Origin of the sequence: Xanthomonas euroxanthea, from assembly GCF_903989455.1 — a bacterium.
Classification (GTDB): domain Bacteria; phylum Pseudomonadota; class Gammaproteobacteria; order Xanthomonadales; family Xanthomonadaceae; genus Xanthomonas; species Xanthomonas euroxanthea.
In genome coordinates, this window is record NZ_LR861803.1 from 2,011,534 (window position 1) to 2,242,219 (window position 230,686).

The window sequence follows — 230,686 nt, forward strand, 5'->3', positions numbered from 1 at the left end:
ATTCTTGGTTCAAAAACCGTCATGTCGCACGCTCTTTGGCGTCTCGAGTAGACACTATCGTTCGGCTGAACCCATTGAACAACCTCGCACCCGTCTTAGCACGTCTCGAAAGCTGGATGTATGGTTGAGCCACTTGACCTGCTGGCTGTCCGGCGAGGAAGCATCGTAGCCCCTGCCGGACACGGGAAGACGGAGCTGATTGCTCGAACGGCCGCGCTGGGTCAACGGACGCTAGTCCTGACACACACGCATGCCGGCGTGCATGCCTTGAGGGCTCGGCTTAAGAAGGTTGGGGTTGCCCAACGGGCGTGCGTGGTAGACACCATCGCCGGCTGGGCTGCTCGCTACGCTGGCGCTTTTCCTGCGAAAGGCCAGCCGCCGAAGGGAATGCCCGAAGGTGCTGAATGGAGCCAGGTCTACCGGGGAGGGAAGGATGTTCTATCCATATCGGGAGTCAGGAAAGTTGTTGAATCGTCCTACGATCGCATCTTGATAGATGAGTATCAGGACTGCGATGCGTTGCAACATGAGCTGGCCATCGCTTTGGCCAACATACTGCCGACCATCGTATTCGGCGATCCAATGCAGGGTATTTTTGAGTTCACCCGGTCAAGCGTTAGATGGAAAACTCAAGTGTTTCCTAGCTTCCCGTTAGTCGCGATGTTGGAGGAGCCGATGCGATGGCGAGGCCACAATGTGGAGTTGGGACTTTGGATAGCCAAGATCCGCGGGCAACTGGAGCGAGGCGAGCAGATTGACTTGGCCGCAGGTCCAGCTACTTTCATGCCATGCAAGGACGCCTATGAAATGGGAGCGCTCTTCGATAGGTTTGATGAGCGCGAGGGCTCAGCGGCGGCCATTCACTGTAGGCGTGGAGCATGCGACCAGCTAGCCAAGTCTTCGAAAGGCGCTTATCAATCGATTGAAGAAATCGGGGCTAGGCGCTTGCAGCAGTTTGCCGGTGAATGGGACGACGCAAACTCACCGACGGCCAAAGTTGCCGCCTTGAAGAGCCTACTGAGCGACACAACTACAAGTAAGAAGCTAGAAGTCGGAGCTGCCGATACTGAGGAAGATCTAGCAACGGGTGGTCGAGTGCGTGGGGCGCTGGCAGCCTTGGGGACGTCGGGTAGCGCAGCGGATGCGGTGACCTACATTGAAGAGTTCCGTAAGCATTCCCGGGTTCGACCGTTTAGGGGGGAAATGCTTCGAGACACGGCTCGCGCGCTGCGAGAGGTTGACGCTGCCCGGTTCGAATCGGTGCGCGATGCGGCTACTGCCGTCAGACAACGGGTGAGCATTTCGGGGCGCGGAATCCAGAAAAGAACTGTGTCAACCCCACTTCTGCTGAAAGGCCTTGAATTCGACCACGTTGTCATCCCTGATGCGGCCCACTTCGCCAACGAGACATTTGCCGCTGCAAAGTTGTTCTACGTCGCTATATCTCGGGCGAGAGAGTCGCTGACGATTTCGTCATCCAGCCGATACCTTGCGTTCCCAGTGCCCAATACTTGAGCGAGAGTATTCGCACGTAGCTATTTTTTACGCGCGGCGGCCCCGGTCTTGAGTAAATGGTGCCGCGTCCTTGAACGCGCTCACCGACGGGACGTTTAGTTAAGAGGGCTCTGGTGAGGTGAGCCAACACGATTTCTCATGTGGCTGGTGAGCAAGGTTTCAAGTTCCTTGTCATTGAGGATTTGTTCGCCGGCTAAAAAAACTATGTCGGCCACGCGCTGCCGTCGTTGCACTTCTTCCCGCCTCGCGGTTTCCTGGGCTTTTTCTTCTCGCCGCTGGTTGGCTAAAAGTTCCTTTGCTTGCAGCTGAGCCAGGCGTTCGGTGGCTCGTTGGATTTGGTCTCGGTAGTGATTCGTTGCGGTCATGCGTTTCTCCTGTCCCATAGGAATGAGTCAAACAGGAAAACGGCTTGCGTCAAGCGTTGGGGTGGTCTCGAATTTCGTCCGCCCCAAGAATCGAAAAGGCTTAAAAACAGGGCTTAGAAGAAAGAAGCAAGAGCGCACCTAGGTGTTCCTGCGGAACACGTGCGCAAGGGTCTTCGCCCCTTGAACCCCAAGCGCTTTCAGCCCTTGCGCAAATCCGAATCCACGGCATAAACGAAGCGAACTCAACCGCTTCGGAACTCACGATTCATGGCCATCTACCACGCCAACGTCAAAACCTTCAGCCGTGCCAAAGGACATTCCTCCATAGCAGCTGCCGCCTACCGGGCCGGTCTGCTCCTCGAAGACGCATCGACTGGCATGCGACACGACTATCGCCGTCGAGACGGCGTGGTCGAAACGCGCTGCATTGCCCCCGAAGGCGCCCCCGACTGGGCCCTGGTCCCCGCTGAGCTCTGGCCGGCGGCGGAAGCTGCGGAGCGTCGCAAGGACTCGATGGTTGCACGGGAGTTTGAATTTGCCTTGCGCCACGAACTCGATGACCTCCAGAGGTCCGAGCTGGCCGTAGAGGTCACCCGCGCATTGGTCGATCGCTACGGCTTCGCGGCTCAGGCCAGCATCCACAGCCCCGGCAGCAAGGACGGCTTGAACTGGCACGTCCATGTCTTGGCCACGACGCGGCGTATGGGGCCGGACGGTCTCACGGACAAGACAAAGGAACTGGACGGCGGGCCGTCGGGACGTGTCGAGGTGCAGTGGGTGCGCGAACTCATCGCCTCCACCATCAACGCGCACCTTGAGAAGGCGGCGCTTGAGATTCGGGTGGACCACCGCCGACTTGAGGTCCAAGCCGAAGATGCACTGGCTCGTGGAGACTTGGCTACCGCCGCCGTCCTGTCCCGGGAGCCGACCAAGCACGTCGGCAAAAACGGCACCGCGCTGGCTCGACGGGGCCAGCCGTCGGAGCGTTCTGACGCAAACCGTCGAATCGAAGAGACCAATGAGGAGACCTTCCAAAAAATCATCGCCGTGTTCGAGCAAGAAGGACGCGCCATGCCGGTGCCCGATGGTCATAGTCAGGCTCAGGCCGAGCACGAGGCTCGCCGGTCTTCCGCCGTGCTCTCTCTGCCACTGGGGCGCGGGGCGGGGCACATCGAGATGTCCAGCAGCATGGCACCCATCGCCCGTGGGCTGGGACTGCTGGAAGCCGAGGATGCCAAGCCGCATCGCGAGCCACGCTCGGTCGCCGAGCTCGCGGAGGAGGCCAGCAACGAATGGGGAGTCGCTGTTCAAGCGGATCCACGCTTGGCGAAAACACTCCACGCAACACTGGACCTGCTGCAGTGGATCAGGGAACGCGTGGCCGCCTTCGCCGAAGAGGCCCAGCTGCGCCCAGACCTCAACGAGTTGCTGCGTCGGCTGCGGCGCTTCAAGGCAGCGACCACGAAATTCGCCCGCCGGCTGCTGGCCGTGCGTCGCGCCGAGAAGCTGCACCACATGGCCGAGAACGCGTGGAACGACTTCGTTGCGAACAATCCCGAGCCCGGTCCATCGTGGATGCAGGGGGACTGGAAGCAGCGGCGCGGGCGTCGGTTGAGCACCCTCGAAGCCCAAGCCGCAGAGCTGGCCGATGCAAAGGCTCGGGTGACCCCGCAGGAACAAGCCCTCTGCGAAAAAGATGCGTTGGCCAGTGCGGCGCATCTGGAGGTGTGGAGCCGAGACATGCTCCAGCGCTATCCCTTGGCACTCGACATGGCGAATGAACCCGATGAGCCGCGTCCAAGCCCTGTCATCGTCGTACCTCCTGCGCCGGCCTACGTTCCCCGGCCGCCGCGCTTCCACTGAAACCAAAGAGCCCTGCACTGCGGGGCTCAATGTTTATATGCTCTCGGTAGACTCAGTGAAGGGGCGGCCGTTTTTTGGCACGCACAGGATCCAACTGTGCGTCTTTGTTCTTCCGGTCCGCGCGCCATTCGTCTATCGATGGGAGCTCTCGAACAGTGACAGCCTCGCGTGTGCGCACAGCCGGCGAGGGCCGGGGAGGAGCATGGTCCAACGATGAAGCGGCGTTGCTTCCGCCCGGGACGTTCTTCTGGCTGTAGACGATCAGTTCGCCAGCGGAGGCCCAGGCATTGCAAACATTTCGCTGGCGCGTGAGGGGCTCGTCCGAAAGGGTTTGGCTCATCAGCCCTGCGAGCAGTTGGCCAGCGATTCGAGTGTTTGGGATGGGCGGTCATGAAAACTCCTACACGTGTGGGGAAGTCCTCATCCAACCAAGAATCGCCACTTCCGCAAGAGCTCGCTTCGAACCGTATTTCACAAAATTTGAATACGGAAAAAAAATTAATGGCTGCTATGTCGTCTGACGACTGGAGGTGTTGCGAATGCGACCTGGCTTCTCGTTTTTGTGCAGACGCAGGCGAACAACTTGGGCCGAGGCAAGGGAAGCAGTCAAGGCGGGTCGGTGGGCTCTGGCTTGTGCGCGATACTGACCGACCAACCGCCGGTCTCTTCCCGTTGCGTGGTCAGCAGGTCGTAGGTTTTGACCATGTTGAGTAACCCCGAATGGCCGTAGAGGTTGGGCGAGAAAGACGGGTCAGTGCGTTTGAGGTATTGGCCCCAGTGCTCCCAGTCCAACCTTCCCCTCAGAAGTGTCCCCCGTCAGCAGGGTCACCGCTTCGACCAAGAACCTTGGGCGGCGCTTGGGTTGCGGCTTGGCTTCTGCGCGGGGCGCTTCCTCTTTCGTCACCTCCGGCTTCACTGCAGGAAGGTCGCCACCTTGGGCCTCGGACATTGTTGCCTCTTTGGCCGTCCGGTCCTATTCAAAGAACTGGTCGCAAGCGTTGCGCAACGCATCCGGGGTTTTGGGCTCCCCCACGATGAAGACTGTGGCGCCGCGCTCCCGGAGCTTGCGGCAGAGGTAGGAAAAGTCCGAGTCGCTGGTGACCAGGTAGAAGGTGTCGGCTCGGTGGTCGAACAGTGCTTCCAAGGCGTCGAGCGCCAAAGCGATGTCGGCCGTGTTCTTGCCGGAGGCGTATTGATATTGAAGGCAAGGGGTGAACGCCTGGCGGACCATGACTTCCTGCCACTTGTTGGCGAGGGTGTTGTGGTTGCCATACCCACGGCGCAGCACGACCCGGCCGAACTGGGCCACCATGAACAACGCGTGCTCGACGATGTCGGTCGGCACGTTGTCGCAGTCGACCAATACCGCGACACGTGCTTCATGCGGGCTGTTCGGGTTGCTCATGCCGGCGAGATCCAAGTTTTACGCAGACAGACAATGGCGTCAGCAACGCATCCATGGCAAGCGGGCGCTACAAAGAGGGCAAAGCGCGGAGCTCTGATCATGTCAACACTGAAAGCAAACCTGCCGAGCAGGCTTTTTGTAACGGTCTGAACTTCATTGCATTCGGGTGCTCCAAACCACTGCCGCTGACGATGCCATCATGATTTAAGACGATACTTTCTGCTTGGAAACGCCTTGCTTGTAGCCGCATCGCTAATCCGATATCGTTAACGCCTAACCGTCCTTTCATGGGATTGGTTGTAATCACTACCGCTGCCAGCGCGGGTGGGTGGGAATGGATTCCTAACTGATGCTGCAAGTGCAGCTGACAAGGAGTGTTGCCGTGTCAAATCGGGCCGTGGCGCGTTTCTCTGCTTCCTTAGTTCTGTCAAAGAGCGCGCGTTACGCGGCGCTCTTGATGCCGGTTGTTTTTGGTGCCTATGCGTTGCAGGTTGCTAGTCCTGCGCAGGCGCAAACCCCGCCTAAAGCTACGTTCTGCGCGCTGTCACTCGGCTGCTACGACACAATGGAGAAGGCTGCCGATGCCCTTCGCAACTCCAAGGACTACCAAGGCATCGGTCAGTATTTGAAGGCCTACTCAAGAGGTTTTTTGAATCGGGGAGCGGGAGAGGTCTGGACCTATTTCCGGGTCCCATCTCTAAAGGCCACCTCGGTCTCTAGCCCGTCCTATGGAGTCAATTTGGGTATCTACGGGGTCGGAAACCCCGGGTGCACAGCGTCCCCAGAGTTTGGATCAAGCTGGTGCACGGATGAAGGTGCACTCATCGCCAAGTCGTTGGACATCCTAACTACCAAGGTCGGGAAATCTTGCTCGCTCCAGTCCAATGTTCAAACGTCGGACTACAACACGACGGGACTGGGCCTGCTTCCAAGTGGCGATGTTAGCTATAGCTCAGACAAATATTTCACCTCGACATTTAATTGTCCGTCGAACTCGGGGGCACCTGTCTCGGTGTCGTGGCGTTGGAATGTCTACAAGAAGCGAAAGTTGACGTGCGAAGCAAACTTCACGCCTTTTCTGGGAAACTCAATTCTCGCGGAGGCAGCTCTTACGACAGAGGCTCTTTGTAAGCCCAAGAACGATGACAACACCTGGGTCACGTTGCCTTTGAAGCAGTTCCAAAGCTGCAGCACCAACAATCCTTGCCATCCCACGACAGGCGATAAGTCTCGCGAAGAGAAGGACTTTGAGTTCGCAGGTCGCTCGTTCAATCGCTACTATCATTCCGTCAATCAGACCAAGAGTGCCATCCCAGTCGGAGAAGGCTGGTCGCTGAGTTACAGCGACAGATTCGACAGTTCCAACACAGCCTATCTCGACGAAGCGGGCAACAGAGATGTTTTCACCACGGTTGCTGCCGGCACCGGCCGTGCCCGGAATTCGGGGCGAATATATCGCCGCATCAGCAACAGCACTACGTATTACCGGGTCATCGAAGAAACTGGCGAATACCGCGATTTTGGTAAAGATGGCGAGCTACTCGCGGTGCGCAATCCGGCCACGCCGGATCGTGATGTAACCGTGGTTTACGAGGGCACGCGCATTGCGCGATTGGTTGATGGGCATGGCCGCGCCGTGACGTTCAGCTATACCGACGGCCGTGTCACAGGCATGGAGATTCCTGGTGGCGGCATCGTCCTTTACGACTACGATGTGGATGGAAATCTGATTGTCGCAACGTATCCCGACGGCGCAAAGCGCCTTTACCACTACCATGAGAAGGGGCTTGCGGAGCCCCAGCTGGTCAACTATTTGACTGGTATCACCGGGGAGAACGGACAGCGTTACGCTTCATTTGGTTACGACACCTATGGGCGCGTGATCAGCAGCGTTCTCCATGGCGATACCGAGGTGGTCGATGGAGTGACCCTGAACTACGTGGCCGAAGGCGTTACGGAAGTCACACAAGCTTCTGGCGCGGTCAAGCGCTTCGACTATGGGTCTACCATTTTCAGCCCGGTCAACAACGTAACCGAAGGCGCAGCAAGCACGTCCAACACCTACTTCAGCGATGGTCGACTGCAAAGCGTGACGGACGCATCGGGCAGCAAGGTGTCCTACGAATACGCACCGGCGTATCAATCAGCGGTGACGGTCGGCGATGGCACGCCGGAGGCGGTGCGCACCGAGAGCGTGAGGGATGCGCTGACCCACCAATTGACCGAGCTTAATGTGAAAGGGGCGCAGGGGCTGGTTGTGTCCAAGCGATGGACTCGCAATGAGCGTGGCCAAGCACTGACCCAGGTCGAGCAAGATGCCGTTTCCGGGAAGCAGCGTCAGCAGACCTTCACCTATTGCGAGCACGCCGACGTAACCGCAGGAAGCTGCCCCCTGGTGGGAGTGCTGCTGCGTGTGGACGGAGCGCGCTCGGATCTCAGCGACCCCACCACCTACGACTACTATCCCGCGGCCCAGGGCGGAGACCTGAAGACGATCACCAATGCAGTGGGCCAGGTCACCCAGTTCCTCAGTTACGATAGCGCCGGCCGCCTGTTGTCGCAGAAGGATCCGAATGGGGTTGTGACCGACTACAGCTACGATGCGCGAGGTCGGCTGACGGCAAGCATGGTCCGGGGACAGGACAGCGGCTCGGAGACGGATGACCGCATTACGCGCTACAGCTATTGGCCCACCGGCTTGGTCAAGCAGGTTGCGCTGCCGGGTGGCGACGTGTCTGACTTCACCTACGACAGCGCATTCCGCCTGACCAAGGTTTCGGATCGTTACGGAAATGCCATCCTCTATACGCTCGACAAATCCGGAAGGCGAGTTAAGGAGGAGATCCAGGACTCAAAAGGTGTGCTTAAGGCCACCATGTCCCGGCTCTACGATGAGCTAGGCCACCTAAAAACAACCGCAGATGCGCAGGGCAACCCAACGGATTTTACCTACGATGCAGTGGGCAAGTTGAAGGAGCGGATAGATGCCATGGGTAGGTCAAGCACCTATACCTATGATGCATTGCATCGCTTGAAGCAGAGTATTGAAGACACCGCCGACATCAAGGCGACGAGTGCTTTCCAATACGACGCGCTGGGACAGCTGTCAGCGGTGACGGACCCGAAAGGCTTGAAGACGACCTACCAGCGCAACGGTCTGGGCGAACTGTTGGCGCTGAAGAGTCCCGACACGGGCAGCACCGGCTGTACCTACGACGACGCAGGCAACGTGCTGTCCAGGAAGGACGCAGCTAACCGGCAGGCCACCTACACCTACGATGCCTCGAACCGCCCAGTGTCGGTGACCTATGCCGATGCAGCGCTCGAGACCCGTTTTGTCTACGACGTGGCCCCGGCCGTCTGCGCGGCGGGAGAGCAATTCGCAGCCGGGCGCTTGGCTAGCATGAAGGACGGCAGCGGCACGACGCAGTATTGCTACAACCGATTCGGCGACCTGGTGCGCAAGGTCCAGACGACCAATGGCAAGGCATTGACGGTCCGTTATGCCTACACGGCAGGTGGGAACTTGACGAGCATGGTTTATCCGGACGGGGCGATGGTTGACTATGTCCGCAATGAGCTGGGCCAGATCGCCGAGGTTGGCTATACGGCGCCTGGCGGCTCGCGCGAGGTGTTGGTCAAGGGTGCCACGTATCTGCCCATGGGCCCGGTGGCCGGCTGGACCTACGGCAACGGGCGCGTGCTGACCCGAGCTTACGACCAGGATTACCGCCCCAAGGCCATTCAGGACAAAGCGGTTGGCGGTCTGGATGTCGGGTTCGGGTTCGATGCGGTGGGCAATCTCACCGCACTGACCCCAGCCGGCAATCCAACGCCGGAGATCGGCCTGGGTTACGACACGCTCGGCCGCCTCACTGCCTTCACCGACGGTGTCACTGGAACCGTCATTGATGGCTATAGCTATGATGCCACCGGCAATCGCCTTAGCGCCAAGGTCGGCAGCGTTACACAGGCTTACACCTATCCAACGACCAATCATCGCCTGAGTGCAGTAGCTGGCGTGGCGCGCACCTACGACAAGACAGGCAATACGCTGAGCATCGGTGGCAAGGCGCGGGAGTTTCCCTACGACGCATCCGGCCGCATGAGCATGGTCAAGCGTGCAGGCGTGCTTGTGATGAATTATCGCTACAACGGTAAAGGCGAGCAGGTGCGCCGCTTCCTCGGCACCACCAACACCTACACGCTTTACGATGAAGCCGGCCACTGGCTGGGCGACTACGACACCAATGGCGCGCCCAAGCAGCAGGCGATCTGGCTGGACGACCTACCGGTGGGCCTGCTGGCCAACGCCGACAAGCTGCACTACATCGAACCTGATCACCTGGGCAGCCCGCGTGTGGTGGTTGACCCGGTTCGTAACGTGACGGTGTGGAGCTGGAGCCTAAAGGGCGAGCCCTTCGGCAACACTGCGCCGAATCAGGATCCGGATGGCGATGGTGCGGCGTTGGTGTTGGATATGCGGTTTCCGGGGCAGCGGTTTGATGCGGCGAGTGGACTTTTTTACAACTATTACCGCGATATCGGTCCAGAAATTGGACGTTATGTGCAATCTGACCCAATTGGACTTAACGGCGGATTTAGTACATATGGTTATGCCTTACAATCCCCGCTATTGAACTCTGATGAATATGGCTTGGCCACCTGGAAAGGCACGAATTATGGGATTGGAGGTGGTGCTGGCCGTTTTGGCGGCAATATTGATTTCTATCAGCTCACCTCACCATGTCCAGATGGCGGAGTAGCGTCGGCTTATGTAATGGCGATTTCCGGATCTGGGGGTATAGGCGCGCCAATATCGATGGCAGGTTCAAGCGTCGAGCTTGTCGACTCCAGTGACACCCCTGATCCAGATATTTTTCGGGGGCCTTATAGTAAGGTTTCCGCTGGATCGATTGCATTTGGGCCGGGATATCAGGCGTACCAAAAAATCACCATTGGCGGCGCAACGCAAGCGACATGGTGGAATTTTGGAAATGGAGCGGAGTCCACCGGCTGGAATCAATTCCAAGGTGGGTTTGATGGTACGGTCTTCGGCGTAGCCGCCGGTAGCGCGTTTATCCTCCAGAAAAAGAAGTGCGAGTGTAGTGAGCGATGATTGGATTGCAGATCGCCTTAATGCTAATTGCAGCTGCGCTACTTGGCATTGGAGGTCTAATTCGATGGGGCGCATTTCTGATTGCGCCCGAGAAGAAGCCATTTAGGTCAAGCTGGGATAAAAAAGGATTCTACCTTGCAATCTCTGGGGCAAGCTTGATGCTTATATGCATCCTTGCTTCTGATTTTTTCCAAAAATAAATGATTTAATCAAAATTGGCGGACATCGCTGCTTGTCGAAAGGTCAAGGGGAATATGGCTTGGCGAACAACTGTGGTTCCCCGCTTTAGAATTGCTTGCGGGATATGGGGGTTCCATTATCTCAATTAAATGCTATTTTCCCGGAGGCTCTGAATGTGATGCTGTATATCAATCCGGCTGTAAAAAAGTCACATTCACTCTTTCAGGCTAGGCCATGATTGTGCGGTTCCGGACATTGTTGATGGCTCTTCTGCTGACGTCGACAATTACGGGCTGTGCTCCAGATATAGGGATCATTCCTGTTGGCGAAGTGACGGTTTATAAAAAATCAGATGGTCCGGAAGTGTTGGGGGTGGCTTCGAACCCCCTGCCAGTTAAGAGAGTGATTTACTTGAATAAGGCTGATTATGTGGTTGAAGTTGAGTATCAAGGTGGGCGTGGCTACGTGAGGGGTGGAGCTTTTCACCTTTCGCGTAAATAACCGAGGTATAGAAGCTTCAGGCCCCAATCACATGAGGCATTCTTTCCCAGTCGTCTCGGCAAATGGCGATAAGAATGACGAAAATAGCAGGAGCCTGGATAAGAAAGTTATTTTAGAGCTAACTTTGCATGGTAGCTTCTTACAGTAATTTTTTTGTGGTCCAGGAAGCTTCGTAGGCATGCCGTGTGGCACCGGAAACTCTTCAGTGGGGAAGAGCCAATCAATGCAGTTGCAGCTTGGAGCCATGGAGGGGGCTGGCGCAAAAGGTTCTGTAGAGTTGGCAAGGGATGGAACCGCTTCGGTAGGAATCAATGCTGGCATAGGGTAACAGGTTTCGGCTGGATTACAGCAATGTCAAACGAGGACGGTGTGGTGCACGAAATAAATTGGAAAAAATTAAGGTCTGATAAAGCCATGGTAGTTGGTTTTGCGGTCTTGATAGCCATTTACGTCGGGCTTTTGCTTTGCTTGGCAATTGAGTATTTCTTTGGGCTAAGAGTTTATAGGCCTATCTTGGGGGTGCTCTTCTTTGTCGCGTTCGTAGGTGTCGTATCTCTTGCATCTTATTCGGTCGAAAACTATCTCTTGAAGAAAAAGTGAGCTCCCTGATTATTTTGGTTTAACCCAAGTTTTATGGCTGGCCTGCATCCCAATAGTTTCCCTTTCAATTGAAGCTCTTGTAACGCCGCTGAGCAATGCTGCTCAGCGGCAGCCTGATGGGTAGTTTGCTTGTGATTTTGGCTTGTGCCGGAGCGCTGTCGGCTTCTTATTCAGAACGTGCCGGAATGGGGTGGAGATGAGTAGATCCACACTTTTATCGTTCGCTCTTCTTGCTCTTTCGGGCTGTGCCCCCTATGGCGCCCCAAGAATTTATAAGGATCTGGAAAGCTTGGAGAGGTCGAATGATTTTTCAGTTTCAGCGTCGTTAGGTGGCATGCCTAGTGATGCTACCGAAATCGATGTTTACTCTGATATTGATTCGGGTCTCACGATGATGTCCTATAAGACTGCTCAGAGTGTTGCTGTTTCTGAAGTGTTCGACCGCCAGTTACCTGCTGGTCAATACCAGCTTGTTCAGGACAACGTTGGATTTGCAGGCGCCACTATCGTGGACATACGTTATGGATGTGAGAGCAGAGAGGTGAAGGCGAGCGGCGAGTCGTTGAAATATCAGCAAGTCGTGTTTTTAGGGGCGGCCTCCGGCAGGCAGTATCGGTGGAATAACGTGAATCCTGATATTTATAGTAGGCTCTGCTCAAATCCAGCGGTAGGAGCTTAATTTGGTAGCAGATGATGCCCTTCGTTTTGAATTGGTGGTTTTCAATGTGGAGCGCTGGCATTACCGCATTTGGAGGCTATGGATTTTCAATGATCCAGGTCGGCAGTGATGGGGGATCATTGAGTCCTCCTGAGAGGTCGGGTGCTTACAACTTCTTCGAGAGCGGCCCGAGTCGTGGCTTTGAGATAGGCGCTGGAGGTGTTGCCGGCTCAGCCACAGTTGTAGACTCATCCATTTCAAAATGTGGTTGCAAGTGATGAGGACCAAGATGATCGTCAGGATATTTTTTGCGGCAAGTGCGATGGCATTTGCATTCCTTGTGGTGTGCTTCCTTGTCGTTCTCGTGGCATTTGATCTCAACAATGCGGATAAAGTTTGGACCGGAATTTATCCAGCAATAGCTTGGCTATTTGCTTTATTGATTTGCTGCAAATTCATGCGTGAATCAAGGCGACATACCCCAATCTAAATAGCAGTCGGGCTTAGAGGCAGGGGTTTGTGATATCGGTGTTGGTCAGCTGTTTGGCATACGTAGATGGCGTCGTGCCGCCAATTGCTGAACCGCCCCGAGAAGTCTTGAGGTTCCATTTCTTGAGAAGGTGGATCCATCAGCGGAGCAAGCAAGTTCTCCCCGGAAAACCGGTAGCGTTCGGCGAAGATGGCGCCGGAGCATCAAGGAGCTTGAGCGCAAAAAGGGAACGACTCACGTTGTCTGATTCATCAAGGCCGACAGGGAATCAAGGTTGAGGCCGTAGGCAAGCACGGACAGGCCCGGCGAGACAGCCCGGAGCCCGTCCAGCTTCTCCTTGGCGGTAAAGGCGCGGCTGTAGGTCACGTGGTGCTCGTCGTCCAACTCGTGGCCCACCAACTGGGCGCGGAGCTCAGACACCACGCCCGCGCCTTGCAACTCTTGGATCAGGGTTTTGCGCAGCGAGTGGAAGCCGCGCTTGGCCTTGGGCCAGTTCTTACCCACCTCGGCCAGGTGCCTGTTGCCGATGGCAAGCGGGCGCTAGCAATCGAGTCAAGCCCGGCGTTATGATCGAGGAAAAATTGACAGGAAACCTGCCGAGCACGCTTTCTGCAACGGATTGAATGGATTAAGTCGGATGTGATCCGATCCCACTCTCTCCGCCAATTCATGGATGCGCTGGTCGAACGCCTGAGCCAAGGTGCATCGCTTCGCGATTTGACCTTGCATCGAACGCAAGCGCCGGACGGCACGATCAGCGAACGCTGGCAGATCGATAACGACGAAGATCTATGCCTGTTCCGCAAGAACCAGACCTGGGCTAATGCCGCTGAGGTCGCCGCCATCGGCGCGCTGGACTTTGGGGAGCCCGTTCAATCTCAGCCCGTCCGGCGCCAGGTCGCCCCAGGACATTGCCTAAGACAAGGCAAGGATGGCTTGCTCGCGTCAATCCAAAGCCGCACGCTCCCCAAAACCTACACGATCAAAAAAGATTTCGGTTGCGGCAATTGCGCCCCGCGTAGCTGGTCGAGAAATTCTTACACGCGGCTCAAGATGCCTTCTTCCGTTCTAACCCTTGCTCTAATCTTGCGTCTCAACAGGGCAAAGTCGGTGTCCACCCGATGGGCGCTGTCAGCGTAATATCTGGACAAGCTTACGTGGCCTGCATCGTGCTCGATTCTAGCTTCGATAAACAGAAAATCGATAAAGCTTCTAAGCAGATCAAGCTGCGGGTTCTTATCTTCGAGCCAAAGGAACTGGCCTTGCTCGTTGACTTCCAGGAACATGTAGGTGCCATCGGGTGCACAGATCATGTCCAGGCAGCCAAATGCAAGATCGAGTGAGCGCATGAATTTAAGAATCTTTGCCTCCACGTCCTCGGGGAGGTTAACCTCTACAACAGCCATTCTTCCCATGTAGTCATCTCGCCAATCAACGAGGGCGGTGTCAACTGATTGAGAGTCAAGCTTGATAGCCCGAACGACATCGCCAAAGACCACAACCCGAAGTTCATAGGACTTCTCGGAATACTCTTGGTAGATGGCGGGACAATTTCTCAGCGGCCTGTCGTTGGCAAGATCCTCCTTATCCAATACAACGGCGTGCTGCGTGAAGTGTCGGCCGTTAGTAACCCAAGTGTTCTGGTTGTATGGCTTCATCAGGCACTTCGAGACATCGGCATAGAACGCTCGAATTGAGGAAGGTTCGTTTGAGACAAGGGTTTTGGGGCTCGTCAGTCCAGCCTTGGTCGCAGCCAGAAGCTGGACAGATTTTTGATCGCTAGATCCCTTGATGCGAGTTGGGCTGATGCTGCTTCTTGCGTGATGGGATAAAAGTGCCTCAGCGGATGCAACAAATGAAAGGCGTTCTCGCTGAACCGTGATTGCGTCATCGTTCGTTGATGGAGTCTAGGTTGAAACTGCGTGTGCTGCGCCCTCTCCATACGCAGGAAACATCCTCAAATCTCAGAGACTCTTCTCGCTCTTCCTTAGGGTCCCACCAGCGGAATAAAGACAAGTCATCTTCAACGGAAGCCCACTCGTCTTGAACGATTTCGAAGAAGTTGAGAGTTTTGCATTCAACGCCTGACTTTTCCAGTGCCCACTTGGCTGCTATGGCATGTGCATCCTCGTATCGGCTGACAATTACAATCATCAAGAACGACCTTTCAATATTTTTAGCAAGAGCTTGGGGGAAGCGATGCTTCTCCCTCAGGCCACGACATGAATTCGTCTCTGGGCCAGTTTGAAGTCAAGAGCGTGTTGCATATCGTTGGTCCTGCCGCCGCTATTGAGCGGATTGTTACACAAGATGTGGAGAACGCTGCCTGCGACCGCGTCGAGCTCGTCTTACGAAAGCATGCGGCCCTTCTGCGGCCCCAGTACTCGGATTTTCTCCTCGACGACGGGCTTCAATTGATTATTCATAACTACTCCTTTTAAAACACGGGCAAGCGACCGCGAAACGCATCCAGCGCTGATGCCGCATGAACCAAAGGGTGAGAATCTGCTAGATTTTTGCCGGTGGAGAGGCGGTCAAGAGCGGAAGATCGATCTTCTCGACATGGATGCCGTGCGCCGAGGTAGCTTCAAGCGTCGCTTCATCGCTGGGCGGAACAGTACCCTGTGGCCTTTCATGGACGCCACAATCGTTCATGGTGGCGCATGTCCAGGCCGCGCCATGCGTGGACGATAAGTAAAGAACATACGGTGAAAGCACCTGCAGCTGGCTGGGAACTGACGTCGATCTGGGGCTTTCGGGGTCTTCGATTCTCATGTGGAAATCGCCCCCAATTGCGATGATTTTCCGGCCAAGCTTGGCCCGCTTTTTCAAGATCTCTGCCATGCCAAGTTCTTTGTTGGCGGCAGGATTTTTACTCCTTGGCTTGCTCGTCAGATCTTCCATTCCGAACACTTCAATGTCTCGTCCACTCTTCTTGAGTGCGTTAACGCGAGTCAGAAATTTCACAAGAGACTGGCTGGCTCGCCCATCGTTCGAAGACCAAAATTTTCCGGAAAGCAGGGCGTCGGTCGACTGTTTCGTGATGGGCGTTGTCAAGAACTGGCTCAGGCATTCGTCTTCAATGGATGGTAGTTCCAGCCCGATAGCAAGCTTGCTTGACTTGGACTGTCGCTCAATCAGAGCGGTGACTAGGTCAAGAGGTTGATCTGCACCGTGAGTTTCACCGATGAGAAGCACGGGGTGCTCTGACCAGACACAAGCAATGTGGCTTAACGCTACGTCCAGCCCCTCGTCGCTCCATGAAGTGAAGGATTTTGGCGAATTTATTTGACACTTCTCTCCCGCAGGCAAGTCATGCGCAGTAGCGTTCCCACTGAATGAAGTAAGCACGCAAAGCGATGCCAAAATGCCAAGTGTCAGGGTGAAAGCCTTGGTGTTGCCGATTAATTTTTTCATGTGGTTTCCTCGTTCAATCATCGGTCAATGTTGTGCCAATTACTCAAAGCATCAACGTCGTTGTGCTGGTTGCTTGATCGCAGCGAGACTGAAAAGGGCTCGTGTTGGCCCGCAGAAAAGCTTTTATCCGATGTCTTCGTCATATGTTGGCTAGGCCCGCCGCATGGGGGTGCTGATCTACTGTTCATGGGGGTGATCAACCTGTCCGGGGTGACTATAGATGTCGCGGCCGTAATTGGCACTTTTTTATCGAAAATAAACGGAATGCAGATGCCTTTGGCGCTACTAATGACTCAACGAGTAAGGCAGTCAGCCCCGTTTTCCAGATGCGTAGCGGTCAAGAGGCCGCGACAAAAGTGGCCAGACCTAGACGGTTCTGTTGTGTTCTTGGTTTGAGGAAAGCGGCAAGGTTGCAAGCCTCGACCAGGAGCGTATGCAGCTGGCTCGGTATGAAGTGGTCAAGGCGCATCACAACAAGATCCCGCGTCAAGGCGGAGCGACCGGTCCGGCAGCTACTCTTATTGGCGAGATGCCCAGGAAAACGGGTCATCTGCCGATCCGGCAACTCATGCAACGCTGCGCCCCTGCGATCCAAGCGTTTAAACCCATTTTCATGATGAGTCCCTTGTCCGTGGCGCAGTTTCTGCAGGCAGGGGCGCCGGACTTCGACATGCTTGTCATTGACGAAGCAAGCCAGGTCCAGCCCATCGATGCGCTCGGTGCGATCGCGCGTGCCAAGCAACTGGTAATGGTGGGTGACGAGCGACAGCTGCCGCCGACGCGCTTCTTTTGTAAAGCACTTGGCGATGGGGGTGATCGGGATGAGGATGAGAGTGGGGCACAGGCGCCAGATGTGGAAAGCATCTTGGGCCTTTGCCGCGCACGAGGGTTACCTGAGCGCATGCTTCGTTGGCACTACCGAAGCCGCCATCAGTCCCTGATTGCCGTTTCCAATCAGCAGTTCTATGAAGGCAAGCTCTTCATCGTCCCCAGTCCCTACACCAGTGAGGCAGGTGTGGGCTTGCGAATTCATCATCTGCCAGAGGCCATCTACGACCGAGGCAACACGCGCACCAATCCCAAGGAGGCCAAGGCGGTCGCGCTTGCGGTACTTGCGCATGCGCAGAACACACCGCAGCTCACACTAGGTGTGGCGACCTTCCACAGCACAGCGTCGCGCCATTCTCGGCGAATTGGAATTGCTGCGCCGCCAGCACCTGGAAACAGAGGGTTCTTTGCGGATCATCCAGCAGAGCCCTTCTTCGTAAAGCGTTTGGAGAACATCCGGGTGACGAGCGCGACATGATCTATATCTCGGGGGGTTATGGACGTGATGCGCAGCGTCACATGACGATGAATTGTGGTCCCGTGAGCAGTGACGGCGGCGAGCGACCTTGAATGTGCTCATCAGCCGTGCCAAGTCGCGCTGCGAAATATTCACCTCGATCGCCGACGAGGACATCGACACCGATCGAGCAAAGGCAAGGGCACCTTTGCCTTGAAGCTCTTTTTGAACTAAGCCAGGACTGGTCGTCTTACACTCACCAAGGAGAAGCGCGACGTCAAGCAAAGCGTATTCGAGCAAGAGGTCGCCCAAGCTCTTCGCGCGCGGGGCTACGATCTCACACCGATGTGGGCTTAGCCGGCTTCTTCGAGTCCGCGTACGGGACCGCTCGATGGTCGACTCATTGACACTGCGACGCCCACAATTCTTGCCTCCTTCCGAAATCGATTCGGCTCTGATCAAGGTCGTGAGGAACAACCAGGGCGCGAAGGCTGAGGAGTTGGTGACGATGGTCTCTCGGCAGCTCGGCTACAAGAGCACGAGCCCACAACTTCGCCGGGTCATTCTTGATCGCTGTGAGGCGCTGGTTGGGGGCGGAGCGATAGCGTCAAGGGCAGACCTTTTGGTGTTGCCCTGATCTGCGGCTGAGGTCTTTACTCTTGCCGCTGGTCTTCGGCAACTCGCTTTTCAGACACACGCCAGGACACAATCCGGCTTGTTCTTTGTATTCAGATCAGTGGGTTAGAGGAAGTTACGTCACGTCCCACTCTCCGCCATCGACTCTTAAATCACTGATTTGAAATTAAGATCCTGATGGGGTCGATTGGGATGCAGGATGCATGCAGAGGAAGCGCCCGCATGTGCATCCCTCATCTTCGGAGTGTCCCGTAATCGTGGCGACGTCCTCCCGGGTAGCCCGAGCATGCTTGAGCTTGGTGGCCAGCATGTCGTAGAGCATGGAACCGAGCCCATGGACAAGACGCTGTGCGCGAGGGCGAGCACATAGCAGACGGGACCGGAGTAGTTGGATGTTGGTCGAGGGCGACCTCACGCTCCGGCTTGGTGTATGAGCCGGAGAAATCGATCCAGAGCCTGAGTTATGCGGTCGAGGGGAGAAGGCAAGGTGTCTGCCTGAAGCCGCCTTGATGACGTGCAGCGCGCAATCTCGGAACTTCACGCTGCTACGTCCGTAACCGACGCTTCGTTGCTCAGATTCGCTCCGCCGTCACTTCAACATCGCTTTTCCTCAATGTTTGGCTGGATAGGGTGCGGTTTCCCCTGATCTAACGAGGATATCCTCATGGCCGAACCCAGAGAAAACCTGCTTGATTGGCTCCGCGATGCCCATGCGATGGAGCAGCAGGCCGAAACCATGTTGAGGGGCCAGGCGTCCCGCATTGAGCACTACCCCGTCTTGAAGGCGCGGATTGAAGAACACATCCAGGAAACGATCGGCCAGCGGGAGCTGCTCGAGGGGTGTATCAAGCGTTTGGGCGGTTCTCCCTCCACGATCAAGGACGTGATGGGCAAGATGGCAGCGCTTGGCCAGGCGGTGGGTGGGATGACCGCATCGGACGAAATCGTGAAAGGCGCGATGGCCGGCTATGTCTTTGAACATTTCGAAATCGCGTCCTACACCGCGCTGATCGCTGCGGCCAAGACCGCCGGCGACCCGGAAACGGCACGGGTGTGCGAGCAGATTCTGGTTCAGGAGGAAGCAATGGCCGACTGGCTCGCGACCCACCTGCCGGAACTCACCGAAGAGTTCCTGGTGCGCGACGCAACGCCGGGCGTCGAGGCAAAGAAGTAACCATTGGATCCCCATCGGCGCCCTGGCGGCCGTTCCGCCGGGGCGCTGCTCTGCGCCACATTCCAGTGTTCTGCGATGGGTGGGGGTGCCGAACTTCCAGAGGGCGAGCACCGTAATAAGCAGCACCGGCACGATGGCAGATCGCCACACATCGAGGAGGTCACCATGATCGATGACAAGAACAACGCGGCTAGTCCGGATCGCGATCGCATCAACGTCAATGAAGACTACGAGCTGCAGTATTGGATCAAGGCCCTGGGCGTCAGCGCCGAGGAGCTTCGGGCGGCGGTCAAGGCTGTCGGCCCCACCGCGGCGGCCGTGCGTAGGCACCTGGGCAAGTAACCGGGAGTAGGGCATGTCCCTCACCGAATACCGCCGCAAGCGGAGCTTCGACAAGACCAAGGAACCCGAACCGGGAAAGGTGTTGCCATCAGGGCAACGGGCGATTTTCGTGGTGCAACTTCACCATGCCAGCCGCCGGCATTACGACTTCCGGCTCCAGGTCGGTGATGCACTCAAGAGCTGGGCCGTTCCCAAAGGGCCCAGCTACGACCCGAAGGTCAAGCGCATGGCGGTGGAGGTTGAGGACCACCCCGTGGACTATGCCGCCTTTGAAGGCGAGATTCCGAAGGGGCAATACGGTGGCGGCCACGTCGCCCAGTTTGACCATGGGGTGTGGGCTACGTCGGGCGACCCGGAGGCCCAACTCGCCAAGGGACATCTGCGGTTCGAGCTCTTCGGCACCAAGCTCAAGGGCGGCTGGCACCTGGTCCGGTCAGGGAAGCCGGCCAAGCAGCCGCAATGGCTTCTTTTCAAAGAGGACGATGCCTTTGCCGGCGACGTGGAAGCGGATGATCTGTTGGGCGACGTCGCCTCGCCGCCTGCTGAAGATCTGAAGCGAGCAGGGGCTGGCAAGACCGACAAGAAAAAGCTCACCGCCGTGGCCCTGCCAAAGAAGGGCCGTCGCAAGGATTGGTCGAAGAAGGCCGCCGCGCTGACCAGGGCCAAAAAAGCCGAGCCGCCAGAGGGCCCCTTCGAACCGCAGCTGGCCAAGCTCGGCGATGCCCCACCCCAGGGCGACCACTGGGTGCATGAGATCAAGTGGGATGGCTACCGCATTCTGGCCACCATTGCCGACGGGGAGGTGCGTCTTTGGTCCCGCAATGCCTTGGAATGGACCGAAAAGCTTCCCGAAATCCGGGATGCCGTCGCTGCCCTCGGGCTGACGTCAGGGGCGCTGGACGGTGAGCTCATCGCCGGCAACGGCACCAAAGAGGACTTCAACCTCCTCCAGGCCACCCTGTCCGGGGAACGGCAAGGCACGTTGGCCTATGCCTTGTTCGATTTGCTCCACATCGACGGGGTGGATATTGCCGATGCGCCCCTACTGGAGCGCAAGCAACTGCTGCAGCAGTTGTTGAAGGGCAGCCCAGGGCACCTGGCCTTCAGCTCCCACATCGAGGGCGATGGGGCATCGGCCTACCGGCTGGCTGGCGAGCGCCACTTTGAAGGCATCATCTCAAAGCGTGCAGACCGCGCCTATCACGCAGGCCGGAGCGAGGACTGGAAGAAGACCAAGCAGCTGGCCAGCGACGAGTTTGCCGTCGTGGGTTACACGGCGCCCAAGGGCAGCCGCACGGGCTTCGGGTCGTTGCTCCTGGCCAAGCCCGACCCCAAGCACGGCTGGCTTTACGTTGGGCGGGTGGGTTCGGGCTTTTCCGAAGCGCTGATCAACGAGGTAGGCCAACTGGTTGGCCAAGCCGGCGGAAAGACGCCTAGTGCTCATGTTCCCACCAAGGACACCGACCTTCGCTCGGCCACGTGGTTTGAGCCGAGGTTCGTGGTGGAGGTGTTCTATCGCGGCATCGGCGGGCAGCAACTGCTGCGCCAGGCCTCGCTCAAGGCGGTCAGGCGAGACAAGGATGTGGCCGATTTGGCGGACTCCGACAGGGCTGCCGCAGTCGAAGAGCCCGTCGACGCCTCCAAGCTCAAACCCCCTGGCAAGCAGCTCAAGAGCGATTCAAAGCACGGCAATGCTTCAAAGCACAGCACGGCCCCGACAGGAACCCAAGGCCGCACGCCCCCTCGGCTGTCCAGTCCGACCAAGGTGATCTTTCCTGACATCAAGGCCACCAAACAGAACGTGTGGGATTACTACACCGCCGTGATCGACCACGTGTTGCCCGAGGTCATCGGCCGCCCCTTGTCGATCATCCGGTGCCCCAGCGGTACCGCCAAACCGTGCTTCTTCCAGAAGCACCACACCGCCGGCCTGGAGCTCGTGGATGCGGTTCGGCTGAAAGAAGACAGCGGGATCAACGCCCACTACCTGGTGGTCAGGGACGCGGCAAGTCTGCTTGAGCTGGTGCAGTTCAACGCGCTGGAGTTCCACCCATGGGGCAGCCACGCGGAAGCGCCCGATCGGGCCGACCGCGTCGTCTTTGACCTGGATCCCGGCCCTGACGTGCCCTTTTCCGAAGTCAAAAAGGCAGCCGTGGATATCCGCAAGCTGCTCGAACAGCTGGAACTGGCGTCGTTCCTGCGGGTGTCAGGAGGGAAGGGGTTGCACGTGGTGGTGCCGTTGAACCCGGGATGCGATTGGGACCTGACCAAGCGCTTTGCCAAGGGGTTTGCCGACGCGTTGGCACAATCGGAGCCGACCCGTTTTTTGGCCACGTCAACCAAGAGCCTTCGCAACAAACGCATTTTTGTGGACTACCTGCGTAACGGCCGCGGGGCGACAGCGGTCTCGTCGTATTCCCTGCGCGGCCGCCCTGGCGCCCCGGTGGCCATGCCCATCGCCTGGAGCGAGCTTGCCAAGCTGACCCGTGCGGACGCGTTCACCATGAAGGACGTGCCGGCGAAGTTGGCCAGACGCAAGAAAGATCCTTGGGCGGACATCAACACGATCCAGCAAAACCTGGCCCGCTGGGCGCAAGACGCCTGACTGGCCGCCTGCCTCGATACTGATTTGGGAGAGAACCGATGCGTCAATCCATCCTATCCGCTGCGGCAGCCGTCGCCCTAACCGCGTGCGGGGGCGGAAACACCCAGTCCAGTGTTCAAGCGCCTGGAGCGGAGGAAACGGCCAAGACGAAGGCCCTGGAAACGGGTGCAGCAGTGATGCAGGATCGGCCGCCGATCGATGCCGTCAACGCTTACCTGGACGGCTTTCATTTCTACAATGGTCAGATGAAGGCGCAGATGGAGGCGCATCACTACTGCTCAATTCTCAATGAGGATGTCATCCAGTGCACCATCTACGATGGCAATGTGAAAGACGCCAAGCTCATGGGCGTGGAGTACATCATCAGCGAGAAGCTGTTCGCGGGCCTGCCCGAGCAGGAGAAGGCGCTCTGGCATAGCCACGTCCAGGAGGTGACATCGGGGCAGCTGGTCGCGCCAGGGATCCCGGAGGTGGCCGAGCATGAGCTCATGGAAAAGCTCATCCGCACGTACGGGAAAACCTGGCACACCTGGCACACCGACTTGGACAAGGACCTTCCGCGAGGCATGCCGCAGTTGATGATGGGCTTCACTGCCGATGGCCAAGCGAACCCGGAGATGGTGGCCACTCGCGATGCGCGGCTTGGCGTCAGTAGCGAGGACAAGCGAAAGCGTCGCGCCGATATTCCCGTGCCGAACATAGATCCGGGGGCAGACGCCTGGCAACAGGGGACGGTGATCCAAATCCAGGACCCAAGCGGTGGACACGCGCACGGAGCCGAGAGCCGGGATAAGCAGCCCTCCAATCGGAAGGAGAACGTGACGTCCAATGGTTCGACCGACCGGTAGCTGTGCAGTGCCTGAGTGGGACGTGGTCGGGCACACCCGGCGCACGCTCCGCTCGCATGGTGCTTGCAGTCTGTTGATAGGGGGTGCTGGATGACGCGGGTCCTCGCCAAGCCCGGACCATCGTGCATGAAGCGGATCGTAAACGCGGCTCTTCTGCGCGTTTTATCTACCCCTGCTGGCCCCGGCAAAGTGACAAGACAGGGGACATGTGGATGATCAGCAAAGCGGGACGGCCTGACTCCCTCAATCGCCCGTCTGGCTGTGCGGGGCGGCCAGTGGTTTTGACTGAGGCGAGTCCTTCTGGCGTAGGAAGATGGTCAAGATGACCAATGAGAGCACAGCCAAAAATTCGCTTTGCCAGTTCTGGAAGGACTCGAACCAGAAGCTGCTGCTCCAGAGGTGTTCCCAGCACGTGGGGGCAGGCTGTCCAAGCGCCACCTGCTCATCCACTTCCGCACGCCAGCTGCCCGCCAGGTGCAAGGAGAAGCTCATGAGGAACAGGGCCCCGAAGGCAATTGCCAGGGAATGACCATACAAGGTCTTCCAGATCCCACCTTTGCGAACGGCCCAAGGCGTCGTTCCAGCCTCGATGCGCTGTTTTTCCTGAGCTTCGTCCAAAGAGCGTGATTCAGCCGAGCCCTTCTGGCGGAGGCTGACGGTCAGCAGGACATACATGCCCATCTGAAGAAACTCGCTTTCCCAGTTCTCGAAGGTGGCGCTGACGAAGTGCCCGCTGTGCAGGTAGTTCCACAGATCCAATGTCGCACGTTGCTTATCAGCGAGTTCTTGATTGTGTGCCAGGAAGCCGGTCCACACCTGGCCTGCAAAGAAGCAGAGAAGCAAGAAGAGGAGCACGATCGATAAGCCATTTCGTTTCCACATGCCCATACGCCCTAGAGGTAAGCGAGCGATCCTACGTTAGTCCCGCCAGCGCAGGAATTCGTGAAGGAGCGGCATCGCGTGCCGCCCCTCAAGGGGCACTCCGGGATATGGGAACCCTGCCGCGTTGATCAGGTCGGTGAGCATGGCGGGCTTGGGCAGGAGCGCCCATGGGTGGCGGCCGGGCCAGGCGACATGCGACGACACCGAGGCAACCAGGGAGAGGACTCGGAAAATGCCAAAAAAAAGCGGCTGCCACGGCTTGTTCCTGCGCGATGATGAGCCAAGTCGCAACTCTGGTGGGCCCAGAAAATCTGGGCCCACTTCGGCTCGGTCAGAACTCCTTCCAGCCTGCACTGTCCGTTGAGCCAGTGAGTGACTCGATTTGGCGCGGTGCTTGATGCGGGAGGCGTTTTGCAGGTGTCTTCAAAAGCGCTGCCGTCTTCTTGCTGCCTGGGTTGGCGAAGACGGTTTTAGGGGGGATTGCTTGGACCCGACGAACTGTCTCATTGTCGATCTTGAAGATCGCCACGGCCTCGGTCAGCTGGGTGGCTTGCTCTTCCATGGCGCGGGCTGCAGCGGTCGCCTCCTCGACCAGTGCGGCGTTCTGCTGGGTCGCTTCATCCATCTGCGTCACGGTGGTGTTGACCTGCTCGATGCCGGCCGACTGTTCCTGCGAGGCTGCAGAGATTTCGCCCATGATGTCGGTCACGCGCTGCACGCTGGCGACCACTTCGGTCATCGTGGTTCCGGCGCTGCGCACCAGGGCCGAGCCTTCCACGACGCGCTGCACCGAGTCGTCGATCAGGTCCTTGATCTCCTTGGCCGCGCCGGACGAACGCTGTGCCAGCGTACGTACTTCCGAGGCGACCACGGCGAAGCCGCGGCCTTGCTCGCCGGCCCGCGCCGCTTCCACGGCGGCATTCAATGCCAGGATGTTGGTCTGGAACGCGATACCGTCGATGACCGAGATGATGTCGGCGATCTTCTTGGACGACGCCTCGATACCACTCATGGTTGCGACCACCTGGCCGACGACTTCGCCGCCCTGGGATGCCACGCCTGCGGCGCCGATCGCCAGCTGGTTGGCCTGGCGCGCATGTTCGGCGTTCTGGCGCACGGTGGAGGTCAGCTCTTCCATCGAGGCAGCGGTTTCTTCCAGGTTGGCCGCCTGCTGTTCGGTGCGCTGGGACAGATCCTGGTTGCCTGCCGCAATCTCGCCCGCAGCAGAGCTGATCGTGGTCACTGAGTGTTGGATACGGCCCACGATAGTCGCGAGTTGCCCGGCAGTTGCATTGGCATCGTCACGCATCTTGGCGAAGACACCGTTGAATTCACCATCTATCCGCGCCGTGAGATCGCCGTGTGCGACTGCCTCAAGAAGCCCGGACAGCCTGGCCAGGTTGGTATCGCTGATATGCATCATGGAATTCAGGTCGTCGATCATGACTTGGAAGTCGTGCTGGAACCGATCCCTGTCACCCCGTGCAGCAAAATCGCCGTTGGCCGCAGATTGGGCCAATCGCTTAATTTCCGTATTGATCGCAAGCAGGCTGGCTTTGGCTGCATCCATGGATTCATGCAGAAATGCTCGCGAGGCGGGCAAGCGGCGCGCATCCCGGCGAAGATCTCCGCGTGCATACTCTTCAAGAACCGCTATGGCGTCGACGATCGCGTCGAGGTGCTCAAACATCATTGTATTGATGCCTTGTGCAAGCTCTCCATAGATCCCCGGGAAGGATTCAGGCATCCGGTGGCTGATGTCCTCGCCCGCATGCTTGTGAATCATTAGCGTTGTTTGATGAGAATAGCGTTGTAGCATCGCCACCATCTCGTCAGAGGCTCGCAGCATTTGGCCGATCTCATCTTGAGTTGTGTCATTGCTCATGACGCTCAGGTCGCCTCGCGCGACTGCGTTAACCGAAGCAAGTGCCTGGGAGAGTGGCTTCGTCAGACTCTGCGTGATGATCCAGGCTGTCAGGCCGCCCAACAGCAGACTCAAGGTGCCAAACACCCAGATCATTGTGTTGCTGCTCTGATTGGCGTCGTTTGCCTGTGCAGCTGATGCGGCGATCGCCTTTTTTTGCTCCGCGACGCTTTCGGCGATGGCTTGGTTCCATGCCCGCATCGCAGGCCGGGCTTTTTCCAGGGTGATAGCGACCGCACTATCGTAATCACCAGCTGCCAGCCGCTCGCCAATTTGACGATTGATTGGCATTGCGATTGCGCGCATTTCCTCGATACGCGTGCGCCGAGCCCGGGCAGCTGCGTCCGGCGCTGGAAACTTTTCGTTGTAGTCCTTCCAGGTCAGCTCGTAGCGCTTAACCAGCCCCTTGATGCGGGCCTGGTAGTCCCCGAATTTTTCGGGATCGCGGAGCAGCGTCATCTCGCGACGCGCCACAATCATGTCGTTGTTGATATCCAATAGCGTTGTGAGTGCCACCATCTTGGCCAAACTCACATCCACAACCTTGTGGAGCTCTTTGTTCTGTGTCCTGTTGCCTTGTAGCGCAACGATGCTGATCAATGTGATGAGGGCGAGGAGCAAGCCAAAACCGGTCGCCAGTCGCGCTCCGATCCGGAGGCGGCGTGTGAAGTTCATTAAAGGAAATCCCAATGCAGGTAGGGGGGGGCGACCCTGGCCCGGGCCAGGGACACGTCAGTCAACGCTTATGCGGTCGCGGCATGCGTAAGGCGTATACGATAATCGGCCTACGTGTGATTATCTTTAACGCATACATGATGGTTCAGAAAGGCGTGGTTACGCCGGCAAGCATTAGGCTGAGGTGTTTGGATTCAGCGAAGGAAGGCGTCGCGTAGGTCAACCAGGCGGTGGTGCAGATGGAGAAGACGCCCCCGTAGAATGCAGCGCTGGTGAAGGAGCGGCAGTCGCAGGCTGGGCTACGCGCCGACGGTGACGCAAAAAAAAAGCCTTCGGCAATGGCGAAGCGGATCGAGGTGTACACACTCAAACGTGCGGCGCGTGTCGCAGAGTGTGCTCAGACGGCGAGGGGACCTGTTTGCGTTGCATACGCATGGCGTAGACCCGGATGACAGGGGGAGTGCTGCTGATAGATCGCGCAGCCCTGGGACGCGGTCTGGCCAGTGCATGGATTGATCCGCGACGCGCTGGAGATCGCCGAGCCAGATGTCGTGGTCGCGCTGATAGCGCGCTCCATCAAGCACGCCATCGAGCAAAGCGAAGCCACGCTCGCGCGAGCGCTGCACCGCAGTAACCCATCGATAGAAAGACTCGGGTAGCCGGGACTCCATTTTCAGGCCGGAGGCACCGCTCAGGTCACGCGAGGGCTGCCTCGGCGCCACGAGCTTTGACGCGCTGCAAGCGAGCGTCCCTGCCATAAATTGTTCATGAAATGATCAAGACCAGCGGCTTGGAAGACGGGCACCCGCCCGCTTCGTTGAAGCGGCAGCTCCGGGGACAAAGAGCGAAGGGCTTCTGTGCGCGGGCTGGATATCTGCCTACTTGCGGTTTCGATTGCATGGGCAGGGCAAGGCGACATGTGCAGCATCCACCGTTGATCCGCTTGCTGGTTTCGACGGGGCGTAAACAGGGCGTGTAGCACAGTGGCCTTACCAGCCATAAAGCCAGGAACCGCATGAACCCGCCCGTCGAATACCGCCCCGATCTGGAAACGCCCAGCGTCAGTGAGCAGGAAACCATCCGTTCCCTGGAAGCGTTGTTCGTTGACATGGCAACGACCGTGGCTGAGAAGGAGGGGCATGCGCACCGCGCGGTCCATGCGAAAGGGCAGGGCCTGCTGACCGCCAAATTCACCGTGCTCAACGATCTGCCGGAAGAGCTACGGCAAGGCCTGTTCGCAGAACCCGGGCAATACGATTCATATATCCGCTTGTCATCGCCGCCTGCAGAACAGTTGAGCGATGCGGTTTCGACTCCGCGTGCGTTGGCGTTGAAGGTATTGGGCGTGAGTGGTGAGCGCGTGGAGGGTGGAGACGAAAAGCACAGTCAGGATTTTTTGATGGTCAATGGCCCTTCCTTCACCACGCCGGGTCCTGACGGTTTTCTGCGTAATTTTCGTGTTCTTGCGACGACTACTGAGAAGGCGCCGCGTGCCAAGGCAGCGCTCTCAAAAGTGCTTCGAGGGGTGGAAAACAGCCTTGAGAAGATCGGCGCGGGAAGTGGCAGCATCAAGCAGCTGGGCGGGCAGCCGCAGATTCATCCGCTAGGCGAAACCTTCTTTTCGCAGGTGCCGTATCTCTACGGCCGCTATATCGCCAAGTTCTCGCTTGCGCCGGTGTCCAGCAACCTCCTCGCACTGGATGGTGAGGACGTGGGCGACTCCCAGGACGCGCAACGCGATGCCGTTCATCACGCCATCAGCACCCTGGACAGCCCCGCCGAGTGGGAGCTGCGCGTGCAGCTGTGCCGGGATGTGGACAAGATGCCGGTCGAGGATGCCTCGACGGAGTGGCCGCAATCCATCAGCCCCTTTGTCGCAGTGGCGCGTGTGGTCGTCGAGCGCCAGGCCGGCTGGGACGGGGAGAACTCGCAACGGCTGGAAGACCGCATCGCCTTCTCGCCGTGGCATGCCCTGGCCGCTCACCGGCCGCTGGGTGCCATCAACCGGGCGCGCCGTGTCGTGATGGCAGCATCACGCCGATTCCGTGCCGAGTTCAATCGCTGCCCGATCCACGAGCCAACTGGCGTCTAGCGCGGTCGTTGCTTGACCTTGCCGTGTGGCCCCGATGCCTCCGCGTGGTCTGCGTGCCCCGGACTGCAGCTGCCAGCCAGGAGTGTTTGAGAACTCGCAAAAGATGGACGACGACGTCAGTCCACGTGGTGTGCCGGGGTTGGCCCGGCCCCCGTAGCAAGGACGTTGCTGGTGATAGCCCCTCTCCACCAGCGCTGCCGGTCGCGTCCAGCTGAATGCTGGACCCAGCCGGGCTGTCAGATCGAGACACCACTATCAAGAAGGACCGATCGCTGCCGCTAGGGACGCATCCCTAACGCAAGTAGCAGAGGTCGCCATGTTTTTCTCCGACAGCCACAAGGTGGACGCGCTGACCAAAGCGGTCGATGCCACGTTGAACGGCGGCACTGCGCAATGGCCGAACAACGGGACGGCTCTGCTTCTCAGGAAGCTGGCCGAGTCCCTGCATGCGGCGCAACAGGAGCGCGATCTGGCACAGGCCCGGGCGGAAGAGGCGACGACCGCGTTGCGCCATCTGGAGGGGCGCTTCGAACTGGTCGCCAGCGGCACCACTGACGGGCTCTGGGATATCGGCGTCATCGGCGGAGATCCCACGCACCCGGACAGCCCGGTGTGGTGGTCGCCGCAGATGCGCCGGCTGCTGGGTTTTGCGTCCGAACAGGATTTCCCCAATGTCCTGGACAGCTGGGTCGCGTGCCTGCACCCGGACGACAAGCAGCCGACGCTGGATGCCTTCGCGGCGCACCTTGCCGATCGCAGTGGTCGCACTCCCTACGACGTGGAAAACCGCCTGCGCCTGAAGTCCGGCGAATACCGCTGGTTCCGCGCATTCGGCACGACCGAGCGCGATGCGCAGGGCCTGCCGCTGCGTGTGGCCGGGTCGCTCACCGACATCACCGAGCGCCGTGAGCGGGAGCAGTTCCTCGACATCACGCTGACGCGCTTCGAGCTCGGCTCGCAGATGCTCAGCGATGGGTTGTGGGACATGAGTGTGATCGCGGGTGACCCGATCAATCCGAGCAACGAGTTCTGGTGGTCGCAGCAGTTCCGCCACCTGCTTGGCTTCGAGTCCGAGCAGGAATTCCCCAATGTGCTCGATAGCTGGGCGTCACGGCTTCACCCGGAAGACAAGGAGCGTTCTCTGAATGCGTTCGCAGCGCATCTGAACGACCGCAGTGGCCGCACCAACTTCGACATCGAGTATCGCCTGCAACTCAAGAACGGCCAGTACCGCTGGTTCCGCGCACGCGGTCTGACCAAGCGCGCGGCAGATGGCACGCCACTGCGCGCGGTGGGCGCGTTGATGGACGTGGAAGCCGGACGTCAGTTGGGCGAGGTGGCAAACACGCTCAGCAACGCGGCAGGCGATATCGTGCGCAGCAACGATGACCTGTCACGGCGCACGGAACAGCAGGCGGCCGCCCTCGAGGAAACCGCAAGTTCCATGGAGGAGATGACCAGCATCGTTCGCAAGAACGCCGAAGGCGCGCGTCAGGCCAATTCGCTGGCGAGCCAGGCCGCAGAGACCGCGCTGCATGGCGGCGAGCTGGTCAATGGGGTGGTCAGCACGATGGCAGCGATCCAGGCGTCATCGCGCAAGATCGGCGAAATCATCACCGTCATCGACGGCATCGCGTTTCAGACCAACATCCTCGCCCTGAATGCGGCCGTGGAAGCGGCGCGGGCAGGCGAGCAGGGACGCGGCTTTGCGGTCGTCGCTTCGGAGGTGCGCAGCCTTGCTCAGCGCTGCACCATGGCCGCCAAGGAGATCCGCGACCTGATCGCCGATTCAGGCGCGAAGGTGGGGCAGGGCGCGGAGCAGGTCAACGTGGCGGGCAAGGCCATGGAAGAGCTGCTGTCGTCGGTGAGGCAGGTCAACGACATCATGGGTGGCATTGCGGCGGCCAGTCACGAGCAGAGCGCCGGCATCGAGCAGATCAATCAAACGATCTCCCAGATGGATGCGGCCACGCAGCAAAACTCCGCGCTCGTCGACACCATGGCATCGTCGGCCCGCGCACTGGAAGATCAGGCGACCGCGCTGGTGGAGAGTGTTGCGAACAGTTCACGCAGCGTCAGTGGCAAGGCGAAACTCGCACTGGCTGCATGACGCATGCAGCCAGCGCGCCGCCCTGCGACCTGGTGACGCCGGGATGCAGGGCGGTGCGCTGAAAACCAGAATGCAGTCGGTGGCTTTTTTACGCTCGGCCTGAAAAGGCGCACGGTGCAAACCGCTCGCTTGGGATGTTTCATCGCGCAGGTGCAGTGGCAATGCGTGCGCCGGTAGCGAATGAGGCCCTCTGGATTTTTCCATCGGCCACCTCGTAGATGCAGAGCATCTCAACAAGACTGGTCCCGTCAGCAAGGTTGCGGGTGATCAGCTCCGAATCGGCGACGATGTTGCCGACGACGGTCCGCGACAACAGCCGCGCATGCAGGTCCGGCTCTTCAAAGCGGGCGAGAAAGCGCTCGCGAAGCATGGCGTGTCCTTTCGCCAGTCGGGGGCCGTGCAAGGTGTAATGCTCGGCATCGTCGGCATAGGTCGCCAGCAATGCGTCGATATCCTTGGCGTTGTAGGCGTCCAGCTGCGCCTGAACGATCGAGAGCACGTTATCGGTGGTCATGTCTGGGCAATCTTCTCGTGTCGGGAAGGCAAGTCGCCACCGCACAGCAGGTGCGGACGACGTGGCAAGGACTCCGGGCAGTCAAGCACTGGAGCAAGCGGATCAGGGTGCGTGCTTCCTAATACCAGCCCAGGTACAGCGTCGCAATGCCCCAGGTATCGATCAATCCATGCGCCAGGACCGTCGCCCACAGGTTGCGTCCTGATCGCAGGTAGACATAGCCAAACAAGGCGCCGACAAGCCCGGTCAGCAGCACCCCCGAGATGCCTTGGCTCAGGTGCATCGCGCCGAAGAGTGCTCCCCCTGCCACTGCCGCCATCACCTGGCCCCCACGGTAGCGGCCCAGCACGTGATCGAGGTGGTGCATCAAGAACGCACGGAAGACCAGTTCTTCGCCCAGCGCGGCGCTGAGCCAGGCACCGCCTGCCAGCTGGGCGGCCGCGTTGAAGTTGCCACGCAATGCACCGTAGCCGCTGTAATCGGCCTTGGTCCCGGTCAGGGCATCGATCAGCGGTTGCACGAACGGATTGACCAAGCCGATGACGAGCGCGAGCAGCAGCAGCGTCCAACCAAGCCAGGCGCGAAAGGGCCGGCGCTGCAGTCCGCAGGCACCCAGCGAGCGCGTTTCCAGCCAGACCAACGCGATCCCGAGTACGCCGACCACCGGCATCCGCCAGGGAAACTGCAACCAGCGGTAATGCGCCAGCGCGAGGAGGACTGCGATCGCTGCGATGCGTGCCAAAGGATGTCCCAGCGCAGGACTGCCAGAGCGGGGATATGCGGTTGCGTCGCCTTGTTGAAACATGCTGGAAGGAGGATCGAGTAGGTCCTTGAACGGTAGCAACAGGAGCGACAAGCGTCCTGTGCCAGAGGGCATGGGCTGCTATCTGCGAAGAGGGGTGGGGCATGGACAGGGTCTCGGCCATGATCCGGTCACCGTCATGGGGCCGGCCAATGACGCAGGCAGTCAGCCGGCGTCGATCATCAACACGCCCGCCCGGTGTAGCACTGGCATGTATCTCTTCGCGCGATGGGTCTATGCCGCAGCGACTGCGCCGGCCACCGGTGCCTGCAGACGTATGTCGGGCCAACGCTCTGCTTGAACCCCGCATCACCTTGCTGGTTCAGCTGTGTTTGCAACGAGGAACACATGGCGCCACCAATAGCCTGTGGATGCGGATACGCTATGCGCTTCCCACAGCGTTGTTGACAGGTATGGAGCAGTTGAACGAGCAATGGATGACAGCGGTTGTGGATGCGTTGAGCGACCTGCAGGCAGCAAGGGTGGCTCAAGGTGCGGTGCTTGAGGCAATGGTTGCTTCGCATCCATCTCCCGTGCTGCTCATGCGTTGCTGGGATCGCCTTTCTTCGTCGTTGATTGCAACTGCTTCACAACATAAAGCCGCGTCGACAATGGCAAAGCCCATCGAGGCGTATACGCTCGAGCAGCTGGCAGCGTGGACGGATCGAATGGAGCGCTGTTTTCCCCAGGCCAGAGGTCAATCCTAGCTGGGATTGCGACCAGGCCGCGCTTGCGATGCCCGTGCTTGATGCACGGCACTTGGCGACGCGGTGCATAGCGGAGCCGTACGTCGCGCTTGGATCGGCGAAGGCAACGGTGAGCAGCTGCTGCAACCGTGTGCCGATCAGGCTCCTGCCGGCCGGCAAGCTCCCATTCCGTGCCTTGATGGGCTATCTGCAGTGCCAGGCATCGCGGGCAACCTGCATTGATGGCCTATCTGGTTGTCCCCAAGGCCCAGATCGAACGTTTCACCGATGCAGCCGGGCAGCTTGGCGGTGTGGGATCCTTCGTGTCACAGGCCACGGTCGCCGAGTTCATGGAGCAAGGGCACTTCTCCCGTCACTTGCGCAAGATGCGTGCGCTCTACAGTCAGAGGCGCAGCTATCTGGTCGATGCGCTCACCGATATCTTTGGTTCCCGCATGGCGATCCAGCCCCAGGCAGGCGGACTCCAGGTGCTGGCCTATCCCGCGACAGGGCAACGTGATGCGTTGCTGGCGCAGGCCGCCCAATCCCACGGACTGCCACTTCAGGCATTGAGCAGGTGGCGAATCCGGCCCTCATCGTCGGGCGGTTTACTCATGGGATTCTCGAGCTTTGCAACGCGAGAGCAGGCATATGCCTCGGTTCAACGGCTACGAGCAGCGCTGGATGACGTGCTGGCACCTGTAGGACCCCGTGTTCGTGCTGCATCGCCGAGGGTCTGAAGTAGTGTGATTAACGGCCACCCTGAAAGCGGAAGGTGAAGCGCATGGCCGACGTGGAGGCCGTTGCCGAGTCTGCTGGTGGAGCAGTGGCGTCGACCAACGTCAACTGGCCATCGGCCACAGCCACCGGCACGCCAAGCGTGAGATCGATCTGTTTGGACCAGCCCCCGCCGAGCACGGTTGCCCTGACGATCAACCGGCCCGCCACGACGCACTGCACCTCGGCCGGGCAACGGCTGTCTTCGATGACGCGGTCGGGACGAACCCTGGGGCCATCGACCGCCGCGATGTCTCCCAGCCGTACCGGGCCTTCGATGGGCCACGCAGTGATGGAGCCAGCCGCCGCGCATCCGGCAAGTGAAACGGCCAGAAGCGTTACAAGTACTGGTCTGCGGAAGAGGCGGATACGTTGCATGGCGGTCATGCTCGCATGTTGTCCAAATAAAAGCTGATGTTCGGCGAGCTGCACCTGGGTAGCAATCACATCACGGCGATGTGGCGTCACTTCGCCGTGGTGCTCTCGCGCAGGCGCCAGCAGTGCGCGAGCGCTGGCAGCGAAGGCGAGCCGACTGATCTGTGCACCTGGCGACGACACTGTGTGACCCGGCGAGCCGGGATGTCATGAACCAGCGCATCAGCGGCCGATCCACCTCGTCCCGGCCTCCCCGTGCGATTGCCGTTGTCGTTTTCCCCCTTTACCCGAGCGGCCATCCGGCGCCGGGCAGCGCAGGTTGGCCGATCACCAATCGCTGCACGTCGGCTCTGGTCCGGACCGGCGGCAGGCCACGCCATCCGCCCGGTTAGATCACCGACGCATTGACCTTGAATACCTCGACCGCCCGCGTCAGTTGCGTCGAATGCGCTTCGAGCGAACGTGCGGCGGTGCTCGCCGCTTCGACCAGGCTGACGTTCTGCTGGGTGGTTTCGTCCATCTGGGCGATGGTCCGATTGACCTGTTCGATGCCGCCGGCCTGTTCCAGCGAGGCGGCGGAGATGTGGCCCATGATGTCGGTGACGTGCTGGACGCTGGTGACGACCTCGCCCATGGTGGTGCCGGCCTTGTGCACCAGCGTTGCACCGTCGGCGACGCGCTGTACGGAGTCGTCGATCAGGTGTTTGATCTCCTTGGCGGCGTCCGATGAGCGGTGCGAGAGGGTGCGCACTTCCGAGGCGACCACGGCAAAACCGCGGCCTTGTTCGCCGGCGCGTGCGGCCTCGACGGCGGCATTGAGGGCGAGGATGTTGGTCTGGAAGGCGATGCCGTCGATGACCGAGATGATGTCGGCGATACGCCTGGACGAGGCCTCGATGCCGGACATCTGTTCGATGACCTGGCCGACCACGTCGCGCCCTTCCGAGGCGATGGCGGCGGCGCCCAGCGCGAGCTGATTGGCACGGCCGGCGTGCTCGGCATTCTGCTTGACGGTGGAGGTCAGCTCTTCCATCGAGGCGGCGGTTTCTTCCAGGCTGGCGGCCTGCTGTTCGCTGCGGCGGGACAGTTCCTGGTTGCCGCTGGCGATGTCTTCGGTGGCGAAGCCGATGCTGTTGGAGGTGGTCTGGATGTGCGTGACGATGTCGGTCAGGCGGTGCACCGTGCTGTTGGCATCGTCGCGCATGGAGGCGAACACGCCGTGGAAGTTGCCGCTCATGCGCACGGTCAGGTCGCCATCGGCGATGCACCGCAGCAGGTCGGAAAACCTGGCCAGGTTGGTATCGGAGGTGGCCATCATGGTGTTGAGGTTTTCGACCATGAGGCGGAAGTCGTGCTCGAACTTTTCCGGCTGGCCGCGCAGCGCGAAGTTGCCGGCACATGCAGCCTGGGTGAGCTGCTGGATCTGCGCGTTGATGGCGCGCAGGTTCTGCTTGACCTGCTGCATGGTGGCGGTGATGGCGGCCTTTTCGCCGGGGTATTGCTCGATTTCCGGTGCCAGGTCGCCGATGGCATAGCTGCCCATGACCTCGGTCATGCGCAGCTGGGTCTGCACGTGCGCATGCACCAGGGCGTTGGTGTCCTGCACCATGTGCCCGTATTCACCGGGGAAATGCTGGGCGTCGGTGCGGTAGCTGATCTCGCCGGCATCGTGGCGGGCCGCCATGCTGCGTTGGGCGGAGATCACATCCTGCAGGCGGCGCTGCATCTGCTGCATGGCGCGCAGCAGCTGGCCGGATTCGTCCTTGCCGGTGGGCAGGTCCTGGCTGCGCAGGTCGCCGTCATTGATGCGCTCGGCCAGCCGCAGCGATTGCCGCAACGGCAGCACCACGCTGCGGGTCAGCAACAACGCAATCGTTGCGCCCAGCAGCAGGGCGATGACGGTGGAGACCACCATCAGCATCGCAAAGCCGCGCGCAGTGGTGACCGCATCCTTGGCAGCCGCGCGGTTCTTGGCTTCCTGCAGGTCGATGAAGGCGTTGATGCTGGCCAGCCAGGCGACGAAGGCAGGGCGCGCCTGCTGCAGCAGGCGTTGTTCGGCATGCGGCTTGTCGGCGCCATCGCGGAACGCACGCACCTGCGCGATCAACGGCATGGTGCGCTGCTCGATGGCCTTGATCCGCTGGAGGATGGCCTTTTCTTCCGCGTCCGTGGAGGTCGCGATCATGTCGTCCAGCGGCTTGGCGGAGCGGGCGTAGTCCGCGGCGAGCTTGTCGATCGATTGCTCTGCCGTCTGCCGGTCTGCCGGGTCGTCCAGCAGCACGACATCGCGCAGGGCGATCGCGCGGTCGTGCACGCTGCCGCGGAAGTTGATCGCATAGCGTTGCTTGACGCTGTTCACTTCGTTGATGGCGGTGAGCTGCTGGTCGATGCTGCGCACGCGCTGGATGCCGACGACGGTGAGGAGCACCATCAGGACAATGATCGCGAGGAAGCCGAGGGCCAGGCGCTGACCGATACGCAGATTCGAAAGCAGGGACATAGGGAGTTTGATCGGTGATCCGGCGAGCGGAAGAGCGGGGAGAATCCCAGCAACAGCTGGGAGGCGATGCGCCCGGGACACCGATGGGGCCGGCAGCGTTGCCGCTGCACGAAGGATGTCTCGACCTGTTCGTTAGCGGCTTCGGCCATCGGAAATGAAACCGTCTGCCCGGAGGGATTCATCCACGGTTGGCCTCGCGCTGGCGCCGGGCCAGGGCGGGCGAGGTCGCAAGCGGCGGGCATGGCCGAAGTGACGCGCTGCGGCGCCTCTCAGCCCCAGGAGATACGCCGATCCAGCTCGATGAGGTGTGGCGCGGGGAGGCGGCCGCCGCGAGGGAACTGCGGCCGATGGCCGGTGTTGAGCTCAGCACGCCCACTGCCGCCATGGCAGCGCAGCCACTGATCCATTTGGTTCAGTCGTAGCGCGACAGGTCCGGCGCCTGCATCGACGGCGTCATCAGCTTGGTGGCGATGTTCTGGATGCTGGGTTGGCTGGCGAATTTCAGTGCGCCGTGCAGCAGCTGGATGCCAAGCCGGCTGTGCGGATTCATCAGCCGTGGGCCGATCTTCGGCACGCCCTGACCCTTGTCGACCATCGGCCGCATGGCCGCGGCGTAGGCGGCAAACGCCTGTTCCAGCGTCTGGGCGCGTGCGATCTCATTGGCCAGCACATAACCACCGGTGACTGCCAGGGTGGCGCCGATGCCGGCCAGCGGGGTTGCGCACCAAGCCGCGTCGCCGGTGAGCACGACACGGCCGGCGTGCCAGCGCGGCATGCGGACCTGCCGCAAGGCGTCGAAGTAGAAATCCTCGGTGCTGTCCATGCCGTCCAGCACCCGCGCCGCCTGCCAGCCGGCGTCGGCGAAACGTTCGCGCAAGTAGGCCTTTTGGGTCGCCACGTCCCAGTCCTGTTCGCCCTCTGAGGCTTTCTGCAGCGAGAGCATGGCGCGCGTGGTGCCGTGCCGGTCCGGGCGCAAGGAGATGCTGCGCCCGCCGGTGGTGTGATACCAGCGCCACAGGCGGTCATCGTCGGCGGTGCGTGCGATGGTGAAGTAGGCGATGGTCAGATCCATCCAGCGCGGCGCGTTCTCGCCGGGAAACAGCAGCTCGCGCGTGGCCGAGCCGACCCCTTCGGCGACGATGACGGCATCGAAGCGCTCGCTGTGCCCGCTCTGGAAGTGGACGGTGGCGGCATTGCCGTCGTCGGCGATGCTGGCGATGCGGTCGCCGAACCGATACTCCGCGTGCTGGCGGGCGGCCGCATAGAGCAGGCGGGCGAGGTCGCCACGCAGGATTTCCAGTTCCGCGGTCGGGCCATCGCCGTCGATGTCGTCGGTCTTGAAGGTCGCCACCGCATGGCCGTGTTCGTCGACCCAGGCGGTGCCTTCCTCGCCGGTGCCGTGGTCGAGTGCGGCCTGCTCCAGGCCCATGCGCCGCAGGACCTCGCGGCCGACGCCGCGCACGTCGATGTTCTGGCCGCCATCGCGAAACTGTTCAGCCTGCTCGACGACGGTGACCTCAAGGCCTTGTTGGGCCAGTGCCCACGCCACGGTGTTGCCGGCGACACTTGCGCCGGTGATGAGGATGCGACGCGGCATGACAGATCACCCGGAGAATTAATATCATGGGTGATATTACATGCCCTGGTCGCGCTTCTCCAGGTTGGCGATCAGGCGCTGCATGAACGCGACGGTCTGCTGCGCCTCCTCGGGGGAGAAGTCTTTCAGTGCATCGGCATTCAGATCGGTCAGGATCCTGCCGCCGATCTCGGCGATCCTGCGCCCGGCAGGCGTGAGCGACACCACCGCGGCGCGGCGGTCCTGCGGCGTCGGGGAGCGCTTGATCAGCTTCAGGCCCTCCAGCTTGTCCAGCAGGGCCACCATTGCCGGCTGCTTCACGGCCGAGGCGATCACCAGGTCGCGTTGCATCATCGGCCCTTTCCAGGACAGCAGCATGATCGGCCCGATCAGTGCCAGCGACATGCCGTGCGGCCGCAGTTGCGCATCCACCAGGCGATTGAAGACCCGCGCAGCATGGTTGGCCAGATACCCCGGTGCTACCGCGGCCAGGGGGTGAATGAGTACGTCGCGATCCTGCATCTGCGTTACCGTGCCACGCCTTTTGGGCCAGCTGGCGATTTTATCCGGGCACCCGCGCCACGGGGCACTGCCTGCGCGTCATGGCGAGGTCTCCCAGCCAAGCATGCCGGGCAGCGACGCGCGCGGTGCGGTGGGCCGGCGCGCAGTCAGGTCACGTCAGCCACCTGGGTGTTGTAACGTAGGCGGGCGCTGCACGCTGCGCGCTGTGCCGACGGCGATGCCGGAGGGCGTTGCGCTGGCAGGTCAGGCCGGCATGTCCGACCCTGCCGGCCGGCGATGCGCGGCGTTGGCCCCTGATTCCTCTTCAATGGTTTTGTCAAAGATGCTTGTTTGGGTGACTGGTAAGCTGGCCGCACACCGCGTTGCGCGCTGCATGCATGACGCCTGCCGCTGGACGGCAGCACGCCCGGGCGCCGCATGAGCGCGCCGTTTCCTTATGGCCAGAGCGCCATGGCCCAGGCCGTGCGCGCATACGACTGGGCCGCAACCTCGCTAGGGCCGACCACGCAGTGGCCGTCGCCGTTGCGCAATGCCGTCAGCCTGATGCTCAGCTCGCCGGAAAGCATGTATGTGGTGTGGGGCGATGCGCTGACCTTTTTCTACAACGATGCGTATGCGCCCATCCTGGGGCCGCGGCAGCCGCACGCCCTGGGTGCGCCGTTGCGGGACTTGTGGGCCGATGCCTGGGAGGCCGTGCGTGCGCCGATCGAGGCCGCGTTCGCAGGGCGCGCCTCGCGCTTCGATGAAGTGCCGATCGGCATGAACCGCTACGGCACGCCGGAAGACACCTGGTGGACGTTCTCGTTCTCGCCGATTTATCTGGACGATGGACGCGTGGGCGGCGCGTTTTGCGTGACCAACGAAGTGACCGCCCGCAAGGTGGCGCAAAACCGGCTTGCCGATGAACACGAACGGCTGATCCGCTTGTTCGAGCAGGCGCCGATGTTCATGGCGTTCCTGGGTGGTCCGCAGCATCGGGTGGAATTTGCCAACCCGTGTTATTCGCGCCTGATCGGCCACCGCGACGTGATCGGCAAGCCCCTGGCCGAGGCCTTGCCCGATCTAGTCGAGCAGGGGCATCTGCGTCTGCTGGACGAGGTGTATCAGTCCGGGCGCGCCTACACGGCCAACGCGCTCGCCTACAACGTGCAGGTGGAGCCGGGCGGCGCGGTGGAGCGGCGCCTGCTGGACCTGGTCTACCAGCCGATCGCCGGTGCCGACGGCACCGTCTCCGGCGTCTTCGTGCAGGGTCTGGACATCACCGATCGCATCGGCCTGGAACGCGCGGTGCGCGAAGCCGAAGTGCGCAACCGGCAGATCCTGGACAGCGTGATGGACTACGCGATCATCGCCACCGACTTGTACGGCCTGGTGACGTCCTGGAACGAGGGCGCGCAGCGCATCCTGGGCTGGAGCGAGGCCGAGATGCTCGGCCAGACGCTGGAGCGCACCTTCACCCCGGAAGACGTGGAGCGCCGGCAGATCCTGATCGAGGCGGCGGCGGCGCTGGAAAGCGGCAGCGGCATGGACGAGCGCTGGCATGTGCGCAAGTCCGGCCAGCGCTTCTGGGCGAATGGTTCGCTGATGGTGCTGCGCGACGAAACCGGTGCGGCGATCGGCTTTGTCAAGGTGTTGCGCGACCGTACCGCCGAGCGGCTGGCCAGCGAAGCCTTGCGCAAGAGCGAGCGCCGGCTGGATGCGTTGGTGCGCGCGTCCTCGCAATCGATTTTTTCGGCCACGGCCGATTGGCGCGAGCTTCGCCAGCTGGTGGGCGAGGGCGCGCTGAGCGATGCGCTCTCGTCGAGCCTGAACTGGCAGCAGGAGATGGTGCACCCGGACGACCGCGCACGGCTGTCCGAAGCCATTGCGCATTCGATCATCAACAAGTCCGGGCTGGATCTGGAATACCGCGTGCTGGATGCCGATCAGCAGGTGGGGTGGACCCTGATGCGCGCGATCCCCTTGCTGGACGAGCGCGAGCAGATCGTGGAGTGGTTCGGCACCGCTGCCGACATCACCGACAAGCGGCTGGCCGAACAGCAGCTGCGCCAGCTGACCGAAACGCTGGAAGAGCGTGTGCGCGAACGCAGCGCGGCGCTGCTGCTGGCCGAAGAGAAGCTGCGCCAGAGCCAGAAGATGGAGGCGGTTGGCCAGCTGACCGGTGGGCTGGCGCACGACTTCAACAATCTGCTGACCGCGATCAGCGTCGGCCTGGAGCTGTTGCAGACGCGGATCGAACAGGGCAAGTACGACCGCCTGGAACGCTATGTGGAGATGGCCCAATCCAGCGCCGCGCGCGCCACCGCGTTGACCCAGCGGCTGCTGGCGTTTTCGCGCCGGCAGACCCTGGCGCCCACCGCGCTGGAGGTGCAGGCACTGGTGCACGGCATGCACGACATCATCGCGCGCACGCTGGGGCCGTCGATTGCCTTGCGGCTGCGCCCCGCACCCGATGCCTGGAAAGTGCTGGTGGATGCACCACAGCTGGAAAACGCGCTGCTGAACCTGTGCATCAATGCGCGCGATGCGATGCCCGATGGCGGCGAGCTCACCATCGGTATCGCCAACCGGGTGTTGGAGGCCGAAGCCGCCCAGCAGCTGGACCTGCCGGTCGGCGAGTACGTGTGCCTGAGCGTGCAGGACACCGGCACCGGCATGAGCGCCGAGGTGATGTCCAAGGTCTTCGAGCCGTTCTTCACCACCAAGCCGATCGGGCAGGGCACCGGTCTTGGGCTGTCGATGATCTACGGATTCACCCGCCAGTCCGGCGGGCACGTGCGGATCGACTCGGAGGTGGGCGTGGGCACCACGATGGCGCTGTACCTGCCGCGCTTCAACGGCGCGCTGCCGCAGGACGAGACGGTGCCGGCGAGCGAGCAACCGGTGCACTCGGCGGCGCAGAGCTGCACGGTGCTGCTGGTGGAAGATGAAACCGCGATCCGCGTGCTGATGTCCGAAGTGCTGGGCGAAGCGGGCTACCGCGTCATCGAGACCGCCGAAGGCAGCGCGGCGGTGGAACGCCTGCGCTCGCAGGAAGCGATCGACCTGCTGGTGACCGACGTCGGCCTGACCGGCGGGTTGAACGGACGTCAGGTTGCCGACGCGGGCCGGCAGTACCGGCCGACACTGCCGGTGCTGTTCGTCACCGGTTATGCGGCAACGGCGGCGGTAGGCGCCGGGCAGCTGGACGAGGGCATGGAAGTGTTGACCAAGCCATTCCTGGCGGTGGACCTGGAGCGCCGTGTAGCGCAACTGCTGGAGCGCAAAGCGCCGTGACGCGGAGGTGGAGCACGTTGCGGGCGGTTGGGTGCGCCTACAGCGCGGTGCGCACGATGCCGAGCAGGTCACGCAAGGAAAATGGCTTGGTCAACAGGCGCATGCCGGTATCGAGAAAATCCGCGCGCTTGGCAATGGAGCCGGCGTAGCCGGTCATGAACACGATGGGCAATGCGGGATACAGGCGGCGCGCGCTGTCTGCAAGGTCGCGCCCGTTCATGCCGGGCAGGCAGATATCGGAAAGCAGCAGATCGAACGGGCACGACCGATTGAGCTGCTCCAGCGCCTGCTCGGCATCGGGCGAAGCGGTGACCTGATAGCCCTCGTCACCGAGGATATCGGCGGTCATCGCACGAATGGCATCGTCGTCTTCGACCAGCAAGATACGGGCGTTACATGATGCGTGATTCACCGCAGTCCTCGAGCGATCGCAACCACGCGATGCACTTCAGCTGCAACGCTAGGCCTGCGCGCGTGACGAACGTGTCGGAACTGTCATAAAGCGCGGCACCGATCACGGCACGATGCCGGTAGTGCAGGCGCACAGGGTGCGCCAAGCAAGCTGATCGATTCACGCGCGCGCAGCGGCGCATGACGCGCCCGTGATAAATTTAGGTCCATGGGAAATCTGAAGCCGATGATCGCAAACCGCATTACGACTGGTACGACAGGGCTTGACACCATCTTGCGCGGCGGGCTGCCGCCCAACCGCCTGTACCTGCTGGAAGGCCAGCCGGGCTCGGGCAAGACCACAGCGTCGCTGCAGTTCCTGCTCGATGGCGCGGCCAAGGGCGAGAGCTGTCTGTACGTGACCTTGTCGGAAACCATCGACGAGCTCAACGAGGTGGCCACCTCGCACGACTGGTCGCTGGAGGCGCTGCATATCTTCGAGCTCGCTTCGGCTGAGGCGTTTCTGGGCGATGGACGCCAGCAGTCCATTCTGCACCCGTGGGAAATGGAGCTGGACGGCACCATCAAGCTGATCCAGGCCGAGGTGGACCGGGTCAAGCCGACGCGTGTGGTCTTCGATTCGTTGTCCGAGTTGCGCCTGCTGGCACAGGATTCGCTGCGCTACCGGCGCCAGGTGCTGGCGCTCAAGCAGTTCTTTGCGCCGCGCAATATCACCGTGTTTCTGGTCGATGACCTCACCGGCGAGAATGGCGAACGCGACGCGCATCTGCACAGCCTGTGCCATGGGGTGATTTCGCTGGAACGCATGACGCTGGATTTCGGTGCGGCGCGTCGGCGCATGCAGGTGCAGAAATTGCGTGGCGTGGATTTCATCGCCGGCTATCACGACATCACCATCACCACCGGCGGCATGCGGATCTATCCGCGTCTGATCGCCTCCGATCACCACGTGCCGTTCATTGGCGATGCGGTGTCCAGTGGCGTTGAGCGGGTCGATGCGCTGCTGCACGGTGGGCCGTTGCGCGGCACCAGCACGCTGTTGACCGGGCCTGCCGGGTCGGGCAAGACCAATATCGCGCTGCAGTACGTCACCGCCGCCTGCGAGCGCGGCGAGCATTGCTGCATCCTGGAGTTCGACGAGCGCACCGGCACCTTGCTGACGCGTGCCGAGAGTCTGGGCATGGATCTGCGCAAGTATCTGGACGCGGGCCTGCTGGAACTGCATCAGATGGATCCGGCCGAACTGACCCCGGGCGAGTTCGCCTGGGCGGTGCGCGCCAGTGTGGAAGAGCGCGATTGCCGCTTGCTGGTGATCGACAGCCTCAACGGCTATCTCACCTCGATGCCGCAGGAAAAGCAGTTGATGCTGCAGATGCACGAGTTGCTTTCCTATCTCAACCAGAGCGGCGTGACCACCTTCCTGGTCAATCCGCAGCATGGCCTGGTCGGCACGATGTCCACCGGCAACCTCAACATCTCCTACATGGCCGATACCGTCATCCTGTTCCGCTTCTTTGAGGCGCAGGGGCGCATCCGCAAGGCCTTGTCGGTGATCAAGAACCGCAGTGGCGCGCATGAGGATTCGATCCGCGAGTTGCGCATCGGGACGAGCGGTATCCATCTGAGCGAGCCGCTGGAGAAATTCCACGGCGTGTTGACCGGTACGCCGCACTTCGTCGGGGACGATACGCCATTGCTGGATCGTCCCCTTGACTACCTGTGACCCGGATGGATCCATCGTCCACATCATCGCGCCATTCGGCCGCGATGCGGAAAGCATTGCCGGCATCGTTGGCCAGCGCGGACTGACACGCCGGGTGTATGGCTCGCTGGCAGCGCTGGCGGACGACCTGCTCGATGCCTCCGGTGTGGTGGTGTTGACCGAAGAAGCGGTCGGCGGCGATCTGCAGCGGCTTTCGCACATCCTGCAGAGCCAGGCCGCCTGGTCGGATATTCCGTTCGTGCTGCTGCGTGCACCACGCGGCGCCCACGGCGGGCGCCAGGCCACGCTGCCGCCGGAAGTGACCAATGTCATCGAGCTGGAACGGCCGCTGAGTTCGTCGTCGTTGCTGAGCGCCATTTCCACTGCATTGCGCTCGCGCCAGAAGCAGTTCGTGATCCGCGACCAGATGGCGCAACTGGCCGAAAGCAAGACCGCACTGATGTCGAGCGAGGCCGAATTGCGCCGGGTCACCGACGCGCTGCCGGTGCTGATCGCCTTCATCGACAAGGACCTGGTGTACCGCTTTGCCAACCGCTCGTACGAGGACTGGATCGGCATCCCGCCTGCAGAAGTGATCGGGCAGCCCTTGGTGGACGTGGTCGGACCTGCGGTGGTGCAGGAGCGTCGCGCCTGGATCGAAGCCGCGTTGGCCGGGCAGGCGTTGACGGTGGAGGCGAGTTGGCCGCACGCCGACGGGCGCCGGCGGGATGCGGAGATCCGCTACATGCCGCGCCTGGATGCGGACGGCAAGGTGGACGGCTTTCATGTATTTGCCACCGACATCACCGCGCGCGCGCTGGCGCTGGAATCGATCCAGCAGCAGGCCAGTCTGCTCGAGATCAAGGTGGCCGAGCGCACCGCCGAGCTGCAGCAGCAGATGCTGGCGCGCGAGTCCAGCGAGGCGGCATTGCGCCAGGCGCAGAAAATGGAAGCAGTGGGCCAGCTGACCGGCGGCATCGCGCACGACTTCAACAACATGCTGACCGGCATCCTGTCGGCGCTGGATCTGGCGCGCCTGCGCATCGACCAGGGTCGCACCGAGGGGCTGGGCCGCTTCCTGGATGTAGCGTCGGCATCGGCCCTGCGTGCGGCCGCACTGACGCAACGGCTGCTGGCGTTTTCGCGCCGGCAATCGCTGGAAGCGCGGCACCTGCATCTGAACGATCTGGTGGTGTCGCTGCAGGAGTTGCTGGCGCGCACGCTGGGCGAATCGGTGCGCCTGGACACCGACCTGCAGGCCGACCTGCCGCAGGCGTATGTGGACGAAAACCAGCTGGAAAGCGCGCTGCTCAACCTGGCGATCAATGCCCGCGATGCGATGCCCGACGGCGGGCGGTTGCGCATCGCCACCCGCCAGTTGCAGGTCGAAGGGCAGCCGCTGGCACTCGGGCGCGGGGTGACGCTGGCGCCGGGCAATTACGCGGTGGTGTCGGTGACCGACAGCGGCGCCGGCATGCCGGCCGATGTGCTGGAGCGCGTGTTCGAACCGTTCTACACCACCAAGCCGATCGGGCAGGGCACCGGCCTGGGCATGTCGATGATCTACGGCTTCATGCAGCAGTCCAACGGGCAGGTATGGGTGGAATCCGAGCTGGGAAAGGGCACCACGGTGAGCCTGTATCTGCCGGCCGGTCTCCATCCGCAGGCGGTGTCGCCGCAGCCGCAAGCCGGCGCGGTGGTGGCCGGGCGCGGCCAGCAGGTGCTGGTGGTGGAAGACGACGAACAGGTGCGGCTGCTGGTGACCGAGCTGCTCAACGAGTTGGGCTATCAGGCCGATGTGGTTGCCGATGCCGATGCGGCGCTGCCGATCCTGGCCTCGCCGCGGCGGATCGATCTGCTGGTGACCGATGTGGGCCTGCCTGGACTGAACGGGCGCCAGCTGGCGGAGATCGCGCGGCAGTCGCGCGGCGATCTGCCGGTGATCTTCATGACCGGCTATGCGGAAACCGCGCGCGATCGCGGCGAGTTTCTTGCCGAAGGCATGAGCATGATCGCCAAGCCATTTACGCTGGGCGAGTTCAGCGGAAAGCTGCACGAGGTGCTGGGGCCGTCGGCCTGAATGCGTCACGCGGTCGATTGCGGCCGCCGCCATGGCGGCGCTTCGGCCGGCTGGCAGCGTGGTGTCTTTGAACGCGGACACAGTCCGCAGCTGGCTTCAGGGCGCTGCACGCCTGGATTGCCGCGTGCTTGCCAGGGCTTCGGCCACGGCGATCTTGTCGGCCACCGCTTTCTGCATCGGCGAGCCGGCGTCGAGTAAGCCATGCAGATGGCGCCAGTGCGCGCTGGCCGCGCGGTAGTCGTGCTGCTGAAAGTCGCTGATGCCCAGCAGCCACAGGCCGCGTTGATGATCCGGCTCGCGTGCGACCACCTGTTGCAGGCGGGCGCGTGCGTCGGCGTCGATGGCGAAATCGCTGCGCGTGGCCATGTCCGCAGCCACCCAGCCGACCAGGGCAGCGCTGAGATCGGGCGCGATCTTCAGCGCTTGCGCATAGGCTTCACGCGCATCGGCGGGGCGGTTGTCCTGCTCGTGCGCTTTAGCTTGCTGCATCAACGCTTCCAACCTCTGCTCCTGCGCAGCGTCAGCGGCAGCGTCGGCCTGGGCGGCCCGCGTTTGCTCAGCACCGGCAATGGACGGCGGCGCGGCGGCCGGTTGCGCCAGGGGCTGCGCCGCCGCGTACACGCGCCGCGCGATCGCCTCCGGCGCGCCCACCAGCCGATACAGACCGGCCGTGGCGACGGGCACGCCGAGCACCAGGGCAATCGGCAAGATGTAGCGTGCGTTGCCATTGCGTGTGGGCCGGCGCAGCAACGGCACCAGCAACAACAGCAAGGCAACCACCACCAGCGCGGCGCTTGCGACATAGAAACCCGTCATCACCACTCTTCCTCCGCCTGCGGCGCCATCGGGGTGCCGGCACGCGCACGTTTGCGCACGGTATGGATCACCACGCCCGCACCGGCGCCCAGCAGCAGCAACGGACCGAACCACAGCAGCCAGGTGCCGCGCTTGACCGGCGGGTCGTACAGCACGAAATCCGAATAGCGATCGACCATGTACTGCTTGATCTGCGCATCGCTCCTGCCGGCCTGCAGTTGCGCAAACACCTGATGGCGCAGGTCACGCGCCAGTGCGGCGTTGGAGTCGGCCAGGTTCTCGTTCTGGCACACCAGGCAGCGCAGCTGTGCGGTCAGGCGCTGGTAGCGCGCTTCGTCGCTGCGGTTCTTGAACGGCAGCGGGTCCACGGCCTGCGCCGCCAGCGGCGGTGCAAGCAGCGCGCCCAGCAGCAGCACCAGCAGCAAACGCAATGGCCGGCCCTGCATGCGCCAGTACCAGCGCCATGCGCGGCGCGCCGCCATCACGGCGTGGTCCTGGGCAATGCGGCGATGGCGGGCAGCAGCGCGTCGTCGATGACCTCGGGCGTGAGCACGCCGATGTGCTTGTAGCGGATCACGCCTTGCGCATCGATCAGGAAACTTTCCGGTGCACCGTAGACGCCGAAGTCGATCGCGGTCTGGCCGGTTTCATCGGCGATGACCAAGGCATAGGGGTTGCCATGTTGCGCAAGCCAGGCGGTGGCGTCGGCAGGCGCGTCCTTGTAGTTGTAGCCGATCAGCGGCACCCCGAGCCGGCTGGCGCGGGCCATCAGCACCGGATGTTCGTGCACGCATTCGGCGCACCAGCTGCCGAACACATTGAGCACGTAGGCCTTGCCCAGCAGCTGATCGCGGCTGACGCGTTGCCCGGGCTGATCCAGCAGCGGCAGCGAGAACGCCGGCGCCGGCTTGCCGATCAACGGCGAGGGTACCTCGCGCGGGTTGTGCTGCATCGTCCAGTAGATGCCGAAGCCGAACAGCGCCGCCAGCAACAGGAAACCCAGCAAGGGCAGCAGACGGTTCATGCGTGCGATTCCTGTGCGGTGACCAGGGCGCCGTGTGCCGGTGCCCTGGCCGCCGTGCCGGCGAGGGCCGGCGCACGGAAACGGCGGGCGCAGGCGCTGACAAAACCGCCCAGCATCATCAAAAGGCCGCCGGCCCAGATCCAGCGGATGAAGGGTTTGTAGTACAGCCGCAGCGTCCAGTCGTATTCGATGTGTTGGTCGTCCAGCGGCTCGCCGAGTGCGACATACAGATCGCGCGTGATGCCGGGGTCGATCGCCGACTCGGTCTGGATGCGCTCGCTGCTGTACAGGCGTTTTTGCGGATGCAGTTGGGCCACCACCTGGCCATCGCGGCTGACCTGCACGCTGCCTTGTTCGGCCTTCCAGTTCGGCCCGTCGATCAGTTGCACGCCATCGAAGCGGAATGCGTAGCCGGCGATCTCGGCGGTCTGCCCGGGTGCCAGACGCACGTCGCGTTCGACCGACAGGCTTTCAGACACCAGCACGCCGGCCACGAAAACCGCCACGCCCGCATGCGCGAGCAGCATGCCGGCCATTTCCGCAGGAAAGCGCCGGCCGCGCGGCATCTCGCGCCAGCGCTTGTGCATGTACAGCGCGGTGCCGGCTGCCACCCATGCGGCGACGCCGATCCCGGCAATCGCCTTGACCTGGCCATCGGCAAACAGACTGCCGACCAGCGCACAGGCAATCGCGGCGATGCCGGCGCGCGTGCCCAGTGCCCGCAACGGCGCCGCCTCGGCCTTGCCCCAACGCAGGTACGGGCCGAACGGCAGCAACAGCATCACCGGCACCATCAGCAGCGGGAACAGCAGGCCGAAGTAGGGCGGCCCCACCGATACCTTGCCCAGGCCGAAGGCATCGGCCACCAGCGGAAACAAGGTGCCCAGCAACACCATCGCCGCGGCCACGGTGAGCAGCAGGTTGCCGATCAGGATCGCGGTCTCGCGCGAGGCGGCGGCGAACGGTTTGCCGCTGGCGATCCTGGGTGCGCGCAGCGCGTACAGCAGCAACGAGCCGCCGACCACGGCGACCAGGAAGATCAGGATGTACAGGCCGCGGCGCGGATCGGCGGCGAAGGCATGCACCGAGGTCAGCACGCCCGAGCGCACCAGGAAGGTGCCCAGCAACGACAGCGAGAACGCCAGGATCGACAGCAGGATGGTCCAGGCACGCAGGCTGCCGCGTTTTTCGGTGACCGCCTGGGTGTGGATCAGCGCGGTGCCGACCAGCCACGGCATGAAACTGGCGTTTTCCACCGGGTCCCAGAACCACCAGCCACCCCAGCCCAGTTCCGCGTATGCCCACCAGCTGCCGGCAACGATGCCGGCGGTGAGGCAGGCCCAGGCCACGTTGGTCCACGGCCGCGCCCAGCGCACCCAGGCCTGTTCCAGTTCGCCGCCGAGCAGGGCCGCCACCGCGAACGCGAACGCCACCGAGAAACCGACATAGCCGGTGTACAGCACCGGGGGGTGGAAGGTCATGCCCGGATCCTGCAGCACCGGATTGAGCTCGTTGCCATCCAGCGGGATCGGCGACAGCCGCCCGAACGGATTGGAGGTCAGCAGGATGAAGGCCAGAAAGCCCACCGACACCAGCCCCAGCACCGCCAGCACGCGCGCGGCGAACTGCTGCGGCAGATGCCGGCTGAAGGCGGCCAGCAGCACCGTCCAGGTCGACAGGATCGCGATCCACAGCAGCAGCGAGCCTTCGTGCGCACCCCACACCGCGGCGAAGCGGTAGTACCAGGGCAGGGCAAGGTTGGCGTTGTCGGCGACATAGCGCACCGAAAGATCCAGCGACAGCAGCGACCAGGCGAGCAGGCCGAACGCCATCCACACGAACAGCGCCTGGCCGACCGCCGCAGGCCGCGCAATGCCCATCAACGCGGTGTTGCCGCGCCAGGCGCCGACCAGCGGCAACACGCCCTGGGCCAGCGAGAGCAGTAACGCCAGGATCAATGCGATCTGGCCGAGTTCAGGCGTCATGGGTAGGTCGCAACGTGCAGCAGGAAGAGGTCATCGAGTGAGCGAAGCGCAGCCGATGCCGCCTCAACGCGGCGCGGCCAGCGGCGCGGCGGTGGCGGGCATCGGCTTGCCGACATGGCCTTCGGCCATCGCGTCCTTCAGTTCCTTCGGCATGTAGGTTTCGTCGTGCTTGGCCAGCACTTCATTGGCGACAAAGCGCCCGCCCTGCATGCGCCCGTTGGCGATCACCGACTGGTTGTCGCGAAACAGGTCCGGAAGAATGCCGGTGTATTCGACCTGCGTCGCGGCGTGCTTGTCGATCACGGTGAAATGGACGGTGAGGCTGTCGGTGGCGCGCTGGATCGAGCCGGCCTTGACCATGCCGCCGAGGCGGAACTGCTGATAACTCGCCGCTGCGCCGGCATGCACCTGGCTGGGCGTGAACAGATAGCTCATGTTCCGTTGCAGTGCGAGCACGATCAGCGTGACGGCCAAAGCGGCGGCGGCGAGTGCGCCGATCACCAGCCACAGGCGTTGCTTGCGGGTGGCGTTCATGGGGCCTCACGCTCCAGCGGCGCTGCAGCCGCCACATCGCGTGGGCGCCGCGGCGCCTGCCGTTGCAACTGGCCGCGCAGTTCGCGCGGCAGGCGGCGCCGACGCAACCACGGCGATGCCAGATCGGCCAGCAGCACCAGCACGAACAGCGCGTACGCGGTCCACACGTATTGCCCGTAACCACCCATGGCCAGCAAGGTGGTCATGCGGTGCGCCCGGTCAACACGATGCGGCGTGCCCAGTCCTTGCCGCTGTCCAGGGCGAGCAGGTCCACGCGCACGCGGCCGAACAGGCTGGCCACGTAGTAGCACTTGGTGGCCAGCAGCATCGTCAGCAGCGGCCACAGCATGTCTGCGCTCATCGTGGAGGGGCCGAGCAGGCGCACGGTGGAGCCCTGGTGCAAGGTGTTCCACCACACCACCGAGTAATGCACGATCGGCAGATTGACCAGGCCCACCAGCGCGAGCAGCCCGGCCGCGCGCATCGCCTGGCGGCGCTCTTCCACTGCGTGGTACAGGCCGAGCACGCCCAGATACAAAAACAGCAGCAGCAACTCGGAAGTCAGCCGCGCATCCCAGGTCCACCAGGTACCCCACATCGGCTTGCCCCACAGCGCGCCGGTGCACAAGGTGATGAAGGTGAAGGCCGCGCCGATCGGCGCCGAGGCCATGGTCACCACCTCGGCCAGCTTGATCCGCCATACCAGCGCGATGAACGCCGCCACGCCCATCGCCGCGTAGATGAAAAGACTCATCCAGGCGCTGGGCACGTGGATGAAGATGATGCGGTAGGCGTCGTGCTGCTGGTAATCCGGCGGCGCCAGCACCAGCCCACCGTAGGCGGCCACCGCACCCAGCAACAGCGCCAGGCCCAATGCCCACGGGCGCACGCGTCCGGCGACGCGATAGAAGACGGGCGGCGAGCTGAGTTTATGCAGCCACAGGGGAATCCACTTGGCCATGCCGGTGTCGTCAGTTGGAATGTCGGGCGGGAGGCGCCAGTGCCTGCACGGCGGCGCCGGCGTTGACCTGCAACTGGCCGTCGGAGATCTTGCTGGTGCGCTGCATCAGCTCGCGCAGTGCCTTGGCATCGAGCGAGGGCGACAGCGACAGCAACAACGCGACCATGCCGCTGACATGCGCGGTGGCCATCGACGAGCCGGAGGTGAAGTCGTAGCGGCCGTTCGGCTGGGTGGTCAGGATGTCCTTGCCGGGGGCGCTGAGCACGCCGGGCATGGCGGCGCTGGAGCTGCTGCTGCGGACCACCAGCACGCCCGGCACATCGTTGGGAAAGCCGTCCAGGCGCCCGTTCGGCGGCATTGCGGTGACCACGATGCGCCCTTGCTGCACCAGGTGCTGCAGCATCTTGCTCAGCAGCGGGTCGGCCGGGCCACCCAGGCTCAGGTTGATCACGCGCGCGGAGCTGTTGTTGATCGCCGCCAGCGCCTTGGCCAGGGTGAAGGTGTTGCAGCGTGCGGTGGCGCCGACGCTGGGCGCATACCAGCAGGCCTTGTAGATGCTCAGCATGGCCTTGGGCGCCATGCCGACGATGCCTTGATGGTTGTTGCTGCCGGCGGCGATGATGCCGGCCACTTCGGTGCCGTGCGAGTCGCTGCTGGTCATCACCGGCGCGTCGTCGACCAGGTCGTGCACATCGCGGATGCGTGTCTTCAGGTCGGCATGGGTGGTGTCCACGCCGGTATCCACCACCGCCACCACCACGCCGCGGCCCTGGGTGACGGTCTGCGCGCTGGCCGCATCGGTGGCGATGAAGCCGCGTTGCAGATCCACGTACGGGTCGTTGTAGCCGGACAGCGCGGTGGTCTTTTCCGACGCGTCGGCGGAAAACACCGAGAAATCCTGCACCGGCTGCACCAGCTCCACGCCGTCGTCGTCGGCCAGCGCAGTGACCAGTTCGTCGCGCGACACGCCCGGTGGCGGCTGCAACACCGCGCAGTACAGGCCCAGCGAGGTGATCGGCCAGCCGGCGACTTCGCGCAGCTTGTAGCGCTGCTTGAGCGCTTCCATGCGCGCGGCCGCCTTCTGGCCGGCGCCGTAGTAACTGGAGGCGTAGCCGATCAGGCTGGAACCGGCGCGCGCCGGCGGCGCACTGAGCGGGTTGGCCACCGCCAGCAGGATGTCGCGGCTGCTGTCGGGCGTCTGCGCATCGGCTGCCGGTGGCGTGCTGCTGCCGGCGGCGGCGACCTGCGCCGGCTCCTGCGCTGCGGCCTGCACGCTGGTGTGCGTGCCAAGGCCGATGCATGCGGCGATCACGCCGATGGCGAGCATGCGCTTCATGGCGCGGACACGATCTCGGCCATCCGGATGCCGGGGTTGGCGCGCAGCTGTTGCACGGTCCGCTGCGGCTGGGCCGGCGGTTGCAGTGCGGCCGGCACCACGGTGTAAGCGCCCATGTCGTTGGGCCCGCCGATCACCTGTAACTGCTGCGCATGCAGCAGGCGGTCCCAGTCGGCCACGGTCATCCTGGCGTCTGGCACCACCCGGATGGCGCCTTGCGGCACCGGCTGGGCGGTGGCGCTGCTGAGCGTGCGGTAGTCGTGCGAGGGCGCCGGCGAGGCCAGCTTGACGCCCATGACGCCCAGGCCGATCGCCTGCACCAGGGCCGCGGCCGCCAGGGCACGGACCGTCCAGCTGCCGGAGCGGCGCGCTGCCGGCGGCGGCGCAGGCGCGCTGATCTGCTCCGGCGCATCCAGCCGGCCGAGCAGGCGCTGCAGGCCGGCGTCGGGGTCCAGCTTCACCGCCGACGGCAGTGCCAGCGCCTGGCGCAGGCGGTTCTGCTGGGCGAACTCGGCACTGCACGAGGCGCACTTGGCCACATGCGCGATCAGCCAGGTGTTCTCTTCCTCGGTGGCGCTGTCGAGCAGGACCGCGGGCATCAGTTCCCAGGCGTGCGAGCATTCCTTGCCAGGCGCGATGAAAAACGTCTTCATTGCATGGTCTCCGTATAGGGGGCGCCGCCGGCCAGGCCGGGCAGCACATTGCGTAATTTGACCCGCGCATGGAACAGCCGGGCCTTGATGGTGCCCACCGGGCACTGCATGATCTCGGCGACTTCTTCCAGCTTGTGGCCGACGCCATAGACCAGTTCGATCACCAGGCGCTGGTCCGGCGACAACCGTTCCATGCCCTTGTCGAGCCAGTCGCGCAGTTCGCGGTCGTCGTTGTCGTCGGCGCTGGGGGCGTGGTCTTCCACCATGGCGGTATCGTCGATGGCCTCGCCGTCGTGCTGGCGCAGGCACTTGAGGCCGCAGCGGTAGGCAATGCCCATGATCCAGGTCGAGACCTGCGAATCGCCGCGGAAGTCGCCGGCCTTCTGCCAGGCGATCCAGAAACAGTCGTTGATGGCTTCCTCGATGATGTCCGGGCGCCGGGTCAGGCGCGACAGGAACCGGCACAGCCGGCCGTGATAGCTGGTGTACATGGTGGACAACGCGGCGCGATCGCCCGCCGCCATGCGGCGCAGCAGCATGCGATCGGTGGCATCACCCAGGGTGTCGGAATCATTCATCAAGGCACGCACGGCAGAGGACACATCTAGGTGCCCGGGAGCGGGCAAAAGGTTGCGGGTGGATCAGAACGCGCGCGACACCATGCCCACCCACGGCGTTTCGCCGGGGCCGCCCTGCGCACGCGGGGTGTTGCTGCTGGTCAGCACCCGGTCCAGCTTCACGGTCCATGCGGCGTGGTTCCATTTCAGGCCCAGTTGCCCATACCGATAGCGGCCGGAACTCTGGGCACCGTAGGTCATGGCCGGGAAGTCGGAGATGCCGGCGCCTGCCGAGAGGCTGACACTGGCCGACAGCGGCACGCTGGCGGTGACATCGATCACCTTGTTCCAGGGAGACCGCTGCGCACGCGGGAAATTGAAGGTGGACAGCGAGAACGTGAGCATGTCGCGGTAGGACCACGCCAGGCTCGCTTCCTGGCGGTCGAAGGTGCGCGACTGGCGGTCGGCGGGGTAGGCGTAATACAACAGGCTGGCCTGCATTTGCCAACGGTCGTCCAGCATCCAGGCGCGTGCGCCCTGGGCAGTCACCGCCACCGGCCGGCTCAGCGAGGGCGACTGCAGTGCCGTGGACACCGAGACCGACCAGCCGGGGGAGGGCAGCCAGTAGCCGGCTGCCTGCAGGGTGACGCGGTTGGGGGCGACCGAGATGCCGCGGTCGATCAGGGTCGAGGCCACGGCGACCGCGCCGCCGAGGTTATCCGCCAGCGCGTTGCCGCACGGGCCCAGCACCAGCGCCAGCAACAGACTGCGGCGCAACGGCGCGCGGTGGTGCCGCCCGCAGCGCAGAGACATGCAGGGCAGGCCTGGCGACAAAAACACGGCGTACAGCGTCGGGCGTGCACCGATCGCGCCCCACGGCTGCCCGCCGCAGGCGCAGCGGCGTCGCGGTCGTAAGGGGGCGTGCTGGGCGGGTGACACGGTGGGCATGGGCGTAGGACGTCGGCACAGGGCGGGGCGGGATAGTCACCCATCACGCAGGACGAGACCGCCGCGGCTGCGACGGTTTCGTCCGTATACGCGAAGGGACCGGTTCAGGCGACGCGGCCCGGCACACATGTGCAGTGCTGGTCCGGGGGGCGGTGCTGGACGCGGACACTGCGGCCGGCCGGCTGTACGCTGCTTGAAGCGGGCATCCCTCTCCACCGGCGGCGCGGTCAGGCCGGTGCCGGGACCGCCCTGGGGCAGGCATCCCGCGCCGGGGTGCCGGCGCGGCCGGTCCGTCGCCTGCCGGACGGTCTCAATGCAGGGTAGCGAGGTAGGCGATCAGCGCGTCCAGTTCCTTTTCGTCCTCCAGCCCTTCGTACTTCATCTTGGTGCCCGGCAGGGCCTTCTTGGAGTCCTGTTTCAGGAATGCCTTGAGGCTGTTTGCGTCCCAGACGCCCTTGTTCGGCATCAGGTCCGTCGAGCGGCCCTTGAGCACGGCCGAATAAGCTTTGAGGTCGGGCGAGTAGCCGCTGAAATCGGCCACGCTGCCGGGAGGGCGGTTGACGATGCCAAACAGGGACGGGCCCTTCTTGTTCTTGCCCTGGGTGGCGCTGTGGCATTCGGCACATTCGCTTGCGAACACGCTCTTGCCATCGGCGGCCCGCGCCGGGGCGGTCAGGGTGGCGCCGGCCAGCAGCAGGCCGGCTAGCGAAGCGCACAACAGGGTCTTGGGAAATGAAGGCATGGGAGTCCGTACGGTTGCGTGCAACAGGGGAAATCAGAACGCCAGGTTCACCGACAGCGTGAAGCTGTCGAGGTCGCGCGGATTGGTGATCGGCGGTCCGCGGAACACGTTGGAGGTGCTGCCGTTGAACTTGTCGAAGCGGAACCAGCCAGCCGACACGCGCAGGTTGGCATTGGTGGTGTAGGTGCCTTCGCGCCCGAACGGGCTCCAGTACACCAGGATCAGATTGCTGGTGGTGTCGGGGATGCCGACCGGCGAATAACGCGCTGCATCGAACGAACCGGTGTTGATCATGTGCGCGGCCAGCACGCCGTAGGTCTGCTTGAACGCGTAGTTCATGCTGATGGTCTGGTCGCGCACGCTGCCACGGTCGAGCGCGGGCATGGTCGGGTCGGACGGAATCAGCGGGCTGCCGTATCTGCGGCGCTCGTAGATGTTGACGTAGGCCAGCGACAGCACGTGTTCGCGGGTGCCGAGGAATTGATAGGTCAGGTCGTAGCCGAAATCGGTGAGGTCATCGCTGGGCCCGTTGCGCGGACGCTGGCGACGCGTGTTGAGCGCGGTCAGGCCCACCGAGAAGAATTGCCGCTTCATGTCCTTCATGTACGCAAGACGCGCATAACTGGTGTCGCTGAGCTTGCCCGGGTCGCCGTTGATCGGCCAGCCGAGCCGATCCTGCGCCGACGGCGACAACGCGCTGTAGCTGCCCACTTCGCCGTACCAGTTCTTGTCGTACAGCCCGTACACGCTGGCACCGATGACGCGGTTGGACAGGGACGAGGAGCTGAGCATGGTGGACGCGCCGCCATTGGATGCCGGCGTCAGGGTGGACGCATTCGGCAACACATGCACCGGGTCGGAAATGCCCGGATTGTTGTTGACGCTGACGCCGAGCATGGTGTCCTTGCCGGCCATCTGGAACGGTTTGCTGACAAAGCGCAGGTCCACATCGTCCAGGCGCGTATCGAAGGTGGCGTTGCCGCTGTTGTTGGAGCGGATCTTGGAGTAGCCGCCGATGTTGTCGTTGACCCGGCCGGCCAGATACAGGTCGGCCTGGGTCAGCCGCGCGGTGCTGTCGCCACGGCTGGGATTGTTGCGCGCCCAGGTCAGCTGGCCGGACACCGGGATCTTGGTGCCTTCGCCATTGGTATCGGTGAAGCCGCCAAGCTTGAAGCGCATGCCGTAAGGCGTGAGCGACGGGCCGTAGGAACCGATGTGGCAATCCGCGCAGGACGAGCCGGTCTGGCGCGCGAACGATGGGATCGCCTGGGCGTGCGTGCTGGCCAGCAGCAGCAACGGGCCGGACACGCACAACAAGGACGTCAGGGAGGCGGGACGCGTGGCGGTGCGACGCGGAGCGGGCTGGGGAGCAGGCATGGAAAGTCCTTGTTCGACAGTGCGGGATGCAGCGGTGCGGGAACGGGCGAGGAAATGGGTCACAGAGGGCGGCATGCGGCGGCTCATGCGCGCTTGCCCGGCAGCACGCGACGCAGCAGGCCGTCGCGCAAGACCAGGTGATGCCAGAGCGCGGCGCCGATATGCAGCAGCACCAGCGCCAGCAGCGCCCAGGCGGCATTCAAGTGCCACATGCCCAGGGTGTCGCCGAGGTCACCATCGGGTGCGACCAACGCGGGCAGCGGGATGCCGAAGAAATAGACCGTCTTGCCGAAGGCACCGCTCAGCGCCCAGCCCAGCAACGGCAACGCGAGCATCAGCCCGTACATCGCCACATGCGTGGTACCAGCGGCCAGGCGCATCGGCAGCGAGGCGGGCGGGCCGGGTGGCAGCGTGCGCAGGCGCAGCCGCAAACCGACCCGCAATGCGAACAACACCAGTACCAACAGGCCGAAGTGGCGGTGACCTTCCAGCAGCCACTGGCGCAGTGCGCGGCCATCCAGTTCGGTGCGCAGCAGGATCAGCGTGGCCGCCATGGCCAGGCACAGCACGGTAAGCCAGTGCAGGACACGCATCGAGGTTGGCAGCGGCAGCACGCGCGCCGCTGTGGGCGCCTGTTCCGGCAGCGGCATGGGGCCTGCGCCGCTGGCGGACGCGCTGGCGGGCGGCTGGGGGGATGGACTCATCTGATCTGTCTTCCGGTGGTGGTCGTTGGTTCCGGCAGTGCGCTGCCAGGCCTGGCTCCCCACGCCGGCCGAACGGCGGCCAGGTGAACGTGCACCGATATGTGCGGCGATGTCGGAGAAAGGTTGCGTTGCAGTCGGCATTTCGCTCGCATGCGCCGCACATCGCGGTGCTGCGGCGTGCGCAACTGCGCTTGTGCGCACCTGGCTTCGCAGTGCCGTGACCACGCGCAACCTTTCGCGCATCCCGGCGCACTCAGGCATGTCGCACTACGTGCAGTCAGCGGTTACGCCCTTCCGATCATGGCCATCGAACGCATCCAGTTGCATACCCACGGCGACGATCGCGGACTGCTCATTTCGTTGGAGCAGCAGCGCAATGTCCCGTTCGAGATACGTCGCGTGTATTACCTGTTCGGCACCCGCAACGGCGTCCATCGCGGACAGCATGCACACCGTCAGCTCAACCAGCTTGCGGTGGCCTTGCATGGCTCGGTGACGATCCTGCTGGACCAGGGCGATGGCCACGGCCAGCAGGAAGTGGTGCTGGACGATCCATCGCAGGGCCTGCTGCTCGGCCGCATGGTGTGGCGCGACCTGCATCGCTTCAGCCCCGACTGCGTGCTGATGGTGCTGGCCGACCAGTTCTACGATCCCGCCGACTACATTCTGGACTACGACCAGTTCCTCAGCGAGGCGCGCGCTGGCAGCGGCCTGGAAGCACGCAGGTTGGAAGCATGAGCGTGCACAAGCCATTGGTGATCATTGGCGCAGGCGAGTTTGCGCAGATCGCCTGCGAGTATTTTCAGCACGACAGCGACTACACCGTGGTGGCCTTCAGCGTGGAGCGCGACTTCCTGTTGCGGCCCACGCTGGCCGAGCTGCCGGTGGTGGCCTTTGAGGAGCTCGAACAGCGTTATCCGCCCGCGCAGTACGAGGTCTTCGTGGCCATCCCGGCCACGCGGCTCAACCGCCTGCGGACGCGCTTTTTTCAGGACATGCTGCGGCGCGGCTATCGCTGCGCCAGCTACGTCAGTTCGCATGCGTTCGTCTGGCGCAATGCGCAGATCGGCGCCAACTGTTTCCTCTTCGAGGGCAATGTCATCCAGCCGTTCACCCGGATCGGCGACAACTGCATCCTGTGGAGCGGCAACCATATCGGTCACCGCACCGTGGTGCAGGACAATGTCTTCATCGCCTCGCACGCGGTGATTTCCGGCTATTGCGAGATCGGGCGCGGCAGCTTCATCGGTGTCAACGCCACGCTCAGCGACAAGGTGCGCATTGCCGCGGACAACATCATCGGTGCCGGCGCGCTGGTCACCCGGCATACCGAACCCGAGCGCGTCTACGTGGGCTCGCCGGCGCGCGCGGTGGCCGGCAGGTCCAGCTTCGACGTGGCGCTGTGAGCATGTTTGCCTGGACCAAGCGCGGCCTGGTCTTCGACGTTGCGCGCGATGGCGTGGGCGGCTGGATGCAGCACGCCGCGCTGACGCCGACGCCGCACCGGTTGTCTGCGCAGGTGCTGCGTGTCTATGCAGGCTTTCGCGATGCGCAGGGCGTGAGCCGGATCGGCTATGTGGACGTGTGCGCCGATGCGCCGACGCAGATCGTCGGCGTGAGCCGGCAGCCGGTGCTGGATATCGGCCGCGATGGCTGTTTCGACGACAACGGCATGATTCTCGGCGATGTCGTGGCCGGGCCGGATGGGCTGTACATGTTCTACGTCGGCTTTCAGCGTGTGGCCAAGGCCAAGTTCCTGGCCTTCACCGGGCTTGCGGTGTCCCGCGATGGCGGCGAGCGTTTTGAGCGCCGCCAGGACACCCCGTTGCTGGATCGCGCCCCCGGCCGCAGCACGATTGCCGCGGTGCATTCGGCACGTTTCGAGGATGGGCGGTGGCGGCTGTGGTACGCGGTGGGCGACGATTGGGAAACCATCAGCGGCCAGCCGTATCCGCGCTACCACATCCGCTATGCGGAGACCGAGGATCTGCGCCATCTCCCTGCCGAGGATGTGGTGTGCCTGCGTCCGCAGGGCGACGAATACCGCATCGGCCGGCCACGCGTGTACCGCCTGGGCGGGCGCTATCTGATGTATTTCACCCGCGGCGACATCCACGGTGGCTACTTCCCGGGTATCGCCTTCAGTGGCGACGGCGTGCAGTGGCAGCGCGATGACAGTCAACTGGGGCTGCAGCTGTCCGAGCACGGCTGGGATGCGCACACGCTCTGTTATCCGGCCTTGATCCAGCAGCATGATCGGGTATTGATGTTCTACAACGGCAATGCAATGGGGCAGGCCGGCTTCGGCCTGGCCGATGCCGCGTTGCCGTCGGAGCTGCAGGGGCGCCATGTTTTCGGTTAGGCCGTACCAGGCCAGTGATGCGCCTGCCTGGGACGCGCTGGTGGCGTCCTCGCGTAATGGCAATGTCCTGCATCGACGCGGCTACATGGACTATCACGCCGACCGCTTCGTGGATGCGTCATTGCTGATCGAGCGCGGTGGCGAAGTGGTGGCGGTGTTGCCGGCGAACCTGGACGGCGACTGCGTCAGTAGCCACGCCGGCCTGAGCTATGCGGGCCTGCTGTCGTCGCGGGCCTTGCGCGCGGGCGCCACCTTGCAGGTCTTCGAACAGATCGCCGCGCACTATCGCGCGCACGGGGTGCGCGAACTCGTGTACAAGCCGGTGCCGCATATCTTCCACGCATATCCGGCCGAAGAGGATCTGTATGCCCTGCATCGCGTGGGCGCCCAGCTGTACCGGCGCGACCTGTCGTCGGCAATTGCATTGCGCGAGCCGTTTGCGTTCAGCGCCGAACGCCGACGGTCGCTGGTCAAGGCGGGCAAGGCCGGTGTACAGATCCGGGTCGGTACCGGGCTCGACGAATTTCATGCCCTGCTGACCCAGGTACTGCAGCGCCATCGGGTGGCGCCGACCCATCGGCTGGACGAGCTGCAATTGCTGCAACACCGGTTTCCGCAGCAGATCGTGCTGCACGAGGCGCGTGCCGACAGGGAGCTGTTGGCGGCAGCGCTGGTGCTGGATTTCGGTCGCAGCGTGCATACCCAGTATCTGGCGGTCTCCGCGCGCGGTCGCCAGCTGGATGCGCTGAGCCTGCTGCTGGCCGAACTGATCACCCAGGTGTATGCGCAGCGCCACTACTTCAGCTTCGGTAGTTCGACCGAACAGGCTGGCCGGGTGCTCAACGACGGTCTGGTCGAACAAAAGGAGCGCTTCGGCGCGCGTGCCGTGGTACAGGACTTCTATCGGTGGGTGCTGTAATGGATGTGCCGTTCCTGGATTTGCGCGCGGTCAATGCGCGCTATGCCGATGCGCTGAAGCTTGCTGCGGCGCGGGTGATCGATGCCGGCTGGTATGTGCTCGGGCAGGAGCTGGCCGCCTTCGAGGAAGAATTCGCCAGTTACTGCGGCGCGGCGCAGGCGGTGGGTGTGGGCAACGGGCTGGATGCGTTGTCGCTGATCCTGCGCGGCTATCGCGAGCTGGGCGTGTTGCGCGAGGGCGATGAAATCATCGTGCCCGCCAATACCTTCATCGCCACCTTCCTGGCAATCAGCCAGAACCACCTGGTACTGGTGCCGGTGGAGCCGGACCCTACGACCTTCAACATCGATCCGGCCAGCGTGGAGAAGGCGATCGGCCCGCGGACGCGCGCCATCATGGCGGTGCATCTGTACGGGCAGTTGGTGGATGTGGAGGCGCTACAGACGCTGGCGCATCGCTACGGGCTGCTGCTGATCGAGGATGCCGCGCAGGCGCATGGCGCCAGCGCGCAGGGGCGCCGTGCCGGTGCCTTCGGCGATGCGGCGGCCTTCAGTTTCTTCCCGACCAAGAACCTCGGAGCGCTCGGCGATGCTGGCGCGGTGGTGACCTCGGATGCGCGCCTGGCCGAGCGTATTCGCGCGCTGCGCAATTACGGTTCGCAGGTGAAATATCACCACCTCTGTCAGGGCGTGAATTCACGGCTGGACGAGATGCAGGCGGCGTTCCTGCGGGTCAAGCTGGGCTATCTGGACGATGAGATCGCCCGGCGCCGCGCGGTGGCGCAGCGCTACCTGCACGGGATCGACAACCCCTTGATCACGCTGCCCACGGTGGTGGCCGAGGCGCAGCACGTCTGGCATCTGTTCGTGGTGCGCAGCGCCCAGCGCGATGCCTTGCAGGCGCATCTGCTGCGCGCGGGCATCCAGACCCAGATCCATTACCCGGTGCCGCCGCACCGGCAGCCGGCCTACACCACACTGGGCGATGCCTGCCTGCCGGTGAGCGAGCGGCTGCACCGCGAAGTGCTGAGCCTGCCGATGGGGCCTGCGCTGGACGATGCCTCGGTTACGCGTGTGATTGCCGCATGCCAGTCGTTCGGCACCGCTGCATGAATCTCGTGCGCAGCAGCGCCTACACCGGCGTTGCGACGCTGGCCAAGCTGCTGGCCGCGCTGGTGGTGGTGAAGCTGGTGGCGGTGTACGCCGGCCCGCAAGGGGTCGGCCGCCTGGGCCAGTTCCTCAATCTGATGTCGGTGCTGGCGGTGCTGGCAGGTGGCGGCATCAGCGCGGGCATCGTCAAGTACGTGGCCGAATATCGCGACGATGCCGCTGCGCTGGCACGTCTGCTCAGCGCGGCGCTGTGGTACGCCTTCTGCGCAGCTTGCGTGATGGCGGTGCTGGCGTTGCTGTTCAGTGGCGCCATCGCCGAACGCCTGCTCGGCGATGCGGCGTACCGGCCGCTGATCTGCGTGGTGGCCGTGGCGCAGCTGGGCATCGCACTGGTCAACTACATCCTGGCGGTGATCAACGGCTTCATGGACGTGCGCCGCCTGGCGTTGGTGCAGGTCAGCGGCGCAGTGCTGAGCGTGGCACTGGTGGCATGGTTGTCCAGCCGGGCACAGTTGCAGGGCGCATTGCTGGCGCTGGTGCTGGGCCAGGTGCTGTGGTTGCTGGCCGGCGTGCCGGCGCTGCGGCGCAGCCGTTATTTTCGGCGCGACATGTTGCGCATGCGCTTCGATGCGCAGATGACGCGCAGGCTGGCGGCCTTCTCGGTGATGACGCTGACCGCCACGCTGGTGCCGCAACTGGTGGCCATCCTGGTGCGCGACCATCTGGCGCTGCAGTTCGGCTGGCAGCAGGTAGGTTACTGGCAGGCGGTGAGCCGGGTGTCGGATGCGTATCTGCTGTTCTTCACCACCGCCATCAACGTGTATTACCTGCCCAAGCTGGCATCGCTGCAGCAGCGCGCAGCGCTCGGGCGCGAGCTGCGGACCGCGTATCGCCATGTGATGCCGGCGGTGATCGTCATGGCGCTGGGCGTGTATGTGTGTCGCGATTGGGTGACCTGGCTGTTGTTCGACGCCCGGTTTGCCCAGGCCACGCCGCTGTATGCCCCGCAGTTGCTGGGCGATGTGATCAAGATCGCGGCCTTCGTGCTGTCGTACGTGATGCTGGCCAAGGCGATGACACGGCTGTTCGTGATCTCCGAATGCGTGTTTGCCGCCAGCTACCTGGCGCTGGTGTACCTGTTCACCGCCCAATGGGGGCTGATCGGTGCGATGTATGCCTTCGTCGCCAACTATGTGCTGTATTTGCTGTTCAACATCGTGGTGGTGCGCCGCTATCTGGTGCAGCCGGCATGAGCGCTTCCACCCATCCCACGCGGCGTGCGCGCTGGCCGTTGGTGTCGGTGCTGATTCCGGCCTTCAACCACGAACGCTTCGTGCAACGCTGCCTGGACAGCGTGCTGGAAGACCCGTACCCGTGCAAGGAACTGGTCATCGTCGACGATGGCTCCAGCGACGCGACCGGCGAGAAGATCGTGCAGTGGATCGCTTCCCACGGCCACCGGCTGCCGGTGCAGTTCGTCCAGCGCGCCAATCGCGGTGTGGCGGCCACGCTCAACGAGTTGGCGCTGCGCGCGCGGGGCGATTACCTGCGGCTGGGCGCAAGCGACGATTATCTGCTGGCCGGCGGGCTGGACGCACAGGTGCGCTACCTGCGAGCGCATCCGCAGAAGCTGGCCGTGATTGGCGATGCCTGCGTGGTCGATCAGCATGGGCAACTGCTGCACGCCAGCGCCATGCGCGACCTGCATCGTGTGGATGTCGATCTGTACCGCTACGCGTCCGGCATCCGCCGCGCGGTGATCCAGCAGTGGGCGGTCGGCGGCGCAGTGGCGTTGCTGCGCCGCAGTGCCTTCGATGCGCGCGCCGGCTGGGACGAATCGCTGCGGATCGAAGACTGGGACTTTTTCCTGCGCCTGGCCGCACGTGATGCGCTGGGTTTTATCGACGTGCCAGTGTGTGCCTACCGCCTGCACGGCAGCAATCTCAGCAAGACCGCGGACGTGCGCACGCGGATTGCCAACTTGAGCGAATCGCGTCAGGTGGCAGTGCGCTGTGCGGAGTTGTTCGACGCGCCCGAGTGCAGCTTGCTGCGCGCACAGGCGCACTACATCGCGGCCAAGGTGGCCTTCCTGCAGCGCCGGCCGCACAGGGTGGTCGGGCACCTGCTCGCCTATGCCTGGTCGTCGCTGCCAGCCAGGTGGCGGCCCGGGCAGGCGCGCGGCGCAGCGAAGCCGGCATGAGCACGCTACTACGCCGGCCGGCGACCTATCTGGCACTGCCGATGCTGCTCAGCTGCGCGCTGACGCTGCTGACCTACAGCTTGCCCGGCGGTTATGCGGATGGCATCGCGCTGCTGGCCATCGCCGCCGCTGCGACCTGCGTGCTGGACGCCAGGCTGCGCATACAGTTGCCTGCGGTGGAGCGCTTTCGCGCCTACCGCTATGCCGGCACCCGCGACGCGTTCGTGGTGATGACGCTGGCGGCGGTGGTGGGGGTGTTCTGCATCGTGGATGTGGCGCTGTTTCCGGTTCCGCTGTTCAGCGATCCGTCCTCCTATGCCACCTTGAGCCCGTTGCGCGCGCATGTGCGGCACATTTCCAACATGTGCTGGATCCTGCCGCCGATCGCGCTGCTGTGCGTGCGTCATCGCGGGCTGCGCGCGGCGATGGTGACGCTGGGTTTCGTGTTCCCGATCGTGGTGATCGACCGCAACCGCATCTTTGCCGGGCTGTTTTCGTTCGTGCTGGTGATGCTGTTGCGCCGCGACCCGGCGCGCCGCCTGCCGTGGAAGACCATCGGCCTGCTGGTGCTGGCCGGCGGCGGGGTGTTTTCCATCCTCGGCGCACTGCGTTCCGGCTCGCTGGCCACGGTCGCCCTGCCGTTCAGTGCCGTGTATCGCGCCATGCCGCAGGGCGTGCAGTGGTTGCTGCTGTACATCAGCGCCGGGCCGTACAACTTCGGCGCGATCCTGGCCAAGGGGTATGTCAACGCCAGCTTCCTGGTCAATCAGCTGGTGCCGTTCAGTGGCTCGATCGCCACCGCCGGCACCGGCATCCCGCTGGATGCGCCCAACATCAATGTGGGGACCGAGTTCTTTCCATTCCTGATGGCCTGGGGCGCGCCCGGTGCGTTGCTGGCGCTGCTGGCGTTGTATGCAGGGCTGGTGTGGAGCGTGCGCCTGCTCAACAGCTCGCTATCGATCTTCCATGTGCTGATCTTCCTGCGCATCGCCTATGCCTGCCTGATGTCGCCGTTTGCGCCGCAGGCCTTCACCTGGACCAATTTCGGCTTCATCGCGCTGTGCCTGGTGCTGCATGCCGGCACGGTGCTGCTGCCGACCCGCAATGCCGCACCCACCGCTGCTGCGTAATGCGCGGCAGCTTCGTTTTCACATGTTCCAGAGCCGGTGCACCATGACTCAACACGACGACATCTATCTGATCGACCTGTGGCGCATCCTGCGTCGCGAATGGCGCTGGGCGCTGGCCGCGCTGGTGGTGGTGCTTGCACTGACCTTTGCCTTTACCCGCCTTGCCAGGCCGCAGTGGGAAGCCACCGCCTGGATCCAGGTCGGCGAAATCGGCCCCACGCCGGCCGGGCGCGACCCCAAGGTCGAACCGTTCCAGCGCGTGATCGATCGCATGAAGACGCGGTTGTTCCAGGACGCGGTGTTGCGCCAGGCCGGCGTGCCGCTGAAAAGCCGCGCGGCGCAGTTGTATCGCGGCAGCCTCAAGCCGGATCCGGACCCGTATGCCAACCTGATCGGGGTGACCATCCGGGCCGAATCGTCGGCGCAGGCGCGCAGCCTGGCGCTGGCGACGGTGAGTGCCTTGCAGGGTCTGCACGGTGACACCAACGCAGTGGCGCTCGCACTGGCGCGCACGCGCCTGCAGGGCCTGACCGACGATCTGCGCGTGGCCACCCGCAACCGCGATCAACTGCAGCAGCAGGTGCAGGCCGGGCAGGGCGCCGCTGCGGCGACCCCGGCCCAGGTCCTGGCGGGCGTGCTGCTGACCGACAGCAACGCCACCGTGCGCGCATTGAAGAGCGAGCGCGACGATCTGGTTGCCCGCCTGACCACGCGCTACACCTATCAGACCTCGCTGGCATGGCCGTTGTACGTACCCGAGCAGCAGGCGTTTCCGAATGCCGTCACCGCCTGGGCCGCCGGCCTGCTCGGCGGGGCGGGGCTGGCGGTGCTGGCCGCGGTATTGCGCAATGCCTGGCGGCGGCGTACCGGCGCCGCGCCGCAGACTGACGGCTGAGCCGCTCCGCGGCGTGCGGCACGGTGGACATCGCTGCCCGACGCTGCAACCAAACCGTCGGCGCGCGGCACTCACCGGTCAATCAAGCGATGCCGCGTCGGCGGTGTCGCGCCTGGAGAATGTGGTGAGAACAGCTGGATCGGGGTGGGAGGCTGCGCATGTCGGTGGCCAATGAGCATGCGGCGCGCGGTGGCACGGTGGCCCCGGAGCGCCTGCTGGAGACGCAACGCGCGTTCGACAGCGTGGCGCCGGACTACGACGGCCCACGCGGCAACAACGCGCTGATCCAGCGTATGCGCACCACGCTGTGGGACACGGTCGCGGCCGAGTTGCCGGTGGGCTCGCGGCTGGTGGACCTGGGGTGCGGCACCGGCCTGGATGCCGGCGAATTCGCACGTCGCGGTTACCGCGTGCTGGCCACCGACTGGTCGCCGGCAATGGTCGAGCGCACCCGCCAGCGCGCGGCCACGCAAGGCCTGGAAGAGCGCCTGAGCGCCGCCCATGTCGGCATCCAGCAGCTGGACCAGCTGGAGGGCAGCTTCGACGGCATGTATTCCAACTTCGGCCCGCTCAATTGCGCGCCGGATCTCCCGGCGGTGGCGGCCGAATGCGCGCGCCTGCTGCGCGCCGATGGCTGCCTGGTGTTCTCGGTGATCGGGCGCATCTGCCCCTGGGAAATCGGCCACTACAGCGTGCGCGGGCGGTTCAGGCGCGCCGCGGTGCGGGCCGCGCGCGGGGTCACCGCCGTGGGCATGAACGGCCACACCATCTGGACCTGGTACCACCTGCCGCGCGAGTTCTACCGCGCCTTCGCCAAGCACTTCGTGCTGGACCGCTATCGCGCCTTGAGCCTGTTCCTGCCGCCGCCGTACCTGGTGGATTTCTGCGAACGGCATCCGCGCCTGTCCGAGCGTCTGGGCCGGTGCGACGACCGCCTGGGCGGGCTGCCGCTGCTGCGCGACATGGGCGACCACTTCCTGATCGTGCTGCGCAAGCGCTGAGTGGAGATGCCGATGTCCATGGCCGATGTCTGCCTGCAGGGCGCGCGCGCGATCACCCTGGCGGGCCCGTCGCGCGCGCCGTTGACCATCCGCGCAGGGCGCTTCGGCGGCACGCTCGGCACCGGCAGCCTGCGCCTGGACCTGCAGGGGCATGTGCTGGCGCCCGGCCTGATCAATGCGCACGAGCATCTGCAGGTCAACTGCGTGCCGCCGCTGCCGCAGGGCGCGGTGTTTCCCAACAGCTATGCGTGGATCGAGGCGTTCCAGGCGCATTTCCGGCATCCCGACGTGGCCGCTGCCCTGCGTGTGCCCAAGCCGGTGCGTCTGCGTCATGGTGGGTTGAAGAACCTGCTGGCCGGCGTCACCTGCGTGGCCCAGCACGACCCGTGGCACGCCACGCTGGACGAGCCCGGCTTTCCGGTTGGCCTGCTGCGCGAGTTCGGCTGGAGCTATGCGCTGGGGTGGACCGGCTATGGCCCACCGGTGCAGGGCAGTTTTGCCGCAACCTCGCCCGCGCATCCCTGGATGATCCATCTGGCCGAAGGCACCGATGCGGTGGCGGCCGCCGAACTGGAAGAACTGGACCGGCTTGGTTGCCTGGCACCCAACAGCGTGCTGATCCACGGCGTGGGCATGGGCGAACGCGACATCGAGCGGGTGATCGCACGTGGCGCGGCGGTGGTGTGGTGCCCATCGAGCAACCGTGCGCTGCTGGGCCGCACGCTCGACCCCTGGCGCCTGTGCATGGCGGGCCGGCTCGCGTTGGGCAACGATTCGCGCGTCAGCGGCGCGCGCGATCTGCTGGAAGAACTGCGCATCGCTGCCAGCAGCGGGTTGGCCGCGGATCTGCTGCTCGGCCTGGTCACCCATCAGTCGGCGCGCATCCTGCGCATGGCCACGCGTGGACGCCTGGCGCCGGGGGCGGCGGCGGACCTGGTGATCGTGCGCGACCGCGGTGGCGAGCCCGCGCTCAGCGTGGTGGGCTGCGCACGCGGCGACCTGCGTGCGGTGATACGCGATGGCGCCCCGCGCATCGCCGACCCGGATTTTGCCGACTGGTTCGACGCGGCCGGCATCCGCACCGTCCCGGTGCTGCTGGACGGACGCCCCAAGCTGCTCGACGCCACGCTGGCCGATCCGGCGGTACTGGCACTGGAACCCGGCCTGCAGCGCGTGCCCCAGCCTGCACACCAACCTGCGCGCCAGCCCGGCGTCGCCATAGCCGCCAGCGGTGCGGTGTCGTGAACGCAGTACCGATCCTCGAGCCGGCAGCGGCGTATGCGCTGTGGGCGCAGGCGTATCCGCCGCACGCGCACAACCCGGTGATGCTGGCCGAAGAGCGCGCCATGCTCGCGTTGATGCCGAACGTGTTGCAGGGCCAGCACGTGCTCGACGCCGGTTGCGGCAGCGGGCGCTACATGCTGCATGCCTTGCGGCGTGGCGCGCTGCAGGTGACCGGCGTGGATCTGTCGCCGCAGATGCTGCAGCGTGCGCGCGCCGAGCTGGCGCAGGACTGGCCATCGGCACGCATGCGCCTGCAGCAGGGCAGCCTGGAGCAGCTGCCGCTGGGCGACGCAGTGGCCGATCTCAGCGTCTGCGGTCTGGTGGTCGGCCATCTGCAGCAGCTATGGACAGCGCTGGAAGAACTGCACCGCGTCACCCGCATCGGCGGCCTGGTGCTGTGCAGCGACGTGCACCCCATCGGCCATGCGCTGGGCTGGCAACGCGACTTCAAGGCCGACGGCCGGCAGTACGCGGTGCGGCATACGCAACATCTCTACAGCCATTGGCATGCGGCCTGCGTGGCACTGGGCATGGAGATCGAAGCGGTGGCCGAGCCGATGCTGGACCCGGCCGACATCGCGCCCGGTGCGCGCTTCGATCAGGCCGCGCTGCGGGTGCCGGTCGCGCTGGTGCTGCGGCTGCGGCGCATCGCGTGACCAACGTACTGGCCATGGTGGCGTGTGCATGCAGCATCTCGGTGGCAGGCGAGCGGTGCCGTTTGCGCGCGGTGCAGTGCGCGGCACGTGGCCTGGTCAGCATGGCAGGGCGTGCAATCCGGGCGCGGTCGGTGCCATGAGCCTGCAGGTGGCGCAGCTCAATCTGCTGCCGACTCCCGCCGGCCTGACTGCCGAGCAGGTGTTCGCGCAGTGGCCATCGCTGGCCGATATCGCCGAGGCCGTCGCCAGTGCCGGGGTGCGCGTATCGGTGGTCCAGGCCTCTGCACTGAACCTGCGGCTCACTCGCCAGGGCGTGGATTACCGCTTCGTCGAGCTCGGCGCGCGCGGCAGTGCGCAGCGTGCAGGTCTGCTTGCTGCGATGCTGCACGAGATCGGTGCCGATGTGGTCCACATCCACGGCCTGGAATTTGCCGGCGATGCACGCCGTCTCGCCCGCCTGCTGCCGCAGACGCCGATCCTGCTGCAGGATCACGCCAACCGCCCGCCGCGCTGGTGGGCCCGCAGTGGGTGGCGCCTACGCTACGCGGCCGCCGCCGGGATCGCGTTCACCGCGCAGGAGATGGCGCAGCCGTTCGTCCAGGCGCGCCTGTTCAAGGCAAAGACGCAGCTGTTTGCGGTTCCCGAATCGAGCAGCCGCTTTTCGCCGGGCGATCGCCTGCAGGCACGCGAGCAGACCTGTCTGCATGGCGACCCCTGCGTGTTGTGGGTCGGGCATCTGAGCGCGGCCAAGGATCCGCTGTGCGTGCTCGATGCCGTCGCCCTGGCCGCCCGCGTGTTGCCCGGGTTGCGGCTGTGGTGCGTGTTCGACCAGGCGCCGTTGCTGGAGCAGGTACGGCAGCGTCTGCGCGCCGATCCGCTGCTTGCACGCTGCGTGCAGTTGCTGGGCAGGGTGCCGCATGCCCGCGTGGAAACCCTGTTGCGTGCCTGCGACCTGTTCGTCTCCGCCAGCCATGCCGAAAGCTGCGGTTATGCCGCGGTGGAAGCCTATGCCTGCGGCACGTTGCCGCTACTGACCGATATCCCGTCCTTCCGTGCGCTCAGCGATGGTGGGGCGGTCGGCGCGTTGTGGCCGGTCGGCGATGCCTCGGCCCTGGCGGACCTGCTGTTGCGCGTCGTCCGGCAACGCCCCGATCGCGCACAGGTGCGCGCGCATTTCGATGCACGGCTGTCGTTTGCCGCCGTGGGGCAGCGCTGGAAGCGAGCGTACACCCAGCTGCTGGCCGCCGCGCCAGGGCGAACCGCATGAAACTGGCCCTGGTGGTTCCGGGCGGCGTGGATCGCAGCGGCGAGGTCCGCGTGATCCCGGTGTTCCTGACCCTGATCGAATGGCTGGCGCGCCAGCACCAGGTGCATGTGTTCGTGCTGCACCAGGAGCCGCTGCCCGGCACCTGGGCATTGCGTGGCGCCACCGTGCACAACATCGGCGCGCGCCGCACCCGCACGCGTGCGATCGCCGCCATTGTCGACGAACATCGTCGTGCTCCGTTCGATGTGATCCAGGCCATCTTTTCCGGCTATTGCGGTCTGGTCGCCGTCGCCGCGGCAAAGCTGTTGCGGCGTCCAAGCGTGGTGCATATCGCCGGTGGCGAGCTGGTCGCGTTGCATGGCATCGGCTACGGCGGCCGGCGACGTTGGCGCGGTCGCCTGCGCGAAGCGGTGATCCTGCGCCTGGCCGACCGCGTCACCGCGGCCAGCGCGCCCATCCTCGCGTCGCTGCAGGCGCTCGGCATCCATGCGCAGCGGGTGCCGTTGGGCGTGGATCTGCGTGCCTGGCCGCCGGCCGCGCCACGTGCACGCACGGGCGGCATCGCCCGCTTGCTGCATGTGGCCAGCCTCAATCCGGTCAAGGACCAGACCACCTTGCTGCAGGCGATGGCAGCGCTCAAACGCGCCGAGGTCGCCTTTACCCTGGACATGGTCGGCGTCGATACGCTGGATGGCGCCATGCAACGCCTGGTGCAACAGCTGGGCCTGGGCGCGCAGGTGCGTTTTCTCGGTTTCAAGACCCAGCGCGAGCTGCGCCCGATCATGCAATCGGCCGACCTGCTGGTGCTGTCGTCCCTGCACGAAGCCGGACCGCTGGTGCTGCTGGAAGCGGCGGTCGCCGGTGTGCCCACCGTCGGTACCGCGGTCGGGCACCTGGTCGAATGGGCACCGGTGTGCGCACTCGCGGTACCGCCGGGCGACTGGGCCGGGCTGGCAGAAGCCGTCCGCCAGGTCTTGGCCGACGACGAGCTGCGCTTGCGCCTGGCCTGGGCAGCGCAATGCCGTGCGGTCCGGGAGGACGCGGCGTTGACCACGCGGCTGTTCGAACAGCTGTATCGGCACCTGTGCGAGGCGCGGCCGCTGCGCTGACTGCGGCGCAATGACGCAGATCGCATCAGCCGCAAGGCAACGCGCGTGGTGCAGCAACGAGGCTGCCAAACAAAACGTGGGGACGTGATCGCAACGGTGATCGGCTGCACAAGCGCCAGCCTGCGCGCCTGCTGCGGGCCTGCGATCACCGACAAAGCTGCTGCGAGCAGCCGATGGCTGGGTGCAGGCAGCGCGCCCGGACTCGGACGCTGCGGCGGACACCTGCCGACTCCGGGCAGGCCGTGCCGACCTGATGCTGAGCGCAGCAGTGCTGTCAGCCGCACTCAGGCCGGCTGCAGATAGCCGTCCAGCGCTGCACGCACCACATACAGCATGTCGGTGCGCGGCACCGGCCGGGTCAGGCGCGTCATCACCCGGCGCAGCTGGGTCTGCCGCACCCAGGGCTGGCCCTGGAGCCACAACTGGGTCTGCAGCATGTCCGCCCGTTCCTTGCGGCTCTCGGCCGTCGGCACCACGCGATTGCGCAGGTACTGTCGCGCTTCGCCCAGCGAGCGTGACCATTCGATGCCGGGCAGGGCCGACAACCACAGGTTGGAGCACGAGGCACTGGTCAGGGTCTGGCGGGCCGCACGCATGCGCAGCACGCGCGGGCACCCGGCCTGCAGCCGCGCCATCACCGCCGGCGGCACCACACTGCGGTAATAGCGTTGCAGCAGCAGCAGCGGCGGCAGCGCCCACCATGGCGCCACGGCCGGGTCGTCCCACAACTGGTCCCAGTCACGCGGCCCCATGCGCGTGGCCAGCAGTGCCAGGTCATGCAGATGCATCAGGCGGATGCTGCGGTGGCAGATGCCGCCGGCCGCATGCAGCAGCAGATGGCACATCAGCGCGCCGACCGACGGGTAGGGATTCAATCCCGGCTGCGGCCGCTCGGGCAGGATGCACGCGGTGATGTCCACGCTGCGCAGCGGCAGACGTTCCTGGATGCGGGTATGCAGCTCGAGATTGATCGGCGCATCGCGATGCTCGCCCAGTCCCGCCACCGCCTCGCCATGCAGCGGCTTGAACACCTGGTGCTTCCATTGTTCGAAGCAGGCCACGTAACCGAGTTCGCACAGCAGCGCCGCCGCCGCGGGCGCATCTTCCGGCGCCACCAGCAGATCGATGTCGGCCATCGGCCGATCGCCGGGCAGATAGACACCGAGCCGATGCAAGGCGGTGCCCTTGAGGCCGACCAGGGCGATGCCGGCCGCACGCGCTGCCGCGTCGATGCGGGCCAGCAACAGCGCGATGCGCCGATGACGGTCTTCGACATGGTTGCGTTGCTCACTCAGGAACGCGGTCCAGTCGGCGTCCTGCCACAACGAGCGGCGTTGCAGCAGCGGCGACACGCCATGCGCTGCAGCCGCTGCCGCAGCCAGTTGCCATTGCAGCCGGTCCCACTGCGGCACCGCTGCGCCGGGCTGCGCCAACTCCCTGGCCAGCCGTTCGGTGGCCGTGCGCAGGCCGTGCTTGATGGTGCGAAGGGAAGGCTGCATGCGGCTGTGATCCGAAGGGCGAGGTAAGGGGGGGAAGCGAGGTCGGCGCCTTGCGCGCTAGCCGACCAGCACGCTGGCCAGCTGGCGCGGTTGGCGTTCGGCAGCGCCGGCAAGCGGCGCGGTGCGATGCTGCCGTTCGCTGGCGATCAAGGCGGACCAGCGCGCTTCCAGCGTCTGCGAGGCCTGCGCAAATGCATCGGCACCCAGCGTGGCGCGCGCCTGCTGCAGGTCGACCTGGGTATGCAGCAGGTCGCGCACGCTGCGGTAGAACTCCGAGTCGTAGGCGCCATGGAACATCATCGCCAGGTCGTCGCTGTCCTGCCAATGGGTCTTGCCGCCCAGCTGGTTCTTCACTTCCTCGTAGAACTTGGTGCCGGGCAGGGGATAGGACACGCTGACGCCGATGATGTCCGGGTTGGCCTGCGTCACCAGTGCGCGCGTGGCCAGGATGTCTTCGAGTTCTTCGCCCAGGTAGCCGAGTTGAATGAAGAAGCCCACACGGATGCCGTGCGCGCCCAGGCGCTGGCGTGCGGCGATCACCTCGCCAACCTCGGTGCCCTTGGTCATCCTGTCCAGGATGCGCTGGCTGCCGCTTTCGGCACCCAGCCAGGCCTCGGCGCAGCCGGCGCGCGCAAGCGCAGCGGCCATGCGCTCGCTGGCCAGGTCGGCACGGGTCTGGATGGTGAACGGGATCGCGCCATCGGCCTCGCTCAGGCGCTGCGCAAAGGTTTCCACCCAATCGATATGGAAGCCGAAGATGTCATCGGCCATCCACAGGTGATCGGGCTGGAAGCTGCGCTTGAGATGGATCATTTCGGCAGCCACGTCGTCCGCAGCGCGGCGCGTGTAGTGATTGCCCCAGATCGGTTTGGCGCACCAGTTGCAGCGAAACGGGCAGCCCCGCGAAGCGGCCATGTTCAGGCTGAAATAGCCGTGCCGTTGCTGCCAGAAACGCCGATAGCGCGGCATGTCGACCAGGTCCCAGGCCGGCAGGCCGCTCAGGCGCGCGTCCGGTGGTTGCGCGCCGGGATGCGCGCGCGTGGCGGCAGGTTGCGCGGTGGCGATCCGTGCCACACCGGCCAGCCAGGCGTCGCGGTCGATGTCCGGATCGGCTTCCAGCCGTTCCATCAGCGTAAGCAGCGGTGCGATCCCTTCGCCGACCAGCACCGCATGCGCGCCGGCGTCCAGGAATACGTCCGGGTTGTCGGACGCGTCGGAGCCGGCGACCAGCACGCGGCAACCGGCGGCACGTGCCTGCGCGATCATGCGGCAGGCGGCCTCGCGCATCCGGCTCAGGCACATCTTGGTGAGGAAGTTGAAGTTGTCTTCGTAGAACACCACCACATCCGGCTGCGCCTGGTGCAAGGCGCCGTCATACTCCTGCACGTCCTCGGCCAGCATCGCGTCGAACAGGCTCACTGCATGCCCACGCTCACGCAGCAGCGCCGCGACCTGCAGCGTCGCCAGCGGTGGATAGGGTTTGCCGCGCTCCCATTGCTTGGGGTCGTAACGCAGGAAATACGAATGACTGACCTGGATCTTTAGCATCTGCACAAGGCTCTCGTTCTGTCGCCAGGTGGACGCAGCGGTGGCGTGCGCAGACACCGGCATTCGGCTCGGCAGTAGGTGCGGATGCAGGCCGCTTTGGTTGTGCGGATGCGCGCCCGGTTGCCGACTCGCGTCGGGTATGCGTGTCGATGCCGGCCAGGCAACCTTTCCCTTGCCGATCGGCACATACCGGCTGATCGATGCAAAGGATGGAACGGCATGCCGCAGTCGGCTGCGTTGGCGCAACTCCTGCCGGTGGGCGATGACACACGCTCCGGCACGCCGGATGCAACGGCAGCGGCAGCAGATCCCTTTGGCGAACATCGGCCGCGCCGGCATGGCGTGCGCCGGCAAATCCTCGGCGCGCTGTTTCACTTCGAAAGCGACAGCGAGGCGCTGCTGGCGTTGGTGGACCACGCCTACGCGGGCCTGCCCGCGCATCGCTTGCCGGGTGCGCCGGAGTTTCATGTCACGCTGGATCTGGTGGCGCGCGGGTACGCGCCACCCGGCGCAGAACCGCCACCGGTGCGCACCCATGCCAGCGGCGGCCTGCTGTGTGGCGTCATGGATGCCTGCAACTACCTGATGCTGTCGGTGCCCGCGCGCCGGGCCATGCTGGTGGTCTCCGACGACATGCTCGCCCACGCCTATCACGTGCGGTATGAGCTGATCGAATTTGCCGTGTTCCTGCTGGCCGCGCGCGGCATGGGCCTGGTGCCCCTGCATGGCGCATGCGTGGGCCGGCACGGACGCAGCGTGCTGTTGCTCGGTGCCAGCGGCGCCGGCAAATCGACCCTGGCGCTGCACAGCCTGTTGCATGGCCTGGACTTCATCGCCGAAGACGGCGTGTTCGTGGCGCCGGAGAGCCTGCTCACCACCGGCGTGGCCAACTTTCTGCACCTGCGCGCCGGCGCGCTGGGCCTGGTCGACGCGCAGACCCGCGCCTGGATCAGCGCCTCGCCGACCATCCGGCGCCGCAGCGGCGTGGAAAAGTTCGAGATCGATATTCGCCACGGCCGCGCGCAGCTGGCGCGCGCACCCCTGCCGTTGTCTGCGGTGGTGATGCTGTCGGCGACGCCGGCGAGCGATCCCGCGCAGTTGCTGCTGGCGATGCCGGCCGAACGCATCGCCGATTGCCTGGCAGGCGATCAGCCGTATGCGGCCGGTCAACCGGGCTGGTCGCGCTTTGTCGAGCAGGTGCAGCGCATCGGCATGTTCACATTGCGCCGCGGTTTGCATCCGCAGGCCTCGCTGCACGCGCTGCTGCAGGTGTTGCGGTGAGCGCATGCGCGCGGCCGCCGCACGCATGCGTCCGCAGGGTCAACGCCATGCGGCATGCCGCATGCCACCGTGCGCCCCGCACGTGACTGAGATACGCGCCGCTGCAGAGCGCAGGCCCATGCGCGCGATGTGGCGCGATTTCGTCGGCACGCTGGTGCCGGCGGACGTGCCGACCATTGCGCTCTACGTCGGCGTATCGCTGCTTGCCGCACTGGCCGGCAGCCTCGTCGCGGTCAGCCTGGTGCCGCTGGTGCAGCCCGGGCACGCCGTCCGCCTGGCCGGCTACGCGCTCGCCTTACCGCAGGCCCTGGCGATGCAGGTGGCGCTGTTCGTGGCTGTGAGCCTGGTGTTTGCCGCACTGCGTTGGCATGGCGCAGGGCTGGCCGCGCGGCTGACCAGCCGCTACGCGATCGGGCTGCGCCAGCGCGTACATGCCGCCTTGATCGATGCACCGCTGCCTGCGCTGTCCGGCGCCAGCTCGGCGGAAATCGCCAATGTGCTGACCTACAACATCGAAATCGCCACCCAGGGCTTCGGTGCGGCATTGCAGCTGCTGGTGGCCGGCATGACCGCCCTGGTGAGCCTCTGCATCGCGGTCATGATCGCGCCTGCATTGCTGCTGGCGGCGCCGTTGCTGCTGGGGCTGGCGTGGCTGGGCCTGCGCATCTCCAGCAGCGACAAACAGGCGCGCATCAGCCGCGATTATGTAGCCGACATGACGCAGCTGTTCTGGCTGAGCGAAGACTTCCCGCGTCGCCTGCGGCATGTGCGCTCGTTCCAGCGCGAAGCGCTGGAAACGCGCCATTACGAACGCATTTCCGCACGGCTGGGGCAGGGCTATGCGCAGCAGCAGGCGCTGGTGGCAGGCAGCCGGCTGCTGCTGGAAGCCACCGCGGTGGCGGCAATCGCCGCCATCCTGGTGCTGGCCAACCTCTGGCAGGGCGCGGACCGCGCTGCGCTGATCACCGTCAGCCTGCTGCTCGGGCGCCTGCTGCCGTATCTGGTCAGCACCCGCCAGAGCGTGCAGCAACTGCGCTCGGCCTGGCCGGCGTTGCAGTTGTGGCGGCGCTATGTGGCGCTGGGCGCGCCCCGCGCGCGCACGGCGGCCGCGCCGGCAGCACCGCTGCCGGCAGCCGTGCATCTGGAACACATCGGCCTGGCGCCGCCGTTGCCCAGGCTCGATCTCGCGCCGATGCTGCTGCTGCCCGGCGGACTGACCCTGGTGGTCGGGCCCTCCGGCGTCGGCAAGAGCAGCCTGATGGACGTGCTCTCGGGTCAGACTGCGCCGGCGCAGTTCACCGCGCACATGGGCGGGCGCCGGCTGGATTTTGCCGCGTATCGCGCCCTGGTGCGGCATGGCGCCTACCTCGGCCAGGGGGTGCGGCCGTGGCAGCGCACGGTCCGCGCGTGCCTGGACTGGGCGTTGCCCGGCGCTCCCGATGCGCGCATGTGGGAGGTGCTGGGCGACGTCGGCCTGAGCGCGCGTCTGCGGCGCGACGGGCAAGGCCTGGACAGCCCGATCAACGGCCAGGACGGGCGGCTGTCCGGCGGCGAGTCGCAGCGCCTGCTGCTGGCCCAGGTGCTGTTGCGCCAGCCGACCCTGGCGGTGCTGGACGAGGCCACCAGCGCACTGGATGCAGAGGCCGAACAGCAGCTGTTGTGCATGCTGCGGCAACGCCTGCCGCAGACCGTGCTGGTGGTGGTCTCGCATCGCACCAGCCTGGCGGCGGTGGCCGATCGCACGGTAGCCCTGGGCGTTGCGCCTGCCGCGCAGCCCGCCGTCCACGGTGATGCGCTTGCAAGCTCAGGCGCGTAATACCACCTGGCTGGGTTGGTTCGGCACCACGCTCAACCGGCAATCTCTTCCAGCGCACGGTTGCGCGTGCGGGGGCCGAACAGCGCGATCACGCCGGCCACGATCGACATGCTGACCACGATGAAGGCCAGTACGCCATGGCTGCCGACCTGGGCGAGCAGCCAGCCGATCAGCACGCTGCTCACCGCCGTGGAAAGGCGGCTGAAGGAATAGCAAAAGCCCACCGCCCGCGCGCGCAGCCCGGTGGGGAACAGCTCGGCCTGATAGCCGTGATAGGCAAAGCTCATCCAGGCGTTGCAGAACGCAATCATCGCCCCGCACACCACCATGCCGATTGCCTGGTGCTGCTGCGAAAACAGCACGCCAAACAGCACCGCGCCCAGCGCCGATGCGGTGATCTGCCACTTGTTTTCCCAGCGTTGCGCAAAGCGCAGCAACAGCAGCGGCGCCAGCGGGTAGGCCAGCGAAATGGCGAAGGAATAGCCCAGGCTCTTGGTCACGCCGGTGCCTTGCGCCGAGATCAGGGCCGGCAGCCAGTTGCCGAAGCCGAAAAAGCCGATCGCCTGAAAGATGTGGAATACCACCAGCATGCCGATGCGCCCGCGATGGGGCGCCCGCCATAGCGCCGCGGTCTGCACGCCGCCGGCCGGCGAGGGGACAGGCAACTGCGGTGCAGCCAGGGGCGCGCCCAGATCGCGCGCGCAGCGCGCTTCGAGCTGGCTCAGCACTGCATCGGCGTCGGCATGGCGTCCCTGCGCTGCCAGCCAGCGCGCCGATTCCGGCAAACGGCTGCGCAGCCACCAGATCGCCAGCGCAAACACCCCGCTCAGCAACACCACCCAGCGCCATCCGCTCACCCCCAGCGGTGCATGCGGCACCAGCAGCCAGGCGGTCAGCGCCACTGCAGGCACCGCCAGAAACTGCACGAAGAATGCAAACGCGAACGCGGCGCTGCGCATATGCCGCGGCACCAGCTCGGACAGGTAGGTGTCGATGGTGACCAGCTCGATGCCCAGGCCGATCCCGACCACCAGGCGCAGCACGATGACGCCCGTGGCGGTGTCCTGCAGGCCCATTGCCACGGTCGCGGCGGTGTACCAGACCAGGGCGAAGGTGAACACCGGCCGGCGCCCGAAGCGGTCGGCGAACGGGCTCAACAGGGCAGCGCCGACAAACAGCCCCAGAAACGTCGCCGCCGCAAACGCGGCCTGGTCGGACATGCCGAATGCGCCATCGGCGCCGCTGGCAAAGATGCCGTCGCGGATCAGCCCGGGGCTGATGTAGGCGGTCTGGAACAGGTCGTACAACTCGAAAAAACCGCCCAGCGCGAGCAGGCCGACCAGCCGCCACAGGGTGGCGCTGGCCGGTAGCCGGTCGATCCGCGCGGCGATGTGCAGGGTGTCCGAAGCGGGGTCAAGCGGAGCGGTCGAAGCCATCGTCATGCAGGCGCTGCCAGTGCGGTGTCCATCATAGCCAGCAACGGTGTCACCCGACGCCCATGCTTCGTGGCCTGGCAACTGCATTCGCAGGCGAGCCAACGCGCGCCACACACCCACAGCCATCGCGCGTAGCCGTAAGCCCCTCCCACCGGGGCGAATGCATGGCTTGCGCGCCGTTGCCGCGCGTGCAGTGCAGTGCCGGTGCAACGAAGCGCGGGCCTGGGCACGGAGCGGGGGAGTGTCCAACTGCAGATCCTCCCGTTGTTCGACCACTGGAATGCTGTAATCCCCCCAGCGCCACCTGGGCAGGTGGCAAAGTCGCCTGGCCAGCCCCATCTCTTGCACATCATTCATTCCCCGGAGTCATCCGATGACGCCCATTTCCGTGCTCGACCTGGCGCCGGTCTGCGAAGGCAGCGACACCACTCATGCCTTCGCCAACATGCTCGATCTGGCCCAGCACGCCGAGCGCTGGGGCTACCAGCGTTACTGGCTGGCCGAGCACCACAACATGCCGGGCATTGCCAGCGCCGCCACCGCGGTGCTGATCGGCCACGTCGCCGGCGGCACCAAGACCATCCGCGTCGGTGCCGGCGGCATCATGCTGCCCAACCATGCGCCGCTGCAGGTGGCCGAACAGTTCGGCACGCTGGCCTCGCTGTATCCGCAGCGCATCGACCTGGGCCTGGGCCGCGCGCCCGGCACCGACCAGCCGACCGCGCGCGCTCTGCGTCGCTATTTCGACAGCGCCGACCATTTTCCGCAGGACGTGGCCGAGCTGTTGCGCTACTTCGCGCCTGCCGTGCCGGGGCAACTGGTGCAGGCAGTGCCGGGCGCCGGACTCGACGTGCCGGTATGGCTGCTGGGCTCCAGCCTGTTCAGTGCGCGGCTGGCCGCAGCGATGGGCCTGTCGTTTGCGTTTGCTTCGCACTTCGCGCCCGATGCGATGGACGAGGCAGTGGCGATCTACCGCCGCGAGTTCCGCCCGTCCGCGCAGTTGGCCAAGCCGCACGTGATGCTGGCCTTGAACGTGGTGGCCGCAGAGACCGAAGCGCAGGCACGCCGCCTGTTCACCACCCAGCAGCAGAGTTTCGTCAACCTGCGCCGCGGCAAGCCGGGCAAGATTCCCGCGCCGATCGACGACATCGACAGCTTCTGGCAGCCGCACGAACGTGCCGGCGTGGAGCGGGCGCTGGCCTGCACGGTGCTGGGCGATGCCGAGCAGATCGCGCGGGGCGTCGCCGAGTTCATCGAGCGCCATACGCCGGACGAGTTGCTGTTCACCGCCAACATCTACGACCATGCCGCGCGTCTGCGTTCGTTCGAAATCGCCGCCATGGCCTGCCGCGAGCTGGACGTGACTCCTGCGTGATTCACGTCGCTTTGCGCGGCAATCCGCTCAGATGCATGCACCTCCATTGGGAAGACCAGCATGCAATTTCAGGAACGCAGCGAGAGCATCAAGCAGTTGGCGGAATTGATCCGCGGCGTGGACATCGCGATGTTCACGACCGTGTCGGCCGACGGCAAACTGGTGAGCCGGCCGTTGGGCACGCAGGAAGTCGAATTCGATGGCGACCTGTGGTTCGCCACCGCCGCCGACAGCCCGAAGGTGGCCGAAATCGCTGCCGACCCGCGCGTCAACGTGGCCTATGCCTCGGCCTCGAAGAACAGCTACGTGTCGGTCGCCGGCACCGCGCGCGTGGTCAATGACCGCGCCAAGATCGATGAACTATGGTCGCCGGCGATGAAGGTGTTTTTCCCCGGCGGCAAGGATGACCCCAATCTGCGCCTGATCCATGTGCGTGCCGAATCGGCCGAGTACTGGGACGGCCCGAGCGGGCTGCTGGGCAAGGCACTGTACTTCGTGATGACGGCAGTCACCGACGACACCGGCAGCCTGTCCGACAACCGTGTGGTCGATCTGAAGTAACGGCGACGATCAGGGGCCGATCGTCTCGCGCATCAGCGCCAGGCGGCCGGCCACCAATCGCGCACCAGATCCAGCAGCTGGTCGGACGTGACCCCGAACACCGCCACCGAGATCAGCGCAGCGGCCCAGCCCACCAGCAGCAGCGCGCCGTCGCGCTCCAGCAGGGCCAGCGCGAACAGCAGCAGGATCAGCCCGAAGAGGTAGTTGGTGAACGGGATCGGCAACGTCAGCAGGACGCCGACCAGCACCAGCAGCACGCCGGTGAACATCTGCGCCGGAATCCGGTCCAGCATGCCGTGCAGGCGTGGCTTGAGCAGCCGGTCCAGGCGTTGCAGCGTCGGCGCAAGCCGCGCGACGAAACGCTGGCTGGTGCTGCGGCGCGGCCCGCGCTCGCCGATGAAACGCGGCACCCACGGCTTGCGCAGGCAGCACAGCATCTGCAGCCCGATCAGCACCGTCAGCGGGCCGCTGATGCCGCCGGCCACGCCAGGAATGGGAATGAACGAGGGCAGGATCGCCAGGAACAGAAACACACCGAACGCGCTCTGCTGCAGGTCGGCCAAAATCTCGCGTACCCGCAATACCTGCGCCGGATCGCCCTCGCTGAAAGCCGCCAGCAGGCTGCGGATGCCTTCGTTGCGATAGCGCATCTGCTCGCCGTCGGCCGCATCCGGCGGCGGCACGCCGTTATCCGACGATGTCATCGCTGCCCTCGTCGCCGACACGGCTCAGCAGCAGCTTGTCCACGCGCGCGCCATCCAGATCGACGATCTCGATGCGCCAGCCGGCCCAATCGAAGAATTCGCCCGCCTGCGGAATGCGCCCGAAGTAGTAGATGCACAGGCCGGCCAGCGTGTGATAGTCGCCTTCGTCGGCTTCCGGCAGTTCGGCGCCCAGCACTTCGCGCAGTTCCTCCACCGGCAGCGACCCGTCGATCAGCAGCGAGCCGTCGGCGCGCGTGACCACCAGCGCATCCTCGTCGGTGTTCTCCACCGCCTGCAGACGGCCGACCACCGCGCCCATCAGGTCGCTGATGGTCACCAGTCCGCGGATCTCGCCGTATTCGTCCACCACCAGCGCCATCGACTGCTGCTCTTCGCGGAAGATTTCCAGCAGCTTCATCGCATGTGTGGACTCGGACACGAACAAGGTATCGCGCAGCGCCTGGAAAAGATTCTCGCCGTGCCCACCCATGCGCGTGACCAGCGATTTGACTTCCAGCACGCCGGCAATGTCCTGGTCGCTGCCGCGGTAGACCGGGTAGCGCGAGAATTCGTGCTCGCGCATCACCTGCAGATTGCGTTCCGGCTCGGCGTTGGCATCCAGCCAGGCGATGCGGTTGCGCGGGGTCATCAGGCTGTCGGCGGTGCGGTCGCCCAGCCGCATCACGCGATTCATCATGTCGCGCTCGTGCGCATCGATCACGCCGGCCTCGTGGCTTTCGGCCACCAGCATGCGGATCTCCTCTTCGGTCACCGATGCCGATTCGTCCTTGCCCATGCCGAGCATGCGCAGCACCAGCCGGGTCGAGCGCGCCAGCACCCACACGCCGGGAGCGGCGATTTTCGCCAGCCAGGCCATCGGCACCGCAACCACCCCGGCGATGTCCTCGGAGTTGCGCAGCGCCAGCCGCTTGGGCACCAGTTCGCCGAAGATCAGCGTCAGGAAGGTGATCAGCGCCACCGCTAGCGTGCTGCCGATCACCACCGAATACGGGCGCGGCTTGCCGACCAGCTCGAACGAGGCCGACAGCGCCGGGAACAGCCCCTGCAGCCAGCTGCTGATGGCCTCGCCGATCGCCTCGCCACCGAACACGCCGGTCAGGATGCCGATCAGGGTGATGCCGATCTGCACCGTGGACAGGAAGTTTTCCGGGCTTTCGGCCAGTGCCAGGGCGCGCGCAGCGCGCTTGCTGGAGCCGGCCATCTGCTTCAGCCGGCTCTTGCGCGAGGTCATCAGGGACATTTCCGACATCGCGAAGAAGCCGTTCAACAGGATCAGCGCAATGACGATCAGAAACTCAACCACGGGCGTCTTCCCCGGTCAGTGAAGGGGAGGGCGGGCGAGCACTGGGTTGGCCGGCGCGCACAAGGGCGGGGCGGCAACGGGGGAATATAGGGTCGTCTTCCATAGGGTGCACCCGAGGGCGCGGGAGCATGTTAGCAAACCACAGGGTGGTTCGAGCCGGGAAATGCCGATGTGAAGGCCACTTGTGGCGCCGAGATACCCAGACAGGTCATGGAACGGTCATAATTCGCGCTTGGCGTCCGTCTCTCCCTCGACGGCAGGAAGTTCTCCACCCATGTTCTCGTTGCAGACCATCTTCGGTTCCGGCAAGCAGTTCTATGCGCTCCTGAACGAAGCGGCGCAGGCCGCCTACGACAGCACCAAGGCCTTGCACGCCATGATGCGCACGTCCGACCGCCAACCCGCGCTGGACGCCTTCAAGCTGGCCCGCCTGCGCGAACGCGCCGCTTCCGACAAGATCGGCCAGGCGCTGGTGGACAGCTTCATGACCCCGATCGAACGCGAGGACATCGAGGCGCTGGGGTCGGCGCTGTACAAGATTCCCAAGCAGGTCGAGAAGTTCGCCGACCGGTACTCGCTGGCCACCAAGCACCTGGAGCACATCGACTTCGCCCCGCGCGCGGCGATGCTGGAACAGGCCGCCGCGGTGGTGGTGGAGATGGTGACCGACCTGCCGCACATGAACATCGATCGCATGACCGCGCTCAACGACAAGCTGCGCATGCTGGAGAACGAAGCCGACCGGCTGATGCTCGAGCTGTACCGCGACATCTATTCCGGCCGCCTGGACACGCTGCAGATGTTCCTGCTCAAGGAATTCTTCGAGATCCTGGAAAAGGCCATCGACCGTTGCCGCGAGGCCGGGGTGGTGGTGTACCAGATCGTATTGAAGAACAGCTGAGGTCGCCGCGTGCTTACCCTAGTCCTGGTGGTGATCCTGGCGGCGTTGGTGTTCGAGTTCATCAACGGCTTCCACGACACCGCCAACTCCATCGCCACCGTGGTCGCCACCAAGGTGCTGTCGCCGGGTTGGGCGGTGATGCTGGCCGCCGGCATGAACCTGATCGGCGCGCTCACCGGCACCGCGGTGGCGCTGACGATCGCCTCCGGCCTGCTCAACACCGAGGTGGTCGAGGTCACCCCGCAGGTGATCCTGTGCGCGCTGCTGGGCGGCATCATCTGGAACCTGATCACCTGGTGGAAGGGCCTGCCGTCGTCGTCCTCGCACGCCTTGATCGGCGGGCTGTGCGGCGCCGGGCTGGCGGCCGCGCACAACAACTGGAACGCCTTGATCTGGTCGGAAAACATCGGCAACTGGGCCAAGAACAAGGGCCTGTTGTGGAAGGTGTTCGTGCCGATGATCACCTCGCCGATCGCCGGCTTCCTGCTCGGTATCGTGGTGATGCTGCTGCTGTGGGCGATCATCGCCGGCATGGCCAGGCTGGGCGGGCCGATCGGGCGGCTGGCGCGTCCGCGCTGGGTCAATGCCTTCTTTGGCAAGGCGCAGATCGCCTCGGCCGCCTACATGGGCTATGCCCACGGCCATAACGACGCGCAGAAGACCATGGGCATCATCGCCATGACCCTGATCGGCGCGCAGTCGGCCGGTGCACTGGACGAGCTGCCGGGCTGGCTGTCGTTCCTGCATCCGGGCACCGGGCTGGCCGCAGGCGCCGGCATTCCGATGTGGATCGTGCTGACCTGTGCGGTGGTGATGGCCGCCGGCACCGCCTCGGGTGGCTGGAAGATCATCAAGACGCTCGGCCACAAGATGGTCAAGCTGCATCCCATCCACGGCTTTGCCGCGGAAACCAGCTCGGCGACCGTGCTCACCGTGGCCGCGCATTTCGGCATGCCGGTGTCGACCACGCACAGCATTTCCACCGCGATCATGGGCGTGGGCTTTGCCAAGAATCCGCGCTCGCTGCGGCTGGGCGTGATCGAGCGCATCGTCTGGGCCTGGATTCTGACCATCCCGGCCGCGGGCGGCGTGGCGTATGTGATCCTGCGCTGCTTCGAGTGGTTCGGCTGGACCTGAGCGATGTCGCGCGATGGTCACCTCGGTCGGCGAGCATGCGCGCCGACTGCAGGCCATCTTGTTGCAGATCATCCCGTTCGGCTTTGATGTACCAACGCGTCCTGCCTGAGGAAACGCGCCGATGATGCTTGCGCTGGTGTGCGTGCTGTTCCTGCTGTCCTGGTTGATCGGCCGCCGGCGCTGGCTGCGCAGTGCGCGTGCGCTGGCGGCGGCCACGCTGGCCCTGCTGCTGCTGGTGGGCTGCGGCCCGTTGGCGAGCTGGATGCTGCACGGCTTGCAGCAGACCGGCGTCAACGACTTCAACGACTGGCGCGCGCGCAACATGATCGTGCTGCTGGGCGCAGGGACGGTGCGGCCGGATGGCCCCGACGCCACCGCCGAGTCCAACATGTTCGCCTATGGCCGCATCGTCGAATCGGCGCGGCTGTACCGGCAGTGCCGTGCGCACGGCGGCGACTGCAAGATCGAGATCAGTGGCGGCGATGCACGCGGGCTGGGCCTGTCCGAGGCGGTGGTGTACCGAAAGGTGCTGATCGGGCTCGGGATCGATCAGGCCGACCTGATCATGGAGCCGTCCAGCATGAACACCTGGCAGAACGCGCAGTTCAGCCAGCCACTGCTGCGCACGTACCGCCCCGACCGCGTCGTGCTGGTGTCCTCGGCCACGCATCTGCGGCGCGCCGAACTGTATTTCCGCCATTTCGGTATCGATGCCACGCCGGTACGGTCGGACTGGCTGACCGCGTCCTGGGCGTGGTTGCCGCAGAGCTACAACTTCACCGTGGCCGATGTCGCCCTGCACGAGTATCTGGGCATTGCGCGTTATCGGGTCTACGAGCGGCTGGGGTGGAATGTGCGGGCTGTGGCGCCTGGGGCGTTGTGAATGGGGAATCGGGAGTCGGGAGTCGGGATTCGTAACAGCTGGTGCGCGTTTTGGTTTGTTCGGCTGATTTGAATCTTGACGGCAGCGAGTGGTGTTGAACGTTGACGCGGGCAAGTCACATGTGTGGCGGCCCGAAACCACTATTGGCTTTGCCGGTGGCTTGGCGACGGGTTGGTACGCACGCGCCGTCGGTGTGCTGCATCGCCAGCCGCGTGTGCGGCCGGCGATGGCTGTGCTCAGCGGGTTTCGTACAGCGCCTTGACGTCGTTGCGGAACGCGGCCTGGCTGTCGGGGCGGTTGTAGAACATGTGGCCGCCGGGATACTCGCGCACCTGCACGCGCGTGGGGTCGCCCATCGCCGGCATCTGGTCCACCGTCAGCACCGAGCCCATGAACGGGCAGGAGAGATCGTTCCAGCCATGTGCGATCAGTACACGCAGCTTGGGGTCGATCGCCACCGATTGACGCAGCTGCGTCACCGCGCCCTTGCGCAGTTCATCGCCCCATTCCCACGCCGTATTGACCTCGTAATTGATCGCCTGATAGCGGGCATCGACTTTCCAGCCGACGATCCGGGTGACGAAGTCCACCATCGCGGTGGTGGTCGGCGCGATGATGCTGTCCAGCAGCGGGTCGTTGGCGCGCTGCTCCGGATCGTTGGGGAAGGGGTCGAACGCGGTGACGTTGGAGTCGTAGCGGCTGCCCAGCTCGCCCTTGTCGCGGAACACCTCGCGCAGGTATGCCTGGGTTTCCAGGCGTCCGCCGGAGCGGCGCACATAGGTCGCGTCCAGTCCGGTCATGCGGGCGACCTGTTGCAGCATCGCCTCGGTGGCCTGCGGGTCGGTGCGGCCCTTCATCAGCGCCACCGCATAGTCGCCGCGGGTGTAGTCGATCACCTGGCGCATCGCCGTGTCGCTGAGCTGGCCCTGGCGCTCCAGATGCGCGGCGGCGATCGAGGGCAGCGTCATCATCCATGCCAGGGGTGAGACATCGCTGTTGTCGTCCAGGGTCGGGTTGAGGTACGGCGACACCAGCACCACGCCGTTCATCGCCACGCCGAGGCGGGTCTGCAGGTACTGGGTGATGCGCGGGCCGCGGAAGCCACCATAGCTTTCGCCGACCAGATACTTGCGCGTCTGCAGGCGGCGATTCTTCAGCAGCCAGTCGTAGATCACGCGCGAGAGATATTCCACGTCGGCCTGCGGGTTGTAGAACTGCTTCTTGGCCTCGTCGTCGCCGATGAGCGCGCGGCTGAAGCCGGTGCCGACCGGGTCGATGAACACCAGGTCGGTGAAGTCCAGCCAGGTGCCCGGATTGTCGCGCAAGGTCGCCGGTGCGGACGCGCTGTCGCCTTCGGCGCCGAAGCCGACCACCTTCGGTCCGATCGCGCCCATGTTCAGATACACCGACGCCGCGCCGGGCCCGCCATTCAATGCAAAGGTCACCGGGCGGTCCTTGCCATCCACGGTGTAGGCGGTGAACACCACCTCGCCGGTGGTCCTGCCCTGCGCGTCGCGCACCGGCAGCGTGCCGACGGTTGCGGTGTAACTCAGCGAGCGCCCGGCCACGCGCGTGCTTTGCCGCACGCTGGCATCGGCCGGCAGTGGCGCGGGTTTGGCCGCCGCCGCATCAGATTTGGTATCGGGTTTTGCATCGGTCTTGTCGGGCGCATCGGCCAGCGCCGTCCCGCTGAGCAGGACGCAGGCCAGCAGGCTGGTGCGGAGAAAAAAGGACATGAGCATCGGACGTTCGGCAGGGGAGCGACGATGCTAGGCCCCCCGGTGGCGCCCGATGGATGTGCACAAAGGCACATGTGTCGCGTCGGCCGACGCCGCATGCCTGGCATGGCGCCGCCTGTGCCGCGGCAGGCAGCCGTCTGACCCAAAGGGCGAGGTTTGGGCAGGCTGCTGAAATAGACATCGACCTAAGAGAAAACCGATGACACTCCCTTCTCCCGTCGGGAGAAGGTGCCCCGCAGGGGCGGATGAGGGTACGGGGGCGCAGCCTCAGGCGGTTACTTACCCGGTGGCTTCGCACGTATCCTCACCCCAACCCCTCTCCCGACGGGAGAGGGGCTTGACCTTTAGGGCCTTAACGCTTTCCAGAGGTTCTTAAACTTCCAGCGACGCCAGATCGCCCTTGGTCTCCAGCCACTGCTTGCGATCGCCGGCGCGCTTTTTGGCCAGCAACATGTCCATCAGCGAGCGGGTCTGTTCGCCATCGTCGATGGTCAGCTGCACCAGGCGACGCGTATCCGGATGGATGGTCGATTCGCGCAGCTGCTGCGGGTTCATCTCGCCCAGGCCCTTGAAGCGGGTGACGCTGACCTGGCCCTTGATCTTCTCGCGCGCGATCTTGTCCAGCAGTGTGGTCTTTTCCTCTTCGTCCAGCGCATAGAACACCTGCTTGCCCACGTCCACGCGGAACAGCGGCGGCATCGCCACGAACACATGGCCGGCGGCAACCAGTGCCGGGAAATGCTTGAGGAACAGCGCGGTCAGCAGGGTGGCGATATGCAGGCCGTCCGAGTCCGCATCGGCCAGGATCACCACCTTGCCGTAGCGCAGCCCGGTGATGTCGTCCTTGCCCGGGTCGCAGCCGATCGCGATCGCCAGGTTATGCACTTCCTCGGAGGCCAGCACGCTGCCCGAAGCCACTTCCCAGGTGTTGAGGATCTTGCCGCGCAGCGGCAGGATCGCCTGGAAATCCTTGTCGCGCGCCTGCTTGGCCGAGCCGCCGGCCGAGTCGCCCTCGACCAGGAACAATTCGGTGCGCGACAGGTCCTGGCTGATGCAGTCGGCCAGCTTGCCGGGCAGGGCCGGGCCCTGGGTGACCTTCTTGCGGACGATCTGCTTTTCGGTCTTCAACCGCGCGCTGGCGCGGTCGATGGCGATCTGCGCGATCTTCTCGCCGATCTCCACGTTCTGGTTCAGGTACAGGCTGAAGGCATCGTGCGCGGCGCCTTCGATGAAGCCGGCGGCCTGGCGCGAGGACAGGCGCTCCTTGGTCTGCCCGGAGAACTGCGGGTCGGTCATCTTCAGGCTGAGCACGAAGGTGACCCGGTCCCACACGTCTTCCGGCGCCAGCTTGACCCCGCGCGGCAGCAGGTTGCGGAAGTCGCAGAACTCGCGCAGCGCATCGGTCAGGCCCGAACGCAGGCCGTTGACGTGGGTGCCGTGCTGCGCGGTCGGGATCAGGTTGACGTAGCTTTCCTGCACCAGTTCGCCTTCCGGTACCCAGGCCGCTGCCCAGTCGACGATCTCGGTGTCCTTCTTCAGGCTGCCCACAAACAGGTCGGCCGGCAGCATCTCGTGCGCGGCCATCTCGCCCTTGAGGTAGTCGCGCAGGCCGTTCTCGAAGTACCAGCTGTCCTGCTCGCCGGTGGCCTCGTCGTGGAGCTTGACGGTCAGGCCGGGGCACAGCACCGCCTTGGCGCGCAGCAGATGGCGCAGCGCGCGCACGTTGAACTTGGGGGTGTCGAAGTACTTCGGATCGGCCCAGAAGCGCAGCCGCGTGCCGGTGTTCTTCTTGCCGACGGTGCCGACCACTTCCAGCTTGGAGGCGGCGTGGCCGTCGCGGAACTCCATGCGGTGCTCGCTGCCTTCGCGCTTGATGAACAGCTCGACCTTGGTCGACAGCGCATTGACCACGCTCACGCCCACGCCATGCAGGCCGCCGGAGAAGGTGTAGTTGCGGTTGCTGAACTTGCCGCCGGCATGCAGCCGGGTCAGGATCAGCTCGACACCGGGAATCTTTTCTTCCGGGTGCATGTCCACCGGCATGCCGCGACCGTCGTCGGACACCTCGCAGCTGCCGTCCTTGTACAGGGTCACTTCGACCTGCCTGGCATGACCGGCCAGCGCCTCGTCGACCGAGTTGTCGATCACTTCCTGCGCCAGGTGGTTCGGGCGCGCAGTGTCGGTATACATTCCAGGGCGGCGTTTGACCGGGTCCAGGCCCGACAGCACTTCAATATCGGCGGCGTTATAACGGGTGTTCATGCATCTCGTTGGCACGTGAAACGACGCGCAAGTGTGGGGGCTGGGCCGATTTTTTGCACGCGACCGACGTTCAGTGCAGGGCGGGGTGCCGCTGGATACCCTGGCGTTGGATTCGGAACCAAACGTCCCCACCTGAGGATGTCACCGAAACCGGAGGACACCATGAAGTTCAAGCACATCCTGATGCTCACCCTCGGTGCTGCCGCAGTGGCCGCGCTTCCTGCCCTGGCCCAGGCGGCCCCGCAGCAGACCGGGCAGGGCACCGGCGCCAGCGCGCAGAAGGCCGACGACGCCAAGGCCAAGACCGAAGCCGAGCGCAAGGCCGAACGCCGTGCCGCCGCCGCGGCGCACAAGCCCAAGGCCGATGACGCCCCGCGCGAGGAAGAGGAAGAAGAAAAGCCGGCGCGCTGATGCCAGTGCGAGTCGGCGCCACGCCACACAGACGCCCCGGCCTTGGCCGGGGCGTCTGCATTTGGGCGCCAGGCGCAGCGCCGCTTTCGCCGCTGTGACGGCATGATCGTCACGCAACCCTTGGGCATTCGCCCGTCACCCGCTAAACTATGGCTTTCCGGGAGGCTCCAAGCCCCATGACCCCCCTGATTTTTGTTACCGGCGGCGTAGTGTCCTCGCTAGGCAAGGGCATTGCCGCCGCTTCGCTTGCCTCCATTCTGGAAGCGCGTGGCCTGAAGGTCACGATGATGAAGCTGGACCCCTACATCAATGTGGACCCGGGCACGATGAGCCCGTTCCAGCATGGCGAGGTCTACGTCACCGACGACGGCGCCGAGACCGACCTGGACCTGGGTCACTACGAGCGCTACGTGCGCACGCGGCTGTCGCGCAAGAACTCGGTCACCACCGGCCGCATTTACGAGAACGTGATCCGCAAGGAGCGTCGTGGCGATTACCTGGGCGCCACTGTGCAGGTGATCCCGCATATCACCGACGAGATCCGCCGTTGCATCGACGAGGCCACCGCCGGCTTCGACGTGGCGCTGATCGAAATCGGCGGCACCGTCGGCGATATCGAGTCGCTGCCGTTCCTGGAGGCGATCCGCCAGGTGCGCACCGAGCGGGGCGCCGAAAAGGCCATGTTCATGCACCTCACGCTGGTGCCATACATCGCCGCCGCTGGCGAGCTGAAGACCAAGCCGACCCAGCACTCGGTCAAGGAACTGCGTTCGATCGGTATCCAGCCGGACGTGCTGCTGTGCCGTTCCGAGCAGGCGGTTCCGGATTCGGAGCGCCGCAAGATCGCGTTGTTCACCAACGTCTCCGAGCGCGCGGTGATCAGCTGCCCCGATATCGACGTGCTGTACGGCATGCCGCTGGAACTGCGTCGCCAGGGCCTGGACGAGTTGGTCATCGATCAGTTCAAGCTGCGCGACAAGGTGGCTGCGCCCGACCTGTCCGAATGGGCGGCGGTGGTGGATGCGGTCAAGCATCCGCTGGACGAGGTCACCATTGCAGTGGTCGGCAAGTACGTCGACCACCAGGACGCCTACAAGTCGGTGGCCGAAGCGCTGCGTCACGGCGGTCTGCGCCAGCGCACCAAGGTCAACCTGAAGTGGCTGGAAGCGCAGGACCTGGAAGGCAGCGACATGGCGGCGCTGCAGGATATCGACGGCATCCTGGTGCCGGGCGGCTTCGGCGACCGTGGCTTCGAAGGCAAGGTGCTGACCTCCAAATACGCGCGCGAGCACAAGGTGCCGTATTTCGGCATCTGCTACGGCATGCAGGCGGCGGTGGTGGACTATGCCCGCCACGTGGCCGACCTGGACGCAGCCAACAGCACCGAGAACGATCGCCAGTCGCCGCACCCGGTGATCGGCCTGATCACCGAATGGCGCACCGCCACCGGCGAAGTGGAAAAGCGCGACGAGAAATCCGACCTGGGCGGCACCATGCGCCTGGGTCTGCAGGAGCAGCGGCTCAAGCCGGGCACGCTGGCGCGCGAGGTGTACGGCAAGGACGTGGTCGCCGAACGCCATCGCCACCGCTACGAGTTCAACAACCGCTACCGCACCCAGCTGGAAGACGCCGGCCTGGTGATCTCCGGCAAGTCGATGGACGACACGCTGGTGGAGATGGTGGAGCTGCCGCGCGAAACGCATCCGTGGTTCCTGGCCTGCCAGGCGCATCCGGAATTCCTCTCCACCCCGCGCGACGGGCATCCGCTGTTCATCGGCTTCGTGCGCGCCGCGCGCGAGAAGAAGGCGGGTGGAAAACTGCTGAAGGAAGCGCGTGCGTGAGCCGCTTGTTCTCCCTGCGGGAGACGCGGGCGCGCCGTGCCGGATGAGTGGGCATCGCAACGCACCGGAAGATGGCAGCCATGACGAACGCGTCGCCATGCGCCGGCCTGGGCAAGCCATCGGGCTTCACCAGCGCGTTGCAACCGCCCCCTCTTCCCAACCTCTCTCCCGACGGGAGAGGGGCTCAATCAATAAGGTGACCTGATGAAACTCTGTGACTTCGACGTCGGCCTGGATCAGCCGTTGTTCCTGATTGCCGGCCCCTGCGTGATCGAGTCGATGCAGCTGCAGCTCGACGTGGCCGGCAAGCTCAAGGAGATCACCGGCAGGCTGGGGATCAACTTCATCTTCAAGTCAAGCTTCGACAAGGCCAACCGCACTTCCGGCACCAGCTTCCGCGGCCCGGGCCTGGAAGAAGGCCTGAAGGTGCTGGAAGCGGTGAAACAGCAGATCGGCGTGCCGGTGCTGACCGATGTGCACGAATACACCCCGATGAACGAGGTCGCCGCCGTCGTCGACGTGCTGCAGACCCCGGCCTTCCTGGTGCGCCAGACCGACTTCATCAAGAACGTCTGTGCCGCCGGCAAGCCGGTCAACATCAAGAAGGGCCAGTTCCTGTCGCCATGGGACATGAAGCCGGTGGTGGACAAGGCCAAGTCGACCGGCAACGAACAGATCATGGTCTGCGAACGTGGGGCCTCGTTCGGCTACAACAATCTGGTCAGCGACATGCGCTCGCTGAGCGTGATGCGCGATACCGGCTGCCCGGTCGTGTTCGACGCCACCCATTCGGTGCAGTTGCCGGGCGGGCAGGGCAGCAGTTCCGGCGGCCAGCGCGAATTCGTGCCGGTGCTGGCGCGCGCCGCGGTGGCGGTGGGCATTTCCGGCCTGTTTGCCGAAACCCATCCGGACCCGTCCAAGGCCTTGTCGGACGGCCCCAACGCCTGGCCGCTGGACAAGATGGAAGCCCTGCTGGAGACACTGCTGGCGCTGGACACCATCACCAAGCGCCACGGCTTCCTCGAGCAAGGCGTCTGATCAGGCAATGCGGTGGCGCGCGCGGCCGCTGCTGCGTGGTCCGTTAGCGCCGCGGATGCGGATGTGGTGCCGGTGTTCGCACAACGGTACCGCGTGCGACAGCTGCAGCTGACACCGCTGCACTGCGCAGTCCGTACTGCCGCCCACCTGCTGCTCCGGCGTCCTGACGTGTCGCCATCGCGGCGGCCGCTTGATCTCGCCATTTGGCAAGCCGCAGTCCTGCGGCGATAATCCGGCAGCTTGTTTCCGGTGTCCTTCCCCCTTACTGGTAACCGATCGACCTATGACCACTATCGCCAAGATCCTCGCCCGCGAAATCCTCGACTCCCGCGGCAATCCCACGCTGGAGGCCGAAGTCACGCTGGACGACGGCTCGTTCGGCCGCGCCGCCGTGCCCTCGGGCGCCTCGACCGGCACCAAGGAAGCGGTGGAACTGCGCGATGGCGACAAGACCCGCTACCTGGGCAAGGGCGTGCTGCACGCGGTGCAGAACGTCAACGGCACCATCGCCGAGACGCTGAAGGGCTTCGATGCCGCCGACCAGCAGGGCCTGGACCGCCGCCTGATCGATCTGGACGGCACCGAGAACAAGGGCCGCCTGGGCGCGAATGCGCTGCTGGGTGTTTCGCTGGCCGCCGCGCATGCCGTGGCAGCCTCGCGCAAGCAGCCGTTGTGGCAGTACCTGTCCACCATCACCGAATCGGATGTGGCGCTGCCGGTGCCGATGATGAACATCATCAACGGCGGCGCGCATGCCGACAACAACGTCGACTTCCAGGAGTTCATGGTGCTGCCGGTCGGTTGCAGCTCGTTCTCCGAAGCGCTGCGTGCCGGTACCGAGATCTTCCACGCGCTCAAGTCGGTGCTCAAGGGCCACGGCCTGAGCACGGCAGTCGGCGACGAAGGCGGCTTTGCGCCGGACTTCCGCAGCAATGTCGAAGCGCTGGACACCATTCTCGAGGCGATCGGCAAGGCCGGCTACACCGCAGGCGAAGACGTGCTGCTGGGCCTGGACGTGGCTTCCAGCGAGTTCTACGACAACGGCAAGTACAACCTGGTTGGCGAGAACAAGCGCCTGACCAGCGAGCAGTTCGTCGACTTCCTGGCCGACTGGGTCGCGCAGTATCCGATCATCAGCATCGAAGACGGCCTGGCCGAGGACGACTGGGCCGGCTGGAAGCTGCTCACCGACCGCGTTGGCAAGAAGGTGCAGCTGGTCGGCGACGACCTGTTCGTCACCAACCCGAAGATCTTCAAGCAGGGCATCGACTCGGGCACCGCCAATGCGATCCTGATCAAGGTCAACCAGATCGGCACGCTGACCGAGACGCTGGAGGCCATCGCGATGGCGCACGCGGCCAACTATGCCTCGATCGTCTCGCACCGTTCGGGCGAAACCGAAGACACCACCATCGCCGACATCGCCGTGGCCACCACCGCCACCCAGATCAAGACCGGCTCGCTGTGCCGCAGCGATCGCGTCGCCAAGTACAACCAGTTGCTGCGCATCGAGCAGGCGCTGGGCTCCGGCGCACGCTACGCCGGCCGCGACGCGTTCGTTTCGATCAAGCGATAAGCCGTGCGCAACTGGCGCTGGCTACTGCTGGTGCTGGCGGTGCTGCTGGCTTGGCTGCAGTACCGCTTCTGGTTCGGGCCTGGGAATTCCGGCGAAGTCATGATGCTGGAAGCCCAGGTCGCGCATCAGACACAGGACAACGAAGGTCTGCGCCAACGCAACCAGGCGTTGGCAGCAGAGGTGAAGGATTTGAAGGACGGCGAGGCGGCAATCGAGGAACGCGCGCGCAGCGAGCTGGGCATGATCAAACCGGGCGAGACGTTCTATCGTGTGGTCGAGGATGCACCGCCGCTGCCGCCCGCGGTGGCCGCGCCGTCGGCCGCACCCGTCGAGCCCGACGCGCCGGCGGAACAGCCATGACCGGTTCGATCTGGGCGATCGTGCCGGCCGCCGGGCGCGGCACGCGCTTTGGCGGGCAGACCCCCAAACAATATCTGCCCGCCGCCGGGCAACCGCTGATGGCCTACACGCTGGCGGCGCTTGCCGCGCATCCGGTGGTGGCCGGCATCGTGGTAGCCATCGCGCCCGACGATGCGGATTGGCCGGGCTGGACGTCGGTGCAGGCCAAGCCGGTGCTGACCTGCGTCGGCGGCGGGACACGTGCCGCATCGGTGCTGGCCGGTTTGCTGGCCTTGCCCGAGAGCGTGCGCGCCGATGACTTTGTGCTGGTGCACGACGCCGCGCGGCCCAATCTCGGCCTGGCCGACCTGGAGCGCCTGCTGGAAATCGGCCGCGGCGATCCGGTCGGCGCGATCCTGGCTGCACCGGTGCGCGACACCCTCAAGCGTGTCGGCGACGATGGCGGCATCGATGCCACCGAACCGCGCGAGCGGCTGTGGCGCGCGCTGACCCCGCAGCTGTTTCGTCGCCATCAATTGATCCGCGGCCTGACCGAAGCGTCGGCCGCCGGCGTGGACGTGACCGACGAGGCGATGGCGATGGAGCGGCTGGGATTGCGCCCGTTGCTGGTGGAAGGTGCCGAAGACAACTTCAAGGTGACCACGCCAACGGATCTGGCGCGCTTCGAATTCGAGCTCGCACGCCGCGGCGTGGCGGTGGACGCCGAATTGGTGGCCACACGCAACGATGCGGTGGTTGCCGAGGCCAATCACGACGTCAACACGCGTTAGGGCGGCTGTCGAACGATTGCGAGGCCGGTTTGCGGAACCGGCTGTGTAGGCCCTCGTACACTGCGGTCTGTTTACAGCGTCCATGCCGACCTAAACGACTGCTTGCTCCCTGTTGTTGGGCACTCTCACTCACCACGGATTTTCCATGTCTTTCAATTTTCGAATCGGTCAGGGCTACGACGTGCATGCGTTCGGCACGGGCGACCACGTGATGCTGGGCGGCGTGCGCGTCGCGCACAGCCATGGCGTGCTTGCGCACAGCGATGGCGACGTGGTGCTGCATGCGCTGTGCGATGCAATGCTGGGTGCGCTGGCGCTGGGCGATATCGGGCAGCACTTTCCGCCATCCGATGCGCGCTGGAAGGATGCCGACAGCGCGCAGTTCCTGCAGCATTGCGATCACTTGCTGCGCGAGCGTGGCTGGCGTGTCGGCAATGCCGACGTCACCGTGATCTGCGAGCGTCCCAAGATCGGCCCGCATGCGCTGGCCATGCGCGAACGCATTGCCGGCCTGCTGGCGATCGAGCTCGATGCGGTTAGCGTCAAGGCCACTACCAGCGAAAAACTCGGCTTCACCGGCCGCAGCGAGGGCATTGCGGCGCAGGCGGCGGTATTGCTTGGCAAGATCGCTGCATAACCGCAGCCGGCAAGGCCGGTGCCCACCGCCGGCCGGGCACAGAGGGTGCCTGGCGATGGGGCAGCACAGCGCTCATCACGCATGCCCTGCATGCACCGTCCACACGCATCTGACTACTGCCGGCCAGGTTTCTAGCCGTTCCACATCGCGGTTGCCCGCGCCGGGCTCATCTTGGCGTTGCAACGCGACATCACTGCGCCGAGGCATTCGGCATACAGCGCACGACCTGTCGGCGCGAAGGTAAATCACAGCATGAGCGACACCTCTGTTCTGCCACGTGCGCATGGCGCTGCGGTCCTTGGCGCGGCAATGCGCAGCACGCCCGACGATTTTCAGGTCGATGAGCTGCCGGCCTTCGAGCCCTCCGGCGAGGGCGAGCACCTGTTGCTCACCATCCGCAAGCGTGGGCAGAACACCGCCTATATCGCGAAGAAACTCGCGCACTGGGCCGGGATCGCCGAGATGGGCGTCAGCTACGCCGGCCTGAAGGATCGCCATGCGGTGACCACGCAGCGCTTCAGCGTGCATCTGCCCAAGCGCATCGCGCCGGAGCTCGCCACGCTCGATGACGACGAGATGCAGGTCATCGACAGCACCTGGCACAACCGCAAGCTGCAACGCGGTGCACTGCTGGGCAATCGTTTCGTGTTGACGTTGCGGCAGGTGCAGGGCGAGCGCGCTGCGATCGAACAGCGCCTGCAGGCGATCGCCGCGCGCGGTATCCCGAACTGGTTTGGCGAACAGCGTTTCGGTCGCGATGGCGGCAACGTGGCCTCCGCGCTGGCGATGTTTGGCCACCAGTCCAATGCCGACGGCACGTTGTCAGCGGCGCCGGCATCCAGACGGCGGCTGCGCAACGATCAGCGCTCGATGCTGCTGTCGGCGGCGCGCTCGGCGTTGTTCAATCGAGTGCTCAGCGCACGCGTGGGGCAGGGCACCTGGGACACCGCACTGGAGGGCGAGGCGTGGATGCTGGACGGCTCGCGCAGCGTGTTCGGCCCCGAGCCGTTCAGCGAGGCACTGGCAGAGCGCCTGGCGCGCTTCGATATCCATCCCAGCGGGCCGTTGTGGGGTGCCGGCGAGCTGCGTTCGACCGGCCAGGCCGCGGCGGTGGAGCAGGGCGCCTTGTCCGATCCGCAATCCGACGCGCTGCGCCACGGCCTGGAAGCAGCGGGCCTGAAGCAGGAGCGCCGCGCACTGCGCCTGCGTCCGCAACAGCTGGAGTTCCGCTGGCTGGATGCACACAGCCTGCAGCTCGAATTCGCACTGCCGCCCGGTTGCTACGCCACCGCGGTGCTGTGGGAGCTCGGCGAGGTCAGCGACGCCGGCCGTCTCAACACCGGCCCGCGTTCCGACGCCTAGGCCTGCCCGGTGGTCGTCAGCCACCCGGCAAACACGCCAACGCGTAGGAGCGGACCAGGCCGCGACGGGCTTTCCCCTCAGCCCGTCCCCACGCAAGCGCATGCCTGCAATCCAGGTCGGTAACCGGCCACCCAAGCGGCCCTAACGCCGCGCCAGCAACACCAGCAACGCCCCGGTGCCACCTTGCGTGGCCGGCGCGGAATGAAACGCCAGCACATCGTTACGCTGACGCAGCAGGCGATCCATCAGGTTCTTCAACACCGGCGCGCCATTGTCCGACTGCAGCCCCTTGCCGTGGATGATGCGCACGCAGCCATGGTCGTGCGCATGTGCCTCCAGCAGGAACTGCCGCAGCAGGGATTCGGCCTGCGTGGCGGTGGCGCCATGCAGATCCAGCTCGTCCTGGATCGAGAACTGCCCGCGCTTGAGCCGTTGAAACAATCGGGTGGGAAGATTCTCGCGTCGGTAGCTGGCGGTATCTCCAGCCTCCAGTGGCGCGCTGTCGCGCAGCAGGCGTGCGAATTCGGTGTGCGCTTCGGCGTCGTCGCGCTCGGCCATGCGCGCGCGCGGCTTGGGGCGCGGCTTGGCATTGGCCGGTGGGGCGACCTCGCGAATCGGCTTGACCGCGCCGATCGCTGCGCGGAACAGCGCGCCGTCGTCTTCGTCTTCTGGATGCGACATGGTCACAGCGTAACGTGCCCAACCTCAGGTGCAAGCGAAGATCAAGCGCGAAGGGCGCGGACGCATCCGGTATCATGGCCCGGTTTTCCGAGGAGTCCCATGCGCGTACTGGTTAGCAACGACGACGGTGTCGACGCCCCCGGCATCCAGATTTTGGCCGAGGCGCTGCGCCATGCCGGTCATGAAGTGATGGTGGTCGCGCCCGACCGCGACCGCTCCGGCGCCAGCAATTCGCTGACGCTGGATGTGCCGATCCGCACCCGCCGCATCGACGCGCAGACCTGCGCGGTGGCCGGCACGCCGACCGACTGCGTGCATCTGGCGCTGACCGGCATGCTCGATTACGAGCCGGATATCGTGGTCTCCGGCATCAATAACTCGGCCAATCTCGGCGACGACGTGATCTATTCGGGCACCGTGTCCGCCGCGATGGAAGGCCGTTTCCTCGGCCTGCCGGCGGTGGCGGTGTCGCTGGTGACGCACAACCATGAAGCGCACAACTACCAGAGCGCCGCACGCGCGGCGGTGGAGATCGTGGCACGGCTGAAGGCCGACCCCTTGCCCGCCAACACCATCCTCAACGTCAACGTGCCGGATCTGGCCTGGTCGGATGTGCTCGGTTTCGAGGTCACCCGGCTCGGCAACCGCCATCGTTCCGAACCCTGCGTGCCGCAGCGCGATCCGCGCGGCCGCACCGTGTACTGGATTGGCCCGGCCGGGCCGGAGCAGGACGCCGGCCCCGGCACCGACTTTCACGCCGTGCGCACCGGGCATATCTCGATCACCCCGATCCATGTCGACCTGACCCGCTATCAGGCGTTGGAGACGGTGGCCGGCTGGGTGGGCGGGTTGACCGCCGCGCTGGATACCCCAGCATGACGCCCAGGCTGCGCCTGCAACCGGAATCGGTCGGGATCGGCATGACCTCGCAACGCGTGCGCGACCGGCTGGTCGAGCGCCTGCGCGAGGCCGGCATCCAGGACGAAGCCACGCTCAACGCGATGCGCACGGTGCCGCGCCATCTGTTCATCGATGAAGCGCTGGCCTCGCGCGCCTACGAAGACACCGCCCTGCCGATCGGCCACGGCCAGACCATCTCGCAGCCCTGGGTGGTCGCGCGGATGACCGAGGCAGTGCTGCAGGTCGGCCCGACCAGGGTGCTCGAAGTCGGCACCGGCTCCGGCTACCAGGGCGCGATCCTGGCCGCGCTGGGGCTGGAGGTGTACACGGTCGAGCGCATCGGCGACCTGCTACGGCAGGCGCGCAAGCGCTTCCGGCATCTGGGCATGAATGTGCGCAGCAAGCACGACGACGGCCGCATCGGTTGGCCCGAACACGGCCCCTACGATGCCATCGTGGTCACCGCCGCCGCCCCGGCACTGGTCGATGCGCTGGTCGATCAGCTGGCGGTCGGCGGGCGGCTGGTCGCCCCGGTCGGTGGCGCCTCGTCGCAGTCGCTGGTGCAGCTCACGCGCGCTGCCGACGGCGCGATCGAACAGCAGGTTCTGGCGCCGGTCACGTTCGTCCCGCTGTTGTCGGGCATGCTGGATTGAATCCATGAGAGTTCCTCGATGAAGATCTTCGGGCCGTTGTACGACGTGGCCATTCGTTGGTCGCGCAATCGCCGCGCTCCGGCGCTGCTGACCGGCCTCAGTTTCGTGGAGGGCTTCATCTTCCCGGTGCCGCCGGAGGTGATGCTGGCGCCGATGTCGCTGGCCGAACCCAGGCGCGCGTTGTGGTTCGCCACCTTGAGCCTGCTCGGCTCGGTCTGCGGCGCGCTGGTCGGCTATCTGCTGGGCCATTTCGCCTTTGCCGCATTGTCGCCGCTGATCGAATGGCTGGGCTGGAGCGCGAAGATCCAGGCGCAGATCGAAACCCTGCGCACGCTGGTCGCCGATTCGCCGTGGAAGGCCTTCTGGGCGCTGGTGCTGGTGGGCTTCACCCCGATTCCGCTGAAGATCTTTACCTGGGCCTCGGGCGTGGTCGGCGTGCCGATCCTGCCCTTCATCGCCAGCATGCTGGTGGGGCGGGGCAAGCGCGTGTACCTGGTGGCCGGCGCGATCCGGCTGGGTGGAGCGCGCGCCGAAGCCGCGTTGCATCGCTGGATCGAGCCGCTGGGCTGGGTGGCCATGGCCGTGCTGGCAGTGGGAGCAGGGTGGCTGGCGTGGAAGACAACCAACGGATGAGCAAGTTGCAGATGAATTCGGTATGTAAGACAGCAGTCCTGCTCGCAGTGGCCATCGGGCTGGCCGCCTGCAGCAGCGCCACGGTGGTGCGTTCGCCCGGAGCCGGCGGCGGTTCGGCGTCTGCACGTCCGTCAGCGGCGCCACGTCCGTCGGTGCCGCGCCCGGGCGCGACCGTCACCGTCCAGCGCGGCGACACGCTGTACGCCATCTCGCGCCGCACCAACATCACCGCGCCGGATCTGGCGGCCTGGAATGGCCTGTCCTCGCCGAACACCATCTATCCCGGCCAGACCCTCAAGCTCTACCCGCCCGGGGCCAGCAAGCCTGGCGGCAGCACCTCCACTGCCGGCACGGTGGTTCCGCCGCGCCCGAGTGCCCCGGTCGCAGCGCCGGTCAGCAGTGGATTTCCGTGGCGCTGGCCGGCCGATGGCGTGGTGGTCGGCACCTTCGTCACCGGCGAAACCACCAAACAGGGCGTGGACATCGCCGGCGCCAGCGGGCAGGCGGTGCGCGCTGCCGCCGACGGCGTGGTGGTGTACTCCGGCGCCGGCCTGGTCGGCTACGGCGAGCTGATCATCATCAAGCACAACGACCAGTGGCTGTCCGCCTACGGGCATAACCGCAAGCGCCTGCTCAACGAAGGCCAGAGCGTCAAGGCCGGCCAGCAGATCGCCGAGATGGGCCGCAGCGGCGCTGCCCGCGACATGCTGCACTTCGAGATCCGCTACAACGGCAAGCCGGTGGATCCGTTGCTGTATCTGCCGAAGAAGTGAATCGGGAGTAGGGAATAGGGAATCGCAACAGCCTTGGCCGGGGACTTTATCGATAGGTCGCGTGCGACGCCTGGCATGAGCAGGGCGTCCAAGGCCTGGTCAAATTTCGCCTGATAGCGAAACTTCAGTCCAGCCTGCTTTCCCGATTCCCGATTCCCGATTCCCGATTCCCTAATCAGCCTTCGAGAATCATCGCCAGCGCCACCCGGCGGCCTTCGCTGGCCAGCACGTTGTAGGTGCGTGCGGCGGCCGCATTGGTCATCGCTTCCAGGCCGATGCCGCGGGTCAGGCAGGCTGCCAGCACGTCCGTCTTCGGAAACTGCTGCCGCTCGCCGGTGCCGAGCAGGATCACCGCCGGGGCAAGTGCCAGCACCGCGTCCATATGCGCGACCTGGAGCTGCGCCAGGCCGGGCACCGGCCAGCCTTCCACCAGCTCGTCGGGCATCAGGATGAAGCTGCGCTGCAGAATCTGGTCGTTCACCTTGGCATGGCGGCCATCGGCCGCGCGCAGCGCATAGGTGTAGTCGGGGTGTTCCTGGCTTAAAGGCATGGCGAACTCGTCTGTCAGCCGCGCGGCAGCACGATCTGACGCTTTTCCTTGCTGGGGCGGTACAGGATGGCGACATGGCCGATCCGCTGCACCAGCGCGCTGCCGGTGTGCTGGGTCAGTTCGGCGATCATGGCGTCACGGGCCTCGCGATCCTCCGATGTCACCTTCACCTTGATCAATTCGTGGCGCTCGAGCACTTCCTCGAGTTCGGCCAGAAATGCCGGCGTGACCCCTTTGCCCCCGGTCTGCAGCAGTGCCTTGAGATCGTGGGCCTGGCCGCGCAGGAAACGGTTCTGGGCGGAGGTGAGAACAATGGACATGCAGGATCAAAGGGAAGCAAAGGGTGTTCAGGGTATCATGGCGACCCGTTCAGACCCCTTTGCCGATGCCTTCCCGTAGTAAAAGCAGCCAGCGCTGGCTCAAGGAACACTTCGCCGATCCGTTCGTCAAGAAGGCGCAGGCCGAAGGCATGCGCTCGCGCGCGGCCTACAAGCTGGAAGAACTGCTCCAGCGCGACCGTCTGCTCAAGCCGGGCATGGTGGTGGTCGACCTGGGCGCGGCGCCGGGCGGCTGGTCGCAGCAGGTACGCAAGTCCATGGGCGACAGCGGCCGGGTGGTGGCGCTGGATATCCTGGAGATGCCGCCGCTGGCCGGGGTGGAGTTCCTTCACGGCGACTTCAGGGAGCAAGCCGTCCTATCGGAATTCGAGGCGATGCTGGGCGATGTGCCGGTGGACCTTGTGCTGTCCGATATGGCCCCCAATAAGAGTGGCATGGACGCGGTCGACCAACCGCGGATGATGCACCTGGCGGAACTGGCGATGGAATTTGCCGATGTCCACCTCAAACCGGGCGGGGCGTTCCTGATCAAGTTGTTCCAGGGCGTCGGGTCCGACGACTACATTCGTGAGCTTCGCCGCCGCTATGACAAGGTGACGATTCGCAAACCGGCGGCCTCGCGCAAGCGCTCCCCGGAAGTTTATGCGCTCGGTCAGGGCAAGCGTGCCCAGATCAAGTAAGCTGCCAATGACCACCGTGTTTCAAGAATTGAAGAGTAGAGGGCACCGGAGCCAATGAGGATGAACGACTTGACCAAGAATCTGCTGTTGTGGGTGGTCGTCGCGGTTGTGCTGATGGTCGTCTTCCAGAGCTTCTCGCCGCGGATGGCGGGCGGTGTCGGCCCCGACGCGATTACCTACACCCAGTTCCTGAAGGAAGTGGATGCCGGGCGGGTCAAATCGGTGGACTACACCGACGAGACCAATCTGGCGGTCAACGCGATCCGCTTCAAGCGCACCGACGGCAGCGAAGCCACCGTGTACGGGCCGCGCGATGACAAGCTGGTCGACGTGCTGTACAGCAAGAACATCGAAATGACCCGCCAGAAGCCCTCCACCGGGCCGGGTTTCTGGTCGTTGGTGCTCAACTTCCTGCCGGTCATCCTGATCATCGGCTTCTGGCTGTTCATCATGCGCCAGATGCAGGGCGGTGGTGGCGGTGCCAAGGGCGCGATGAGCTTCGGCAAGTCGCGCGCCAAGCTACAGGGCGAGGACCAGGTCAAGATCACCTTTGCCGACGTCGCCGGTTGCGACGAGGCCAAGGAAGAAGTCAGCGAGCTGGTCGACTTCCTGCGCGACCCGACCAAGTTCACCAAGCTGGGCGGCAAGATTCCGCGCGGCGTGCTGATGGTCGGCCCGCCGGGTACCGGCAAGACGCTGCTCGCCAAGGCGATTGCCGGCGAGGCCAAGGTGCCGTTCTTCAGCATTTCCGGTTCCGACTTCGTCGAGATGTTCGTGGGCGTTGGCGCCAGCCGCGTGCGCGACATGTTCGAGCAAGCCAAGAAGCATGCGCCCTGCATCATCTTCATCGACGAAATCGATGCCGTTGGCCGTCACCGCGGCGCTGGTCTGGGCGGTGGACACGACGAGCGCGAGCAGACCCTGAACCAGTTGCTGGTCGAGATGGACGGTTTCGAGGGTGGCGAGGGCGTGATCGTGATCGCTGCGACCAACCGCCCCGACGTGCTGGATCCGGCGCTGCTGCGTCCGGGCCGTTTCGATCGCCAGGTCGTGGTCGGCCTGCCGGACGTCAAGGGGCGCGAGCAGATCCTGCGTGTGCACATGCGCAAGCTGCCGTTGGCCGATGACGTGGTGCCGATGGTCATCGCACGCGGTACGCCGGGCTTCTCCGGTGCCGACCTGGCCAACCTGTGTAACGAGGCGGCGTTGTTTGCCGCGCGCGGCAGCGAGAAGGAAGTTCGCATGGACCACTTCGACCGTGCCCGCGACAAGATCCTGATGGGTGCCGAGCGCCGCTCGATGGCCATGAGCGAAGACGAAAAGACGCTCACCGCCTACCACGAGGCAGGTCACGCCATCGTCGGCCGTCTCGTGCCCGAGCATGACCCGGTCTACAAGGTCACGATCATTCCGCGCGGTCGCGCCCTGGGCGTGACGATGTATTTGCCGGAAGGCGATCGTTACTCGATGAACCGCGTAGCGATCGAGTCGCAGCTGTGCTCGCTGTACGGCGGCCGCGTGGCCGAGGAGCTGATCTTCGGCGGTGACAAGGTCACCACCGGTGCGTCCAACGACATCGAGCGGGCGACCAAGATGGCGCGCAACATGGTCACCAAGTGGGGCCTGTCCGACGAGCTGGGCCCGGTGGCCTACGGTGAGGAAGAAGACGAGGTGTTCCTGGGTCGTTCGGTGACCCAGCACAAGAACGTCTCCGATGAGACCGCGCGCATGATCGACGAAGTGGTGCGCTCGATCCTGGACAAGGCCTACAGCAAGACCAAGGCCATCCTCACCGAGAACCTGGACAAGCTGCACGCGATGTCGCAACTGCTGTTGCAGTACGAGACCATCGACGTGCCGCAGATCGACGCCATCATGGAAGGCCGCGAGCCGCCGCCGCCGGCGGGCTGGGGCAAGTCCGACAAGGACGGCGGCAACAACAACGACAAGGGCAGCCCGCGTCCGTTGGCGCCGATTGCCGGGCCAGCCGAGCAGCTGTAACGCCCGCATCGGTCAGCTGCAGAAGCATTCATCAAGGCCGGGAAGCGATTCCCGGCCTTGATGCGTTATACGGCCACATCGCCAACCACGCCCTACCGCAACCCCTCCAAGGAGACACCACCGATGTTCGACACCGCCCTCAAGCTGGATTGCGCCGGTCGCGAACTGCGACTGGACGCGCCGCAGGTGATGGGGATCGTCAACGTCACCCCGGATTCGTTTTCCGATGGCGGCCAGTACGCCAGTTGCGAAGCCGCCATTGCGCATGGCCTGCGCCTGGTCGAGCAGGGCGCTGCGCTGCTGGATATCGGCGGCGAATCCACCCGTCCGGGGGCAACCCCGGTATCGCTGGACGAAGAGCTGCAGCGCGTGATCCCGGTGATCCAGGCATTGGCGCAGCACACCGGCGTGCCGATCAGTGTGGATACCTTCAAGCCGGAAGTGATGCGCGCAGCGGTCGCGGCCGGCGCCGGCATGATCAACGACGTGCACGCGCTGCGTTCGCCCGGCGCATTGGATGCCGCGGCCGAACTGCGGGTGCCGGTGGTGTTGATGCATGCACGCAGCGCACCCCATGCGATGCAGGACGCGCCGCATTACGACGACGTGGTGGCCGAGGTGCATCGCTTCCTGGCCGAACGCATCTTCGCGGCGGAAATGGCCGGTATCGACAAGCGCCGGTTGATCCTCGACCCGGGGTTCGGATTCGACAAGACCACCACACACAATCTCACCGTGCTGGCGCAGTTGCAGCGCCTGCAGGAGTTCGGCCTGCCGATCCTGGCCGGGCTGTCGCGCAAGCGCAGCATCGGTGAACTGACCGGTCGCCAGGTCGCCGCAGAACGCGTGTACGGCTCGGTCGCCGCGCACCTGATCGCCGCCCAGCATGGTGCGATGGTGCTGCGCGTGCACGATGTGGCCGCCACCGTGGATGCCCTGAAGGTGTGGAGCGCGATGGCGGCGATCCCGCTGCCACGCGTGAGCGCGCCTGCGGCACCGAGCATTCGCTGGCCGGACGAGGACTGATGCCGGCCGACCGTCGCCCGCTGGCGATTGCATTGATGGGGCCGACCGCCAGCGGCAAGACCGCGCTGGCACTGGAGGCAGCGCAGCGCTGGAACGGCGAGATCGTCAGTGTCGATTCGGCGCTGGTGTATCGCGGCCTGGACATCGGCGCGGCCAAGCCGGATGCCGCGATGCGCGCGGCGGTGCCACACCATCTGATCGACCTGCGCGATCCCTGGCAGATCTATTCGGCGGCGGAATTCGCCAGCGATGCGCGGCAGGCGATCGGGCAAATCGTGGCGCGCGGCAAGCTGCCGATTCTCGCCGGCGGCACCGGGCTCTACTTCCGCGCCGTGCTGGAAGGGCTGTCGCAGTTACCCGAGGCCGATCCGGCGGTACGCTCGGCCATCGCAGCCGAAGCCGAACAGCTCGGTTGGGCCAGGCTGCATGCGCAGCTGGCGGACGTGGACCCGATCGCCGCTGCCCGTATCCATATCACCGATCCGCAGCGGATCCAGCGCGCCCTGGAGGTCTATCGCATCAGCGGCAAGCCGATCAGTTACTGGCAGGCGCTGCCGCCGGGGCCACGTCTGCCGGTGCGGGTGCTGAAGGTCGTACTGGCACCGCGCGAGCGCGCAGTGCTGCATGCGCGCATCGAACGACGCCTGGACATGATGCTGGCACAGGATTTCCTGGCCGAAGTGGAACGTCTCCGAGCACTGCCGCAACTGCGCGCGGTCGCCGCGCCGCTGGATCTGCCAGCGGTGCGCGCGGTGGGGTATCGCCAGGCCTGGGAGTATCTGGATGGGGCCGGTAGCCTGGCTGAGTTCCGCGACAGGGCGGTGCAGGCCACCCGCCAACTGGCCAAGCGGCAACTCACCTGGCTGCGTGGCGAGCTCGACGCACGCTGGTTCGACCCGGACACTGACCGGCATCGACTGGAACGCGCACTTGTCGGCTTCCTCGGTCAACGTCCCGATGTACCGCAGGCTTCAGGCGTGTAACATCCCGTTTCCGGGACCGGCTGGGGATGGCAGGTGTCGACCGGGACTATAAGAACAATAATGACGAGGAGTTTTCGATGGCTAAGGGGCAATCTTTACAGGATCCATTCCTCAACGCGCTGCGGCGCGAGCGGGTGCCGGTCTCTGTGTATCTGGTCAACGGCATCAAGCTGCAGGGCACGATCGAGTCGTTCGACCAGTTCGTGGTCCTGCTGCGCAATACCGTGAGTCAGATGGTCTACAAGCACGCCATCTCCACGGTCGTGCCGGCGCGCAACGTGCGCGTGGGACCGGGTGGTGGGTATGTGCAATCCAATGAAGGCAACCAGGCGGAAGATGACGACGTCGAGCAGTAATGGAGTAGTGCGTGTTTGATCGCTCACGCAAGGGTGAACACGCGTTGTTGATTCAGACCCACTCCGGTGGGCCTGCCGAAGAGGATGTGCTGGAGGAGTTCGCCGACCTTGCCAGGTCGGCGGGCGCCACGGTGGCGGCCACGCTCACCGCGCGCATCGACAAACCGAACCCGTCGACCTTGATCGGCAGCGGCAAGCTGGAAGAGATCAAGGCCGCCGCCGAGGCCACCGGCGCGGATCTGGTGTTGGTCAACCACACCTTGTCGCCCGGCCAGGAGCGCAATCTGGAGCGCTACCTGGAGCGGCGCGTGATCGACCGCACCGGCCTGATCCTGGACATCTTCGCGCAACGGGCACGCAGCCACGAAGGCAAGCTGCAGGTGGAGCTGGCGCAGTTGCGGCATATGGCCACCCGGCTGGTACGCGGCTGGACCCACCTGGAACGTCAGCGCGGCGGCTCGATCGGCCTGCGCGGGCCTGGCGAAACCCAGCTGGAAACCGACCGCCGCCTGCTGCAGAAGCGGGTGGAGCAGTTGCAGCAGCGGCTGGAAAAGGTCGAGGTGCAGCGCACCCAGATGCGGCGTGCGCGCATGCGCAGCGAACTGCCGCGGATTGCGTTGGTTGGCTACACCAATGCCGGCAAATCCACCTTGTTCAATGCCCTGACCGGCGCGGAGGCCTACGTGGCCGACCAGTTGTTCGCCACGCTCGATCCCACCGTGCGTCGCATTGCGCTGCCGGGCGGCAGTGCGATCCTGGCCGATACGGTCGGCTTCGTGCGCGATCTGCCGCATCAACTGGTCGCTGCGTTCCGTTCGACCTTGTCCGAAGCGCGCGACGCCGATCTGTTGTTGCATATCGTCGATGCGGCCGACCCGCTGCGCGAAGAACGCATCCAGCAGGTCGATGAGGTGTTGCATGCGGTGGGCGCGGGCGATTTGCCGCAGCTGCTGGTGTTCAACAAGATCGACAAGATCGAAGGCGCGCAGGTGCGTCACGATGCGCAGGACGGCATTCCCGACCAGGCGCGGCGTGAGCGCGTGTGGGTCTCTGCGCGTGATGGGCGCGGGCTGCCGGAACTGCAGCACGCCCTGGGGCAGCGACTGGATCTGCGCCATGTGACCGGGCAACTGCGGTTGCCACCGTCGGCAGGCCGCCTGCGCTCCAAGTTGCATCAACTGGAAGTGGTGCGCGGCGAGCAGTCCGACGAGGACGGCTGGTTGCTGGATGTGGACCTGCCGATGGTCGAGGCCGAGCGCCTGGCTGCCGGCGACGACGGTGCACCACTGCGCGCGATGCTGCCGGATCGTCGCGAAGATTGGGAGTCGTGATCGGCGCTGCACGGTCGGCTTGGCCGGCCGTGCAGCGTGACGCTGGCAGGGCAGGCCGATGGCGTCGGAGCGGTGGGGTCGGACGGTGTGGCGATCGCGCCACGCCGGTCTTGGCGCTTTGGCAGATGGCGGCCAACACAGGTCTGCCGCAGTCGCCAGGGCAGGACGATGCAGGCCATCGCAGCCGACAGCCTGGCGATCCGCTCGCCATCGCAGCCGATGCCTGCTGCGATGGGCTGCACACTGCCACTGAACCTGGGCCACGTCGTCGCTGGTGCCGAATGGACGCCGGCGCAGACAGGGGCGGCAAATTGGGCTAAAACGTCGGCTGCCCCTTCATTCGCCGTGCCCATGTCCATGTCCGCCGATTCCGAACTGCAGCAGCTGGCCGAACACCTCGGGCAACAGCTGCTTGCCGCGCGCGAGCGCCTGGTCACTGCCGAGAGCTGTACCGGCGGCTGGATCGCCAAGGCGGTCACCGATGTGGCGGGGTCTTCGCACTGGTTCGATTGCGGCATGGCCGCTTACAGCTATGAGGCCAAGCAGGCCTTGCTGGGAGTGCGCCCCCACACGCTGGAAGTGCATGGTGCGGTCAGCCGCGAAACGGTGATCGAAATGGTCTCGGGCGCGCTGGTCAATTCCGGTGCGAGCATTGCGGTGGCGGTGACCGGCATCGCCGGGCCGGGGGGCGGCAGTGAGGACAAGCCGGTCGGCACGGTATGGATCGGCTGGAAGCGGCGCGGCGGCTATGCCACTGCGCAGTTGTTCCACTTCGCTGGCGATCGCGATGCAGTGCGTCGCCAGACCGTGGTTGCCGCGTTGCGGGGCTTGAGCGTGCTGCTCTAGGCCACGCCGCAGCAGCCACGCGCACGTACCTGCTGCGCGGGGTGTGGCTCTGGCCGCGGCGGTTCTCTTCGACAGCGGGCGGTTGCGCATGTGATGCATGGTGGCAATGCAGCCTTGGCTGCGCCGGGTTCGCTGCGCGCTCCGATCTGCATCCGCAGAAGGTGCAACCGGGCTGCACGGTGCTCGATGCGTGGCTGGGCATCGGCGCCGACGACGAGCGCTGGTGCTGGTGCTGGTGCTGGTGCTGGAAGCGTGGGCAGAAGATATCGGCAACGCAACCTGTCGCCAGATCGTCATCGATGCGCCGCTACAGGCGGGGTCGGAACGCATTTCTGGGCGCCCCCGCATGTACGGGCTGAGCTTACGGTTGCGGCATCAGGCCCTGGTGCGGCCTCGCCACGGCATCAGGATGCCTGCGTGAGCGCAACCTCGGCTAAGCCCGCAGCTGTCCATGGCGCGACAGGCACGTGCAGATCGGCTACAAACAAGGTCTCGCCTTCAACCTGCGTGCCGATGCTTCCGCTTTCTTCTCATGTGCTGTCGTTGTCCGCGCCGCATCCATCTGCTGGCGGTGTCCTGGCATTGCTGGATGACCGGTGCGCAGCCCTTTGGCGCCCGATGCGTGAGGCAGCCGGTGATTGCGCTGTCCTGTGCGCGAGCGATCGCGCAGCGATGGGTGTTGCGCGTGGCGGAGCGTGGTCAACCTTGGTTTCGAACGACGACAAGCGGCCGGCGATGCGGCGTGGTGCGATGCCGCCTGTTGCCGCAGCGCAGTCGCAGGCGGTGTGCTGATGTGGGAGGCACTCGGCACCGTTCGTGATCTCGGGCGGCTGCAGGAAATCGCCGCGGTGCTGATCCGTTACGGATTCGGTGACGTGGTGCGGCGTATCGGCCTGGCCGACGTGCTCGAACGTGCCGGCAAGCTGCTGCACTGGCACAACGCCGAGGGGCGCCTGCGCCTGTCGGCGGCGATGCGGGTGCGGCGCGCGCTCGAGGAGCTCGGGCCGACCTTCGTCAAGCTGGGGCAGGTGCTGGCCACGCGCGTGGACCTGCTGCCGCCGGAGTGGATCGAAGAGCTGAGCGAGCTGCAGAACGCAGTGCCCGCGCTGCCGTTCGAACAGATCCGCCCGCAACTGGTCGCGGCCCTGGGCGCGGAGCCGGAAAGCGTGTTCGCACGCCTGGACGAACAGCCTTTGGCTGCGGCATCGCTGGCGCAGACGCATCGCGCCTGGCTGGCCGATGGCACACCGGTGGTGCTGAAGATCCGCCGCCCCGGCATTGGCGATGTCATCGATGCAGATCTGCGCCTGCTGGCACGCCTGGCGGAAATCGTGGAAACGCGCGCGCCCGATCTCAAGCGTTATCGCCCCGCCGAAGTGGTGCAGCAATTCACCGTCTCCTTGCGACGCGAGCTGGATTTCGCCGCCGAGTGTCGCAATGCCGAGCGCATCGCGGCCAACTTCGTTAACGACCCCGGGGTGGTGGTGCCGTCGGTCTACTGGCAGTGGACCTGCGAATCGCTCAACGTGCAGGAATTCATCGACGGCATTCCCGGGCGGGACCTGCGCGCTGTGGACGCGGCTGGACTGGACCGCAAGGCACTGGCGCGCACCGGCGCCGGGATCGTGCTGAAGATGGTGCTGCAGGATGGCTGCTTCCACGCCGACCCGCATCCGGGCAACATCTTTTACCTGCGCGACGGGCGCATCGCCGTCATCGATTTCGGCATGGTCGGACGTGTTTCCGAGCAACGTCGTTTCCAGGTCGCGCAACTGCTGCATGGCATGGTCAGCTACGACGCCGAAGCGGTCATCGACGTGTTGCTGGAATGGGCCGGCACCAGTCTGGAGATCGATGAATCGCGGCTGCAGCAGGACATCGGCGCCTTCGTCGACGAATACCGCGGCGTGCCGCTGAAAGAGCTGCGCATCGGCGCGATGCTGGGCGATGTCACCTCGATCCTGCGCGATCACGGGCTGACCCTGCCATCGGATCTGGCGCTGATGATCAAGGCGTTTCTCACCCTCGAGGGCATGGGCCGCCAGCTCGATCCGGATTTCGACATGGCCACCGAGGCGCGCCCCTATCTCGAACGCGTGGTGCTGCAGCGTTATGCGCCCAGCGCGATGCTGCGGCGCAGCCGTCGCACCGTGACCGGCGCGATCGACCTGATCGGCGACCTGCCACGCGATCTCAAACGGCTGCTGCAGGCCGCGCGGCGCGGCAAGTTGCAACTGCAGGTGGAAACGCGGGCATTGCGCGAATTCGGCGACCAGGTCGATCGCGCGGCCAACCGGCTCACCATGGGCATCGTGACGGCCGCGCTGGTGATCGGCTCGTCGATCGTCATGAACAGTGTCGGCGGCAGTGCCAGTCGCTGGCTGCTTGCGTTGGGGGTCGGCGGCTTCATCGGCGCAGCCATCTGCGGTGTCTGGATCCTGTTTTCCATCTGGCGGAGTCGGCGCTAGACGCGGCGCCTGTACCGCCCGGTTGCCGGCCTGCGCGTGAGGCACGACACGGCGCTTGCGCAGGCGTCAGTTAGTAGTAATACTACTAACCATGGACCTGACCAATACCCAGCAAGCAATCCTGGCCTTGATCGCCGAGCGCATCGATGCCGATGGCGTGCCGCCCTCGCAGACCGAGATCGCGCGCGCCTTCGGCTTCAAGGGTGTGCGCGGCGCGCAATACCATCTGGAGGCATTGGAGCAGGCCGGCGCGATCCGGCGTGTACGCGGGCAGGCCCGTGGCATCCGCCTGGCCGGGCAGGGCGCCCAGTCACGCACCCCGCCTGCCGCAAACGAGCCGATGCGCGACGATGTACTGCGCCTGCCGGTGCTGGGACGTGTGGCGGCAGGCCTGCCGATCGGTGCGGATATCGGCTCGGACGACTTCGTGGTGCTGGACCGGGTGTTCTTCTCGCCGTCGCCGGACTACCTGCTCAAGGTGCAGGGCGACTCGATGCGCGACGAGGGTATCTTCAACGGCGACCTGATCGGGGTGCACCGCACCCGCGATGCGCGTTCGGGGCAGATCGTGGTGGCGCGGATCGATGAGGAGATCACGGTCAAATTGTTGAAGATCGGCAAGGACCGCATCCGCTTGCTGCCGCGTAACCCGGACTATGCGCCGATCGAAGTATTGCCGGATCAGGATTTCGCAATCGAGGGCCTGTACTGCGGGCTGTTGAGGCCGAATCGTTGAGCCCTGCGCCGATGGCTGCACTGGCGTTATCCCGAGCCGGTACCACAGGATTTCCCGCTGCCATCGCCATGGCCACTTTTCTAATCTGAGTGTGTCGCAGCCAGTCTCAGCCTGTGCGATACACCGCCGTTACATTAGCCCTACACCGAAATCACTGACAAGGATCACCCAGATGGATGAGAACAAGAAGCGCGCCCTTTCCGCCGCACTGAGCCAGATCGAAAAGCAATTCGGCAAGGGCTCGGTGATGCGCATGGGCGACCGTGTGATCGAGGCCGTCGAAGTCATTCCGACCGGCTCGCTGATGCTGGACATCGCACTGGGGATCGGCGGCCTGCCCAAGGGCCGTGTGGTCGAAATCTACGGTCCGGAATCGTCGGGCAAGACCACCCTGACCCTGCAGGCGATTGCCGAATGCCAGAAGAAGGGCGGCACCGCAGCCTTCATCGACGCCGAGCACGCGCTGGACCCGATCTATGCCGCCAAGCTGGGCGTCAACGTCGACGACCTGCTGCTGTCGCAGCCGGATACCGGCGAGCAGGCGCTGGAAATCGCCGACATGCTGGTGCGTTCCGGTTCGGTGGACATCGTGGTGGTCGACTCGGTCGCCGCGCTGACCCCCAAGGCCGAAATCGAAGGCGAAATGGGCGACCAGCTGCCGGGTCTGCAGGCCCGCCTGATGAGCCAGGCGCTGCGCAAGCTGACCGGCAACATCAAGCGTTCCAACACCTTGGTGGTCTTCATCAACCAGTTGCGCCACAAGATCGGCGTGATGATGCCGGGCCAGAGCCCGGAAGTGACCACTGGCGGTAACGCGCTGAAGTTCTACGCTTCGGTCCGTCTGGATATCCGTCGTATCGGCGCGATCAAGAAGGGCGACGAGATCATCGGCAACCAGACCAAGATCAAGGTGGTCAAGAACAAGCTGGCGCCTCCGTTCAAGCAGGTCGTGACCGAAATCCTCTACGGTGAAGGCATCAGCCGCGAGGGTGAGCTGATCGACATGGGCGTGGAAGCCAAGCTGGTCGAGAAAGCCGGCGCCTGGTACAGCTATGGCGAAGAGCGCATCGGGCAGGGCAAGGACAACGCACGCGGCTATCTTCGCGACAACCCGCAGGTTGCGGTGCGGCTGGAAGCCGAGCTGCGCGAGAAGTTCCAGCCGGCCGAAGCGCCGCGCGAAGCCGGTGACGACGTCGAGAAGGAATGACAGCAGCCCCGTCAGAGCGAGCTGAGCCGTGATCAGGTCGGTGTCGGCGGCAAGCGCGAACCAGGATGTCCGAGTGGGCCATCCCCGGTTCCGCCTGCCAGCCGCGCCCGGCTGATGGCAGAACGGCCGAACTGATGGCTGCGGCAAGTTTTCTATCGCGGGGACGGCGGAGTCAGTGCCGTCGCTTCCCGCGGTAGATCTATCGAAGGCCAGGAGGGCAGGCGCCACGGATGGCGCATTGATGCTGTTTGAGTTTCGTACTCGGGACACCCACGATGGACGAGCAACCGCCCGCGCCAAAGCGGGGACGCCGGTTCAAGGAACAGACGCCGGTCCAACGCGCACTGGGATTGCTGGTGCGGCGCGAGCATTCGCGCAAGGAATTGAACCGCAAGCTGCTGGCGCGCGGGATCGAGCCGGACGCCGCACAGGCGGCCGTAGAGCGCCTGGCGGATGAAGGATGGCAGGACGACACCCGTTTTGCGGCTTCGGTCGTGCGCAATCGCGCAGGCTCGGGCTACGGCCCGCTGCATATCCGTGCCGAGCTCGGAACCCATGGACTGGACAGCGACGCCATCAGTGCCGCAATGGCGACATTCGAGGGCGACTGGACCGAAAACGCGCGCGATCTGATCCGCCGTCGCTTTGGCGACCAGGGCCCCACCGATCTGCCGCAGCGGCGCAAGGCCGCCGATCTGCTGGCCCGGCGTGGTTTTGATGGCAACAGCATTCGTAGTGCCACGCGCTTCGACCTTGAGGACTGAGGGCGTCAGGCCTGCTACCCTTCGTGGTTTCAGGTTGTTCCGCTCATCTGCGCCCACATCTCATTGGGTGAACGGGACTGCCGCCCGCCCAATGCCAGCACATGAACACACCCGCCAAATTCAGCACTTCCCAGATCCGCAGTGACTTCCTCGCGTTTTTCGAGGGGAAAGGCCACACCATCGTGCCATCCGCGCCATTGGTGCCGGGCAACGACCCGACCTTGCTGTTCACCAATTCCGGCATGGTCCAGTTCAAGGACGTCTTCCTCGGCGCGGAAAAGCGCAGCTACGTGCGCGCGGCCGACGTGCAGCGTTGCCTGCGTGCCGGCGGCAAGCACAACGATCTGGATTCGGTGGGCTACACCGCGCGGCATCACACCTTCTTCGAGATGCTGGGCAACTGGTCGTTCGGCGATTACTTCAAGAAAGACGCCATCAGCTGGGCCTGGGAGCTGCTGACCCAGGTCTGGAAGCTGCCGGCCGACCGACTGCTGGTCACCGTCTACCACACCGACGAAGAAGCCTTCGCCTTGTGGCGCGACATGATCGGCATTCCCGAAAGTCGCATCGTGCGCATCGGCGACAACAAGGGCGCGCCGTATGCGTCGGACAACTTCTGGCAAATGGCCGATACCGGCCCATGCGGCCCGTGCACCGAGATCTTCTTCGACCACGGCGACCAAATCGCCGGTGGTCCGCCCGGTTCGCCAGACGAGGATGGCGATCGCTTCATCGAGATCTGGAACCTGGTCTTCATGCAGTTCGACCGCCAGCCCGACGGCACCCTGGTGCCGTTGCCGGCGCCGTGCGTGGACACCGGCATGGGCCTGGAGCGGCTGGCTGCGATCCTGCAGCACGTGCATACCAACTACGAGATCGATCTGTTCCAGGCCTTGATCGGCAAGGCCAGTGCGCTGACCGGGGTCGCCGATCTGGAGAACAAGTCGCTGCGGGTGATCGCCGATCACATCCGCGCCTGTTCGTTCCTGATCGTCGATGGTGTGCTGCCGTCCAACGAGGGCCGTGGTTATGTGCTGCGCCGGATCATCCGGCGTGCGCTGCGGCATGGCTGGATGCTGGGGGTGCGCCAGCCGTTCTTCAGCAAGATGGTGCCGACCCTGGTCGAGCTGATGGGCGAGGCCTATCCCGAACTGGTGGTCGCACGGGAGACCGTTACGCGGGCGCTGCTGGCCGAAGAGGAGCGCTTTGCCGAGACGCTGGACGCCGGCATGAAGATCTTCGACGAGGTTGCCGCGCGCTCGCAGGAAGTGATTCCCGGCGCCGATGCCTTCCGCCTCTTCGACACCTATGGATTTCCGGTCGATCTGACCTCCGACATTGCACGCGAGCGTGGCTTGCGCGTGGACATGGAGGGCTTCGAGTTCGCCATGGAGCGTCAGCGCGAGACCGCGCGTGCCGCCGGCAAGTTCGGCGGTGGCGTCGCATTGCCGGCCGATCTGGTCGCCACCATGTCGCCGACGGTGTTTCTGGGCTATGAAGCCTATGACGCCGATGCGCTCAAGGTGGTGGCGTTGCTCAAGCAGGGCCGCCCGGTCGAGCGCGCGCAAGCCGGCGACGAGGTCATCGTATTCACCGATCGCACGCCGTTCTACGCCGAATCCGGTGGCCAGGTCGGTGATAGCGGCCAGCTGAGCGGTGGCGATGTCTCCATCGAGATCGTCGACACCCAGAAATTTGCCGGCCAGTTCCATGGCCATGTGGGGCGCATCACCGAGGGTACGCTGGCAGTGGGCGATGTGCTGGCGGGCGGCATCGACGTGCAGCGTCGTGGCAAGACCATCCTCAACCACTCGGCCACGCATCTGCTGCATGCGGCCCTGCGCGAGGTGCTGGGCACGCATGTGCAGCAGAAGGGCTCGCTGGTGGCGCCGGACCGCTTGCGCTTCGACTTCTCGCACTTCCAGCCGATCACGCCCGAAGAGCTTGCTGTGATCGAACGCAAGGTCAACGCAGAGGTGCGCACCAACCACAGCGTCGAAGTGCACAACATGGCGATGCAGGAAGCGCTGGATTTCGGCGCGATGGCCTTGTTCGGCGAAAAGTACGGCGAGAACGTGCGCGTGCTGAAGATGGGCGGCTATTCCACCGAACTCTGCGGTGGCACGCACGTGACCCGTACCGGCGATATCGGCCTGTTCAAGATCACCTCCGAAGGCGGTGTGTCCTCGGGCGTGCGTCGCATCGAAGCGGTGACCGGGCAGGGCGCGTTGGATCATGTCGCCGATGAAGAGCGACGTATGTTCGAGGCGGCCAGCCTGCTCGGCGGCAACGCTACCGAGGTGGTCGACAAGGTGCGCGCGCTCACCGAGCGTCAGAAGCGGCTTGAGCGTGAGCTGGAGTCGCTCAAGGCCAAGCTGGCCTCCGGTGCCACTGCGGACCTGGGTTCCAGTGCCGTCGACGTGGCAGGCGTCAAGGTGGTCGCCGTGCGTCTGGAGGGTTTCGATGCCAAGGCGCTGCGCGATGCGATGGATCGTCTCAAGCAGCAACTGGGCGATTCGGTCATCGTGTTGGCAGGTGCCGCCGGTGGCAAGGTTGCGCTCGTGGCCGGTGTGAATGGCAGCCCAACTGGCAAGGTGAAGGCGGGGGAACTCCTCGGCCATATCGCCAGTCAGATTGGGGGCAAGGGCGGCGGTCGTCCGGATCTCGCCCAGGGTGGTGGCGAGGATGGTCCCGCCCTTGCGACCGCGCTCGACGGCGTGCCCTCCTGGGTCAAGCAACACTTGGGCTGAACACTTGTGCTGGTATGCCTTGCTGGTTGGCAGGGTGTCCCGCTACCATTTCCGGTCTATTCCCTTTACCTAGGGCGGGCCTTATCAATCGGCCGCCGATGCTGGTGGGAAGCCCACCGGTTCCAGGAGATTTGCAAAATGTTGATCCTCACTCGCCGGGTAGGCGAAACCTTGATGATCGGCGACTCGGTCACTGTGACCGTACTCGGCGTCAAGGGTAATCAGGTGCGCATCGGCATCACCGCACCGAAAGATGTTGCTGTACACCGCGAAGAAATCTATCAGCGGATCCAGCGTGGGGATGAGCCGGTCGCTTCCGGTGCGCATCACGGCGACGATTCTTCGAATTGATCGTCATAAAGGGTTTACGTTAGCCCCTCTTACCCGGTATTCTTCGCGGCCTGCGACGGACACCGCGGCAGGACGCAAAAACTGGAGCGATGCCCGAGCGGCTGAAGGGGCTCCCCTGCTAAGGGAGTATAGGGTCAAAAGCTCTATCGAGGGTTCGAATCCCTCTCGCTCCGCCAGTGTTTTGAACGCCCGCAAATCCATGATTTGCGGGCGTTTTCATTTGTGTCGACGTGGTGATGACGATTGCAGGCAGGGCGCCGGCGCAACGCCGGCAGCCGCACCGGCGGCAGCGTCTGAATTGCCACAAACGTGCCGTAGGCAGCGATTCAAGTAACCCGGGCATGGGTCGCTAAGGCTGTGACACCTCTTTCGGATCTCAACCCGATGCGCCTACCGCCGCTGCTTGGACGCCTGTTTTCTTCCCGGAGCCGTGGGCTGCAGCACAAGGCCGATGCCGTGGACCGGGTGATGGCGGTGATCGAGTTCGATCTGGATGGCCGCATCCTGCATGTGAACCAGAACTTCCTGTCACTGATGGGCTACCGGCTGGACGAAGTCGTCGGTCAGCATCACCGCATGTTCGTGACTCCTGGCGACCGCGACAGCGAAAGCTACCGGCAGTTCTGGCAGGCGCTGCGCCGCGGCGATTTCAACGCCGGGCAGTTCTGTCGCCTGGACAAGCATGGGCGCGAGGTATGGATCAACGCCTCCTACAACCCGTTGCTGGATCGTGCGGGCAAGGCCTATCGGGTGGTCAAGTACGCCACCGACATCACTGCGCAGGTGCGCCAGACCGCCGATTTCGAAGGCCGCATCGATGCGATCGACAAGGTCATGGCGGTCATCGAGTTTTCGCTGGACGGCACGGTGCTCGATGCCAACGAGAATTTCCTTGCGGCCATGGGCTACCGGCTCGATGAGATCCGCGGCAAGCATCACGGCATGTTCGTGGACGCGCAAACGCGTCAGTCGGCGGCCTATCGCGCGTTCTGGGACAAGCTTGGGCGCGGCGCGTTCGACGCGGGCCGCTACAAGCGCATCGGCAAGGACGGTCGGGAGGTGTGGATCCAGGCGTCCTACAATCCCGTCCTCGACGAGCACGGGCGGCCGTACAAGGTGGTCAAGTACGCCACCGATGTGACCCGTCAGGTGATCGATTCGGCCGATGCCGATGGCCGCATTCAGGCCATCGACAAGGTCATGGGCGTGATCGAGTTCGATCTGGAAGGGCGTGTGCTGACCGCCAACGACAACTTCCTGGCCATTTTGGGGTACTCCGCCGAGGAAGCGATCGGCCAGCATCACCGCATCTTCGTCGACGCAAGCTACGGCGCCTCCGAAGACTACCGGCATTTCTGGACAAAGCTGGCGCGTGGCCAGTTCGATGCGGGCCGCTACCGTCGGCTGCACAAGGATGGCAGTTCGGTATGGATCCAGGCGTCCTACAACCCGATCCTGGACGTGTCCGGGCGGCCGTACAAGGTGGTCAAGTACGCCACCGATGTCACCGACCAGGTGCGCTCTGCCGAGCGCATGGGGCAGTTGATGCAGCAGACACTGAGCATCGCGCAGAACGTGCAGCGCGAGGCACACCATATTTCGGTCAGCAACCAGGAGCTGGTGAGCCGCTCGTCCACGCAGTCGGCAGCGGTGGCGCAGACCTCGACCACCATCGACCAACTGGCAGAGACCGTCCGCACCAATTCCGACAGCGCCAATTCGGCCCAGCGCATGGCCGAAGCATCGGCCGATGTTGCGCGACGTGGCGCCACCGTCATCGCCGACATGGTCAAGACCACGGCCGGCATCCGCTCGGCGACCGATCGTATCGGCCAGATCATCGAGGTGATCGACGGCATTGCGTTCCAGACCAATATCCTGGCCTTGAATGCCGCCGTGGAAGCGGCACGTGCTGGCGAGCAGGGCCGTGGATTTGCCGTGGTGGCGACCGAGGTGCGTAGCCTGGCGCAGCGCTGCAGCGTCTCGGCGAAGGAGATCCGTGGCTTGATCGACAATGCGACAGACCAGGTGGGCGATGGTTCGCGCCTGGCCGAGCAGGCCGGTGTGGTGATGCAGGACATGGTCGGCTCGGTGCTGCGCGTCACCGCGACCGTGGAGCAGATTGCCGCTGCCAGCCAGGAGCAGGCGCGGGACATTTCCACCGCCAATACCGCGCTGCAATCGATCGGTGTGCAGGCGCGAGACCAGGCGCAGATGGTCGACGACCTGGCGCGCTCGGCGCGTGTGCTGGAAGCCGATGCCGATGCGCTGTTTGCCTTGGTCAATGGCGATGGCGAAGGTGATCGCGACACCGGGGCGGCGGCTGTGCGCAGCGAGGCCCCGATCAAGCCGCTCGCCAAGCCGCAGGCCGCGTGATCCCCGCGCAGGGATGTGCTGATGCGCGGCGGCGTCGATGCATGGCGCCATGCATGGCAGCGGCATCGCCGGTGCCTTGCAGGCTGATCGTCTGAGCACAAAAAAGCCCGCCGGAAGCGGGCTTTGTGCTGTCGGCCAGTCTCCAGCGCGCAGCGTGCCGCATTGTCTGCAGCACGCTGCATGCCGGGCTGGTGCCGTTTACTGCGGCAGGTCGAACACCAGCACTTCCGCATCGCGTGCATCGGCCAGCACGATCTCCGGCTCGCCGGTGATCTGCAGCGCGTCCCCGGCCGACAGTGCCTGGCCATTGACGCTCAGGCTGCCGCGCGCCACCTGCACGTAGCCGATGCGACCATCGGCCAGCGGCTGTTGCAGGCGCACCTGGCCATCGAGGATGGAGGCATACAGGCGTGCATCCTGGTGCAGGCGCAGCGAGCCGTGCTCGCCACCGGGCGAGGCGATCAGGCGCAGCTGGTTGCGCTTGCTGTCGGCATCGAAATGCTTCTCCTCGTAGCTGGGCTCGATGCCGTTGCGTTCGGGCATCACCCAGATCTGCAGGAAGTGCACCGGCTCGCTGGCCGAGTGGTTGAACTCGCTGTGGGTGACGCCGCTGCCGGCGCTCATGCGCTGCACGTCGCCGTAGTGCAGCACCGAGCCGGTGCCCATGCTGTCCTTGTGCTCCAGCGCGCCACCCAGGACGTAGGAAATGATCTCCATGTCGCGGTGGGCATGGGTACCGAAGCCTTCGCCCGGGGTCACCTTGTCCTCGTTGATCACCCGTAGCGGGCCGATGCCCATGTGGCGCGGGTCGTGGTAACTGGCGAAGGAGAACGTATGGCGCGAGGACAGCCAGCCATGTTCGGCGCGGCCACGGGTTTCGCTCTTGCGGACAGTCAACATGCTGCTTCTCCTTGAAAGGTTCGAGTGTCGCCGGGAAGGGGAAATCGGTGTCCCAGCGGCTTGATGCGTAGTCTGGGCCTGCGCATCGGCAACGAAAAGCGAGTAGATTTGGCAGCTACCATCGAAAAAATCGAACAATGACCATCAGCCTGGAAGCGCTGCAGATCCTGGACGCGATCGACCGCCGCGGTTCGTTCACGGCGGCGGCCAAGGTGATGTTCAAGGTGCCGTCGACGATTTCCTATACGGTCTCCAAGCTGGAGGACGACCTGGGCGTGCAGTTGTTCGAGCGGGTTGGACCGAAGGCCACGCCCACGCAGGCGGGGCGTGAGCTGCTGCGCGAAGGGCGGCAGCTGCTGCGCGCCGCGCAGGAGCTGGAGGTGCGGGTAAGGCGGGTGGCGTCGGGCTGGGAGTCGGACTTTGCGATCGGGCTGGACGCGATCCTGCCGGTCGCCCTGCTGCAGGCGCAGATCCTGGACTTCTACACGGTGGCCGACAGCACGCGCCTGCGCGTGGTGAGCGAATCCTTGTCCGGCAGTTGGGAGGCGCTGCTGGATCGGCGCGTGGACCTGATCGTCGCGGCGGGCGAGGGCCCGAGCGGTGGTGGCTACGTCGCCGAGGCGATCGGGACGCTGGGCTTTGTGTTCGCGGTGGCCTCCACGCATCCACTGGCCGGCGCCGGCACGCTGGGCGCGGCCGAACTGGCCGAACATCGTGCGATCGCGGTGGCCGATTCGGCACGGCGTCTGCTGCCACGCACGGTCGGCCTGCTGTCCGCGCGCGATGTGCTCACCGTGCCGGACATGCAGACCAAGCTGCAGCTGCAGCTGGCCGGCGCTGGCTACGGCTTTCTGCCCGAGCCATATGCGCGCGGCGCGCTGCAGGATGGCCTGCTGTGCGAGCTGCAGGTGGAAATCCGCAAACCCGACGAAACGTTCTACCTGGCCTGGCGTCCGGGCGAGGAGGGCGAGGCGCTGGGCTGGTGGCGGCGCGCATTGCGCAGCGATGGGCTGTTCGATGGCTGGTTGCAGTCGCTTGCCGAAACGTATCGTTCCGTCGCCGCCGGGCAGTCGCGCGCGTGAAGAAGGGCCGATAATGGGCCCTCGCCGTCGCGCAGGGGCGCCGCATGCAGGGCTTGATCGAACAGTACGGATTGGCGCTGGTCTTTGCCAACGTGCTGGCGTTGTCGCTGGGCCTGCCGGTGCCGGCGCTGCCGACCCTGGTGCTGGTCGGGGCCGGCTACGCGCTGCAGGGCGGGGAGGATGCCTGGCTGGCCGGACTGACGGCCTTGGCGGTGTCGGTGCTGGCAAGCCTGCTCGGCGACCTGGCCTGGTATCTGGCTGGCCGCCGTTTCGGCAATCGCACCTTGCAGTCGCTGTGCCGGCTGTCGCTGTCGCGCGATACCTGCATGAAAAAGACCGAGCGGTTCTTCTCGCGCTGGGGGGTGCGGGTGCTGGCGGTGGCCAAGTTCGTGCCCGGTCTGTCGATGGTCTCGGTGCCGATGGCCGGTGCGATGCGGGTGCGCCCGGCGGCGTTCCTGCGCTACGACGCCCTGGGTGCGTCGCTGTGGGCATTGGTCGGCCTGGGCCTGGGCGCGCTGTTCGCGCAGCAGGTGCAGGACGTGCTGGCGCTGCTGTCCGACCTGGGGTCCGGTGCGATCGTCGTCGTGGCCGTGTCGCTGGCCTGCTACGTCGGCTGGCGCTGGTGGCGCCGGCATGCCCTGCTGCGTTCGCTGGAGCATGCGCGGATCGCCGTGGAGGAGCTGGTGCCGCTGCTCGATGGCGACGAAGCGCTGCGGCCGACGGTGCTGGATATCCGGGCGCCGGGCCATCGCGATCTGCAGCCGTACACGATTCCCGGCGCGGTGTTTGCCGACGAGCGTCAGCTGGCGCAGATCCTTGCCAGCGTGCCGCGCGATCGCAGCGTGGTGATCTATTGCGCGTGCCCGGACGAGGTGTCGGCGGCGTGGTTGGCCGCTCGGATGCGCGAGCGCGGATATCGCGACGTGCGGCCGCTGCTGGGTGGGCTGGATGCCTGGCGCGACGCCGGGCATCCGGTGACCTCGCTGCTGCCGGTCGTGGTGGTGGCCGGGGCCGATGCGCTGGATGCGATGGCCTGATCGCCGTGATGCGGTGACATGCCGCGCGCATGCCGGCCTGTCGCGCGTCTTGCTTGGTGTTGGCTGCGTCGTAACGGCGCAGCCACGATTCGTCCTCGAACGGCAGGCAAAAAAAAGACCAGCAAGCTGGTCGTTTTCTTCAAGATTGGTGCGCCCGGAGAGATTCGAACTCCCGACCGCCTGGTTCGTAGCCAGGTACTCTATCCAACTGAGCTACGGGCGCATTATCTTGTTTTGACTTGCGTTTCGACTTGCAGATCCATCGCAGTGCGATAAGACCTTTTAACTAAAAAGACAGCGTTTGAAGGCTGTCTCTCGTTGTTCTGAAGATGGTGCGCCCGGAGAGATTCGAACTCCCGACCGCCTGGTTCGTAGCCAGGTACTCTATCCAACTGAGCTACGGGCGCGTCGTCAGGAGCGGAATTATGCGGATGCCTGGAGTGCTCGTCAATCCCTTTGTGAAAGTCGATCGTCGCTGCCCGCATCGCCAAGCTGCCGCCGCAGCGCAGCGGCAACGGCAGCAGGCGTCTTCATCCACGCAAAATGATCGCTACGCGCGCCCAGTTGCGCATCGTCCAGGGCGATGCGCTCGGCAGGTGCCTGCGGCATTTTCTGCAGCAAGGCCTGCAAGGCGCCGGGCGGGCCGAAGCGGTCGCGTGCGAAGGTTACTGCGCTGATCGGCGTGCGCAGTTGGCCCAGCGCCTGTTCGAGATTCCATGACGTGCCGGCCGCACGATAACGATTGCTGCGACCGACCTGCGCCCAATCGGCGATCAGGCTGCGCGCCTCGGTTCCGCCGAAACCGAGCGTTCGTCCATGCAGCACGCCCTGGGTACGTGCCAGCCATGGCAACAGTCGGAAGATCAGCGGCAGGCCGTAGCGCATCGGCACCGGGAAATTGCGCCAGTAGGGCGAGCCGCTGGCGACCAGCCACAGCTGCGCAATCCGTGCAGGCTGCAACGCGGCATGGCAACAGGCCAGTTGGCCGCCCAGGCTGTGACCGCCGAGCACGCACGGCAGCTGCGGGTCATGCAGGTCGAGCAGCGCCCGGCTGGCGGGAATATCGTCGGCAAGCAGCGCGCGATAGCCCCAGTCGTGCTGGCGCGAGGGGCGCAGGGTGCTGCTGCCAATGCCACGCCATTCGTGCAGGTACACCGCAATGCCGGTGCCGGCCAGTGCATGCGCGAACGGCTGGTAGTGTCGCGCGGCGACCCCGAGTGCCGGCAGCCACAGCAGGCTGGCGATCGGCCGCGCCGGGGCGTGACGCAGCACCTGCCAGGCATGTCCATCCACGGCGGTGACGGTGAGCGTGCTGGCGTGCACGCTCATGGGCTGGGCGCGGCGCCGAAATGGTCCAGGACCAGCACCTCGCCATGACCGGGGCTGTGGCCGAGGCGGATGGCGCGCGCGACGTAGTCGATGGCCGCTTCGCAGGCATTGAGCAGGGACAGGCCCTGGCACACCTGCGCGGCAATGGCCGCCGACAGGCTGCAGCCGGTGCCGTGCGCATCGACCTGCAGGCGCGGATGCATGAACACGTCCTGGGTGACGCCGTCATCGAAGCGGTCGATCACGCGCGTGCCCTCGTGCAGGTGACCGCCCTTGAGCAGCACTGCGTTGGCGCCGAGGTCGAGCAGTGCGGCGGTGGCGTGCTCGGCGGCATCGGCATCGTCGATGCGGCGGCCGGTCAGCAGTTCGGCTTCGGGCGTATTCGGCGTGATCAGCGTGGCCAGCGGCAGCAGGCGCGTGCGCAGGGCCTCCAGCGCGGCGTCTTCGAGCAGGCGGGCGCCACTGGTGGACACCATCACCGGGTCGAGCACCACGAAGGGTGGGCGATGGGTTTCAAGCAGATCGGCCACGCAATGGATGACCTCGGCGTTGGCGAGCATGCCGAGCTTGACTGCCTGAATTTCGAAGTCCGCAAAGCAGGCATCGATCTGCGCCCGCAGAAACGCGACCGGCGGGACATGCACGGCAATGACGGCGCGGGTGTTCTGCGCGGTCAACGCAGCGATGGCCGACAAGCCGTGCACGCGGTGCGCGGCGAAGGTCTTGAGGTCGGCCTGGATGCCGGCACCACCGCCGGAATCGGAGCCGGCGATGGTCAGGGCGGACAGCGTGCTGGACGTGGTCATGAGGGGATTCTGCACTGCCGTCTGGCGGAAGTGCGGATCATTGCGTACGCCAGCGACGCCATTGCAGGTAGGCAATGTAGCCGGCACCGGTCAATCCGGTGAGGCCGGCTGGCAGGTAGAGCGCGTCGTAGTGCCAGCGCTGGAACAGCCAGGTGCCAAGCACGCTGCCGGCGAGAAAGCCGCTGATGATCAACCCGCTCAGCGTGAGCCGGCGCACCTGCAGCGGGCGCCCGCGCATCAGATGCCCCAGGCCGATGCCCAGGTCGGTGAACATGCCGCTCAGGTGCGTGGTGCGCACCGCGGCGCCACTGAGGGTGGTGGCCATGGCGTTCTGCAGCCCGCAGGCACCTGCGGCGACCAGCGCGCCGCCGACGTGATGCAGCTTGAACAGCGGAATCGCGGCCAGCAACAGCAGCGCTTCGAGCAGCAGCGCCGCGCCGTAGCGCTGTCCGAGCCGCAAGACATCGTCCTGGATGATCAGGCCGCTGAGCATGGCGCCTGCGCAGAAGGCGATCAGGATGCCCCACAGGAAGCCGATCTCCGGTGCGCTGTCCTGCACCAGGGCCACGCCGAGCAGGCTGGTGGTGCCGGTGAGGTGGCTGACCACCTGGTGTTCGGAACCCAGGTAGCCGACCACGTTGACCATGCCGGCCACACCCGACAACGCGACCGCGCCGATCCAGACCCAGCGCGGCAGCAACAGGCCCATCGCCGGTCAGGGCGTGCCGTTGATGGCGATCTGCGAAAACGCCCCGGTTTGCGGGTCGTACAACGCGCCCCAGAACGCACCGCCGCCATCGCACACCCGGATCGCGTCCCTGGCCGGTTTCACTGGCGGATCGTTCGGCAGCCTGAAGGCGTTGATGTAGATCAGCTGCTGGCCCTGGATCACCACGCCGACATACTGGCGGTCGAAATCACGTGGCTCGGGGATGGTCGGGGTCAAGGCATCCTGCCTGGATTCGAGCTGCTCGATCTGCTGCTGGCTCGGTGTCCAGTAGCCGGTGATCTGGCCAGGATGACGCGCCGGGCTGTCGCGCGAGCAGGTGTCCAGCACCTGCTCGGCGACGCTCTGGCGGGTGATGACCCAGGATTGCCCGCTCTTGAGGTTGGTGGGAACGCTGGCCGGAGGCGGCGTGGTCGCGCAGCCGGCCAGTGCCAGGACGGTGAACGCCGCCGCGCTGCGCAGCAGGTGCATCACAGCACCTCCGAGGCGAAGTCGGCCAGGCGCGACCGCTCGCCACGACGCAGCGTGATATGCGCGCTGTGCGGCCAGGCCTTGAAGCGGTCCACCGCATAGGTCAGGCCCGAGGTGGTCTCGGTGAGGTAGGGCGTATCGATCTGTTCGACATTGCCCAGGCACACGATCTTGGTGCCGGGGCCGGCACGGGTGATCAGCGTCTTCATCTGCTTGGGCGTGAGGTTCTGCGCTTCGTCCAGAATCAGGTAGCGCGACAGGAAGGTGCGCCCGCGCATGAAGTTCATCGAGCGGATCTTGATGCGGCTGGCGAGCAGGTCGTTGGTGGCCGCGCGGCCCCACGAGCCGCCTTCCTGGTTGTGGGTGAGCACTTCCAGGTTGTCGGTCAGTGCGCCCATCCACGGGGTCATCTTTTCCTCTTCGGTGCCGGGCAGAAAGCCGATGTCTTCGCCGACGCTGACGGTGGCGCGGGTCATGATGATTTCGCGGTAACGCTGCTGATCCATCGTCTGCGCCAGGCCGGCGGCCAGGGCGAGCAAGGTCTTGCCGGTACCGGCGGTGCCGAGCAGGGTGACGAAATCGATCTCCGGGTCCATCAAGGCATTGAGCGCGAAGTTCTGCTCGCGGTTGCGCGCCACGATGCCCCACACCGCGTGCTGGCCGCTGCGGAAATCGTCGACCAGGCACAGCGTAGCCTTGCCGCCGCCGACCTTGGCCACGCGCAGTTCCACTTCGTCCTCGCCCGGCAGATACAGGTACTGGTTCGGATACCAGTCCTCGTCGTCGGCCAGCACGATCTCGTAATGGGTGCGGCCACGCTCGTTCCAGCTGCGCAGGTCCTGGTTGTGCTTTTCCCAGAAGTTTTCCGGCAGTTCGATGGCGCCGGTGAACAGCAGGCTGAAATCGTCCAGCGCGCGATCGTTCTGGTAGTCCTCGGCATTCAGGCCGCTGATGTAGGCCTTGATGCGCAGGTTGATGTCCTTGGACACCAGGATGACCGGTACATCCGGATTCTCCTCGCACAGCGCCAGCACCGATGCCAGGATCTTGTTGTCCGGAATCATCGCGCCGAAGGTGCGGCCCGGGTCGATCGGATGGATCTGGAAATACAGCCGGCCGATCGCGGCCTGGCCCTTGAGCTGGATGCCCTGCGGATGGCTGAGCAGGATGCCGGCCTGGATCTGCTCGGCGTTGGTGTTCTCCAGCAATTCGTCCAGGAAGCGGCTGACCTGGCGCGCATTGCGGCTGACTTCGGACGTGCCCTTCTTGGCGTTGTCCAGTTCCTCGATCACCTGCATCGGCAGGAACACATCGTGTTCCTCGAATTTGAACAGCGCGGTGGGATCGTGCATCAGCACGTTGGTGTCCAGCACGTAGATGCGCTTGCCTCGGGTCATTGGGTCTTCCAAGTGATGGAACAGGGGCGAGCCATCACGCCTGCGGGGCAGGGTGATGGAGGACACGGGAAACCAGGGGGCGTCACTGTCTGGCGTGCGCCTTCAACGCGGCCAGCACGGCGTCGGCGTGGCCGGCCACCTTGACCTTGCGCCAGGCCTGCACCACCACCCCTTCGGGCGACAGCAGGAAGGTGCTGCGCTCGATACCGAGCACCTGCTTGCCGTACATGTTCTTGTCCTTGATCACGTCGAAGGCGCGGCACAGGGCCTGGTCGCCATCGCTGACCAGCGGGAAGGCAAAGCCCTGCTTGGCGCAGAAACTGTCGTGCGACTTCACCGAGTCGCGCGACACGCCCAGCACGACCGCGCCGGCCTGCGTGAACTGAGGCAGCAGCGCGTTGAAATCCAGGCCTTCGGTGGTGCAGCCGGGCGTGCTGTCCTTCGGGTAGAAGTACAGCACCAGCCATTTGCCGGCGTAGCCGCGCAAGGTGGTCTGAATGCCACCGGACAGCGACAGTGGCAGGTCCAGGCTTGCGGCGGGGAGGTCAAGTACAGCGTCGGTCATCGTTGCTCAGCCCAAAGTGGAGGGGCGTGCGGCGCGGTCATGCCGGGCCGACGTCCATCCCATCATAAGCAGCCACGTGGAAACGTTTGGCAAGCGCGTCGAACTGCGCATTGCGCTGATTCAGCGACTCGATGGTGTGCTGTTCCAGCTTGTCCACATGCAGGAAGTAGGACTCCTCGTCGTCGCCATCGTCTTCGTCGCGTTCGCCGAGGAAGATGTCGATGACGCGATAGCCGTCCTGGGTCAGTTGCGCGGCGAGCTGTTGCAGCGGTTGCTGCGCCGGGTCGGCGAAGAAATATTCCCAGCGCAACGGCCCGTCGAGATTCCAGTCGGTCTCGGAGCGGATGTGCTCGAACATCTGTTTCAGTGCGGAAAGGGCAATGGCCATCGGGACGTCTGCCTCAGAACTTCATCGGGTCCATGATCGCGTCGAGATTGAGGTGATCACAGAATTCCAGGAAATCATCGCGCAGTGCGGCGATGTGCATGTTGGCCGGCACGCCGATCGTCACCTGCGCAGAGAACATCTCCGCGCCGGTCTGCATGGCGCGGTAGCGCGTGCTCTGCAGGTTCTCGATGGTGATGCCCTGGCGGTCGAAGAAATCGGCCAGCTGGAACAGGATGCCCGGCTTGTCGGCGGCGATGACTTCGACGATGTAGGGCAGCAGGTTGGACTGGGTCTGCTTGGGGCCGGTGCGGTACCACACCAGCTTCAGGCCTTCCTCGCGCTCGAGGCGGGTCAGCATGGCCTCCAGCTTGGCGACCGAGTCCCAGGAGCCGGTGGCCAGGGCGGTGACCGAGACATCGCGCCCCACCGTGGCCAGGCGGGCGTCCACGAGATTGCAGCCGCTATCGGCGATGCGGCGGGTGACGGGCAACAGGGGGGACTCCGGATGCGTCGTGTAGGCGTTGATCAGGAGGTGGTTTTCGGTCGGCGAGGGCCGGGGAGTCGAGTCGGTCAAAGGGGCTTCCGGCATTGCATCAGGCTGAATGGCCGCCCGGGCAGGCGCCCTGGCGGTGACCAGCATACTTGCCCGTGGTTTCGCGCCGCAAGTAACATGCAGGCGGCCACAACCCGCGTGCGCGCGGGCCTTTCCTGTCACGTAAGAGCAGCAGAATCTTGTCCCTTTCCGGCATCATCACCGCGCTGGCGACCCCTTTCGGTCCGGACGGCGCACTCGACCTGGATGCCTGGCGGCGGTTGCTGGAACAGCAACTGCACGGCGGCGTGCAGGGAATCGTCGTCGCCGGTTCCACCGGCGAGGCCGCCGCATTGAGCGACGAGGAGTACGACACCTTGTTGCGTGCCGCCGTTGCGCAGGTGGCCGGCCGCGTGCCGGTGCTGGCCGGCACCGGCCTGTCGGGCACCGCCAAGACCATCGCGCAGACGCGCCGCGCCGCTGTGCTGGGTGCGCAGTACGCGCTGGTGGTGACGCCGCCGTACGTGCGTCCGACCCAGGCCGGCCTGCAGGCGCATTTCCTGGCGGTTGCCGACAACGGCGGCTTGCCGGTGGTGCTGTACAACGTGCCCGGCCGCACCGGATGCGACCTGTTGCCGGAGACGGTTGCCGCGCTGGTCGGGCATCCGAACATCGTCGGCATCAAGGAAGCGCGCAGCGAGCCGGAGCGCTTTGCCGCGCTGGTGGCGCTGCGCAGCGAGTCCTTCGTGGTGCTCAGCGGTGATGACGGCAGCGCCGCACAGGCGATGCTGTCCGGTGCCGACGGGTTGGTTTCGGTGGCGTCCAACGCCTTGCCGTTGGCCTATCGGCGCCTGTGCGACCTGGCCCGCGACGGCCAGCGCGAGGCGGCCACCACGTGGGACGCACGCCTGAGCGAGTACCACAGTTTCTGCGGCATCGAATCCAATCCCATCCCGGTCAAGGCGCTGCTGCAGCGCGCCGGGATCGGGCACGGCCTGCGTTTGCCGTTACTGCCCCTTTCTGCGGCGCACCAGCCTGCCGCTGACCGCCTTGCCGCCGACGCTATTGCGTTGGAAGCGCTTTCCAGCCGCGAAATGCTCGCGGCCTGACCCAGGAGATCTATCGATGCGTCATTCCGTTTCCCCCGTCCGCGTGCTCTCGCTCGCGTTGCTGGCGACCGCCACCGTCGCCGCCACGAGCGGTTGCAGCTGGTTCCACAAGGGCGCACGCGGTGACTACGCGCTGGCCCCGGAAGCCCGTCCGCTGGAAGTGCCGCCGGATCTGAACCTGCCCGATACCTCCGGCGCGATGAAGGTGCCGACGCTGGCATCGACCGCGCAGCAGAACACCTCGGCGCCGCCGTCTGCCAGCGCCAACAGCGGCTTCACCGTGCCGGGCGAGCGCGACGAGGTGTTCGCCAAGGTGGGTGCGGCACTGGCCGACATTCCCGGCCTGACCATCGCCAGCAAGGCGCAGATGCTTGGCTCCTACGACGTGAGCTACGAAGGGTCCAGCTTCCTGGTGCGCGTGGTGAAGGTCGACGCCGGCAGCTACGTGTCGGCAGTGGATCCGCGCGGCATGCCGGCCACCGCGGCAGCGCCGGTGGCGGTGATCACCGCGTTGAAGGGCAAGCTGGGCGGCTGAGGCCGCTGCAGCCATCGCAGACAGCAGAACGGGCGCTTCGGCGCCCGTTTTGCGTTTTTGATGCGGTGTCGTCGCTGCGCTGCCGTGGCGTTGCTGCGGCTGGAGGCGGCCAGGCGCTATGTCAGCGCTGCAGCAGCGGCAACTTGTTCGGCTTGCCGTCCCATTCGGCGGCATCGGGCAGCGGCTCCTGGCGCACGGTCAGCACCGGCCAGGCCTTGGCCAGCTCGGCGTTGAGCGCGACGAAGCCTTCCTGGCCTGCCGGGACGTCGTCTTCCGGGTAGATCGCGTTGGCCGGGCATTCCGGCTCGCACAGCGTGCAGTCGATGCACTCATCCGGGTCGATGACCAGGAAGTTCGGGCCGACATGGAAGCAATCCACCGGACAGACCTCGACACAGTCGGTGTATTTGCACTTGATGCAGTTTTCGGTGACAACAAAAGGCATGGCGGAATCCGGCGTTTAGCCTGTCAATTCTAAAGCAGTCCGGTGGCCGGTGTGGGGTTGGCGGGGATTTGTCCGCCCCGGCCGTGGCCGGCCGGTTGCGTGCTGGGCGTCTGCGCTCAGGCCAACCCGCGCTGCCTGGCCAGCGCGAACAATCCCGTGGCGGCCAGATCTTCCGGATGCCGCTGTGTCTGCACGCCCAGATGCGCCAGCGCCAGCGCATAGCGTTGTGCCAGGCCGGGGCTGCCGACCAGGTGCACGGTGGCGTGATCGCCGCGGTGCTCGCGCAGTTCGTGGCCGATCAGCAGGCCCGACAGATAGGACGGCAGTGCGGCGGCGGTGAGGCGGTCGAACAGGCCCAGGGTACGCGCGCCGAACAGGTGGTGGCTGAGCCCGCCGGGCTCGGCGCTGCGATCGACGCCTTGCGCGAATGCGTCGGTGTCCAGGTCCGCAGGATCGTCCTGCATCAGCTTGCCCAGGATGCTGTGCTGGCGCAGCACCGCATACAGCTCGCCGGTCATGACGGTGGCAAAACCGGTCAGCTGGCCGTGGTCGAGCCGTGCCCATTTGCTGTGGGTTCCGGGCAGGCAGGCGACGTGCTTGCCGTCGCCGAGCGCGGCGAGCAGGCCGACTAGCTGGGTTTCCTCGCCCCGCATGACATCGGGCACGCCGTGCTGCTGGCCGGTGCTCACGCCGGGCACGAACCACAGCGTGCGTCCGGGCAGCAGGTCGTCGTAGCTGCGCATCGCCTGCGCCAGCGCGGCGGTATCGGCCGGGCAGGGCAGATAGGCCTGTTCGACCCAGCCATTGCGGCTGCCGATCATGCCCGACAGCAGCAGCGGGCCGTCCCAGCCCTCGATCAGCGTGCTCAGCACCTCGCCGAAGCGGCCCTGGCAGGCCAGGATGCCGTCGCTGCCGCGGCGCTGCTCCAGCACCTGGCCGTCGGCAGCGAGCAGATAGCCGCGCAGGCTGCTGGTGCCCCAGTCGATGGCGATCATGCGCTGGCCACCCGACTCTCGGGCAGGCCGTTGATCGGCACGTCGCAGACGTACAGGCCGCCGGCTTCCGGGGTGCGGGCCAGTTCCTCGGCGCTGTGGTCCAGGCGCGAGCTGATCACGTGCAGGCGGTCCAGCGCGGCGCCGCCGAAGGCGCTGCAGGTGGGGTGCTTGACCGGCACTTGCACGATGCGCTCGATGCTGCCGTCGGGGCGGTAACGCACCACGCGCCAGGCGCGCCACTGCGCATTCCACAGATGGCCCTGGCTGTCGATGATGGAGCCGTCCGGCTCGGCATCGGCGCGGTCCAGCGTGGTGAACACGCGCACGTTGCTGGTCTGGGCGGTGTCGGCATCGTAATCGCAGCACAGGATCTGCGGGCGCAGCGAGTCGCAGTAGTACAGCGTGCGGCCGTCGGGGCTGAAGCAGATCGAGTTGGGGATCGACACGCCCGGCAGCGGCAATGCACGCAGGCCGTGGCGCAGCGAGAACTGGTACATCGCGCCGCGTGCGGCCTTGTGGTCGTGCTCGTCCATGGTGCCGAACACGAGGTTGCCGTTGCGGTCGGCGCGGCCATCGTTGCTGCGCGTATGCGGGTTGTCGGCTTCGATATCGGCCAGGTGCTGGAGCGGCAGGCTGTCGCCGTCGGCATTGTCCGGGTCGGCGATGCAGATCGACTTGGCCAGCGCGATCAGCACGCGGCCGTCGTCCATCAATCCCAGGCAGCCGGGGCGGTCCGGCAACGTCCAGTACCGGGTGTGGCCGCTGTGCGGATGATGCCGCCACAGGCGCTTTTCGCTGATGTCCACCCAGTACAGCGCTTCACGCTGCTCGCACCACAGCACGCCTTCGCCATGCGTGCAGCGGCTGTCGACCGCCAGCACGGCGGTGTGTTCGGGCGTGCTCACCATTCGGCGATGCTGCCATCGCTGTGACGCCAGACCGGGTTGCGCCAGTCCGGCGGATTTTCGTTTGCGCGCTTGAGCATGTCTTCGTCGATCTCCACACCGAGCCCGGGCTTGGGCAGGGCGGCGATACTGCCATCGACACACTGAAAATCGTCTTTATTGATGACGTAGTCGAGCAGGTCGGCACCTTCGTTGTAGTGGATGCCGATGCTCTGTTCCTGCAGCACCGCGTTGTGCGACACGAAGTCCACGTGCAGGCAGGCGGCCAGCGCGATCGGCCCGAGCGGGCAGTGCGGGGCGAAGCCGACATCGTAGGCTTCGGCCATCGCGGCGATCTTGACGCACTCGGTGATGCCGCCGGCATGCGACAGGTCCGGCTGCACCATCCCGATACCGCCGGCGCACAGCACGTTCTTGAATTCGAAGCGCGAGAACATGCGCTCGCCGGCCGCCAGCGGAATCGAGGTGCTCGCGGCCAGGCGCGGGTAGTACTCGGCCTGCTCGGCCAGCACCGGTTCTTCGACGAACAGCGGCTTGAACGGCTCCAGCTCGCGCAGCAGCGCCTTGGCCATCGGCGCGCCGACGCGGCCGTGGAAGTCGATGCCGAAGTCGATGCTGTTGCCGAAGGCTTCGCGGATTTCGGCGACCTTGACCACCGCCGCATCGACGGCGCGGGCGCTGTCGATCAGCTTCATTTCCTCGGTGCCGTTGAACTTGAAGGTGTCAAAGCCCAGCGCGCGGTAGTCGGTGATCTGCTGGATGATTGCGCCCGGGCGGTCGCCGCCGACCCAACGATAGGTCTTCATGCGATCGCGCACCAGCCCGCCCAGCAACTCGTACACCGGCACGCCCAACGCCTTGCCCTTGATGTCCCACAAGGCCTGGTCGATGCCGGCGATGGCGCTCATCAGGATGGCGCCGCCGCGGTAGAAACCGGCGCGGTACATGGTCTGCCACAGGTCGTTGATGCGCGCCGGATCCTTGCCGATCACATAGCCGGCCAGTTCGTGCACGGCAGCTTCCACCGAGCGCGCGCGGCCTTCGATGACCGGCTCTCCCCAGCCGGTGATGCCCTCGTCGGTCTCGACCTTGAGGAACAGCCAGCGCGGTGCGGCGTGGTAGGTGGTGAGGCGGGTGATCTTCATCCTTGCAGTTCCTGGTAGGCCTGCACGAAGGCGCGTGCATGCGTCTGGGTCGTTTCGAGCGATTGCGCGGGTTTGTACAGTTCGCCACCGATGCCGGCGCCGGCGGCGCCCTGGGCAAGGAAGCCGGCCAGGGTCTGCGGGCTGACGCCGCCGACCACGTAGACCGGAATGTGGGTGGGCAGCACCGAGCGCAGCGCGCGCACGTGCGCCGCGCCATAGGTCGCCGCCGGGAACAGCTTCAGGATCGTTGCGCCGGCATCGATGGCGTCGAACGCCTCGCTGGCGGTGGCGAAACCGGCCACCACGGTGAGCCCGCGCGACACCGCATGGCGGATCAGCGACGGGCGCGTGTTCGGGGTGACGATGAAGCGCGCACCAATCTCGGCCAGGGTGTCGACATCGTCGTTGCGCAGCACGGTGCCGGCGCCGATCCAGGCGCGCTCGCCGTAGGTCTGCTGCGCGAGCGCGATGCTCTCGGCCCAGCGCGGCGAATTGAGCGGGATCTCGATCGCGTCGAAACCGGCGTCGATCAGTGCACCGACATGGTCGAGCGTTTCTTCCGGCGTGATGCCACGCAGGATGGCGATCAGTGGCAGGGCGAACAGGCTGGCGGTGGTGTCTGAGGTCATCGTGTTACTCGCGATAGAGCGGAAAACGGCCGTCGGCGACCGAAGGGCCGCCAACGTCGGGGGAGGGTGCAGCGCTGCACGGCGCTGCGCGGAGGATGGCAGGCAGCGACGACGCGGTGGCTGCGGCACCTGCGTGCGCACTCCAACGGCCTGCAATTGGCCGGCAAGTTGCCGTCATCGTCGTCCACCTCCGCAATCATGGCGTGCGTGTTGCCATCTCGTGGAAGATGGGGTCACGTCTGTTCTGGCCGCGCCCGGGAGGTAGGGGCTCCTGCTGCGGCGTTCGATAGCCTCGCGCGCGGAGATATGTGCTGCAAATGAAATTTTCGGCATATTCTATTCCTCCTACGAATACACCTGCGTGGCGATACCCCATGGCAAATTCCAGCACTCCCTGGTTCAACGCTGCCCGCCTCAAGACGCGCCAGCTGCTGCTGCTGCTGCATCTGCACGAACAACGCTCGGTGCTGCGTGCGGCCGAGGCCGCCAGCATGACGCAACCGGCCGCCTCCAAGCTGCTGGCGGAAATGGAAGACATGCTGGGGGTGAAACTGTTCGAGCGACATGCCCGCGGGGTGGAGCCTACCTGGTACGGCCATGTACTGATCCGGCGTGCGCGTGCGGCGATGTCGGAGATTGGCCGGGCGCAGGAGGAAATCGCCGCGTTGCGGGCCGGGCGCATGGGCCAGGCCTCGATCGGCACAGTGGTCAATCCAGGCACCAACCTGGTGCCGCAGGCGATCGCCGAGGTCAAGCGCGAGTTCCCCGACATCCTGGTGCGGGTGGAAATGGACTACAGCCGTCCGCTGGTGGCCAAGTTGCTGGACGGCCAGCTGGACATCGTGATCGGCCGCATCCTGGGGCCCGAGGGCGTGGGCGAGCTGGAATTCGAGCCGCTGGCCGACGAGCCGCATTCGGTGATCGCGCGGGCCGGCCATCCGCTGGCCAGCCGGGTCGGCCTGCAGCATGCGGACCTGGTACGCCATGGCTGGATCCTGCCGCCAGCCGACAGCGTGCTGCGCGCGCGGCTGGACTCGATGTTCATGGAGCACGGCGTGCAGACGCCGACCAATGCGATCGAGACCTCGTCGCTGCCGGTGACCTCCACGCTGCTGCGCGGCACCGACATGCTGACCGCCTTGCCGGTGGAATCGGTGGCGCCGCTGATCCAGGCCAAGCTGCTGACCGTGCTGCCGATCGAACTGGGTGTGCGCATGGAGTCGTTCGGCATCATCCGCCGGCGCGATTACATCCTGCCGCCGGGGGCCGAGCGCATCCTGCAGGCGCTGCGCACCACTGCACGGCGCTTGTATCCGGCCTTGCGCGGGCCGGAATCCACTGGATAAGCGGGCTCTTCCATTCGTATTCCAGAAGGGCATACCAGGCTGTGAATTTTTCATTGGCTGGCGCTAGACCACGCGCCTATATCTGTGAGCCAGATCGCACGCTGAAGCGCACGTGAAGTCGGGCAGGTGATCGGCGGCCAAGCCGCCATGCAGTGGGAGGTGGAGCCGGGCGGCAACGTCCGTGTCCTGCACGATCACGTGGCCCGTTGACGGTGCCGCGCTAACCAGTCTTCCGTCGTCTTGCGTCCTGGGAGGGATTCAGATGTACAAGTTTTCAAGCCATGCCTCGGCAGGGACGGGCGTGCACGCACGTCGTACCCCGCGTTTGCGTCATTCCGCCATGGCCGTCAGCATCGGGCTGTTGCTCGCCGCACCGGTGTACGCCCAACAGACGCAGTCGCCCCCGACTGCCCCCGTCGGCAATACTGCCGGCAACGCGGTGGATCTGGATGCGGTGGAAGTGCGCGGTGTGCGCGCCAGCCTGATCAAGTCGCAGGTGATCAAGCGCGATGCCAGCCAGATCGTGGATTCGGTCAGTGCCGAGGACATCGGCGCCTTGCCCGACCGCAGCGTCACCGAGACCCTGCAGCGCGTCAGCGGCGTGACCATCGATCACTTTGCCGCGCGCAGTGACCCGGACCATTTCTCCGCCGAAGGCAGTGGCGTGATGATCCGTGGCCTGACCCAGGTGCGCGGCGAACTCAATGGCCGCGACATCTTCAGCGCCGCCAGCGGCCGCGGGCTGAGCTTCGAAGACGTGCCGGCCGAGTTGATGGCCGGGGTGGACGTGTACAAGAACCCCTCGGCGGAAATCATCGAAGGCGGCCTGGGCGGCACGGTCAATCTGCGCACGCGCATGCCGTTCGACAACCCCGGCCGGATCGTCGGTGGCAATGTCGATTACAACTACGGCGACATGAGCAAGAAGTACAAGCCGTCGGCCTCGTTCCTGTTCAGCGACCGCTGGAACACCGGCATCGGCGAAATGGGCTTCATGATCGACGTCGCGCACTCGGAGCTGGCCACGCGCTCGGACGGCATCCAGGTGGAGCCGTACGTGCGGCGCACCGACGAGGCCGTGCTGGCCGGCAGCGGACGCAGCGAGGTGTTCGTGCCAGGCGGGGTGAACTGGCGTCAGCTGGATTTCGAGCGCAAGCGCGACGGCATCGCGGCGGCGTTCCAGTGGAAGCCCAGCGATGCCACCGAGATCTACGCGCAGTTCCTGCGCTCGCGCTACGAAATGAACTGGCAGGAGCGCGCCGCGTTCTTCAACGACAGCAACAACAGCATCACGCCGGCGCCAGGCACGACCTTCGACTACGACGATCGCGGCGGCTTCCTGCGCGGCTCGCCGGTGTCCAGCTCGTGGCGCGGGGTGCTCACCGGCGACGGCGTGCGCTTCAACACCGACAACCGCTATTCCGAACAGCGCACCACCACCACCGACATGTCGGTGGGTTTCAGCCACTTCTTCAACGACAACCTGCAGATCAAGGGCGATATGCAGCTGGTGGAGTCGGAGAACGAACAGCTGGATTTCACCGTGTTCAGTGCGACCTATCTGCCGGGCCTGTCGTATGACGTGTCGGGCAGGTATCCCAGCGTGCAGATCGCCAACCCGGCCTTCCCCCAGGACCCGTCCAACTACTTCTGGGCGGCGGCGATGGACCACCTGGGCAAGAACCGCGGGCGTCAGCTGTCCACGCGCGTGGATCTGGAATACACCTTCGATGACAGCAGCTGGCTGCGCTTTGCGCGCTTCGGCATGCGCGCCACCGACCGCAACCAGATCAACAAGAATTCCGGTTACAACTGGGGCGTGATCTCCGACAACTGGGCCGCCATTCCGGGCACCAGCAACGGCCTGGCCAACATGTCCGAGTTCATGACCGACCAGTCGTCGTTGTTCACCTTCTCCGACTTCTTCCGTGGCGGCGTGAACGTGCCGACCACGCTGGTGGTGCCCAACAGCGGCCTGGTCAACAACTACGCCTCGGCCTCGCAGATGATCCAGCAGATCGTGGCGTTGCGCGGCTACGGCTGGGCGCCGGACACCTATCAGCCGCAGGACACCAACCGGCAGCACGAACGCACCCAGGCCGCCTACGCGGCGCTGTACTTCGGCAACGACGAGGCCTGGGGCGTGCCGGTGGACGGCAACATCGGCATCCGCGTGGTGCAGACCAAGACCCAGGCCGAAGGCTTCGGCCAGTTCCAGAACCTGGCCGGGCTCAATGTCTCGCCGGAACTGCAGGCGCGCTATACCGGGCAGTACTTCGAGAACAACTCGCAGGGCAGCTACACCAACGTACTGCCCAGCCTGAACCTGCGCCTGCGCTTCACCGACAGCCTGCAGTGGCGCTTTGCCGCCTCCAAGGCGATGGCGCGCCCGGACTACACCCAGTTGCAGCCGTATGTATTGCTCAACGTGGAAACCAACGACGCCGGCCAGGCGACCGATTTTGTCGGCACCGCCGGCAACCCGAACCTCAAGCCGATGGTGGCCAACCAGTTCGACACTGCGCTGGAGTGGTACTTCGACACCAGCGACATGCTGTACGCCACGCTGTTCTACAAGAAGGTCAAGGACTACTTCTCCACCCAGACCCGCAGCGAGATCTACGACAACCGTCCCTGGCTGGTGACACGCCCGTACAACATGGACGAGGGCACCATCCGCGGCGCGGAGCTGGGCTATACCCAGTTCTTCGATCAGCTGCCGGGCTGGCTGAGCGGGTTCGGCGTCAATGCCAACTTCACCTTCGTCGACAGCCAGGGCGGCGCCAACACCGCCACCGACCCGTACACCAACACCACCGTCACCGGGGTCGAGCTGCCGCTGGAAGGCCTGTCGCGGCGCAGCTACAACCTGGCCGGCATCTACGAGAAGGGGCCGTTGTCGCTGCGCCTGGCCTACAACTGGCGCTCGCGCTACCTGCTGACTACCAGCGATGCGTCCACCCGTCTGCCCACCTGGGCCGACGACTACGGCCAGCTCGACGGCTCGTTCTTCTACCGCTTCAACGCGCACCTGCAACTGGGCGTGCAGGCCAACAACCTGACCAACACGGTGACCAAGGTGCTGATGGGGCCGACCTCCTACGAAGGCGGTGAAGTGGATCGGCGTCTGTATACGCGCTCTTCCTTCGTCAACGACCGGCGCTACTCGCTGGTGCTGCGCATGAATTGGTAAGCGCAAGCCGTCACGGAACTGCTGTGTCCGGGCTCGCGGAGTTGAGCCCGCTTTTGCCGATACGGCCCGCCGGGTCGGCAATGCCAGACCCGGCGGGTTTGTCGGGGTTGCTATAGTTTTTACGAATAGCTTTCCAGGAATATTTCATTGGTGTGGCACGACGGCGCCGCCCTATGCTCCGGCCGCAGCCGCTAGGTAAGCCTTGTCAGGATTACCACGCATCGCAACCGCCCGGCCTTCCGGTCGTGGGCGGATGCGGGCCAGCACCAACGACGGGCAGGGCGTTCGCGCACCGACCCGCTAAAAAATTAGAAGTACATGCGTCCTGGGAGGGAGCACCATGTCAGTGCAACATCGCCACATTCCGGCAGGCCGGACTGTGGGTCAGCGTTCGATCCGTGATTTCCGCCGCTCCGCGATGGCCCTCAGTGTGGCCACGCTGTTGAGCGCGCAGGCCTACGCGCAGGATGCGACCACCACTGCCGCTCCGGCTCAGGATTCCACCACCCAGCAGCTCGACACCGTGCAGGTCACCGGCACGCGCAGCAGCGTCACCAAGGCGCAGCTGGTCAAGCAGAACGCCGAGCAGATCGTCGATTCGATCGTTGCCGAAGACATCGGCAAGCTGCCCGACAACAACGTCGCCGAGGCGCTGCAGCGCATCTCCGGCATCCAGATCACGCGCAACTACGGCGAAGGCAGCTCGATCGCCATCCGCGGCCTGACCCAGGTGCGTACCGAACTCAATGGCCGTGACATCTTCACCGCCAACGATGGCCGTGGCCTGAGCTTCGAGGACGTGTCGGCCGAACTGCTCGGCGGCGTCAACGTCTACAAGAATCCCTCGGCCGACATGATCGAAGGTGGCCTGGGCGGCACCGTCGACCTGCGCACGCGCCTGCCGTTCGACTACGACGGCCGCAAGATCGCCGGCAGCGTCCAGTACAACTATTACGACCTGGCCGACGACGGCAAGCCGGCGTTCTCGGGCCTGTTCAGCGATCGCTGGCAGACCGGCATCGGCGAGATCGGCCTGCTGGTGAACTACTCGCAGCAGAAGAGCCCGTTCCGCCAGGACACCATCTCGATCGAGCCGTGGTACACGCAGACCGATCTGCCGGGCTATGAAGGCCAGGGCGTGTCGGTGCCGCACGGCGCCGGCATCAACACCACCGTCGGCGAGCGTGAGCGCAAGACCGGTGCGTTCGCGATGCAATGGCGTCCCAACGATGCGGTGGAGGTCTACACGCAGGTGCTGCGTTCGGAATACGACTTCAGCTGGCACGACTATTCGTTCTTCGCCCTGACCGGCGCCAACCCGATGCAGGGCCTGCCCGGCATCGAAGTCAACGACCGCAACGAATTCGTCAACGGCTCGTTCCAGAACGTGCCGACCGAGTCCAACACCAGCCTGACCGAGCGGCATTCGGTGACCACCGATTACTCGCTGGGCGCCAAGTGGACGGTCAACGAGAAGCTGACCCTGAGCACCGACTTCCAGTATGTCGATGCCACCACCACCGGCACGCGCTACATCCTGTCCACCGGTCAGTCCACCAGCCCGCAGTTCAACGTCGACTTCCGCGGCGATCTGCCGCGCCTGTCGGTGACCGATGCCAGCGGCGCGGAAGGCTACCTGGCCGACGTCAACAATTACGACGGCTGGCGCTATCACCTGGACAACAAGGACGACAACAAGGGCACCGAGTTCGCCTGGCGCGCCGACATGGATCTGGCCTTCGACAGCGACTTCGTGCGCAGCTTCAAGGCCGGTGTGCGCTACACCGACCGCGATGCCGAGACCAAGGGCAATATCTATCGCTTCATGTGCATCAACAACTGCGCGGGTGCGCCGTTCTCGCAGTTCCCCAGCGTTGGTGTCGTGACCAATCCGATCACCGATTTCTTCCGCGGTGAAAGCCATGCCTTCGGCCCGACCCTGACCGCGTCCGATGCGGCGGTGGCGAACTATCGGCAGACCCTGGCCACCTTCGGTGCCAGCCCTCTGGAGTTTTCGCCCAACAACATCAACGCGCAGACCGAGAAGACCTACGCGGCCTACGGCGTGTTGCGCTTCGGCGTGGACAGCGATTCGATTCCGTTCGACGGCAACATCGGCGTGCGCGTGGTGCGGACCGAGGTCGGCTCCACCGGCGTGCGTACCGGCACCGACGGCGAGGGCGGCGGCCTGATTCCGGTGGACGCGCAGCAGACCTATACCGACGTGCTGCCGAGCTTGAACCTGCGCTGGATGCTGAGCGATCAGCTGCAGTGGCGTTTTGCCGCCTCGCGCGGTATCTCGCGTCCCACCTTCGATCGCCTCAACCCGAACCTGAGCCTGAGCACCGGCACCTCCAACGGCGCCTCGACCTTCACCGGCAGGGCGGGCAACCCCGATCTGGAACCGGTCAAGGCCGATCAGTTCGACACGGCGCTGGAGTGGTATTTCGGCCAGGGTTCGATGATGTACGGCACCCTGTTCTACAAGAAGGTCGAAGGCTTCATCGCCGACAGCGTGTTCAACGAGGTCTACGACGGCCGCGTGTGGCAGATCACCCGCCCGGTCAATGGCGATGCCGGCAAGATCCGCGGTGCGGAACTGGGCTATACGCAGTTCTTCGACTTCCTGCCGGGCTGGCTGAGCGGCTTCGGCCTGCAGACCAACTACACCTATGTCGACAGCGAGGCGCCGAGCCCCACCGCCACCGACACCAACGGCCAGGCGCTGACCGTGCCGCTGGAAGGCCTGTCCAAGAACAGCTACAACGCGATCCTCAGCTACGAAACCTCGCGCTTCCAGGGCCGTGTGGCCTACAACTGGCGCAGCGACTGGCTGGTGACCACCGCAGGCAACGGCACCGGCAATCTGCCGGTCTACAACAAGGGCTTCGGCCAGCTGGATGCCTCGCTGCGTTTCAACATCAATGATGTGTGGTCGATTTCGCTCGATGGCGTGAACCTGCTCGATACCCGGCGCGAAAGCTACCTGGGGACCGAGTCGCGCTACCGCGACTTCGTGATCAACGATCGTCGGTATGGCCTGACCTTGCGGGCCAGCCTGTAGAACGCGCCGTAGGAAGTGCGTCGCCGGTTCGGCGAGCTGTGCAGGCAGCCCGTCGGACCGGTGTTTTTCCTATCGACGGCGCGCCGTCGATCGCAAGGGAGCCGGAGGAATGATCGCTGTAATCGATCCGCCTACTGTGCGCCGCGTTACCGCAGCGATGCGGCCGGTCCGTGCGTGGCTGGCACTGCTGTTGCTGTTGCCATTTTCGATCCTGCCGCTGCAGGCTGCCGATCCGGCGGTGCAGGGGCCTTACCAGTGGCGCAGCGTCGCCATTGGCGGTGGCGGATTCGTCACCGGTGTGCTGTTCCATCCCGCCGAGCGCGATCTTGCGTATGCACGTACCGATGTCGGTGGTGCGTACCGCTGGGATGGGCGCGCGCAGCAGTGGGTGGCGCTGACCGATTGGCTGGGCGCCGACGACTGGAATCTGATGGGGATCGACGCGTTTGCGGTCGATCCTGCCGACCCGCAGGCGCTGTATCTGGCTGCGGGCACCTACATGCACGAACGTGCCGGCAATGCCGCGCTGCTGCGCTCGTTCGATCGCGGCCGCAGTTTCGAGCGTGCCGCGCTGCCGTTCAAACTCGGCGGCAATCAACTGGGCCGGTCCAATGGCGAACGCCTGGCGGTGGACCCGCACGACGGCCGTGTGCTGTTGCTGGGCTCACGCGATGCGGGCCTGTGGCGCAGCGACGATCGCGGCGCGCACTGGGCGCGGGTGGACGCATTTCCTGCCGAGGCCCTGGCAGGTGCAACCGCGCGCAATCATGTCGGACGCGAACAGGCAGTGGGCATTGCCTTTGTCGTCTTCGATGCCGCCAGTGGCCGCGCCGGTCGGCCGACCCCGCGCATCTATGTCGGCGTGTCCACCGCGCAGACCAGCCTGTATGTCTCCGACGACGCCGGCCGCAGCTGGTCGGCAGTGGCCGGGCAACCCAGGGGCCTGCGTCCCAGCCATATGGCCGGTGGCAGCGATGGGCAGTGGTACCTGAGCTACGGCGACCAGCCCGGCCCGGATCTGATGGCCGGTGGCGCGCTGTGGAAGTACACCCCGGCACTGGCGCGTTGGAGCGAGATCAGCCCGATCGCGCAGCCGGCCAGCGGCGATGGCTTCGGCTGGGGCGCGGTGGCGGTGGATCCGCAACAGCCGCAGGTGCTGCTGGCCAGCACGTTCCGCCGTCGTAGCCCGCGCGATGAGCTGTTCCGCAGCGTCGATGGGGGGCGCAGCTGGACGCCATTGCTGGCTCGCGCGCAGTTCGATCACGGCGATGCGCCGTGGACCGCGCACGCCACGCCGCACTGGATGGGCGCGCTGGCGATCGATCCGTTCGACAGCAACCACGCCCTGTTCGTCACCGGCTACGGCATCTGGGCCTCGCGCAATCTGCAGCAGTTCTCTGCGCAGCAGCCGTTGCAGTGGTGGTTCCAGGATCGCGGGCTGGAAGAGACCGTGCCGCTGGATCTGCTCAGCCCGATGGCCGGCGCGCATCTGCTCAGCGCACTCGGCGATATCGACGGTTTTCGGCACGACGATCTGGAACGTGCGCAGCTGCAGTACGCCGGCCCGCGCCTGACCAATGGCGAAAGCATCGACGCCGCCGGGCAGGCCGCGCAGTGGGTGGTGCGCAGCGGCACCGTGCGCGATCGCCGCAACAACGAGATTCGTGCGCTGTATTCGCGCGATGGCGGCGCGCAGTGGACGGCATTCGCCAGCGAGCCGCCGGCCGGGCAGGGCGCCGGCACCATCGCCATTGCCGCCGATGCCTCGCAGGTGGTGTGGGCGCCGGACGCCGGCGGCAACTGGCGCACAGCCGATTTCGGCAAGCACTGGCAGCGTGTAGAGGGGCTGCCCGAGACCGCGGTGGCAGTGGCCGATCGCGTTGATGCACGGCGCTGGTACGCGGTGGATACCGCCAGCGGGCGCCTGTTCGAAAGCCGCGATGGCGCAGCGAGCTTCCGCGACACCGGTGCCCAGGTCGGCAGCCCGGCGCGCGACGAGCGTGCGCGGCCGCAGCTGCGCCCGGATCCATGGCGGGCGGGGGTGGTGTATCTGGCCAGCCCCACGCTGGGCGTGATGCGCTGGCAGGGCGGGCGTTTGCAGACCTTGTCCAAACCGGACCAGGCGCGTTCGCTGGGCATCGGCAAGGCGCTGCACGCGGGCGCACCGCCGGCGCTGTATCTGGCCGGCCGCGTGGATGGGGTGGACGGCGTGTTCCGCTCCGACGACGAAGGCGCGCAGTGGTTGCGCATCAACGACGACGCGCACCGGTTCGGCAAGCCGTACAGCGTCACCGGCGATCCGCGCATCCCCGGGCGCGTGTACTTCGCCACCGGTGGGCGTGGCATCTTCTACGGCGATCCACGATGAGCGCTGCGTCGCTGCGCGCGTCATCGCGCTGTCTTACCGTGTACGGCGGCGTGCGTCGTCGTATCGCTGCGCGCCGATTGGTCGCGCCGTCCCTGGAGATCATTGCATGAGCGCTTCCCTTATCTGTCGTGGCTGCCTGTTGGGCCTGGTCCTGGCCAGCCCCGCCGCATTGGCACAACCGAGCTTGCCGTTGCTGTTTGCCGATGGCGCGGTACTGCAGCGCGATCAGGCCATGCCGGTGTGGGGCTGGGCAACCCCGGGCGCTGCCATCACGGTGCGGTTCGACGGCAAGCAGGCCACTGCCAATACCGACGCGCAGGGGCAGTGGAGGGTTCGCCTGCCCGCGCACAGCGCCGGTGGCCCGTACGTGCTGAGCGTGCAGGGCGACGGCGGCCAATTGCAGGTGCGCGATGTGCTGGTCGGCGATGTGTGGCTGGCCAGCGGGCAATCCAACATGGAGTGGCCGTTGGCGCAGGCCAGCGATGGTCCGCAGGCGGTGGCCGCGGCCAACGACCCGCAGTTGCGGCACTTCAAGGTGCCCAAGTCGTGGTCGCTGCAGCCGGAAGCGCGCCTGACCGGCGGCGACTGGAAGGCTGCCACGCCGGACAACGCCGGCGAGTTCACCGCAGTGGGGTATTTCTTCGCCAGGGAGCTGCGCGCCAGCACCGGCGTGCCGATCGGCATCGTCAACAGCACCTGGGGCGGCAGCGCGATCGAGGCGTGGATGGACGCGGCCTCGCTGGGCTTGAATGGCGAGAAGAACCAGGGCGCGATCGAGGCGATCAAGCAGCGCGATGCTGCCGCGCAGGCCGCCACCGGCAAGCGCATCGCGCGCTGGCCCAAGGTCGATGGCGACATGCCGCAGTGGCGCCAAGCGTCGTTCGACGACAGCGACTGGGACAGCATCCCGACCAGCCAGCAATGGGAATCCAGCGGCTATGACGGCATGGACGGCATCGCCTGGTATCGCACCACGGTCACCCTGAGCGCTGCCGAGGCCAAGGCCGGTATCGAACTGGGCGTGGGCCAGATCGACGACTCGGACATCACCTACGTCAATGGCCAGCAGGTCGGCACGACCGAAAAACAGTGGAACCTGCCGCGCGTCTACCAGGTGCCTGCCTCCGCCTTGCATGCAGGCGTCAACCACATCGCGGTGCGGGTGGAAGATCTCAGTGGTGGCGGCGGCATGCATGGCCCGGACGCGCAGCGCTTCGTGCAGACCGGCGCCGGTGCCAAGCGCGCGTTGGGCGGCTGGAAGTTCCGTCCCGCCGCCGTGCGCGTGTCGCTGGCCGACAACAAGAATCAGCTGCCCACGCTGCTGTACAACCAGATGATCCATCCGCTGCAGCCGTTCCCGGTCAAGGGCGTGATCTGGTACCAGGGCGAAACCAATGCCAGTGAGGCCGGCGCGGTGAAATACCGCGCGCAGTTCGCCGCGATGATCCAGCAATGGCGCGCCGAGCGCGGCGCGAAAACGCTGCCGTTCCTGTGGGTGCAGCTGGCCAACTTCAAGGCCGGTGGCGACAGGGGCGAGCTGAGCCCGTGGGCGCTGTTGCGCGAGTCGCAGTCCAAGACGCTGGCGCTGCCGGCAACCGGGCAGGCGGTGATCATCGATATCGGCAACCCCACCGACATCCATCCGACCAACAAGCGCGATGTCGGCCATCGACTTGCGATTGCTGCACGTCATGTGGCGTACGGCGAAACGCTGGTGTACAGCGCGCCGGTGTTCAAGCAGGCACGCTTTGACCAGGGCCAGGCCGTGCTGCGCTTCGACCTGCAGGGCAGTGCCTTGCAGGTGCGAAATGGTGGCGATGTGCAGGGCTTCCGCGTCGCCGGTGCCGACAAACACTTCCATCCGGCCACCGCGCGCATCGACGGCGATCGGGTAATCGTGCGCAGCGACGCGGTGGCTGCACCGGTCGCGGTGCGTTACGGCTGGAGCGAAAACCCGGAAGACGCCAACCTGGTCAATCGCGAACACCTTCCTGTTTCCCCCTTCCGCACCGATACCTGGTGACACGGAGTCTTATGTCCATGCATTCCCCCGTTGCACGTGTGATTACTCCTTCCCCTGCACGCCGCTGCCTGCGTCCGCTGCTGCTGTCCGCGCTGACGCTGGCCCTGGCTGCGTGCCAATCCGGCGAGCAGGACGACAAAGCCAAGCCGGCCGCAGTCGCACCGACTGCCGGTACCGCAGCGACCGCACCTGCCACGGCAGCGGCGCCGGCTGCGCAGACGTCGATGCCGCAGTTCGTCAGCAAGGACGGCAAGCACGCATTGATGGTCGATGGGGCGCCGTTCCTGATCCTGGGCGCGCAGGTCAACAACTCCAGCAACTATCCCGGCGTGATGGACAAGGTGTGGCCGGCGATGCAGGTGCTGGGCCCCAACACCGTGCAGGTGCCGATCGCCTGGGAGCAGGTCGAGCCGGAAGAAGGCAAGTTCGATTTCTCCTTCGTCGATACGCTGCTCACGCAAGCGCGCGAGCACAAGGTGCGGCTGGTGCTGCTGTGGTTTGCGACCTGGAAGAACAACGGCCCGGCGTACGCGCCGCACTGGGTCAAGACCGACAACCAGCGCTTCCCGCGCGTGGTGACGCGCGAGGGCAAGGCGATCGGGTCGCTGTCGCCGCATGCGCAGGCCACCCTGGATGCCGACCGCGAGGCCTTCGTGGCCTTCATGCAACATCTGAAGCAGGTCGATCCGCAGCACACCGTGATCATGATCCAGCCCGAGAACGAGCCGGGCACCTACGGCAGCGTGCGTGATTTCTCGCCGATGGCGCAGAAGCTGTTCGACGGCCCGGTGCCGGACGCACTGCTCAAGCGCCTGAACAAGCAGCCGGGCAGCTGGGCACAGGTGTTCGGTGCCGATGCGGACGAGATCTTCCATGCCTGGTCGATCGGTCGCTACATCGACCAGGTGGCCGAGGCCGGCAAGGCCGAATACCCGTTGCCGATGTACGTCAATGCCGCGCTGCGCGGCCCGTTCAATCCCGGCCAGCCCGGCCAGTACGCCAGCGGCGGCCCCACCGACAACGTGCTGGACGTGTGGAAGGCGGCCGGCCCGCATATCGATCTGCTGGCGCCGGATATCTACATGCCCGAGTACCGCACCTACACCACGGTGCTGGAACGCTACGCCCGCCCGGACAATGCGCTGTTCGTCGCCGAAACCGGCAACCGCCCCGAATACGCACGTTACCTGTTCCCCGCGCTGGGCCATGACGGCATCGGCTGGTCGGCGTTCGGCATGGACTACACGCGGTACTCCAACTATCCGCTGGGCGCCAAGCACGTCAACGAAGAAACCCTGGCGCCGTTCGCGCTGGGTTTCGAGCTGGTCAAGCGCGGCATGCGCCCGTTCGCCAAGGCCGCCTCCGAAGGCAAGCTGCACGGCACCGCCGAAGAGCCCGGCCAGGCGGTGCAGGAGCTGAAGCTCAACGACCGCTGGAGCGCCACCATCACCTACGGCGTGCCGCAGTTCTGGTTCAAGGGCGAGCCGCCGGGCAACCCCGAGCCGATCGGTGCGGCGTTGATCGCCGAGTTGGGTCCGGACGAATTCCTGGTCACCGGCTATCACGTGCGCGTGACCCTGCATCCGGCCAGCGAGGCGACCGCCAACATGCTCTACGACCGTGTCGAGGAAGGCGTCTACGAAGGCAGCGACTGGAAGTTCGAGCGCAACTGGAACGGCGACCAGACCGATTACGGAGTCAACTTTTCCAGCGCGCCGCAGCTGCTGAAGATCAAGCTGGCCACCTACAAATAAGCCTGCTTGGCCGCGTGCTGCACAGCCCGACCGCTGCGCAGCACGCGGTCCGTCAGGTTGAATCCAATGAACCATGCGCTGCCGCCCCCGCGGCACCGTTTCGTAATTCCAAGGGAGTGAACATGCAAACCATCAACCGTTCCGCCGGCCATGCGCCTGCCACCCGACGTACACCGCTTGCCCAGTGCCTGGCGTTGTCGCTGGCCTTGCTGGCCAATGCCGCGCACGCACAGGAAGTGCGCAAGGCCGCCGACGGCGTCACCGTGGTGCCGAGCGCCAAGGGCGCCGCACCGGTACGTCTGCAGGTCGTCGACGCCGGCATCATCCGCGTCAGTGCCGACCCGGATGGCGACTTCGCCCGCAGCCCCAGCCTGATGCGCGTGCCGGTGCAAGGCGATGGCAGCTTCCAGCTGGCCGAACAGCGCGACAGCGTGCAGCTGAAGACCGGCAAGGTCACCGCCACCGTGTCCACCGTCGATGGCCATGTCAGCTTCGCCGATGCCAATGGCAAGCCGGTGTTGTCGGAAGTGGCCGGCGGGCGCAGCTTTGCGCCGCTGAAGGTGGAAGGCAAGCAGTACCTGAGCGTGCGTCAACGCTTCCAGTCGCCCGACGACGAAGCGCTGTACGGCTTCGGCCAGCACCAGCAGGGCTGGATGAACCAGAAGGGCCGCAACGTCGAGCTGCAGCAGAACAACATCGACATGGCGGTGCCCTACCTGGTGTCCAGCCGCAACTACGGCCTGCTGTGGGACAACAACTCGATCAGTCGCCTGGGCGACCCGCGTGGCCTGCAGCCGCTGCCCAAGACGCTGAAGTTGTACGACGCCAAGGGCAAGGCCGGTGCGCTGACCGCGCGTTATGCGGTCAATGGCAAGCAGATCGTCGAACGTCGCGAGAGCGAGGTGAACTACCAGTACCTCAGCGACTTGACCAAGTATCCGAAGAAGGCGATCACCAAGGACAAGAACAGCCGCATGCAGGTCACCTGGGAGGGGCAGATCGAAGCACTCACCGGTGGCGAGCACACCTTCTCGCTGTATTCGAGCGAGTACGCCAAGCTGTACGTGGACGGCAAGCTGATCGTCGATCGCTGGCGCCAGAACTGGAACCCGTGGAATCACGAGTTCAAACTGGCGCTGGAGCCGGGCACGCGCCACACCGTCAAGGTCGAGTGGGACCTGATCGACCCCAGCTACATCGCGCTGCTGCATCGCGACCCGCTGCCGGCCGCCGAAGCGAAGGACCTGTCGCTGTGGTCCGAAGCCGGCCAGATGATCGACTACTACTTCGTCTCCGCCGATTCCTACGACCAGGCCGTGGCCGGCTATCGCGAACTCACCGGCAAGTCGGTGATGCTGCCCAAGTGGGCGTATGGCTTCTGGCAGAGCCGCGAGCGTTACAAGAGCCAGGACGAGCTGGTCGGCGCGGTGGCCGAGTACCGCAAGCGCAAGCTGTCGCTGGACAACATCGTGCTCGACTGGTCGTACTGGCCCGAGAATGCCTGGGGCTCGCACGATTTCGACCCGCAGCACTTCCCCGATCCGGACGGCATGGTCAAGGCCGTGCATGACATGCATGCGCAGATCATGATTTCGATCTGGCCCAAGTTCTATCCCACCACCGCCAACTACAAGGAACTGGACGCGGCCGGTTTCATGTACAAGCGCAATGTCGAAGTCGGTGAGCTGGACTGGATCGGCAAGGGTTACAAGAACTCGTTCTACGATCCGTATTCGGAAAAGGCCCAGGCGATCTACTGGCGCCAGGTCAACGAAAAGCTCAACAGCAAGGGCTTCGATGCCTGGTGGATGGACGCCGACGAACCGGACGTGCATTCCAACCTGGACATCGGCGAGCGCAAGGCACGCACCACGCCCAATGCGCTGGGCTCGTCCACCGAGTACTTCAATTCCTATCCGCTGCCGCACACCCATGGCGTGTACGTGGGCGACCGCGCGGCCGACGACAAGCGCGTGTTCATCCTCTCGCGCAAGGGCTATGCCGGCACCCAGCGCAATGCGGTGGCGGTGTGGAGCGGCGACATCGTCTCGCGCTGGGACGACATGCGCGACCAGATCTCCGGTGGCGTCAACATGGCGCTGTCGGGCCTGCCCAACTGGACCTTCGACATCGGCGGTTTTGCGGTGGAGAAGCGCTACGAGAACCAGGACCCGGCGCATCTGCCGGAATGGCGTGAGCTCAACACGCGCTGGTTCCAGTTCGGTGCGTTCGTGCCGATCTTCCGCTCGCATGGTCAGTTCCCGTACCGCGAAATCTGGAACATCGCCCCGGAAGGCACGCCGTTCTACGAGAGCATGGCGTACTACAACCGCCTGCGTTACGCGTTGCTGCCGTACATCTACAGCCTGGCCGGCGATACCTACCAGCGCGATGGCGTGATCATGCGCGGCATGATGATGGACTTCCCCAACGACGCGAAGGCGCGCGACATCAACGACCAGTACCTGTTCGGCCCGGCGTTCCTGGTCGCACCGGTCACCCGCTTCGGCGCCACCTCGCGTCAGGTCTATCTGCCGGCCGGCAGCAGCTGGCTGGATTTCGCCACCGGCAAGCGCTACGAGGGCGGCCAGAGCATCGAGGCGGCCGCGCCGATCGAGCGCATGCCGTTGTTCGTGCGCGCAGGCTCCATCGTGCCGACCGGCCCGGTGCAGGAATACGTGGATCAGAAGCCGGATGCGCCGCTCACCGTGGTGGTCTACACCGGCGCCGATGGCCAGTTCTCGCTGTATGAGGACGACGGCAAGGGCTACGGCTACGAGAAGGGCGAGTTCAGCCGCATCCCGTTGGTCTGGAACCAGGTCAAGGGCGAGCTGAGCATCGGCAAGCGCGAGGGCAGCTGGACCGGCATGCAGGCCAAGCGCACCATCAACGTGCGCTTCGTCGATGGCCCGCGCGACGACGCCGGTGCGCTCGAGCCCAAGACCGATACCAGCATCCAGTACGACGGCAAGCCGGTCAGCGTGTTGCAGCGCAAGATTGCGTCCGGCAAAGCGCGTCGTCGATGATCGCAGGCTGTCTTCAGTCGATGAGCAAGCAGATGCCGGAACGCCGCAAGGCAGTCGCGGGCGGTTCCGGTGATGCCGCACGGCGGTGGCCGTGCTGACCCGTCGTGAACTGTGCAAGGCAACCGGGGCCGCGATTGCGGTCCTGGGCGCCGCACCGGTTGCCGTGCAGGCTGCTGCATCGTCCAGACACGCCGCGTTGCCGGTCGCGGCGCCCGCCGATGCCTTGCAGCTGTGGTACCGCGAACCGGCCAACGAGTGGGTGCAGGCGCTGCCGGTCGGCAACGGCCGGCTGGGCGCGATGGTGTGGGGCGGCATTGCCCACGAGCGCCTGCAACTCAACGAGGACACGCTGTACGCAGGCGGCCCGTACGATGCCACCAGCCCCGACGCGCTGGCGGCGCTGCCACAGGTGCGCGCGCTGGTGTTTGCCGGGCGCTATGCCGAGGCCGAAACACTGGCCGACGCCAAGCTGCTCTCGCGTCCGCTCAAGCAGATGCCGTATCAACCGCTGGGCGATCTGCTGCTGGACTTCGATCGTGCCGACGGCATCAGCGAGTATCGCCGCCAGCTCGATCTGGATACCGGCGTGGCCACCACCACCTTCCGCTCCGGCGGTGCGCTACATCGGCGCGAGGTGTTCGTGTCGGCGCAGTCGCAATGCATCGTGGTGCGCCTGTCCTGCGATCGGCCACGCGCAATTTCCCTGCGCGTGGGCATCGACAGCCCGCAGACCGGCGAGGTCACGGTGGAGCAGGGCGGGTTGCTGTTCAGCGGCCGCAACGGCAGCTTTGCCGGCATCGAGGGCAAGCTGTGTTTTGCCTTGCGCGTGCTGCCGCAGGTCAAGGGCGGCACGCTCAGCGGTCTGCGCGACCGTCTGCGCATCGAAGCGGCCGATGAAGTGGTGCTACTGCTCACCGCCGCCACCAGCTACCAACGCTACGACGCTGTCGATGGCGACCCGCTCGCGCTGACCGCGGCAAGCATGCAGAGGGCGGGCAAACTGGATTACGCCGCATTGCTGCGTGCGCATCTGGCCGATCACCAGCGGCTGTTCCGGCGCGTGGCGATCGACCTGGGCAGCAGCGACGCAGCCAAGCTGCCCACCGACGAACGTGTGCAGCGTTTTGCACAGGGCAACGACCCGGCGCTGGCCGCGCTGTATCACCAGTTCGGCCGTTACCTGCTGATCTGCAGCTCGCGGCCCGGCACCCAGCCGGCCAATCTGCAGGGCATCTGGAACGACCTGATGCAGCCGCCGTGGGAAAGCAAGTACACCATCAACATCAACACCGAGATGAACTACTGGCCCAGCGAGGCCAACGCGCTGCACGAGTGCGTCGAACCGCTGGAAGCCATGCTGTTCGATCTGGCCAAAACCGGCGCGCACACCGCGCGCGCGATGTACGACGCACCGGGTTGGGTGGTGCACAACAACACCGATCTGTGGCGCCAGGCCGGGCCGATCGATGGCGCCAAGTGGAGCCTGTGGCCGATGGGCGGCGTCTGGCTGCTGCAACAGCTATGGGATCGCTGGGATTACGGCCGCGACCGTGCCTATCTGGGCAGGATCTATCCCCTGTTCAAGGGCGCGGCGGAGTTCTTCGTCGCCACGCTGGTCAAGGATCCGCAGACCGGTGCGATGGTGACCAACCCCTCGATGTCGCCGGAAAACCAGCATCCGTTCAACGCCGCGCTGTGTGCCGGCCCCACCATGGATGCGCAGCTGCTGCGCGATCTGTTCGCCCAATGCATCGCGATGAGCAAGCTGCTCAAGGTCGACGCTGCCTTCGCGCAACAACTGAGCACGCTGCGCGAGCAATTGCCGCCCAACCGCATCGGCAAGGCAGGGCAGCTGCAGGAGTGGCAGCAGGACTGGGACATGCAGGCGCCGGAGATCCATCACCGCCACGTCTCGCATCTGTACGCGCTGCATCCATCCAGCCAGATCAATCTGCGCGATACGCCCGAGCTTGCCGCCGCCGCAAGGCGCACGCTGGAAACCCGTGGCGACAACACCACCGGCTGGGGCATCGGCTGGCGGCTGAACCTGTGGGCGCGGCTGGCCGATGGCGAGCATGCCTACCGCATCCTGCAACTGCTGATCTCGCCCGAACGCACCTACCCGAATCTGTTCGACGCGCATCCGCCGTTCCAGATTGACGGCAACTTCGGCGGCACAGCCGGCATCACCGAAATGCTGCTGCAAAGCTGGGGCGGCAGCGTGTTTCTGCTGCCCGCCCTGCCCAAGGCCTGGCCGCGCGGCAGTGTGCGGGGCTTGCGCGTGCGCGGCGGCGCCAGCGTGGATCTGCACTGGGACGGCGGTCGCCTGCAGCAGGCCCGCGTGCACAGCGATCGTGGTGGGCGCTATCAACTGTCTTACGCAGGGCAGACCCTGGACCTGGAACTGGGCGCCGGTCGCACCCAGCAGGTGGGCCTCAACAACAACCGATTGGTGATGCAATGAGCTTGTACGTAGGACTGGATGTGGGCACGCAGAGCGTCAAGCTGGTCGCCTACGATCCGCAGGAGCGCGCCGTGGTCGCCACGATCGCCGCGCCGATGGAGCTGATCAGCCGCGACGATGGCACGCGCGAGCAGCAGGCGCAGTGGTGGATCGACGGCATCGTGCATTGCTTCGCCCAGCTCGATGGCGAGCAGCGTGCACGGGTGCGCGGTATTTCGGTCTCCGGCCAGCAGCACGGCTTCGTGCCGGTGGCCGCCGATGGCAGCGTCACCGCGCCGGTCAAGCTGTGGTGCGACACCAGCACCGCGCTGGAATGCGACGAAATCATGGACGCGGTGGGTGGTGCGGCAGGCAGCGTGGCCGCCGCCGGCAACCCGATCATGGCCGGCTACACCGCTTCCAAATTGCCGTGGACACGCAAGCATCGTCCCGAGGCGTATGCAGCGATGACCACGGTGATGCTGCCGCACGACTACGTGAACTTCTGGCTCACCGGCGAGCGCTTTGCCGAAGTCGGCGATGCCTCCGGCACCGGCTGGCTGGACGTGCGTACACGGCAGTGGTCCGAACGCATGCTCGGCGCGGTGGACGCACAGCGCGACCTGCGCGATGCATTGCCGCCGCTGGTGGAGACCGGCGCGGTCTATGCCTTGTCCGACGCAGCCGCCGACGCATTGAACCTGCCGGCCGGCGTGCGTGTCACCACCGGCGGCGGCGACAACATGATGGCCGCGATCGGCACCGGCAACGTGGTGCCCGGTCGCCTGACCATGAGCCTGGGCACCTCGGGCACCTTGTTCGCCTACGCCGATCACCCGGTGGTGGACGAGGACGCACGCTGGGCCGCGTTCTGTTCGTCCAGCGGCGGCTGGCTGCCGCTGATCTGCACCATGAACTGCACCGTCGCCACCGAGGCGGTGATGCGCATGTTCTCGATCACCCGCGAGCAGACCGAGGCCTTGATCGCCAGCACCACGCCGGGCGCCGATGGCCTGGTGCTGCTGCCGTTCTTCAACGGCGAGCGCACGCCCAATTTGCCGGACGCCCGCGGCTGCCTGTTCGGCATGGACCTGCACAACACCACCGCCGCGCATTTCTATCGCGCCGCGATGGAAGGGGCGACCTACAGCCTGCGCAACGGCTTCGATGCCTTTGTCGCGGCGGGTCTGCAGTTCGACACCATCCTGCTCACCGGCGGCGGCAGCAAGAGCGCGCAATGGCGGCAGATGGTGGCCGATATCTTCAATCTGCAGGTCGTGGTGCCGACCCAGCCCGAAGGCGCTGCCTTCGGTGCCGCATTGCAGGCCCTGTGGGCCTGTGATCGCGACGACGGCGGTGCGGACGCATTGTCGGATGTGGTGCTGGAGCATCTGCAGATCGACCAGGACCTGTCGGCGCGCCCGGATCCGCAGCGTGTGGCCCAGTACCAGCAGCACTACCAGAGCTTCCTCAAGCACCTGCAGGTGGTCAGCCCGCTCTACGCCGGCTGATCGACCCGCTTTCTACGACTCCCCCAGCAGCAAGGACATTCCACCCCATGAGCAACACCGTCTACATCGGCGCCAAGGAATATTTCCCCGGTATCGGCAAGATCGGCTTCGAAGGCCGCGACTCGGACAACCCGCTGGCCTTCAAGGTCTACGACGCCAACAAGCAGATCGGCGACAAGACCATGGCCGAGCATCTGCGCTTTGCCGTGGCCTACTGGCACAGCTTCTGCGGCAATGGCGCCGATCCGTTCGGCCCGGGCACGCGCGCGTATCCGTGGGATATCGGCAACACCGCGTTGGACCGTGCCGAAGCCAAGGCCGATGCCGCGTTCGAATTCTTCACCAAGCTCGGCGTGCCGTATTACTGCTTCCACGACATCGACCTGTCGCCGGATGCCGACGACATCGGCGAGTACGAGCGCAACCTCACCCACATGGTCGGCATCGCCAAGCAGCGCCAGGCCGACACCGGCGTCAAGCTGTTGTGGGGCACCGCCAACCTGTTCTCGCACCCGCGCTACATGAACGGCGCATCGACCAACCCGGACTTCAACGTGGTGGCGCGTGCGGCGGTGCAGGTCAAGGCCGCGATCGATGCCACCGTCGAGCTGGGTGGCGAGAACTACGTGTTCTGGGGCGGCCGCGAGGGCTATGCCTGCCTGCACAACACCCAGATGAAGCGCGAGCAGGACAACATGGCGCGCTTTCTGACCCTGGCACGCGACTACGGCCGTGCGATCGGCTTCCAAGGCAACTTCCTGATCGAGCCCAAGCCGATGGAGCCGATGAAGCACCAGTACGACTTCGACAGCGCCACGGTGATCGGCTTCCTGCGCCAGCACGGCCTGGACCAGGACTTCAAGCTCAATATCGAAGCCAACCATGCCACGCTGTCGGGCCATAGCTTCGAGCACGACCTGCAGGTGGCAGCCGATGCCGGCCTGCTCGGCAGCATCGATGCCAACCGCGGCAACCCGCAGAACGGCTGGGATACCGACCAGTTCCCGACCGACCTGTACGACACCGTCGGCGCCATGCTGGTGGTGCTGCGCCAGGGCGGGCTGGCACCGGGCGGGCTGAATTTCGATGCCAAGGTGCGCCGCGAGTCGTCCGATCCGCAGGACCTGTTCCTGGCACACATCGGCGGCATGGACGCGTTCGCCCGCGGGCTGGAAGTGGCCAATGCGCTGCTGACGTCCTCGCCGCTGGAGCAGTGGCGCGCCGAGCGTTACGCCAGCTTCGACAGCGGCGCGGGTGCGGAGTTTGCCAACGGCAGCAGCACGCTGGTGGATCTGGCCCAGTACGCGGCCGGCAACGAACCCAAGCAACTCAGCGGCCGCCAGGAAGCCTACGAGAACCTGATCAACCAGTATCTGACGCGTTGATGTCCCGTGGCCGGCGGCGCAGTGCGCGTCGCCGGCCGATGTCGGCCGCCCCCGTGGCCGCTCCTTTGCATGCTTCCAGGTGAACCCATGTCCAGTGTCTCCATAGACGGCGCCCCCGATGCCGGCGAGAACACCCGTTTCATCGTCCTGATCAGTTGCGTAGCCACGATCGGCGGTTTTTTGTTCGGTTTCGATAGCGGCGTGATCAACGGCACTGTCGATGGCCTGAAGCAGACCTTCAATTCCAGTGCCGCCGAGACCGGGTTCGAAGTCGCCTCGATGCTGCTGGGCTGCGCCATCGGCGCCTTCTTCGCCGGCCGTCTGGCCGACCGCTGGGGCCGCCGCGCGGTCCTGATCATTTCTGCGGCACTGTTCCTGCTCTCGGCCATTGGCGCCGGTGCCTCGCACAGTTCCGGCTTCTTCATCTTCGCCCGCGTGATGGGCGGCTTTGCGGTGGGCGCGGCCAGCGTCATCTCGCCGGCCTACATCGCCGAGGTCGCCTCCGCGCGCTATCGCGGCCGGCTCGCCACGATGCAGCAGATCGCCATCATCAGCGGGCTGTTCTGCGCGTTCCTGAGCAACTACCTGCTGGCCAACGCCGCCGGTGCCTCCACCGAGCCGCTATGGGCCGGTCAGGCCGCCTGGCGCTGGATGTTCTGGATGCAGGCGGTTCCCTCGCTGCTGTTCCTGTTGCTGCTGCTGGTCATCCCGGAGAGCCCGCGCTACCTGGTGGTCAAGGGCCGCCGCGAGCAGGCGCTGGTGGTGCTGAAGCGGCTGTACGGCAACGCCGCCGCGCAGACCAAGCTGGCCGAGATCTCGGCCTCGATGTCGGCCGACCAGCACAAGCCCAAGTTCTCCGACCTCATCAACAAGGCCACCGGCAAGATCCGCCCGATCGTCTGGATCGGCGTGGGCCTGGCGGTGTTCCAGCAACTGGTCGGCATCAACGTGGTGTTCTATTACGGCGCCGTGCTGTGGCAGGCGGTGGGTTTCTCCGAACAGGACGCGCTGCTGATCAACGTGCTCTCCGGCGGCCTGAGCATCGGCGCCTGCCTGGTCACGGTGATGCTGGTCGACAAGATCGGCCGCAAGCCGCTGCTGTGGATCGGCTCGGCCGGCATGGCGGTCTCGCTGGCCCTGGTGACCTATGCCTTTGCCACCGCCTCGCTGGACCCAAACGGCAAGCTCGCCATGTCCGATGCCATGGGCATGCTCGCGCTGGTGGCCGCCAACGTCTACGTGGTGTTCTTCAATGCCTCGTGGGGCCCGGTGATGTGGGTGATGCTGGGCGAGATGTTCCCCAACCAGATCCGCGGCTCGGGCCTGGCCATTGCCGGCGCCGCGCAGTGGACCTCCAACTTCGCCATCACCGTCAGCTTCCCGATCCTGCTGGGCAGCATCGGCCTGGCCGGCGCCTACGGCATCTACACCGTCGCCGCGTTCATCTCGGTGTTCTTCGTGCTCAAATACGTCTACGAGACCAAGGGCAAGGAGCTGGAGCAGATGGAGGGCTGATCTGCTCTGTTGTGCTGATATCGGCATGGAAGACGAACAAGGCCGCGCACTGCGCGGCCTTGTTCGTTGACGGTCTCGCCTGGCATCTTGCCGATGTCTCGCATGCCTGCATCGCTACAGGCGCCTCAATCGCACCGGCTGTCATCGTTGGGCTGGGTGCGGTGCATACGCCTCCTCGCGACTGCTCGCAGCTCTGGCCTCTGCTGTGTCAGGCGACCCGATTCCCGCGCGGCCCAATGCACCAGCAAAGTGCAATGCGCGTCTTCAACGGCGATAACCGCCTTGAAGGGCACCGGCTCTTTTTGCAAATTGTGCGCCACCGCTATACTCCACCAGGCAGTTTCCCTCCAGACTAGGGCGAATCGTGGAACCAAGGAGTGGTGGTATGGCAGTAGCTAAAGAGCTTGTCAGGGGCATGCTGATCAGCGTGTGCTACTGCTTGGTGTCTCTGATCCTCTGGCGCTTCTCCATTGACCAGTGGTATTTGCCAGTTGGCTTGCGGGTCGTCACTTTGCTGTTTCGACCGTATCGCGAATGGCCGTTCCTGTTAGCAGGAGACGCTGCGGCCATGTTGGTCTTGCGTATTCCGCTGGGCGAGCTGCAGGGGTTCAACCCGCTATGGGCTTACCTGAGTCCGTTCTTGCATGTTCCCTTGATTGCCAGCGGTGTTTTCCTGCTTCGTTACTATATCCCTAATATTGTCAAGAAGCAGCACTGGCTTATTCCTGCCGCACTTGCGCTAGGGCTTTGGAATGCAGTCTGCAGTATGTTGTTAAATGAAACGCTTGGTGGTCCACCGATTTATCCTGTGATTGATCTGCTGCTGCTCTACTGTTCGGGTAGCTATCTTGGAATACTGATTTTGCTGCTTCCCACGATGTTGTGGACCAGTTGGAATGACGGGCCAGTGCATTCCAGTCTGCCAAGAGATCTTGCTGTTGCGGTTGTTTTCATTCTAGGACTGTTCTTCAGCCTGGGTGTCTGGAGTAACCCATCGATTCGAAACATTTTGATGATCGCGATGCTTGTGCCAATGATCGTCATGACCTTCAGGCACGGATGGAAAGGTATCGCATTAGGGTCGCTACTTGCTAGCTTTGGGCTTGAGTTCTCTCTTCCCAGGGTCTATCAGGCGGGCTTCTTCGATCAGCATGTTTTCAATATTCAATTGCTCTATGGAGTCATGACAACTGCTCTCTTTATTTTTAACGCTCGCCTGCGTGAGTCTGCTCGCAATAATGTTTCGAATCGGGCAAAGGATGACGCCTTTCTATTCGCTCGCGCGAGCTATTCCAGTGCAGAACGTCTGTTGCGCAACCGCGTACTTGAATATTCTGATATCAATGTGCAGATCAACAGGATGCGCAAAGATGTCGTGGCTGATTTGAGGGCGAAAGGGCAGCACGCGATTGCAATGGAGATGACACGGGTTGGTGTGCTTGAGTCGCAGTTATTGCAGCAATATGTGGCCGCACTTTATCCTTTGGAAATCGAGACGCATGGGCTCTATCAAGCGTTGCGTTCGCCAGCACTTGAGCGTTTTTGTCAATCTCGGTTTCAACACGTGTTTCGCGGAGATTGCAAGAATCTGTCGTTGGAGCTACAGCTGAGCGCGTATCGCAGTGTGCTCAACTGTGTCGAGATCTTGCCGTCAGCGAGCAGGCATTTCATCCAGGCGCGTGCGTGGACAGGCAAAGGGGCTAGGGGGGTTGCGGTGCGTGTTATTGCGGATTCTTCGTCAGCTGAGCCGGCTGGACGCTACTCAGACGATGTCGAAGCCGAACTGGATGCACGATTGAAGGCGCATGGCGGCATGCTTCGCCGCCGCCATGCGTTGGTTGTGACATTCCTTGTTGCTGAGCCTGATTCCGTGGAGGTCAGGGGGAGACTATCCACTGGTCCCCAGCTGCTTCACGCCGGGTTAGTACCTTGAAGTTCCTTGTTTGATAGACGAGTCGCGCTTGATCGCGTTGGGTTACATCAAGTGTTGCCGGGTCATTTGAGCGCGTGCTTGCAGAAATCTTGTTTGCTGAAGGCAACACGACGCGCTCTACATCCTTGCCCATTGGCAACGTCCAGAGGGCGTTGTCCACTCTCGCAACTACCGCGCGGACCACGCCGGTGACATCGTTGATTTGCAAGTAGGTGACTCCGTCGCGATGCAGTTCATATATGGCGAGCGATGGGTCAATGGCCAGGTTGGCGGCTTTGGGGTTGCTATCGCCAAGTCCTGTCATTGCATGCGCACCGATACCACCGCTAGAGGGGCAGCATTGAGCCATTGCCGCGCTCGAAGCGAAGAGTCCGACGATTAAACAAAAAGCCATAGGCCAGGTTTTTGCGTTCTTCATGATTTTGCCTTCCCCCTGCATGGGGCAACTCCGCCTGCGATTCAGGCGCTTATACGTTACTTGTTGAATGGCAGATTTTGTTGATTGTTTGTCGCAGAAAATCGCTGCGGCATACCGTCCGCCGATCAGCGAGGAACAGTCAACCGCATCCGCCGTTACCTGGACCTATCCGGTCAGGCGTGATGTGCAGCGCTAGAGCGCGCGCTATTTAGCGGCTCGGCTTGAGTTCGCCATCAGCACGCTCAAACCATCCAATCACCCGCTGGAGATGAGGCTTGCCCCAACGACGCAAGAACTGCTGGGTGTGGTGGTTGCCGAGGTCGTGCAGGCTCGCGAGACGTCGGGCGATGAAGGAGGCGGTCAGTGGCTGGCCGCAGTCGACCTCGATGCAGTGGCGCCAGGCGGTATAGCTGTCGGGGATGACGGGGGGACATCGTGGCTCTTCGGCAAGAGTGAACGTGAGGGTGTAGGCGGGACACAACAGGCTTGCTTTTGCGCGATAAATGTTACTTTATAACACTTCGTTCCGTCGTTCGTCTGGTCACATCGTGTCGCGCCCCTTACCAAAAAGCGTTGTTTGCCTGGTCACCATGCCGAACCTTCCATACTCGAATCGGCTCGGTGGCCGCGTCGATCCTCCGGAACCGGCCCGATGAGGCGGCGGAAGGTGTTGCGCACCGTCGGCGCAGCCTTGGTGCTGTCGCCGGGCCTTGCCCATGCGCAGTCGCTCCCGGCGCTGCGCAGCTGCAACCTGCAGCGCCAGGGTAGGGAACTGCAGCTTCGACTCGCATTGAGTACGCAGGTTGCCTACCGCAGCTTCAGCCTGTCCAATCCAGCGCGCTTGGTCATCGACTTGCCGGGCGTTTCGACACAGCCACCGCAGGTCGATCCATTGCCTGACGGTCTCGCAGTCGTTGCCATCCGTAGCGGCCCGCATGGCGATGGGCTGCGCGTGGTGCTCGATCTGGTGCAGCCGCTGACAGCCACGGCGCGCTGGGAGGATGGTGCGCTGGTGCTTGATCTTGCTGCTGTGTCCGGCACTGCGTCGTTGTCCGCAGCCGATCCGACCGGTCCGGCCGTTGCGGCGGCTGCGCCCACGCGCTCGCGCCTGCATCCCTACGTGGTCGCCATCGACGCCGGTCATGGCGGCAAGGATCCCGGCGCGGTCAGTGCCGATGCGCGCTACGAGAAGCATGTGGCCATGGCGGTCGCGGGGCGGCTGCACCAGCGCCTGGCGGCCGATCCGCGTTATCGGCCGACCATGATCCGCAGCGACGATCGCTTCGTGCCGCTGCACGACCGGGTGTTGATCGCCCATCGCCGCAATGCCGATCTGTTCGTGTCCATCCATGCCGATGCTGCGCCCAGCAGCCAGGCGCGCGGCGCCTCGGTGTTTGCCTTGTCGCAGAACGGCGCCAGCTCGGCATTGGCGCGCTGGATCGCCGACAGCGAAAACGCCGCCGACCAGATGGGCGACAGCGCGCGCCGTTTGCGGATGCCCAGCAACCCGGTGCTGTCACAGGTGCTGGCCGACCTGTCGCTGAGCGGCACCATCGCCAGCAGCGTGGCGTTCGGCAAGGTGATGCTCGGGCGGCTGCAGCAGGTGACGCGGCTGCATCAGGACCAGGTCGGGCAGGCCGGCTTTGCCGTGTTGAAGTCGCCTGACATTCCGTCGTTGCTGGTGGAAATCGGCTTCATGAGCAATCGCGACGATTGCCGGCGGCTGTGTGGCGATACGCATCAGGACGAACTGGCGCAAACGCTGCATGCCGGTATCGACGATTACTTCCAGATGTTCCCCGGTCGCGCCTGAGGCGCGATTCCCCCATCTCCTTCAACGAGCTTTCGATGTCCACCACGCTTCCCGATGTTGCCGTTACCGAACCGTCCACAGCGAGTGCGCCGCTGCGCTGGGTCGGCATGCAGGACATCGCCGTGCCGGTGCGCCTGGACGATGCCGAACCCGGCGGCAGCGTGGCCGCGCGTGCCGGCGTGCAGGTGGATCTGCCGCGCCCGGAACTCAAGGGCATCCATATGTCGCGCTTGTATCGCTTGCTGGGTCGGCATCTGGAGCAGCCGGTGTCGCCGGCGATGGTGTCGCAGCTGCTGCAGGCGCTGATCGACAGTCATGCCGATTGTGGCAGCCGTGCGGCGCGGCTGACGCTGAGCTTTGAGCTGATGTTGCGGGTGCCGGCGCTGCGCAGCGAAGGACTGAGCGGCTGGCGCGCCTATCCGGTGCGCATCGATGCCCAGTCAAGCGAAGGCCGCACCCGGATCCAGTTGCAGGTCGAGGTGCTGTACGCCTCCACCTGTCCCTGTTCGGCGGCCTTGTCGCGCCAGTTGCTGAGCGGTGCGTTCTTGCAGCAACACGCAGGGCGCGATGCGTTGCCGGTCGAAGAGGTGGCGCAGTGGCTGCAACAGCACGGTTCGTACGCCACGCCGCACAGCCAGCGCAGCGTGGCGCAAATACGCGTGGAGCTGGGCGCGAGCTTGCCGCGTTTCGGTATCCGCGCGCTGGTCGGCCTGTGCGAGCAGGCGCTGGCGACGCCGGTACAGGCGGCGGTACGGCGTGTCGACGAGCAGGCGTTCGCCCGCTTGAATGGCGCCAACCTGATGTATGTCGAAGATGCCGCGCGGCGGTTGCGCAAGGTGCTGGCCGAGCACCATGCCGTTTTCCATGTGGCGGTGCGCCACCTGGAAAGTCTGCATGCCCACGACGCCGTCGCCGAAACCGACAGTGATGCCGGCATTTTTCATCCATTGGCCGAGTGAGGCGTTGCCATGCACTGCAAACATCCACGTCGATCTGCAATCGCTGCGCGCAAGTACGAGGGCGATCGCACGTGGCGCCGATGCGGACGCATTGTCGCGCAGGTCCATGTCCTGATCGGGCCGTACGTGATGTTTGTCGCGGGGTGATCGGCATCGGCCAGGCCGATGCGCCGCCCTCGCGTGGCAGCACATGCAGCCGCAGGCGTGGAGCGGGCGGCCGACTGCGCGGCTTGGTGTACAGGTGTTTGGCCCGCAACCGGCCTCAGCCAGTCGGCGCACCGGTACATCGGATCGACGCAGTCGCCATTGGCGACATGTTCGCCCGGGCGGGGAACGGGATCATCGCGCGCTGCCCGGCCAGCGGCAGTCACCGATGCCCGAAAACGCAAAAGCCCCGCAATGCGGGGCCTTGGCGTGTTCTGCAGCCAGACGACGGTGGTGCTCCCTAGGGGACTCGAACCCCTGTTTTAGCCTTGAGAGGGCCACGTCCTAACCATTAGACGAAGGGAGCGTTTGGTGCGTCTTGTGCAGCGCGCTAGTATAGTGCGCTCAAACCCGTTGGGCAATCCTGCAACACAAGACGGAAGCGCCATCATCGAATCCTCAGTTACATCTCCGTTCACGCTGCGCGTCATCCCACGCGATCAGCACACCATCTCGCGCAAGGACATCAGCCCCAACGCGTTGCGCGTGCTGTACCGCCTGCGCGAATCGGGCTTTGGTGCCTACCTGGTCGGCGGCGCGGTCCGCGACTTGCTGGTCGGCGGCCATCCCAAGGATTTCGACGTGGCCACCAGTGCCACGCCGGAAGAAGTCAAAGCGCTGTTCCGCAACTGTCGCCTGATCGGCCGCCGCTTTCGCCTGGCGCATGTGGTGTTCGGTCGCGAGATCATCGAAGTGGCCACGTTCCGCGCCAACATCGACGATGGCAGCGGCGACCGCGAACTGGATAACGGCCGCCTGGTGCGCGACAACGTCTACGGCACCATCGAAGACGATGCGATCCGTCGCGACTTCACCTGCAACGCCCTGTACTACGCGATCGAGGATTTCTCGGTACGCGATTACTGCGGCGGCTTCGAAGACGTGCAGGCGCGCCTGATGAAGCTGATCGGCGACCCGGAGCTGCGCTACCAGGAAGATCCGGTGCGCATGCTGCGCGCGGTGCGTCTGGCGGCCAAGTTGAACTTCGACATCGAAGCCGGCACCGCAGAACCCATTCCGCGCCTGGCCGGTCTGTTGTCCGAAGCGGCGCCAGCGCGCTTGTTCGAGGAAATTCTCAAGCTGTTCCTGTCCGGGCACGGCGTAGCCAGTTTCGAAGGCCTGGAGCGTTACGGCCTGCTTGGTGCGCTGTTCCCGGAAAGTGCGGCGGCCCTGAAATCCAACCGCAGTGGCGCACTGCGCGCCATGGTGCTGGAAGGCCTGCGCAACACCGATGCGCGCGTGGCCAACGACGAACCGGTGTCGCCGGCGTTCCTGTTCGCCCTGCTGCTCTGGCCGGCGTTCTGCCGCACCTTGATGGGCCTGCAGGCGCAAGGCGTGCAGCCCGAGGACGCGCAGCGTCGCGCCGCCGACCGGGTCACCCTGCATCAGCTCGAACGCGTGGCGCTGCCGCGCCGTTTCTCGCTGCCGATGCAGGAAATCTGGCTGCTGCAGACGCGGTTCTCCTCGCGCCAGCGCAAGCGCGTGTTCCGCACCTTGTCGCATCCGCGTTTCCGCGCCGCGTTCGATTTCCTGGTGTTGCGCCAGTTCGCCTCGGCCGACCATGCCGCCGATGTGGAGTTCTGGCGCGAGGCACAGAAGTCCTCCGGCCAGGAACTGGTCGATGCGATCGAAACCGCGCAGGCCGATCACGCCGGCGAGGAGGATGCACCGCGCAAGCGTCGCCGTCGCCGCCGTCGCACCGGCGCGCCCGCAGGCGAGTAGGGCGTGCAGACCGCCTTTGTCGGCCTGGGCGCCAACCTGGGCCCGGCCGAGGCCAGCGTGCGCGCGGCCATCGCCGCGCTGGGCGAGCTGCCGCAGTCCACGCTGATTGCCGCCTCGCGCCTGTACCGCACGCCGGCCTGGGGCCGCGAAGACCAGCCCGATTTCATCAATGCCGTGGCGCAGCTGCGCACTGCGCTGGCGCCGCTGCCGCTGCTGGAGGCCCTGCTCGGCATCGAGCAGACCTTCGGTCGGCAGCGCGTGGATGGCGAGCGCTGGGGCCCGCGCACGCTGGACCTGGATCTGCTGCTGTACGCCGACCAGGTGATCGACCTGCCGCGTTTGCAGGTACCGCACCCGCATCTGCAGGCGCGCGCCTTTGCGCTGTTGCCGCTGTCCGAGCTTGCCCCGGACGCGATCATTCCGGGCCATGGAACAGTGCGACACGCCCTGCAGGCCATCGATGCCTGTGGGCTGGAGCCGATTGGGTAGATAATGGCCGGCTTATCACCCCACGTAATGACTTCATGAGCAGCCATACCGACAGCAAGCCCTGGACCGTGCCCGCCTTGGCGCAGGCCAAGCGCGAGGGTCGAAAACTGGTCATGTTGACCGCCTACGACGCCGGTTTCGCGCGGACCTTCGATGCCAACGGCGTGGACCTGATCCTGGTCGGCGATTCGCTGGGCATGGTGGTGCAGGGGCACGATTCGACCTTGCCGGTGACCACCGCCGACATGGTCTACCACACCGCCGCAGTGGCCAGGGTGCTGGAGCGGGCGTTGCTGGTGGCCGATCTGTCGTTCCAGGCCGATGCCACGCCCGAGCGCGCACTGGACGCTGCCACCCAACTGCTGCAGGCCGGCGCGGAGATGGTCAAGATCGAGGGCGCCGGGCACAAGCTCGAGGTGATCCGCTATCTGGTCGAGCGCGAGATCCCGGTCTGCTCGCATCTGGGGCTGACCCCGCAATCGGTGCTGCGTTTCGGCGGTTACACGGTGCAGGGGCGCGGCGAAGCCGGCGAACAGTTGCGCCGCGACGCGCAGGCCGTGGTCGATGCCGGTGCCAGCCTGGTCGTGCTGGAATGCGTGCCCACGCCGATCGCCACCCAGATCAGCACCGCGCTCGGCGTGCCCACCATCGGCATCGGTGCCGGCCCGGGCTGCGATGGCCAGGTGCTGGTGATGCACGACATGCTGGGCCTGGACAGCGGCCACCGCCGGCCCAAGTTCGTCAAGGATTTCCTCGCCGAAGGCGGCTCGGTGGCGGGCGCGGTGCGCGCTTACGCGCAGGCCGTGCGCGACGGCAGCTTCCCCGATGCAGCGCACGCGTACGCCGCATGATCCAGACCCTGACCGATCTTTCCACCCTGCGCGCGCTGGTCACCGGCTGGAAGCGTGAGGGCTTGCGCGTGGCGCTGGTGCCGACCATGGGCAACCTGCACGCCGGCCACTATTCGCTGGTGATGCTGGCGCGCCAGTACGCCGACCGGGTGGTGTCGAGCGTGTTCGTCAACCCGACCCAGTTCGGCCCCAACGAAGATTTCGCGCGTTACCCGCGCACGCCGGAGGCCGACCTGCGCGGCCTGGAAGACGCCGGCTGCGATGCACTGTGGCTGCCCGACGTGGACACCATGTATCCGCTCGGCACCGCACTGGCCACGCCGATCCACGCGCCGGGCGTCAGCGACGTGCTCGAAGGGGTGTGCCGTCCCGGGCATTTCGATGGCGTGTGCACGGTGGTGGCGCGGCTGTTCAACCAGGTGCAGCCGGACGTGGCCGCCTTCGGCAAGAAGGACTATCAGCAGCTGGCGGTGATCCGCCAGATGGTGGCCGACCTGGCGTTTCCGATCGAGATCCTGGGCGGCAGCATCGTGCGCGAGGCCGATGGCCTGGCGATGAGCTCGCGCAACCAGTATCTGACGGCCGACGAGCGCCCGCGTTCGACGCAGATCCGCAAGGTGCTGCTGCAGATGCGCGACAGCTACGCCGCCGGCACCCCGCGTGCGCAGGTCGAACAGGCCGCCACCCAGGCGCTGGAACAGGCCGGTTTCCGCGTCGATTACGCGGTGGTGCGGCTGCCTGATCTGAGCGAGCCGGGCGATGGCCATGCCGGCGCGCGCGTGGCCTTGATCGCCGCCCGCCTGGGCGCCACGCGGCTGATCGACAACCTGGAATTCTGAGCCGTCCCAATGCCGCTGCAAGCGCCGGGTCGGGCCATGACTGGCGACGCCTGCGAACCGGCGCACGGGCACGTTTGTCCAGCGCCGGCCTGAAGCACTCACCACTGGTTGCGGGGCAGGCCGGTGGACACCGGCGCTTTCCGCTAAAATGCCGGCTTTCCTTTGCCGTTGCCCGTCATGCACCTGTCCCTGCTGAAAGCCAAGATCCACCGCGCCACCGTCACCCATTCCGAGCTCAATTACGAGGGCTCGATCGCCATCGACGGCCTGCTGCTGGAAGCCACCGGCATCCGTGAGTTCGAGCAGGTGCATATCTGGGACGTCACCAACGGTGCGCGTTTCAGCACCTATGCCATTCGTGCCGAGGAAGGCAGCGGCATCATCTCGCTCAACGGCGGCGCCGCGCGTCACGTGCAGGTGGGCGATCTGATCATCGTGGCCGCCTTCGCCAGCATGAGCGAAGCCGAAGCCGAGACCTTCAAGCCCAATCTGGTATATGTGGACGGCAGCAATACGATCACCCACACCAACCACAGCATCCCCACGCAGGCCGCATGACACACACCAACGGATTCGACGCGCTTCACGCCCACGCCCAGCGCCTGCGCGGCGCTGCCATCCCCGCATTGCTTGCCGCCGAGCCACAACGGCCGACGCAGTACGCCAGGCAGGTCGGTCCGTTGTATTTCAATTTCGCGCGGCAGAAGTACGACCGCGCCGCGCTGGATGCCTTGTTCGCCATCGCGCGTGAGCGTGATCTGGCCGGCGCGTTCCAGCGCCTGTTCCGCGGCGAGCAGGTCAATGTCACCGAGCAGCGCGCTGCACTGCATACCGCGTTGCGCGGCGACCTGACCGATGCGCCGGTGGCCTCCGAAGCGTATGCAACCGCTGCGGAAGTGCGCCAGCGCATGGGCGCGCTGATCCAGCAACTGGAAGCCACCGACGTCACCGATATCGTCAGCGTCGGCATCGGCGGCTCGGACCTGGGGCCGCGGCTGGTGGCCGACGCCTTGCGCGCGCCGTCCGGTGCGCGGTTCCGCGTGCATTTCGTCTCCAACGTCGACGGCGCGGCAATGCAGCGCACGCTGGCCACGCTGGACCCGGCGCGCACTGCCGGCATCCTGATTTCCAAGACTTTTGGCACCCAGGAAACCCTGCTCAACGGCAGCATCCTGCATGCCTGGCTGGGCGGCAGCGAGCGGCTGTACGCAGTGAGTGCCAATCCCGACCGCGCCGCCAAGGCCTTCGACATCGCGCCGAGCCGCGTACTGCCGATGTGGGACTGGGTCGGTGGCCGTTATTCGCTGTGGTCGGCGGTGGGTTTCCCGATCGCCCTGGCGATCGGCTTCGAACGTTTCGAACAATTGCTGGAAGGCGCGGCGCAGTTCGACGCGCATGCGCTCGACACGCCGCTGGAAGAAAACGTCGCCGTGCTGCATGGCCTGACGGCGGTGTGGAACCGCAACCTGCTCGGCAGCGCCACGCATGCGGTGATGACTTACGACCAGCGCCTGGCCCTGCTGCCGGCCTACCTGCAGCAGCTGGTGATGGAAAGCCTGGGCAAGCGGGTCAAGCTGGATGGTTCTGCCGTGGACAGCGACACCGTATCGGTGTGGTGGGGCGGTGCCGGTACCGATGTGCAGCACAGCTTCTTCCAGGCGTTGCACCAGGGCACCAGCGTGGTGCCGGCCGATTTCATCGGCACCGTGCACAACGACGATCCGTACGCGGAAAACCATGTCGCGCTGATGGCCAACGTGCTGGCGCAGACCGAGGCGCTGGCCAACGGCCAGGACAGCAGCGATCCGCACCGCAGTTATCCGGGCGGCCGCCCGAGCACGGTGATCCTGCTCGACGCGCTGACCCCGCAAGCGCTGGGCGCGCTGATCTCGATGTACGAGCACAGTGTCTACGTGCAGTCGGTGATGTGGGGCATCAACGCGTTCGACCAGTTCGGCGTGGAGCTGGGCAAGCAGCTGGCCAGCCAGTTGCTGCCGGCACTGAAGGGCGAGTCGGCCGACGTGGCGGACCCGGTGACGCGCGAACTGCTGGCCAAGCTGCGCGGCTGAGCCTGGCGCATCGATTGCAAGACGACGGGGCCTGCGGGCCCCGTTTTCGTTGTGCGGCGGACTAGCAGGCATGGGACTGGGTCAAAATAGCCAAATTTCCCAAAATGGGAAGTTGAGCGTAGGCTGTGAGTCACCACCATGTGCAGGACCGTCCCATGTCTCGCCTCCAGGATCTGCCCGAGCTCGAAACATCCCCTGCCGCCGACATCAAGGTGAAGGGCTGGCCCAGCCTGATGCGCAAGGTGCGCTCGCATGGCGCGGTGGTCATCACCAACCATAATCATCCCGAGGCGGTCGTGGTGGATGCGGAGGAGTACCACCGTCTGGTGAGGCAGGCGAGCGCAGCGGCGGCCGCCTCGACGCGGGCGCAATCGCTGCAGGCGTTGCAGGCCAGGTTCGACGCGCATCTGGCGGCAGTGACCGATGGCCCAGGCCTGGCCCAGGTGATCGGCAAGCCGGCACGCCGGGGTAGCAAGGTCACCCTGGGCCCGTCGCTCTAGATCGTGGGAAACATCCTGGTGCTGGCCGGCGTCAACGGCGCCGGCAAGAGTTCGCTGCTGGGCAGCGTGTTGCGGGAAGAAGGCGGCACCTGGTTCAACCCGGACGCGTTCACCCGGGAGCTGGTGGAGCAGGGCTGGCCACCGGAACAGGCCAATGCGCAAGCCTGGCAGGAGGGCGTGCGACGGCTGCGCAAGGCCATGGATGCCGGCAGCGACTATGCATTCGAAACCACCCTGGGCGCGACGACCATCCCGCGCCTGCTGCGGCAGGCCTGCGCGCAGCACACCGTGGCGATCTGGTTCTGCGGCCTGTCCAGCGTCGAGCTGCATATCGAACGGGTGGCAGCGCGCGTGGCCGCCGGCGGGCATGCCATCCCCGAGCACAAGATCCGCGAGCGCTACGATGCCTCGCGTGCCAACCTGATCGCGCTGCTGCCGCATCTGGCGGTGCTGCATGTCTACGACAACAGCGTGCCCGCCGATGCGACCGGGCAGGTCGCCCCGCTGCTGGTGCTGGAACTGGACCGCAACGGCCTGCAGTACCCGACCACGCCGGACGAACTGGCGCAGGTGCCCGGCTGGGCCAAGCCCATCGTGATGGCGGCGCTGGAGTTGCGGCAGTCTTGAGCCGCGCGCTCATGCACTTGCGGTCTGATCCGCTTCTCACCGACGCGGCCCGACATCCAGCGACCTCACCGGTAGGAGCGCACCCGGGCGCGACAGGTTAGATCGGCAAAGCTCCTCGCGCCCAGGTGCGCTCCTACCGGCATTGCGACAGCAGCGAGACGCCACGCTGCACGCGTCGGCCTCACCCGTAGGAGCGCACCCGGGCGCGACAGGCATACCGGCAAAGTTCCTCGCGCCCAGGTGCGCTCCTACCGGCCTTGCGACAGCAACGAGAACGCCATGCTGTATGTGTTAGCTGCAGCGCCACGCAACGCTGCGGCGCGGCCTGATATCCAGCGACCTCACCCGTAGGAGCGCACCCGGGCGCGACAGGCATACCGGCAAAGTTCCTCGCGTCCAGCTGCGCTCCTACCGGCCTTGCGGCAGCAACGAGAACGCCGTGCTGTATGTGTCAGCTGCAGCGCCACGCAACGCTGCAACTGGAACGGCGGCGCCTAGGCCTTGCCCAACCTCACCGCCACCGGGTCGCCGGTGAGGTAGCCCACCGCCGCGCCGAAGCGGTTCTTGTAGTTGGCACGCACCAGCGGATCCAGTGTGGCCTTGACGGTGTCGTGCAGCGGGCTTTCCCAGTCACCGGGGTGCTGGAAATTGCTCATCACGTAGGTCCAGCCGTGGATCTGGTCGACCGCATGCAGGCCGGTGGATTCGGCGCCGGCCGGCACCGACAGCAGGCGCGTGAGGCTGCCGCTGTCCACGTTGTAGGCCCACAGGAAATTGTTGACGTGCAGGCTGCTGTCTTCGCCGATGAACAAGGTGCGCAGCGCTTCGGAGAACTTGAGGTTGTCCGGGTTGGCCAGGCGCTCCGGATCGGCCAGGTTGCCCAGCGCGTCGGCCTTGGCCAGGTCGTGGCCGGTGAGCGCGGCCGGTGCGGCCATGTCGATCGGCACCCAGTCGCTGTGGATCGGCGCGCCGTGGTGGTCGCGCTGGCCGCCGCGCAGATTCAAGGCGTACACCGCGCCCGCGTCCGGGCCCTCCACCTTCACGTCGCCCGAGCCGTCGCGCATGCTGGTGACGATGTAGGACATCGCCATGTAGGCGATCTTGTCGCGGGCATTGACGGTGGTGCCTTCGAGCTTGGTGAAGCCCAGGCTGCCGCCGGCCAGGGCGGCGTAGCGGTGGGTTTCCAGATACGTGGCCGCCTTCTCCATGCCGGGCTTGATGCGGATCCAGTTGAAGGTGCCGTTGAACGGGATCTTGGTGAACGCGGCATCGCCCGGGTCGCTCAGATGCACGTCGAGGATGTCGGCGGCGGTGAGGCGGTCGGCCATGGCCTGGATCTCGGCACTGGTGGCATGGCCGAGCTTGATCCAGCGCAACGTGGCCGCGCCCGGGCCCACGCCCGAGGTCTGCTGCCACTTGCCCACGTATAGGGTGCCGGCCGACAGGTCCGCCTTGCGGTCGGCGATGAACATGAACAGCCCGCCATTGGTGGCGTCGTCGCCCATCAGCACGGTGCGCTGGTCGGGCATCACCTGCACCAGCTCGTGCGAGATGCGGCCCAGGCAGTAATGCTTGCGCACGCTCCCGGTGCCGTCCGGGTGGACGGTGATTTCGGGCAGGTGGCCGTAGTGATACGGGTTGGCCTTTTCCGGGTCGCCGTACAGATGCGTGCTGTAGCTGCGGAACTGGGTGTTGCCGGCCAGCGCGGTGGCGTCGGGTTCGTATTCTTCGCTGGACAGGTGGGTATTCCACGGCGACAGGCTGGCCCCGCAGGTGGTCCACAGCCCGTGCACCGGTGCCGTGTCGACGTTGTGGTACTTCACCAGCGACAGCTTGCCGGTGGCCGGGTCCTGATCCAGCGTCAGCACGGCGATCGGCGCGGGCAGGTGCCGGTTGGTGTCGTTGCCGGCCTGGTCGCGGGTGGTGTATTCGAACTGCACCACCGCGAAGACGTGATTGCCCTTGACCCCGGGCACCTTGGCATCGGGCAGGGTCAGCAGCGAAGAGCCGTCCGGGCAGTCGGAAAAGAACGGCCGTTCGGCACCGGGTTTGGAGCGGTCGATGATCGGGCGGTGCTGGATGTCGTAGTAGCCGCCGGCCAGCACGGTGCCGCCCTTGCCGTCGGGCACCTGGTCGCCGGTGACGAAGAACGGGTGGTACGCAAGCGCATACCGCTGGGTGCTGCCGTCGCTGCGCGCCACCGTCAGCGACGAGCCCACCGTGGTGGTGGCCATCGCCGCGGGGTTGGCCAGGCTGGGCGCCGGCATGCCATGGAAGGTGGCCGACACCAGCTGGGTCGGGGTGTCCGACGGCCGCAGCGGGCGTGCGGCCAATGCCGCACCGCCGAGGTGTTGCAGGGCGGCGGCGCTGGCGCTGCCCAGCGGCAACAGCGGGACGGACGCCAGCAGGTGCATCAGCCGGCGGCGGGCGGGATCGGGGGAGGCGGACATCGAAACTCCAGGCAAAGACGACGATCAACGATGGCCGGTGGCGCATCGGCAAGCCGGTCACGCTAGGCCCGGGGTATGACAGTTGTTTGACGGCGAGCTCACCTGTTGGCGGGCATTCGAACAGGGCGCCGCAAGCGAACCCGGCAATACCTGCACCGGCGGGTTGGGCTGCGCAGTGCGGAGCCGGCACGGTGGTGCATCGCAGCAAAGTGCGCCGCCACGCAAGCCCAGGCGCCACGCCGGATTTGGCGGTTTCCCGTGGTTTGACGGGTGCTGCCGGTATTCCAAGCCTATAGCCCGGGCCAATAAGTTGCCCGTCGTTTGGCATACGAGCGCGCGGTGTTGACAGGGTATGGGAATCACGCAAGCGTACGCCGCCTAATGGCCTGCGGCGTCACGCATCGCCGTGGGGAGAACCACCTGGAGACCTGGATCTTGGACAAGCTGCTTCGTCGTACCGCCGCGCCTGTCGCGCGTCGTGCCCTCTCTCTGGCTACCGCCGCCGCGGTGCTGATGCTGGCCGCCTGCCAAGGCAAGGACACCGCCGCCGAGGCAAGCAAGACCGCACCGGCCGCCGCGCCCGCGGAGGCGTCCACCGCCATCCATCCCGACCAGTGGCCGTCGCCGAAGTGGCCGTTCGCCCAGGACCAGGCCCTGGAGCAGCGCATCACCGATGTGATGGCCAAGATGAGTGTCGAAGAGAAGGTCGCCCAGACCATCCAGGGCGACATCGCCAGCATGACCCCGGACGACGTGCGCAAGTACCGCATCGGGTCGGTGCTGGCCGGTGGCAACTCCGACCCGGGCGGCAAGTACGACGCCAAGCCGGCCGAGTGGCTGAAGCTGGCCGACGCCTTCTATGAAGCGTCGATGGACACCTCCAAGGGCGGCAATGCGATCCCGATCATCTTCGGCATCGATGCGGTGCACGGCCAGAGCAACATCGTCGGTGCCACGCTGTTCCCGCACAACATCGGCCTGGGCGCCACGCGCAACCCGGAGCTGATCAAGAAGATCGGTGAAGTCACCGCCGCCGAAACCCGCGTCACCGGCATGGAGTGGACCTTCGCGCCCACCGTGGCGGTGCCACAGGACGACCGCTGGGGCCGCAGCTACGAAGGCTATTCCGAGTCGCCGGACGTGGTGGCCAGCTTCGCCGGCAAGATGGTCGAAGGCGTGCAGGGCGTGCCGGGCACCCCGCAGTTCCTCGACGGCAGCCACGTGATTTCCTCGGTGAAGCATTTCGTCGGCGACGGCGGCACCACCGACGGCAAGGACCAGGGCGACACCAAGGTGTCCGAAGCCACCATGCGCGACATCCACGCGGCCGGTTATCCGCCGGCGATCGCGGCCGGTGCGCAGACGGTGATGGCCTCGTTCAACAGCTTCAACGGCGAAAAGATGCACGGCAACAAGGTCATGCTGACCGACGTGCTCAAGGGCCGCATGAACTTCGGCGGTTTCGTGGTCGGCGACTGGAATGGCCACGGCCAGGTCAAGGGCTGCACCAACGAGAACTGCCCGGCCTCGTTCATCGCCGGCGTCGACATGGCGATGGCCTCCGACAGCTGGAAGGGCATCTACGAGACCGAGCTGGCCGCGGTGAAGTCTGGCCAGATTTCGATGGAGCGCCTGGACGATGCGGTGCGCCGCATCCTGCGCGTCAAGCTGCGCCTTGGCCTGTTCGAAGCCGGCAAGCCGTCCAAGCGCCCGCTCGGCGGCAAGTACGAATTGCTGGGCGCGCCGGAACATCGCGCGATCGCCCGCCAGGCGGTACGCGAGTCGCTGGTGCTGCTGAAGAACCAGGCCGGCATCCTGCCGCTGGATCCGAAAAAGCGCGTGCTGGTGCTGGGCGATGGCGCCAACGACATGGGCAAGCAGTCCGGCGGCTGGACGCTGAACTGGCAGGGCACCGGTACCAAGCGCAGCGACTACCCCAACGGCAACACCATCTGGGAAGGCCTGGACAAGCAGATCAAGGCCGCCGGCGGCACCGCCGAGCTGGCAGTCGATGGTGCGTACAAGACCAAGCCCGACGTGGCGGTGGTGGTGTTCGGTGAGAACCCGTACGCCGAGTTCCAGGGCGACATCGCCACCCTGCTGTACAAGCCGGGCGACGAGAGCGAGCTGGCATTGATCAAGAAGCTCAAGGCCGAGGGCATCCCGGTGGTGGCGGTGTTCCTGAGCGGGCGCCCGTTGTGGATGAACCAGTACATCAATGCGGCCGATGCGTTCGTCGCCGCCTGGTTGCCGGGTTCCGAAGGCGAGGGCATTGCCGACGTGCTGCTGCGCAAGGCCGACGGCACGGTGCAGAACGACTTCAAGGGCAAGCTGAGCTTCTCCTGGCCCAGGACCGCGGTGCAGTTCGCCAACAACGTCGGCCAGAAGGATTACGACCCGCAGTTCAAGTTCGGCTTCGGCCTGACCTATGCCGACAAGGGCGACCTGGCCGCGCTGCCGGAGGAATCGGGCGTGTCCGGCGAGCAGTCGGTGGGCGGGGTGTACTTCGTGCGCGGCAAGCCGGCGCTGGGCATTGCGATGCAGCTGTCCAACGCCGGCCAGGCCAACATGCCGGCCACCACGCTGCCGGTGGGTCTGTCCGATGGCAGCCTGAAGATGACCGCCGTCGACCACAAGGCGCAGGAAGATGCGCGGCGCCTGGTGTGGTCCGGTGCCAAGGCCTCCAGCGTGTTGCTGGTGTCCGGCAAGCCGGTCGACGTCTCGCGCGAGAGCAACGGCGATGGGCAGCTGCAGCTGACCGTGCGCCGCGACAGCGCGGTGACCGGGCCGGTATGGCTGGGCGTGGGCTGTGGCGACAACTGCGGCGGCCGTGTCGATGCGCAGAAGACCCTGGCCGCGCTGCCGCAGGGCCAATGGAAGGTGCTGGGCGTGCCGCTGAAGTGCTTTGCGGTGGCCGGTGCGGACGTGACCAAGCTGACCCAGGTCGCCAGCATCGAAAGCGCTGCGGCGCTGGATCTGTCGGTGTCGAAGATCGCGCTGGGCGCGCTCAACGAAGCCGAAGTCACGCTCGACTGCCCGGTCAAGTAAGCAGCACACCCGCAGGCGCGCCTGCGGGTGTGCCCAGGTAATCAGGACACACGCGTCGCCGGTCCCGGCGACGTGCTACAGCGGCCACCCTCAGCGGTGGTGTCATCAGCCGCCGCGGGACGCGTGCGTCGATCGGCCGGGAAGGCCTGCAGCTGCGGTTCGCCGCGCTGCCGCCACGCACGCGGTGCGGGCGGCGGCAGTCTGCAGGCCTGTCCGCTCCACGACGCGCCGCCCAGAGCCAGACAGGAGAGTGCAGTGGGTTTGGCGACGTTGGATATCGTGATTGTGCTGGTCTATCTGACCGGCATCTTCGTGCTCGCGCAGTGGGTCTCGCGCGAGAAAGCAGGCCACACCAAGAGCGCCGAGGATTACTTCCTGGCGAGCAAGTCGTTGCCGTGGTGGGCGATCGGCGCATCGCTGATTGCCGCGAACATTTCGGCCGAACAGATCATCGGCATGGCCGGTTCCGGCTATGCGATCGGCCTGGCGATCGCGTCCTACGAGTGGATGGCGGCGCTGACGCTGCTGATCGTCGGCAAGTTCTTCCTGCCGATCTTCCTGCGCAACGGCATCTACACCATGCCGCAGTTCCTGGAACAGCGCTACGGCAAGTGGATCCGCACGCTGATGGCGGTGTTCTGGCTGCTGCTGTACGTGTTCGTCAATCTCACCTCGATCCTGTGGCTGGGGTCGATCGCGGTCAGCCAGGTCACCGGCATGGACCAGACCCTGGCGCTGGCGTTGATCGGCGTGTTCGCCCTGGTCTACCAGCTGTATGGCGGGTTGAAGGCGGTGGCCTTGACCGACATCGTGCAGGTCACGCTGCTGGTGCTGGGCGGCCTGCTGGTGGCCGGGCTGACCCTGGCACGGATCGGCGATGGTGCCGGCGTGCTGGCCGGCTTCAAGCATCTGTGGAGTGCGCACCCGGAGCACTTCCACATGATCCTGAGCAAGGACAACCCGTTCTACAAGGACCTGCCCGGCCTGAGCGTGCTGCTGGGCGGCCTGTGGGTGATGAACATCAGCTACTGGGGGTTCAACCAGTACATCATCCAGCGCGCGCTGGCGGCCAAGAACATCGGCGAGGCGCAGAAGGGCATGGTGTTCGCCGCGTTCCTGAAGCTGCTGATGCCGTTGGTGATCGTGGTGCCGGGCATTGCCGCAGTGGTGCTGGCGCCGGACCTGGCCAAGCCCGACCAGGCCTATCCGACCATGATGCAGCTGTTGCCGACCGGCATCCTGGGCCTGGTGTTCGCGGCGCTGGTGGCGGCGATCGTGGCCTCGCTGGCCTCCAAGATCAACTCGGTGGCGACGATCTTCACCCTGGATTTCTACGCCAAGTTCCGGCCGCAGACCGAGCAGAAGCAGCTGGTGCGCGTGGGCCGCATCGTGGCCATCGTGGCGGTGCTCATCGGCATCCTGACCGCGCGGCCGTTGCTGGGCAACTTCGACCAGGGTTTCCAGTTCATCCAGGAATTCACCGGCTTCTTCACCCCGGGCGTGGTGGTGATCTTCATGCTTGGGCTGTTCTGGAAGCGCGCCAACGAAGCCGGCGCGCTGACCGCGGCGATCGGCTCGGTGGTGCTGTCGTTCGCGCTCAAGTTCGCCTGGCCGGAACTGCCGTTCATGGACCGCATTGGGGTGGTGTTCGTGGCCGCGCTGGTACTGGCGGTGCTGGTGTCGTTGATGACCGCCCCGACCCAGGCACGCGATCTGATCCGCACCGACGATGTGGCCTACGGCACCACGCTGGGCTTCAAGATCGGTGCGATCGGGGTCGTGGCGATCCTGATCGCGCTCTATGCGGTGTTCTGGTGATCGATCGGATCGCACGCTGAGATCAGCCGTGCATATGCGGCGCGACACGCAGGTGTCGCGCCGCATTGCGTTTGGACGTTGTGCGGTTGCCGCTTACACCCGCGCTGCGGCCAGGCTCGCAGCGAGCAGGTTGACCGGTGCTTCGAACTGCTCGTGCCACGGCGTCTGCAGCCAGGTTTCCAGTGCGGCCGCCGGCATCGGTTTGGCGATCCAGTAGCCCTGGCCTTCGTCGCAGCCCCAGGCGCGCAACTGCGTGTAGGCCTCCGCCGATTCGATGCCTTCGGCGACCACGCGCTGTCCCAGGCTGTGGCCGAGCTGGATCATGGCCGGCACCAGGGTGCGGTCGGTGCGGTTGTCCGGCAACGAGCGGATGAAGGACTGATCGATCTTCAACGAGCTGGCCGGCAGCTGCTTGAGATAGCTGAAATTGCTGTAGCCGGTGCCGAAGTCGTCGATGGCGATGTGCACGCCCAGCGCCGCGATGGCCGCCAGTTGCTCGGCCAGATGCTCGGGGTGGCGGATCATCGCGCTTTCGGTGAATTCGATCTCCAGCCGGCGCGGATCCAGCTTGTGGCGCTCCAGGCCACGCCGCAGCAGGCCGACGAAGCCGGGCCGGTCCAGGTCGGCGGCCGATACGTTCAAGGCCAGATTGAAGTCCAGGCCCTGTTGCTGCCAGCGCGCGGCCTGGGCGATGCCGTTGTCGATCACCCAGGCAGTGATGCGGTTGATCAACGCGGTCTTCTCGGCCATCGGCACGAAGTCGGCGGGCATCACCGGGCCGATCATCGGATGCTGCCAGCGCAGCAGCGCTTCCACCCCGACGCAGCGGTGATCGTGCAGGTCCACGCGCGGCTGGTAGTGCAGACGCAGCTGGCTGGAACTGTCCAGCGCGGCGGGCAGGGCCGCCAGCAGGCGGAAGGTATTGCGCTGGGCCACGTCGTGCTTGCGCTCGTACATGCTCCAGGGCGCGCCGCGCTCGCGCGAGATGTCCACCGAAGTGGTCAGCGAGCGGATGGTGTCGGCCGCGCCATAGCTGGTCTGCAGCGAGACCGCGCCGATCGAGGCGACTGGGGTATGCGGAATGCCCTGATGTTCCAGCGGCTCGGCAAAGGCCTTGGAGACCTTGGTGCACAGCGTGGACAACCGGTGCGTCTCGACCTGGGCCAGGAAGCCGAAGGTGGTCGGGTCCAGCCGGTACAACGCGGTGCCGGCGGGCAGATAGGCCGCCAGGCGACGCTGCGCGAGCGCCACATAGCCGTCGGCATAGTCCCAGCCCAGCGCCTTGACCATTTCGCGGAAATAATCGCTGCCGCAGATGTCGACCGCCACGGCGGTGGTGGCCGGGGCGCTGTCGCGTTGCGACAGCCAGGCATCCAGGTCTTCGGCAAAGCGCGATCGATTGGGCAGCCCGGTCGGGCCGTCGCGATAGGTGGTGCTGCGCAGGTTTTCCACCCGCAGCACCGCCAGGTCGCGCAGGCCTTCCAGTTGGGTGATCGCCTCGGCGTCCAGGCCCGGGCGCGGGCTGGTTCCGATCACGCACAAGGTGCCGATGCGGTGGCCGTCGCGCAGCGTCAGCGGTGCGCCGGCGTAGAAGCGGATGAACGGCGGGCCCAGCACCAGCGGGTTGTCGCAAAAGCGCGGATCCAGTTGTGCGTCGGGCACCACCATCACCTCGTGGGTGCGGATCGCATGCGCGCAGAACGCCTGGTCGCGCGGTGTTTCCTGCGGCTCCAGGCCGATGCGGGCCTTGAACCACTGGCGATGCTCGTCCACCAGCGATACCAGTGCGATTTCCGCGCCCAGGTTGCGGGCAGCCATCGCGGCGATGGTCTCGAACACCGGATCGGGCGGCGAGTCCAGCAGGCAAAGACCACGCAGGACGGCCAACCGGGTCGACTCATCGACCTCGGGCGGAGGAGGGGAACTGACGGGAGCGAGCGCGGAATGCATGTGCTCGTATCGGCCTGAAGCGTGATCCCTTGATCGACAGCACCGGGCTTTGTTCAGTTGACGCGGCTTTCCCGCACGGTGGCCGCGGTTGAATCGCCGCGGCGACGGCCGCAACGGGACGGCATCAGGCGACGGTTTGGGCGACGGCTGGGCGCCAGGCCGGCGAGTGCGCCGGCTCCTGCGTCATGCCCGATGTAAGCAGCGGTCCGGCAGCGCCGTCGGCACCGATGCGCGTTGCTCAACATTATCGACGCCTGGCCGATCACTGGTGGTAAGCCCGCCTTGTCGTCCCACGAGCCGTAACGATTCAGCGCACCTGATTTCGGTGCCTGCTCATTGTGTGACAGGGGTTGCATCAACAGCTACCGCAAATTGACACAGTGTTCACGGGCGCTGTGAGTTACGCCATCGCCCGTCATCCTCCCCGCTGCCTGGAAATCGATCGTGAAATCACCGTTGCCCCGTTTTGCCCGCCGCATGCTGCTGGTCGTTGCAGGCCTGGCATTGTCGTCTGCCGCGCACGCAGGGCTGTCGGTGTCCGGCACCCAGCTGCGTGAGTCCAATGGCAATACCGTGGTATTGCGTGGCGTCAATCTGCCGCACGCCTGGTACGCAAGCCGAACCGATGCGGCCCTGGCCGCCATTGCCGCCACCGGCGCCAACAGCGTGCGTGTGGTGCTCAGTTCCGGTTATCGCTGGAACCGTACGCCGGAGGCCGAGGTGGCGCGCATCATCGCGCGTTGCAAAAGCCTGGGCTTGATCGCGGTGCTGGAAGTGCACGACACCACCGGCTATGGCGAAGACGGCGCCGCCGCTGGTCTGTCCCATGCCACTGCGTACTGGACCAGCATCCGCAAGGCACTGATCGGCAACGAAGACCACGTCATCATCAACATCGGCAACGAGCCGTTCGGCAACCAGTTGAGCGCCAGCGAATGGGTCAATGGCCATGCAACGGCGATCGCCGCGTTGCGCAAGACCGGGCTGACCCACGCATTGATGGTGGATGCACCGAACTGGGGCCAGGACTGGAAGTTCTACATGCGCGACAACGCGGCCGCCTTGCTGGCGCGCGACAGCCGCCGCAACCTGATCTTCAGCGTGCACATGTACGAAGTGTTCGGCAGCGATGCAACGGTCAACAAGTATTTGCGCGCCTTCCGCGATAAAAAGCTGGCACTGGTGATCGGCGAGTTCGGAGGAGACCATCGCGGCGCGCAGGTGGACGAGGCGGCGATCATGCGTCGCGCCCGCGAATACAACGTTGGCTACCTGGGCTGGTCGTGGTCGGGCAACGACAGCAGCACGCAATCGCTGGATATCGCAATCGGCTGGAACGCCACGCGCCTCAGCAGTTGGGGCCGCAACTTGATCCTGGGCGCCGATGGCATCACCGCGACCTCGCGCAGGGCGAGCGTATTCGGCCCGCGTTGAGATTGAAGCTCCACAATCGGTAGAGCGGTCGATCCGGCGCTTGGTTGCAGGCCCTTGCCCGGCCACCATGGCGGGACACGCCGTGAATCCGTCCATGGAGGCTCTTACGCGGCATCCATGCCGCGTAAGGTCCCGCGACGGTGAGCGGGCAAGGACCAGTCGAGATGGTCGGTACTCAAAGTTAAGAGCAGTGCCGGATGCGCCTTGTTCGATCGTGGAGCATCTGCACACCGCCGCATTACAGACAGCTTTCAGATGAGCGCCGACCAACTGTCTGGTGCGGTGTCCTTGCCGGTTGCGGGACCGTGTGGCGGCATGGATGCCGCCACCGAGCCCCCAGGGATGGGTTCACGGCGTGTCCCGCAAGCGGTGAGGGCGCCGCGCCCTCGACGCTGCGCGTTGGCTGCAGGGCCCTTGCCCGCCCACCATCGCGGGACACGCCGCAAGTACGTCCATGTAGGCTCCGGCGCGGCATCCATGCCGCTCAGGGTCCCGCGACGATGAGCGGGCAAGGACCAGTTGAGATGGTCGGTGTGCACGGTAAGAGCGGTGCTGGATGCGTCGTTCGCTCACGACGCATGGGCCATGTCTGATGGGCGCCGCACGACAGACAGCTTTTCACAAGAGCGCCGACCAACTGTTTGGTGCGGTGAGGGCGCCGCGCCCTCGACGCTGCGCGTTGGCTGCAGGCCCTTGCCCGCCCACCATCGCGGGACACGCCGCAAGTACGTCCATGTAGGCTCCGGCGCGGCATCCATGCCGCTCAGGGTCCCGCGACGGTGAGCGGGCAAGGACCAGTTGAGATGGTCGGTGTGCACGGTAAGAGCGGTGCTGGATGCGTCGTTCGCTCACGACGCATGGGCCATGTCTGATGGGCGCCGCACGACAGACAGCTCTCACAAGAGCACCGACCAACTGGCTGGAGCCGTGCCCTTGCCGGTTGCCGGAACGTTGGCGGCATGGATGCCGCCAATGCGTCCCTGTGGTTGGATTCAAGGCGTGTCCCGCAAGCGGCGAGGGCGCTGCGCCCTCGACCGATTTGTCCTCACGGCAACTGGCCGCGTCTTAACGCCCAGGCTCGCGTAACGGCCCCGGGCTTGGCCGCTTGGTCAACTTGCGTTGCAGCGAGCGGCGGTGCATGCCGAGCAGGCGTGCGGCAGCCGAGACATTGCCGCCGGTTTCGTGCAGCGCCTGCTGGATGTGCTCCCATTGCAGGCGGCTCAGCGGTGTCATCATTTCCCGCGCGGTTTCTTCTTCGTCCGGCTCGGGCAGCTCGTCGTCCTCTTCGCCCAGTGCCCGCATGATGGTGGGGATATTGGCCGGCTTGGGCAGATAGTCGTCGGCACCGAGCTTGATGGCCTCCACGGCGGTGGCGATGCTCGCGTAGCCGGTGACCAGCAGGATGCGCATGTCGGCGCGGATCTCGCGCAACGGCTGGATCAGGCTCAGGCCGGAATCATGGCCGAGCTTGAGATCGATCAAGGCGAAATCCGGCAGGGCGCTGCGTGCGGTCGACAAGGCACTGGCCGCATCGGTGGCGGTCAGGGTGTCCACGCCGCGGCGGGCGAGGCTGCGTTGCAGCGTGCGCAGGTACAAGGTGTCGTCGTCGACCAGCAGGCCGGTGCGCAGGGGAGTGCTTGTCATGCGAGTGCCTCGTGTTCGGAGAGCGGCAGACGGAAACCGACGCGGGCGCCGCTGCCTTCGGCGGGTAGCATCCACAACTCGCCCTGCAGCCGTTCGACGGTGGCATGCGACAGCGCCAGCCCCACACCCATGCCGTCATGCTTGCCGCTGTTGAACAGGGTGCCGGGCAGCATGGCTTGCGAGGTATCGAAGCCCGGACCGTAGTCGCGTACTTCGCCGCTGAGATGATCCTGCTCCACGCGCAGCGTCAGGTCGATCTGCGGCCGGCCGGCCCGTTCGCCGGCATCGGCCGCATTGTTGAGCAACACCATCAGCAGATGGCTGACCCCGGGCTGCAGCAGCAGGCGCATCGGCGCATCGTCGTTGCGGCGCAGCTCGATGGTCGGGCGCACCAGCCGCCATTGTTCCAGCACGTCCTTGACCGCGACTTCGCGGCTGAGGTGGCCGTTGTCGGCCGGCGCGGCCAGCGCCAGCACGCGCTCGTGGCACTGCACCAGCAGCTCGCGCAGGGTGTCCAGATCCTCGCGCAATTCGCTCTGGTCGCACTGGTCGGCGATGTCGTCGACCAGCAGCGTCATCGTCGCCAGCGGCGTGTTCAACTCATGCGCCACCGAGGCCGCATGCGTGGCCAGCGCGACGATGCCCTCGTTGCGCGCGAAGCGCTCGCGCAGCGTGGAAATCTCGCGCTCGCGTTCGCGCATCGACAAGGCCAGCCGGGTGGCGAAGGCCAGCACCACCACCGTGGACAACAGGAAGTTGGCGGCCATGCCCCACATATGCAGGCTGAGCGGGTCGAAACTGCCGTAGGGCAGCGGCAGCCCGAACGCTGCACTGATCACATAACCGGCCACGCAGGCCGCCGCCACCGCCATCGCCCAGCCCAGCGGCAGGGCCAGCGCGGCCAGGGCGATCAGCACCAAGAACAGGGAGCCGAACGGGTTGGCGATGCCGCCGCTCCAGCCCACCATCCAGGTCAGCACCGTGACATCGACCAGGATGTGGCCGAATTCGGTGGCCGGGCTGACCGCGCCGCGATGGGCCACCCGCAGCTGTGCATACAGGTTGAACACCGCCAGCGCGGCCACGCCGGCCCACAAGGGTTGCTGCGGCAGATCCAGGCCCATCAGCCCGGTGGCGACCAGGATGGTGGCGGCCTGGCCGGCAGTGGCCAGCCAGCGCAGGCTGCACAGGGTCCGCAGGAAGGAGGCGTCTGAGGAATTCATCACGGCAATGCTATGCGCTCGGGGGCGTGGCGGCCTGCGACAAACCGTCGCATCGGCCTGGAAGACGGCGCGCGCAGCGCTTCAGCTGTGAGCGGACCGATGACAGGCTAAAATACCGCGATGTACGACGCCGTGACTCGCCCAACCCCTCCCGCCGACGCCACCGCCTGGCCGCGCCGCATCACCCAGGCTGTCAAGATCGGCAGCGTGATCGTGGGCGGTGGCCACCCGGTGGTCGTCCAGTCGATGACCAATACCGACACCGCCGACATCGCCGGCAGCGTCAAGCAGGTGGCCGACCTGTGGCGCGCCGGCTCGGAAATGGTGCGCCTGACCGTCAACAACGCCGAGTCGGCCGCGGCCATTCCGCGCATCGTCGACAAGCTGCGCATGATGGGGATCGAGGTGCCGTTGATCGGCGACTTCCACTACAACGGGCATCAGCTGCTTGCCGCCGAGCCGGCCTGCGCCGAAGCGCTGGCCAAGTACCGCATCAATCCGGGCAATGTCGGCTTTGGCAAGAAGAAGGATCTGCAGTTCGCGCAGCTGATCGAGTTTGCGATCAAGTACGACAAGCCGGTGCGCATCGGCGCCAACTGGGGCTCGCTGGACCAGTCGCTGGCCGCGCAACTGATGGACGAGAACTCGCAGCGCGACACGCCCTGGGATGCCGGCCGCGTGCTGCGCGAAGCGCTGATCCGCTCGGCGGTGGATTCGGCCGAGCGCGCGGTGGAACTGGGCCTGGCGCGCGAGCGCATCATCCTGTCGGCCAAGGTGTCCGGCGTGCAGGAGCTGATCGCGGTGTATCGCGACATGGCGAGCCGCTGCGATTTTGCGCTGCATCTGGGCCTGACCGAAGCCGGTATCGGCAGCAAGGGCATCGTGGCCTCGGCCGCGGCGCTGAGCGTTTTGCTGCAGGAAGGCATCGGCGACACCATCAGGATCTCGCTGACGCCGGAGCCGGGCCAGTCGCGCACCCAGGAAGTGGTCGTCGCGCAGGAACTGCTGCAGACCACCGGCCAGCGCGCCTTCACGCCGATGGTCACCGCCTGCCCGGGTTGCGGCCGCACTACCTCCGAGTTCTTCCAGGAACTGGCCGGCGTGGTGCAGAACCATGTGCGCGCCAAGATGCCGGAGTGGAAGATCAGCAACCCCGGCGCGGAGAACATGACCCTGGCGGTGATGGGCTGTGTGGTCAACGGGCCGGGCGAATCGCGCCATGCCAACATCGGTATCTCGTTGCCGGGCACCGGCGAGGCGCCGTCGGCGCCGGTGTTCATCGATGGCGAGAAAAGCGTCACCCTGCGTGGCGAGAACATTGCCTACGAATTCATCGATCTGATCGATCAGTACGTCGAACGCACGTATGTCCGCCGCGCCGGCTGAATCGCCGGCCGGTTTCAGGGGATGGCTGCGCAGCAATGCGTGGCGCATGGCGTTGCTGTTTGCCGGCGTGCTGCTGCCGCTGGGCCTGTTCGTCGACCTGGCCGACGAAGTCCACGAACTGGAAAATTTTTACTTCGACGAGCCCTTGCTGTGGAGCATGCGCAGCATCGCCACGCCGGGGCTGGATGTGTTTTTCGGGGTGGTTTCCAAGCTTGGCTACCAGTACGGGGTGATCCCGGCCGATATCGCCATCGTGCTGGTATTGCTGATGCTGCGGCGCTGGCGCGAGGGAACCTTTGCCGCACTCGGCTTTGCTGGCTCGGCCTTGTTGAACATGGGCGCCAAGCAGGTTTTCCAGCGCGACCGCCCAAGCCTGTGGGAATCGATTGCCCCGGAAAGCACCTTCAGCTTTCCCAGCGGGCATGCGATGGGCTCGATGACGCTCGCCGCGGTGGTTGTCTCGCTGGCCTGGAACACCCGCTGGCGCTGGCCGGTGGCCATTGCCGCAAGTGGGTTCGCGGTGCTGGTGGGGGTGTCGCGGATCTACCTGGGGGTGCATTACCCCTCCGACATCCTGGGCGGCTGGTCGGCCGCGCTGGTGTGGGTGGTCGGGCTGTATCTGGTGATGTTTCGCGGCGCGCGGCGGCCGCATTGGCGTCGCCATCCCGCTTCGACCTGAGGGCACGACCGCTTTGCGGTCGAACGCGGCCGGCGCAGGCCGGGGTGCCTAGCGTGGCGCCAATACCCCGCTGCCTTTGACTCAGCGAGGGCTTGCCAGCTCCCGGCGCCACAACTGCAGCCCGATCACGCTGCCGATCACGGCCAGCAGAATCATGTAATACGCCGGTCCCATCGGGTGCTGCTTGAGCAGCATCACCACCACCAACGGGGTCAGGCCACCAAACACCGCATAGCCCAGGTTGTAAGCGAATGACACGCCGGACAGGCGCACCACCGGCGGAAACGCCTCGACCATGACGCGCGGGACCGCGCCCAGGACGCCGAGCGCCGCGCCCATCAGGGCATATAGCGGAAACAGCAACTGCGGATCGCCGGCCAGCCGATAGAACAGCCAGGCGCTGGCGCCCAGGAATACGCTGCCGGCAAGCAGCACGCGTCCATTGCCGTAGCGATCGGACAAGGCGCCGGCCACGATCGAGCCGGCCGCCTGCAGCAGGACCGCAAGCAGATTGGCCTGCAAGGCGACCGCTGCCGGGTAGTGGTACGCGCTCTGCAGCAGCGTCGGCGTCATCAACGACACCACCAGCACCCCGGCTGCCACCATCCAGGTCAGCCACAACGACAGCGCCACACTGCGTGGATGATCGCGCAGCACCACCTTGAGCGGCGTTTCGCGCGCCAGGGCACGCATCGCCATCAACTCGGCGAACACCGGTGTTTCGTGCAGCCAACGCCGCAGATACACCGAAAGCAGGCCGAAGATGCCGCCGGCCAGAAACGGCAGGCGCCAGGCGCCTTCGGCGATTTCCTGCGGTGTGAAGGCGCGATTGATCGCCCCCGCACTGAGCGAGCCGAGCAACACGCCGGCTGCCAGGCCGGCCGTCAAGGTCCCGCACGCCAGTCCCCTGCGCTGTGCAGGCACGTGTTCTGCGACGAAGACCCATGCACTGGGGACTTCGCCGCCGATGGCCGCGCCCTGCAGCAACCGCATCGTCAGCAGCAGTAAGGGGGCGGCCAGGCCGATCTGCGCGTAGGTCGGCAGCACGCCGATGGCCAGCGTCGGCAACGCCATCAGCCCGATGCTCAGCGCGAACATGCGCTTGCGACCGAGCAAATCGCCGAAGTGCGCCATCACCATCCCGCCCAGCGGGCGGATCAGGTACCCGGCTGCAAAGATGCCGAAGGTCTGCAACTGCCGCATCCACTCCGGAATGCCCGGCGGGAAGAACAGCTCCCCCAGCACCGTGGCGAAGAAAATGAAAATGATGAAGTCGTAGAATTCCAGCGCGCCGCCCAGTGCGGACAAGGCCAGCGTCTTGTAATCACCGCGTGTGAGCTGGCTTGCTGGTGCGGTGCCTGTTGCTGGACGGGTCTTCAAGGCATGACATCCTGTGGCAGGTGATCGCGCACGCGCGCGTGCTGGAGCCGCGGGGTGTGAGGCACCCATGCCATCGCTGCGGCAATGCGCAGCTTGCACGTTTGCACGCAACGGCGGGGCGGACGCACTTCGGGAAAGGCGCGCTGGCTGCGCCTTTGGTGGCGGTCAGTCGCGCACACTTGCGTGCGCGGCCGCTTCGGCATGCAGGGCGGTGGTGTCGAACAACGGCAACTGTGCATCGCTGCTGTCCACCAGCAGCGAAATCTCGGTACAGCCCAGGATGATCGCTTGCGCACCCTCCTGGCCGAGGTCGGCCATGACCTGACGAAAATAGCCGCGCGACGCCGGCCGGATGATGCCCTGGCAGAGTTCGTCGTAGATCACCCGATGCAGCTGCGCGCGTACGTCGGCCGGCGGTACCAGCACCTGCAGGCCACGCGTAGCCAGGCGCTCGCGATAGAACGGCTGTTCCATGGTGAAACGCGTGCCGAGCAGCCCGACCCGGGTGACGCCCGCCGCAATCAGCGCCTCGGCCGTGGCATCGGCGATATGCAGCAATGGCAGCGGCGTGGCGGAGGTGATCGCATCGGCAACGCAATGCATGGTGTTGGTGCACAGCACCAGGAAGTCGGCGCCACCGGCATGCAGCGCGCGCGCCGCTGCCGCCATCGCCTGGCCGGCGCCGTCCCAGTCGCCGGCGTGTTGCAGGCGCTCGATCTCATGGAAATTGACGCTGTACAGCAAGACCTTGGCCGAGTGCAGGCCGCCGCAGGCATGGCGCACCCGCTGGTTGATGATGCGGTAGTAGGGCAGGGTGGATTCCCAGCTCATGCCGCCGATCAGGCCGATGGTTTTGCTTGGAACCGGCATACCGACCTCACCTTGGAACAGTCAACGAATGTGCGTACGCATCGCCCTTCGATGCCCGGGGAGCGCGTATCGGCGAAGTGTACGTCGGCAGCGTCGCCACGCCATCGCGCGTGTCGGTCAGGCCGCCTGCGGACGATCGATCACTCGCCCGGTTTTGCGCCTTCCAGCGGCGCATGCGTGGCGGCGCGGCGTGCCAGCACGCTTTCACGATGCGCGATGTAGACGTTGGCACTGATGATGATGGCCGCACCGACCAGGGTATGGTGTTCGATCGCCTCGCCGAACAGCCACCAGCCCAGCAGCGCCACCAGCGGCAGCTGCATGAAGCTGATCGGCTGCAGTGCGGAGACTTCGCCCAGCTTGAGCGCGCGCGTCCAGAACAGCTGCCCGGCGGTACCGAAGATGCCGGTCGCCGCCAGCCAGAGCCAGTCGATACCGTGCGGCCAGGTCCACTGGAACAGTGCCGGAATCAGCGACATCGGCACCCAGAACACATAGGTGTAGAACACCACGGTGTCCGAGTCGTCGCTGCGCGAGAGCTGCTTGATCTGGATCGCCACCACGGCGCTGATCACCGCTGCCAGCAGCGCAATCAGCAGCCCGGGCGTAAAGGTGGACGAGCCCGGCCGCAGGATCACCAGCACGCCGATGAATCCGGCCGCCACCGCCAGCCAGCGCCGCAGGCGCACCTGTTCGCGCAGCCACACCACGGCAAGGACGGTGACGAACAACGGGGTGGAGTACGACAGCGAGATCGCCTGCGACAACGGCAGGTGGCCGATCGCCCAGAACCCGCACAGCATCGAGGCCAGGCCGATCAGGGTGCGTGCCAGATATTGCGGTAACTGCCGCGTGCGCGGCAGCGCCTTGCCGGGGCGCAGGATCAGCGGCAACAGGGCCAGCAGCCCGAACGCATTGCGAAAGAACGCGATCTCGGTGGTGGCGATCGTGCTTGACGCCAGCCGGATGCAGATGGCCATCAGGCCAAAGGCGAAGGTACTGGTGAGCATCCACAGCGCGGCACGTCGCGACGCCTGCGCTGCGGTCACCAATGCGCTCCGATGATGCGTGGCTCCGGCTCCAGGATCACCGAATAACGCTCGCGCACCGACTCGGCGATGCGCCGCGCAACATCCAGCAGTTGCGCACCGCTGGCAGTGCCGTAGTTGACCAGCACCAGCGCGTGGTCCGGCGATACCCCGGCATCGCCCTCGCGCCGGCCTTTCCAGCCGCACTGTTCGATCAACCAGGCCGCCGACAACTTGCCCTGGCCGGGCTGTTCGCCGGGATACACCGGCATGTCGGCGAATGTGGCCTGCAACGCGGCGATCTGCTCGCTGGGCAGCAACGGATTCTTGAAGAAGCTGCCGGCATTGCCGAGCACATCCGGGTCCGGCAGCTTGCGCCGACGGATATTGATCACCGCCTGCGCCACATCGGCGGCACCGGCCAGTTCGGCGCCCATGCTGGCCAGTTCCTCGCGGATGCCGGCATAGTCCAGCCGCAACTCATGCAGCAGCGGCAGATTGAATTCCACCGCGACGATCAGGTAACGCTCCGGCTGCTGCTTGAATACGCTGTCGCGATAGGCAAAGGCGCACTCGGCCGCAGTCAGTCGCACGAATTGCTGTGCCTGCAGGTCGAAGGCATCCACCACATGGATGAAGTCGCCCACCTGCGCGCCGTATGCGCCGATGTTCTGGATCGGGCAGGCGCCGACCGTGCCAGGAATCAAGGCCAGGTTCTCCAGCCCCGACAACCCCTGCTGCAGCGAATACAACACCAGCGCATGCCAGTTGACGCCGGCACCGGCGCGCACGATGGCATGGTCGGCGTGGTGCGCGATGATGGCGATGTCGCGGTTTTCGAAACACAGCACGCAGCCCGGCGGGTCGCCGGCCAGCAGCACGTTGCTGCCGCTGCCCAACACCAGCAGTGGTTGCCCGGCGATCTCCGGTGCCGCCAGCGCCTGCGGCAGTGCATCGGGTGCGTGGATGCCCAGCAACCAGCGTGCCGTGGCCTCCACATGGAAGGTGTTGAGCGCGCGCAGTGGCGCGTGCTCGCTCAAGCGCCAGCCGGCCTGCGCTGCAGCGCTCATAACGGCGACACCGCACCGCCGCTGGGCGCCTCGCGGCGGCGGCGGATCGCATTGACGCATTCGCCGATCAGCGGCGGCCCGCGATAGACCAAGCCGCTGTAGCACTGCACCAGGGTCGCGCCGGCCGCCATCTTGGCCACCGCGTCGGCACCGGAGTTGATGCCGCCCACGCCGATCAACGGAATCGACTCGGGCAGGCGGGCGCGCAAGCGGCGCAGCACCAGCGTGGACTGCCCCAGCAGCGGTGCACCCGACAGGCCGCCAGCCTCGCCAGCCAGCGGATGATTGGCGATCAAGGTGCGCGTCACCGTGGTGTTGGTGGCGATCACGCCATCCACCGCCAGGTCGGCCAGCACGCGCGCGGCCGCATCGATGTCGCGGTCGTTGAGGTCCGGCGCCACCTTCACCAGCATCGGCACGCGCTTGCCGTGTTGCGCGGCCAGGGCTTCCTGGGTTTCGCGCAGGTCGGCGATCAGCCGACGCAGCGCCTGTTCTTCCTGCAGTTCGCGCAAGCCGGCGGTGTTGGGCGAGGAGATGTTGACGGTGATGTAGTCGGCCAGCGGGTAGACGCGCTCCATGCAATAGCGGTAATCGCTGGTTGCCTCTTCGTTGGGCGTGTCCTTGTTCTTGCCGATGTTGATGCCGAGCAGGCCGCCGCGACGACGCGCGCGTTGCACGTTGGCCACCAGCACATCCACGCCCAGGTTGTTGAAGCCCATACGGTTGATCACCGCCTGGTACTCCGGCAAGCGGAACATGCGCGGCTTGGGATTGCCCTCCTGCGGCCGCGGGGTCACCGTGCCGATCTCGACAAACCCAAAGCCAAGCGCAAGCAGCGCATCGATGTGCTCGCCGTTCTTGTCCAGGCCGGCACCGAGACCGACCGGGTTGGGAAACATCAGCCCGAAGGCCGGTGTCGGCAGCGGCTCCGGGCGCCTGGCCAGCAGCGACGCGGTACCGGTGCGGTCGGCAACATCGATGGAGCGCAATGCCAGCGCATGGGCGCGCTCGGCGTCGAGGGAAAACAGCAGGGGGCGGGCAAGCGAATACATGTGGGTCAGTTCAATCCCCCGGCGAACACCCGGGTCTGGTATTGGAAGTCGATCAGCCCGTCGCGCGCGTGCGCATCGAACAGCGTGCGCAGCGCGGCGAGCATCGGGACATGACGCGGGTCATGCGCCAGCGGCGCATATGACGAAGACAACAGCCGGCCACGCAAGGCATCGAAGTCCAGCCGTTGCACGTTGGGAAAGCGTGCCATCGCGCGGAAGCCGTCGCCGAACCAGGCCTGCATGGTGGCATCGTCCTGATAGCGCTCGGCCACGGCCGAATAGTCGGTGCCGTAGTCCAGCAGCAGTTGTTCGTAGCCGCGCAGGAAGTCGGTGGTGTCCAGTTCGCGGCTGTTCCAGTAGATCACCGCCAGCCCGCCGGGCTGCAGGATGCGCGCCCATTCGGCGCGCACCGCCCGAACGTCGAACCAGTGGAAGGCCTGTGCTACGGACACCAATCCGACACTGGCAGCGGCCAGCCCGGTGGCCTCGGCGGTGCCGTCGACCGCGCGGAAGGTGGGGAACTCCGCCAGCCACTGTTGCGCGGCTTCGCGCATGGCCGGGTTGGGTTCCACCGCCGTGACCGGATAGCCGGCCTCCAGGAACAGCCGGCTGGAGATGCCGGTGCCGGCACCGATATCGGCCACCGTGGTGGCCGGCGTCACGCCCAGCTCTTCGTGCAGCCAGCGCAGCAGTTGTGGCGGATAGCTTGGCCGGTAGCGCACATAGGCCGCGACGCGGTCGTTGAAGCGTTGGGCGGAGGAGGGCGCGGCCATGCTCAACTGTTGGCGGCCGCAAGCCAGGCCAGGCCGCCGAAGAACAGGATGAAGATCGCCACCCCTGCCACCCAGAGCGCAACCGCCAACCAGCCAAGAATCAGCCCGCCGATGGCCAGCCCGTCGCCGTCCAGCCCCTGCGGATTGCGGCGGATTTCCGCGCGCGCCATGTGGCCGGTGATGATGGCGCAGAGGCTGCCGAGGAACGGGATCAGCGTCCAGCCGAGAATGCCCGAGACCAGGCTGACGATGGCCATGGCGCTGGTCTGTCGAACGACGACGTTCATCATGAACTCCTGAAGTGGCGGCAGCCGACGGCTGGCGTGGCCCGATTATCCCAGAGCCGCCGCCCGAATGGCGTGCCATCTGCGGCCAAACGCGATCGCGTGGTCGGGTTTGACGCGAACGGGCGGGGCTGGATGTCTGCTCGCCCCCAGCATCGGACTGAGCGGCGAGGGAAACCTTGGACGCCCAGATGATGCGCAGGTGCGACTCACGGCTGTGACCACGGCATCGGGGCCACGCCGCCGGGAGCGTGGATGCCGGGCGCGGACGCACCGGAGCAGCCATGGTCCGGCACGCATGCGACAGCGCGCCGGCGCGATGCCCGGCGCGCCTGCACACGTCGATCAGAGATCGAACTTGATGCCCTGTGCCAGCGGCAGCGAGTCGGAGTAGTTGATCGTATTGGTCTGGCGACGCATATAGACCTTCCACGCATCCGAGCCGGATTCGCGGCCACCGCCGGTCTCCTTCTCGCCACCGAACGCACCGCCGATCTCCGCACCGGAGGTGCCGATGTTGACGTTGGCGATGCCGCAGTCGCTGCCGGCCGCCGACAGGAACTTCTCGGCCGCCTTCAGGTTCTGGGTGAAGATCGACGACGACAGGCCCTGCGGCACGCCGTTCTGCAGCTCGATCGCCTCGTCCAGCGTGCTGTACTTCATCACGTACAGGATCGGCGCGAAGGTCTCGTGCTGCACCACCGCGTCGCTGTTCTGCAGCCCGGTGACGATCGCCGGCAGCACGAAGTTGCCAGGGCGATCGATCGCGGTGCCGCCCACTTCGACCGTGCCGCCGGCCGCCTTGGCCTTGGCGATCGAGGCCAGGAACTGCTCCACCGCGCCCTGGCTGTTGAGCGGGCCCATCAGGTTGGCCGGGTTGGTGGGGTCGCCGATCTTGCTGTCGAGCTGCTTGTACGCCTTGACCAGCGTGGCCAGCACGTTGTCGTAGATGGATTCATGCACGATCAGGCGGCGCGTGGTGGTGCAGCGCTGCCCGGCGGTGCCCACCGCGCCGAACACGATGCCGGGGATGGCCAGCTTCAGGTCGGCGGTTTCGTCCAGGATGATGGCGTTGTTGCCGCCCAGTTCCAGCAGGCAACGGCCCAGGCGGCGCGCGACCTTTTCCGCAACCACGCGGCCGATCTGGGTCGACCCGGTGAAGCTGATCAGCGGGATGCGGCTGTCCTCGACCAGCTTCTCGGACAGGGAGGTGCCGGCGTCGTTGATCAGGAAGAAGATGTCCGGGAAGCCGGCGTCCTTGAGCGCCGCATTGCAGATCTTCATCGTCGCGATCGCGGTCAGCGGGGTCTTGTTGGACGGCTTCCAGATGCAGATATCGCCGCAGATCGCGGCCAGGAACGCATTCCACGCCCACACCGCCACCGGGAAGTTGAACGCGCTGATGATCCCCACCAGGCCCAGCGGCTGATACTGCTCGTACATGCGGTGGCCGGGACGCTCCGAATGCATGGTGTAGCCGTACAGCATGCGGCTCTGGCCCACTGCAAAGTCGGCGATGTCGATCATCTCCTGCACCTCGCCATCGCCCTCGGGCTTGCTCTTGCCCATTTCCAGCGCCACCAGCGAGCCCAGCGCATCCTTGTGCGCGCGCAGCGCCTCGCCACACAGGCGGACGGCTTCCCCACGGCGCGGCGCTGGCGTGGTCCGCCAGACCTTGAAGGCGGCCTGCGCACGCTGGACGATCAGCTCGTAATCCTCCGGCGTGGTCGCCTGCACATCGGCGATCACCGCATTGGTGGTCGGATTGAGCGGCTGCAGCACCCCGGCGCCGGTCGCCTGCGACCAGGTCGCCTCGCCAAGATAAGTACCGGAATTGGACGCGGCGAGGTCGAGCGCCTTGAGCAGGTCAGCGGACATGGGATCTCCAAAGGTCGGGACGGTCGCGCGGCAGCCAGGGCCGTCGCGACACGGGTAGCCGCCGATTTTAGCAGGCTCCGCCAACCACCCACCGGCTTGGCAATCGCAACGATCGTGCGACAATGCCCGCCTTGGCCCCGTAGCTCAGCTGGATAGAGCGTCCCCCTCCTAAGGGGAAGGTCGCCCGTTCGAATCGGGCCGGGGTCACCAGGAAGCAACAAGCCAAGCCCTGCGCGCGGGAAGCTCGTACGGCTTGAGCATACGCAGGCCGATAACGTGGCCAAAGCGGCTGCCGCGCGTCTTCCCCTCGCCGTGTCCCCTCTGCGCCAGGCACGGCGCGGCGATCGCATCCTGCACGTCGCCCGCGACGAGGCTTCCGAGAGGCTGCTGGAGGTCTAGTGAGCGTGGCGCTTGGCCCTCTCGCTCGCCGTAGCCGGTCTGCACCAGCGTCGGCGCGATCAGCCTAAGCGCGTGCACTGCACCTGCAGGGAGCTCGTCGCCGCCGCCAGCGGTGATCCGTCCGCACCGGCTCGGTGACCGGGCACCCGTCGATACCGCCACGGAACTTGGCCAGCACTGGCGCTACCGTCGAGAAGCGGCCTCCCTTCACGCCAGCGCAGATCGTACGCGCGGGCTCCTCGGCACGCATGGTGCGCTGAATACCCGCGTTCGAGTGCTTGGTGATGAAGGGGACCAGCTCCGGCGCAACCAGTATCGGCTCGCCGCGGTGCCATGCGGTGATCGTTGGCGCCACTCCACGCGGTAGCCCTTCGACTCCAGCGCGCCTCGAACTGGCGCCAGCTGCGGCCGCTGTGGCGCTTGCTCGGCACCAACTGCTGATTCGTTATTGGCACCTGCTCACTGCGTTCGGCTGCTCATGCCCGTAAAGCAGTCCAGCATGTCCTGGACATCGCCTCGTCTGCCGAAGCACGGACGACTGCAATTACAGGGCAGGCGCCCCTTCTGCAGGCTAGTCCCTCCGGCCTAGTTCGCCGCACGTGCTGAAAGCAAGTCACCATGTTTGTCGCGATGATTTCTGTCGCGACGAATGTGACGACGACTGCATCCAGGTTCCGAATGCCTGGCGAGCTCATGCGAAACGCCTGTTCACCGACACCAGTCTTGCCGCCAGCATCGGCTCGTCAAATTGGCGGAGGGCTCGTGCCAGCCGAACGTGGGGACGGCTGGCTGCTGGTCTGCGACATCGATAGCTGGGTAGATGTTTATCTAGTGCAGTTCAAGTCATTTGTTACTATCGCGTTAGCTATAGGGGTGCGGCCCCATGCCGCAATGGAAGCAACAGGGGAATGGAATGAAGAAGCTACTCGCCGCTGTGATCGTAATCGCGGCGCTTTCTGGCTGTGCGGCCAATCCGCCGCTCAACTTCTCAGTGCCGGGCGTAGGGGTCAGCAGCAAGAAGCTCGATGCTGAGCTGAAGTCGCTCACGGTCACGTTGGCCCGGCCGGACGAGGCAAAGGGCAAGGTGCCGCCCGAGGCGCAGCATGAAATACCGGACATGTGGGAGAACGCGCTCACTGAGGCGCTCAACCGAATGGCGATCTTCCGCGACGACGCGCCACGTAAGCTGAGCTTGTCGGTCAAGATCCTGGCGATCGACATACCGTCGTTCGGCGCATCCATGACCACCAAGACCATCGCGCGCTACGAGCTGATCGATCGAGCCAACGGCAGCATCGTCTACACCCAGGACGTGAGCGCTTCGGGCACTGTGCCGGCAGGCTATGCGTTCGCCGGCGTGATCCGCGCTCGCGAGTCTATCAATCGCTCTGCCCAGAACAACATTGCGCTGTTCCTGCAGGCGTTGGAAACGGTCGACGTCAGCAAGCCGATGTTCCCGAGCAGCCAGGCGACCCCGTGAAGTCTCTCATCGTCGCGGCCATCCTCACGGCCGCAGTGGCTGGGTGCGCACCTAATGTGCGCACCGACAGCTACTCGGTGGGTTCGGTTGGCCAAGTCAACCGAACCGTAGCAGGCACGGTGATCAGTGCGCGCGCTGTTTCGATCGATGGCACACAGGGTGGCGGCGCCGCGGCGGGCGCGGCTGTGGGCGGCATTGCTGGCTCATCGATGGGGGGCAGCGGTCGGGCCAACGCAGTCGGAGCGGTTGGCGGACTGGTCGTCGGCGCCATCGTCGGTGCTGCAGCTGAGCGTTCGGCGGCGCGAGCGGAGGGCATGGAGTACGTCGTCCAGACCGAAAACGGATCACTGATGACGGTAGTGCAGGGTGCAACACCCGCATTTGTGGCAGGCGCCCGCGTGCTGGTTCTGTACGGCTCGCCGTCCAGGCTGATCGCCGATCCTCGCAACTGATCGGCAGCGCCAGACCCCGCAAAAGCATAGATGGGCCAGTGCGGACCTACTCGCGTCGGAAAAACCTTCGAAAATTTTAGTTTAGGGCTGACTCATGGAACTGATCTACTTCGCAGCTGCGATCTTCGGCCTGGTGCTGTCGGTGTTGTGGCTGCTGGTGCCGTTTGCTGTCTTTGGCATCAAGCCGCTACTGGGACAACTGCTGGCGGAGCAGCGCAAGACGAACACTGCACTAGCGACAATGTCGCAGCAGCTGCACTTTATTGCTCAGCGTCTGGATGATGCGGGGCAACCGACGTTGCAAGTCGTGCAGCCTCTGAAAGGTGAACTGCCAAGGTAGGACCTAGCAGCCCGAACGATCTAAGCACGCGTAGCTAGACACCCCCGCAAAGCAAAAACCCCGCCAGAGTGGGGTTCGATCTTTAGGGCGATCGCGTACTTCTTCGTCACTTGACTCCTCGTAGCAATGGGGGTAATGCCGGCGAAATCTCCACTGTACGATGCGCCTGTTCATCAGGCGCAGGGATGTTGCACGAACTGCAAGAACCACTCACCCGCGCCGTACCACCCGCACCCCCACCGGCCGCGCAAACTTGTCCATCGCCACCGACGAGATGCGGCTATGGCGTAGCAGGCTGCCGAGCTGTTCGGGGACGCCCAGGCGTTGATCGACTTCCGGTTCGAGCACGGTGGGGCGGCGCTTGCGCCGGTCGGCCTTGGCGAAGCGGATGCGGTTGTACTCGGCCCAGCCGACGGTGGTGATGGCGCTCATCAGTGCGATCACCGGCAGGGCGCCCAGCGCGAACGGGTCCAGGGCGTTGTGCTTGAGATACAGCTCTGTGTAGGCGCTGCGCAGGCCGAAGAACCAGGCGATCAGCGTTGCCAGTGGTGCCCACAGATAGAAATAGACCATCCAGGCGCCGGCGGTGGCGGCGCCGTAGGCGAGGCGGCGCGAGCGGCCGAGGCGTTGTGGCAGGTTGATGATGGGCGGTGTCATTGGATTCCTCGGTCGGGGCTTTTCCAGCGGGCGCGTTTGCTGCGACGTGCGAGCAGGGCGCGGGGGAAGGCGATGACGGCAGTGAGCATGCCGATCATCCAGAAGGCGACCGGATACCAGATCACCCAGAAGAACTGGCGCGCCAGGCCTTTTTCGTAGCGGCGTTCGATCACCAGGCTGGTGGCGAACTGCATCAGGCACACCACCGCCAGCACCAGGCCGTGCCAGCGCGGCAGGATGGTGTCGACGTACAGCGCAGGCGGCAGCGGGATGACCTTGCCAAGCAGCCACAGCACGATGATGAAGAGCATGGTGTAGGCCCAGGCCAGGCTGAGCGCGTATTCCAGCAACACGCCCCACATGCGTCGGCTGCGCCAGGACAGCACGCGGCGGCCATGGCTCAGCAGCACTTCCACGCCACCGCGTGCCCAGCGCAGGCGCTGCATCCACAGGCCACGGAAGGTCTCCGGCATCAGGATCCAGCACAGCGCGTTGGGCTCGTAGCGGATATCCCAGTCGTCCAGCTGCAGACGCCAGGAGATGTCGATGTCTTCGGTGACCATGTTGTCGGACCAGAAGCCGACGTGGTGCAGCGCCGAGCGGCGAAACGCGCAGATCACGCCCGACACGGTGAACAGGCGCCCGTAGACGCGCTGCGCACGTTTGATCAGGCCCACGATGGCGGAAAATTCGCCCACCTGCATGCGGCCCATCAGCGTGGTGCGGTTGCGCACGCGCGGATTGCCGGTGACACCGCCGACGCGCGGGCCAGAGATCAGGTGGCCCACCATCCAGCGCGTGGCATTCGGGTCCAGGATGGCGTCGGCATCCACGCACACCAGATAGTCCGAGCGCGATGCCAGCGTGCCGACCCGCAGTGCGTTGGCCTTGCCGTGGTTCTGCTCCAGGTGCACCACGCGCAGGCGCGGATGCTGGTGCGTGAGATCGTCGAGCGCCTCGGCCGTGTTGTCGCTGCTGCCATCGTTGATGGCGATGATCTCGAAATCCGGATAGTTCTGCGCGCTCATCGCGGCGATGGTTTCGCCGACATGCTTGGCCTCGTTGTAGCAGGGCACCAGCAGCGATACGAACGGCTCGCTGGCCAACGGTGGCGGCGACGAGGGGCCGGGCGTGCCGCGTTCGCGTCGCAGGTAGTAGTACGTGCCTCCGATCATCCAGAAGAACGCCATGATGATGGGATAGAAAAACGCGAAGTTGAACAGGGCGCCCAACAGGAGGCTGGTCGTCATCGGCTACCGCTCGATATATGGGAATTGCCGAGCCGACATGGCCTCGCGCGCTTCGGGAAGAGACGGGTGGCCGCCGATGAAGTCGTCGGGGTAGTACGCCAGATGGCGCACGCCCGCAGCCAGGAGCAACTTGCTGTGTGCGAGCAGCACACCGTCAGGCAATGGCTTGCCGGTGCGCCAGTCCACGGTCTGCAGTTCGAAAATGGTGTTCTCCAAACCATGCGGCTGCTGGCCGACACGCTGTGCCAGCTGCTGCAGCCACTGCTGCGGATCGTTGGCCTGCTCCATGTACGGCATCGCCATCAGCGCGGTGTAGTCGTAGGCCGAAGCAAAGGCGTCCAGGCGCTGCGCAAACCAGGCTTCGCTGTGCGGCTCCAGCACTGGCTGCGCGAACAGGTTGCGCACCGTCACCAGCTTGGGTCGCCAGCGTTCGGCGGCTGCCTTCAACTCATGGGTGAAACCGATCAGCTGCTGCGTGCGCCTGGTCGGGTCGCCATTGCCGTAGGCAGGCACTTCGTCGTCGCGCAGATAGGCATCGTCATGGAACAGCAGGCCTTCGAAGTAGGTGTTGGCGGCCAGGTCTTCGTAGATGTCGGCGACCAGCTGCTGCGTGCGCGGATTGCCCGGATCCAGGCGCGGCACATCCTTGGCGTCCTTGCCGCGAATCTGCAGCGCCGCCTGCTGCTGTGCATCGGGCAGATGGAAGCCCAGCACCGGCAGCCAGGCGAACACGCGCACGCCGGCACGGGTACGCAGCTGCCAGGCCACACGCCCGAACAGGTCCGCACGCATCGGCAGATGGCGGTTGGGGAAATACAACGCATCGGCGGCGCCATCGCCGTCCGGGTCGGCGAAGGCCTGCAGGAACACATGGCTGGGGCCGATGTCCTTGACCCGCTGGACCAGGATGTCCAGGTTGCGTGCCAGCTGCGTCGGGTCCGGGTCGTAGACGTAGTCCAGATCGATCTGGATCGCGCGCAGGCCATCGCGCGACAGATCGCGTCGCAGTTCGCCGGCCAGGTCGCGCACATCGGGATTGTTGAACAGCAACAGGCGGCCGAGGCTGGCCAGCGATTGCCCGTCCACGCGGTCGCGGCCCTGCTGGCCGATATCGGCTTCGTGCGAGCGGCCTTCCAGGTCGAAGCTCAGCGTCATGCCCAGTTGCGCGGCAATGGCGTTGCTGGCGCGGTTGTAGGCGGCATACGGCCACACCATGGCGCGCGACGGTGTGCCCAGATGCGCCACGATGGCGTCGCGGCTATGGCGCAGATCGGTCTGGATGCGCTGGCGATACTCCGCTTCGCTCTCGTAGCCCTTGCCTGCATCCCAGCGCCGGGTGACCGCCGCCGGGGTCTGATTGCCGAACGGGTTGCCCGCGATGCCCTTGTGCAGATCGTCGCTGTGCGAGCCGATTTCGACCAGGCCGCTGTCCTGCATCTCGCGCAGCTGCGCCCAGGTGACGAAATCCTCGTGGGTGAAATCGCGATGGCCGTAGGGCACCACCTGGCCGGCGGGCAATTCGACCCAGCTGGTGACGGGTGCGACCAGCGCGGGATAGCCGTAGGCCTGCAATAACGGGAACACACGCGTGTAGACGCTGCGCAAGCCGTCGTCGAAGGTCAGCAACACCGGCCTGGAGGGCAGGGCACGCTTGCCGGCACGTGCATCCAGCACCTGCTGCACGCTCACCGGGTGATAGGCATGCGAGCGCAGCCAGTCCAGATGTGCGGCGAAGTTGCTGGTGGACACCGCATAACGATCGGGATCGCCCTTGGCGGCGACATCGTCGCGAACATCGTGGTAGCTGAGCACCAGCAGGCCCGCCTGCGCCGACGACGCGAACGTCATCAGCAACAAGGCGACCAGCAGCAGCGGCAGGCGGATCAAGGCGTACCTCCCCATCGGAAATCCAGGTCGAATCCAAGTTGTTGTTCGCGCTGGCCGTCGTAGACCGGGCGCGACCAGCTCACGCCGTAGCTGAGCGCACTGCCGTCGCCCAGCGACCACAGGTGCCGGTAGGCCGCGCCGGGCACCCACTGGCTACCGAAGCCGGACTGATAGGTCGGCCCGACCGTGACCTCCAGTCGCTGCCGGAAGGCGTAGTCGTAGCGACGCCAGCCGATCTGATCGATGCGCACGCCGGCGGCCACCGCAGAGTTGCGGCGCGGATTGAAGTAATTGACGGCGCGGTCGTCTTCGGCGCGTCCGGCCGAAGCGGCGAACAGGCCATCGAGCAGCAGGTGCGGGCTGGCCCACAGGCGCTGGCTGCCCGAAAGATCGAGTTGATCGCGCCGATTGCCGTCGCTGTAACGCAATTGGCGTGCCTGCAGTTCCCAACGGCTTTCGTCGTTGGGTGTCCAGCGCAGGGCCGCGCCGATACTGTCGCCGGTGATGCCGAAGCGGCGGGCCTGCAATGAGGCTTCCGGATCGCGCGTGCGCCAGGCGACGCTGCCGTACCAGGCATCGGAAAAACGCCAGCCGGCATCCAGTGCCCAGGCGGTGCCATCGCGATCGAAGTCGTCGAGCGCCCGTCCGCCGTACGCACTGACATCCAGGCGGTCGTAGTGATAGTGCGTTCCCAGCCAGAAGCTGCGATAGCGCACACGCGTGTCCTGGAAGTCGGCCCAGTCGTCGCGTGCACGCAAACCCACACGCCAGCCTTCGCCGAGAAATGGCGATTCGGCTTCCAGCAACGTACTACCGAAGTCGTTGCCCAGCGGCGAGGTGCTGTTGGTCAGGGTGTCGTTGTCGCTGCGTCCGCGTGCATGGCTCAGATGCACCTGCCAGCCGCGTTGACGTTCCAGCGAAGCGCCAAGCCGTTGCAGGCCGGCGTCATCCGGATATTCCTTGCGCAACGGGGCAAATGTCGCATCGGCCAGGTCCAGGCAATCCAGATCGCGCTGCGCCTCGACCACTCCACTGCGCGCCTGTTTTTGATGCGGATCCAGCGTCAATGCCACCGCGTTACGCTGCAGCGCTTTGCCGGGGTGCCCGCGACGGAATTCGATCGAGGCCAGTGCCGCCTGCAGTTCCGCGTTGTCGGGGCCGATGGCCACGCGCTCGCGCAGCAGGCGGTCCGCGCCGCGATTGTCATTGGCGGCCGAGCGCGCGGTGGCCAGGGCGATATCTGCGCTGAAGCGATCCCAGTTTTCGTAGCCGCTGTTCGCACCGTTGCGACGCGGCCAGGGTGCCTGCGTGGCCGCGAGCGTTTCGAACAGTGGCATTGCCAGATCGAAGCGTTCCTGCTCCAGCAGGGCGTAGCCCAGCAACAGCCGGGTATTGAAGTCGTCCGGGGTGTGCTGCAAGGCTTGCCGCAGCACGGCCTCGGCCTCGGCCGGGCGGCGCAGGCCCATCAGCGAATCGCCGACCGTCGGCAGCACATACGCGGGAACGTCGATGCCTTCTGCTCTCAAGGCCTGGTAGCTGGCCACCACGTCGCGATGTCGCTGACGCTGGTTGAGTGCGGCCAGGCCATCGACACGCAGCCGCGTGGCTTCCCACCTCGACGTCGGCGGTGATTCGCGTTCGATGCGGGCGATGTTGACCAGGGCCTGGTCGGTCTCCGCGTAGCGGTGCACGGCATCGATGGGCTCGGCGCTGGCCCACCCGATCATGCGGGCGACGCGGTCGTTTTCGATGCGCTCGCGCTCCTGCTGCGAGAACCAGTCCGGATGCCGCCATACGGCCTCTGCCGCAAGCTGCGCACTGCCAAGATCGCTCAGCGTGATCGCGCGCATGGTGTAGGCGCCACGATCCCTTGGGTTCGCACGCAACACGCGCTCGTAAATGGCCAAGGCATCCGCATACCGCTGCTGGCTGCGTAACTGCTCGGCCTGCCGCATGGGAGTGGGGGCGATGGAGGCGTCAGTCACCGCGTTCGGCCGCACTTCACCACTGTGCGCTTGGGGCACACATGCGGCAATCAAAGCAAGGCTGAGCAGAGGGGTGAATGGGCCTGAGCGGTCAGGACAACCGCGACGCACGTGGTTGCAAGAGCTGGGGGAGGAGGCAGTGCATTAGCGATCCGGGCGTATGACGACCGGCGATACTGCGTATGCCTATGTAAAGTCTACGTCGTCAAGAAATTGACGCGACCTTCATCGGATGAGCTCGTTTGAAATGAGAATTGCGTCTCAATTTAACCGAGTACGGGTTAGTCGACCGGACTTGTGAGACCTCCACTGGAACTGTCGAGCCTGTTTACTGAAGTACGGCCCTGCCTAGAACCCATCGAATTTCAACGTTGGAAGGTAATTCGATATGGCAGTAAAAGTTATCGCCTCACTTCTACTTTAGCGCTGAGATGTCGGACGTATCCGGAACTAGGCTCGACGTAATTGGCTAGGCAAACGGAGAAGTAGGGCTCCTCGGTCCCTTTTATGTGATTTGCATCACATAATCGGGCGAGTCGGGTTTTTCTTACAGGGTGATCCCTACACGGCGCGTTGACCGATTTTTAACGTTCCGTCACAGTTGCGCCGAATTCGTTGTGCTGAAGAACTACGGCGCCGTTTTGGTGGCCAGGCATGGCGGTGTAGGCGACGGCGTGCCAAGGCATGGCCCGCCGTATCAGGGGGCAGGACAGATGTGGATGCGTTCGGCGTCAACGGCGCTGGCGGCTTGCCTATGGGCTGTCGCCGGGCTGGCGGCTGCACAACAAACAGCACCGACAACGCTGGATCGCCAGGAGCAATTGCGCCAGGCCGAGGAGATTCAGCGGCGTCAGGAACAGGAGCGACAAGCACCTTTCGCCGGCCCGCGCGAGGATGCCGAGCGCCTGGATGCGCGCAGCACCGTGTTGCCCGAGGAGAAGCTGTGTTTTCCGATCGCCCGCGTGCGCCTGTCCGGTGCAGGGAACGACGGCGCGCGCTTTGCGTGGTTGTGGAAGGCGCTGCGTCGCTATGAAGGCCGCTGCATCGGTCGCGCCGGTATCGACATCATCCGCCGTCGCGCCCTGGATCAGCTGGTCGCGCGTGGCCTGGTCACCACGCGCATCGGCGTGCCCGAACAGGATCTCTCGCGCGGCGAACTGCGTTTCGAATTGATGCCCGGCCGCTTGCGTGCGGTGCGCCTGGTTTCCGACACCGGCGGCGAACATTGGAAGAGCGCGCTGCCGCTACGGCACGGCGATCTGCTGGACCTGCGTGCGATCGAGCAGGCGGTGGAGCAGTTCAAGCGACTACCATCGCAGGACGCCAAGATCGACATCGCGCCGGGCGAGGCACCGGGCGAGTCGGATCTGGTCATCACCTTGCAGCACGGTCGGCGCTGGCGTGGCGTGGCCAATGCCGACGACTCGGGCGTGGACGCTACCGGCCGCGTGCAAGGCGGGCTGGATGTTTCGCTGGATAACCCGCTGGGCCTCAACGATCTGCTTAGCGTCGGCTACAGCCATGACCTGGCCACGCGCGACGAAGAGCGCGGCACGCGTGGCAACAGTCTCAGTTACAACCTGCCGTGGGGCTGGTGGACGTTTGCGTTGTCGGCCTCGTCATACCGCTATCACCAGCGCGTGGACGGATTTTTGCAGACCTTCCAGTCCAGCGGCGAATCCAGCAACGCGCAGCTGGATATCCAGCGCGTGTTGCACCGCAATGGCACCAGCAAGACCTCCGCCGGTGTCACGGTTGGCCGGCGGCGTGCGCGCAGCTATCTGGATGGCGTGGAGATCGGCATCCAGCGTCGCGATACCAGCAGCGCGGAGTTTTACTTCACTCACCGCCGCTATCTGGGCGCGATGCAGCTGGACGTGCGCATCGCGCATCGGCGCGGCACGCCGTGGTTCAACAGCCAGTGGACTGGTTACGACCCGCAGATCGGGTTCCCGACATTCCGTTATGGCGTGACCACGCTGGACGTGAGCACCGCCATGCCGTTCAAGCTGGGCCCGGTGCCGATGGCGTGGGAGAGCAGCCTGCGTGCGCAAACCGCAGGCGAGCTGCTGCTCGGGTCGGAGTTCGTCACCATCGGGGGCCGCTACAGCGTGCGCGGCTTCGATGGCGAAGCGACCCTGGGCGCGGAAAAAGGCGCGTACTGGCGCAACACCTTGAGTTTTCCGATCCAGCAGATCGGGCTGACACCGTACCTGGGCCTGGATGCCGGCCGCATCGATGGCACCAGTGCCAGCGGCCTGCGCGGGCGCAGCCTGGTGGGCGGTGCGGTGGGTCTGCGCGGCGGTTGGTTCGGCGCCAGCATCGATGCATTTGCCGGCTGGGCGATTCATCGCCCGGATGGGTTTGGAAGCGCGCAGCCGGCATATGGCGCGCGTGTGATCTACCAGTTCTGACATGGATCGCGCCGCCAGCCGGCAGCGCGCTGTTGATTGATGACGCCGACCAGTGGCGAGAGAGAAGCGATGGACACCGAAGCGATGAGCGTACGTGCTTACCTGGCCGAACAAAGCAAGCGCGCGCTTGCGTTGCTGCTGTGCTGCACGGTCACCTGGACATCGTTTCCGGCGTGGGCACAGGTGGCGCCAACGCCAAATCCCGGCGGGCAGACACCCGGTCAACAGGTCGCCGCCAATGGCGTGCCGGTGGTGGACATCGTCGCGCCCAATGCGCGCGGCATCTCGCATAACCGCTACAGCAATTTCAACGTCGGCCCGAACGGGTTGATCCTCAACAACAGCGCGCAGATCTCCAAGACCGAGCTGGGCGGCTATGTCGCCGGCAACGACAATCTGCAACGCAGCGGTGCCGCCTCGCTGATCCTCAACGAAGTCACCTCGGCCAGCAGCCGCCTGCAGGGCTATACCGAAATCGCCGGTGCCAAGGCGCAGTTGGTGATCGCCAACCCCAACGGCATTTCCTGCGACGGCTGTGGATTTCTCAACACCTCGCGCGTGACCTTGACCACCGGCATGCCCAACCTGGGCAGCGATGGTGCGTTGAACGGCTTCAGCATCACCGGCGGTGCGCTGAGCATTGGCAGCAACGGTCTGGATGCGTCTAACGTGGATCGCCTGGACCTGCTGTCGCGCCAGCTCAGCGTGGAGGGCTCGATCTGGACCAGGGAACTGGTCGCCGCCGCGGGTGCAGGGCGGGTCAACTATGACGGCATGCTGCTGGACGTGATGCCGGGCACCGATGGCGCCGCACCGTCGATCGGTATCGACGTGGCGCAGCTGGGCGGCATGTATGCTGACCGTATCCGCCTGATCGCGACCGACGCCGGCGTCGGTGTGGTGAGTCGCGGCACCCTGGCGGCGCAGAGTGGCGATCTGCAGATCGACAGCGCGGGCCAGGTGAGCCTGAGCGGCACCACGGTGGCGCGCGATGGAATGGATGTGCGTGCCGCCGGTGACCTCGACCAGCGCGGCGTGCTCGGCTCGCAGCAAGGCGATGTGCGTCTGCGCGGCGCGCGCATGACCCTGGCAGGCGATCTAGTCGCCGCCGGTACCCTGGATGCACAAGCCAGTGGCACCTTCAGCCACAGCGGCCGCAGCAGTGCCGGGGCCATCCGTCTGTTCGGTTCGGAATTGAATGCCGATGGCAGCCTGCATACGACTGGTGCGTTGGATCTGGGCGCCGATGGTGTGTTGCGTAGCAACGGTGTGGCCTATGCGGCAACTGCTGCAACTCTGCGCGCGGGGCAGATCGGCCTGACCGGCACGCTGCAGAGCGGCGCGATCGGGCTGAATGCAGATGCGATCGATGCACTGGGCACCCTGGACGCGGCCACCGCCTTGCGCGTGAACAGCAGCGGCGACGTGCGCCTGGGTGGATTGGCGCAGGCCGGGCAGGGTGCCGATGTGCAAGCCGGCGGTCGGCTGGAACTGCAGGGTCAGCTGATTGCAGCGGATGCAGTTGTGCTCGATGCGGCGAGTATCGACATCGCACAGCGCGGCGCAGTGTCTGCGGGTGGCGATTTGGAGTTGCGCAGTGCAGGTGCGTTGAACAATGCCGGTAGCGGCTACGCCGGCCGCGATCTGCGTCTCCAGGCAGCGACTGCCACCACGACAGGCAGTCTGGCGGCCGCACGCGATGCGCAGGCGGCGGTTGCCGGTGGCCTGGTCAATAGCGGCACGTTCGTTGCTGGCAATGCGCTGACCATCGACGCGGCCCAGCTGGACAGTCGTGGCGATATCGGCAGCCAGCGTGGGGAGACGTTGCTGCGCAGCCGCGGCGGTCTGGCGCTGAGCGGCAACACCGTGGCAGGTACCACCCTGGGCCTGGACGCCGCAGCGGACGCGCAGGTCTCGGGCATCGTCAACGCCAGCAGCGTGAATCTTCGTAGCGGCGGCGATACCGCACTCTCCGGCACCCTGCAGACCACCGCCGGTGGGTTGGTGATCGCCGCAGGCGGTGAGCTCGTCAGCGATGCCACGGTGGGTTCGACAGGTACGATCGATTTGCAGGCGAACGGCGCGCTGCGTCAGCGTGGTCAGCTCCGCGGCGATGGCGCGTTGCAATTGCGCGGCGCCGCGGTCGAGCATACTGGGGTCATCGATGCAGGTGGCGATCTGCGTATCGCCAGTGCTGCCGATCTCTCGTTGGGCGGCACCCTGCAGAGCGCCGGCTTAGCCACATTGCAGGCGGGCGCGGCACTGGAGAACCGCGCGAAGGTGATCGCCGCCGGTGCACTGGATGTAAGCGCAGCCTCATTGCGCAACGCGCTGGGCGCCGCATTTTCCTCAGATACCGATGCGCGCGTGCGCACGGTTGGCACATTGGACAATGCCGGCAGCCTGTATGCAGCGAACGATCTGCAGCTGACCGCAGGCGCGTTCACGCAAAGCGGTAGCGCCAGCTCGGGCAACACGCTTTCGGTAATGGTGGGCGGGTCATTCGACAGCGCTGGCACTGTGGTTGCCAGGAACGCGCTACAGATCGATGCCGGCAGCGTGCGCAGCAGCGGTCAACTGGGCAGCGAAGCGGCAGGCGTTCGCTTGGTCAGCCAGGGCGATATCGCGCTGCAAGGCGTGGTTGCCGCTGCGACCACGCTGCAGGCCAGCGCCGCTGGCGATCTGCAGCAGGCAGGGTCGTTGAGGGCTCAATCGCTGGCATTGAGCGCCGGGCGTGATCTCACCGCTGCTGGCAACCTGCAATCGGCGTCCGCGCTGGATCTGCAGGCACAACGTGCCCTGACATTTGCTGCCCAGGGCCAGGCCGGCGGTGATGCTTCGATGCGCGCCGCCACACTGGCAACCAGCCAGGATGCGGTGTTGCAGAGCACGGGAGTGATCGCGCTGGACAGCGCAGCCGTGGACAGCAGCGGCAAGCTGGACGCGGGCAGCGATCTGCACATCCGCAGCCAAGGTGATCTGACGCTGGCGGGTGTGGCACAAGGCGGGCGCGACGTTGTTTTGAATGCCACCGGCGCGCTCAACAACGCAGCGCAGGTGTTTGCAGGCCGCAATCTGTCGTTGCAGGCAGGTAGCCTCGACAACACCACGAGCGGTGTGTTGGCGGGCGAGGGCAACATCGGCCTGACCACTACGGCACTGCTGAACAACGCTGGCCGCGTGCAGGCCGGTGGCGATCTGCAGGTCAGCGCAGCAAATATGGACCAGGGCGGAAGCGCGTCTGCAGGCAAGGCGTTGCGCGCCGCCATCGCAGGCACGCTGGCCAATCGTGGCAATTTGATCGCCAAGGATGCGTTGCAGGTCGATGCGGCCGCGCTGCGTAGCAGTGGGCAGTTGGGTAGCGAGCGGGCCGATGTCACGTTGAACAGCCGAGACGCGCTGCAACTCGAGGGTGTGGTTGCAGCGGCAACTGCTTTGCGTGCGACTGCTGGCGGCGATTTGCAGCAGGCCGGTTCGCTTAAGGCACAGTCGATCGCATTGCAGGCGGGGCGCGACCTCACTGCAAATGGCACTCTGCAATCGGCATCCACGTTGGATCTGCAGGCGCAGCGCACGCTCGCCCTGAATGGACAAGCATCGAGTACGGGTGAGGCAACCGTCACCGGCGCAACGGTTCTGACAGGCGCTGCAGCAGTGCTGCAGAGTGGAGCCGCCATCACCCTGGATGGCGGCTCCATCGATAGTCGCGGTTCGCTCGATGCGGCGACCGATTTGAACGTGCACAGCGCTGGTGATCTGGCGCTGGCCGGGGTGGTCCAGGGCGGGCGCGATGTTGCGCTGACCGCTGCGGTCGCGTTGAACAATGGCGCTCAGGTCGTCGCAGCACGTGATCTGCACGTGCAGGCTGCCAGTGCCAACAACGCTGCAACGGCAACCCTGGGTGCACTACGCGATCTGCGCGTCGATGTCGCTGGCGTGCTGGAAAACAATGGCAGCCTGCATGGCGAGCGTGGCCTTGCACTGAACACCGGAACCTTGCTTCAGCGCGGACGTGTCTATAGCGGCGACGCTGTGTCGATCGCTTCGACAGGCGCATTCGAGAACGCTGGCCAGCTGGTGTCCGGCAAGGACCTGACCATCGCTGCCGACAGCATCGTCAGCAGCGGGCAACTCGGCTCGGTCAACGGCGCACTGATGCTGACCAGCCAGAACGCGATCGATCTGCACGGTGTGGTGGCTGCGGCGACCACGCTGCAAGCCACCGCTGGCACCGATTTGCTGCAGGCCGGCTCGCTAAACGCGCAGGCCGTGATATTGCAGGCCGGCCGCGATCTCACTGCCGGTGGAACCTTGCAGTCCGCGTCTGTGTTGGATCTGCAGGCGCAGCGCAGCTTGACGTTGAACGGTCAGGCGCAGGCGGGCAGTGACGCCAACCTACGCGGCAACAGCATCGCCACCGGCCGCAACGCCGTGCTGAAAAGCGTCGGCGCGATCAGCCTGGACGGTGCGGCAATCGACAGCCGTGGCACGCTCGATGCCGGCACAGACCTGCGTCTGCGCAGCACGGGAGCGCTTGCGCTCGCAGGCGTGGTGCAAGCCAATCGCGATGTTGTGTTGAGCGCAACCGACACCTTGAGTAATGCGAGCCAGGTGATTGCAGGTCGTGATCTGTCGGTGCAGGCCGGCAACATCGATAACGCGGCCGCTGGCGTATTGGCTGCCGATGGCAGCGTCACGCTGACCACTGGCGCGTTGCAGAATGCCGGCAGCCTGCAGAGCGGCGGCGATCTGCGCATCACCGCCGCCAGCATGGACCAGGTCGGCACTGCGATTGCAGGCAAGGCACTGACTGCAAAGGTCACTGGCACGCTGGACAACCGCGGCAACCTCATTGCCAAAGAGACGCTGCAGGTGGAGGCAGGCAGCTTGCGCGGCAGCGGCCAGCTCGGTAGCGAAACTGCCAACGTCAGCTTGATCAGCCTAGGCGACATGACGCTGCAAGGCGTTGTCGCCGCAGCGACCACACTGCAGGCAACTGCGGTGGGTGATCTGCAGCAGGCCGGCTCGCTGAAGGCGCAATCGATCGCGCTACAGTCCGGTCGCGATCTCACCGCCGCAGGCACGCTGCAGTCGGCAACGCAACTGGATCTGCAGGCACAACGCACACTTACCTTCAACGGACAGGCCGTGTCTGCAGGCAATGCCACGTTGCGTGGCGCGCATCTTGCAACCGGGCAGGCTGCAGTGCTGCAGAGCGGTGGCGCGATCAGCCTCGATGGTGCCGCGATCGACAGCCGTGGCGCACTCGATGCAGCCACTGATTTGAATCTACGCAGCACCGGCGACCTGGCGGTTGACGGTGTGGCGCAAGCCGATCGCAATGTGGTTCTGAGTGCAGGCGGCGCGTTGACCAATGCGGCGCAAGTCGTCGCTGGTCAGAGCCTGGACGTCACCGCAGCCGGCGCAAGCAATGCCGCCAGCGGCGTGCTGCTCGCGCAGGGCGACGCTACCTTCACCATCGGCGGCGTGCTCGACAATGCTGGCGCCGTGCGCGCCGGCAATCAACTCGCCTTGGGCGTCGGGGCGCTGCGCCAGACCGGTCAGGCCTACGGATTGCAGCGCCTGGGTGTCACCGCCACCGGAGCGGTGGACAATCGCGGTGACCTGATTGGCGGCAATGGCTTGCGCGTGGAAGCGGCGCAAGTCAGCAGCAGCGGCCAGCTGGGCAGCGAGCACGGCGATGTCGCCTTGATCAGCCGTGGCAACCTGGAGCTTGGCGGCAGCCTCGCATCGGCCGGCGGCTTCTCGGCGCAAGCCGATGGCGCGCTGGCACAGAGCGGCACCTTGAGTGCGGGCAGCACGCTCGACTTGCGTTCGAAGGGCGACTTGAGCGTGGCCGGCCAGGTTGGCGCTCAACAAGTGACGTTGACCAGTGATGCAGTGCTGCGTCAACAGGGCACCGTCAGCGGTACGACAGTGGGTCTGCAGGGCGCACGCATCGAGAACGCCGGGCAGACCACCGCTTCGGGCGACTTGAGCCTGCGTGCGGGTGAGATCAGTATCGCCGGCACAGCGGGCGCCGGTATCAACGCGGATGGTAGCCTCGGCAGCGGACGCACGCTTAGCCTGATCGCCGATCGCCAGCTCAGCGCCGCCGGCAAATTGCTTGCCGGCGGCAACCTCACCGCACAGGGCAGTCAGCTGCAACTGGCGGGTGCCAGCACACGTGCCACCGGCAATGTTGCCCTGACCACCGGCGGTAACCTCGATCATCGTGGCGGTGATTTGCTCGCCGGCGGCACGCTCACCGTGCAGGCTGGCGGCAGCATCGACAACGGGCGTCTCAACGGCGTCGCCGGCCAGATGCAGTCCAACCAGCTGAGCATCGACGGCGCCAGCCTGAGCAATGTCGGCGGGCGATTGGTGCAAAGCGGCAATGGTCTAACCCGCGTCAGCATCGGTGGTGCGATCGACAACACCGGCGGCACGCTGGCCAGCAATGCGCAGGATCTGAGCATTACCGCGGCAAGCCTGGAGAATGCGCAGGGGCGGATCGAACACGCCGGCTCCGGCGTCCTGTCTGTCACCAGCCGCGGTGCGCTGGGCAACGGAAGCGGGCGCATCCTGACCCAGGGCCAGCTAAACCTGGGCGCCAGCGGTACGTTGAACAACCAGGGCGGTGCCATTGCCGCAGCAGGCGATGCGGTGTTGACCGTTGCCGGCCTCAATAACGTGAGTGGCTCGGTCTCTGCACGTGGATTGAACGTGCAGAGCACCGGCGCGGCCGACAATCGCAATGGTCTGCTGCAGGCCAGCGGTGGCGCGCTGACCTTGCGCGCCGACAGCCTCAGCAATGCCGGCGGCATTGTGCAGGCAGTCGCCAACGCGGGTGCGGGCGGCAGCTTGCGCGTGGAACTCAATCGCGGCCTGGACAACGGCAACGGCACGATCGGTGCCGGCACCGACGCAGTGATCACCGCGGAAAACATCAGCAGCAGCGGCGGCAGTCTGCAAGCCGCACGCGACCTCAGCATCAACGCACGCGGCCAGCTGGACAATCACCAGGGCGGCAAGCTCAGCGCGGGCCGCGATCTCAACGTTGCCGTCGCCGGCGCGTTGCTCAACAGCGGCGGCCAGCTCGATGCCGGCAACACGCTGACCGCCTCCGGTGGGCTGATCGACAATACGCAGGGCAGCATTGTCAACAACGGTGGCGGACTGACGCGCATCACCACCGGCGGTGCGTTGACCAACAGCGGCGGCAATCTCGGTGGACGCGGCAGCGTGGTCATCGACGCTGCCAACATCGCCAACAACAGCGGCCAGCTGGTCGCCGGCGGCGACCTGATCGCCAACAGCAATGGCTTGAACAACCAGGGCGGCAATGTGTATGCCGGCGGCAGTTTCCTGCTGCAGCGCGCAGGCGCAACGCTCGACAATCAGAACGGCACCATCAAGGCCGAGCAATCGGTTCGCTTGGCCCTGCAGAACTTGAACAATGCGGGCGGCAAGATCGGCGCCGGCAGCATCACCGGTGGGTCCGGCGATGTGGTGATCGATACCGTCGGTTTCGACGGTGGCGGCAGCATCCTGGCGCAGAACCTGCTAGATCTGACCTTGCGCAGCGACTACACCCATCGCGCCGGCGCGGACCTGACCAGTAACGGCAATTTCAACCTGCGCGTTGGTGGGAGCCTGGTCAACGAGTCCACGCTTAAGGCTGCGCGCACCCTGGACATTACGGCTGGCAGCATCACCAACCGCGCTGGCGCCAGCATCCTGTCCAACGACACTCGCCTCAACGGCAGCAGCATCGACAATGCCGGCAGTATCTCCGGCAATGGCGCACTGTCGCTGGTGGCCAACAGCATCAACAACACCGGCAGCATCGTCGGCGGCAACGTCTCGGTGAACACCGGCACCCTGGTCAATGGCGCCGACTTCGGTGGTGCCATCGATAACGCTGCCTACGGCTCAGCCTTGCTCGGCTCCACCGGCAACATGAGCCTGATCGTGCGCGACCAGCTGCTCAATCGCGACGCGCGCATCTTCAGCCTGGGCAACATCGCCATCGGCGGCGCGCAGGATGGCGGCGGCACGCTGGTGTCGCGTACGGGTGTGGTGAATAACCTGTCGGGCAGCATCGAGGCGGATGGAAGCATCTTGATTGCGGCCACCCAGCTGAATAATCGGCGGCGGGTTTTGACTACTGCATTGGGTGCATTGACCGAGCAAGAAAAGGCAGCTGCGAATGCAACGATGCCCGAGGAGCTTATTGAGTCACGCGGAATTGTCTATCCAAGGCAGTCTTACTTCATTCGTATTCCTTACGTCGGAAAAAATCCTGGTGTTTATCGTTCCTATTCGGTCGAGCAACAAGAGCGTCTCATCGCTGCAAGTACGGAGGGACGAATCGCGGCTGGAGGAAATATAGCGATTTCCGGAAGCGTCACCAATAACACTTCGTCGATTGCGGCGGCTGGTGCGCTGCAAATAAATCAACGTGGTGTGGGTGGATTGAGTGATGGGCTTTTCGTTGGTGGTGAGTCGATCTTCAACGAATCGCTTGCCTTGAATAGGCAAGTCGTACAGAGAGACTACGAGTATGCAGTAACAGCGGTCATTGACGACTGTGCGCTGAACCAAGGGAATCGGCGTCCTATCTGTACATATGATGCTGAATCAAAGACCGTTTCTTCTTCCACGATCAACACGAGCTATATCGCCCTGGGCGCAAGCATGACCGGCGGCCAAGGCGTCAGTATCAACGGTGCCAATATCAGCAACGGCGCCGTCGGCAGCGATGGTCGCAGCATCAGCGGCGCCTCACTCAATGGCGTTGGTGCACAAGGTGGCTTGACCGGTCGCGCCACGCAAAGCGCCGGTGGAGTAGGCGGCCAAGCAGTGGTTGGCCGTGCCAATGGCGGCGCGAACAGTGTTCGTGTTGCCACAGGCACCGTCGGTAGCACCGGTGCACAAGTGGGCGCCAACACGCAGGACGCAACGCTGGCCACATCGGGTGGCATCGTCAAGATGTCGGTCGCACCTATCGCGTCCAACGACAGTGGACTTGTGCGCAGCAGCGTCGATCAGGCAGACGTGCAGACCACCGCTGCCGGTACCGGCGTCACGGCCGGCGCGATCGACAGCCGTACCCGAGTCGATCCGGCCACCATTCCGGTGACCAACATTGTGGGTAGCGGGCAAACCTCGCTGACGCAGATCGATCTGCCCATCGGCGGGCTGTATCGCCTATCCAGCGGCACCGGTACCGATCTCATCGCAATGGGCCGTGCCGCCAACGGGCTGGGCGGCATCAACGCCTGGCGCAGCAATGGCCCGGGCCGCCGTTACCTGATCGAGACCGACCCGCGCTTCGTCAACTACGACAACTTCATCAGCAGCGACTTGCTGCTGGACAAGCTGGGTGTTGACCCGGAGTGGACCCAGACCCGCCTGGGCGATGGCTTCTATGAGCAGCGCCTGGTGCTGGACCAGGTCACCCAGCTCACCGGCCGCCGCTATCTGGGCAATTACGCCGATGGCGTGGCGCAGTACCGCGCCTTGCTCGAATCCGGCGTGGCCGCCGCAGGTCAGCTGCAGCTGAGCATGGGCGTGGGCCTCACCGCCGCGCAGGCGGCCGCGCTGACGCAGGACATCGTCTGGATGGTGGAGCAGGACTACCAAGGCCAGAAGGTGCTGGTGCCGGTGGTGTATCTGGCCTCCAACTCGCTGCAGCTGCGTGGCAATGGCGCCTTGATCGCCGGCGGCAACGTCGAGCTCAACGCCACCAATTCCATGAGCAACCAGGGCGTCATCGCAGGCGCCGACGTCAGCATCACCGCAAGCAATCTGCTCAACCAGGGCCGCATCAGCGGCACCGGCAGCGTGGCCCTGGAAGCGCGCAACGACCTGCTCAACCAGGGCCAGATCCAGGGACGCGATGTGGCGCTGGTGGCAGGCAACAACCTGGTCAGCGAAGCATCCAAGGCCATCAACGGCGTTGGCATTCTGTCCGGCATCAGCGCCAGCAACACCATGCAACTATTCGCCGGCAACGACATGACGCTGACCGGTACCCGCGTGCAGGCTGATGGCAGTGCGGCGTTGATCGCAGGCAGCAACCTCAGCCTTACCCCAAGCGCGTTGCGCGACGACAACGGCCTGCTGCGCGGTGGCGATGCCGTGTCGATCAACACCGGCAAGGACTTGATCGTCTCTGCAGGCAACGACCTGCAGCTACATGGCGTGACCATCAACGCCGGCGGCAGCGCTGCACTGCAGGCGGGCAATAACCTCTCGTTGACCCCGACCACCGGCCTGGACGGCAAGGTCGCCACCCGCACCAACATCAGCACCGGCGACAGCCTGCAATTGACCGCCGGCAACGATCTGACCATCCGCCAGGCCGACGTCAAGGCCGGCGGCGATCTGATCGCCGCAGCCGGCAACAACCTCAATGTCGAATCGGTGCTCAACGAAACCGAAATCAACAGCTACAAGAGCCGCAACGGCAAGACCCGCGTCACCACCACCACGACCACCCAGAGCATCGACCAGCAGGCGCTCACTGCGGGCGGCAACCTGATCCTCAGCGCCGGCAACGACGTCAATCTGGTCGCGGCCAAGCTGGACGCCGGCAAGGGTCTTGGCATCAGCGCCGGCAACGACATCAATGCCAGCACGCTGACCACGGTGGACACCAGCAACACGCTGGAGACGCGCAAGCGCTTCAAGCAGACCACCGCGACCAGCGACGAAACCGTCCATGGCACCGAGTTCAGTGCTGGCGGCAACCTGGCCATGCAGGCCGGCAACGACATCACCCTGACCGCCGCCACCGCTGCAAGCAAGAACGGCGCTATCAGCTTGGCCGCCGGCAACGACGTCAACCTGCTCGCCGCCAGCGAGCAGCACGATGCCGTGCAGGACATGACCAAGAAGAAGAAGGGCACGTTCTCCAGCAAGACCACGACCACGCACGATGAGTGGCACGACAGCGTAGCAGTCACCACCACGCTCAGTGGTGACACGGTGCAGATTGCGGCGGGTAACGATTTGCTGTCGAAGGGCACCCAAATCGTTGGCACTGGCGACGTCACGCTTGCAGCAGGCAACAACCTGACCTTGGAAACTGCTCAGAACACGCATAGCGAAGAGCATGACAAAGTCACCACCAAGTCCGGTCTGTTCGGAAGTGGCGGTATTGGGGTGACGCTCGGTAAGCAAAAGGTCACCACTGGCGCCGACATCGACCAGATCACGCATACCGGAACGACGGTCGGCAGCCTTGAGGGTGACGTCACCCTGGTGGCCGGCAACAAGTTGGCGATTACGGGCAGCGATGTCATGGCGTTGCAGGGCGACCTGACCGCGACCGGCAAGGACATCGCGATCACGGAGGTCTACAACGACAGTGATGCGGAACAGCGCAGCAAGTTTAGCCAAGGCGGTTTGTCGCTGACCCTGAGCTCGGCTGCGATCAGCCTGGCGCAGGCGGCAAATGACAGCTACAAGGCCAGCAAGGAGGTCAAGGGCGACAGTCGCATGGAAGCACTTGCGCTCGGATCGGCGGCCTATAGTGCATATGGGGCAGGACAGGCGCTGGGCCAAGCTGGCAGCGCGTTGAGCAGTGGCAGCGCCGCCGGCGCAGCTCAGGGGGCCAATCTGAGCATTGCCATCAGCATTGGCGGCAGCAAGAGCGAGAGCAAGAGCACGCAGACGGCCAGTCTCGCACAAGGCTCCAAGCTACAGGCAGGTGGTGACGTCAACCTGATTGCCACCGGCGGTGGCGACCAAAGTAATTTGTTGATTCGTGGGAGCGACATCAAGGCGGGAAATGATCTTCTGCTGGCAGCCGATCACGATGTGCTCATCGAAACAGCGAAGAACACCGCCGAGCAAAAAAGTACCAGTAAGAGCAGCAGCGCGTCGCTGGGTGTCGGTATCACTTACGGCCCGGATGGTGCCGCATTTGGCGTGATGATCAGTGCAGCTGGATCGCGCGGCAAAGCCAATGGCGAAGACGTGACCTACAGCAATAGTCATCTGGCTGCGGGCAACACGGCCACGGTCATTAGTGGCAATGACACCACGCTCAAGGGCGCGCAGCTGTCGGCGGACAAGGTGATCGCCGATGTCGGTGGCAATCTGAGCATCGAGAGCCTGCAGGACACCAGCACGTACGACAGCAAGGACAAGAGTGTTGGCGCGAGTGTGACCTTTGGCGCAGGGTTCAGTGCCAGCGCCAGCTATAGCAGTAACAAGGTCAGTGGCGACTTTGCCAGCGTGACCGAACAGAGCGGTATCCAGGCCGGCGATGGCGGCTTCAATATCCGTGTCGGTGGTAACACCGACCTCAAGGGCGGCGCGATCGCCAGCACCCAGGCGGCGGTGGATGCCGGCGTCAACCGCCTGCAGACCGGCACGCTGACCTATAGCGATATTGAAAACACTAGCAGTTACGACGCCAAAGGGTTCAGTCTGTCGGGCGGATATAGCAAGGGAACAGGCGACAAGAAGCAGCAAGGAGAAACCGACCAGGTCCAGCCGACAGTCAACAACGGCGCAAACTGGTCGTGGCAGAACTTCCAGACTGGAAGCACCGGTACAGCGGCTGGCATCGGGAGCAAGAGTGGCGATGCGACATCGACCACCACCAGCGGGATCAGTGGTGGCAGCTTGCTCATCACCGACGAGGCTTGGCAACTCGCCAAGTCTGGTAAGACCGCTGCAGATGCATTGGCGGGTCTTAAGCGCGGTGTGATCAGCGGCGATGACGCAGGTGGCTTGACCAAGCAATGGGATGGTCAGGCACTGCGTGACCAAGTTGCCGCGCAAGCGCAGATCACCGCCACCGCAGGGCAGCAGGCAACGAAGTTTGTTGGCGATTACGCACAGGGAAAAGTTGACAAGGCGGCCGAGCTCTATGCGGAAGCAGATGCAACCGGTGACGACAGCAAGCGGGCTGAAGCTGATCAGTTGATGAAGGATTGGGGCAATGGCGGCACGTTGCGTGTGCTGTCACATGCGGTTGTGGGTGGTCTGACAGGTGGCACAGAAGGAGCGCTAGGCGCAGCGGCAGGCACCGTGGCGGCACCGTACCTGGCAGAAGCGTTGGAGAAAGCCGGAATCAATAAAGCGGTGGCTGCCACGTTGACAGGGTTGTCAGCGAGCGCGCTAGGCGCTGCGGCCGGTGGTGCTGCAGGCGGTGCCGCAGCCTTGAATGAGGTGTCCAACAACTACCTCGGCCATCAAGAGCGGATGGAATATGCCACGGCCCTGATCGCTTGTTCCAAGTCTGGCACCCAGTGTGAGCGCGCCGAGCAACTGAAGGCGCTGTCGGAAGAACGCAATCTCGCGTTGCGCGGTGCGTGTAGCGATCCAGCCAGCGGCGGATGCGCGGAGCAAAAACAGCTTGCCGCCGCAGCCATGCAAGATCAGCTCGATCACGCTGGGGAATACACCGCTTGGCTTGCGGGTCATGTGCCTGAGTTGGTTGGCCTGTTTAACTCCGGCAAGGACGGAACGCTGACCAAGGACTTCGTCACCCATGTGACGACTGCAGATCTTGGCCACAAGCTTGCGTGTGCGATGGCAGGTGATTGCAGCAACCAAGCGCTGGCTTCGGCAGCATGGAACGGTAGCATCCCGCTATCAATTGCAACCGCCGATTCTGCGCTGCGCGCGGCGCTGGGCATGGGAGCAGGTACGGTCGGTGCTACCGGCCGGGTTTGGGAAATGGTTACCGGTGTGGCAGAGCTGGCCAAAGGTATGAGTCCTGCAGGCCAGGTCGGAAAATCGATTGATCAACTAGCCTACCTGTGGGGGAATGGTTACGCAGCTACTGCCGAGAAGAACTTTAACGACGCAAAGGGCGCGTTAAATGCAATAAAAACTGGTATCAGCGGCTATGCAGAGGATCTTGCATTTGCGGCCTACACGAACACGCGCGGCTCTTGGGATATCTATGACATAGCCAAGGCGGGTGCAATTGGTGGCAAGGTCAGCGTTGACGTTCTCTCGCTCGTTGTTCCAGAGCTCTATGCAGGGAAGGGTGGTGTCGCTGCAAAGGCTGCAACGGAAGTAGGTACGGCGTTTAAGGCTGATGATGTAATTGAATATATTAACCAATTAAAGCCTGCTGCTAGCGCGGAAATACCTAAGGGATATAGCCGGATCAATTCGGCTGGAGCAATGGCAAATGAAACAGGCGGCTTGCCGCAAGGCTATAGGCGGTTATTGAATTCTGATGGTGAAGTGGTTGTTCAGTCGCCAAATGGATCAATAATTTCGTCTGATCAGGTCATTGATGAAATTGGTGACGTTTTTTCAGACCTGGAAAAATTCAGGACTGAATTGGGTTTGCCCGAATCTGGTACGGCCGCGGATAGATCAACTATTGCAAAGATTAATGTGGATGGCAAGGAAGTTTATGGTATAAATGCGCATGGCCAGCCTACTTTTGGAGTAAACAACATATCGAAAAGTCATGCGGAAATCGATGTTTTGAATCAACTAAAAAACAGTGGTGGAGATTTTAGTGGTAAGAGTTTGACTATGTATGTGGATAGGCAGCCATGTAAGGCTTGCGGACAAAACGGTGGGATACGTACTATGGTTCGTCAGTTGGGTTTAAAGGAATTGACAGTTATTGGCCCTGATGGTCCTTTATTGATTAGGCCTTAATATGAAATTTTATCTTGACAATCGAGTTGGAGTTCATAATGTGGACGATGAGTTTTATGGTCTGGATCAAAGTGGTGTGGTTAATTTGCTTGGGAAATTGAATGGTAAACGGCATACGTTGCTTTGTGTGAAGAGAGAGGATGGTTGGGTGCTCTTTATTGGTGGCGGAAGTGAGAAATTCTTGGTCAATAAAGTTTCTCCGGAAGATATTAGCTATGAAGTGAAGTCAGATATGCCAGGTAGCAATGTTGAACTTTGTGTTGGTGGGCAATATGGAGAGTACGAATCCTCTTCTTTAGCGAGTTATGATTTGGCAAGGATGGCTCTTTTGGATTTTTGTGAATTTTCTTCTCTAGAGAAATATACGTGGTCTGTTGTTGAGTAGTAAGGTGGAACCTCGAACCTGAAAAATCAGGGGCGGAGGCTGAGGTTTTCCCAGCTATAGCTCTTTCCAATCAATGATTTGTGCAACATCCGGGACGGAGGTAATTAAGGGGGCGGCCCTGACCGCCAGCATGACCAGCAGTCAAGGCGCAGCATTAGCGGCAGCGCGCTTAACAGCATCGGCGCATAGGGCGGCCTGCCCATTGGCGGGCTGTATCGCCTATCCAGCGGCACCGGTACCGATCTCATCGCAATGGGCCGTGCCGCCAACGGGCTGGGCGGCATCAACGCCTGGCGCAGCAATGGCCCCGGCCGCCGTTACCTGATCGAGACCGACCCGCGCTTCGTCAACTACGACAACTTCATCAGCAGCGACTTGCTGCTGGACAAGCTGGGTGTTGACCCGGAGTGGACCCAGACCCGCCTGGGCGATGGCTTCTATGAGCAGCGCCTGGTGCTGGACCAGGTCACCCAGCTCACCGGCCGCCGCTATCTGGGCAATTACGCCGATGGCGTGGCGCAGTACCGCGCCTTGCTCGAATCCGGCGTGGCCGCCGCAGGTCAGCTGCAGCTGAGCATGGGCGTGGGCTTGACCGCCGCGCAGGCGGCCGCGCTGACGCAGGACATCGTCTGGATGGTGGAGCAGGACTACCAAGGCCAGAAGGTGCTAGTACCTGTCGTGTATCTGGCCTCCAACTCGCTGCAGCTGCGTGGCAATGGCGCCTTGATCGCCGGCGGCAACGTCGAGCTCAACGCCACCAACGCCATGAGCAACCAGGGCGTCATCGCAGGCGCCGATGTCAGCATCACCGCAGGCGACCTGCTCAACCAGGGGCGCATCAGCGGCACCGGCAGCGTGGCCCTGGAAGCGCGCAACGACCTGCTCAACCAGGGCCAGATCCAGGGCCGCGATGTGGCATTGGTGGCAGGCAACAACCTGGTCAGTGAAGCGACCAAGGCCATCAACGGCGTCGGCATCCTGTCCGGCATCAGCGCCAGCAACACCCTGCAACTATTCGCCGGCAACGACATGACGCTGACCGGCACCCGTGTGCAGGCCGATGGCAGCGCGGCGTTGATCGCAGGCAACAACCTCAGCCTCACGCCCAGCGCTTTGCGCAACGACAACGGCCTGCTGCGCGGCGGCGATGCGGTGTCGGTGACCACCGGGAAGGATCTGGTGATGTCTGCAGGCAACGACCTGCAACTGCATGGCGTGACCATCAACGCTGGCGGTGGCGCCGCACTGCAGGCAGGCAACAACCTCTCGTTGACCCCGACCACCGGCCTGGACGGCAAGGTCGCCACCCGCACCAACATCAGCACCGGCGACAGCCTGCAATTGACCGCCGGCAACGATCTGACCATCCGCCAGGCCGACGTCAAGGCCGGCGGCGATCTGATCGCCGCAGCCGGCAACAACCTCAATGTCGAATCGGTGCTCAACGAAACCGAAACCAACAGCTACAAGAGCCGCAACGGCAAGACCCGCGTCACCACCACCACGACAACCCAGAGCATCGACCAGCAGGCGCTCACTGCGGGCGGCAACCTGATTCTCAGCGCTGGCAACGACGTCAATCTGGTCGCGGCCAAGCTGGACGCCGGCAAGGGTCTGGGCATCAGCGCCGGCAACGACATCAATGCCAGCACACTGACCACGGTGGCTACCAGCAACACGCTGGAGACGCGCAAGCGCTTCAAGCAGACCACCGCGACCAGCGACGAAACCGTCCATGGCACCGAGTTCAGTGCTGGCGGCAACCTGGCGATGCAGGCCGGCAACGACATCACCCTCACCGCCGCATCGGCCGCTACCAAGGAAGGCGGCATCACCCTGGCTGCCGGCAACGACGTCAACCTGCTCGCCGCCAGCGAGCAGCACGACGCCGCGCAGGACATGACCAAGAAAAAGAAGGGTACGTTCTCCAGCAAGACCACAACCACGCATGATGAGTGGCAGGACACATTTGCAATCGGCACGGCGCTGAATGGCGAGTCCGTCAATATCTCTGCCGGTAACGATGTGGCAGTGGTCGGCTCAACCGTGCTTGCCAATGGCGATGTGCGTCTGGCGGCAGGCAACAACGTCACCATCGAATCGGCGCAGGACACCAGCAGCGAAGCGCACAGCTTCAGCCAGAAGCGATCCGGCCTGACCGGCGGCATTGGCGGCGGCGTTGCCGGCATTGGCTATAGCGAGGCGCGTAGCAACAGCGAGAACGCGACCGAGTCGGTTACCCAAGTCGCATCGTCGGTCGGTTCAACGGATGGCAATCTCGTCATCAGCGCAGGCAACCAGCTGACCATTGCCGCCTCGGACATCGGTGCCGGCAAGGACATGACGCTGGCGGCCAAGGACATCGCGCTGTTGGCACGCCAGGACACGGTCGATCACCAGGCCAGCCAGTCCAGCAAGTCGAGCGGCTTCTCGGTGGGCGTGACCTACGACCCAGGTGCGTCGTATCGCAGCGCACGCGATTCCACCACCAAGAACATGGTCGATACCGGCTCGACCATGAGCAAGATCAGCCGCGATGCCGAAGGCGCAGCGGCCGGCACCATGGCCGCCATCACCCCGGTGGTGATTCAGGCCAGCAGCCACCGCTCCAATGCGGCGCAGAACGAGAGCACCAGCGATGCGCGCGTCAGCCAATTGGTCGCCGGCGGCAACCTCACCCTGCTCGCCAGCGATGGCTCGATCACCAGCCAAGGCGCGCAGATGTCGGCAGAGGGCAATGCGCTGCTGCTCGCCAGCAAGGACATCGTGTTCGATGTCGCGCACAACACCCGGGCTAGCGGCAACGCCAGCACCGGCAAAGGCTGGGGCTTCAACAACGCGGCCGGCTTGCCGTACGGCAACTACAACCAACAAGGCACCGGCAACGGCCAGACCGACACCATCACCGGCACCCAGTTGTCGGTGGGCGGCAACGCCAGCCTCACCACCACGCAAGGCGACATCACGCTGACCGCGAGCAATGTCGCGGCGCAAGGCAATGTCAGCGTGCGTGCCGCAGGCGACCTGACCATCCAGAGCGGCCAGGACATCCTGGGCAATACCAATCAGTCCACCAGCAAGGGCATCGGTACGGTGGTCATCTCCGACACCGAGCGTTTTGCCGGCTACAACAAGAAGAACCACACCGACGACAGCGCACAGGTGGCGCAGGTAGCCAGCAACGTCGGCAGCCTGGGCGGCAATGTCAGCCTGACCGCAGGTGGCACGTACACGCAGTCGGCCAGCAATGTGGTCGCGACCAAGGACGTTGACATCACTGCTGCATCGATCCAGTTGCTGACCGCCAACACCAGCAGCTCCGCTTCGCAGCAGGACGACGACCTCAAGATTGGCGCGTTCGCGCGCATCAAATCCCCGCTGATCGACTTGATCAACAACGTGGACGATGCACGTAAGTCCGATGGGCGGTTGGGCGCGATGCAAGGCATGGCGGCAGCGGCCAATGCATATCAGACCGCGAAGGCGGTTCAGAGTGGCTCGCTGCTCAGTGTCGAAGCAGGCGTGGGCTTTGCCACAAACGAGAGCAGCTTCAATAGCAGCAGTCAGATTTCACAAGGCTCCACCATCACCGGCGGCGGCAATGTCAGCCTGAAAACCACTGAAGGCGACCTGCATATCGTGCAGGGCAACATCAAGGCGGGCGACACGCTGAGCCTAGATTCGGCACGCGATCTGGTGCTGGAGGCAGGCAACTCCAGCAACACCGAGCAGAGCAAGGGCAGTAATGCCGGGTTCGAGGTCGGCGTCGGCGCATCGGTCGGCGCGCAGACCGGCGTGTATGCCTACGTGCAAGCCAGTGCCGGTAGCCACAAGTCGAACGTGGACGGCAGCACTTGGCAGAACACACAACTGGCTGGCCAGAACATCGTGCTCAAGTCAGAGGGTAATACAGCCTTGCGCGGCGCGGTGGTCAAGGGCGACCGAATCGACGTGCAAGCCGGTGGCGACCTGACCATCGAATCGCTGCAAGACAAGCTGGATATCCAGTCCAAGGAAAGCAGTGTCGGTGGACGCGTACAGATCTCGGCGGGTACTGCGTGGGATGCCAGCGGGTACGCAAGCGGCGCCAAGGCCAATGGCAACCACCTCGGTGTCGTTGAGCAGTCGGGCCTGTTCGCGGGCAATGGCGGGTACCACGTTACCGGCGGCAACGTAAACCTGATCGGCGGTGCCATCGCCAGCACCAACGCCGGTGCGAGTGAGCTGACCGCCGACTCGCTGACGTTTACCGATCTGAAAAACCAAATGGACTACAGCGCCTCGTCGGGCAGCATCAGCGGTGGCTTTGGCAGTACCGGCAACCAAACTGATGCCAACGGCAACCCGATCGAGCGGACCGCTGGTGAGCAGTCCAGAGACATCGGCAACAACATCGCCAACGGCAACTATGGCAAGGCCAACACCGGCAGCTTCATGCCGGGCGTACCGATGAGTGAAAGCGGTAGCGACACCACCTACACCCGCGCCACACTGACCGAAGGCTACATCAAGATCGGGGGCAAGACCACCACGGCAGCAGCAACCGGCATCAACACCGATGCCAGTGCCGCGCATGAGGCCGTGGCGACGTTGCCGGATGTACGCAAGATCTTGGGCGAGCAGCAGGCGATGGCGGCGGCGATTGGGACGGTAGTGCAGACTGGCGTTAGTATTCGCAATGACATCAACGCGTCTATTGACGAAGCCCAAAGACAGAAGAAGGAAGCAAAAGCTGCCCTTGAGGATCCAGCATTAAGCGCGTCGTTGACTTCAGAGCAAAAGGTCCAGCTAGCGATGATGGCTGTTGAGGCAGATAAAGAAATTGAGCGCCTTCAAAAGGTAGGAGTACTTGTCAGCTCAATTACCGGAGGCCTTTCGGCAGCCTCGGGCAGCACAGGTCAAATCTTGGCCGGTACTTTGGCACCCGTTGCCTCGTATCAGATTGGTCAATATTTCAAAGAGAATGCCACGCGCAATACCGTGGATGGCGGCAATCGCGGTGAGGAAGGAAGTGCCAGTCACCTGCTTGCGCACTCAGTCCTGGGCGCAGCGATTGCTTCGGCTGGCGGAGGGAGTGAGCTGATCGGAGCGATAACGGCCGCCGGCGCGGAAGCTGCAGCTCCGGCCTTGGCGAAGTTCTTGTATGGCAGAGACAGCAAAGACCTCAATGCCGAAGAGAAATCGACGATTAGCGCAGTCGTAGGCCTGGGCGGAGCAGTTCTAGGCTCATTTGCAGGCGATTTGCGTGATGCTATGGCTGGCAGCTCGATAGCAAATAATGCAGTCGATAATAATTGGGGAGAGGTCGGGCATTATTCGACGATGGCTTCCATCATTTATTTAGCTGGATTCTCAGAAAGTGATGCAAAAGCTATTGCGCTGGCAGCGTGGTCGCCAGACACCGATAAGAGAAATGCTATCACCGGGGAGAACTTGGGGAACAGTAGTGATTCGAATGGTGCTCAGCAGCACTATCACCTTCTTGATGGCAATTCAAATCCAGAAGAGGTAAAGGCTGCTCAAGAGTACTGGGGTGGGCAAGTAGCAGGCGTGTTGAAAGTCCTCAAAAAATATGAGAACGACCCAGCTGTAAAGGTTGCTATATTGTCTGATCCAGAGGTGCAACGGGCTCTCCACGCATTTGGCGACTCCTACGCACATGTTCAGGCGGACGGAACCCATTACTCTCCCGGTGAAGGGCACGCTAAAGATACTTTAATTGGGCCTGATCCAGACAATGCCTATACAAATAAAGCAGCTTTTCAAGCGTACGCAATTGCTATCTACGGTGCTGCTACAAATGCAAGCGGCGTGAGTGGAGCTCGAAGAGATTCGGCTTATGTCGGTGATTTGGCAAGGCGAGTTTCCGCCGTAGAAGATGAAGCTATACAGAAGAAGATTCTAGATAATGCGGCCTCCGCAACCAATGGAAAATGGAGTACAGGGCTTGTCGATTCACCTGTCCTTGAGTGCCCTTTGTATAAATCCTGCATGAATCGCACGCCCGCCAATACTGCAAACCCAGCAATTTATAATATTTATGGGTTGGGAAATAATCCATTAAAAAATCTTCCTCCCGTGATAGATTGGAGCAAAATGCCACCTGCTGGCCGCTGATTTCGGATGGTAAATTTTAGAAAATAATCGAGAATATTATGATTAAAAATAATTTTGCCAGCAGTTTTTATTGGATTTCTTGGGTGATTTGTTTTATTTATTGGGTGGCTGTATCTATAAATAGATATACATCAAACGGACTTGGGTTGTATCAGTTGTGGTCGGGTGAGTACAAGAACTATTCGAATTTAATTTTTATTTTTTCACTTGCGGCTCTGCCAGCATTGTCTGTAATTCTGTTATTTAGATTAATGAAATTTAGATTTTTTATATTATTTGACGTGGCAATGGCAATTACTACATGGTTTTTTTTCTTATACAACGCCTCGTTTATCAGAGGATGAAGAAATTTATAGGGTTGTGCGGCCACTAATAGCGGTTAACAAAACTACTGCGCTGCCGCCAGGCGCGTGTCGACTCCCCGCAATGCAGTGCCGCCTAAAATTTAGAGGTCAGCGGTTGATGCTGAGCGCCTAACCCGGTGGATGTCGGTGGCCCAGGTAGTCTGGCTGGCCTTGCTGTCTGCGTTGTGGCGGCGCAAACCGATGTTGGATTGGCCAAGCTAAGACGGTTCATTCGCATAGTCGCGGCTTGCACAGATGTTCTGCCACGCTACTGAGCACTGACAAGAACTCATGGCAGTCATGACGCAAGGTATTTCAAGAAAGTCGCAATGGTTCGGTCTCGTCGGCTGGCTGGTGCTGTGCTATGCGGTCGCTGGGCTTGGTGGGATGGCATCGATACAGGCGGCCAGCTTCTACGCAGACCTTACGCGGCCGGCGTGGGCACCGCCGGGCTGGTTGTTCGGACCTGTGTGGACAGTGTTGTACGGAATGATGGCGGTGTCGGTGTGGCTGGTGTGGCGGCGCGGCAACTCGTCAGGGACGCGTTCTGCGCTTGGCCTGTTTGTGCTGCAGTTGACGCTCAATGGTTTATGGAGCTGGCTGTTCTTCGCGTGGCAGTTGGGAGCTTGGGCGTTTGCCGACATCCTGGCGCTGTGGCTGGTGTTGGCCGGAACGATCGCCGTGTTCGCCAAGCGGCAGGCACTGGCGGCGTGGTTGTTGGTGCCGTATCTGGCGTGGGTGAGCTTCGCGGCGGCGCTCAACTTTTCGGTCTGGCAACTCAATCATCAGGTGCTTGGCTGATCTTTCTGCCGCGCTTGCTGACTTGCACAATGCGTCGCGGCGATGGCGATCATCTACTGCTGATCCGAAGTGATCTGTTGCTTGGCGTAGTGGCACCGGCAGCGATGTGATGCACTCGCGCACAAGCGATCCCCAGCCGCATCGCATTAGCCAAGTCGCACGACTGCACCAATCCATGCTCGAAACCTGCGCAGCGCCACCCACTGAGGCAGCTTCAAAAGTTTCCGTAGCAATCAATTGCTTGCGACGGTGTTGCTTAAATCCCTGAACGGCAAGGTTTTCTGCTCCGTCTGCCAAGCGTGTGCGGCCGCCCTGTCATCCAACGCTTGACAGGCTTCGCCCAGGTGATGTCTTTTGCACACATGCCTAATGCTTTCGCCACCGCCTCGCTTACCTGTCAGCCGCAGCTGCGGCCGGGTGCGGGCGTGGCCGGCATTAGCACCACCATTACCACCGTCACCATTCGCCCGGTGCGGTCCGTCGTCTTCGCGTAACTTCCGAAAACAACGGCCCCGCACCCGGATCAGGATGCGGGGGCTTTCCTCCCTCATCTGATGCGGACGGGGCCTCCCCAACGAGGTCTGTCGATGTCATCGCCTGTTGTTTCGTTCGAACCCGCTGCTGTTGCCGCATCTTCCGCACGCACCGTCGTGCACAAATTCGGCGGCACCTCGGTGGCCGATGCCGAGCGCTACCGGCATGTGGCGCAGTTGTTGCTGGCACGCGAGGAGACCGTGCAGGTCACCGTGGTGTCGGCGATGAAGGGGGTGACCGATGCGCTGATCGAACTGGCCGAACTGGCGGCGCAAGATCGCCCCGAGTGGCGCGAACGCTGGCATGAAACGCGGGCACGCCATCGCGGTGCGGCGGTGGCCCTGCTGGGCGAGCATTCCGGGCCGACGGTGGAGTGGCTGGACGAGCGCTTCGAGCATCTGGCGCAGATCCTCGGCGCGCTGGCGGTGATAGGCGAGCTGCCGCGCGAGGTGCTCGACCGCGTGCAAGGCCTGGGCGAGGTGTATTCGGCGCAGTTGCTCGGCGATCATTTCCGCGCGCTTGGCGAGGATTGCGCGGTGCTGGATGCACGCGATGTGCTGGTGGTCAACCGCGGCGAACTCGGCGTTGATGTGGATTGGGAGGTCAGCGCGCAGCGGCTTGCGACCTGGCGCCAGGCACATCCGCAGACGCGCGTGGTGGTGACCGGGTTCGTGGCGCGCGACCGCGCCGACCGCATCACCACGTTGGGGCGAAACGGTAGCGATTATTCCGGCGCGATCTTCGCGGCCTTGTTCGATGCCGATGAGCTGCATATCTGGACCGATGTGGATGGCGTGCTGTCGGCGGACCCCCGCGTGGTGCCCGAAGCGGTACAGCTGGAAACGTTGAGCTACGACGAAGCCTGCGAACTGGCCTATTTCGGCGCCAAGGTGGTGCATCCGCAGACCATGTCGCCGGCGATCGAGCGCGGCTTGCCGATCATCATCCGCAATACCTTCCAGCCCGAACACCCGGGCACGCGCATCACCGCCAGCAGCGCGGTGAGCGGGCCGATCAAGGGGCTGACACTGAGCCCGGATCTGGCTGTGCTCAACCTGGAAGGCACCGGCCTGATCGGCGTGCCGGGCACCGCCGAGCGCGTGTTTGCGGCACTGCGCACGGCGCAGGTGTCGGTGGTGATGATCTCGCAGGGCTCGTCGGAGCATTCGATCTGTTGCGTGGTCAAGCAGCATGAATCCGAGCGCGCACGCAATGCCTTGCTGCAGGCCTTTGCGCATGAACTCACGGTCGGCCAGGTGCAGCGCGTGCAACTGACCACCGGCATCAGCGTGCTGGCGGCAGTGGGCGATGGCATGGCCGGGCAACCCGGCGTGGCGGCGCGGCTGTTCGAGTCGCTGGGGCGTGCGCAGGTCAATATCCTGGCGATCGCGCAGGGCTCGTCCGAGCGAAACATCTCGGTGGCCATCGATGCGGCGCATGCGACCAAGGCCTTGCGCGCGGCGCATGCCGGCTTCTGGCTGTCGCCGCAGACCTTCTCTGTGGGTGTGATCGGCCCGGGCAATGTGGGTGCGGCGTTGCTGGACCAGTTGCGCATTGCGCAACCGCAGTTGCTGGGCAAGGCCAACCTGGATCTGCGCCTGCGCGCGGTGGTCTCGCGCGGCCGCATGTTGCTCGA

Annotated in this window: 177 protein-coding genes, 5 tRNA genes and 5 pseudogenes (2 of these 187 running past the window's edge); 112 read left to right on the plus strand and 75 right to left on the minus strand. The window is 64.8% G+C overall.

Annotated features, from left to right (window positions below; genetic code table 11):
• Positions 1–128 carry the end of an ATP-dependent nuclease gene (locus H7A86_RS08620; RefSeq protein WP_119132201.1) on the plus strand. The gene continues 1,603 nt to the left of window position 1, outside the view, so only the last 128 of its 1,731 coding nucleotides appear in the window; the start codon falls outside the window, past its left edge; the stop codon is at positions 126–128.
• Positions 129–312: 184 nt separating this feature from the next.
• Positions 313–1,515: a UvrD-helicase domain-containing protein gene (locus tag H7A86_RS08625; RefSeq protein WP_425509744.1), complete on the plus strand. Its 1,203-nt coding sequence runs from the start codon at positions 313–315 to the stop codon at positions 1,513–1,515.
• 95 nt (positions 1,516–1,610) lie between these two features.
• On the opposite strand, the gene H7A86_RS08630 is transcribed toward H7A86_RS08625, so the two are convergent.
• Positions 1,611–1,880 carry a hypothetical protein gene (locus tag H7A86_RS08630; RefSeq protein WP_119132427.1) on the minus strand — a complete coding sequence of 90 codons (270 nt, stop codon included), beginning with the start codon at positions 1,878–1,880 and terminating at the stop codon, positions 1,611–1,613.
• A gap of 267 nt (positions 1,881–2,147) precedes the next feature.
• Here H7A86_RS08630 and H7A86_RS08635 point away from each other — a divergent pair, with 267 nt between their 5' ends.
• Positions 2,148–3,743, plus strand: coding sequence for a MobA/MobL family protein (locus H7A86_RS08635; protein ID WP_119132199.1), 1,596 nt, complete (start codon positions 2,148–2,150; stop codon positions 3,741–3,743).
• Positions 3,744–3,795: 52 nt separating this feature from the next.
• On the opposite strand, the gene H7A86_RS08640 is transcribed toward H7A86_RS08635, so the two are convergent.
• The 3 genes and pseudogenes from H7A86_RS08640 to H7A86_RS08650 form a co-directional block, all read right to left on the minus strand.
• The gene (locus tag H7A86_RS08640; RefSeq protein WP_119132198.1) at positions 3,796–4,083 is read right to left on the minus strand and encodes a hypothetical protein; all 288 of its coding nucleotides are present in this window, start codon (positions 4,081–4,083) and stop codon (positions 3,796–3,798) included.
• Between the two features lie 266 nt (positions 4,084–4,349).
• Positions 4,350–5,148 (minus strand): annotated as a pseudogene (locus H7A86_RS21175) (NYN domain-containing protein).
• Between the two features lie 97 nt (positions 5,149–5,245).
• Positions 5,246–5,455: a hypothetical protein gene (locus H7A86_RS08650; protein ID WP_147421351.1), complete on the minus strand. Its 210-nt coding sequence runs from the start codon at positions 5,453–5,455 to the stop codon at positions 5,246–5,248.
• A gap of 42 nt (positions 5,456–5,497) precedes the next feature.
• On the opposite strand from H7A86_RS08650, the gene H7A86_RS08655 reads away from it, so the two are divergent.
• From H7A86_RS08655 to H7A86_RS08670, 4 genes are all read left to right on the plus strand, one after another.
• The gene (locus H7A86_RS08655) at positions 5,498–10,267 is read left to right on the plus strand and encodes an RHS repeat-associated core domain-containing protein (RefSeq protein WP_220453016.1); all 4,770 of its coding nucleotides are present in this window, start codon (positions 5,498–5,500) and stop codon (positions 10,265–10,267) included.
• Between the two features lie 441 nt (positions 10,268–10,708).
• Entirely contained in the window at positions 10,709–10,948 is a 240-nt protein-coding gene (locus H7A86_RS08660) for a hypothetical protein (RefSeq protein ID WP_147421350.1), read from the plus strand.
• 351 nt (positions 10,949–11,299) lie between these two features.
• Positions 11,300–11,548: a hypothetical protein gene (locus tag H7A86_RS08665; RefSeq protein ID WP_119132197.1), complete on the plus strand. Its 249-nt coding sequence runs from the start codon at positions 11,300–11,302 to the stop codon at positions 11,546–11,548.
• A 196-nt stretch (positions 11,549–11,744) separates the two neighbouring features.
• Positions 11,745–12,227: a hypothetical protein gene (locus H7A86_RS08670; RefSeq protein WP_147421349.1), complete on the plus strand. Its 483-nt coding sequence runs from the start codon at positions 11,745–11,747 to the stop codon at positions 12,225–12,227.
• Between the two features lie 703 nt (positions 12,228–12,930).
• On the opposite strand, the pseudogene H7A86_RS08675 reads toward H7A86_RS08670, so the two are convergent.
• Positions 12,931–13,215: pseudogene (locus H7A86_RS08675) on the minus strand (integrase); the annotation flags it as partial.
• A gap of 518 nt (positions 13,216–13,733) precedes the next feature.
• Positions 13,734–14,354 (minus strand): MvdC/MvdD family ATP grasp protein, encoded by a 621-nt coding sequence (locus H7A86_RS08680; RefSeq protein ID WP_147421348.1) that lies wholly within the window; start codon positions 14,352–14,354, stop codon positions 13,734–13,736.
• 564 nt (positions 14,355–14,918) lie between these two features.
• On the opposite strand from H7A86_RS08680, the gene H7A86_RS08685 reads away from it, so the two are divergent.
• Positions 14,919–15,137 (plus strand): hypothetical protein, encoded by a 219-nt coding sequence (locus tag H7A86_RS08685; RefSeq protein ID WP_119132195.1) that lies wholly within the window; start codon positions 14,919–14,921, stop codon positions 15,135–15,137.
• 67 nt (positions 15,138–15,204) lie between these two features.
• Here the strand turns inward: H7A86_RS08685 and H7A86_RS08690 are convergent, their stop codons facing one another.
• The gene (locus H7A86_RS08690; protein WP_147421347.1) at positions 15,205–16,113 is read right to left on the minus strand and encodes a hypothetical protein; all 909 of its coding nucleotides are present in this window, start codon (positions 16,111–16,113) and stop codon (positions 15,205–15,207) included.
• A gap of 433 nt (positions 16,114–16,546) precedes the next feature.
• Here H7A86_RS08690 and H7A86_RS21180 point away from each other — a divergent pair, with 433 nt between their 5' ends.
• From H7A86_RS21180 to H7A86_RS08715, 6 genes and pseudogenes are all read left to right on the plus strand, one after another.
• Positions 16,547–17,419, plus strand: a complete 873-nt coding sequence (locus H7A86_RS21180; protein ID WP_338063649.1) for a DEAD/DEAH box helicase — start codon at positions 16,547–16,549, stop codon at positions 17,417–17,419.
• 1,279 nt (positions 17,420–18,698) lie between these two features.
• Positions 18,699–19,208 (plus strand): ferritin-like domain-containing protein, encoded by a 510-nt coding sequence (locus H7A86_RS08700; protein ID WP_104582833.1) that lies wholly within the window; start codon positions 18,699–18,701, stop codon positions 19,206–19,208.
• Between the two features lie 165 nt (positions 19,209–19,373).
• Complete coding sequence (locus tag H7A86_RS08705; RefSeq protein WP_119132424.1) at positions 19,374–19,550, plus strand: DUF3606 domain-containing protein; 177 nt, start codon at positions 19,374–19,376, stop codon at positions 19,548–19,550.
• Positions 19,551–19,563: 13 nt separating this feature from the next.
• Positions 19,564–19,977, plus strand: a pseudogene (locus H7A86_RS21245) (DNA polymerase ligase N-terminal domain-containing protein); the annotation flags it as partial.
• A gap of 264 nt (positions 19,978–20,241) precedes the next feature.
• Positions 20,242–22,155 (plus strand): annotated as a pseudogene (ligD, locus tag H7A86_RS08710) (DNA ligase D); the annotation flags it as partial.
• A 38-nt stretch (positions 22,156–22,193) separates the two neighbouring features.
• Entirely contained in the window at positions 22,194–23,003 is an 810-nt protein-coding gene (locus H7A86_RS08715) for an OBAP family protein (protein WP_119132192.1), read from the plus strand.
• Positions 23,004–23,246: 243 nt separating this feature from the next.
• On the opposite strand, the gene H7A86_RS08720 is transcribed toward H7A86_RS08715, so the two are convergent.
• Both H7A86_RS08720 and H7A86_RS08725 read right to left on the minus strand, forming a co-directional pair.
• Positions 23,247–23,885, minus strand: coding sequence for a DUF6766 family protein (locus tag H7A86_RS08720; protein ID WP_180708086.1), 639 nt, complete (start codon positions 23,883–23,885; stop codon positions 23,247–23,249).
• 331 nt (positions 23,886–24,216) lie between these two features.
• Complete coding sequence (locus tag H7A86_RS08725; protein ID WP_119132191.1) at positions 24,217–26,484, minus strand: methyl-accepting chemotaxis protein; 2,268 nt, start codon at positions 26,482–26,484, stop codon at positions 24,217–24,219.
• Between the two features lie 1,015 nt (positions 26,485–27,499).
• Between H7A86_RS08725 and H7A86_RS08735 the strand changes: the two genes are divergently transcribed.
• The gene (locus H7A86_RS08735; protein WP_104648485.1) at positions 27,500–28,576 is read left to right on the plus strand and encodes a catalase family protein; all 1,077 of its coding nucleotides are present in this window, start codon (positions 27,500–27,502) and stop codon (positions 28,574–28,576) included.
• 316 nt (positions 28,577–28,892) lie between these two features.
• On the plus strand, positions 28,893–30,686 hold the full coding sequence (locus H7A86_RS08740; RefSeq protein ID WP_115676742.1) for a methyl-accepting chemotaxis protein: 1,794 nt from the start codon (positions 28,893–28,895) through the stop codon (positions 30,684–30,686).
• A 139-nt stretch (positions 30,687–30,825) separates the two neighbouring features.
• Here H7A86_RS08740 and H7A86_RS08745 read toward each other — a convergent pair whose 3' ends face one another.
• Entirely contained in the window at positions 30,826–31,200 is a 375-nt protein-coding gene (locus H7A86_RS08745; protein ID WP_104582838.1) for a nuclear transport factor 2 family protein, read from the minus strand.
• Between the two features lie 118 nt (positions 31,201–31,318).
• Entirely contained in the window at positions 31,319–31,870 is a 552-nt protein-coding gene (locus H7A86_RS08750; RefSeq protein ID WP_104648573.1) for a CPBP family intramembrane glutamic endopeptidase, read from the minus strand.
• 368 nt (positions 31,871–32,238) lie between these two features.
• Between H7A86_RS08750 and H7A86_RS21250 the strand changes: the two genes are divergently transcribed.
• Positions 32,239–32,709, plus strand: coding sequence for a hypothetical protein (locus H7A86_RS21250; RefSeq protein WP_425509745.1), 471 nt, complete (start codon positions 32,239–32,241; stop codon positions 32,707–32,709).
• A gap of 221 nt (positions 32,710–32,930) precedes the next feature.
• On the plus strand, positions 32,931–33,428 hold the full coding sequence (locus H7A86_RS08760) for an aminotransferase-like domain-containing protein (RefSeq protein ID WP_180708087.1): 498 nt from the start codon (positions 32,931–32,933) through the stop codon (positions 33,426–33,428).
• A 10-nt stretch (positions 33,429–33,438) separates the two neighbouring features.
• On the opposite strand, the gene H7A86_RS08765 is transcribed toward H7A86_RS08760, so the two are convergent.
• The 4 genes from H7A86_RS08765 to H7A86_RS08780 all read right to left on the minus strand — a co-directional run bounded on the left by H7A86_RS08765 (position 33,439) and on the right by H7A86_RS08780 (position 38,438).
• Entirely contained in the window at positions 33,439–33,852 is a 414-nt protein-coding gene (locus H7A86_RS08765) for a hypothetical protein (RefSeq protein ID WP_425509752.1), read from the minus strand.
• 376 nt (positions 33,853–34,228) lie between these two features.
• Positions 34,229–36,340, minus strand: coding sequence for a methyl-accepting chemotaxis protein (locus tag H7A86_RS08770; protein WP_119132190.1), 2,112 nt, complete (start codon positions 36,338–36,340; stop codon positions 34,229–34,231).
• A 412-nt stretch (positions 36,341–36,752) separates the two neighbouring features.
• Positions 36,753–37,937, minus strand: a complete 1,185-nt coding sequence (locus H7A86_RS08775; protein ID WP_104582844.1) for an FAD-dependent monooxygenase — start codon at positions 37,935–37,937, stop codon at positions 36,753–36,755.
• A gap of 36 nt (positions 37,938–37,973) precedes the next feature.
• Entirely contained in the window at positions 37,974–38,438 is a 465-nt protein-coding gene (locus tag H7A86_RS08780) for a MarR family winged helix-turn-helix transcriptional regulator (protein ID WP_119132188.1), read from the minus strand.
• Between the two features lie 417 nt (positions 38,439–38,855).
• Between H7A86_RS08780 and H7A86_RS08785 the strand changes: the two genes are divergently transcribed.
• A complete protein-coding gene (locus H7A86_RS08785) occupies positions 38,856–41,714 on the plus strand; it encodes a hybrid sensor histidine kinase/response regulator (RefSeq protein ID WP_119132187.1) in 2,859 nt (952 codons plus the stop codon).
• 37 nt (positions 41,715–41,751) lie between these two features.
• On the opposite strand, the gene H7A86_RS08790 is transcribed toward H7A86_RS08785, so the two are convergent.
• The gene (locus H7A86_RS08790; protein WP_104648493.1) at positions 41,752–42,096 is read right to left on the minus strand and encodes a response regulator; all 345 of its coding nucleotides are present in this window, start codon (positions 42,094–42,096) and stop codon (positions 41,752–41,754) included.
• 237 nt (positions 42,097–42,333) lie between these two features.
• Here H7A86_RS08790 and H7A86_RS08795 point away from each other — a divergent pair, with 237 nt between their 5' ends.
• Together H7A86_RS08795 and H7A86_RS08800 are read left to right on the plus strand one after the other, a co-directional pair.
• Positions 42,334–43,848 carry an ATPase domain-containing protein gene (locus tag H7A86_RS08795; RefSeq protein ID WP_104582848.1) on the plus strand — a complete coding sequence of 505 codons (1,515 nt, stop codon included), beginning with the start codon at positions 42,334–42,336 and terminating at the stop codon, positions 43,846–43,848.
• Positions 43,835–45,907: a PAS domain-containing sensor histidine kinase gene (locus H7A86_RS08800; protein ID WP_104582849.1), complete on the plus strand. Its 2,073-nt coding sequence runs from the start codon at positions 43,835–43,837 to the stop codon at positions 45,905–45,907. The genes H7A86_RS08795 and H7A86_RS08800 overlap by 14 nt, the downstream gene beginning before the upstream one ends.
• A 96-nt stretch (positions 45,908–46,003) precedes the next feature.
• Here H7A86_RS08800 and H7A86_RS08805 read toward each other — a convergent pair whose 3' ends face one another.
• From H7A86_RS08805 to H7A86_RS08870, 14 genes are all read right to left on the minus strand, one after another.
• On the minus strand, positions 46,004–46,723 hold the full coding sequence (locus tag H7A86_RS08805) for a tetratricopeptide repeat protein (RefSeq protein WP_119132186.1): 720 nt from the start codon (positions 46,721–46,723) through the stop codon (positions 46,004–46,006).
• A complete protein-coding gene (locus H7A86_RS08810) occupies positions 46,723–47,205 on the minus strand; it encodes a cytochrome c-type biogenesis protein (protein WP_180496947.1) in 483 nt (160 codons plus the stop codon). Before H7A86_RS08810 ends, H7A86_RS08805 begins: the two co-directional genes overlap by 1 nt.
• Positions 47,205–47,747: a DsbE family thiol:disulfide interchange protein gene (locus tag H7A86_RS08815; protein ID WP_104582852.1), complete on the minus strand. Its 543-nt coding sequence runs from the start codon at positions 47,745–47,747 to the stop codon at positions 47,205–47,207. Before H7A86_RS08815 ends, H7A86_RS08810 begins: the two co-directional genes overlap by 1 nt.
• Positions 47,744–49,732 (minus strand): heme lyase CcmF/NrfE family subunit, encoded by a 1,989-nt coding sequence (locus H7A86_RS08820; RefSeq protein WP_119132185.1) that lies wholly within the window; start codon positions 49,730–49,732, stop codon positions 47,744–47,746. Before H7A86_RS08820 ends, H7A86_RS08815 begins: the two co-directional genes overlap by 4 nt.
• A 63-nt stretch (positions 49,733–49,795) precedes the next feature.
• Positions 49,796–50,266 carry a cytochrome c maturation protein CcmE gene (ccmE, locus tag H7A86_RS08825; RefSeq protein ID WP_119132184.1) on the minus strand — a complete coding sequence of 157 codons (471 nt, stop codon included), beginning with the start codon at positions 50,264–50,266 and terminating at the stop codon, positions 49,796–49,798.
• A complete protein-coding gene (gene ccmD, locus H7A86_RS08830) occupies positions 50,263–50,472 on the minus strand; it encodes a heme exporter protein CcmD (RefSeq protein ID WP_119132183.1) in 210 nt (69 codons plus the stop codon). Before ccmD ends, ccmE begins: the two co-directional genes overlap by 4 nt.
• Positions 50,469–51,227 carry a heme ABC transporter permease CcmC gene (ccmC, locus tag H7A86_RS08835; protein WP_104582856.1) on the minus strand — a complete coding sequence of 253 codons (759 nt, stop codon included), beginning with the start codon at positions 51,225–51,227 and terminating at the stop codon, positions 50,469–50,471. Before ccmC ends, ccmD begins: the two co-directional genes overlap by 4 nt.
• 10 nt (positions 51,228–51,237) lie before the next feature.
• Positions 51,238–52,563 (minus strand): S8 family serine peptidase, encoded by a 1,326-nt coding sequence (locus H7A86_RS08840; RefSeq protein ID WP_119132182.1) that lies wholly within the window; start codon positions 52,561–52,563, stop codon positions 51,238–51,240.
• Positions 52,560–53,216 (minus strand): zf-HC2 domain-containing protein, encoded by a 657-nt coding sequence (locus H7A86_RS08845; RefSeq protein WP_164740853.1) that lies wholly within the window; start codon positions 53,214–53,216, stop codon positions 52,560–52,562. The genes H7A86_RS08840 and H7A86_RS08845 overlap by 4 nt, the downstream gene beginning before the upstream one ends.
• On the minus strand, positions 53,213–53,794 hold the full coding sequence (locus tag H7A86_RS08850; protein ID WP_104582859.1) for a sigma-70 family RNA polymerase sigma factor: 582 nt from the start codon (positions 53,792–53,794) through the stop codon (positions 53,213–53,215). Before H7A86_RS08850 ends, H7A86_RS08845 begins: the two co-directional genes overlap by 4 nt.
• 63 nt (positions 53,795–53,857) lie before the next feature.
• Positions 53,858–54,586, minus strand: a complete 729-nt coding sequence (locus H7A86_RS08855) for a TorF family putative porin (RefSeq protein WP_119132180.1) — start codon at positions 54,584–54,586, stop codon at positions 53,858–53,860.
• Positions 54,587–55,031: 445 nt separating this feature from the next.
• Positions 55,032–55,463 carry a c-type cytochrome gene (locus tag H7A86_RS08860; RefSeq protein ID WP_104648502.1) on the minus strand — a complete coding sequence of 144 codons (432 nt, stop codon included), beginning with the start codon at positions 55,461–55,463 and terminating at the stop codon, positions 55,032–55,034.
• Between the two features lie 33 nt (positions 55,464–55,496).
• Entirely contained in the window at positions 55,497–56,840 is a 1,344-nt protein-coding gene (locus tag H7A86_RS08865; protein WP_119132179.1) for a cytochrome C, read from the minus strand.
• A gap of 83 nt (positions 56,841–56,923) precedes the next feature.
• Positions 56,924–57,490 carry a cytochrome b gene (locus tag H7A86_RS08870; protein WP_180708140.1) on the minus strand — a complete coding sequence of 189 codons (567 nt, stop codon included), beginning with the start codon at positions 57,488–57,490 and terminating at the stop codon, positions 56,924–56,926.
• Between the two features lie 354 nt (positions 57,491–57,844).
• On the opposite strand from H7A86_RS08870, the gene H7A86_RS08875 reads away from it, so the two are divergent.
• From H7A86_RS08875 to H7A86_RS08940, 14 genes are all read left to right on the plus strand, one after another.
• Positions 57,845–58,282 (plus strand): sugar 3,4-ketoisomerase, encoded by a 438-nt coding sequence (locus tag H7A86_RS08875; RefSeq protein ID WP_104582862.1) that lies wholly within the window; start codon positions 57,845–57,847, stop codon positions 58,280–58,282.
• Positions 58,279–58,950, plus strand: a complete 672-nt coding sequence (locus H7A86_RS08880) for an acetyltransferase (RefSeq protein WP_119132178.1) — start codon at positions 58,279–58,281, stop codon at positions 58,948–58,950. The genes H7A86_RS08875 and H7A86_RS08880 overlap by 4 nt, the downstream gene beginning before the upstream one ends.
• Positions 58,951–58,952: 2 nt before the next feature.
• On the plus strand, positions 58,953–59,906 hold the full coding sequence (locus H7A86_RS08885; protein WP_119132177.1) for a glycoside hydrolase family protein: 954 nt from the start codon (positions 58,953–58,955) through the stop codon (positions 59,904–59,906).
• A complete protein-coding gene (locus tag H7A86_RS08890; protein WP_119132176.1) occupies positions 59,893–60,825 on the plus strand; it encodes a GNAT family N-acetyltransferase in 933 nt (310 codons plus the stop codon). Before H7A86_RS08885 ends, H7A86_RS08890 begins: the two co-directional genes overlap by 14 nt.
• Complete coding sequence (locus H7A86_RS08895; RefSeq protein WP_119132175.1) at positions 60,825–61,937, plus strand: DegT/DnrJ/EryC1/StrS family aminotransferase; 1,113 nt, start codon at positions 60,825–60,827, stop codon at positions 61,935–61,937. Before H7A86_RS08890 ends, H7A86_RS08895 begins: the two co-directional genes overlap by 1 nt.
• Positions 61,934–63,187, plus strand: coding sequence for an O-antigen translocase (locus H7A86_RS08900; protein ID WP_119132174.1), 1,254 nt, complete (start codon positions 61,934–61,936; stop codon positions 63,185–63,187). The genes H7A86_RS08895 and H7A86_RS08900 overlap by 4 nt, the downstream gene beginning before the upstream one ends.
• Entirely contained in the window at positions 63,184–64,134 is a 951-nt protein-coding gene (locus tag H7A86_RS08905) for a glycosyltransferase (protein WP_119132173.1), read from the plus strand. Before H7A86_RS08900 ends, H7A86_RS08905 begins: the two co-directional genes overlap by 4 nt.
• Positions 64,131–65,264 carry a hypothetical protein gene (locus tag H7A86_RS08910; RefSeq protein WP_119132421.1) on the plus strand — a complete coding sequence of 378 codons (1,134 nt, stop codon included), beginning with the start codon at positions 64,131–64,133 and terminating at the stop codon, positions 65,262–65,264. Before H7A86_RS08905 ends, H7A86_RS08910 begins: the two co-directional genes overlap by 4 nt.
• A gap of 43 nt (positions 65,265–65,307) precedes the next feature.
• On the plus strand, positions 65,308–66,159 hold the full coding sequence (locus H7A86_RS08915; protein ID WP_104648577.1) for a Wzz/FepE/Etk N-terminal domain-containing protein: 852 nt from the start codon (positions 65,308–65,310) through the stop codon (positions 66,157–66,159).
• Between the two features lie 158 nt (positions 66,160–66,317).
• Positions 66,318–67,160: a class I SAM-dependent methyltransferase gene (locus H7A86_RS08920; protein ID WP_104582869.1), complete on the plus strand. Its 843-nt coding sequence runs from the start codon at positions 66,318–66,320 to the stop codon at positions 67,158–67,160.
• Positions 67,161–67,172: 12 nt separating this feature from the next.
• A complete protein-coding gene (locus H7A86_RS08925) occupies positions 67,173–68,405 on the plus strand; it encodes an amidohydrolase family protein (RefSeq protein WP_180708090.1) in 1,233 nt (410 codons plus the stop codon).
• Entirely contained in the window at positions 68,402–69,100 is a 699-nt protein-coding gene (locus tag H7A86_RS08930; RefSeq protein WP_104582870.1) for a class I SAM-dependent methyltransferase, read from the plus strand. Before H7A86_RS08925 ends, H7A86_RS08930 begins: the two co-directional genes overlap by 4 nt.
• Positions 69,101–69,236: 136 nt before the next feature.
• Entirely contained in the window at positions 69,237–70,367 is a 1,131-nt protein-coding gene (locus H7A86_RS08935) for a glycosyltransferase family 4 protein (RefSeq protein ID WP_119132171.1), read from the plus strand.
• Positions 70,364–71,476 carry a glycosyltransferase family 4 protein gene (locus tag H7A86_RS08940; RefSeq protein ID WP_119132170.1) on the plus strand — a complete coding sequence of 371 codons (1,113 nt, stop codon included), beginning with the start codon at positions 70,364–70,366 and terminating at the stop codon, positions 71,474–71,476. The genes H7A86_RS08935 and H7A86_RS08940 overlap by 4 nt, the downstream gene beginning before the upstream one ends.
• Positions 71,477–71,760: 284 nt before the next feature.
• Here the strand turns inward: H7A86_RS08940 and H7A86_RS08945 are convergent, their stop codons facing one another.
• Positions 71,761–72,975, minus strand: coding sequence for a nucleotidyltransferase family protein (locus H7A86_RS08945; RefSeq protein WP_119132169.1), 1,215 nt, complete (start codon positions 72,973–72,975; stop codon positions 71,761–71,763).
• A 57-nt stretch (positions 72,976–73,032) separates the two neighbouring features.
• Positions 73,033–74,586 (minus strand): B12-binding domain-containing radical SAM protein, encoded by a 1,554-nt coding sequence (locus H7A86_RS08950; protein ID WP_119132168.1) that lies wholly within the window; start codon positions 74,584–74,586, stop codon positions 73,033–73,035.
• Positions 74,587–74,742: 156 nt separating this feature from the next.
• Here H7A86_RS08950 and H7A86_RS08955 point away from each other — a divergent pair, with 156 nt between their 5' ends.
• Positions 74,743–75,804, plus strand: coding sequence for a phosphoenolpyruvate carboxykinase (ATP) (locus H7A86_RS08955; RefSeq protein ID WP_119132167.1), 1,062 nt, complete (start codon positions 74,743–74,745; stop codon positions 75,802–75,804).
• A gap of 118 nt (positions 75,805–75,922) precedes the next feature.
• Positions 75,923–77,620: an ABC transporter ATP-binding protein gene (locus tag H7A86_RS08960; RefSeq protein ID WP_180708091.1), complete on the plus strand. Its 1,698-nt coding sequence runs from the start codon at positions 75,923–75,925 to the stop codon at positions 77,618–77,620.
• 32 nt (positions 77,621–77,652) lie between these two features.
• On the opposite strand, the gene H7A86_RS08965 is transcribed toward H7A86_RS08960, so the two are convergent.
• Positions 77,653–79,062, minus strand: coding sequence for an MFS transporter (locus tag H7A86_RS08965; protein ID WP_166761859.1), 1,410 nt, complete (start codon positions 79,060–79,062; stop codon positions 77,653–77,655).
• Positions 79,063–79,429: 367 nt separating this feature from the next.
• Between H7A86_RS08965 and H7A86_RS08970 the strand changes: the two genes are divergently transcribed.
• Positions 79,430–80,431 (plus strand): LLM class flavin-dependent oxidoreductase, encoded by a 1,002-nt coding sequence (locus H7A86_RS08970; RefSeq protein WP_104582876.1) that lies wholly within the window; start codon positions 79,430–79,432, stop codon positions 80,429–80,431.
• 60 nt (positions 80,432–80,491) lie between these two features.
• On the plus strand, positions 80,492–80,992 hold the full coding sequence (locus tag H7A86_RS08975) for a pyridoxamine 5'-phosphate oxidase family protein (protein WP_119132165.1): 501 nt from the start codon (positions 80,492–80,494) through the stop codon (positions 80,990–80,992).
• 32 nt (positions 80,993–81,024) lie between these two features.
• On the opposite strand, the gene H7A86_RS08980 is transcribed toward H7A86_RS08975, so the two are convergent.
• Entirely contained in the window at positions 81,025–81,696 is a 672-nt protein-coding gene (locus H7A86_RS08980; protein ID WP_164740053.1) for an exopolysaccharide biosynthesis protein, read from the minus strand.
• Positions 81,680–83,020: a hemolysin family protein gene (locus H7A86_RS08985; protein WP_104582877.1), complete on the minus strand. Its 1,341-nt coding sequence runs from the start codon at positions 83,018–83,020 to the stop codon at positions 81,680–81,682. Before H7A86_RS08985 ends, H7A86_RS08980 begins: the two co-directional genes overlap by 17 nt.
• Before the next feature lie 274 nt (positions 83,021–83,294).
• Here H7A86_RS08985 and H7A86_RS08990 point away from each other — a divergent pair, with 274 nt between their 5' ends.
• The 3 genes from H7A86_RS08990 to H7A86_RS09000 all read left to right on the plus strand — a co-directional run bounded on the left by H7A86_RS08990 (position 83,295) and on the right by H7A86_RS09000 (position 85,941).
• The gene (locus H7A86_RS08990; protein WP_104532321.1) at positions 83,295–83,921 is read left to right on the plus strand and encodes a DUF47 domain-containing protein; all 627 of its coding nucleotides are present in this window, start codon (positions 83,295–83,297) and stop codon (positions 83,919–83,921) included.
• A gap of 9 nt (positions 83,922–83,930) precedes the next feature.
• Positions 83,931–85,058: an inorganic phosphate transporter gene (locus H7A86_RS08995; protein ID WP_104582878.1), complete on the plus strand. Its 1,128-nt coding sequence runs from the start codon at positions 83,931–83,933 to the stop codon at positions 85,056–85,058.
• 121 nt (positions 85,059–85,179) lie between these two features.
• Positions 85,180–85,941, plus strand: coding sequence for a YdcF family protein (locus tag H7A86_RS09000; RefSeq protein ID WP_119132164.1), 762 nt, complete (start codon positions 85,180–85,182; stop codon positions 85,939–85,941).
• 236 nt (positions 85,942–86,177) lie between these two features.
• On the opposite strand, the gene H7A86_RS09005 is transcribed toward H7A86_RS09000, so the two are convergent.
• Together H7A86_RS09005 and parE are read right to left on the minus strand one after the other, a co-directional pair.
• Positions 86,178–87,677 (minus strand): S10 family peptidase, encoded by a 1,500-nt coding sequence (locus tag H7A86_RS09005; protein ID WP_119132418.1) that lies wholly within the window; start codon positions 87,675–87,677, stop codon positions 86,178–86,180.
• A gap of 375 nt (positions 87,678–88,052) precedes the next feature.
• Positions 88,053–89,942, minus strand: coding sequence for a DNA topoisomerase IV subunit B (parE, locus tag H7A86_RS09010; protein WP_119132163.1), 1,890 nt, complete (start codon positions 89,940–89,942; stop codon positions 88,053–88,055).
• 162 nt (positions 89,943–90,104) lie between these two features.
• On the opposite strand from parE, the gene H7A86_RS09015 reads away from it, so the two are divergent.
• The 8 genes from H7A86_RS09015 to truD all read left to right on the plus strand — a co-directional run bounded on the left by H7A86_RS09015 (position 90,105) and on the right by truD (position 97,937).
• Positions 90,105–90,353, plus strand: a complete 249-nt coding sequence (locus H7A86_RS09015) for a hypothetical protein (protein WP_164739315.1) — start codon at positions 90,105–90,107, stop codon at positions 90,351–90,353.
• 176 nt (positions 90,354–90,529) lie between these two features.
• Positions 90,530–92,194 carry a CTP synthase gene (pyrG, locus tag H7A86_RS09020; RefSeq protein WP_104582881.1) on the plus strand — a complete coding sequence of 555 codons (1,665 nt, stop codon included), beginning with the start codon at positions 90,530–90,532 and terminating at the stop codon, positions 92,192–92,194.
• A gap of 204 nt (positions 92,195–92,398) precedes the next feature.
• Positions 92,399–93,232: a 3-deoxy-8-phosphooctulonate synthase gene (gene kdsA, locus H7A86_RS09025; RefSeq protein WP_119132162.1), complete on the plus strand. Its 834-nt coding sequence runs from the start codon at positions 92,399–92,401 to the stop codon at positions 93,230–93,232.
• A gap of 283 nt (positions 93,233–93,515) precedes the next feature.
• A complete protein-coding gene (gene eno / locus H7A86_RS09030) occupies positions 93,516–94,808 on the plus strand; it encodes a phosphopyruvate hydratase (RefSeq protein ID WP_104582883.1) in 1,293 nt (430 codons plus the stop codon).
• A gap of 3 nt (positions 94,809–94,811) precedes the next feature.
• The gene (gene ftsB, locus H7A86_RS09035) at positions 94,812–95,168 is read left to right on the plus strand and encodes a cell division protein FtsB (protein WP_016904016.1); all 357 of its coding nucleotides are present in this window, start codon (positions 94,812–94,814) and stop codon (positions 95,166–95,168) included.
• Complete coding sequence (ispD, locus tag H7A86_RS09040) at positions 95,165–95,938, plus strand: 2-C-methyl-D-erythritol 4-phosphate cytidylyltransferase (protein ID WP_119132161.1); 774 nt, start codon at positions 95,165–95,167, stop codon at positions 95,936–95,938. The genes ftsB and ispD overlap by 4 nt, the downstream gene beginning before the upstream one ends.
• A 145-nt stretch (positions 95,939–96,083) precedes the next feature.
• Complete coding sequence (ispF, locus tag H7A86_RS09045; RefSeq protein WP_119132160.1) at positions 96,084–96,575, plus strand: 2-C-methyl-D-erythritol 2,4-cyclodiphosphate synthase; 492 nt, start codon at positions 96,084–96,086, stop codon at positions 96,573–96,575.
• Positions 96,576–96,827: 252 nt separating this feature from the next.
• Positions 96,828–97,937 carry a tRNA pseudouridine(13) synthase TruD gene (gene truD, locus H7A86_RS09050; protein WP_119132159.1) on the plus strand — a complete coding sequence of 370 codons (1,110 nt, stop codon included), beginning with the start codon at positions 96,828–96,830 and terminating at the stop codon, positions 97,935–97,937.
• Positions 97,938–98,078: 141 nt separating this feature from the next.
• Here the strand turns inward: truD and H7A86_RS09055 are convergent, their stop codons facing one another.
• Positions 98,079–98,618, minus strand: coding sequence for a Smr/MutS family protein (locus H7A86_RS09055; RefSeq protein ID WP_164739314.1), 540 nt, complete (start codon positions 98,616–98,618; stop codon positions 98,079–98,081).
• 99 nt (positions 98,619–98,717) lie between these two features.
• Between H7A86_RS09055 and surE the strand changes: the two genes are divergently transcribed.
• From surE to H7A86_RS09075, 4 genes are read left to right on the plus strand one after another with little or no spacing between them, the layout of a single operon-like run.
• Positions 98,718–99,497 carry a 5'/3'-nucleotidase SurE gene (surE, locus tag H7A86_RS09060; RefSeq protein ID WP_104582888.1) on the plus strand — a complete coding sequence of 260 codons (780 nt, stop codon included), beginning with the start codon at positions 98,718–98,720 and terminating at the stop codon, positions 99,495–99,497.
• Positions 99,494–100,171: a protein-L-isoaspartate(D-aspartate) O-methyltransferase gene (locus H7A86_RS09065; RefSeq protein WP_104582889.1), complete on the plus strand. Its 678-nt coding sequence runs from the start codon at positions 99,494–99,496 to the stop codon at positions 100,169–100,171. Before surE ends, H7A86_RS09065 begins: the two co-directional genes overlap by 4 nt.
• A gap of 18 nt (positions 100,172–100,189) precedes the next feature.
• The gene (locus tag H7A86_RS09070; protein WP_104648524.1) at positions 100,190–100,804 is read left to right on the plus strand and encodes a YqaA family protein; all 615 of its coding nucleotides are present in this window, start codon (positions 100,190–100,192) and stop codon (positions 100,802–100,804) included.
• On the plus strand, positions 100,801–101,577 hold the full coding sequence (locus H7A86_RS09075; protein ID WP_180708092.1) for a peptidoglycan DD-metalloendopeptidase family protein: 777 nt from the start codon (positions 100,801–100,803) through the stop codon (positions 101,575–101,577). Before H7A86_RS09070 ends, H7A86_RS09075 begins: the two co-directional genes overlap by 4 nt.
• Before the next feature lie 175 nt (positions 101,578–101,752).
• On the opposite strand, the gene H7A86_RS09080 is transcribed toward H7A86_RS09075, so the two are convergent.
• Together H7A86_RS09080 and yhbY are read right to left on the minus strand one after the other, a co-directional pair.
• Complete coding sequence (locus H7A86_RS09080) at positions 101,753–102,127, minus strand: Mth938-like domain-containing protein (protein ID WP_104648525.1); 375 nt, start codon at positions 102,125–102,127, stop codon at positions 101,753–101,755.
• Between the two features lie 14 nt (positions 102,128–102,141).
• Entirely contained in the window at positions 102,142–102,447 is a 306-nt protein-coding gene (gene yhbY, locus H7A86_RS09085; protein WP_104582892.1) for a ribosome assembly RNA-binding protein YhbY, read from the minus strand.
• Positions 102,448–102,512: 65 nt separating this feature from the next.
• On the opposite strand from yhbY, the gene rlmE reads away from it, so the two are divergent.
• The 16 genes from rlmE (at position 102,513) to H7A86_RS09165 (ending at position 120,340) form a co-directional block, all read left to right on the plus strand.
• A complete protein-coding gene (gene rlmE / locus H7A86_RS09090; protein ID WP_119132158.1) occupies positions 102,513–103,145 on the plus strand; it encodes a 23S rRNA (uridine(2552)-2'-O)-methyltransferase RlmE in 633 nt (210 codons plus the stop codon).
• Positions 103,146–103,205: 60 nt separating this feature from the next.
• Entirely contained in the window at positions 103,206–105,146 is a 1,941-nt protein-coding gene (gene ftsH / locus H7A86_RS09095; RefSeq protein WP_164739312.1) for an ATP-dependent zinc metalloprotease FtsH, read from the plus strand.
• Between the two features lie 123 nt (positions 105,147–105,269).
• The gene (gene folP / locus H7A86_RS09100; RefSeq protein WP_119132417.1) at positions 105,270–106,172 is read left to right on the plus strand and encodes a dihydropteroate synthase; all 903 of its coding nucleotides are present in this window, start codon (positions 105,270–105,272) and stop codon (positions 106,170–106,172) included.
• A complete protein-coding gene (gene miaA, locus H7A86_RS09105) occupies positions 106,172–107,155 on the plus strand; it encodes a tRNA (adenosine(37)-N6)-dimethylallyltransferase MiaA (protein ID WP_119132416.1) in 984 nt (327 codons plus the stop codon). The genes folP and miaA overlap by 1 nt, the downstream gene beginning before the upstream one ends.
• A 77-nt stretch (positions 107,156–107,232) precedes the next feature.
• Entirely contained in the window at positions 107,233–107,511 is a 279-nt protein-coding gene (hfq, locus tag H7A86_RS09110; protein WP_005915027.1) for an RNA chaperone Hfq, read from the plus strand.
• A gap of 11 nt (positions 107,512–107,522) precedes the next feature.
• Entirely contained in the window at positions 107,523–108,842 is a 1,320-nt protein-coding gene (gene hflX / locus H7A86_RS09115) for a ribosome rescue GTPase HflX (protein ID WP_115676775.1), read from the plus strand.
• A gap of 351 nt (positions 108,843–109,193) precedes the next feature.
• Positions 109,194–109,688: a CinA family protein gene (locus tag H7A86_RS09120; protein ID WP_180708093.1), complete on the plus strand. Its 495-nt coding sequence runs from the start codon at positions 109,194–109,196 to the stop codon at positions 109,686–109,688.
• Positions 109,689–109,911: 223 nt separating this feature from the next.
• Entirely contained in the window at positions 109,912–110,109 is a 198-nt protein-coding gene (locus tag H7A86_RS09125; protein ID WP_119132156.1) for a hypothetical protein, read from the plus strand.
• A gap of 370 nt (positions 110,110–110,479) precedes the next feature.
• A complete protein-coding gene (gene ubiB, locus H7A86_RS09130; protein ID WP_119132415.1) occupies positions 110,480–112,156 on the plus strand; it encodes a 2-polyprenylphenol 6-hydroxylase in 1,677 nt (558 codons plus the stop codon).
• Positions 112,157–112,247: 91 nt separating this feature from the next.
• Complete coding sequence (lexA, locus tag H7A86_RS09135; protein WP_119132155.1) at positions 112,248–112,892, plus strand: transcriptional repressor LexA; 645 nt, start codon at positions 112,248–112,250, stop codon at positions 112,890–112,892.
• Positions 112,893–113,064: 172 nt separating this feature from the next.
• Positions 113,065–114,099 carry a recombinase RecA gene (gene recA / locus H7A86_RS09140; protein WP_016904265.1) on the plus strand — a complete coding sequence of 345 codons (1,035 nt, stop codon included), beginning with the start codon at positions 113,065–113,067 and terminating at the stop codon, positions 114,097–114,099.
• 275 nt (positions 114,100–114,374) lie between these two features.
• On the plus strand, positions 114,375–114,863 hold the full coding sequence (gene recX / locus H7A86_RS09145) for a recombination regulator RecX (protein ID WP_104582899.1): 489 nt from the start codon (positions 114,375–114,377) through the stop codon (positions 114,861–114,863).
• A 101-nt stretch (positions 114,864–114,964) separates the two neighbouring features.
• Positions 114,965–117,613 (plus strand): alanine--tRNA ligase, encoded by a 2,649-nt coding sequence (gene alaS / locus H7A86_RS09150; RefSeq protein ID WP_119132154.1) that lies wholly within the window; start codon positions 114,965–114,967, stop codon positions 117,611–117,613.
• Positions 117,614–117,751: 138 nt separating this feature from the next.
• Positions 117,752–117,964, plus strand: coding sequence for a carbon storage regulator CsrA (csrA, locus tag H7A86_RS09155; protein ID WP_003481884.1), 213 nt, complete (start codon positions 117,752–117,754; stop codon positions 117,962–117,964).
• 83 nt (positions 117,965–118,047) lie between these two features.
• Positions 118,048–118,140 (plus strand) — tRNA-Ser (locus tag H7A86_RS09160).
• A 235-nt stretch (positions 118,141–118,375) separates the two neighbouring features.
• Positions 118,376–120,340, plus strand: coding sequence for a methyl-accepting chemotaxis protein (locus tag H7A86_RS09165; protein ID WP_232099332.1), 1,965 nt, complete (start codon positions 118,376–118,378; stop codon positions 120,338–120,340).
• A gap of 198 nt (positions 120,341–120,538) precedes the next feature.
• Here H7A86_RS09165 and H7A86_RS09170 read toward each other — a convergent pair whose 3' ends face one another.
• Entirely contained in the window at positions 120,539–121,240 is a 702-nt protein-coding gene (locus H7A86_RS09170; RefSeq protein ID WP_104582902.1) for a pirin family protein, read from the minus strand.
• Between the two features lie 137 nt (positions 121,241–121,377).
• Here H7A86_RS09170 and H7A86_RS09175 point away from each other — a divergent pair, with 137 nt between their 5' ends.
• Together H7A86_RS09175 and H7A86_RS09180 are read left to right on the plus strand one after the other, a co-directional pair.
• On the plus strand, positions 121,378–122,322 hold the full coding sequence (locus H7A86_RS09175) for a LysR family transcriptional regulator (RefSeq protein WP_119132152.1): 945 nt from the start codon (positions 121,378–121,380) through the stop codon (positions 122,320–122,322).
• 44 nt (positions 122,323–122,366) lie between these two features.
• On the plus strand, positions 122,367–123,359 hold the full coding sequence (locus H7A86_RS09180; protein ID WP_104648534.1) for a DedA family protein/thiosulfate sulfurtransferase GlpE: 993 nt from the start codon (positions 122,367–122,369) through the stop codon (positions 123,357–123,359).
• 146 nt (positions 123,360–123,505) lie between these two features.
• On the opposite strand, the gene H7A86_RS09185 is transcribed toward H7A86_RS09180, so the two are convergent.
• The 10 genes from H7A86_RS09185 to H7A86_RS09230 all read right to left on the minus strand — a co-directional run bounded on the left by H7A86_RS09185 (position 123,506) and on the right by H7A86_RS09230 (position 129,682).
• Positions 123,506–123,582, minus strand: a tRNA-Arg gene (locus H7A86_RS09185).
• 107 nt (positions 123,583–123,689) lie between these two features.
• Positions 123,690–123,766, minus strand: a tRNA-Arg gene (locus tag H7A86_RS09190).
• Positions 123,767–123,806: 40 nt separating this feature from the next.
• Positions 123,807–124,688, minus strand: a complete 882-nt coding sequence (locus H7A86_RS09195; RefSeq protein ID WP_119132151.1) for an alpha/beta hydrolase family protein — start codon at positions 124,686–124,688, stop codon at positions 123,807–123,809.
• Entirely contained in the window at positions 124,685–125,494 is an 810-nt protein-coding gene (thiD, locus tag H7A86_RS09200; RefSeq protein WP_180708094.1) for a bifunctional hydroxymethylpyrimidine kinase/phosphomethylpyrimidine kinase, read from the minus strand. The genes H7A86_RS09195 and thiD overlap by 4 nt, the downstream gene beginning before the upstream one ends.
• Positions 125,495–125,531: 37 nt before the next feature.
• Positions 125,532–126,203 (minus strand): YoaK family protein, encoded by a 672-nt coding sequence (locus H7A86_RS09205; RefSeq protein ID WP_119132149.1) that lies wholly within the window; start codon positions 126,201–126,203, stop codon positions 125,532–125,534.
• 6 nt (positions 126,204–126,209) lie between these two features.
• Positions 126,210–126,692, minus strand: coding sequence for a hypothetical protein (locus H7A86_RS09210; RefSeq protein WP_119132148.1), 483 nt, complete (start codon positions 126,690–126,692; stop codon positions 126,210–126,212).
• On the minus strand, positions 126,692–128,089 hold the full coding sequence (locus tag H7A86_RS09215; protein WP_104582909.1) for a PhoH family protein: 1,398 nt from the start codon (positions 128,087–128,089) through the stop codon (positions 126,692–126,694). Before H7A86_RS09215 ends, H7A86_RS09210 begins: the two co-directional genes overlap by 1 nt.
• Positions 128,090–128,171: 82 nt before the next feature.
• Positions 128,172–128,654 carry a peroxiredoxin gene (locus H7A86_RS09220; RefSeq protein WP_119132147.1) on the minus strand — a complete coding sequence of 161 codons (483 nt, stop codon included), beginning with the start codon at positions 128,652–128,654 and terminating at the stop codon, positions 128,172–128,174.
• 37 nt (positions 128,655–128,691) lie between these two features.
• A complete protein-coding gene (locus H7A86_RS09225; protein ID WP_104582911.1) occupies positions 128,692–129,042 on the minus strand; it encodes a ribonuclease E inhibitor RraB in 351 nt (116 codons plus the stop codon).
• Positions 129,043–129,055: 13 nt separating this feature from the next.
• The gene (locus tag H7A86_RS09230; RefSeq protein ID WP_002813792.1) at positions 129,056–129,682 is read right to left on the minus strand and encodes a glycine cleavage system transcriptional repressor; all 627 of its coding nucleotides are present in this window, start codon (positions 129,680–129,682) and stop codon (positions 129,056–129,058) included.
• Positions 129,683–129,774: 92 nt separating this feature from the next.
• Between H7A86_RS09230 and dapA the strand changes: the two genes are divergently transcribed.
• A complete protein-coding gene (dapA, locus tag H7A86_RS09235) occupies positions 129,775–130,683 on the plus strand; it encodes a 4-hydroxy-tetrahydrodipicolinate synthase (protein WP_119132146.1) in 909 nt (302 codons plus the stop codon).
• A 16-nt stretch (positions 130,684–130,699) separates the two neighbouring features.
• Complete coding sequence (locus H7A86_RS09240; protein WP_104582913.1) at positions 130,700–131,218, plus strand: hypothetical protein; 519 nt, start codon at positions 130,700–130,702, stop codon at positions 131,216–131,218.
• A 121-nt stretch (positions 131,219–131,339) separates the two neighbouring features.
• On the opposite strand, the gene fdxA is transcribed toward H7A86_RS09240, so the two are convergent.
• From fdxA to H7A86_RS09265, 5 genes are all read right to left on the minus strand, one after another.
• Complete coding sequence (gene fdxA / locus H7A86_RS09245; protein ID WP_006453280.1) at positions 131,340–131,663, minus strand: ferredoxin FdxA; 324 nt, start codon at positions 131,661–131,663, stop codon at positions 131,340–131,342.
• A gap of 116 nt (positions 131,664–131,779) precedes the next feature.
• The gene (locus tag H7A86_RS09250) at positions 131,780–132,658 is read right to left on the minus strand and encodes a 2-dehydro-3-deoxygalactonokinase (RefSeq protein ID WP_119132145.1); all 879 of its coding nucleotides are present in this window, start codon (positions 132,656–132,658) and stop codon (positions 131,780–131,782) included.
• The gene (locus H7A86_RS09255) at positions 132,655–133,566 is read right to left on the minus strand and encodes an SMP-30/gluconolactonase/LRE family protein (RefSeq protein ID WP_119132144.1); all 912 of its coding nucleotides are present in this window, start codon (positions 133,564–133,566) and stop codon (positions 132,655–132,657) included. Before H7A86_RS09255 ends, H7A86_RS09250 begins: the two co-directional genes overlap by 4 nt.
• Positions 133,560–134,708 carry a galactonate dehydratase gene (gene dgoD / locus H7A86_RS09260; RefSeq protein ID WP_039516008.1) on the minus strand — a complete coding sequence of 383 codons (1,149 nt, stop codon included), beginning with the start codon at positions 134,706–134,708 and terminating at the stop codon, positions 133,560–133,562. The genes H7A86_RS09255 and dgoD overlap by 7 nt, the downstream gene beginning before the upstream one ends.
• Positions 134,705–135,337, minus strand: coding sequence for a 2-dehydro-3-deoxy-6-phosphogalactonate aldolase (locus H7A86_RS09265; protein WP_104582917.1), 633 nt, complete (start codon positions 135,335–135,337; stop codon positions 134,705–134,707). The genes dgoD and H7A86_RS09265 overlap by 4 nt, the downstream gene beginning before the upstream one ends.
• Positions 135,338–135,711: 374 nt before the next feature.
• Here H7A86_RS09265 and H7A86_RS09270 point away from each other — a divergent pair, with 374 nt between their 5' ends.
• The 12 genes from H7A86_RS09270 (at position 135,712) to H7A86_RS09325 (ending at position 160,898) form a co-directional block, all read left to right on the plus strand.
• Positions 135,712–136,683 carry a LysR family transcriptional regulator gene (locus H7A86_RS09270; RefSeq protein ID WP_104582918.1) on the plus strand — a complete coding sequence of 324 codons (972 nt, stop codon included), beginning with the start codon at positions 135,712–135,714 and terminating at the stop codon, positions 136,681–136,683.
• A 262-nt stretch (positions 136,684–136,945) separates the two neighbouring features.
• Entirely contained in the window at positions 136,946–139,876 is a 2,931-nt protein-coding gene (locus H7A86_RS09275; RefSeq protein ID WP_119132143.1) for a TonB-dependent receptor, read from the plus strand.
• Positions 139,877–140,216: 340 nt separating this feature from the next.
• Positions 140,217–142,940, plus strand: a complete 2,724-nt coding sequence (locus H7A86_RS09280; RefSeq protein ID WP_104648544.1) for a TonB-dependent receptor — start codon at positions 140,217–140,219, stop codon at positions 142,938–142,940.
• 109 nt (positions 142,941–143,049) lie between these two features.
• Positions 143,050–145,308 carry a WD40/YVTN/BNR-like repeat-containing protein gene (locus tag H7A86_RS09285; RefSeq protein WP_119132142.1) on the plus strand — a complete coding sequence of 753 codons (2,259 nt, stop codon included), beginning with the start codon at positions 143,050–143,052 and terminating at the stop codon, positions 145,306–145,308.
• Between the two features lie 106 nt (positions 145,309–145,414).
• Complete coding sequence (locus H7A86_RS09290) at positions 145,415–147,331, plus strand: sialate O-acetylesterase (RefSeq protein WP_119132141.1); 1,917 nt, start codon at positions 145,415–145,417, stop codon at positions 147,329–147,331.
• Positions 147,332–147,414: 83 nt separating this feature from the next.
• The gene (gene galD, locus H7A86_RS09295) at positions 147,415–149,085 is read left to right on the plus strand and encodes a GH35 family beta-galactosidase GalD (protein WP_119132414.1); all 1,671 of its coding nucleotides are present in this window, start codon (positions 147,415–147,417) and stop codon (positions 149,083–149,085) included.
• Between the two features lie 122 nt (positions 149,086–149,207).
• Positions 149,208–152,111, plus strand: a complete 2,904-nt coding sequence (locus H7A86_RS09300; protein ID WP_119132140.1) for a TIM-barrel domain-containing protein — start codon at positions 149,208–149,210, stop codon at positions 152,109–152,111.
• Positions 152,112–152,202: 91 nt separating this feature from the next.
• Positions 152,203–154,575: a glycoside hydrolase family 95 protein gene (locus H7A86_RS09305; protein ID WP_180708096.1), complete on the plus strand. Its 2,373-nt coding sequence runs from the start codon at positions 152,203–152,205 to the stop codon at positions 154,573–154,575.
• Entirely contained in the window at positions 154,572–156,065 is a 1,494-nt protein-coding gene (xylB, locus tag H7A86_RS09310) for a xylulokinase (RefSeq protein ID WP_119132138.1), read from the plus strand. The genes H7A86_RS09305 and xylB overlap by 4 nt, the downstream gene beginning before the upstream one ends.
• Before the next feature lie 47 nt (positions 156,066–156,112).
• Positions 156,113–157,450, plus strand: a complete 1,338-nt coding sequence (xylA, locus tag H7A86_RS09315) for a xylose isomerase (RefSeq protein ID WP_180708097.1) — start codon at positions 156,113–156,115, stop codon at positions 157,448–157,450.
• Between the two features lie 87 nt (positions 157,451–157,537).
• The gene (locus H7A86_RS09320; RefSeq protein ID WP_180708098.1) at positions 157,538–158,965 is read left to right on the plus strand and encodes a sugar porter family MFS transporter; all 1,428 of its coding nucleotides are present in this window, start codon (positions 157,538–157,540) and stop codon (positions 158,963–158,965) included.
• 385 nt (positions 158,966–159,350) lie between these two features.
• A complete protein-coding gene (locus tag H7A86_RS09325; RefSeq protein ID WP_119132095.1) occupies positions 159,351–160,898 on the plus strand; it encodes an MASE1 domain-containing protein in 1,548 nt (515 codons plus the stop codon).
• Here H7A86_RS09325 and H7A86_RS09330 read toward each other — a convergent pair.
• Both H7A86_RS09330 and H7A86_RS09335 read right to left on the minus strand, forming a co-directional pair.
• Entirely contained in the window at positions 160,843–161,316 is a 474-nt protein-coding gene (locus H7A86_RS09330) for a hypothetical protein (RefSeq protein WP_232099302.1), read from the minus strand. The two genes, H7A86_RS09325 and H7A86_RS09330, sit on opposite strands and share 56 nt — an antisense overlap.
• Positions 161,317–161,524: 208 nt before the next feature.
• Entirely contained in the window at positions 161,525–161,737 is a 213-nt protein-coding gene (locus H7A86_RS09335; RefSeq protein WP_180497007.1) for a hypothetical protein, read from the minus strand.
• A gap of 231 nt (positions 161,738–161,968) precedes the next feature.
• Here H7A86_RS09335 and H7A86_RS09340 point away from each other — a divergent pair, with 231 nt between their 5' ends.
• Entirely contained in the window at positions 161,969–163,129 is a 1,161-nt protein-coding gene (locus tag H7A86_RS09340; RefSeq protein ID WP_119132094.1) for an N-acetylmuramoyl-L-alanine amidase, read from the plus strand.
• 35 nt (positions 163,130–163,164) lie between these two features.
• Positions 163,165–164,088, plus strand: coding sequence for a GTP cyclohydrolase FolE2 (gene folE2 / locus H7A86_RS09345; protein ID WP_119132093.1), 924 nt, complete (start codon positions 163,165–163,167; stop codon positions 164,086–164,088).
• A gap of 436 nt (positions 164,089–164,524) precedes the next feature.
• Here folE2 and H7A86_RS09350 read toward each other — a convergent pair.
• Positions 164,525–164,599, minus strand: a tRNA-Glu gene (locus H7A86_RS09350).
• 47 nt (positions 164,600–164,646) lie between these two features.
• Here H7A86_RS09350 and pcnB point away from each other — a divergent pair.
• From pcnB to H7A86_RS09390, 8 genes are all read left to right on the plus strand, one after another.
• Complete coding sequence (gene pcnB / locus H7A86_RS09355; protein WP_104582933.1) at positions 164,647–166,014, plus strand: polynucleotide adenylyltransferase PcnB; 1,368 nt, start codon at positions 164,647–164,649, stop codon at positions 166,012–166,014.
• 3 nt (positions 166,015–166,017) lie between these two features.
• Positions 166,018–166,503, plus strand: a complete 486-nt coding sequence (gene folK / locus H7A86_RS09360; RefSeq protein WP_119132092.1) for a 2-amino-4-hydroxy-6-hydroxymethyldihydropteridine diphosphokinase — start codon at positions 166,018–166,020, stop codon at positions 166,501–166,503.
• A 35-nt stretch (positions 166,504–166,538) separates the two neighbouring features.
• Positions 166,539–167,354, plus strand: coding sequence for a 3-methyl-2-oxobutanoate hydroxymethyltransferase (gene panB / locus H7A86_RS09365; RefSeq protein WP_024939769.1), 816 nt, complete (start codon positions 166,539–166,541; stop codon positions 167,352–167,354).
• A complete protein-coding gene (panC, locus tag H7A86_RS09370) occupies positions 167,351–168,193 on the plus strand; it encodes a pantoate--beta-alanine ligase (protein ID WP_115676800.1) in 843 nt (280 codons plus the stop codon). The genes panB and panC overlap by 4 nt, the downstream gene beginning before the upstream one ends.
• 177 nt (positions 168,194–168,370) lie before the next feature.
• Positions 168,371–168,751 (plus strand): aspartate 1-decarboxylase, encoded by a 381-nt coding sequence (gene panD / locus H7A86_RS09375; RefSeq protein ID WP_104582937.1) that lies wholly within the window; start codon positions 168,371–168,373, stop codon positions 168,749–168,751.
• Positions 168,748–170,262, plus strand: a complete 1,515-nt coding sequence (gene pgi / locus H7A86_RS09380) for a glucose-6-phosphate isomerase (RefSeq protein WP_119132091.1) — start codon at positions 168,748–168,750, stop codon at positions 170,260–170,262. Before panD ends, pgi begins: the two co-directional genes overlap by 4 nt.
• Before the next feature lie 155 nt (positions 170,263–170,417).
• A complete protein-coding gene (locus tag H7A86_RS09385) occupies positions 170,418–170,762 on the plus strand; it encodes a type II toxin-antitoxin system prevent-host-death family antitoxin (RefSeq protein WP_104648595.1) in 345 nt (114 codons plus the stop codon).
• 3 nt (positions 170,763–170,765) lie between these two features.
• Positions 170,766–171,389, plus strand: coding sequence for an ATPase (locus tag H7A86_RS09390; protein WP_119132090.1), 624 nt, complete (start codon positions 170,766–170,768; stop codon positions 171,387–171,389).
• A 494-nt stretch (positions 171,390–171,883) separates the two neighbouring features.
• On the opposite strand, the gene H7A86_RS09395 is transcribed toward H7A86_RS09390, so the two are convergent.
• On the minus strand, positions 171,884–173,839 hold the full coding sequence (locus H7A86_RS09395; RefSeq protein WP_119132089.1) for a PhoX family protein: 1,956 nt from the start codon (positions 173,837–173,839) through the stop codon (positions 171,884–171,886).
• 435 nt (positions 173,840–174,274) lie between these two features.
• Here H7A86_RS09395 and H7A86_RS09400 point away from each other — a divergent pair, with 435 nt between their 5' ends.
• A complete protein-coding gene (locus H7A86_RS09400) occupies positions 174,275–176,887 on the plus strand; it encodes a glycoside hydrolase family 3 protein (protein ID WP_119132111.1) in 2,613 nt (870 codons plus the stop codon).
• A gap of 255 nt (positions 176,888–177,142) precedes the next feature.
• Positions 177,143–178,705 carry a sodium/sugar symporter gene (locus tag H7A86_RS09405; protein WP_119132088.1) on the plus strand — a complete coding sequence of 521 codons (1,563 nt, stop codon included), beginning with the start codon at positions 177,143–177,145 and terminating at the stop codon, positions 178,703–178,705.
• A 93-nt stretch (positions 178,706–178,798) separates the two neighbouring features.
• On the opposite strand, the gene H7A86_RS09410 is transcribed toward H7A86_RS09405, so the two are convergent.
• Positions 178,799–180,655 (minus strand): putative bifunctional diguanylate cyclase/phosphodiesterase, encoded by a 1,857-nt coding sequence (locus tag H7A86_RS09410; RefSeq protein WP_119128421.1) that lies wholly within the window; start codon positions 180,653–180,655, stop codon positions 178,799–178,801.
• 477 nt (positions 180,656–181,132) lie between these two features.
• Between H7A86_RS09410 and H7A86_RS09415 the strand changes: the two genes are divergently transcribed.
• Positions 181,133–182,089, plus strand: coding sequence for a glycoside hydrolase family 5 protein (locus H7A86_RS09415; protein WP_104648599.1), 957 nt, complete (start codon positions 181,133–181,135; stop codon positions 182,087–182,089).
• A 1,065-nt stretch (positions 182,090–183,154) separates the two neighbouring features.
• Here the strand turns inward: H7A86_RS09415 and H7A86_RS09420 are convergent.
• Positions 183,155–183,733, minus strand: coding sequence for a response regulator transcription factor (locus H7A86_RS09420; protein ID WP_104585309.1), 579 nt, complete (start codon positions 183,731–183,733; stop codon positions 183,155–183,157).
• Positions 183,730–184,956 (minus strand): ATP-binding protein, encoded by a 1,227-nt coding sequence (locus H7A86_RS09425; protein ID WP_164739365.1) that lies wholly within the window; start codon positions 184,954–184,956, stop codon positions 183,730–183,732. Before H7A86_RS09425 ends, H7A86_RS09420 begins: the two co-directional genes overlap by 4 nt.
• Before the next feature lie 120 nt (positions 184,957–185,076).
• Between H7A86_RS09425 and ispG the strand changes: the two genes are divergently transcribed.
• Entirely contained in the window at positions 185,077–186,342 is a 1,266-nt protein-coding gene (gene ispG, locus H7A86_RS09430) for a flavodoxin-dependent (E)-4-hydroxy-3-methylbut-2-enyl-diphosphate synthase (protein ID WP_119132087.1), read from the plus strand.
• On the plus strand, positions 186,323–187,021 hold the full coding sequence (locus H7A86_RS09435; protein WP_119132086.1) for a phosphatase PAP2 family protein: 699 nt from the start codon (positions 186,323–186,325) through the stop codon (positions 187,019–187,021). The genes ispG and H7A86_RS09435 overlap by 20 nt, the downstream gene beginning before the upstream one ends.
• A gap of 81 nt (positions 187,022–187,102) precedes the next feature.
• Here the strand turns inward: H7A86_RS09435 and H7A86_RS09440 are convergent, their stop codons facing one another.
• From H7A86_RS09440 to amaB, 8 genes are all read right to left on the minus strand, one after another.
• Positions 187,103–188,401 (minus strand): MFS transporter, encoded by a 1,299-nt coding sequence (locus H7A86_RS09440; RefSeq protein WP_119132085.1) that lies wholly within the window; start codon positions 188,399–188,401, stop codon positions 187,103–187,105.
• Between the two features lie 165 nt (positions 188,402–188,566).
• Complete coding sequence (locus H7A86_RS09445) at positions 188,567–189,271, minus strand: aspartate/glutamate racemase family protein (RefSeq protein ID WP_119132084.1); 705 nt, start codon at positions 189,269–189,271, stop codon at positions 188,567–188,569.
• Between the two features lie 140 nt (positions 189,272–189,411).
• Complete coding sequence (locus H7A86_RS09450; RefSeq protein ID WP_104585321.1) at positions 189,412–190,323, minus strand: DMT family transporter; 912 nt, start codon at positions 190,321–190,323, stop codon at positions 189,412–189,414.
• Entirely contained in the window at positions 190,317–191,369 is a 1,053-nt protein-coding gene (gene murB, locus H7A86_RS09455; protein ID WP_115676810.1) for a UDP-N-acetylmuramate dehydrogenase, read from the minus strand. Before murB ends, H7A86_RS09450 begins: the two co-directional genes overlap by 7 nt.
• Positions 191,366–192,421 (minus strand): quinone-dependent dihydroorotate dehydrogenase, encoded by a 1,056-nt coding sequence (locus tag H7A86_RS09460; protein ID WP_119132083.1) that lies wholly within the window; start codon positions 192,419–192,421, stop codon positions 191,366–191,368. The genes murB and H7A86_RS09460 overlap by 4 nt, the downstream gene beginning before the upstream one ends.
• A gap of 5 nt (positions 192,422–192,426) precedes the next feature.
• Positions 192,427–193,194 carry a class I SAM-dependent methyltransferase gene (locus H7A86_RS09465; RefSeq protein WP_180708099.1) on the minus strand — a complete coding sequence of 256 codons (768 nt, stop codon included), beginning with the start codon at positions 193,192–193,194 and terminating at the stop codon, positions 192,427–192,429.
• A 2-nt stretch (positions 193,195–193,196) separates the two neighbouring features.
• Positions 193,197–193,481 carry a DUF4190 domain-containing protein gene (locus tag H7A86_RS09470; protein WP_104648608.1) on the minus strand — a complete coding sequence of 95 codons (285 nt, stop codon included), beginning with the start codon at positions 193,479–193,481 and terminating at the stop codon, positions 193,197–193,199.
• A gap of 342 nt (positions 193,482–193,823) precedes the next feature.
• Complete coding sequence (gene amaB / locus H7A86_RS09475) at positions 193,824–195,356, minus strand: L-piperidine-6-carboxylate dehydrogenase (protein WP_119132081.1); 1,533 nt, start codon at positions 195,354–195,356, stop codon at positions 193,824–193,826.
• Between the two features lie 133 nt (positions 195,357–195,489).
• Between amaB and H7A86_RS09480 the strand changes: the two genes are divergently transcribed.
• The 4 genes from H7A86_RS09480 (at position 195,490) to H7A86_RS09495 (ending at position 198,027) form a co-directional block, all read left to right on the plus strand.
• Positions 195,490–195,566 (plus strand) — tRNA-Arg (locus H7A86_RS09480).
• A 1,102-nt stretch (positions 195,567–196,668) separates the two neighbouring features.
• Complete coding sequence (locus tag H7A86_RS09485; RefSeq protein ID WP_104648610.1) at positions 196,669–197,235, plus strand: UDP-N-acetylglucosamine acyltransferase; 567 nt, start codon at positions 196,669–196,671, stop codon at positions 197,233–197,235.
• Positions 197,232–197,687, plus strand: a complete 456-nt coding sequence (locus H7A86_RS09490; protein ID WP_119132079.1) for an outer membrane lipoprotein — start codon at positions 197,232–197,234, stop codon at positions 197,685–197,687. Before H7A86_RS09485 ends, H7A86_RS09490 begins: the two co-directional genes overlap by 4 nt.
• 94 nt (positions 197,688–197,781) lie before the next feature.
• On the plus strand, positions 197,782–198,027 hold the full coding sequence (locus tag H7A86_RS09495; RefSeq protein ID WP_119132078.1) for a hypothetical protein: 246 nt from the start codon (positions 197,782–197,784) through the stop codon (positions 198,025–198,027).
• A gap of 210 nt (positions 198,028–198,237) precedes the next feature.
• Here H7A86_RS09495 and pgaD read toward each other — a convergent pair whose 3' ends face one another.
• The 4 genes from pgaD to H7A86_RS09515 are packed head-to-tail and all read right to left on the minus strand — an operon-like array spanning position 198,238 to position 203,776.
• Entirely contained in the window at positions 198,238–198,684 is a 447-nt protein-coding gene (gene pgaD / locus H7A86_RS09500; RefSeq protein ID WP_104585335.1) for a poly-beta-1,6-N-acetyl-D-glucosamine biosynthesis protein PgaD, read from the minus strand.
• Positions 198,681–199,934, minus strand: coding sequence for a poly-beta-1,6-N-acetyl-D-glucosamine synthase (gene pgaC, locus H7A86_RS09505; RefSeq protein WP_104585337.1), 1,254 nt, complete (start codon positions 199,932–199,934; stop codon positions 198,681–198,683). The genes pgaD and pgaC overlap by 4 nt, the downstream gene beginning before the upstream one ends.
• Before the next feature lie 3 nt (positions 199,935–199,937).
• Complete coding sequence (gene pgaB, locus H7A86_RS09510) at positions 199,938–201,836, minus strand: poly-beta-1,6-N-acetyl-D-glucosamine N-deacetylase PgaB (protein WP_119132077.1); 1,899 nt, start codon at positions 201,834–201,836, stop codon at positions 199,938–199,940.
• Positions 201,818–203,776, minus strand: coding sequence for a tetratricopeptide repeat protein (locus tag H7A86_RS09515; protein WP_119132076.1), 1,959 nt, complete (start codon positions 203,774–203,776; stop codon positions 201,818–201,820). The genes pgaB and H7A86_RS09515 overlap by 19 nt, the downstream gene beginning before the upstream one ends.
• Positions 203,777–204,519: 743 nt before the next feature.
• Here H7A86_RS09515 and H7A86_RS09520 point away from each other — a divergent pair.
• From H7A86_RS09520 to thrA, 7 genes and pseudogenes are all read left to right on the plus strand, one after another.
• Positions 204,520–206,220, plus strand: coding sequence for a ShlB/FhaC/HecB family hemolysin secretion/activation protein (locus tag H7A86_RS09520; protein ID WP_119132075.1), 1,701 nt, complete (start codon positions 204,520–204,522; stop codon positions 206,218–206,220).
• Positions 206,221–206,289: 69 nt separating this feature from the next.
• Complete coding sequence (locus H7A86_RS09525) at positions 206,290–220,869, plus strand: hemagglutinin repeat-containing protein (protein ID WP_119132074.1); 14,580 nt, start codon at positions 206,290–206,292, stop codon at positions 220,867–220,869.
• Between the two features lies 1 nt (position 220,870).
• Positions 220,871–221,254: a hypothetical protein gene (locus H7A86_RS09530; protein WP_127170210.1), complete on the plus strand. Its 384-nt coding sequence runs from the start codon at positions 220,871–220,873 to the stop codon at positions 221,252–221,254.
• Between the two features lie 453 nt (positions 221,255–221,707).
• A pseudogene (locus tag H7A86_RS09535) lies at positions 221,708–225,553 on the plus strand (hemagglutinin repeat-containing protein); the annotation flags it as partial.
• Between the two features lie 498 nt (positions 225,554–226,051).
• Positions 226,052–227,371, plus strand: coding sequence for a VENN motif pre-toxin domain-containing protein (locus H7A86_RS21255; RefSeq protein WP_425509753.1), 1,320 nt, complete (start codon positions 226,052–226,054; stop codon positions 227,369–227,371).
• Positions 227,372–228,015: 644 nt separating this feature from the next.
• Positions 228,016–228,516, plus strand: coding sequence for a TspO/MBR family protein (locus tag H7A86_RS09540; RefSeq protein ID WP_119132072.1), 501 nt, complete (start codon positions 228,016–228,018; stop codon positions 228,514–228,516).
• Positions 228,517–229,103: 587 nt separating this feature from the next.
• Positions 229,104–230,686 carry the 5' portion of a bifunctional aspartate kinase/homoserine dehydrogenase I gene (thrA, locus tag H7A86_RS09545; RefSeq protein ID WP_119132071.1) on the plus strand. Its footprint extends 925 nt past the window's final position, so 1,583 of the gene's 2,508 nt are visible here — the first part of the coding sequence; its start codon is at positions 229,104–229,106; its stop codon lies off the right edge, out of view.

Excerpts from the sequence above, each read along its gene's own strand:
- H7A86_RS09385 (WP_104648595.1), top strand. The coding sequence starts at position 170,418 with ATGTCTCGCCTCCAGGATCTGCCCGAGCTCGAAACATCCCCTGCCGCC.
- H7A86_RS08725 (WP_119132191.1), bottom strand. The coding sequence starts at position 26,484 with ATGAACTTCACACGCCGCCTCCGGATCGGAGCGCGACTGGCGACCGGT.
- miaA (WP_119132416.1), top strand. The coding sequence starts at position 106,172 with ATGCCGGCCGACCGTCGCCCGCTGGCGATTGCATTGATGGGGCCGACC.
- murB (WP_115676810.1), bottom strand. The coding sequence starts at position 191,369 with ATGAGCGCTGCAGCGCAGGCCGGCTGGCGCTTGAGCGAGCACGCGCCA.
- H7A86_RS08765 (WP_425509752.1), bottom strand. The coding sequence starts at position 33,852 with ATGACCGCCATGCAACGTATCCGCCTCTTCCGCAGACCAGTACTTGTA.
- H7A86_RS09530 (WP_127170210.1), top strand. The coding sequence starts at position 220,871 with ATGAAATTTTATCTTGACAATCGAGTTGGAGTTCATAATGTGGACGAT.
- H7A86_RS21180 (WP_338063649.1), top strand. The coding sequence starts at position 16,547 with ATGCAGCTGGCTCGGTATGAAGTGGTCAAGGCGCATCACAACAAGATC.
- H7A86_RS09170 (WP_104582902.1), bottom strand. The coding sequence starts at position 121,240 with ATGTTGACTGTCCGCAAGAGCGAAACCCGTGGCCGCGCCGAACATGGC.
- eno (WP_104582883.1), top strand. The coding sequence starts at position 93,516 with ATGACCACTATCGCCAAGATCCTCGCCCGCGAAATCCTCGACTCCCGC.
- H7A86_RS08990 (WP_104532321.1), top strand. The coding sequence starts at position 83,295 with ATGTTCTCGTTGCAGACCATCTTCGGTTCCGGCAAGCAGTTCTATGCG.
- H7A86_RS08740 (WP_115676742.1), top strand. The coding sequence starts at position 28,893 with ATGTTTTTCTCCGACAGCCACAAGGTGGACGCGCTGACCAAAGCGGTC.
- H7A86_RS09420 (WP_104585309.1), bottom strand. The coding sequence starts at position 183,733 with ATGACAAGCACTCCCCTGCGCACCGGCCTGCTGGTCGACGACGACACC.
- H7A86_RS21255 (WP_425509753.1), top strand. The coding sequence starts at position 226,052 with ATGGCTGTTGAGGCAGATAAAGAAATTGAGCGCCTTCAAAAGGTAGGA.
- H7A86_RS08970 (WP_104582876.1), top strand. The coding sequence starts at position 79,430 with ATGACGCCCATTTCCGTGCTCGACCTGGCGCCGGTCTGCGAAGGCAGC.
- H7A86_RS09445 (WP_119132084.1), bottom strand. The coding sequence starts at position 189,271 with ATGCCGGTTCCAAGCAAAACCATCGGCCTGATCGGCGGCATGAGCTGG.
- H7A86_RS08855 (WP_119132180.1), bottom strand. The coding sequence starts at position 54,586 with ATGTCTCTGCGCTGCGGGCGGCACCACCGCGCGCCGTTGCGCCGCAGT.
- ccmD (WP_119132183.1), bottom strand. The coding sequence starts at position 50,472 with ATGACCACCTTGCTGGCCATGGGTGGTTACGGGCAATACGTGTGGACC.
- recA (WP_016904265.1), top strand. The coding sequence starts at position 113,065 with ATGGATGAGAACAAGAAGCGCGCCCTTTCCGCCGCACTGAGCCAGATC.
- H7A86_RS09240 (WP_104582913.1), top strand. The coding sequence starts at position 130,700 with ATGCGTCATTCCGTTTCCCCCGTCCGCGTGCTCTCGCTCGCGTTGCTG.
- panD (WP_104582937.1), top strand. The coding sequence starts at position 168,371 with ATGCACCTGTCCCTGCTGAAAGCCAAGATCCACCGCGCCACCGTCACC.
- H7A86_RS09220 (WP_119132147.1), bottom strand. The coding sequence starts at position 128,654 with ATGACCGACGCTGTACTTGACCTCCCCGCCGCAAGCCTGGACCTGCCA.
- H7A86_RS08700 (WP_104582833.1), top strand. The coding sequence starts at position 18,699 with ATGGCCGAACCCAGAGAAAACCTGCTTGATTGGCTCCGCGATGCCCAT.
- H7A86_RS09435 (WP_119132086.1), top strand. The coding sequence starts at position 186,323 with ATGTCCGCCGCGCCGGCTGAATCGCCGGCCGGTTTCAGGGGATGGCTG.
- kdsA (WP_119132162.1), top strand. The coding sequence starts at position 92,399 with ATGAAACTCTGTGACTTCGACGTCGGCCTGGATCAGCCGTTGTTCCTG.
- H7A86_RS08945 (WP_119132169.1), bottom strand. The coding sequence starts at position 72,975 with ATGCAGCCTTCCCTTCGCACCATCAAGCACGGCCTGCGCACGGCCACC.
- alaS (WP_119132154.1), top strand. The coding sequence starts at position 114,965 with ATGAACACACCCGCCAAATTCAGCACTTCCCAGATCCGCAGTGACTTC.
- H7A86_RS08780 (WP_119132188.1), bottom strand. The coding sequence starts at position 38,438 with ATGCAGGATCGCGACGTACTCATTCACCCCCTGGCCGCGGTAGCACCG.
- ubiB (WP_119132415.1), top strand. The coding sequence starts at position 110,480 with ATGTGGGAGGCACTCGGCACCGTTCGTGATCTCGGGCGGCTGCAGGAA.
- H7A86_RS08865 (WP_119132179.1), bottom strand. The coding sequence starts at position 56,840 with ATGCCTGCTCCCCAGCCCGCTCCGCGTCGCACCGCCACGCGTCCCGCC.
- H7A86_RS09065 (WP_104582889.1), top strand. The coding sequence starts at position 99,494 with ATGACGCCCAGGCTGCGCCTGCAACCGGAATCGGTCGGGATCGGCATG.
- H7A86_RS09265 (WP_104582917.1), bottom strand. The coding sequence starts at position 135,337 with ATGACCTCAGACACCACCGCCAGCCTGTTCGCCCTGCCACTGATCGCC.
- H7A86_RS08680 (WP_147421348.1), bottom strand. The coding sequence starts at position 14,354 with ATGAAGCCATACAACCAGAACACTTGGGTTACTAACGGCCGACACTTC.
- pgaD (WP_104585335.1), bottom strand. The coding sequence starts at position 198,684 with ATGACACCGCCCATCATCAACCTGCCACAACGCCTCGGCCGCTCGCGC.
- H7A86_RS08885 (WP_119132177.1), top strand. The coding sequence starts at position 58,953 with ATGTTTGCCTGGACCAAGCGCGGCCTGGTCTTCGACGTTGCGCGCGAT.
- H7A86_RS08870 (WP_180708140.1), bottom strand. The coding sequence starts at position 57,490 with ATGCCGCTGCCGGAACAGGCGCCCACAGCGGCGCGCGTGCTGCCGCTG.
- H7A86_RS09415 (WP_104648599.1), top strand. The coding sequence starts at position 181,133 with ATGCTGCTGGTCGTTGCAGGCCTGGCATTGTCGTCTGCCGCGCACGCA.
- H7A86_RS08640 (WP_119132198.1), bottom strand. The coding sequence starts at position 4,083 with ATGAGCCAAACCCTTTCGGACGAGCCCCTCACGCGCCAGCGAAATGTT.
- H7A86_RS09195 (WP_119132151.1), bottom strand. The coding sequence starts at position 124,688 with ATGAGCGTGCACGCCAGCACGCTCACCGTCACCGCCGTGGATGGACAT.
- pgaC (WP_104585337.1), bottom strand. The coding sequence starts at position 199,934 with ATGACGACCAGCCTCCTGTTGGGCGCCCTGTTCAACTTCGCGTTTTTC.
- H7A86_RS08635 (WP_119132199.1), top strand. The coding sequence starts at position 2,148 with ATGGCCATCTACCACGCCAACGTCAAAACCTTCAGCCGTGCCAAAGGA.
- H7A86_RS08715 (WP_119132192.1), top strand. The coding sequence starts at position 22,194 with ATGCGTCAATCCATCCTATCCGCTGCGGCAGCCGTCGCCCTAACCGCG.
- H7A86_RS08980 (WP_164740053.1), bottom strand. The coding sequence starts at position 81,696 with ATGACATCGTCGGATAACGGCGTGCCGCCGCCGGATGCGGCCGACGGC.
- H7A86_RS08955 (WP_119132167.1), top strand. The coding sequence starts at position 74,743 with ATGCCGCAGTCGGCTGCGTTGGCGCAACTCCTGCCGGTGGGCGATGAC.
- surE (WP_104582888.1), top strand. The coding sequence starts at position 98,718 with ATGCGCGTACTGGTTAGCAACGACGACGGTGTCGACGCCCCCGGCATC.
- H7A86_RS08665 (WP_119132197.1), top strand. The coding sequence starts at position 11,300 with ATGTCAAACGAGGACGGTGTGGTGCACGAAATAAATTGGAAAAAATTA.
- H7A86_RS09285 (WP_119132142.1), top strand. The coding sequence starts at position 143,050 with ATGATCGCTGTAATCGATCCGCCTACTGTGCGCCGCGTTACCGCAGCG.
- H7A86_RS08840 (WP_119132182.1), bottom strand. The coding sequence starts at position 52,563 with ATGAAGCGCATGCTCGCCATCGGCGTGATCGCCGCATGCATCGGCCTT.
- H7A86_RS08655 (WP_220453016.1), top strand. The coding sequence starts at position 5,498 with ATGCTGCAAGTGCAGCTGACAAGGAGTGTTGCCGTGTCAAATCGGGCC.
- panC (WP_115676800.1), top strand. The coding sequence starts at position 167,351 with ATGATCCAGACCCTGACCGATCTTTCCACCCTGCGCGCGCTGGTCACC.
- H7A86_RS09470 (WP_104648608.1), bottom strand. The coding sequence starts at position 193,481 with ATGAACGTCGTCGTTCGACAGACCAGCGCCATGGCCATCGTCAGCCTG.
- H7A86_RS09000 (WP_119132164.1), top strand. The coding sequence starts at position 85,180 with ATGATGCTTGCGCTGGTGTGCGTGCTGTTCCTGCTGTCCTGGTTGATC.
- ccmC (WP_104582856.1), bottom strand. The coding sequence starts at position 51,227 with ATGGCCAAGTGGATTCCCCTGTGGCTGCATAAACTCAGCTCGCCGCCC.
- H7A86_RS09290 (WP_119132141.1), top strand. The coding sequence starts at position 145,415 with ATGAGCGCTTCCCTTATCTGTCGTGGCTGCCTGTTGGGCCTGGTCCTG.
- H7A86_RS09210 (WP_119132148.1), bottom strand. The coding sequence starts at position 126,692 with ATGCACCTGCTGCGCAGCGCGGCGGCGTTCACCGTCCTGGCACTGGCC.
- H7A86_RS08915 (WP_104648577.1), top strand. The coding sequence starts at position 65,308 with ATGACTCAACACGACGACATCTATCTGATCGACCTGTGGCGCATCCTG.
- H7A86_RS09075 (WP_180708092.1), top strand. The coding sequence starts at position 100,801 with ATGAGCAAGTTGCAGATGAATTCGGTATGTAAGACAGCAGTCCTGCTC.
- H7A86_RS09175 (WP_119132152.1), top strand. The coding sequence starts at position 121,378 with ATGACCATCAGCCTGGAAGCGCTGCAGATCCTGGACGCGATCGACCGC.
- truD (WP_119132159.1), top strand. The coding sequence starts at position 96,828 with ATGAGCGACACCTCTGTTCTGCCACGTGCGCATGGCGCTGCGGTCCTT.
- H7A86_RS08705 (WP_119132424.1), top strand. The coding sequence starts at position 19,374 with ATGATCGATGACAAGAACAACGCGGCTAGTCCGGATCGCGATCGCATC.
- H7A86_RS08850 (WP_104582859.1), bottom strand. The coding sequence starts at position 53,794 with ATGAATGATTCCGACACCCTGGGTGATGCCACCGATCGCATGCTGCTG.
- H7A86_RS09205 (WP_119132149.1), bottom strand. The coding sequence starts at position 126,203 with ATGGGCCTGTTGCTGCCGCGCTGGGTCTGGATCGGCGCGGTCGCGTTG.
- folE2 (WP_119132093.1), top strand. The coding sequence starts at position 163,165 with ATGTCCACCACGCTTCCCGATGTTGCCGTTACCGAACCGTCCACAGCG.
- H7A86_RS09520 (WP_119132075.1), top strand. The coding sequence starts at position 204,520 with ATGTGGATGCGTTCGGCGTCAACGGCGCTGGCGGCTTGCCTATGGGCT.
- H7A86_RS08760 (WP_180708087.1), top strand. The coding sequence starts at position 32,931 with ATGGCCTATCTGGTTGTCCCCAAGGCCCAGATCGAACGTTTCACCGAT.
- H7A86_RS09395 (WP_119132089.1), bottom strand. The coding sequence starts at position 173,839 with ATGTCCGCCTCCCCCGATCCCGCCCGCCGCCGGCTGATGCACCTGCTG.
- H7A86_RS08845 (WP_164740853.1), bottom strand. The coding sequence starts at position 53,216 with ATGAAGACGTTTTTCATCGCGCCTGGCAAGGAATGCTCGCACGCCTGG.
- H7A86_RS08895 (WP_119132175.1), top strand. The coding sequence starts at position 60,825 with ATGGATGTGCCGTTCCTGGATTTGCGCGCGGTCAATGCGCGCTATGCC.
- H7A86_RS08965 (WP_166761859.1), bottom strand. The coding sequence starts at position 79,062 with ATGACGATGGCTTCGACCGCTCCGCTTGACCCCGCTTCGGACACCCTG.
- lexA (WP_119132155.1), top strand. The coding sequence starts at position 112,248 with ATGGACCTGACCAATACCCAGCAAGCAATCCTGGCCTTGATCGCCGAG.
- xylA (WP_180708097.1), top strand. The coding sequence starts at position 156,113 with ATGAGCAACACCGTCTACATCGGCGCCAAGGAATATTTCCCCGGTATC.
- H7A86_RS09300 (WP_119132140.1), top strand. The coding sequence starts at position 149,208 with ATGCAAACCATCAACCGTTCCGCCGGCCATGCGCCTGCCACCCGACGT.
- H7A86_RS09255 (WP_119132144.1), bottom strand. The coding sequence starts at position 133,566 with ATGGTGAGCACGCCCGAACACACCGCCGTGCTGGCGGTCGACAGCCGC.
- H7A86_RS08670 (WP_147421349.1), top strand. The coding sequence starts at position 11,745 with ATGAGTAGATCCACACTTTTATCGTTCGCTCTTCTTGCTCTTTCGGGC.
- hfq (WP_005915027.1), top strand. The coding sequence starts at position 107,233 with ATGGCTAAGGGGCAATCTTTACAGGATCCATTCCTCAACGCGCTGCGG.
- H7A86_RS09340 (WP_119132094.1), top strand. The coding sequence starts at position 161,969 with ATGAGGCGGCGGAAGGTGTTGCGCACCGTCGGCGCAGCCTTGGTGCTG.
- H7A86_RS08770 (WP_119132190.1), bottom strand. The coding sequence starts at position 36,340 with ATGTCCCTGCTTTCGAATCTGCGTATCGGTCAGCGCCTGGCCCTCGGC.
- H7A86_RS09465 (WP_180708099.1), bottom strand. The coding sequence starts at position 193,194 with ATGGCCGCGCCCTCCTCCGCCCAACGCTTCAACGACCGCGTCGCGGCC.
- ccmE (WP_119132184.1), bottom strand. The coding sequence starts at position 50,266 with ATGAACGCCACCCGCAAGCAACGCCTGTGGCTGGTGATCGGCGCACTC.
- H7A86_RS08795 (WP_104582848.1), top strand. The coding sequence starts at position 42,334 with ATGGGAAATCTGAAGCCGATGATCGCAAACCGCATTACGACTGGTACG.
- H7A86_RS08750 (WP_104648573.1), bottom strand. The coding sequence starts at position 31,870 with ATGCCGGTGGTCGGCGTACTCGGGATCGCGTTGGTCTGGCTGGAAACG.
- H7A86_RS08975 (WP_119132165.1), top strand. The coding sequence starts at position 80,492 with ATGCAATTTCAGGAACGCAGCGAGAGCATCAAGCAGTTGGCGGAATTG.
- H7A86_RS09180 (WP_104648534.1), top strand. The coding sequence starts at position 122,367 with ATGCAGGGCTTGATCGAACAGTACGGATTGGCGCTGGTCTTTGCCAAC.
- H7A86_RS09425 (WP_164739365.1), bottom strand. The coding sequence starts at position 184,956 with ATGAATTCCTCAGACGCCTCCTTCCTGCGGACCCTGTGCAGCCTGCGC.
- H7A86_RS08690 (WP_147421347.1), bottom strand. The coding sequence starts at position 16,113 with ATGAAAAAATTAATCGGCAACACCAAGGCTTTCACCCTGACACTTGGC.
- parE (WP_119132163.1), bottom strand. The coding sequence starts at position 89,942 with ATGAACACCCGTTATAACGCCGCCGATATTGAAGTGCTGTCGGGCCTG.
- H7A86_RS08630 (WP_119132427.1), bottom strand. The coding sequence starts at position 1,880 with ATGACCGCAACGAATCACTACCGAGACCAAATCCAACGAGCCACCGAA.
- H7A86_RS09320 (WP_180708098.1), top strand. The coding sequence starts at position 157,538 with ATGTCCAGTGTCTCCATAGACGGCGCCCCCGATGCCGGCGAGAACACC.
- xylB (WP_119132138.1), top strand. The coding sequence starts at position 154,572 with ATGAGCTTGTACGTAGGACTGGATGTGGGCACGCAGAGCGTCAAGCTG.
- ftsH (WP_164739312.1), top strand. The coding sequence starts at position 103,206 with ATGAACGACTTGACCAAGAATCTGCTGTTGTGGGTGGTCGTCGCGGTT.
- H7A86_RS09460 (WP_119132083.1), bottom strand. The coding sequence starts at position 192,421 with ATGTATTCGCTTGCCCGCCCCCTGCTGTTTTCCCTCGACGCCGAGCGC.
- H7A86_RS09275 (WP_119132143.1), top strand. The coding sequence starts at position 136,946 with ATGTACAAGTTTTCAAGCCATGCCTCGGCAGGGACGGGCGTGCACGCA.
- fdxA (WP_006453280.1), bottom strand. The coding sequence starts at position 131,663 with ATGCCTTTTGTTGTCACCGAAAACTGCATCAAGTGCAAATACACCGAC.
- ispG (WP_119132087.1), top strand. The coding sequence starts at position 185,077 with ATGTACGACGCCGTGACTCGCCCAACCCCTCCCGCCGACGCCACCGCC.
- H7A86_RS09270 (WP_104582918.1), top strand. The coding sequence starts at position 135,712 with ATGGCAAATTCCAGCACTCCCTGGTTCAACGCTGCCCGCCTCAAGACG.
- pyrG (WP_104582881.1), top strand. The coding sequence starts at position 90,530 with ATGACCCCCCTGATTTTTGTTACCGGCGGCGTAGTGTCCTCGCTAGGC.
- H7A86_RS09410 (WP_119128421.1), bottom strand. The coding sequence starts at position 180,655 with ATGCATTCCGCGCTCGCTCCCGTCAGTTCCCCTCCTCCGCCCGAGGTC.
- H7A86_RS08815 (WP_104582852.1), bottom strand. The coding sequence starts at position 47,747 with ATGAACCGTCTGCTGCCCTTGCTGGGTTTCCTGTTGCTGGCGGCGCTG.
- pgaB (WP_119132077.1), bottom strand. The coding sequence starts at position 201,836 with ATGGGGAGGTACGCCTTGATCCGCCTGCCGCTGCTGCTGGTCGCCTTG.
- H7A86_RS08905 (WP_119132173.1), top strand. The coding sequence starts at position 63,184 with ATGAGCGCTTCCACCCATCCCACGCGGCGTGCGCGCTGGCCGTTGGTG.
- H7A86_RS09515 (WP_119132076.1), bottom strand. The coding sequence starts at position 203,776 with ATGCGGCAGGCCGAGCAGTTACGCAGCCAGCAGCGGTATGCGGATGCC.
- H7A86_RS08890 (WP_119132176.1), top strand. The coding sequence starts at position 59,893 with ATGTTTTCGGTTAGGCCGTACCAGGCCAGTGATGCGCCTGCCTGGGAC.
- H7A86_RS08875 (WP_104582862.1), top strand. The coding sequence starts at position 57,845 with ATGGCCATCGAACGCATCCAGTTGCATACCCACGGCGACGATCGCGGA.
- H7A86_RS09250 (WP_119132145.1), bottom strand. The coding sequence starts at position 132,658 with ATGATCGCCATCGACTGGGGCACCAGCAGCCTGCGCGGCTATCTGCTC.
- H7A86_RS08880 (WP_119132178.1), top strand. The coding sequence starts at position 58,279 with ATGAGCGTGCACAAGCCATTGGTGATCATTGGCGCAGGCGAGTTTGCG.
- H7A86_RS08950 (WP_119132168.1), bottom strand. The coding sequence starts at position 74,586 with ATGCCGGTGTCTGCGCACGCCACCGCTGCGTCCACCTGGCGACAGAAC.
- recX (WP_104582899.1), top strand. The coding sequence starts at position 114,375 with ATGGACGAGCAACCGCCCGCGCCAAAGCGGGGACGCCGGTTCAAGGAA.
- H7A86_RS08920 (WP_104582869.1), top strand. The coding sequence starts at position 66,318 with ATGTCGGTGGCCAATGAGCATGCGGCGCGCGGTGGCACGGTGGCCCCG.
- H7A86_RS09230 (WP_002813792.1), bottom strand. The coding sequence starts at position 129,682 with ATGCTGGTCACCGCCAGGGCGCCTGCCCGGGCGGCCATTCAGCCTGAT.
- H7A86_RS08720 (WP_180708086.1), bottom strand. The coding sequence starts at position 23,885 with ATGTGGAAACGAAATGGCTTATCGATCGTGCTCCTCTTCTTGCTTCTC.
- H7A86_RS08660 (WP_147421350.1), top strand. The coding sequence starts at position 10,709 with ATGGCTCTTCTGCTGACGTCGACAATTACGGGCTGTGCTCCAGATATA.
- panB (WP_024939769.1), top strand. The coding sequence starts at position 166,539 with ATGAGCAGCCATACCGACAGCAAGCCCTGGACCGTGCCCGCCTTGGCG.
- H7A86_RS09485 (WP_104648610.1), top strand. The coding sequence starts at position 196,669 with ATGAAGAAGCTACTCGCCGCTGTGATCGTAATCGCGGCGCTTTCTGGC.
- H7A86_RS08910 (WP_119132421.1), top strand. The coding sequence starts at position 64,131 with ATGAGCACGCTACTACGCCGGCCGGCGACCTATCTGGCACTGCCGATG.
- H7A86_RS08820 (WP_119132185.1), bottom strand. The coding sequence starts at position 49,732 with ATGACGCCTGAACTCGGCCAGATCGCATTGATCCTGGCGTTACTGCTC.
- ispF (WP_119132160.1), top strand. The coding sequence starts at position 96,084 with ATGTCTTTCAATTTTCGAATCGGTCAGGGCTACGACGTGCATGCGTTC.
- H7A86_RS08775 (WP_104582844.1), bottom strand. The coding sequence starts at position 37,937 with ATGCCGCGTCGCATCCTCATCACCGGCGCAAGTGTCGCCGGCAACACC.
- H7A86_RS09215 (WP_104582909.1), bottom strand. The coding sequence starts at position 128,089 with ATGACCCGAGGCAAGCGCATCTACGTGCTGGACACCAACGTGCTGATG.
- H7A86_RS09325 (WP_119132095.1), top strand. The coding sequence starts at position 159,351 with ATGGCAGTAGCTAAAGAGCTTGTCAGGGGCATGCTGATCAGCGTGTGC.
- H7A86_RS09225 (WP_104582911.1), bottom strand. The coding sequence starts at position 129,042 with ATGGCCATTGCCCTTTCCGCACTGAAACAGATGTTCGAGCACATCCGC.
- dgoD (WP_039516008.1), bottom strand. The coding sequence starts at position 134,708 with ATGAAGATCACCCGCCTCACCACCTACCACGCCGCACCGCGCTGGCTG.
- ispD (WP_119132161.1), top strand. The coding sequence starts at position 95,165 with ATGACCGGTTCGATCTGGGCGATCGTGCCGGCCGCCGGGCGCGGCACG.
- H7A86_RS08805 (WP_119132186.1), bottom strand. The coding sequence starts at position 46,723 with ATGACGGGTTTCTATGTCGCAAGCGCCGCGCTGGTGGTGGTTGCCTTG.
- H7A86_RS09540 (WP_119132072.1), top strand. The coding sequence starts at position 228,016 with ATGACGCAAGGTATTTCAAGAAAGTCGCAATGGTTCGGTCTCGTCGGC.
- rlmE (WP_119132158.1), top strand. The coding sequence starts at position 102,513 with ATGCCTTCCCGTAGTAAAAGCAGCCAGCGCTGGCTCAAGGAACACTTC.
- thiD (WP_180708094.1), bottom strand. The coding sequence starts at position 125,494 with ATGACCACGTCCAGCACGCTGTCCGCCCTGACCATCGCCGGCTCCGAT.
- H7A86_RS08785 (WP_119132187.1), top strand. The coding sequence starts at position 38,856 with ATGAGCGCGCCGTTTCCTTATGGCCAGAGCGCCATGGCCCAGGCCGTG.
- H7A86_RS08900 (WP_119132174.1), top strand. The coding sequence starts at position 61,934 with ATGAATCTCGTGCGCAGCAGCGCCTACACCGGCGTTGCGACGCTGGCC.
- csrA (WP_003481884.1), top strand. The coding sequence starts at position 117,752 with ATGTTGATCCTCACTCGCCGGGTAGGCGAAACCTTGATGATCGGCGAC.
- H7A86_RS09005 (WP_119132418.1), bottom strand. The coding sequence starts at position 87,677 with ATGTCCTTTTTTCTCCGCACCAGCCTGCTGGCCTGCGTCCTGCTCAGC.
- H7A86_RS09525 (WP_119132074.1), top strand. The coding sequence starts at position 206,290 with ATGGACACCGAAGCGATGAGCGTACGTGCTTACCTGGCCGAACAAAGC.
- H7A86_RS09080 (WP_104648525.1), bottom strand. The coding sequence starts at position 102,127 with ATGCCTTTAAGCCAGGAACACCCCGACTACACCTATGCGCTGCGCGCG.
- H7A86_RS08735 (WP_104648485.1), top strand. The coding sequence starts at position 27,500 with ATGAACCCGCCCGTCGAATACCGCCCCGATCTGGAAACGCCCAGCGTC.
- H7A86_RS08685 (WP_119132195.1), top strand. The coding sequence starts at position 14,919 with ATGAATTCGTCTCTGGGCCAGTTTGAAGTCAAGAGCGTGTTGCATATC.
- H7A86_RS08860 (WP_104648502.1), bottom strand. The coding sequence starts at position 55,463 with ATGCCTTCATTTCCCAAGACCCTGTTGTGCGCTTCGCTAGCCGGCCTG.
- H7A86_RS08940 (WP_119132170.1), top strand. The coding sequence starts at position 70,364 with ATGAAACTGGCCCTGGTGGTTCCGGGCGGCGTGGATCGCAGCGGCGAG.
- H7A86_RS08935 (WP_119132171.1), top strand. The coding sequence starts at position 69,237 with ATGAGCCTGCAGGTGGCGCAGCTCAATCTGCTGCCGACTCCCGCCGGC.
- H7A86_RS09495 (WP_119132078.1), top strand. The coding sequence starts at position 197,782 with ATGGAACTGATCTACTTCGCAGCTGCGATCTTCGGCCTGGTGCTGTCG.
- H7A86_RS08925 (WP_180708090.1), top strand. The coding sequence starts at position 67,173 with ATGTCCATGGCCGATGTCTGCCTGCAGGGCGCGCGCGCGATCACCCTG.
- H7A86_RS08745 (WP_104582838.1), bottom strand. The coding sequence starts at position 31,200 with ATGACCACCGATAACGTGCTCTCGATCGTTCAGGCGCAGCTGGACGCC.
- H7A86_RS09070 (WP_104648524.1), top strand. The coding sequence starts at position 100,190 with ATGAAGATCTTCGGGCCGTTGTACGACGTGGCCATTCGTTGGTCGCGC.
- amaB (WP_119132081.1), bottom strand. The coding sequence starts at position 195,356 with ATGTCCGCTGACCTGCTCAAGGCGCTCGACCTCGCCGCGTCCAATTCC.
- pgi (WP_119132091.1), top strand. The coding sequence starts at position 168,748 with ATGACACACACCAACGGATTCGACGCGCTTCACGCCCACGCCCAGCGC.
- H7A86_RS09330 (WP_232099302.1), bottom strand. The coding sequence starts at position 161,316 with ATGAAGAACGCAAAAACCTGGCCTATGGCTTTTTGTTTAATCGTCGGA.
- yhbY (WP_104582892.1), bottom strand. The coding sequence starts at position 102,447 with ATGTCCATTGTTCTCACCTCCGCCCAGAACCGTTTCCTGCGCGGCCAG.
- H7A86_RS21250 (WP_425509745.1), top strand. The coding sequence starts at position 32,239 with ATGCCGCAGCGACTGCGCCGGCCACCGGTGCCTGCAGACGTATGTCGG.
- H7A86_RS08810 (WP_180496947.1), bottom strand. The coding sequence starts at position 47,205 with ATGGCGGCGCGCCGCGCATGGCGCTGGTACTGGCGCATGCAGGGCCGG.
- H7A86_RS09280 (WP_104648544.1), top strand. The coding sequence starts at position 140,217 with ATGTCAGTGCAACATCGCCACATTCCGGCAGGCCGGACTGTGGGTCAG.
- H7A86_RS09015 (WP_164739315.1), top strand. The coding sequence starts at position 90,105 with ATGAAGTTCAAGCACATCCTGATGCTCACCCTCGGTGCTGCCGCAGTG.
- H7A86_RS09055 (WP_164739314.1), bottom strand. The coding sequence starts at position 98,618 with ATGTCGCATCCAGAAGACGAAGACGACGGCGCGCTGTTCCGCGCAGCG.
- H7A86_RS08960 (WP_180708091.1), top strand. The coding sequence starts at position 75,923 with ATGCGCGCGATGTGGCGCGATTTCGTCGGCACGCTGGTGCCGGCGGAC.
- H7A86_RS09120 (WP_180708093.1), top strand. The coding sequence starts at position 109,194 with ATGTCCATGTCCGCCGATTCCGAACTGCAGCAGCTGGCCGAACACCTC.
- folP (WP_119132417.1), top strand. The coding sequence starts at position 105,270 with ATGTTCGACACCGCCCTCAAGCTGGATTGCGCCGGTCGCGAACTGCGA.